We start from the raw sequence: 230,686 nt of genomic DNA on the forward strand, positions 1-230,686 counted from the left end.
CCTTGGGCGCTATCGAGGTTGATAGGGATGAATTCCTAGGCTCTCTGCAATTACTCAAAGAGTTCTCCGTTGACGATGCATGCTTTAAAACCCAATGGCTAAAGGAAATGCCTTAATGAATCCAGATTTACAACAAATCAGAATTGGATTAACAGACAATCACGCTTGCAGCTACTTACCTCACTTCGAAGAGAGAGTGGCTGTCACGCTTGACGAACACATGCACACCTCAGATAACTATGAAGTTCTGCTTGCGAATGGATTTCGCCGCAGTGGTTCAACCATTTATAAGCCACATTGCGATAATTGCTCAGCATGCCAAGCGATTCGGCTTTCAATTCCTGAGGTTAAGCTTTCCAAAAGCCAACGACGGATCCTTAACAAAGGAAAATCACTACGTTGGGAACTGAAAGATGAGATGGATGACAACTGGTTTGACTTATACAGTCGCTATATCACCGCTCGTCACCGTTCGGGAACCATGTACCCACCCAAGAAAGAAGAGTTTCTACAATTCTCTAAAAATGAGTGGCTTACTACAAAGTTCATGCACATCTATGATGAGAACAAGTTGGTTGGTATCGCCGTAACCGACATCATGGCTCACTGTACGAGCGCGTTTTATACCTTCTTCGATCCTGATATAGACATTTCGATGGGAACACTTGGCGTTCTATTTCAGATCCAACATGCCCAGAAAGAACAAAAACAATGGTTATATTTGGGTTATCAAATCGATGAATGCCCTGCGATGAACTATAAAGTACGATTTCAACGTCATCAAAGGCTAGTAAATCAGCGGTGGCAAGGGTAGAATACGCGACAACTTTACATATTTTGATTTTAACGGCACAATCAAGCCGTTGAAAACCGCCAAATTTCGAAAGAGGATTAGATGGCTAAAGAAGACGTAATCGAGATGCAAGGCACTGTCCTTGATACTCTACCAAACACAATGTTCCGTGTTGAGCTTGAAAACGGTCACGTAGTGACAGCACACATCTCTGGTAAAATGCGTAAGAACTACATCCGTATTCTTACTGGTGATAAAGTAACTGTTGAGATGACTCCATACGACCTTTCTAAAGGCCGCATCGTCTTCCGTGCTCGTTAATTTTTAATTAGCGAATACAATAAGAAGCGGAGCTTAAGGCTCCGTTTTTTATTGCCTGAGCTTTTTACTACACAAGCACATCAATCTCGCATCTCGCATCTCGCATCTCGCATCTCGCAAGCATAAAAAAACGCACAACCTAAGTCATGCGTTTTATATTTAAGCCTTTGATTTATCAATCACTTCGTTAGTGCATGACCTCTTCTTTAGCACCAACATAGATGAAATCCAATTCGTCTTTTTTCAGGGATACTTTAACCGTACCGCCATCAACCAAGCTACCGAACAGTAACTCGTTAGCAAGTGGTTTCTTAAGCTTCTCTTGAATCACACGTCCCATTGGACGAGCACCCATGGTCTTGTCATAGCCTTTATCAGCTAACCAGTGACGAGCATCCTCAGAAACCTCTAAAGACACGCCACGAGCGTCCAGTTGAACCTGAAGCTCGACAATGAACTTATCAACTACTTGGCTAATCACACTTGGGTCAAGGCTGTTGAACCAAATGATATTATCAAGACGGTTACGGAACTCAGGAGTAAATACCTTCTTGATTTCGCCCATCGCATCTGGCGCATGATCTTGTTGGATCAGGCCGATCGATTTCTTCTCGGTTTCAGCCACACCTGCGTTGGTCGTCATCACTAGAATCACATTACGGAAGTCCGCTTTGCGACCATTGTTGTCAGTTAGCGTGCCGTTATCCATTACCTGCAGTAGCAAGTTAAAGATATCTGGGTGAGCTTTCTCGATTTCATCCAGTAACACAACAGAGTGCGGGTTCTTGATTACGGCATCCGTTAGCAAACCACCTTGGTCGTAACCAACATAACCAGGAGGCGCACCAATCAAGCGGCTCACTGAGTGTCGCTCACCGTACTCAGACATATCAAAGCGCAGAAGCTCAATACCCATCAACTTAGACAGCTGAACAGTCACCTCTGTTTTACCGACACCAGTAGGACCAGCAAACAAGAATGAACCAACAGGTTTATTGTCTGCACCCAATCCAGCACGGGTCAGCTTAATCGCTTCACTCAATACATCGATTGCAGGGTCTTGTCCGAATACCAACATTTTCATGCGCTCATCCAGTTTCTGGAGTGTATCTTTGTCTGAAGACGATACTGACTTTTCAGGAATACGCGCCATTTTCGCAACCATTGACTCAATATCAGCCACGCTTACCGTTTTCTTACGACGGCTTGCAGGTGCCAAACGACTACGAGCGCCCGCTTCATCGATTACGTCAATGGCCTTATCAGGAAGGTGGCGTTCATTAATGTATTTAGCTGACAGTTCCACAGCGGCACGCAACGCTTTGTTGGTGTAGCGCACTTCGTGGTGAGCTTCGTATTTTGGCTTCAAGCCAATCAGGATCTTGGTCGTATCGTCTAGCGATGGTTCAATAATATCTATTTTCTGGAAGCGACGAGCTAAAGCACGCTCCTTCTCAAAAATACTGCTGTACTCTTGGTACGTTGTTGAACCGATGCAACGTAATTTGCCACTGCTTAGTAATGGTTTAATTAAGTTTGCCGCATCAACCTGACCACCCGATGCAGCCCCGGCACCGATAATGGTGTGGATCTCATCGATGAACAGAATCGCGTCTTCTTCTTTCTCCAGTTGCTTAAGAATCGCTTTAAAACGTTTCTCAAAGTCACCACGATATTTGGTTCCGGCTAACAGTGAACCGATATCTAGAGAATAAATTACGCTGCTCTGAATGATTTCAGGCACTTGTCCTTCAACGATGCGCCATGCAAGACCTTCCGCGATGGCAGTTTTACCTACCCCCGCTTCACCCACTAACAGAGGGTTGTTCTTACGACGACGACACAGAACTTGGATAGTGCGTTCTAGCTCTTTGTCACGACCGATTAGTGGGTCAATATTGCCCTGCTTTGCGACTTCGTTAAGGTTAGTAGCAAAATTTTCTAAACGGTCTTCAGAGTTAGCTTCTTCAGCATTTTCTGCACCACCAAATGAATCGGATGATGAAGGACTGTCGCCTTCGTTGCTCGCTTTGGTAATACCGTGTGAGATGAAGTTAACAATATCTAAGCGACTAATGTCGTTTTTCTTAAGAAGATATGCCGCGTGAGATTCTTGCTCACTAAAAATAGCCACAAGTACGTTAGCACCTGTTACTTCGCTGCGACCTGAAGATTGAACATGAAAAACAGCGCGTTGAAGTACTCGTTGGAAGCTCAACGTAGGCTGAGTTTCGCGAGTTTCGTCGCTTTCAGGGATAAGTGGGGTCGTTTGATCGATAAAAATATCGAGCTCATTGCGAAGAGCATCGAGATCAGCCTGACAAGCTTGGAGCGCTTCCTTGGCCGCATCATTTTCTAATAATGCTAGTAGGAGGTGTTCGACAGTCATGAATTCATGTCGCTTGTCTCGCGCACGAGCAAATGCGCCATTTAAACTCGTCTCTAATTCTTTATTTAGCATAAGTACCTCCTAAGGGAACAACAGTGTTGTTCGAGCAATTTATACTTGCTCCATTGTACATAGTAGCGGATGCTCATTTTCCTTTGAGTACATCGTGACCTGCGCTACCTTTGTTTCCGCTATTTCAGCACTGTATGTGCCGCATATAGCTTTACCTTCATAATGAACCTTGAGCATCACTTCCGTTGCTTTTTCGATATCTAGTGAGAAGAATCGCTCTAGGATCTCGATTACAAAGTCCATGGGCGTGTAGTCATCGTTATTCAACACAACGTTATACATCGCCGGTGGCTTTACTTTTGTTGCTTCTTTCTCCAGTAAATCTGAGCCTGGAGATGCCCATTCAAAGTTTCTGCTCATATCGCTTTGCTAAGGGTTATTTTTCGGAAGTCGTGAGTGTTTACCTAACTCAAATTTACCACATTCACGCTTTACCGTGTACTAAGAAACTGCACCTAGAAACAGTACCAAAAAATATTCCTCTATACTGAGCCTAATCCACCATTTCCATCGCTGCAAATAAAAGATCTCGATTAACAAGATTAACATATGTGATTGATTAAAAAGACGCCATAACTATTGATACTAACGATAAGATTACCGCCAAGTTACTATTTGGTTAATAGTTTGCGGTTAATCTCGAATGTGATTTGTTATTAAAATTGATCACTTTTATACCAATTTACTATTGACTGTGCTCAATCATTAGCTACATTGGAGCTAAAAGGTTTTTTAATACACTTTTGCAACATGAATTAAAATCAGTAACACGCTTCAAAAATTAACAATAAGGAATAATTACGCAGGGTAGCGTTAATTTCCGTAAGCAATGTACGAGATTCAAGCTATTAGCTGAAATTCTTTAGCTGGTAGGAATGATATCAATCGCACTTACAACAATTGATATAACAACGTTAGTAACAAAATGCATGAGGGATGTATAGCATGGCTACAGGTACAGTAAAATGGTTTAACAATGCCAAAGGGTTTGGCTTTATTTGTCCAGAAGGTGAAGACGGCGATATTTTCGCGCACTACTCCACAATACAAATGGAAGGTTATCGAACCTTAAAGGCTGGTCAGCAGGTCGACTATGAAGTAGAAAGTGGACCTAAAGGCTCGCATGCTAGCTCCGTTGTTCCTGTAGAAGGCAGCGCCGCAAAATAGGCGAATGCAAACTCATGTTAACCTCCATCAGTCGTCATTAACGGCTGACAGGTAAACAGAATATTAAAACCGCTCATTTAATACCTGTAACACAGGATTACGTGAGCGGTTTTTTTCGTTTTGGGGGCTCTAAAGTTGCTCACTGGACAATGAGCTCGAAGAGCTACTCCCCTTAAGCTAGGTCTTAAGAAGTATTAGACAGAAAAAAGACGCTTTAACATTATCGTTAAAGCGTCTTTCGTTTTGACTTTATCTATAACTTAGCTATCAGCCTAAGCAACTCGTTAGCAAATCACGTTCATGAGTGACTAACGATGAGTCCAATCACTATGCATCAATAAACGCGTTTAGCGTTGAGCTTGGGCGCATTAGTGTTGAAACCAATGCATCGTCAAGTAGGTAGTAACCACCTAAGTCGCCAGCCACACCTTGAGCGTTGTTCAGCTCTGCAACGATCGCTTCTTCACTTTCAGCCAGTTGACTTGCCACACCTGCAAACTCAGCAGCAAGATCAGCGTCAGCCGTTTGCTCAGCAAGCGCCTTAGCCCAGTATGCCGCTAGATAGTAGTGGCTACCACGGTTATCAAGCTCACCTACTCGACGTGAAGGAGACTTGTTGTTATCAAGGAACTCACCCGTCGCTTTATCAAGCGCATCAGCTAGAACTTGTGCTTTAGCGTTACCTGTTACTACGCTCAGGTACTCTAGAGATGCCGCTAGTGCCAAGAATTCACCTAGAGAATCCCAACGCAGGTGGTTTTCTTTCTCTACTTGTTGAACATGTTTAGGAGCAGAGCCGCCAGCACCTGTTTCAAACAGACCACCACCGTTCATCAGTGGAACAATCGATAGCATCTTAGCTGATGTACCAAGCTCTAAAATCGGGAACAAGTCAGTTAGGTAATCACGTAATACGTTACCAGTAACCGAAATAGTATCTAGGCCTTCTTTGATACGAACCAGTGAGTATTGAGTCGCTTCAAGTGGAGCAAGGATCTTAATTTCAAGACCATCGGTATCGTATTCAGGAAGGTATGCTTCAACTTTCTTGATAAGCTGAGCATCATGTGCGCGTGACGCATCTAGCCAAAATACCGCTGGAACACCCGATGCACGAGCACGCGTTACCGCAAGCTTAACCCAGTCTTGGATTGGTGCATCTTTAACCTGACACATACGGAAGATATCGCCTTCCTCTACGTCTTGCTCAAGAAGCACAGCGCCTGAAGCGTCAACAACTTGAACCTGACCAGCAGCTTCAAGGATGAAAGTCTTATCATGAGAACCGTACTCTTCCGCTTTTTGAGCCATCAAGCCAACGTTTGGTACGCTACCCATCGTTGTTGGATCGAACGCGCCGTTCTCTTTACAGAAATCAATAACCGCTTGGTAAATGCTCGCGTAGCTACGATCTGGGATCATTGCTTTGGTATCTTTTTGCTTACCTTCTGGATCCCACATTTGACCAGAAGAACGCAGCATTGCAGGCATAGATGCATCCACAATGATATCGCTTGGTACGTGTAGGTTAGTAATGCCACGGTCCGAATCAACCATCGCTAGTGGTGGCTGAGTCTCGTATACCGCTTGCAGGTCAGCTTCGATTGCTTCTTTCTGCTCTTGAGGAAGCGCATCAATCTTCGCGTAGACATCACCGATGCCGTTATTTACATCAACGCCTAGCTCTTCAAACAGCTGACCGTGTTTAGCAAATACGTCTTTGTAGTAAACCTTAACCGCGTGACCAAAGATCACTGGGTCAGATACTTTCATCATCGTCGCTTTCAAGTGAAGAGAAAGCAGTACACCTTGCTCTTTAGCCGATGCGATTTCTTTTTCGAAGAATGCAACCAAAGCGGCCTTATTCATCACTGACGCATCAATGATCTCTTTATCTTGCAGTGCAAAAGCTGGCTTCAATGTTTTCTTCGCACCATCTTTGCCAACGAATTCAATGCTAACTTCTGTAGCACCTTCAATGGTTACTGACTTTTCGCTACCGAAGAAGTCTTTGTCGTCCATACTTGAAACGTGCGACTTAGAATCTGCAGACCAAGCACCCATTGAGTGTGGGTTCTTCTTCGCGTAGTTTTTAACAGAAAGTGGAGCGCGGCGATCCGAGTTACCTTCACGCAATACTGGATTTACTGCACTGCCTTTGATTTTGTCGTAAGTCGCTTTTACTGCTTTCTCTTCGTCAGTGTTTGCTTCTTCTGGGTAATTAGGAAGTGCGTAACCTTTTGACTGTAGCTCTTTGATTGTTGCTTGAAGCTGAGGTACAGATGCAGAGATGTTTGGAAGCTTGATAATGTTTGCTTCTGGTGTCTTAGCCAATTCACCTAGTTCTGCTAATGCATCACCAATACGTTGCTCTTCGTTCAAATAGTCAGGGAAGTTGGCAATAATACGCCCTGCAAGTGAAATGTCGCGAGTATCAACGTTAATACCAGAAGAAGCTGTAAAAGATTGAATGATAGGCAGCAGAGAGTATGTTGCTAGCGCCGGAGCTTCGTCTGTAATGGTATAGATGATCGTTGGTTTTTCAGTAGGCATGAAATTTCCCTATAGTTCTTACAAGCTCATTTAAAGTAGTGAGCGTGTTATAAATTGACCAGTAAGCCACTCTAAGAGTGAAAACTGCTTACTCGATAGTCGTACTCTATCTTATTTTTCATGCAATCTTGATGACAGCATGAACCAAATCCGTGAGTGCTTTGTTTTAATAAAAGAGCCAGTTATAATAAAACACGAAGGTATAATTAAACAAATCAGGCTTAAGAGTCCATCAACTTGTTCTATTTTGTGTCTTTTAGGCGCGCAAATGATAGCTCAATTCCGTTTCAGTGAAAACTTTTCAGCACACTTCGTTTACATTTTTGCAAGGTAGTTAACATGTCTACTCGCTCACGCAGCGCATCTCGTTCAGACAAACCGGCTCGTTCTGGTGCAACATTAAAACAAAGCGGTAATAGACAAAGCCGAAGCAGTGATAAGAATAACACTGGCAATTCGCACAACAAATCTCACTCAAGCAAGCACCGATATAAAGGCAAGCCTACCAATGCAAAACCTAAGGTTGCGCTCGAAGATCGCAAAGTAATTCTGTTCAACAAGCCTTTCGATACTCTAAGCCAATTTACAGATGGCGAAGGGAGAAAAACGCTAGCGGACTTTATTCCAGTGAAAGACGTTTATGCTGCAGGTCGCCTTGATCGCGACAGCGAAGGGTTAATGGTCTTGACCAACGATGGTATTTTTCAAGCTAAGCTAACTCAACCAAACTCAAAATCCCCAAAGACTTACTGGGTACAGGTTGAAGGCGCACCTTCTGAGGAAGATTTAGATAAATTGAGAAAAGGTGTCGAACTAAAAGACGGCATGACACTGCCCGCTCAGGTTGAGGTGATGTCTGAACCTGTTGTGTGGGAAAGAACCCCTCCAGTGCGTTTCAGAGCCGCAATACCGACAACATGGTTAGCGATTACTATCATTGAAGGGCGTAACCGTCAGGTAAGACGAATGACAGCCAATATCGGCTTCCCTACCCTGCGTCTTATCCGTTACTCAATGGGTAATATGAATGTGGGGCAGCTGCAGCCTGGTGAGTGGAAAGAGATTTAACTCATAGCAATATATTAAAGCGAGATTTACGTCTCGCTTTTTTGTACGTGAAGATTGATTACTTTTGGTCAATTAACCATTTTTGGAATGCTTTACGCTCTTCTTCATTTGCTCTTGAATACCATAGCTTAAGTTGAAGCGTATTTTCAGACTCTTGCACAGTACTGTCGGCAGCGACCGTCGCTCCAACTACTGCACCAGTTTGTACCGCCGCTAGCTCTTCTTTCAACGAACGAATCTTCCCTGAATCAAACACTAAGCCTCTTTCTTTATTGTAGTCTTTTACTAGCTGGGGGATATCACCGTAAGGCAGTGCACCTTGAGATGGAGGCAAAACTTCTTGCACGACTTCTGCATCATCACCGTTTACAGAGATACTGAATATAGGAAGTTCTCTGTCTACATTTTTTTCGATTTTAGCGTACTTTCTACTTAGAAGATCAATATCAACATCAGCATTTTCGGGAACATTAACTACCATAATGTAAGGAACTGTACTGATAAACTCGCGTTTGCCTTTATCGCTCAAATACCCTGTGTAATCTAAAACGAGTTGGTTTTCACCTGAGGTGAATACAGCGTCTTCCACATTATCAATCACCTCACCGTTCAAAGTATTTAGAGTGATACCAGAAGCCAGCTCTAGAGAAGCTGTTGCATATGGTGCAGAGAGCAGACAGATAAAACTTAAATACCACTTGTTCATGTACGATTCCTTAATCAATAAATGTAAAAAAGCCAGCTTAACGCTGGCTTTTATATAGCATAGTTAACTACAAATTAGAAAGTGTAGTAAACACCAGCAATAACGCCATCAGCATCTAGAGTTTGTGATGCGTATTCGAAATCAGCAGTTTGGTATTCAGCTAGGAATAGGATGTTGTCACGGAATGCGTAATCAACACCAACAACTAGGTTAGTAGAGTCGATATCAGAGATCTTAGAAGTACCCGCTGCTGTAGCGATTTCGTCAGTTGTTGCTACAGAGTATGTAGTGTATAGACGAACAGCGTCGATTTGGTAAGCAGCTGCGATACCCATAGTTTCACCGTTGCCGTAAGAATCAGCAGCGATGTCAGCTAGATCCCAGTAACCGTAACCTTGGTTGCCTTCAAATTGTGCGTATGTAACAGCTAGGTATAGGCCACCAAACTCAGCAGAAGCAGAAGCACCAGCAAGAGAGTAATCTACGTCTTTAGCAGCGTCACCAGTGATGTAAGAAGCACCGATAGAGAAGTTGCTGAATGCGTAATCTGCAGAGATACCGTAAGTGTTGTCAACGTCTTCAGTAGAATCAGTGTTAACGTCAGCTACGATTGTGAAACCTTCAACGAATTGACCTTTGAATACAGCGCCGTGGCCAGAAGACTCGCGGTGGTGACCACCAGTAGAGCCCATGTAGTTACCTTCGTTTGTGATATCATCTTTCTGGATAGCGTCAGCAGATTCTGCTAGGTCGCCAGTTTCACCGAAAGCCATACCCCAAGTGTCAGTTTTAAAACCAGCTAGAACGTCATCGAACTTAGCGTTGCTGCCGTCAGTTTCGATTTCGAAAGATGCGAATGCTGTGAACTGGTCGTTAAGCTTCTGCTCAGCGTCTAGTTGAATTTTAGCCCAAGTAGAAACGTCAGCTTCGTTTTTAACTGTTTTAGTTAGAGTCTCGTCTACTTCAGATTGTTGTAGGTAGATATCTACCTCGCCTTTTAGGCCAACTTTAGTATCGTCGTTAGAGTAAATTTCTGCTGCGTTTACAGAAGTTGCTGTAGCTGCGATAGCTAGCGCTAATAGAGTCTTTTTCATAATAAATCCACTGCCTTTTCTAAGAATGGGAGATCCTTGCCCGGTTCCCTTTTATTTTTATGACTGGTCATTACCACTCTTTGTTGGTTAATCACCGTCACTAAATTTCGAGGTCTAGATTGCAAAAGATTATCCTGCGTGTCAAATAAACTAAAAACAAACCTAAAAAAAACACAAAACAATCAAAATCAACAACTTACATTTTTTTTCATTGTTTTACGAGCAGCTTATCCTTAGTTTTATCAGGAAATATAATAATCCAAAAAAAGAACAAAACAGCATTTAACACCACAAACAACTTGTAAAAACGCCACATCTCAGGATTTAACACCTACAAGCAAGTCTTTTTTAATATTTATATTTCGCAACATAAATAAAATAGTTAAGTTCCTGATGGTTCAGTTTTTTTTTGTGAACAAGATCTACCTTTGATTCAAAAGCAAGCTATTTCACCGTAAATGTACCGACTAGTGATATGTGCTACTATCCTCGCTCCGTTACGTAGGTCACAGTATGCTAACTACTAAAATTCAAAAATCTATTCGCACCAGTTATCAAAACCTCCAAGATCAGTTGGACAACTTTGTACCTCGACGTGCTCAAAATTACCTTGTTGCAGAAATAGCGAAGACACTTTGTGGTCAATACCACAAAAGTAATCGCATGATTGTTGCAGAAGCGGGAACCGGGATCGGGAAATCACTGGCTTATTTAATGGCTACTATTCCTGTCGCTGTGCTCAATAATCGAAAAATAGTCATATCGACGGCGACGGTTGCGCTACAAGAACAGCTCGTCAATAAGGATCTCCCTCTATATAGAAGACTGACTGATCGAGAGTTTTCTTTCATATTAGCGAAGGGTAGACAGCGTTATTGTTGCTCCGAAAAGCTAGCCGCTGCCTGCGGGGTTGATGGCGGACAAATAGCCATGTTCGAATCTAAGCCAAAGAAGAAAGATATCGAGCAACTTCAAACCATGTATCGAAGCCTAACCCAAGGTAAATGGGATGGTGACCGCGATTCGTGGCCAAAACCCATCGACAACATGATTTGGCAGATGATTGTTAGTGATAAGCACAGCTGTAATAACAGTATGCCTACTCATAGAGACTGCCCTTTCCAAAAAGCGCGCTCAGAGCTAGATAAAGCAGACGTGATTATCGCCAATCACAGTTTAGTGATGGCAGATGCTGACTTAGGCGGCGGTGTGATACTGCCTGAGCCAGAAAATAGCATCTATATATTCGATGAAGCTCACCATTTACCGCATGTAGCCAGAGATCACTCTTCTGCGGCGGCAAGTCTAAAGGGTGCCGCTTCATGGTTAGAGCGTTTAAACCAATCCATCACTAAGCTTTCAGGCCTCGCTGACGAGAAACGTGTCCACCGGTTTCGAAATGAACTGCAAGACTCAGTGCAACAGCTGATCCCTACCCTGACTCAAATGAGTAAACAGTTTGACGCTAACCACTTTGAAGACGGCTTGTATCGCTTCGAACATGGCGACTTACCAGAGTGGCTTGAGAATGAATCTAAAGATCTCAAGCAGCTCACGCAAAAGGCGAGCCAAGCCGTTGCGAAGATTGCAGACCTAATTGCAGAACGAGTTAAAGACGGCGAGCTTTCAGCAAAACTTGCAGAGCCGGCACTGGCAGAAATTGGCTTCTATATACAAAGAACAGAGAACCTTGCTCAAGTTTGGCGCTTAATGGCTGAACCGAAGAGAGAAAAAGGCGCTCCTTTGGCTCGTTGGCTCGAACTGAATAAAGAAAGTGAAGGCGATTTCGTTGTTAATGTTTCGCCACTAGAGGTGGGTTGGCAACTGGATCAGCAAATCTGGAGCCGCTGTGTGGGTGCCGTATTAGTATCTGCGACCATGAGGGCGCTCAACTCTTTCAGCTTTTTCTGTCATCAAGCAGGTATCAGCCAAAAAGCAGAAGATGGCGTACAATTTTTGGCTTTGGCATCACCGTTTGATTACCAGAATCAAGCAGAGCTGATCGTGCCGGCAATGAAGTACGAACCACAAGCACCTCAGTTTACCGAATATCTTATTGAAATTTTGCCTAAGATAATAGAAGACAAAAAAGCCAATCTCGTTCTATTCTCTTCTTACTGGCAAATGAACAAAGTTGCAGAAGCGTTAGCAACAGATTTCGTTAAAAAGTTGTGGGCATTGCAGGTTCAAGGCGATACTTCACGAACTGAAATCCTAAAAAAACATAAAAAGCTAATAGACCAAGGTAAAACCAGCGTTCTTTTTGGAACTGGCAGCTTTTCTGAAGGTCTTGATCTACCGGGTGAGCTTCTTGAAAACCTCGTTATTACCAAGATTCCTTTTGGTGTTCCTACCTCTCCCGTAGAGCAAGCACATTCAGAATATATTGAATCACGCGGTGGTAACCCTTTTATGCAGATTACTGTTCCAGATGCGAGTAAAAAGCTTATTCAATCTGTGGGTAGACTACTGCGTAAGGAAAGAGATTCTGGTAAAGTCACGATCCTTGATAGACGCATAGTAACGAAGCGATACGGAAAGTCCCTACTCGATTCACTACCGCCTTTTAAAAGAACAATAAAATACTAATATCCCCTGCCCTTGAGGTAGTTATGGGCCTTCATCGCTAGGCCCTTGCATTCACAACCCAACATGACTAATCCATAGATTTTTCATGTGGCTGCCCTATCAGCCGATAACGAGAACACTAGCTATTTATGGAAATGATTGAGCCAACCATGTTGGTCATACTTGCTCTGGTTGCATTTGCAGCAGGCTTTATTGATGCTGTCGCAGGTGGCGGAGGGATGTTAACCGTTCCAGCTTTACTGTCACTTGGTTTACCGCCACACATCGCATTGGGTACTAACAAGCTTGCAGCAACCTTCGCTTCATCTACAGCTGCATTCACTTACTACCGTAAAAAGCTGTTCAAGCCTGAGTGTTGGGTCAATGCATTCATATCTACTTTAATAGGTGCGACCATCGGCACACTCACTGTTGATGCCATTAGCACCGAGTGGTTAGAGAAGGTATTGCCGTTAGTCATTCTTGCCGCAGCGGTCTATACCATTTTTCATAAGACTCCAGATGTGAGCCATAATGTGTCTCCTAAGCCATGCCCTGTGCTTAAGAGAAAACAAAAGTACCAAGGATTCATTCTTGGCTTTTATGATGGGGTTGCTGGCCCAGGAACTGGCGCGTTTTGGACGGTAAGCTCTATGGCGCTTTATCGCTTAAACATCTTACTTGCCTCTGGTCTATCCAAAGCCATGAACTTTACCAGTAACTTTACCTCTTTGGTGACCTTCGCGATTCTTGGTCATATTGATTGGGTTCTAGGTTTAACCATGGGCCTTTGTTTGATGGCCGGTGCATTTGTTGGCGCTCACTCTGCTATTCGGTTCGGTGCTACATTTATAAGACCTGTGTTTGTTACAGTTGTAAGCGTACTTGCAATTAAACTGGCATACGAAGCTTGGTTTGTGAACTTATAGGCAGTAGCCAACGGGAAGTGAAATGAATCAATTTTCAAAGCTAAAAAGTGTTATTGATACCTTGATTGGCCATTGCTCGCAGGTTGACAAATCTCGAGGGGCTTATCATCAAGCCTTGTTTGACCGAGCCTTATTTAAATGCGGCGCCTCTGTTTTGCTTCCCTATGCACTTGAAACTCAGGCAACGTACCGCACCATTGTACGTGAACAAACCTCAAATCAACTGACCGCGTCCAGAGCCAACTACCTGACAGAAAAGCTGACCAATCAGATTGCAGCAATCCAAAGAGAGTTAGCCAACCACGATTTACGCTTGGACCGAAAAAGCAAGTCAGGGAAAACCCTGAACGACCTATACAACGAACTCGCCCAGCACCAAGACTGGCAAAAGCGATTGGTCGATTTAGTACGAGTACGAAAGTTAACGTTTGATTCTGCGCCTCGCCACAGTAAGAAAAAAGCGGAAGAGGCTTGGCAGTTAGCAAAAGAGCGATTAGAACGCTGTGAAGACTCAATGAAAAATATTGAGAGACTGATTAACTTAGAGAACCCTAAGCGAAATGAACACTGATAACACACCATCACCACTGGATAACGCACCAGAAGAAGTTAAGTTAGCTGTCGACCTGATCTATCTGCTCGAAAGCAACGAAATCGATCCAAAAGTCGCGTTAGAAGCAATCAAAATTGTCCAGCAAGATTTACAAGCCAAACTAGCATCTAGCATCTAGCATCTAGCATCTAGCATCTAGCATAAAAATATACAGGATTCACATGTACCAACTCAGCTTTTCTATGCCCGAGTTTCTTGAAAACTACTGGCATAAAAAACCAACCATCTTAAAGGGTGGCTTCCAAAACTTCGTCGACCCAATTTCGCCGGAAGAACTTGCTGGTTTATCGATGGAAGAAGAAGTGGATTCTCGCTTTGTCTCTAACCTCGACAATCAGTGGACTGCAGAACACGGCCCATTCTCTGAAGAAAAGTTTGGCGAATTAACCGAAACTCATTGGCAACTGATCGTTCAAGCAGCGAACCACTGGCACCAAGGCGCAAATCAGCTGACTGAGGCGTTCCAAGCGTTACCAAACTGGTTATTCGACGATCTCATGATCTGCTACTCAGCACCTGAAGGCGGCGTAGGCCCACATATTGATCAATACGATGTCTTCATCATTCAAGGTCAAGGCAAACGTCAATGGAAGGTTGGCGCTAAAGATGTTGGCCAATACAAAGAGACTGTTCAAGCGTCTGCACTTCGTCAAATTGAAGGTTTTGACCCAATCATTGATGAAACTTTAGAGCCGGGCGATATCCTTTATATCCCACCAGGTTTCCCACATGAAGGGAGCACGTTAGAGCCGTCAATGAGCTACTCTATTGGCTACCGCTCGCCTAAAGAACAAGAACTGATCAGCAACTTTGCCGATTTTGTGCTTGCTCATGATATGGGTGACGTACACCTGCACGATCCAGAATTCAAAATGCAAGAAGGCTACGGAAAAATTCGTTCATCGGATTTAAGCAATCTCACAGACATGTTGAAATCTGCACTAGAGCAACCTGAAACCATCAGTGAATTCATGGGTTGTCTGCTAAGCCAATCACGCCACCAGCTTGATATCGTTGCTCCAGAGCCACTATGGACTCAAGAAGAGATCGCTCAACACTTAGAGTCTGAAGGTGAGATTCACCGAGTATCAGGCTTAAAGGCGCTCTACCACGAAAATGAAAGCAACACTGCTTACATCAATGGCGAAGTGGTTAAGGTTGATAAAGCGGATTCTTCGTTACTCAACATACTTTGCGATGAGACCATGATTACCTCGGCTACTGCCCTATCTCCTTCGGGCATAACTGTCGCGACTGAATTGGTCAACAAAGGCTACTGGTTTATCGAAGAGTAAGCAGCGTCAACCGCTGGTTATTGCATAGCCTCTAAATAAACAATTAAAAAAGGGACAAATGAAATCTTCATTTGTCCCTTTTTCTATTCAAGAACTGGTTAAGGCTTAATGCTTATACCTTGAACTGATTGACCAACTTCTTTTGTTGTTGAGACAGTTGGTCAATTTCATTGCCGACTTGCTCAGAAGCCGCGGCTTGCTCCAAGATCTTCGCACTCAAATCGCGAATATTAACCACGCTTTGATTTACTTCACCGGAAACCGATTGTTGCTCTTCGGCTGCTCGAACGATCTGACTGTTCATATCACTGATCGCCTCAATAGAAGTAAAGATCGACCCCAGATCTTCAACTGCTTTCTGAACGTGTAGTGCTGTATCGTTAGCTAGGATATTGCCTTCTTGTATTGCTTCAACGACATTTTGAGTTCCAGCATGAACCTTGTCGATCACCGCTCTGATCTCACCAACCGATGACTGGGTGCGACTTGCGAGGTTTCTTACCTCATCCGCAACAACAGCAAAACCTCGACCTTGTTCGCCAGCACGAGCCGCTTCAATCGCCGCGTTCAATGCCAGTAAGTTAGTTTGCTCAGAGATCCCTTCAATCACACTTAAGATCTCGGTGATGTTTCCGTTATTTTTTGCCAATTCTTCAACAATAGGAACAGCACTCGACATACGCTCCACCAGCTTTCTCATTTCACCTGCTGAAAGTTCGATGACTTGTTGCCCTTGTTGAGCAGAACGATTCGCTTCGCACGCTGCATCAACGGCCACTTCTGCATTTTGTACCACTAAGCCCGCAGTTTGAGTCATCTCTTCGGCCGCTGTCGCGACTAGATCCACTTCTTTAAATTGAGACTCGCTGCTTTCACGAGTACTTGATGCTGATGCTTTCGCTTGGCTGGTAGTATTTGCCACTTGTTCTGTGGTGTGAATGACTTCTTTGATTGTGTGTTGCAGCTTATCTAGGAACAGGTTAAATCCTTTTGACAACTGACCGATTTCATCTTGAGACTTCACTTCCAAGCGCTGCGTCAAATCACCTTCACCTGAAGCGATGTCATTCAACCTTTCCACAACCTGACGAATCGGCTTCACAATAGACAACGAGGCAAACGCGATAATGGCTAAGCCAAAGATAATAAACACTGTACCGGCGATCACTTCTGTTTTGATGCCTTCACTTAGCTTAGTGCTAATGATGGAATCCAATTTATTTGCGTCAGCGACGACACTGTCTCTTGGGATCTCAAACAACACCCCCCAAGTTTGGTTAGCTGCAACAACAGGTGCAAAGGCAAGTAACCACTCACCGTTCTCGCTCCATTGCGTTGTCACTTCACCACCAAAGATAAAGTCGGTCATTAAATCACTGTTTGTACTGCCACTTTGGAAAGTTGAACCGACTGCAATGCTTGAATCATCAGAAGCGATGACCGAACCATCTAGACTAACCACGTAAGCTTTACCCGCACCGTTAAACAAGCTCTGGTCAGATTGAGTAATCACACTGGTTAAACCATCAAGTCTTAGATCAATACCAAGAAAACCAATAGCAACGTCGTCAACCAAAATAGGGACTGAAATAGAGGACGTAAGTAGTGCTACACCACCGCTGTTCACGACTCTCGGCGTACTAATACACGTTTGCCCTGAAGACAAAGGACAGTAAAAACGTTCGCTATTGCTGTCATCATTCAAGATAGATTCTGAAAGAACGTTCGCTAGAACATTTTCACCGTTATCTGCCACCTTCCAGTAAGGAGCAAAACGACCTTTTTCGTTAGAACCAACATAATCAGCATCGACATAATTCGCATCTTCACTATCGAGCAAGTCAGGCTTGAAAACTAGATACGCTCCTTGAATAGAGTCGAAGTTTAAAACCGAGCGACGAACCATTTCATCCAAGGCGGTACGAAGCTCTTCACTTGGTGTAAAGTTTTCGTCTGCATTGTTTTTTAGAAACTGAGCACTGGCCGCAAGCATCTCTGCGCGGTAAATAGCTTCGTCTACATAACGTTGAGTTTCTTGAGCGTTTAGCTGAGAAACAGACGCCAGCAACTGCTGAGTTTTATTGATAACTGATTCTGAACTTTGAGATTTGATGACTTGTTGATTACTCGTCGCGTTGTAGATCGAGAAACCAATAAGAGACAGTGACGTAATGATTAAACAACAACCTGCTAAGAGGGTTATTTTCCACTGTACCGATAGAGAGCGCATTTAATATCCTTATTTAAGCCAAAAGACTTCCATAACCATAACTATCACATCGACAACGAATTGCTGTACACAATGTAAATGAGTTAGACGAATAGCTTAGCGGATAATTACAGCACAAATTGCTTACATATAAAACGAAAGTTTATACAAATGTTAATAGAGCGTGTTTTCTTCCTTTTTTCTGTGATTTCAAATGATGTACTCATATAATCATTAGCTGTGTTGCTTAGGTTTTAGCGCTTTGGACATAGCCAGAACATCGATATTTAAAGGAAGCCCACTCCACCCTCTCCCTCTTTAAAATGCAGTAACTTCGGATTAGTTTTTATAATCCAAGTTATAGATTTTTATCTTGCTCAACTTCACACTTTTTGATTGCTAAGCCCGCAATCAAGATCTAATATCTCGCGCCTAGATTCCCTGAACACTTTATTCATTTGGCTCTCCTTTAATGGAGCGCTAAGGCTTTTTACGTCTTAATTTTTGGAGAGATACGCAAATGTCCGCCTCGTTTCCATTAGCGAAACTTACCTTTTTAATCGCTATTCTGACTGCCGTAGGTCAAATGACTCAAACGATGTACGTGCCTTCTATCGGTCATATGGCAGGTGAGTTCTTAGTTTCGGCATCTTCACTGCAGGCAGTGATGGCGTGTTACTTGATCCCTTATGGTCTGTCGCAATTTGTTTACGGCCCACTTTCAGATCGCCTAGGTCGTAAACCGATCATCGTGATTGGTTTGATCATCTACATCATCGGTACTTTGGTAGCATTGTTCGCTCACGAATATGAATGGTTCTTAGCGGGCAGCTTTATCCAAGGTTTGGGCATCGGTTGTGGTGGTGCGATGTCTCGTACATTGACTCGCGACTGTTTTGAAGGCGCAGAGCTGCACCGTGCAAACAGCTTGATTAGCATGTGTGTGATTTTCTCACCATTGATGGCTCCTGTACTGGGTGGTTACCTAACAGAAGTTTTCGGCTGGCGTTCTAGCTACTTATTCCTTGCGCTGTTTGGTATTGCTGTTGTGATCACTATGATGACGAGCATGATGGAAACACTGCCGAAAGAACGACGCAAGCATGAATCGGTTGCCAACAGCTACAAGTTCGTTCTGTCTGATAAACGTTTCCAAGGTTTCTTATTGGTATTAGTCGCAACCTTTGCTGGTGTAGCCGTATTTGAAGCAGCGGCAGGTGTGTTGCTTGGTGGCGTACTTGGCTTACCGGCAACCACAGTAAGCTTGCTGTTTGTCTTGCCTATTCCAGGTTACTTAGTCGGTGCAGGCTTATCTAGTTACATCGCACAACGTCGCTCTGAGCACCGTGCATTGAATGTTGGTCTGGTTGCGATATTGGTAGGCTCAACAGTGGTATTGATACCGGGTCTGTTTGGTCAAACAACAGCATTAACTTTGATTGGCGGTGCCACAATTTACTTCTTGGGCGCTGGCATATTATTCCCAGCAGCAACAACAGGGGCACTTTCGCCATTCCCGTACCACGCTGGTACTGGAGGTGCGATTTTAGGTGGTATGCAAAACCTAGGTGCTGGCATCGCAACACTATTGGCATCGTTCTTCCCAGCTCAAGACCAACTGCCACTCGGTTGCCTGATGATTGCTATGTCATTCATCGCTATGCTTGGTTTACGTTGGGTTAATCGTAAACCTGACCACTCAAACGAAATGCCATTGGCTATTTAACGTAAAACTCGAATCTTGCTAAACAAAGGAAAGGGACATACTGAAAAGTGTGTCCCTTTTTGTTGCACATTTATTCCTTCCACTCTCACGTATCAGTAATTTCATTTAACATTGCTTTGATTTTTTGAAAACAATAACAGACACTTACGATGAAGGTGCATATCCAGAATCCAATTATAAATAATATCACTGGAAGAACACCAACGTACCTGAACTCTCACAACAAAGGATGCTGGCATTAAAACGAGTAAGGTACACACTAAGGATATACAGATGCGTATCGCTTTAACCACATTAGCCGTATCAATAGCGCTTGTCGCCGGATGCAGCAATCAAGGAATCTCAACCATGAACCACTACTCTCAATCACAGCTCGTCGCTCAGCAAACCCAAGCACCCGTTGCTAAGAAAGTCCCTCACGCAATGACGATTCATGGTGAAACCCGAATCGATGATTACTATTGGATGCGCGATGATGCACGCCAAGATCCAGAGATATTGCAACAACTTGAGCAAGAGAATCAGTACGCAGATACGGTGTTGAAACATACAGAAGCAGCACAAAAACAATTATTTGAAGAGATTAAAGGCCGAATCGCGAAAGACGACAATTCGGTACCGGTTCGCAAAGGCAGTTACTACTACTCGAATAAGGTGACAGGCGACAACGAATATCCAGTTCACCTGCGTGAAAAAAACTTTTTAGGCACAGACAAGCAAGTCATCTTAGATGTAAACGAGCTAGCAAAAGAGCATGAATTCTTCAGTATTGGTGGCTTAACGATCAGCCCAGACGAAAACTTGTTGGCCTATGGCGAAGATACGCTAAGCCGCCGCATTTACACCATCAAGATCAAAGACCTCACAACAGGTGAATACCTAAAAGATGAAATTGAAGACGCTTCAAGTGCTATCGCGTGGCAAAACGACAACCAAGCCTTCTACTACATCAAAAAAAATCCACAAACATTGCTGGGTTATCAAGTTTACCGCCACGTGTTAGGCACAGCTCAGGCAAGCGATCAGTTAATCTACGAAGAAGCCGATAGCGCTTACTACACCTCTTTGAGTAAAAGCAAAGATGGAGAACAGGTCTACATTTGGCATTCGAGCACAGAAACCAGCGGTGTCTCAGTCATCGATGCCAACAACCCAAAGGCTACAGCTGAGGCTTTCTACCCAAAAGAGACCGGCATAGAGTACAGCATCGCTAAGCTAGGTGATTGGTATTACATCTACACCAACTACCAAGCGGTCAACTTCCGTTTAATGAAAGTCACAACCGAAGAGATGCATGATCGCTCAAAATGGGTCGATGTCATCCCAGCAGACGATAATACTCAGCTTGTAGATTTCGAGTTGTTTGATGACCATCTTGTCTACGAGCAACGCGCGGATGGCTTGTCTACAGTGAAAGTTCGCCAACTCTCAACAGGCCACGAGTTTCCACTTGAATTTAACGACACCGCATTTGCCGCTTACCTAACGAGTAACTATGAATTAGATAACGCAAAAGTTCGTATCTATTACAGCAGCTTAACCACGCCAGGTACTTACTATGATTTCGACCTAAGTACAGGTGAATCCGAACTCATGAAGCAAACACCCGTATTAGGTGATTTCGAAGCGGATAACTACCAATCAGAGCGAATCATGATTACGGCTCGCGATGGTAAGCAAGTTCCTGTCTCTTTGGTTTATCGTAAAGACTTATTTAAGAAAGACGGCACTAACCCAATCTACCAATACGGCTATGGGTCTTACGGCTCTACGATTGAACCTACCTTCAGCTCAACTCGCCTAAGCCTACTGGATAGAGGTTTTGTTTATGCCATCGCACATGTCCGCGGTTCAGAAATGCTTGGTCGCCCTTGGTATGAAGATGGCAAAAAACTGACCAAACAAAACACGTTCAACGACTTTATTGATGTAACCAAAGAGCTTGTTGAAGAAGGCTACGGCGCGAAAGATAAAGTGTTCGCCGTTGGGGGGTCTGCTGGCGGTCTATTGATGGGAGCAATCATCAACCAAGCACCAGAACTGTACCGTGGTATTGGTGCACATGTTCCGTTTGTAGACATTGTGACAACCATGCTCGATGAATCGATCCCTCTAACCACCAATGAGTATGACGAATGGGGTAACCCGAACGATAAAGCCTACTACGATTACATGCTGGGGTACTCACCGTACGACAACATTAAGGTACAAAACTACCCGAACATGTTGGTAACGACAGGCCTGCATGACTCACAGGTGCAGTACTTTGAGCCAATGAAATGGGTTGCGAAGCTGCGTGAAATGAAAACAGACAACAACGTATTGCTGTTCAAAACCGATATGGAAGCCGGTCACGGTGGCGCTTCTGGCCGATTTAAACGATTAAAAGAAGACGCACTTGAATACGCGTTCTTTTTGGATTTACTTAAGACTCAATAGATTCTACGTAACTGTAAGTATTCACATCATTTAATGTCGCCATTTTGTCTCTACAAAGTGGCGACAGAAATTATTAAGCATGGTTAAATACGATGAACCATGAAATCCACCAAATCAAAAACCTTTAAAAACAAGCAGTGACAAAGGTTTACGAGAGGTATAAAAACAAATGAAAGTAATTAGCTTCAACATCAACGGTCTTAGAGCCCGCCTTCACCAACTGCAAGCTATTATCGACAAACACCAACCCGACGTGATTGGTCTGCAAGAGATAAAAGTGCACGATGAAGCCTTCCCAATTGCTGATGTTGAAGCAATGGGCTATAAGGTTTACTTCCACGGTCAAAAAGCCCACTACGGTGTGGCAATGTTGTGTAAGCAAGAGCCTATTTCTGTGCAGAAGGGTTTCCCAACAGATAATGAAGACCATCAAAAGCGCATGATCATGGCGACGTTTGAAGATGAAAATGGTGAAAAGGTTACCGTGCTAAATGGCTACTTCCCTCAAGGGGATAACATCAAGCATGAAACAAAATACCCGTACAAACGCCAGTTCTACAAAGACTTGATGACTTACCTAAATGACTACCACAACAAAGACGAACAAGTCATTGTGATGGGCGACATTAATATCAGCCCTATCGACGCAGACATCGGCATCGGTGAACCTAATGCGAAACGTTGGTTGAAAACAGGTAAGTGCTCTTTCCAACCAGAAGAGCGAGAATGGTTGAAAACATTGATGGACTGGGGCTTTGTAGACAGCTTCCGCTTGCTGCACCCTGAAGTGAATGATCAATACTCGTGGTTTGATTACCGCTCAAAAGGCTTCGTAGACAACCGCGGCCTGCGTATTGATGTAGTCCTAGCGACTCAAAAGCTTGCTGATAAGTGTACTGAAGCTGGCATCGATTACGAGCTACGTGGTATCGAAAAACCGTCTGATCACGCGCCAATTTGGTCGACGTTCAAGTAACGAGTTAAACAGACACTTTCAATAAAAACGGCGCTCAATGAGCGCCGTTTTGTTAACTATGTAAAATGCAATTAGCTAAGTGGTCTTAGGTAAGCAAGGAAACGTTTCTCTGCGAATTTGAAAATCGCGATGATGATGAACGTTAACGCCATGTAGAACAGACCTGCCGTTAGGAAAGACTCGAATGGAGCGTAGTAACGTGAGTTAACCAAACGTGCTGCACCGGTTAAGTCCATAATGGTTACGATACCCGCTACCGCAGAGCCGTGAAGCATGAAGATGACTTCGTTACTGTAAGCCGGCAATGCGCGACGCAGAGCACTTGGTAAAATGATACGACGGTAAGTCTTCGGTGTACTCATGCCGTAAGCTTTTGCTGCTTCGACTTCACCTTTAGGTAAGCCGTTAATCGCACCACGAATGATCTCTGCGGTATAAGCTGACGTGTTAAGAATGAATGCCACCAAAGCACAGAACCATGCGTTTTCCCATAATGTGTCTTTCACTGGGAAGAATTGGTCCATACCGTAGTAAATCAGGTACAGCTGAACCAGTAATGGCGTACCACGGAAGAAATAGATGAATGACCAAGCAGGAGCGTTAATCAGCATATTTGGGCTGTTACGAGCGATAGCTAATGGTATGGCTACACATAAGCCAATGATCAAAGCTACGCAAACCATCCAAGCCGTTGTCCATAAACCACCAAGGTAAATCGGCAGGCTTTCAATTATCAATGAAAAGTCCATAACTACCTCGCGTGGATACTGAATTTACGTTCAACCAGCTTAAGTAAGCCCGTTGAAACACTGGTGAAGAATAAGAAGATAATCGCCACAGTCATGTAGAAAGTGAATGGCATTTTGGTTGAACCCGCCGCCAGTGCACTAACACGTACCATGTCTTCTAGGCCAATAATCGAAACCAGCGCAGTGGTTTTAAGTAATACCAGCCAGTTATTCCCAAAACCCGGTAATGCGTGACGAATCATCTGCGGTAGCAGTATGCGGTGAAACGCCTTTACAGGGCTCATACCATAAGCTTTTGCCGCTTCCATTTCACCGCTGTCGACAGCCATGATGGCACCACGGAACGTTTCTGCCATATAGGCACCGAAAATAAAGCCTATGGTTAAGACACCAGCAACAAATGGGCTGACATCAATATAATCAGGTAAGTAAGCGGTCCATTCGTGGTTAGGATCACTGGATGCAAACCACTCGTTGAGCCACTCGTTGATGGAATACAAACTGTTGTTTAGAAGGATTTGTCCACCAAAGAAAATCAGCATCATCAAGACTAGATCGGGAATGCCTCGAATGACGGTTGTATAGAGGGTTGCGATAGCGCGAGCCCAACGATAAGGCGCGAGTTTTGCTAAGGCACCTAGCATACCAAGAACCATAGCTAAAATTAGCGACAGCAAGGCAACTTCGATTGTAAGCACCGCCCCTTTCAGGATCGAAGCTTCATATCCTTGTAAATCAAACATAATGAATTCCAACAGAACTGCGAAAAGTTGGTAAGACAGGGAGAGGAGAGCCTCTCCCTTAAGAATTGGCGCTAGAGATTACTGACCGTATACGTCGTAGTTGAAGTATTTAGCAGCGATATCTTGGTAGATGCCTTTTTCACGAAGTGAAAGGATTGCCGCATCTAATTGCTTAGTCAGATCTTTGTCTTGCTTACGTAGAGCAATACCAAAACCTTCACCGAACCACTTAGGATCCGTTAGTGATGGGCCTACAAACTCGTAGTCTTCACCACCAGCTTTGTTTAGGACACCTTCTTCTAGAGCAGATGCATCACCTAGTACAGCAGCAACACGGCCGTTTGCTAGATCAAGGTAAGCTTCATCGAATGAACCGTAACGAACGATTTCTACTGTGTCACCGTAGTTATCTGTCAGGTATTTATCGTGGGTTGTTGCACGTTGAACCGCAATTTTTTGACCACTTAGATCGTCAAAGTTAAGGCCTGCGCCTTTCTTAGCGATGAACTTATTTGGGATAAGTGCGTATTTACCAGTGAAATCGATTTTTTTCTTACGCTCTTCCGTGATAGACATTGCCGCGATGATCGCATCATATTTACGAGCAAGTAGAGAAGGAATAATACCATCCCAATCTTGTGCAACGATCTTACACTGCACCTGCATTTCAGTACAAAGCGCGTTAGCCATATCAACATCGAAGCCTTTCAGTGAACCATCAGCTTCTGTCCAGCTAAATGGAGGATAAGCACCTTCAATACCGAAGCGTACTGTTTTCCATTCTTTTGCTTGAGCTACGCCCGTTGCAGCAGTTGCAGCAAGTGCCGCGACTAATAACCACTTTTTCATATCCCTACTCCTGTGATTTAGGTTTTTATGTTTTGCTAGTTTTTAATATTGTGTTTGTTATTACTGTACTTGTTGTGTTTCATTGTTCACACCGCCGCTGTTTACCTTGGCGACGGCATTTCAATTCTGATTAGTAAATCGAAGAGATAAATTTTTGTAATCGTTCAGATTCAGGTTCCGTAAACAGTTTAGCTGGATCGCCCTGTTCCTCCACTAAACCTTGATGGAGAAACATCACATGGTTTGATACATCACGAGCAAAAGCCATTTCATGTGTTACCACAAGCATGGTTCTTCCTTCTTCTGCTAAGTCACGCATTACGCCAAGAACTTCACCTACTAACTCTGGGTCAAGCGCCGATGTTGGCTCATCGAATAACATCACTTCAGGATCAACGGCTAACGCTCTTGCAATCGCAGCACGTTGTTGTTGCCCGCCAGACAAATGGCCTGGGTAGTAATCTTTGCGCTCATACAAACCTACTTTTTTAAGCAGTAGCTCTGCATTTTCAATCGCTTGAGCTTTAGGTACACCTAAGACATGAACAGGTGCTTCAATAACATTTTCGAGGACAGTCAGGTGAGACCATAGGTTAAAACCCTGAAAAACCATGGCTAGGCGAGAACGGATTCGCTGTACTTGTTTTTCGTTAGCAGGCACAGAAACACCTTGGCGGTTGTTTTTCATCTGAATTAATTCGCCGTTAACCCAAATCTCGCCAGCAGTAGGTGTCTCTAAAAGATTGATACATCTAAGGAAAGTACTTTTACCCGACCCTGAAGATCCGATAATCGATACTACATCGCCTTTATGCGCAGAAAGTGAAATTCCCTTTAAAACTTCATTTTGACCAAACGTCTTGTGTAAATCCTTTATGTCCAGCGCTGGTACATCTTTCATGCGCTTTCTCTCCCAAGTTTGTGAAAATGCAAGGTACTCCGACCTTTTCATGCGATACAAACTAGCACCACACGGATTAACATGCAACAAATTATTAACCTAAGAATTTGGAATAAATAGCGATTCACTCTGACTTATTATGCAAAAGGTAGCGTTTTCCCCTCAATTTAATGAATGAGTTCTATCAATAAGTCGTAATTACCACTCTTACATTGTTTACATAAAGTTAATCAAAATGAGATTTACGTAGCTCGATGTCTTACTAGCAAAACAAATTTTGTGTGCTAGAAAATGTCGCTGACAAAAAATATAACGCTCATAGAGCCATACACAACACACTATAAGGCACAGTAATTTTAAGGTTATTACATTGTAAGCATTTCACTCGGAACAGTTGGGAAGCAAGTAATAGTGAAATAACTCAGTAAGAATTGAGTATTGAACTCGAGCCATGACGACAAAGGCTCGAAGAAGATAGGTAAACGTCAATTTGTGAAAACTAATTACACGATTCATCAATGGGAAGTTAATGAATCGCTGCGTTTTGTAGCTTTCTTTCACATATACTCATAAAGTGATCAAGATCAATCACCCTAAAGGGTAAGCTTGTTAGACTCCTCAGCAAAGAATAAGGCATTAAAAATGCCAAACATTTCTTTTAACTTAGCTGCATAAAGCACAGCAAAACCGTGCAACATAATGTTAATGAGTTATAACTAAGAAATAACGCAATTACGCGAACTTATAGAATTCAATTTTAGAATTACTAACAAAAAATATGAGGAATCTATGTCAGACGTTGTCAATAATGCGAACTCTGAAGTAGAAGAGAAAAGCTATAAAGAGCTACACCGTCCTGCTTCTGAATTTGAGAGCCGCTCAGATTATCTAGATCACGAACTTCAAATCATGAAGCCTCGCCGCTTCGGTTTAAACCTTCCAGGTCGTGACTTCCGCTTTGAACTTGAAGATCTTGTTCCTGCACTTGCTGGTACTATTGGTATCATTGCGATGTACTCTGCAGTAATGATGTCGTGGGCTGATGGCCTAACTCAAGCTTGGGATCACGTAAACCTAGGTAAAGACTTCGCAATTGAAGTCGCTCGTGTAGAAATGCTTATTCCTGCACTACTGTTTTGTATCCTTGCTTCTGGTTTCTTTAACCCTAAAGCAAACCTTGCCGGCAACCACGGCCCAATGATCCCTCTTATCGGTACCATCGCTCTCGCTGGTGCTCACCCTCTTGCATTGGCCATCCTGATCGGTGTGTTCGGTCTCATCCTAAGTTTCCTAAAAGGCGGATCTAAACTTGTTAACCTAACTTCTGAAGGTACAGCAGGTGGCTTGCTCATATTCTTAGGCTTAACCGGTACCATGAGCCAAATCAACTCAATTCAAGCATGGGCGGTTGGTCTTCAATCTTCTACTGTTGAAGCGGGTAGCATGGGTTACGTGGGTCTTATCGTTCTTTCTATTACTATTGCTATCTACGCTTTCTTAGCAAAAGTGAACAAGCGTTGGTTAGCTATTCCAGTTTGTGCGTTTACAGGCCTTGCTATTGCATTAGCATTAGGCGCTGGTTTCGATATCAAATTCGTAACTGAAACAGGCATTCCAAACCTAAACCCAGTTTACTGGTGGGGTTCGACTTCTGAAGGTTGGATGCTTGGCTTGCCAAATGTTGAGCACTTCATCGCTTCGCTACCGTTCGCTATTCTTGCAGTAGCAATGTGGTCACCAGACTTCCTAGGTCACCGTATCTTCCAAGAGCTGAACTACCCTAAACGTTCTGAAAAAGTTCTGATGGACGTAGATGACACAATGACGATGTGTTCTGTTCGTCAAATGGTCGGTACTGCAGTAGGTGGTGGTAACATCACATCTTCTTGGGGTACTTACATGATCCCAGCAGCAATCGCGAAACGTCCAATTCCTGGCGGCGCAATCTTGCTTGGCTCTCTATGTATTATTGTTGCGATTCTTGGCTTCCCAATGGACGTAGCAGTATGGCCACCAGTGATGCGTGTTGCGCTACTTGTAGGTGTATCTCTACCTCTACTTGAAGCGGGTATGCAGATGGTTAAAGATTCAAAAGACTCTCAAGCAGCTGGTATCTGTATCTTCGGTTCAGCGGTTGTTAACCCAGTATTAGCATGGGCACTGACTATGCTTCTAGATAATAACGGTCTAATTGGTGATAAAGAGCGTGCAAAGCGTCTATCATTTGTAGATAAGATTGTTATCCCAGTTGGCGTTTTAGTTATCTGTCTGGTAGCAATGCTTGCAGTTGGTATGCTAGAAAGTCAATATGGCCTAAAAGCTTGGCTATAATGGTCCTTACTACACAAAAGTAGTATTAGGATTAAAAAAAAGTTTGGGTGGCAACCCCTGCCACTCAAATTTTTTCAACTTTTTTTGGCATTTATTGATTTAGTTTAAGGTTTACAGAAATTTTTTAGCGTAGTCTTGAATTCATAGAGTAAAGACAACATATAAAAGGTAGTGACAATATATATAACCATATGACGCTTATATGCTCATATATATTGTTATTAATAAGAGTGTACTACCCTTACGAGGGGCGCTGGCTCAACAGTGTTAATGTACGTATTTTTTCTACTAAAAAGGTAGGTATGTCATGGCAGAGCAATTTGCTAAAGCTTGGGAAGATTTTGCTGCAGGTGAGTGGCAAAGCGAAGTAAACGTTCGTGATTTCATTCAAAAGAACTACACGCCGTATGAAGGCGACGAGTCTTTCCTAGTTTCTGAGGGTACTGAAGCAACTAACAAGCTTTGGTCTTCGGTAATGGAAGGTATCAAACAGGAAAACGCAACTAAAGCACCTGTAGATTTCGATACTTCTGTTATCTCTACCATTACTGCTCACGATGCAGGTTACATTGAGAAAGATCTTGAGACTATCGTTGGTCTACAAACTGAGAAGCCACTAAAACGTGCAATCATCCCTAACGGTGGTGTGCGTATGGTTGAAGGTTCTTGTAAAGCATACGGTGAAACTCTTGACCCAATGGTTTCAAAAATCTACTCAGAATACCGCAAAACACACAATGCTGGCGTTTTCGATATCTACACTCCTGATATCCTAAAATGTCGTAAGTCTGGTGTTCTGACTGGTCTTCCTGATGCTTACGGCCGTGGTCGTATCATTGGTGACTACCGTCGTGTTGCACTTTACGGTATTGATTTCCTAATGAAAGACAAAGCGGCTCAATTCGCTTCTCTACAAGAGCGTTTCGAGAACGGCGAAGATCTTTCTGCAACAATGCAATTGCGTGAAGAGATCTCTGAGCAACATCGTGCTCTAGGTCAAATCAAGCAAATGGCTGAGAAATACGGTTTCGATATCTCTGAGCCAGCTCAAACAGCTCAAGAAGCTATCCAGTGGACTTACTTCGGCTACCTAGCTGCTGTTAAATCTCAAAACGGTGCTGCAATGTCTCTAGGTCGTACTTCGACTTTCCTAGACATCTACATCGAGCGTGATATCGCTGCTGGCAAGATCACTGAAGAACAAGCACAAGAAATGATCGACCACTTCGTAATGAAACTGCGTATGGTTCGTTTCCTACGTACTCCTGAGTACGATGAGCTGTTCTCTGGCGACCCAATCTGGGCAACAGAGTCTATGGGTGGTATGGGTATCGACGGTCGTACGCTAGTAACGCGTTCGAACTTCCGTTTCCTAAACTCTCTATACACTATGGGTCCTTCTCCAGAGCCAAACATCACTGTTCTTTGGTCTGAGCAACTACCTGACGGCTTCAAGCGTTTCTGTGCGAAGGTATCTATCGATACTTCTTCTATCCAGTACGAAAATGATGACCTAATGCGTCCTGACCTAGAGTCTGATGATTACGCTATCGCTTGTTGTGTATCTCCAATGATCGTTGGTAAGCAAATGCAGTTCTTCGGTGCTCGTGCTAACCTTGCGAAAACAATGCTTTACGCAATCAACGGCGGTGTGGACGAGAAACTTAAGATGCAAGTTGGTCCTGTTTCAGACAAGATCACTGACGAAGTTCTTAACTACGATGACGTAATGGGTCGCCTAGACACATTCATGGACTGGTTAGCTAAGCAATACGTGACTGCACTAAACAGCATTCACTACATGCACGACAAGTACAGCTACGAAGCGTCTCTAATGGCTCTTCATGACCGTGACGTTCGTCGTACTATGGCTTGTGGTATCGCTGGTCTATCTGTTGCAGCTGACTCACTATCTGCAATCAAGTTCGCGACTGTTAAACCAATCCGTGACGAAGATGGCATCGCAACTGACTTCGAAATCGAAGGCGATTACCCTAAATACGGTAACAACGACTCTCGTGTAGATGATATTGCTTGTGAACTAGTTTCTACGTTCATGAACAAGATCCGTAAGCTTAAGACTTACCGTAACTCTATCCCTACACAGTCAGTTCTTACTATCACGTCTAACGTTGTATACGGTAAGAAAACTGGTAACACTCCAGACGGTCGTCGTGCTGGCGCTCCTTTCGCTCCTGGTGCAAACCCAATGCACGGTCGTGATGAGAAAGGTGCTGTAGCATCACTAACGTCTGTAGGTAAACTACCGTTTGCTGACGCACAAGATGGTATCTCTTACACGTTCTCTATCGTGCCAAACGCACTAGGTAAAGAACAAGACAGCCAACGTGCTAACCTTGCAGGCCTAATGGATGGTTACTTCCACCACGAAGCTGGCATTGAAGGTGGTCAACACCTTAACGTTAACGTTCTTAACCGCGAAACTCTTGAAGACGCAGTTAAGCACCCTGAGAAATACCCTCAGCTAACAATCCGTGTATCTGGTTACGCTGTTCGCTTTAACTCTCTAACTGCAGAGCAACAAGCTGACGTAATCGCACGTACATTTACTGAGTCTCTATAAGCTCACGCTCAATAGACAGTAAATAATATTAGCCTCGCCAATGTGCGGGGCTTTTTTATATCTGAAATAAATCGCACTACACTCACCTATCCCGCGAAATGTTAGGTTGAGCAAAAAAGCACCCTGCCATTCACTTTTTTTCCACAAATTCTGTCAAATTACGGTAATATCGCGGTTCATAATTTAAGAGTAACTGCTCCATGAAATACCTGCGTTGTTTACCCCTGATTCTTCTCTCTTTCTCATCTTTAGCCTCTGAGCGTTCTACGTTAACTTTTGCTTTAGATAATGATGGTATTTTTGGTGTCGACCAAGACTATACCAACGGCTTATTTCTGGGTTACACATCATCAAGTATTACGCCATATAACTGGGTAAAACCATTGAGTCTTTCCTACTGGGGCGCAAGCTCTCTAGACAAGTGGGAAATCACCATTGGCCACAAGATGTATACGCCTTCTGACATTGAGTTAGAAACGCCATCGCCTAATGATCGCCCATACGCAGGTTACCTTCACACTGAATTCAATTACATCAGCTTAAACCCACAGCAAGCCCAGCGTTTTAATATCACGTTTGGTACTACGGGCGAACGTGCACTGTCTGAAGATGCTCAAAAGCTGGTTCACTCGATCACAAAATCAGATGAGCCGATGGGTTGGGAATACCAAGTTGATGATGAGTGGGCGGGAAGCGTTGGTTACCTAAGCCATTTCAACCTAATGCGTAATCAAGCTCTTGCGAATACTGACTACGAAATCTCTAACGTTTCTGAAATCAACGTCGGTAACTTTAGAAGTGATATCTCGACTGGTTTTATGTTCCGTTGGGGTACGGACTTAGGCGGTAACTTTGGTGCTGCTAACATCACCACAGAAAACCCATTCAAACCTGGCATGATCGGCGCATCAAACGCTGGTTGGTTTACCTATGCCGGCCTTGAAGGTCGCTACCGATTCAACGACCTGACTATCGAAGGCGATCGTTCTGAAATCGAAGATAATTGGCCGAATCCAGAACAATACGATGTGACTTTAGAGAACATTCAGGCTACTGCTGTGCTTGGTGTGGCTTGGTATAACCAATACGTTGGTGCATCTTTCGCGCTAACAGCAAAAACACCGGATTACGAAGAAGCGAAAGAGTCAGTGTACACCACTGGCGGTATCACAATGTTTGCTTTCTTCTAGCCACCAGTAAGGGCTTTCGTCCTTTACTTTTCAAGTTTAATAAAGGCAATCATCTTCACAGGTGGTTGCCTTTATTTTTAAAGGTCTCGTTACCATTTGACCCTATTTTATGTACCGATTTTGTAATAAAATAAACGGTATAAATTCCTCTACGAGAATAGCTCATGTCTACAACTGGTCGCATTCACTCATTCGAATCTTGTGGTACTGTCGATGGCCCTGGTATCCGCTTTATTGTGTTTCTTCAAGGCTGCTTAATGCGTTGTATGTACTGTCATAACCGTGATACATGGGATCTTCATGACGGAAAGGAAGTAACGGTCGAAGAGATCATCAACGAAGCAAAATCATACCGTCATTTCATGAAAGCATCAGGCGGTGGTATCACCTGTTCTGGTGGTGAAGCGATGCTACAACCTGAGTTTGTTCGTGATTTTTTCCGCGCAGCTCAAGCTGAAGGCATCCACACTTGTCTTGATACTAATGGCTACATTCGTAAGCACACTGAAGTGGTTGACGAAGTACTAGAAGCCTCTGATCTAGTGATGCTCGATCTTAAGCACATGCGAGATGAGATTCACCACGATTTCATTGGTGTATCAAACAGACGTACTCTGGATTTTGCGCGCTACCTACACAAAATCGGTAAGAAGACGTGGATTCGTTATGTGATTGTCCCTGGCTACACGGACACGCCTGAAGATGCTCATCTGCTAGGTGAATTCATCAAAGACATGGATAACATCGAGAAAGTAGAGCTGCTTCCATACCATAAGCTGGGTGCACATAAGTGGGAAGCACTTGGTTTTGACTACCCTCTTGAAGGTACAAATCCGCCAAGCAAAGAGAAAATGGATGAGATTGTTGCTGTTCTTAGCCAGTATCATTCAAACGTAAAATACTAATACTGCAGACGATGCTCAACCTCTATTTTAAACGCCTCAATTTCGATTGGGGCGTTTTCTTTTCTAGCGCTAACTATCCTTTCACTTTTCTTTACAACTTTTGTTTATCAATTAAAAAAATCATATTAAATCCGTGTTGAGATCATGTTTCCACGCGTAGGAATGCTGTTACTCTTACTGCAACAAAAGAATATAACATTTAGTTTTTTAGTGAGGCTCATCCCATGGAAATGACCAATGCTCAGCGTCTAATTCTATCAAATCAATACTACCTAATGTCTCAAATGAACCCTGAGAACTCGGCGAAATACCAGCGTCTACAAACGATTGTAGAACGTGGTTACGAACTCCAAATGCGTGAACTTAACAAAGAGTTTGGTTGTTTGACTGAAGCAGAATGTCGCGAAATTATCGACATCATGGAGATGTACCATGCAATGCAAGAGTCGAACAAAATGCTTGCAGAACAAGAGCGTGCTGAAGTAGACCAACGTCGCCTGCAGTTCTTAGGTTTTGATATCGCTTCTGAAGCGCAGATCGTACACTACGTGCGTTTCCTTGTTGATTCTGAAGGTCTTTACCCTCAATTCGACAAAGCCGATCACCACTTCAATAGCCAGATGCCAATGCTAGAGAAGTACCGTCGCATGCTAACAACATGGCGCAACTGCCCTCGTCAGTACCACCTATGTGCGACAGAGCTATCTCAAATCTTTAGCGCTTAATTCGTTAATAGATCAGCGATAACTTTTAAAAAGTTTCAAGAAAAAGGGTTACTCATCATGAGTAACCCTTTTTTTAATGTTCGCACACAAAGAGAAAAACCAAAGCAACTAGAAAACGTAAGCAACACCAACGTTCGCGGCCATATTGATACCACTTTCAAGTATTGGGCTATTCTCTATATCACCTTCAAGGTTGGTATAACGAACGCCACCAGTTACTCGAACATTTGGCGTAACATGCAGATAGCCACTATTTTGAACCCATTATTCTTCACTACATCTACCTATTTATTGAGCAATTTTTGATAACTTCGCGCATTATATGGTACTCCATTCCAAAAATCAATAGAGCCCAGTTATACATTTAATGCACATAAATCCATTGTGAGTATTGTTAAGCGACCTAAAATCTCAAAACAAACGGCCAGATCCCCTCGAATGTAAAATAATTTGATTCTACGCGCCTCAAGTTGCCTATTGCGCTCGCCACGTTTTTCACACGCAAAATTGTAAATAAATACATAATTGTTAAGCAAAATTGTGGAAGCGGGTCTAACCTTAAAATGTAGGGAGAGCCTATTTTTCAATCGCTCGTCAGTTTTGACTGGTTAACAAGGGGAATGTGACTATGAGTATCTTTGACCACTATCAATCACGTTATGAAGCAGCCAAGGAAGAAGAGCTGACATTGCAGGAGTTCTTAGGGCTGTGTAAAGACGATAAAAGTGCTTACGCTAATGCTGCCGAGCGCTTATTACTAGCCATTGGCGAACCAGAGGTTATTGACACTGCTCAAGACCCTCAACTGAGTCGTATTTTCTCGAACCGTGTCATCTCACGCTACAGCGAATTTAAAGATTTCTACGGTATGGAAGATGCGATTGAACAGATTGTTTCTTACTTAAAACATGCTGCGCAAGGTTTAGAAGAACGTAAACAAATCCTTTACCTACTTGGCCCTGTGGGCGGTGGTAAATCTTCTCTCGCTGAAAAACTCAAAGCCCTGATGCAGAAACTACCAATCTATGTATTGTCTGCTGACGGTGAACGAAGCCCAGTAAACGATCACCCATTCTGTCTATTCGACGTTAACGAAGACGGCGACTTATTGAAGAATGAATATGGCATTGAGAAACGCTATCTTCGCTCAATTATGTCTCCGTGGGCAGCGAAACGTCTGCACGATTTTGGCGGTGATATTTCCAAATTCAAAGTCATCAAACTGCGCCCTTCTATTCTCGATCAAGTTGCGATCGCGAAAACGGAGCCAGGTGATGAAAACAACCAAGATATCTCGTCTCTGGTTGGTAAAGTTGATATTCGTAAACTTGAACACTTCTCTCAAGATGATCCTGATGCCTACAGCTACTCTGGAGCGCTTTGTAAAGCCAACCAAGGTGTGATGGAATTCGTGGAGATGTTCAAAGCGCCAATCAAAGTATTACACCCTCTACTTACGGCAACACAAGAAGGTAACTTCAACGGTACCGAAGGGCTTTCTGCACTGCCATTTGACGGTATGATTCTCGCTCACTCGAACGAATCTGAGTGGCAGACCTTCCGTAACAACAAAAACAACGAAGCATTCCTCGACCGTGTGTACATTGTAAAAGTCCCTTACTGTCTGCGTGTGTCTGAAGAAGTTAAGATCTACAAGAAACTGCTTGAGCACAGTGAGCTATCCCAAGCGCCTTGCTCACCAAGCACACTCGATCTGCTATCGCAATTCAGCATTCTTTCGAGACTAAAAGAGCCTGAAAACTCATCTCTATTCTCTAAGATGCGTGTTTACGATGGTGAGACTCTAAAAGACACCGATCCAAAAGCGAAGAGCTACCAAGAGTACCGAGATTATGCTGGCGTTGACGAAGGCATGTCTGGGCTATCAACGCGTTTCGCCTTTAAGATCCTGTCTCGTGTGTTTAACTTCGACCAAGCCGAAGTGGCCGCGAACCCAGTGCACCTGTTCTACGTTATTGAGCAGCAAATCGAACGGGAGCAGTTCCCTCAAGAGACCGCCGAGAAGTACCTAGAGTTCTTGAAAGGATACCTAGTGCCACGCTACGTAGAGTTCATCGGTAAAGAAATTCAAACCGCTTATCTAGAGTCTTACTCTGAGTACGGTCAGAATATCTTCGACCGCTATGTCACCTACGCAGATTTCTGGATTCAAGACCAAGAGTACCGCGACCCAGAAACAGGCCAACTATTTGACCGTGCTTCTCTGAATGGTGAACTAGAGAAAATCGAGAAGACAGCCGGTATCAGTAACCCTAAAGACTTCCGAAATGAGATTGTGAACTTTGTGCTTCGTGCCAAAGCCAACAATAACGGTCAAAACCCAGTGTGGACGAGCTACGAGAAACTGCGCACTGTGATTGAGAAGAAAATGTTCTCTAACACAGAAGAGCTACTTCCTGTTATTTCGTTCAATGCTAAGACCTCAACGGATGATCAGAAAAAACATGACGACTTCGTTGCTCGTATGATGGAAAAAGGCTACACCGAGAAGCAAGTGAGACTGCTATCTGAGTGGTACCTAAGAGTTCGTAAATCCTCATAACTAAACGGTATTGAGCTGCTCAACTGAGCAGCTCGTATAAACCAATAACTTTTATACCTTAGTAAATCAATAACTCTTATACCCGAATAAAAAGTAGGATCGCGACATCAGCTGAGAGGGAGTTCTTATGGCACAATTTATCGATCGGAGGCTCAATGGCAAAAATAAGAGTGCTGTGAATAGACAGCGTTTCTTACGACGCCATAAAGAGCAAATCAAAGAATCTGTGGCCGATGCAGTTAACCGACGCTCAATCACCAATACAGAAACAGGTGAAGACGTCACTATTCCCCATAAAGACATCAAAGAGCCGAACTTTCACCAAGGTCAAGGCGGCGTAAGAGAGCGCGTTCACCCAGGTAATGATCAGTTCATCACTGGCGATAAAATCGAACGCCCTAAAGGTGGTGGTCAAGGTGGTGGCTCAGGCCAAGGCGACGCAAGCCCTGATGGCGAAGGCCAAGATGAATTTACCTTCCAAATTTCAAAAGATGAGTATCTTGATATTCTCTTTGAAAATTTAGCTCTACCTAATCTAGAGAAAAATCAGGTCAACAAAATCACCGAATGGAAAACTCACCGCTCTGGTTACCAAAGCGCGGGGATTCCATCCAACATCGCTATCGTTCGTTCACTACAGCAATCTCTGGCTCGTAGAACCGCGATGACAGCAGGTAAAAAGCGCGAGCTTAACCTACTGATGGAACAGCTTGACCAAGTTAAAATGACGGAGCCGGCACAACCTTTTGAGGAAGGTCGCCTCAAAGAAGAGATTGCCGAGTTACGTAAAAAGATTGAAAGCGTGCCGTTCATTGACACCTTCGACTTACGTTTTAAAAACTATGAGAAGCGCCCTATTCCATCTAGCCAAGCGGTCATGTTCTGCTTGATGGATGTGTCCGGCTCAATGGACCAAGCGACTAAAGACATCGCAAAACGTTTCTACGTACTGCTTTATTTGTTCCTCAATCGTACCTACGAAAACGTCGATGTGGTGTTTATTCGTCACCATACTCAAGCGAAAGAAGTCGACGAACATGAGTTCTTCTACTCACAAGAGACGGGCGGCACCATCGTTTCTAGCGCACTGAAATTAATGAAAGAAATTGTCGCAGACCGTTACCCAGCTAATGAGTGGAATATCTATGCGGCACAAGCATCTGATGGTGATAACTGGGCTGACGACTCGCCTCGTTGTAAAGAGCTGTTGGTCAACACGCTTCTGCCAACTTGTCAGTATTACTCTTATATCGAAATTACACGCCGCTCTCACCAAACGCTTTGGCACGAGTATGAGAAGTTAGAAGCAAGCTTTGACAACTTCGCCATGAAAAACATTAAAACGGTGGATGATATTTTTCCTGTGTTTAGAGAACTGTTCCAGAAAGAGACAGCGTAAGGGAGTTTGCCATGACAGCGAAATCAAACGTTGCAGAGAAAAACAAAGCTGCAAAAAAGAAAAACGACAAGATGCTGCCTGATGGTCCAGATTGGACGTTCAACCTCTTGGAGAAATACCACGTAGAAATCAAACGTGTTGCGCAGCATTACCGTTTAGATACTTACCCAAACCAGATTGAAGTGATTACTTCAGAACAGATGATGGATGCCTACTCGAGCATTGGTATGCCTATCAATTACAACCACTGGTCTTTTGGTAAGAAATTCATTCAAACCGAGCAAAACTACAAGCATGGCCAAATGGGCTTGGCATACGAAATCGTAATCAACTCCGATCCTTGTATCGCTTACCTGATGGAAGAGAACACGGTCACAATGCAGGCGCTGGTAATGGCTCACGCTTGTTATGGCCACAACTCTTTCTTTAAAGGCAACTACCTGTTCCAAACATGGACCGATGCCAGTTCCATCATCGATTACTTGTTGTTTGCTAAGAAGTACATCAGTGGTTGTGAAGAGAAATATGGTGTTGCTGAAGTCGAGCAGCTCCTTGATTCTTGTCACGCACTGATGAATTACGGCGTAGACCGATACAAACGCCCTGAGAAGATTTCCATTGCAGAAGAGACAGCAAGACAAGAAGAACGCGAAGCTTATCTGCAATCTCAAGTGAATGAGCTATGGCGAACCGTTCCTCAAAATAAAAGTAAGGAAGAAGAGACCAAGATCCGCTTTCCTAGCGAGCCTCAAGAAAACATTCTCTACTTTATCGAGAAGAACGCACCACTGCTTGAACCTTGGCAACGAGAGTGTGTTCGCATCGTTCGCAAAGTGAGCCAATACTTCTACCCTCAAAAACAAACTCAAGTGATGAACGAAGGCTGGGCAACCTTCTGGCATTACACCATTCTTAACCACCTTTACGACGAAGGCTTGGTGAGTGATAAGTTCATCTTAGAATTCCTACACAGCCATACCAGTGTCGTCGCACAACCTGCCTACAACAGTCCTTATTTCAGCGGGATAAACCCTTATGCGCTTGGCTTTGCGATGTTTAGAGACATCCGACGCATCTGTGAAGAGCCAACCGATGAAGATAGAGAGTGGTTCCCTGAGTTAGCCGGAAGTGATTGGTTAGAAGCGGTGCACTTTGCGATGCACAACTTCAAAGATGAAAGTTTCATCAGCCAATACCTTTCTCCAAAAATCATTCGAGACTTTAAGCTGTTCTCTGTACTCGACGACGACCGTAAAAATACCATTGAGGTGAGTGCTATTCATGATGATCCGGGCTATCGCCTGATTCGTGAGAAGCTTGCGGCGCAATACAACCTAAGTAACCTTGAACCAAACATTCAGGTGTTTAATGTCGATGTTCGTGGTGACCGCTCAATGACACTGCAATATGTGCCTCACGACCGCATCCCGCTTGATAAAGGCTACGACGAAGTGATGAAGCATCTCTATCGCTTGTGGGGCTTTGATGTGATTTTGGAAGAGCTCAAAGACACGGGTCATCGAGAAATCCTGACGACTTGTCCGAAACGCAATGACTATGGAGCCAAGATTTAATACCCATCATAGTAAGTAGATTATGGGTATAAAACTCCGCTCCCCCTACAACATAGTGGTCACCCGCTCGGAAGTGGAGCAATAAAAAAGCGCATAAGTCTGATGACTTATGCGCTTTCTTTTTAAGGCTCGAACTAAATAAGCTTAAACAATCGGCTTTTGACCGCGTTCAATCAGCTTCATCAACACGCTGTCTGCAGATTTACCTGCCACGCCCGCTAGTTTGTCTGAAAGCTTTTTCTTCTGTACGTAGTGGATCGCTAGAACCGTTTTGTCCTTACATGCCGCTACGACTAAGTCATCAGAAGTGCTGATCTCATCCACCAGTCCAAGTTCATGTGCTTGTGTACCAAACCAGTGTTCACCCGTTGCTACTTTTTCAAGATCTAACGCAGGACGATGGTCACGGATGAAGTCTTTGAATAGGCCATGTGTCTCTTCTAGCTCTTCTTTAAACTTCTCACGTGCTTTATCGCTGTTCTCACCAAACATAGTAAGCGTGCGTTTGTACTCACCCGCCGTTAGCTGCTCGAACTCAATATCGTGCTTTTTAAGTAGTTTGTTGAAGTTTGGCAGTTGAGCGATAACACCAATAGAGCCAACAATAGCAAACGGTGCAGATACAATTTTGTCTGCGATACATGCCATCATGTAACCGCCGCTTGCCGCCACTTTGTCTACCGAGATAGTCAGAGGCAAACCTGCCGCTTTGATACGATCAAGTTGAGAAGACGCTAAACCATAGCCGTGAACCATGCCACCGCCAGACTCAAGTTTCAGCAATACTTCATCACCTTCACGAGCCACAGCCAGAACCGCCGTTACCTCTTCACGTAATGAAGCCACTTCTTTCGCATCAATGCTGCCGTTAAAATCAAGAACGAATAGATGTGGTTCACGCTTACTATCAAGCTCACCCTCTTTCGCTGCTTTCTTCACTTCTTTACCGCGTGATTTTACTTTCTCTTTTTCCGCTTTCTTTTCTGCTTTATCCCGGGCTTTGATGAAAGCATCATCATGTAGATGGTGCTCTAGTTGTTCAATCGTCTGTTTATGATGTTCAGATAGGTTCGTGATTTCCAGCTCACCTTTAATCGCGCTTGATTTCCCACCTACAGATTTAGCAATCACTAAAATTGCGATGATGGCGATTACAACGGTCGCAATCTTGGCTAAAAACAAGCCGTAGTCCAACAAAAATTCCAATGTCATATCCCCTATTGTATGAATTAGTGTATTGTAACCATCTTGTCACGATTACCAAGAATTTCTCATCATTCCTGCGGTTATCTGTGTGATTAAACATCAATGGAATGACGAACATAATAAAAGAAAGAAGGATAAGCACAGTGGATTACCCAATCTCTACAGATGCCCTCAAAGATAAAGTAATTTTGGTTACAGGTGCCGGTGCTGGCATTGGTCGCCAAGCAGCACTAAGCTTCGCTCAACATGGTGCAACTGTCATTCTGTTAGGCCGCAATGTTAAAAACCTTGAATTCATTTACGATGAAATCGAAAGCGCTGGTTACCCACAACCTGCGATTATCCCATTGGATTTAAAAGGTGCGACAAAGCAGAACTACGTTGATATGGCTGAAACCATTGAATCACAGTTCGGTCGTTTAGACGGTCTACTGCATAATGCTGGCGTTCTTGGCACTCTAAGCCCGTTTGAGCAGATTGATGAAGAAACCTTTGATGATGTTATGCAGATCAATGTGAAATCTGAGTTCTTGATGACTCAAGCTCTGCTACCTGCACTTAAAAAAGCAGAAGCGGGTCGCATCGTATTTACCTCTTCAACGGTTGGTCACTCTGGCCGCGCATTCTGGGGCACTTACGCGATTTCTAAGTTTGCTACCGAAGGTATGATGCAAATCTTAGCGGACGAGCTTGAAGACACGAACATCCGTGTTAACGCAATCAACCCGGGCGGCACTCAAACACGCATGCGTGCAAAAGCGTACCCAGGAGAAGATGCGAATAAGCTAAAAACGCCACTCGACATCATCCCACTGTACCTACATTTAATGAACCCAAGCGTGACAGATATTAATGGCCAATGTATCGATGCTCAACCTAAGTAACTGATATCATTAACCAACAGTAAAAAGTCGCTTCCATAGCGACTTTTTTTGTATCTAAATCAACCATCTAATACTTACTGCCGCTAATTTTCATCATTTCTCTTTGCATCTTTTTCATTGTTAAATATACTGTATAGATATACAGGTATTTAATTATGCATGAACTAATAAAAAACTTACAAGACCGCCAGCTAATCTGGAAAGGGTTACAATCAACAACGCAAGGAAGTACCACTTCAACAGGCTATCCTCAACTGGATAAACAGCTTGATGGCGGCTTCCCGACGCACGGCGTTATTGAAGTTGAATCACAACAAGGGATCGGCGAGCTTCGCCTCCTTACGCCCTATTTATCTCAACAAAACTCGCAAAAACTGGCCATATTCATTAATCCGCCAGGGAAGATCTGTGCCGAGTTTTTTAACGGCCAAGGCATTGAATTAGAGAATATTCTTGTTATCCAGCCTCAACGCGATCTCGATGCGTTGTGGGCGGCTGAGCAGTGCCTCAAAAGCGGTGCTTGTCACTCTGTATTGCTATGGGGAGCCGATCTAGAAATACACCAAACCAAGCGCTTACAAGCAGCAAGCGAAACCGGTAAGTGCCTGCAGTTTCACTTTAAAGCCACCAGCCATAATCAACTATCCCTACCCGTTTCTTTAAGCATGAAGCTGTCTTCTCACGCCCAAGGATTGAAGGTAGAGGTAACAAAAAGAAAAGGCAGTTGGTCGTATGGCGGCTTTATTCTAGACATGACACACAACTGGCCGTTACTCACAGAGAACGTCATTCATGAAGACAATTTAGATCGTGCTTTGTCAGGTAACACTGTGCTGGCTTTTCCTATTGCGAAGCAAGGCTAGCGTATGTTGTGGCTTTATCTGCACTTTCCGTCCCTGCAGTTGGATACCTTGTTTAACTCTAATGAATTGGGTTCGAGCGAAGACTCACGCGAACAACCCATTATCATCGTGGATGAAAAAGATCACCGAGTACTGCAAGCAAACCCAGTTGCGTTGCAATCGGGAATTTCACTTGGTACGGGCTTAGGATCTGCGGCGGCGCTGTGTCACAACTTACACGTCCACCCTTACAGTATTGAACTGGAGAAAAGTAAGCTGAAAGAGATAGCTCAATGGGCGTATCTGGTCACTTCTGATATGGCGTTATTGCCACCTAATGGTTTGTTGATTAAAGCCTCTAACATGCTGTCACTTTACGACGGGCTAGATAACTATTGGCATGAACTCAAAAGCCATTTAGAAACGCTCAATATTCAGTTCAACTTTGCGACGGGTTATTCACCGCTTTCTGCGATCCTTTTGGGTAAGCAAGCGATCAACCAAGCAACAAACAATGTTCAACAGATGAAGACTTGGGTTAATCAGCAAGCTCTAAGTTCTAGCGAACTGCCGCCTAAACAAGTTGAACGCTTAAATCGTGTCGGCATTAATATCATTGAAGAGTTATTGAAGCTGCCTTTGCAAGAGGTCGCACGCCGCTTTGATATCGACTTGGTGAATTATGTCGGTCGCCTTAACGGCCAGTTCAAGCACCCGATTGATTTCTATCATCCACCAGAGAATTTCCAGCAATATTTGGAGCTATTGTTTGATATTGAAAACATCCTATTTATCGAAAAGCCGTTGCTGAAATTACTGAATCAACTCGAATGTTTTTTGAAGCTACGCGATCGAGTGGCTTTCGAGTTAACTCTGACTTTACACCTAAGAGATAAAGACGATCACCCTGTCTCTTTTTATTCGGCACAAGGTGATTACCTTGCTGAAAAATGGGCGAACCTTACTCATCTCACCTTAGAGTCACTCAAGCTCACCGCACCGGTTCAAGGACTGACCCTCAGCTTGGTTCGTCATGGAGAACCCCAAATGGCCTACCATGATCTTTTTGATGGTAATACCGGAACACTTGCCGCGTTAGATTTGCTCTCACTACTGCAAGCAAAGCTTGGACAAGCCTGTATTCAAACACCAAAAATACAGCACGACCCAAGGCCAGAAAAGGCCAATCAGTATTCGCTCCCAACACTGAGTAAGTCTGTGACAAAAAGGCAAGCGCCCTCAAGGAGCGAGCAACAAACCACAGCTCTCAGCGTCGTTCAACAGCGGCTCAGGCCCAGTATTTTACTGCCAGAGCCCGAAGCCTTAACCGAAAGCGTCACCTTATCTCAAGGCCCAGAGCGCATTGTGTCTGGCTGGTGGGACGGAGAGAAGGTCATTCGTGACTACTTTATTGCTCACAGCGAAAACGGTCGGTGGCTCTGGATATTTAGAACGCCAGATAAACAGTGGTTTTTGCACGGCTTATTTAGCTAGTCGGTAAGAACGTAAGTCAGCAAGAAACTTTGTTAGCTCCTCCGTTCTACTTATTCAATTTCAGCGTCCCTTTTCAATCATGTTCACTCGCAATAGTTAAGTGAGATCACATTATGTCTCAGCAATACTCAGAGCTTTTCTGTCAAAGTAATTACTCCTTTCTAGAGGGAGCTTCGCATGCGGAAGAGCTTGTTTTACAGGCCGACTTCTTACGTTACAAAGCACTCGCGGTTACTGATGAGTGCTCAGTCGCGGGCATCGTTAAGGTTCACTCTGCAATCAAGCAACATAAACTGTCACTCAAGCAAATTGTCGGGAGCATGTTTTGGTTAAATGAAGAGTGCCAAGTGATCTTGATATGCCCAAACAGACAAGCCTACGCCGAGCTGTGCCGTATAATTACCAACGCGAGACGTCGTAGCAATAAGGGACATTATCAGCTCTCTGAGTGGGATATCATGTCGGCTAAGCACTGCTTTATTCTTTGGCTTCCTCAACAGAAAAATGAAGACGCGCACTGGGGGCAATGGCTATCTCAGCACCATTCAGGTCGGCTTTGGATCGGCTTACAAAGACACCTAAAGCAAACCGACCAGCAGTACACAGATTACTGCGTTGAGTTGTCACAACATCATCAACTGCCGATAACAGCTTGTGGTGGCGTGCTAATGCACAATGCTAACCGCTTACCCTTACAGCACTCACTCACTGCGATAAAGTACCAAAAGCCCATTACCGAAGTGGGCAGTCACTTACTCGCTAATGCCGAGCGCTGTTTACGAAGCATCAATAAGCTCTCACGTATTTTCAAAGCGGAGTGGCTAGAAGAGAGCAACCGAATCTCAGAACTGTGCGAATTTGAGTTAAACAGTTTGCGCTACGAATATCCAAGCGAGCTGATTCCTCAAGGTGAGACGCCCATGAGTTATCTGCGCATGTTGGTCGAAAGAGGGAAACAAGCTCGCTTCCCACAAGGCGTGCCTCGCGACATTCAACAAATCATAGATAAAGAGCTCGGGCTGATTGATGATCTCGACTACCCTTTCTTCTTTCTCACCATTCATGACATCGTCATGTTTGCCAAAAGCCAAGGCATTCTTTACCAAGGTCGAGGTTCAGCGGCCAATTCCGTGGTCTGTTACTGCTTAGAAATCACCTCTGTCGACCCAAGACAGATCTCGGTGCTGTTTGAGCGTTTCATCAGTAAAGAGCGCGATGAGCCGCCTGATATTGATGTCGATTTTGAACACGAACGTCGTGAAGAAGTCATCCAATACATCTATAAAAAATACGGTAGAGAACGGGCTGCACTTGCTGCAACAGTCATCTCTTATCGCTTCAAAAGTGCGGTGAGAGATGTGGGGAAAGCATTAGGGCTACAAGAAACTCAGCTCGACTACTTCATCAAGAACACCAATCGCAGGGACAAAAGCTTAGGTTGGCAGGCTCAGCTCACTCAATTAGGGCTACAACCTGATTATTTGAAGGGGCAGCAGTTTATCCACTTGGTTAATGAGATTATCGGCTTCCCACGTCACTTATCTCAACATGTCGGTGGCTTTGTCATATCCTCAGGGCCTTTGTATGAGCTGGTTCCCGTCGAAAATGCAGCGATGCACGATCGAACCATTATCCAATGGGATAAGGATGATCTAGAAACCTTAGGCTTGCTGAAAGTTGATGTGCTCGCGTTGGGTATGCTCTCTGCGATTCGTAAATGTTTCGACCTGATCAAACGTATTCACGGGCGATCACTGACCATTGCTGAGATCACTCGCCTTAAGGACGATCCTCAGGTTTACGGCATGATTCAGCGAGCAGACACAGTCGGGATATTCCAAATTGAGTCACGCGCACAAATGAGCATGCTGCCAAGGCTTAAACCGAAGACTTATTACGACTTGGTGATTCAAATCGCTATCGTACGCCCAGGCCCTATTCAGGGTGATATGGTGCATCCGTTTCTCAAGCGTCGAGATGGCATTGAGCCAATCAGTTATCCATCTAAAGACGTGGAATCAGTACTGTCGCGCACCTTAGGTGTACCGATATTCCAAGAGCAAGTGATCAAACTCGCGATGGTCGCTGCAGGGTTCACAGGCGGAGAAGCAGATCAACTCAGACGGGCAATGGCCGCTTGGAAGAAAAATGGCAACGTCTTTAAGTTTAAAAACAAACTCATCGAAGGAATGCAAAAGCGCGGCTATGAGACAGAGTTTGCTGAGCAGATCTTTAAACAGATATGCGGCTTTGGCGAGTACGGTTTTCCTGAAAGCCACTCCGCTTCGTTTGCGGTGTTAGCGTATTGCTCCGCTTGGTTGAAATGCTACTACCCAGAGTGCTTCTACGCTTCTCTGTTGAATAGCCAACCGATGGGGTTTTATAGCCCTTCACAGTTAGTACAAGACGCACAACGACACAATGTGGTGATACTTCCGGTATGTGTGAACGCTTCTCAAAACGACCACACGGTTGCCCCTCATCAGAATGGTCTAGCGATTCGCTTAGGGCTGCGACAAATCAAAGGATTCAGCGAGCATGGAATTCAAAGCGTGCTCGCCAATCGTCCACCATCCGGTTATCGCCACCCTAGTCAGGTGAAACAGTTATCGATGAATAAGAAAGATATCGAGCTACTGGCATCGGCCAATGCGCTACATAACGTTTCTGGAGACCGCTTCCAGACTCGCTGGGCGATCATGGACTCGGCGTCGGATTTACCTCTGTTTAGCCAAGCCTATGACGATGCTGAGGCAGGACATGACGAACATGTACTGCACAAGCCCAATGAGATGCAAGATCTACTCGAAGACTTCACCAGTGTCGGAATTTCATTGAACAAGCACCCCATCACTTTACTCGAAGAAGCAGGACGATTAGGTCGATTCACACACATGAAAGATTTAATACAGCAAAGACACAAATCTATGGTCACCGTTGTCGGATTAGTCACAGGTAAACAATCTCCCGGCACCGCGGCAGGTGTCACCTTTGTTACGCTGGAAGATAGCACTGGCAATATTAATGTCGTGGTATGGGGAGCAACCGCACGCGCTCAACAGCAAGCTTATCTCACAGCCAAGGCGTTAAAAGTACAAGGGATATTAGAAAAAGAAGGTGAAGTCGTGCATGTTATCGCGGGAAAACTTATCGATATTACCGATGAAATTGTTGGCTTGAAAACCAAATCTCGGGATTTTCATTAGCGAAGTACCAACTGTTCTCAATCGATCATTGGCTAAAGAAAAGAGAGAAAGAAAAACGAAAAAGGGAAGCATCCGCTTCCCTTCAATTCCAGTTGTTGAGTTATGACTCAACTTCAGCTTCCGTACGTCTTTTCTTAAATTCCCTATACAGTAATAAGCTCAAAGTCATGACGACTTTAGACGTTAACCATATCATTAAGAGGAACTACCTTAGATTGTGTGTGAAAAATTACGCTAGTAGTTGAGCATATTTCGTTAAGAAAAATATGCTGCGTGAATATTAGCAAGCGTTTTCTATAAGGTCACTCAAAACAAACCGTACAGCAGCATTAATTATAAAATCTGACGCATTCGCTCTTGAGTCACTTCAACCAAGAGGTCTGGCTGGAACTTAGAAATAAAGCGGTTACACCCTACTTTCTCAACCATAGCTTCATTAAAACTTCCACTTAATGAAGTATTTAGCGTGATGAATAGGTCATGCATTCTTGGGTCAGTACGTACTTCGTGTGTCAGCTTGTAGCCGTCCATTTCAGGCATTTCAGCATCGGTGATCATCAACAATATTTCTTGATTGATGTCTTTGCCTTCATCACACCAGCCCTTAAGTAAGGTCAGTGCTTCTAAGCCATCACAACACTCAATAATGTTCAAACCCAACTGCGACAAGGTGCCTTTGATCTGGTTACGCGCTGTTGAAGAGTCATCAACGATAAGCACATTGCGTCCTATCATCTCCTGAGCTAATTGTTCATCTAAAACGCCTTCAGAGATCGAGACATCGTAATCAATGATCTCAGCCAACACTTTCTCAACATCGATGATCTCGACGATCTTGTGCTGCTCTTCTTCTTGAATATGCGTAATAGCGGTTAGGTAGTTTGCACGGCCTGTTGTCTTTGGCGGCGGCTGGATTTCTGTCCATGTCGTGTTCACGATATTACGAACTTGCCCAACCAAGAAACCTTGTACGGTTCGGTTGTATTCCGTAATAATCAGGTTGCTCTCTTGAGACTCCGCACGAGATGGCGGAAAGCCAATGGCACTGCGTAAATCGATAACAGGCACCGATTCACCACGTAAAGACGCAACACCCGTAATATGATGATGAGAGCCCGGTAAGCGAGTGAGTACTGGCACTTTGAGGACTTCTTTCACTTTAAATACGTTAATCGCAAATAGTTGACGACTATTTAAGCTGAATAACAAGAGTTCCAGACGGTTTTCACCGACCAGTTTGGTTCTCTGATCAACCGAATTTAAAACGCCAGACATACAACACCTTAGTGACAAATAATAACTGTGGCTACAATAGCCTACTTCAATAGGTTAAAGCAAAGCGCCAATGCACAGAATGCTTAAACTAAGTACAACAAATGATGTTATACAAAGCTTAAGTACATGGAAAGGTTCAAGGTAAAGCTACAAGACGAGAAAAAGGGGTTAACCTTCAATAACTTTCATTAACAGTTGGCCATCGTATAAGGCCTGCTTGATGAGCGCAGCACCTGGCATGGTTGCCTGCTTATAAAAACGAGATTCCACCAGCTCTAAGTCTTTATGGTAAACCGATAGACTCTGCTCTTCGATACACTTTTGAATCGCCGGGTATAACACGCTCTTCGCCTGATTGATAACACCACCCACCAAGATTTTCTCTGGGTTGAACAGGTTAATCACAATCGCAATCGCAGAACCTAGATAACGGCCTAACTGTTCAATCACTTCGACAGCCAGCGGATCCCCATTAGCAGCGGCAGCACAGATCTGTTCAATAGTGACGTCTTCAAACACCGTTAGCGTTGATTCTTCACCATTTACCAATCGCTCTTTGACTTGCTCACGGATTGCCTGAGAACTCGCCACCGTTTCTAAACAGCCTCGATTACCACAGTGGCAAAGCTTGCCTTCCTTGTCGATCTGGATATGCCCCAACTCACCGATGTTACCGTGACGTCCTTGCAGAACGCGACCATCAAGAATGATCCCGGCACCTAAACCGTGGTGAATCGAGATAAGAACAGAGTTGTCGTTGTCTTGTGAGTTACCAAACAGCTTTTCTGCTAATGCCCACGCTCGGGTATCATTGGCAATAAAAACTGGCAAACCGGTTTCTTTGTAGATCTCCGGCCCCAACGCTAAGTTTTCAACGTTATAGTGCGGCATCTGCAACACAATACCTTGCTCTGAATTCACCAGACCTGGCAGTGTGATAGCGATACTCGTCACCCTGTCGAGTTGCTCGGCATAGGTTTGGAAGAACTCATCGATTTCATGGAGAAGACGCGCAAGCACATCGTCTTGATCACGTTCATGGATATCAATCTTGGTATCGATAAGCACGTCGCCGCCCAATTCATGGAGCGCGATCGTCAAGTATCCGCGACCAAGACGCATCGACAAAAATTGCCAACCTTCGTTATTGGTTTGCAGACCGACAGCAGGACGCCCACGAGTAGTGGCTTCTTGAACCGTCGTTTCGTGAATAAGGTGAGCTTCAATGAGTTCACGGGTAATTTTAGTAATACTCGCCGGAGCCAACTCACTTTGCTTGGACAGATCGATACGAGAAATAGGACCTTTAAGGTCAATTAGTTTATATACACGACCAGCATTGACCTGTTTGATATGATCAATATGGCCCGGTTGAGCCATGTACATTTTACGCTCCAGAAATCATCAACGAGGTAATTTTTTTACTTTGCGAAGTAATTGTGAAGTCACTTGGTATATCGCCGTGACCAGTATCACGTATATACATGAATCTTTGTGTATCGAGTCAAATAGTTCGAGGAAAATTAACACCCACATCGATAATTTGCGACTTAATTTTCAGAATAAAACATCGCATTTGAGCCCTGAATTCAATAATTAAAGGCAAATCAAGAAATATCCTCCTAGCTCCCAATAAATTATCAATTAATGCATATACTTAATTCAGTCTTTTAAAAGATTACTTGGCCTCACTCTAGGAGTATTCATGACAGCCGAATTAAGAAAAACGAAAATCGTCACAACGCTAGGCCCTTCTACTGATAAAGGTAACGTGCTTGAAGAGATCATCAAAGCCGGTGCCAATATTGTTCGTATGAACTTCTCTCACGGCACCAGCGACGACCATATACAACGCGCAGAAAAAGTCAGAGCAATAGCAAAAAGACACGGTACTCAAATCGCCATTCTCGGAGACTTACAAGGTCCCAAGATTCGTGTGTCGACATTCAAAGATGGCAAAATTCAACTTGCCGTAGGTGACCTATTTACTCTCGACAGCAGCCTAGGTTTAGGTGAAGGCAATCAAAAAGCCGTTGGCCTTGATTACAAAGAACTGCCTAACGACGTATCCGCCGGCGATATACTGTTGCTTGACGATGGTCGTGTTCAACTCAAAGTAACCAAAGTGGAAGGCTGTCGCGTTCATACCGAAGTCATCATTGGCGGCCCACTCTCAAATAACAAAGGCATCAACAAAAAAGGGGGTGGCCTTTCCGCAGAAGCGCTAACAGAAAAAGACAAGCGCGACATCGTCACCGCCGCACAAATCAAAGTGGATTACCTAGCGGTGTCTTTCCCTCGTAATGGTGAAGACATGCATTATGCTCGTCAGCTTGCACGAGAAGCCGGCTTAGAAGCTCACCTCGTCGCAAAAGTGGAGCGAGCAGAGACAGTAGCTACAGTTGAGAACATGGATGACATCATAATGGCCTCAGATGTGGTCATGGTGGCTCGTGGTGACCTCGGAGTGGAAATTGGCGACCCTGAGTTAGTCGGAGTACAAAAACAGCTTATACGCCGTGCCAGAGCGCTTAACCGAACTGTCATCACCGCAACTCAGATGATGGAATCAATGATTTCTGCGCCAATGCCAACCCGTGCCGAAGTTATGGATGTTGCCAACGCCGTACTCGATGGCACCGATGCTGTGATGCTGTCTGGTGAAACTGCAGCTGGTGACTACCCAGTCGAGACCGTAAAATCGATGGCTGAAGTCTGTATTGGTGCGGAAAAAATGGCAGGCATTAATAACCAATCCAATTACCGTATTGACCGCACCTTTGTTACTGCCGAAGAAACCGTTTCGATGGCGACCATCTACTCTGCAAACCATATGGAAGGCATTAAAGGCGTTGTCACTCTCACCGAGTCAGGCCGCACCGCACTGATGATGTCTCGCCTGAGTGCCGACATGCCGATCTACGCGCTGTCTCGTAACGAAGGAACGCTTAATCGCTGTACCTTATACCGAGGTGTGACACCTATCTACTTCGAGACAGAAGCCGAAGACAGCTTTGACATTGCACTATCTACACTCACTTGCTTGAAAGAGAAAGGACACCTTAAGTTTGGTGACCTAGTGATCGTCACTCAAGGCGACATTATGGATGTAGCAGGGTCAACCAACTGTATGAGAATCTTGCCTGTCACCTGATATTTGACCTTAAGGCGAAACGATTCGCCTAATCTCAAAAACTTAAAAGGGTTATCGAACCAAGTTCAATAACCCTTTTTCATTTCAGAACACGACTCACTACAATCTGCTTAAACAGCATAACGAGCTCACAGTATGCTAGCTCATCAACTTCGAGAATTACTTGCCAGCAGCAATGGTGGCTAACTGTGGCATATGAGAATTGCGCGCGTTTTCCGTTGAGGTATAGGTCTCCACAAATCGGTAACCGGCTTCTAAACCCAATTCGTAATCATGCAGTAAATCATCTTTATGACTCATTAATGAGCTCGATTTAAGCGTTTGACTAGGTGCTATCTGAACCACAAACGCGTCGTCTGGTGGCGAATTCAAAAAATCCTGAGTCAATGAGTAGGTCTGATAATGCACCATTAGCATGTCAGCCAAGCCTGAATCAAACTTATCTCCGATTAAATGACTTAAGCGATAAATATCATCTGCACCAAATAGCCAGCGACCACCGTTCAGCAGGTCTAAATGCCCACGGTCACGCTTCTGCTCTTTTGAGCGCATAATTTGTTGTTGGAAGAAAGAGGTCCAGTCGGTTTTCCACTGTTCCACTTTCTGTTGCCAATGACCTTGAACACTGTCAAAAGATTCGCGGAACCATTCCAGTTCTTCGGCAGAGATTGGTTTAGGCGCTTTGACTGAAGATCCCTTGACTGGAGCTTCAACCAAATGGTTATTGCCTTCCTCCACCACTGGCTCAGTACGAATCACCACAATAGAACGAGCTTGTCTTCGCCAGGCTTCTTGAACTGGGATACACGCCGATACACCACCGTCCACATAAGCACTGTCACCAATAAAGACTTCGTCATTGTACAAGCGAGGAATAGCACAGGTCGCAATCATCACCTTGTACCAATCTTCGCCCAATAATGGGAAGTAGTGGTCTCGTAAGTCTTTGGAATCCGTTACAGCCGCATAGAAGTGGCGATCGCCTAGCGTTTGTCGCCCTAAATCCAGATCGAGCTTATATGGGTAAGCCATAATTTGTTCTAGCGCCCATTCTAATCCTAGGTTCTTTCTGTGTCGTATATAGGAAAAGAGATTGAAGAACTCTGGTGAGGTTGTGAGGTCGAGAACAAAAGAACGTCCAAGGCCTTTATCACGGCACAGATAAGCACATAAGTTGAGAGCACCTGCTGAGGTACCAAAAAATTCGTCGAAGGGGTCAAAATTTGAGAGAAGAAAGGCATCCAGCACTCCAGAAGTAAAAATACTTCTCTGTCCGCCACCTTGAGCGACCAGTGCTGTTTTTCCAGCAATAAACTTAGCGTAATAATCCAAGTCTATTGCTGTATCAATATTGGTTATAATCCCACTATTCATTATTCCCTGAGTATCAAAACTCAGCCTCGCAATAGATGGTATTAACTACCAATCGCAATAAAGCCAAATGAAAGAATGATCATGTAGATAAACACGGTAATTTGTAGGGCATTTTTCAGATTATGGTCCATAGACACCTCTGGCTTATTATTAATTTGTCGAGTCTCTATTTAAGTACTATCAGGTGTGTGAAGTATCTTCAAGAATCGTCGAAATTAGTCGCACAATATTGATGTAACCATCACAATTAGTAAGTGTATGGATAAGGATATACTCATGAATAACAAAGCAAATATGATGGCACTGATTACGCTTCTCTCCGTTTCAAGCGCGTATGCTTCGCCGGAGATCATCATTACACCTATGGTAGGTTATACCGGCGGTGGCAGTGTCGAAGACCAGGACGGTAAAACCTATGACATGAAAGGCTCTGAAAATTACACCTTTGCCATTGAAACGCCACTTGAAAAAGGACGCATCGGCTTCTTCTACTCCAATCAGAGCTCGGAATTAGAAACGCTCAACCTAAGCTCCTCCATCCAATACCTGCACCTTCAAAGCAGCATCTACTACCCTGCTTCGCCTGTGTTGTCGGGTTATCTAGGGCTAGGCCTGGGTGCTTCTTACGTCGATGTAGACTGGGCAAAAGATAAGTATGGATTCTCAACTTCTATCTTTGGTGGCTTAGAGTACAAATTTAGTGACCGACTAGCGTTGAACACACAAGTACGTTGGTTAGGCACGGTTGTCGACAACGATACCTCCGGTGTTTGTAATATCCCAAATAACGGGCAAGAGTGCATCATTCGCTTTGATACTGACTGGATGAACCAATTCCAAGCCAATGTCGGACTGAGTTTTACTTTCTAAGTGGCTCAATGAAGCAAAATATAAGATCGGCCCAAACGAAAAAACCAGCTAAATGCTGGTTTTTTCATTATTAAAACGGTTTTAGTTCAGGTTAGAACTTATAGGTAACACCTAAAGCGCCGCCTATTTGCAACTCAACACCTTTATACATATCGAGTTCAGGGTGAACTTGAGCGTAAGCATTCCAACCTTCGTAGAAATTCACTTTCACGCCTAACGGCAAGCGTAAGCCAAAGTCGTCATTCCATTCAGCCCAAGCACCAGCACCGACGTACCAGCTCAACGGAGCTTCAGTCTCGAACTGACCACGCTTCAAAATGTAATCAAAGGCAGCGCCGTCATTGCCAATCGTAGCACGGTATTTCTGATCAAATTCCACAACGACACTCAGGTCTTGGTCAATGGCAAGTCCAACTTCCAAAGCTGGAGCTTCAGAAGCGTGAGCAAACGAGGCTCCGCTGCAGCACATAAGGCCGATCAAGTAACGATGTTTCATAATATTCTCAGACTGTGTTTAAAAGCGGTAGTTTACTGGAATAATAACGAAAGGTGTCATCGCTAGGTAAAAGATAAAAGACACGAAAAATTTAAGAGCAACCATCAACTGATCGAGTTGAATGATAAGTATCTGAGTTAATGGAGATTAAGCACAATAGATCTTTCATAGAGCAGAAAACAAAAAAGGAGGCCTTTCGGCCTCCTTTCAATTTATTGAATCAGAGAATTAACCGTTGTTACGGATCCACTCATCCATGTCTGTCTTAAGGTTGTCAGACTTAGTACCGAAGATAGCTTGTACGCCACCCGCTACTACTACAACACCTGCAGCGCCTAGTTTCTTCAGCTTGTCTTGGTCAACAAGAGCTGTATCAGCTACTGCAACACGTAGACGAGTAATACAAGCGTCAAGACCAGTGATGTTCGCTTTGCCACCGAATGCAGCAACTAGCTCACCAGCAAGTTCAGAACCAGTCGCAACTGACTCTTCTTCAGTCTCGTCTTCACGGCCTGGAGTTTTAAGGTCTAGAGCTTTAATCACAGTGCGGAATACGATGTAGTAAATTGCAGCGTAAGCAATACCACATACAACCATTAGGCCCATCTTAGACGCGTTGCCAGATAGAACTAGGAAGTCGATTAGACCGTGTGAGAAAGATGTACCGTGTACAAAACCTAGAGTGTTCGCAAGAACGTATGCAGAACCAGCTAGTAGAGCGTGGATTGCGTACAGTACTGGAGCAACGAATAGGAAAGAGAATTCGATTGGTTCAGTGATACCCGTTAGGAATGAAGTCAACGCAGCAGAAGCCATGATGCCCATTACTTTAGCGCGGTTTTCAGGCTTAGCTGAGTGTGCAATCGCGATTGCAGCAGCAGGTAGACCGAACATCTTGAACATGTAACCACCAGCTAGCTGACCGAAGCCATTGCCCGCTGCACGAGATGCGTCATCAGCAACTAAGTAACAAGTAAGAACACCGTTTTGAGTTTCGCCAGCAGCGTTTACACAAGTACCAGCTTCAAAGAAGAAAGGTACGTTCCAAACGTGGTGAAGACCAAATGGAATTAGAGAACGCTCAACGATACCGTAGATACCAAACGCCACTTGTGGGTTTTGGTGAGCAGCCCAATCAGAGAACGCAGAGATAGCGCCGCCAACTGGTGGCCATACTACAGATAGTAGGATTGCTAGACCAATCGCAGAGAAACCTGTGATGATTGGCACAGCACGCTTACCAGCGAAGAAGCCAAGGTACTCTGGTAGTTGAATACGGAAGAAACGGTTGAATGCCCAAGCAGCAACACCACCGACTAGGATACCACCTAGTACACCAGTATCGATTTTATCAACGCCCATTACACCAGCCATTACGCCAAGTGTAGCAGTCATGATGCCATAACCAACGATAGCAGCTAGACCCGCTACACCATCGTTGTTAGTAAAGCCAAGTGCAACACCTACTGCGAACAGTAGTGCCATTTGACCGAATACTGAACCACCAGCTTGTTCCATTAAGTTTGAAACGATTTCTGGAATGAAAGGAAGATCTGCTGCACCGACACCTAGCAAAATACCCGCAACTGGTAAAACTGATACTGGAAGCATCAGAGACTTACCAACTTTCTGCAGGCTAGCAAAAAGGTTCTTAAACATGTTTATGCTCCTGATAAAGATAAAATAATTATATTGGGTTCTAACGGCACACCCCCGTAGCCTATATGTTAGCACCCTGCGAAAATGTAACCATGTATTGCATTATATTTTCTGCCGCTAAATATATATTGATGGGGAACTAACTTTCTAGTCACTTACGAAATTTAGTTTCAAAACACGTCTTGGATCACATGTCAAATCTAGAAATGCAATGCTTTACAAGTGTTTAATGCATTGAAATATATAAGTATTTTTCAAGAGCCCTATTATTTTACTGGGTAAATAAAATAGGAGCGAATGTTATTTTTAGTAACAAAATTACAAATGTTATAATTAGCGCTCTCAAGTTCAACATAATTCGTAAACATTAAAAAAAAACGTATTTTTGGTGATCAAAAACACAAAAAGGGAGCTTTTGCTCCCTTTTATTTGTTTACTTAGATTTTTATCGCAAAAAAAGTTTTTGGTAATTTTTGGTCGTTTGTTCGGCAACCTCTTTCATCGACACACCTTTTAATTGCGCAATGTAGGCCGCCACTTCGACGACATATGCAGGCTGATTCTGCTTTCCACGATATGGAATGGGCGCCAAGTATGGAGAATCCGTCTCGATCAGCAACCTGTTTAGCGGTAGGTTTTTAACAACTTCTTTAAGTTCTGTAGCCTGCTTAAAGGTCACAATGCCTGAAATTGAGATATAGAAACCTAGTTCCATTGCTGCTTCTGCGAATGCTTGATCTTCGGTAAAGCAGTGAATCACACCGCCACACTTCTCAGCTCCGCCATCACGTAAAATAGCTAATGTGTCTTCACGTGCGTTACGAGTGTGAATGATCAAAGGTTTATTCAGCTCAACGGCTAACTCAACATGCTGCTTAAATCGTAGCTGTTGCAGCTCCGCCGTCTCTGGTTGGTAGTGATAATCTAAACCTGTCTCTCCAATCGCCACAACCTTAGGGTTGCTCGCGTATTCACGCATTGTCTCTAGGCTGAAATCACTTTCAACATCGAGAGGGTGAACGCCACAAGAGGCTTTAACGTTATCAAACGGCGAGATCATCTCGAGCATATTTTCAAACGAATCGAGTGTCACACCGACAGAAAGCAATTGGTCTACATTAGCAGCCTTCGCCTTGTTAACCACATCTTCTACGCTGGTGTGTAAATCTTGGTAATCCAGTTTGTCTAAATGACAGTGGGAATCTACGAACATGTTTCCTCGCAAGTGGCTATCAGCCAATTCATTATGAGTAGCTCCGTATTGAGCCCAGGGTGTTGCTTTAACTGCTCAATCAATGTCAGCAGTTTATTCGATGCTGCATAAGCACTTTGATAAGACATCGCCTCACACAGTGCTTTCGCACTCGGAGTGAAAGCCTGATTCGCCAAACCAAAATGCAGCTTCTGTACATCTGACAATAGATGCCAAAGCCAGCCAAGTTGAATCAAAGGGTCTTTGCTAAGCTCTGTAGAGAACTTTAGCATGTCAGGTTGAGTGCCTTTTATCACATTCACAAAGCCATCGAGCGCTTTTGTTGAAGCTTCAACGCCACCTTGCTCAAACATCGCTTTTGCTTTTAAAGGCGCGTTGTCATTGAGTGCTAAAATATACTGCGGTACCGCTTTGCCCACTTCACCATCTAACCACGCTGATGCTGTCTCTAACTGCGGACTAACCACATTGAATTGCTGACAACGGCTAATAATAGTCGGCATTAAGCGATTACTGTTACGAGTAGACAGAATGAAGATGCACTTGCTTGATGGCTCTTCCAGAGTTTTCAATAGTGCGTTGGAAGCCGATTCGTTCATTGCTTCAGCAGGGTTAAGCAAAATAACGCGCAAACCACCTAACTGAGAAGACTCTTGAGCCCAGCGGTTACTGGCACGCACTTGATCAACCGTGATCGACTTACCTTCTTTCTCGGGTGAGATCACATGAAAATCAGGATGACTGCCCGACTTCATTAACTCACAGCTGTGGCAAAACCCGCACGACTCGCTTTCATAGTTCGTGCACATCAATGCGTCGGTAAGTTGGCTAATCAAAGCATCAACGCCGAGCCCTTCCGGTGCATTAACAATCACAGAGTTAGGAAAACGCTCCGCATCGAGACTTTTTTTCCACTCACTCCATACCGGTGTGAGCCAAGAATACACTTCAGCCATGACTACCTACTGTTTGTCGAGCCAAGCAGTTAGCGCGACTTTAATATCAGCGGCTACTTGCTCAATTTCTTGCTGCGCGTTAATCACAAGTACAGAATCATCTTGTTCTGCAATTTCTAGATAGCGCTCACGCGTGCGGTCGAAAAATGAGATGTCCATCTTTTCAATTCTATCAAGCTCACCACGGCCTCTAGCACGCTCTAGCCCTACTCTAGGGTCTAGGTCCAAATATAGCGTTAGATCGGGTTTAAAGCCGCCTAGCGTGGTTGCTTTCAGTGATTCCATAGTCGTGCGCGCGATCTGGCGACCACCACCTTGGTATGCCTGTGAAGACATATCATGACGATCACCCAATACCCATTGACCATTGGCGAGTGCCGGCTTGATGACGTTCTCGACTAATTGAACACGTGCTGCATACATCAACAGCAATTCAGTCATGTCTTGAAGCTTCTCGCCTTCGTGCTCTTCTTTAACCAATGAACGCATTTTTTCAGCTAAGACAGTACCACCCGGCTCGCGAGTATTAACAATATCTTCAACACCCGATGCTTTTAATGTCTCAACGATGGCATTGATTGCTGTGCTTTTGCCAGCGCCTTCAAGGCCTTCAACCACGATAAATTTCGACTGATTCATAATTATTTCTTTATTTGTTTTTTCTTAATTGCTTTAAGTAAGCTCGTACTGCACGGTTATGCTCAGTCAAACTCTTTGAAAATACGTGACCGCCAGTTCCACTCGCAACGAAATACAGGTAGTTGCTCTTCTCTGGATTCAGCGCAGCATTGATAGACGCTTTGCCCGCCATTGCAATCGGCGTCGGTGGTAAACCACTCATTGTATAAGTGTTGTATGGCGTTGGAGTACGTAAGTCTTTCTTACGTATATTGCCTTTGTAACTGTCGCCCATGCCGTAGATAACCGTTGGGTCAGTTTGCAGACGCATACGCTTGTTCAAGCGATTAACGAACACAGAAGACACACGTTCACGCTCTGACGCTACTGCAGTCTCTTTCTCAATGATAGACGCAAGAATTAGCGCTTCGTATGGCGATTTAAGAGGCAGCTTATCCGCTCGATTTTCCCACTCTTCATTCACCACGCTCATTAGGTCTCGATGCGCGCGCTTCAACAAATCTAAATCAGTGGTGCCGTAGGTGTAGTGGTATGTTTCTGCTAAGAAGAGACCTTCTAGCTTTTCGTTTTCAATACCCAACTTTTCAGCGATCTCTTTTTCAGAAACGCCATCCAATGTCTGTTGAATGAATTCGTTGTCTTTTAGCTGAACAAGCCATTCGTCAAAACGACTGCCTTCAACAAAGGTAATAGTAAACTGGTGTTCTTTCCCTTCTACAAGCACCTGTAGCGCTTGCTCTAAGGTTAAACCCGGTTCAAGCAGGAAAGTACCCGCTTTTACGTCTACAAGCTCAGGATGTAACTTACGGATTAATTTCTCGTAAGGAGAAGCCTCAAACAGCCCCTCGTTAATCAACTGGGCTAGAACGCGGTTAAAGCTGCTACCTGAAGCAACAGTCACGACTTGTGGTTTTTCTAATTGAATAACTTGTTTCAGGTTATCTTGCGCTTGGTTGTAAACATAAAAACCAGCAGCACCGGCTGCAATTAAGCACAAGATAATAAAAATAAATAACTTTTTGATCACGAGTTTAGTTGTCCTTGAAGGCTACGAGTAATGGTTCCAATGTTAAATTGGGTATCACTAATACGGGTAACTGGGGCAACCCCTAAAATGGAGTTTGTCATGAAAACCTCATCAGCTTGCATGAGTTGAGATAAGCAGTAGTCACTAATTGTAACGGAAAGTTCAGCCTGATTCAGCGCGGTTAACACTTGCTTACGCATAACCCCCGCGACACCACTTTGAGTGAGTTGAGGTGTGTATATCGACTGACCTTTGCGCCAGAACAGATTGGCCATGGTGGTTTCAATCACATTGCCCGATATATCAAGAACCACGCCATCCACTTCATTAGCTTGATCCATTTCATCTTTCATCAAAATCTGCTCAAGGCGATTATTGTGCTTATGGCCAGCCAGTAGTGGGCTCAAACCTAGCGCTTGATGGCAGATACCGAGTTCAACACCGGAGTCTTGCCACGCTGAATAATGGCTTGGGTAATCAAAGGTACTGATGGTGATTGTCGGCTTGGCGATATTCTTGGTACTGTAGCCACGCCCACCCGCTCCACGACTAACGTGCAGCTTGATCCCTGCTTTTTGATTATGAGGCTTGTTGGCGTTATGGAGCTTCTTTGAACCATCAAGGCTCTTTGTGCCATGAAGAGCGTTATGTTGGATGTGTTGAAGCGCAGTATCGAGCCAAAGACTAACAACATCCCAATCAAGAGCAGAAATGCGTAGTGCTTTAAGGCACTCGTCGACACGGTGCTGATGATCGTGAAGATGTTGTATCTCACCATCACTCACGAGCATTGTCGTAAAACAGCCGTCTCCGTACTGAAACGAGCGATCCAAAATATCGATAGTTTGCTGGCTTTCTCCATCAACCCAAAACATGTTTTTCCCCATAAAAAGAAACGGCTCAATGCTAAAGCATCAAGCCGTTTAAAAACAAGTCTAATTGTGACTATCTACGAGTGTTTACGTCTTTAATAAGATGATTAAATCTTTTTGAAGATCAAACAGCCGTTTGTACCACCGAAACCGAATGAGTTACATGCAGCATATTCCATGTTGCTAACTTCACGCGCAGTGTGAGGTACTAAGTCAATATCTAAGCCTTCTTCAGGATCATCTAGGTTGATTGTTGGTGGAACAATTTGGTCAACCAGAGACATAGCCGTGATGATAGCTTCAGCAGAACCAGCAGCACCTAGAAGGTGGCCTGTCATTGATTTCGTAGAAGAAACCAATACTTGCTTGCTGCCTGCTTCGCCAAGAGCACGCTTGATGCCCTTAACTTCCGCTACGTCACCTGCAGGAGTCGAAGTACCGTGTGCGTTTACATAACCGATTTGTTCACCAGTAATGCCAGCATCACGCATAGCCGCTTCCATTGCTAGTGCGCCACCTGAGCCATCTTCACTTGGAGATGTCATGTGGTAAGCGTCACCCGACATACCGAAGCCAACTAGCTCACAGTAAATCTTAGCGCCACGAGCTTTCGCATGTTCGTACTCTTCAAGAACCATCATGCCTGCACCGTCGCCAAGAACGAAGCCATCACGGCCTTTGTCCCATGGACGAGAAGCTTTTTGAGGCTCATCGTTACGAGTAGAAAGTGCTTTAGCCGCACCAAAACCGCCCATACCTAGTGGAGTTGATGCTTTTTCAGCACCACCCGCTAGCATTGCGTCTGCATCGCCGTATGCAATCATACGAGCCGCGTGACCAATGTTATGTAGGCCAGTCGTACATGCAGTAGAAATCGCGATGTTTGGACCGCGTAGGCCACGCATGATAGACATGTGACCAGCAATCATATTCACGATCGTCGACGGTACGAAGAACGGGCTGATCTTACGAGGGCCTTTTTCAGTTAGAGCTTGGTGACCGGCTTCGATCAAACCAAGACCACCAATACCAGAACCGATAGCAACACCCACACGTGGAGCGTTTTCTTCAGTAATAGTTAGGGCTGAATCATCTAAAGCTTGAATACCTGCTGCGACGCCGTACTGGATGAACAAGTCCATCTTACGAGCATCTTTTTTAGTCATATACTCTTCGCAGTTAAAGTCTTTAACTAGACCTGCAAAACGAGTTGAGAAATTGGTTGCATCAAAATGATCGATATTAACGATACCACTTTGACCAGCTAGCAGGGCTTTCCAAGAAGATTCTACAGTGTTGCCTACCGGTGACAACATACCCATGCCAGTGACAACTACACGACGCTTGGACACGATTTTACACTCCGGGGATTGAGGTGATTTAAGATGAGGATAGATGAGTTAGATAAAACACAGGCGGTCGAGGTGACCGCCTGGGAGAGATTATTACTGAGCGCTAGTTACGTAATCGATAGCTGCTTGAACAGTAGTAATTTTCTCAGCTTCTTCATCTGGGATTTCAGTGTCAAATTCTTCTTCTAGAGCCATTACTAGCTCTACTGTGTCTAGAGAATCTGCACCTAGGTCATCAACGAAAGAAGCTTCGTTTTTAACTTCAGCTTCGTCTACACCTAGCTGTTCAACAATGATTTTCTTTACGCGTTCTTCGAGGTTGCTCATTTTTTCTTTTCCTTTACAGAGTTCGCTTTATGCGATGTTTTCCGTAGTTTATTCAATCTATTGAAAGTTGCAAGGTCAACTTTTCTGGTCAAACCACAATTTTCACGATTTTAACCGAAATTACGTATGATCTTGACTTAAATCATGCACAAATGTTGCACATAATTTACACCATGTACATACCGCCATTGACGTGAAGTGTTTCACCTGTGATATAAGCTGCCGCAGGTGACGCCAAAAATACCACAGCTTCAGCGATTTCGCGAGGGTCACCTAGTCGACCTGCTGGTACATTCGCCAAAGTTGCTGCACGTTGGTCATCATTTAGCGCTTTAGTCATGTCAGTTTCGATGAAACCAGGAGCTACAGTGTTCACTGTAACGCCACGAGACGCAACTTCACGAGCCATTGATTTAGTAAAACCAATTACGCCTGCTTTTGCAGCTGCGTAGTTAGCTTGACCAGCGTTACCCATTGTACCTACTACAGAACCAACGTTTACTATACGACCTTGACGCTTCTTCATCATGCCACGCAATACAGCTTTAGACATGCGGAAGATAGGCGTTAGGTTAGTATCGATGATGTCATTCCATTCGTCGTCTTTCATACGCATAAGTAGGTTATCACGAGTGATACCAGCGTTGTTAACTAGAATGTCAATCGCACCGAATTCATCGTTGATGGTTTTCAGTGTAGCAGCAATTGAGTCAGTATCCGTTACATTAAGAGCAAGACCTTTACCGTTCTCACCAAGGTACTCGCTGATTGCAGCTGCGCCGCCTTCAGATGTCGCAGTACCGATAACTTTAGCACCACGCTCAACTAAAAGTTCAGCGATTGCACGACCGATGCCACGGCTTGCGCCTGTAACTAGTGCAACTTTGCCTTCTAAATTCATCATAACTTCTCTATTAAGTGGTTATTTACTTAGCAGCTTCTAGTGATGCAGTGTCATTAACTGCAGCAGCTGTCATAGTTTTTACGATTCGTTTTGTTAGCCCAGTAAGAACTTTACCAGGGCCTAATTCAAGTAGCTTCTCAACGCCTTGCTCATTCATCGCTTGTACGCCTTCAGTCCAACGAACTGGGCTGTACAGCTGACGAACAAGTGCGTCTTTAATTTTTGCAGGATCTGTTTCAGCGATAACATCAACGTTATTGATAACAGGCAATGCTGGCGTGTTGAACTCTAGAGCTTCTAGAGCCACCGCTAGCTTGTCTGCTGCTGGCTTCATCAGTGCACAGTGAGACGGCACAGAAACAGGTAGCGGAAGTGCACGCTTAGCGCCCGCTTCTTTACAAAGTGCACCAGCACGCTCTACTGCCGCTTTGTTACCCGCGATAACAACTTGGCCAGGAGAGTTAAAGTTAACTGGAGACACAACTTCGTCTTGCGCAGCTTCTTCACACGCTTTAGCAATCGCTTCATCGTCTAGACCGATGATTGCGTACATTGCACCAACACCTGCAGGAACCGCTTCTTGCATCAGTTGACCACGTAGTTCAACCAGCTTGATCGCTTCTTTAAAGTCGATAACGCCGGCACATACAAGTGCAGAATATTCACCTAGGCTGTGACCTGCTAGATTTACAGGTTGCTCTAGGCCAAGCTCTTGCCATACACGCCAAATTGCAACAGACGCTGTTAATAGAGCCGGTTGAGTGCGAAAAGTTTCATTTAGATTTTCTACAGGACCATCTTGAACCAATGCCCATAGATCGTAACCAAGTGCTTCTGAAGCTTCAGCAAATGTCTTTTTAACAACATCATACTGTTCGCCTAGGTCAGCAAGCATACCGATAGCTTGAGAGCCTTGGCCTGGGAATACGATAGCAAATTTGCTCATTGTAATTTTCCTTTAAGCAAAGCAAAAAATTGAATAAGGCACATAAGTTATGTGCCTTGTTTGTTGATTATCGCTTGGGGTTAGAATTTAACTAACGCAGAACCCCAAGTGAAGCCGCCGCCAAATGCTTCAAGTAGAAGCGTTTGACCACGTTTAATTCGCCCGTCGCGAACAGCCTCATCAAGGGCCGTTGGTACGGTAGCTGCCGACGTATTGCCATGCTTATCAAGAGTAATCACAACTTGGTCAAGCGACATCGTCAGCTTTTTAGCGGTTGCCGAGATAATACGGTAATTCGCTTGGTGTGGAACTAACCAATCAAGCTCTGACTTATCCATATTGTTCGCCGCTAATGTGTCTTTAACTAGCTTAGAAAGCTGAGTTACCGCCACTTTAAATACTTCGTTGCCCGCCATGTGCAGCCATTTGTCTGCATCACCGCCACGCTCTGGTACTTCTAAGCTTAGAAGCTCACCGTATTTACCGTCAGAGTAAATATGAGTAGACAAAATACCTGGCTCTTCGCTTGCGCCTACAACCACCGCGCCTGCTGCATCACCAAATAGGATGATAGTAGAGCGGTCAGTCGGATCACAGGTTTTTGACAGTGCATCCGCACCAATTACCAAAACGTTCTTACACATGCCAGTCTTGATGTGTTGATCAGCAACAGACAGTGCGTAGACAAAACCAGAACACGCTGCAGCCAAATCAAACGCAGGGCAGCCTTTGATACCAAGCTTGCCTTGTACCTGACATGCCGAAGACGGGAATGTGTGGCTACTGCTGGTTGTCGCAACGATGATTAAATCAATCTCTTCTTTGTCGATACCTGCCATTTCAATGGCATTTTCAGCAGCGTAAAACGCCATATCAGCAACGGTTTCGTTTTCCGCTGAAATACGACGCTCTTTAATACCCGTTCTAGCAACGATCCACTCATCGCTAGTCTCTACCATTTTCTCTAAGTCTGCGTTAGTACGCACCTGAGATGGCAAGTAGCTGCCAGTACCTAAAATTTTGCTATACATGAAGACTAATAATGCCTCTCGAGTAAAACCGCTTCCAAACGATCGCTAATGCGGCTGGGGACTTGTCGTTTGACCTCGTGTACTGCTTCACCAATCGCGTTGACGACTGCAGACACATCAGCACTTCCATGACTTTTAATGACAATGCCGCGCAATCCTAACAAACTTGCGCCGTTATACTGGTCGGGGTTCAAGGTTTTTAATTCAGTAAATAGCTCAGAAAACAGCATTCTGGCTATCCAACCCTTTATTGTTGAAGCCATCATGCGCGTTTTTAGCTTATCAATAAAGAGCTGAGCCGTACCTTCGCACGTTTTTAAGCAGACATTGCCCACAAAACCATCACATACGACGACATCAGCAGCATCTTGAAGTAATTGATTACCTTCAATATAGCCTATGAAGTTCACAGACTGGGTATTAGACAACATTTCAGCGCATCGTTTTACAAGGTCATTGCCTTTAATTTCTTCTGCACCGATATTCAAGATAGCGACACGTGGTGCGCGACCTAAATGTTGTTCTGCTAATGCACTGCCCATGACAGCAAACTGAAAGAGTGAATCTGCGTCACTAGAAACGTTCGCCCCTAAATCAAGCATCCATGTGCGATTTCCGGATGCAGTAGGCAAAGCTGAAACCAATGCAGGCCTATCAATACCGGGAAGAAGCTTGAGTCTGAAACGGGATAAAGCCATCAGTGCGCCAGTGTTACCACCACTCACACAAGCATCAGCCTGTGATTCGGCAACCAGATCGATAGCGGCACGCATAGAGCTACCCTGACTATTACGTAAGGCTAGTGAAGGTTTTTCAGAATTGGAAATGACTCGATCACAATGCTGGATACTCAAACGAGAATCAGGCATTCGACCTAATGAAGATAATTGAGATGTGATCGCGTTTCGATCACCTATTAGAATGACTTTTAGCTCTGGGAAATACGACAGTGCCTGCACGGCGGCAGGCACTGTTACACGAGGACCGAAGTCCCCGCCCATTGCATCAAGCGCAACGGTTAGATTTTGCAAAGGTCAACCTTACTTGTTGATAACCTTTTTGCCGCGGTAGAAACCTTCGGCAGTCACGTTGTGACGTAGGTGAGTTTCACCTGAAGTTGCGTCTACAGAAAGTGCAGCTGTAGTTAGCGCATCGTGTGAACGACGCATGCCACGCATTGAACGTGATTTCTTGCTCTTTTGTACGGCCATTGACCCTACTCCTATGTAAATTCTTAAAGAAGCAATTACTTCTTTAAGCTTTTTAAAACATCAAATGGATTCGGCTTTTTGTCTTCCTCAATTTCTTCAGGAAGTTCACCAAACACCAAGTTATTTGAGTTAACGCTACATTTCGCATCGTCGTGCATTGCTATTTGTGGCAATCCAAGGATGAACTCGTCTTCAACTAATTGAATCAGGTCTAACTCACCGTACTCGTTCAGATCTACCAAATCGTACTCTTCCGGTGCTTCCTCTTCACTTTTCTCACTGTAAACAGGAGTATAAGTAAATTGGACATCGCACTCATGTGCGAAAACCTCATTACAACGTTGACACTCTAAATCGACTTCGACGTTAGCTTTACCAGAGATAACGACTAATCGTTGTTCATCAAGCCCAAATGACATTGAGACTTGCGCGTCACGTTTTACGCCTTCAGTTGCTTCAGTTAAACGCTTCAAAAGACTGACCTGAATGATACCATCCATATCGAGTCGTTTTTGAGCCGTTCTTGCCGGATCAACTGTACGCGGTATTTTTTCCTTTTGCATAGGGCGCGAATCTTATCTTCCAAATCGTGTTTAGTCAAAGGAAATGGCAAAAAAAATGTACTTTCCTGCCTTTCCTATTCAGAGCATTATGAATAGCAGGACAAGTTACGTTATCCTGAGATAAATGCTTCCTTGAATTGTAAATTAAAATGAGAAATTACCAACTAGTTTTAGCCTCTACATCACCATTTAGGCAAGAGATCCTCAAAAAACTACAGTTAAGCTTCATTACAGCCAAGCCAGACTGCGATGAAACGCCGCTTCCAGAAGAGACACCACAACAGTTGGTGATGCGCCTTGCTGAGACCAAAGCTAAGTCTTGTGTTGTGGAGCAACCTAGCTTAGTCATCGGTTCTGATCAGGTTTGTGTGATTGATGGAGAGATCATAGGTAAGCCTCACACTCGAGAAAAAGCGATCGAGCAGTTATCTCGTCAAAGCGGCAAGAGCATTACTTTTTATACTGGGCTTTCGGTTTGGAACAACGAAACCAATGAAGCTGACACACGTCTCGACACCTTTGTAGTGCATTTCCGCGATTTAACTAAGCAACAGATCATTAGTTATGTTGAAAAAGAGCAGCCTTATTACTGCGCAGGTAGCTTTATGTGTGAGGGGTTAGGCATCGCGTTGTTTAAACAGATGGAAGGGAAAGACCCAAATACTTTGATCGGCTTACCGCTGATCGATCTAGTCGATATGTTAGAAGCGCAAGGAATGGGTGTACTATAACGGATACGCTCTCTTTGTTAGAGATTCCCTACTCCTTCCTTCGTCAGTCTAGGGAATGGCGGAACACGCAATTTTATCTAACCAACTAATGATATAGAGCGTGATTTTAAAAAGTCGTCATCCTCAAGGGCGAGGAACGAGCGACTTGGGGATCTTCTACAACAGATGAAAACAAAAAAGGTTGACGATATTCGTCAACCTTTCTCATTTATGGATACTGAAGAACAAATTTAGAGGCACTCTATACCTTCGTATCTCGTATCTCGTATCTCGTATCTCGTATCTCGTATCTTCTTAAAGCTTACGTAAACCAGTTAGGGCTTTCTCTAGCCTTCTTTCCATTGGCGCCGAGATATCCATCTTCTCTTCACTACCTGGGTGTGTGAACTTGATGTTTGCTGCATGTAGGAACAGACGATCAAGACCAACCTTACCCGTGTAAGCATCAAAACGACGATCACCGTAGCGATCATCCCAAGCAATTGGGTGACCAGTATACTGAGCGTGCACACGAATTTGGTGTGTTCGGCCTGTAATTGGGCTTGCTTGAATCAACGTCGCCTCTTGGAATTTTTCTAAAACCTTAAAACGGGTTTCAGAAGCTTTACCATTCGGGTTAACTCGAACAATGCTGTTCACTTCATTTTTCAACAAAGGTGCGTTGACGACTTTGCAGCTGTTCTTCCATTCGCCCATAACTAAAGCGAAGTAGTATTTTTGAACCGTTTTTTCACGGAACTGTGCTTGAAGGTGTCTTAGCGCCGAGCGCTTCTTAGCAACAAGCAAAATGCCAGACGTATCTCTATCGATACGGTGCACTAATTCAAGAAAACGAGCATCAGGGCGAAGAGCACGTAATGCTTCAATCGCGCCAAATTTTAATCCGCTACCACCATGAACAGCAGTGCCAGACGGTTTGTTAAGAATTAGCATGTGATCATCTTCATAAATGATGCACTGTTCTAATTCTGAAACCTTGTTGAGTTTCGTGCTCGGCACGTTCTCTTCTGTTTTCTCTTCAATAGTAACCGGAGGGATACGAACTAAATCGCCAGCTTTTAGTTTGTACTCAGCCTTAATGCGTTTTTTATTTACGCGGACTTCGCCTTTACGCACGATTCGGTAAATCATGCTTTTCGGGATGTTTTTTAATTGGTTGCGTAAGAAGTTATCAATACGCTGACCAGCCATATCTTCGTCAATGTCGACGAATTGGACTTGGGTTCTAATTTCGCTCATTGCGCTATTGTATCACTGTCACTTTTGATAATTGATATTTTCTTAGCCCTATTCCGAACTTATTTATCCCTAATCCTTACCGATCTATCCCAAAATGGTCATTGAAGTTCTATATTTCTTTGATTCTTCGAACAAAAAAGCATCAAGATTCCTGCAAATTAAAATATCAATTGATAAATTATTTATAGACAGTGAGTTAGAGCTATCAAAACCCAAACAAAAACTGTTTTTTTTACAGCATTCCGACAAAGCAGATTGCTGTGTTTACCGACCGCTGCTATAGTTCACAGCTGCTATCAGTGGTTTGACTATTATTTAAACAGTTAACCATTCATAAGCAAGTAAATGAGTAGATAACTCAGATTAGACAGTGCTGCAATCGGCGTAAGACACGGTCAACTGAGTTCCTTATCGCTCTACTCACGTACACTCATGTTGAGTATTCACCGCCACATCGCGGATCATAGGCTAACTCCCTATGATGACTGACGTGCCCCAGAGCATCCCTCTCCAGCCGGGAGGCTGCACCGATAAAGCCATGGGATCTGGCACCATGAGAAACGAAATAAAGCGATAAGAACAATGATGAAAATAAGAAAAGACAATGAGAATTTCTAAATGAAAAGAATGTTAATTAACGCAACTCAAAAAGAAGAGTTGCGTGTCGCTTTGGTTGATGGCCAACGACTGTTCGATCTAGATATCGAAAGTCCAGGTCACGAGTCAAAGAAAGCGAATATCTACAAAGGACGTATTACCCGTATTGAACCAAGCCTAGAAGCGGCATTCGTTGATTACGGCGCAGAACGTCACGGTTTCCTCCCTCTTAAAGAAATTGCCCGCGAATACTTCCCTGAAGGTTATACATACCAAGGCCGTCCTAGCATTAAAGAAGTGCTAAAAGAAGGCCAAGAAGTAATCGTACAAGTAGAGAAAGAAGAACGTGGTAGCAAAGGTGCTGCACTGACAACTTTCATCTCTTTGGCTGGTAGTTACTTAGTTCTTATGCCTAATAACCCTCGTGCTGGCGGTATTTCTCGTCGTATCGAAGGTGATGAACGCACTCAACTGAAAGCAGCATTAAGCACTCTTGAGCTTCCTCAAGGTATGGGCTTAATCGTGCGTACAGCGGGTGTTGGCAAAAGCGCAGAAGAGCTAGAGTGGGACCTGAATGTTCTATTGAACCATTGGGGCGCTATCAAGCAAGCTTCTGATTCAAATGCAGCTCCTTTCCTAATTCACCAAGAGAGTAACGTTATTGTTCGCGCAATTCGTGACTACCTACGTCGTGATATTGGCGAGATTCTAATCGACAGCAATACTATTTTTGAACGTGCACAAGCGCACATTCAATTAATACGCCCAGATTTCATGAATCGCGTTAAGAAATACGATGGTGAAGTGCCACTATTCAGCCATTACCAGATTGAAAGCCAGATCGAATCTGCTTTCCAACGTGAAGTTCGTCTTCCATCTGGTGGTTCTATCGTAATCGACCCAACAGAAGCACTGACTTCTATCGATATCAACTCTGCTCGTGCAACAAAGGGCGGCGATATTGAAGAAACAGCACTTAACACTAACCTAGAAGCTGCCGATGAAATTGCACGTCAATTACGTCTACGTGACCTAGGTGGTCTTGTTGTAATCGACTTTATCGATATGACCCCGGTTCGCCACCAACGCGAAGTAGAAAGCCGTCTACGTGATGCCGTTCGTTTAGATCGCGCACGTGTTCAGATTGGTCGTATTTCTCGCTTTGGTCTTCTAGAGATGTCTCGTCAACGTTTGAGCCCATCACTAGCAGAAGCAAGCCACCACATTTGTCCTCGTTGTACAGGTACTGGTGTTGTTCGTGATAACGAATCTCTAGCACTTTCTGTTCTACGTTTGATTGAAGAAGAAGCTCTAAAAGACAACACAGCACAAGTACTTGCTGTTGTGCCTGTTCCAATCGCTTCTTACCTTCTGAACGAAAAACGTCGCTCAGTAAACCACATCGAGAAGAACCAAGAAGTTAAGATCACTGTTGTTCCTAACTCAGACATGGAAACGCCGCATTTTGAGGTTATCCGTGTTCGTGAAGGTGAAGAGTTCGATCTACTATCTTACTTGCTGCCTAACAAGCTAGAAGCTCTAAAAGAAGCGGAAAGCAAAGAGCCTGCTGAACAGACTATTCGTCCTAAGAAGATCGAAGAACCTGCTCTGAAAGGCTTCGCAGCTCCTGCTCAATCAGCACCAACTCCTGCTCCAGCACCTAAAGCTGTAGAAGAGAAGAAAGCTGAACCAGCAGCGACTCAAGAACCAGGCCTAATTGGTCGTTTCTTCAAAGCTATCGGTAGCTTCTTATTTGGCTCTTCAACTCAAGAAGAGAAAAAAGAAGAAGAGAAGAAAGAAGAAGAAAAACCTAAAAACAATCGTAACAACGGCAACCGTCAACGCCGTGATCGTAACGATAACCGTCGTCGTAACCAACGTGGTGAGCGTGGCGAACAGCGTAACGACCGTGGTGAACGTGGTGACAATCGTAACGAAAACCGTGACAACAAACGCCGCCGTAAGCCAGCTCGTGATGAGAAGCCTGAAGAGCAAAAAGAAGCAGCTCCACAGCAAACTCGTCAGCCTCGCAAGCCTAAGCAAGACCGTCGCAACAAGCCACGTGATGAGCAGAAGCAACGCGAAGAGCAAGCACCATCTAAATTAGCAGAAGAAGGTCTACAGCTAGCAGCAGAAGCACAAGCTGGTAAACCGGAAGCGCCTAAGGCTAAACCTGAAGCGAAAGCAGCTAAGATTAAAGAGCGTCGTCAGCGTCGTAAACTGAACAAGCAAGTTCGTGTTAAAGACCAACAAGCTCAAGCTGAAGATAACGCTTCAAAAGAGCAGGTTGCTGCTAAAGAACTATCTGTTTCAAAAGAACAGTCAGTAGCTCAAGAGCAAAAAGTTGCGGAACAAGTAGAAGCAACTCAAGCGAATGCAGAGCAAACTGAACAGGAAGAGCCGAAACAACGTCGTAACCGTCGTTCTCCACGTCACCTACGTGCAAGTGGTCAACGTCGTCGTCGCGGTCGTGATCGTCGCCCTAACCCATTCCGCCTACGTAAAGGTGGTGTAGCTTCTCCAGAGATGGCTATGGGTAAAGTGATGCCTCGCTTCATTCCAAAACCTCACCACAAGCAGGCAAAGCCTGAAGTGGCTGAAGTTCAAGTAGCAGCTGAAGCTCAAACATCTGTTCAAGAGCAGAATGTTGCTCTAGAGACGGCACCACAAAGCAACGTAGCAATGACTGGCGGCTTCGCATGTCCAGAGCTTGCAATGGGTAAAGTTATCATCCGTCGTGAAGATGCTGCTGTTGAAGCTCAAGTAGCTGAGACTCCTGCTGTAGTTGAAGCTCCTGCAGTCGTTGAAGAAGCACCAGTGGTTGCAGAAGCGACGAAAGTTGAAGCGCCTGTTGTAGCAGAAGCTGTGCAAGCAGAAGCAACACCAGTTGTTGAAGCTGAAGCGCCTAAAGCTGAAAGTGCAAAAGTTGAAGAAGCACCTGTTGTTAAAGCAGAAGCTCCTAAAGCGGCACCAAAGGCAGCTGTTGCTAAGAAGCAAGCCGGTTCACCAATGACTAAAGCTCCTGGTCCTCAAGAGATCAAAGAGATTGAAGTGATTGCAGCTCCGTTCCGCACTGAACGTTTTGTATCGAAAGGTGCAGGCAGTCAGGCAGCGTCGAACAAAGCTGGCGCGGCGATGACTAAGCCAAACTACTAGTGATTACTGATAGGTAATCGCGAGTAAATAGAATCAAAGGCTGCTTATTAAAGCAGCCTTTTTCATATCTACTAATCGAATAAAAATTAACAGATATATTACTCAAAGTTAGGTTCAACCTTGAACTTAATCACATTTTTGGGTAGCATTCGCGCACTTATCTTTTCGACACTTCGCTATTGCCGCTCTTTTCCATCACTGTTTGGCTACGCAATACACCCGTGTCGGTAAATCCATCTTAAGCATAGCTGAGCAAACATGTTCGAATTCCCACAATTTTCAAAGCACTCTGTAAAGAATGACGTGCTTTCAGGTCTTACAGTAGCCCTGGCTCTGGTACCTGAAGCTGTAGCATTCGCCTTTGTTGCTGGCGTTGACCCAATGGTTGGTCTTTATGCAGCATTCATCGTAGGTTTAATCACTTCTGTCTTTGGCGGCCGTCCAGGTATGATTTCTGGCGCAACCGGCGCAATGGCCGTTGTAATGGTGAGCCTAGTGGCAACCCATGGTGTTCAATACCTATTCGCAGCCGTTATGCTGGCTGGCCTTCTGCAAATTGCAGCAGGTGTATTTAAACTAGGTAAATTTATCCGTATCGTTCCACACCCAGTAATGATTGGTTTCGTGAACGGTTTGGCCATTGTTATCTTCCTAGCTCAGCTTGGTCAGTTTAAAGCGCCAGACGTAACAGGTGCATTAACTTGGCTACCAAGCGGTCAAATGACACTCATGCTGGGTTTAGTAGCCCTTACAATGGCTATCATCCACTTCCTACCTAAGCTAACAACAGCGGTACCATCTTCACTGGTTGCTATTGTTACAGTAACGGCTTTGGTTGTCGGTCTTGACCTTGAAACTCGCACTGTTGTCGACTTCCTACGTACAATGTCTGGTGACGAAGCTGCTACGCTAGCGGGCTCTCTTCCAACATTCTCAATTCCTGCTGTTCCGTTTTCTTTAGATACACTACAGATCATCCTGCCTTACGCAATTATCCTTGCGGCTATCGGCCTGATTGAATCTCTGCTGACACTGACAGTACTAGACGAAATGACAAACACTCGTGGTCAATCTAACCGTGAATGTGTTGGTCAAGGTATGGCTAACGTAACGTGTTCTGTATTCGGTGCGATGGGTGGTTGTGCGATGATCGGTCAATCGATGATCAACGTAAACTCAGGTGGTCGTGGTCGTCTTTCAGGTATCGTCGCCGCAGTTGCACTACTGATGTTCATCCTGTTCGGTTCTGCACTGATTGAAATGATTCCTCTAGCAGCACTTGTGGGCGTAATGTTCATGGTTGTTATCGGCACATTTGAATGGGCAACCTTCAAGCTTGCGCGTCGCGTTCCTAAACAAGACTTCTTCGTTATCGTTCTTGTTACCGTAGTAACAGTACTGACTGATCTTGCTGTGGCAGTAGGTGTTGGTGTTGTCGCTTCTGCGCTAATGTTTGCTTGGCAACATGCTAAACACATCTACGCAGATACATCAGTAAACGCTGAAGGCTCAAAAGAGTACAAAGTTAACGGCCCAATCTTCTTTGGTTCAACGGCTAACTTCCTAGAGTTGTTTGACGCATACAACGATCCACAAGATGTAATCGTTGATTTCGCAAACTCACGCGTGACTGACCACTCTGCAATTGAAGCGATCGACACGATTGCTGACCGTTACGCGGCGCTAGGTAAAACACTTCACCTTCGCCACCTAAGCCAAGACTGTGTTGCTATGCTGCACAAAGCAGGTAGCTTAGTTGAAGCGAACGTTGCAGAAGACCCAATCTACAAAGTAATGTCTAAGTAATCTTAGCTGTAGCTTTAAGTTAGATTTAGAGAGGCCGACATTCAATGTCGGCCTTTTTTATACCTATCGGTCAGCCCTTACGCTGATAACAAAACGACGTACATTGTTCCTACACTACATCGAACGCAGTATCGCTTCGCTAGACTCTTCGATTAAATCCAACACCAATTCAAAACCATTTCCCTCACCATAATACGGATCGGGGATCTCTTGATATTGTGACTCTCCAAAGCTCAAAAATAATGCGAGCTTGTATTGGAGGTGAACTGGGCATTGGCTCATTAAGTCGTCTAAATTCGCCCTATCGGCCGCGAGTATCAGGTCAAATTCTTCGAAGTCATTATCTACCACTTTACGAGAAGTAATCCCCTTAAAGCTGTAGCCTCGCTTCTCTCCTGCAGATTTGGATCGCGAGTCTGGCGGGTTGCCTTGATGAAAACCAATCGTCCCCGCAGAGTCGACCACAACATCAATATCCAGCTGTTGCGCTTTCTTCCTTAGCACCGCTTCACCTGTTGGCGAGCGGCAAATATTCCCCATACAAACTACGAGTATCTTTTTCATCCCTAATCACCTGTTCTTCCGATGGTTTTTGCTATCGTTAAGTTAGGCTATGATAGACGCAATCACAACTTAAAAGGATTTGTTATGTCGACTGAAGACAACAAAGAACAACGCCACAAAGCAAGACAACAGAAAGTAAAAGAACAAGTCGATGCACGTGTCGCTGCAGCACAAGAAGTAAAAGGCCTATTGCTGGTCATCACGGGTAACGGTAAAGGTAAATCAACATCCGGTTTTGGTACGATTACACGTGCAGTTGGTCATGGTAAGAAATGCGCCGTTGCTCAGTTTGTTAAAGGTACCTGGGATAACGGCGAAAAAAACGTTCTGCAAAAGCTTGATGTCGAGTTCCAAGTCATGGGCACAGGCTTTACTTGGGAAACTCAGAACAAAGCGCAAGATATTGAAGCTGCGCAGCGTGTATGGAAAGAGTGCCAACGCATGCTGGCTGATGAGTCGATCGATGTGATTCTGTTTGATGAACTGACTTACATGGTTAGCTACGGTTACATCGAACTCGATGAAGTGGTTGAGGCGTTGAATAACCGCCCGAAGATGCAGTCTGTCATCATTACAGGTCGTGGCGCGCACCGTACTCTTACTGAGATAGCAGATACAGTATCTGAAGTTCGCAATGTGAAACACGCTTTTGAATCTGGTGTTAAAGCGCTACAAGGCGTTGACTGGTAATCACCTTCAACCAGAGGTCCCCGACTCGGTCATTCTTCCCTCTCGAGGATGACGACCACTAGGCCGTTACGCTCTTGAACAAAGGACGACGGCCTATCGTCATTCCCTAGAGCGAGGGACGAGTGTCATAGGGAATCTCTCTTGAGTATTATCGAGCCAAAAATAAAAAGCGCCATTCCTACAACAGGAGTGGCGCTTTGTTCATTTTTAAATGAGATGAAGACTAGTTAAACAAACCTTTTAGTAGACCGTTTACTGCGTCTCTTGTTTTCTCATCTTTGATCTTGTCACCGTACTTTTCGTCTAACTTTTCTAAACCACGATCAATTTCTTTCTGTGCTTTCTGTTTCAATACATCATCAAAAACAAGTGCAAATTTCGGGGCTGCCCACTGACCTGTTACCTTAATTGGGATAGTCACATCTTTCAGGTCGTCGATGCTCTTACCGCCCTGACCTTCAAGTGAACCCACAATTGATGTACGCACAAGGAAGTCGACCGTTTCATTGATGAAGTTTGCTTTACCTTGACCTGTCACACGTAACAGTGGCGACTGTGCTGATAAGTCGTTAGTTGAAACCCAACCTTTATCCACTTTCAGCGTCGCTTTCATTGCACTGAAGTCCGTTTTTTGAGCTTCATTTGTGCTTTCAACTTTCTCGCCCTTGATCTTAGCGTAGTTTTCTCGAATCAGTTGAGCTACGTTGATGCCGTTAACTGCACCATCTTCAAAGTTAATCGCGATAGTACCGACTAGGTTTTTCTTGATACCCGTCGGAGTTAGACTCTTACCTTTCACGTTGACATCAATATTACCGGTACCTTCCAGCATATCGTTATCTGCAACATCAACCAGTAACGGTTGTACTTTCACGCCTTTGATTTTCTTCTTAGCCGTGTAAGTCGCTGGTGTTTTACGAGCGTCTAACTTTGCAGTAGCAGAAATAGAACCTTGGTAAAGATTCGAGGTGAATGAGGTTAGCTCTGCGATACCACGGTTAACCGAAAATGCGGTTTTAACATTCTGCATCTTCGCGTTGTTCGCCTTGAACTTATCAATCGTGATGTCACCTTTCACGTCTAACGTTTTCAGAGCCGACAGATCAGGTTCCACTTCTTTAGCTGGATCTGAACTACCAGAACTTGACGTTGAACCACCAGCAGAACCAGAAGGCGCTGTGCTCGCTGTTTCTGTTGTATTGCCTAAGCCTAAGAATTCATCTAAATCAATATTCGGGCTATGAAGAGAGAAACGAACCTTTGGTATTTCAGATAGGATTACGTCTGCTTTACCGTCTAATGCAATAGCGTTAGCTTGTAGCTTCTCTAACACAAAGCTCAGGTGGCTCTTGTTAAGATCGAAGCTTAAGTCAGACAGCATGTCGACTTTCATTGGAGACTGAGGAAGCGTGTCGCCTTTGAATGTTGAGTCTAACGTTAACTTGTTCAGCGTTACTTTTGAAATCGCGCTATCAACAGTAAGTTCACCGCCACCTTTAAGATCAAGGTCAAGGCCAGCTGCATTACCGATTACAGCGTAAGTCAGTTGGTTTACCTTATCGAACTCAAACGTATTCAAGCCAATTTTTGCTGACTCAATCGACGTCGCTGGATCATTGAACTTAGCGTTTAAGTCGATATTACGAAGTGCGTAACTTGCAAAGCCTTCAGCTAATTTGAATTCTGCACTGCCTTGTGCAGAGAACTTCTGTTGATTGTTCTCACCAGAAGCCGCAAATGTCGCGGTTGTCCATGTATCAACGGCAAACTCAGAAAGATTCAAAGACACATCGTATAGCTTAGTGAATGAACCCGCTTGCTTGTCGTCCATTTCAAACAATGCGTTTGATACAGTTACGCCTGCAAGGTTGATCGTCCAACCCGATGCGTCTGTGGTAGTTTGCTCTTGAGGGGCAGGCGCTGATTCAGAACTTGTGCCTGCTGCAGGCTCAGATTCTTGAGGCGCTGACGCTTGCGTTAGTGCATCAATGTTCTTGCGACCATCTTTAAGCGTTTCTAAATAGAATTCTGCACCATCTAGAGTAATGTTGCCGATCTCTAGTTGGTTGCTAAATAGCGGAGTAACCGAAACGTCAACGCCAACGGTATCAACCTTAAATAGGTTAGGTTGCGTAAAACCTTCAGGGTTGCGTAATTCAGTTTGACCAAGTTCAAAGCCAATGGATGGGAAGAATTGCCAGCTGATATCACCCTCGATCACTAGCTCTAGGCCTGTGTGTTTTTGGGCTTGTTCGACAATTAATGGCTTAAATTGGTTGGGATTCACTAACAGCACTAGTGCCAGAATTGCTGCAACGACAACAAACACTGGTACAGCTATGAAAATGAGTAGTTTCTTCATCCGCATATTCCTTGCTTAGATTCCAAAAGAAAGTGGCACTATAAAAGTGCCACTGATTCGGTAAAAAATAAAGCTAAGTGAGTCACTTAGGCAAAATTTTATTCGATTAAGACTTCAACAACTTCGCAATGTGCGCTTTTAGCACATCAATCGCAATACGGTTTTTACCACCACGAGGAACGATGATGTCTGCATGTTGTTTTGAAGGCTCGATAAACTGCATGAACATTGGACGTACTGTTTCTTGGTATTGCTTAAGTACAGTGTCCATTGTACGACCACGCTCTTCTACATCACGCTTAACACGGCGTAATAGACAGATGTCTAATGGTGTATCCATAAACACACTTGCGTGCATTAGTTTACGAAGACGCGGGTCTGTTAGAAGCAGAATACCCTCTAAAATGATCACTTTCTTTGGAGTAAGTGTAGTCGTTTCAGAAGTACGTGTGTGCTCTGTGTAGCTGTATTCAGGAACTTCTACGGCGTTGCCACTCATTAGCTGCTGTAGATGTTCACATAAAAGATCATGATCTAGTGCATTTGGGTGATCGTAGTTAGTTTTAACACGCTCTTCCATACTCAAGTGGCTTTGGTCGCTGTAATAGCAATCTTCCGTGATAACACCAATTTGATGGTCGCCTACTTTTTCGCGCAATTCATTATAAATTGTACTAGCAATCAGACTTTTTCCTGAAGCTGAAGCGCCAGCGATACCTACGATGACACATTGATTATTATCAGACATTAATTTTGCACCCGATATGGTTTGGTGGTGGGAAGAGATAAACCGCCTGATTATAGGGGCTAAAGCACATAGATTCTAGTCGCCATTTTAGCTAATTGCAGTCAAATTGATGATATCAATGCATTTAATGAATGCAATCGTTTGCTTTCAAATAACTTGCCTACAACTATTTGCACAAGCCCAATGGATATTGACTTAAATCCACCGCTGTTTATCTAATCCAAACTATATTTAAACGACTTTGTGATTAACTTGCGCTATTCAACCATAGATTCGTTATTCAACCATAGAGAAGTTAATCGCTTCTGGTCTCGCCTTGCCGGTCCAGAACATCTTCGCAGCCACATTCTCTGCAAGCTCTAAGTAGTGACGTGTATGTTCACTATCTGGACGACGAATCACCGTCGGGCAACCTGCATCGATATCTTCTCGCACATCAATATGAAGAGGGATCTGTGCCAAAATATCGAGGTAAAACTCTTCTGACATAGCTTCGGCACCACCAACACCAAAGATATGCTCTTTCTCACCACAGTGACTACAAATATGATAGCTCATGTTTTCAACTAAGCCTGCGACTGGCACACTCACCTTATCAAACATCGCTACGCCTTTACGTGCATCCGCTAGCGCCAAATCTTGAGGAGTGGTCACCACTACAGCCCCGGTCACTGGGATCTGTTGCGATAACGTCAGCTGAATATCGCCCGTGCCCGGTGGCATATCAATAACTAGATAATCCAACTCTGGCCATACGGTTTCGTTAACAAGCTGACCTAAAGCCTTGGCCGCCATTGGACCGCGCCAAATCGCAGCGTCATCTTTCGACACAAGATAACCGATAGAGTGAGTGAAAATACCGTGCGCTTCGATTGGCATCATCCACTTGTTATTCTGGACTTCTGGTTTCGCATCTAATTGGCCAAGCATCATAGGTACAGAAGGACCATAGATATCCGCATCCAACAAACCCACTTTTGAACCAGACTTAGATAAAGCCAAAGCAAGGTTGACTGAAGTGGTCGATTTACCCACCCCACCCTTTGCAGATGTCACGGCGATGATGTTCTTCACCCCCTTCAATGGTGTCGCAACCGTGGTTTCTAACGCAGACGGCTTCACCTTCACTTCAAACTGAAAAGCGCTAACAAGCTGTTGTTCAATCTGAGAGTGAATCCACTGTTCCAATTCAACCGCAAGCTGATTAGCGGCAAAAGGTAAGGTGATAACAAATGATCCACGCGGATCAACCGATACAATATTTTGGTGTAGCGCCCACTCTGGGATGAGGATTGGTGACTCGAACTCATTCAACCATGAACAGAAATCTTGCTTAGAAGTAAAGTTACGCATTGGGACTCCTTTTTTTATTTATGCTATCACCCACGAGATGAAGACTGAACCCCTAAAAAACTAGGGGAATCCTTAGTCTGATACCTTGGCGTATCACACGTTATAAAGTAGTATTACCTCTCAAATTTATACCTATCAAAAAAGCGAATTATTAAGTATGGCAACTGATCCAAGACAACTTTTGGTAACTTGTGCGCTTCCGTACGCTAACGGCTCTATTCACCTTGGCCATATGCTTGAGCATATCCAAGCTGATATCTGGGTTCGATACCAGCGTCTACGTGGCAACACTGTAAACTTCATCTGTGCTGACGATGCTCACGGCACGCCAATTATGCTTAAAGCTCAACAGATGGGTATCACGCCAGAAGAGATGATCGCTGCTGTTAGTGAAGAGCACCAAAAAGACTTCGCTGGCTTTGATATCAGCTTTGATAACTACCACAGCACACACAGCGAAGAGAACCGTGAACTGGCTTCTCACATCTACTTAGAACTTAAAAAGAACGGCTTCATTTCTAACCGCACTATTTCTCAGCTTTTCGATCCTGAGAAAGAGATGTTCCTACCAGACCGCTTCGTAAAAGGTACTTGCCCTAAGTGTAAGTCAGAAGACCAGTATGGTGATAACTGTGATAACTGTGGTGAGACATACAGCCCAACTGAGCTAATTAACCCTAAATCAGCGGTTTCTGGCGCAACTCCAGTAATGAAAGACTCTGAGCACTTCTTCTTCGACCTACCTCAGTTCGAAAGCATGCTTAAAGAGTGGACTCGTTCTGGCTCTCTACAGAATGAAACTGCAAACAAAATGCAGGAATGGTTTGAGTCTGGTCTGCAACAGTGGGATATCTCACGTGATGCACCTTACTTCGGCTTTGAAATCCCAGGCGAAAAAGACAAGTTCTTCTACGTATGGCTAGACGCACCTGTTGGCTACATGGCTTCTTTCAAGAACCTATGTGACAAACGTGACGATCTAAACTTCGATGAATACTGGAAGAAAGACAGCACAACTGAGCTTTACCACTTCATCGGTAAAGACATTGTTTACTTCCACAGCCTATTCTGGCCAGCAATGCTAGACGGCGCAGGTTTCCGTAAGCCAAACAACGTATTCGTACACGGCTACGTAACAGTGAACGGTGCGAAGATGTCTAAGTCGAAAGGCACATTCATCAAAGCAAGCACGTACCTAAACCACCTAGACCCTGAGTGTCTACGTTACTACTACGCTGCGAAACTAAACAGCCGCATCGATGACTTAGATCTTAACCTTGAAGACTTCACTCAACGTGTAAACGCTGACGTAGTAAACAAGATTGTTAACCTAGCTTCTCGTAACGCTGGCTTCATTACTAAGCGTTTTGAAGGCAAGCTAGCTGCTGAATTTGCAGAGCCTGAGCTATACAACGAATTCGTTGCTGCTGCTGAGCGTATCGGTGAGCTATACGAAACTCGTGAATTCAGCCGTGCTATCCGTGAAATCACTGCACTAGCGGATAAAGCTAACCAGTACATCGACGAAAAAGCACCTTGGGTTCTTGCAAAAGAAGAAGGCAAAGAAGCTGAGCTTCAACAAGTTTCTTCTGTAGGTATTAACCTATTCCGCGTACTGATGGCTTACCTGAAACCAGTGATGCCAGAGCTTGCAGCTCGCACTGAAGCTTTCCTAAACGAAGAGCTAACGTGGGAAGCGATTGCTACTCCGCTAACTGATCACGAGATCACTAAGTTCAAAGCGCTATTCAACCGCATTGACCCTAAGAAAGTGGAAGCAATGGTTGAGTCTTCTAAAGAAGATGCAGCCGCTGAAGCAGCAGCGAAAGAAAAAGCAGAAGCTGAAAAAGAGCAAGCAAGCCAAACTGAGCTAGACAAAGAGCCAATCGCAGACGAGATTGAGTTCGATGCCTTTGCAGCAGTAGACATGCGTATCGCTCGTATCATCTCTTGTGAAGAAGTACCAAAAGCGAACAAACTACTGAAGTTCCAACTGGACATCGGTGGTGAGACTCGCCAAGTATTCTCTGGCATCAAATCAGCATACAAACCTGAAGAGCTAGAAGGCAAGCTAACTGTAATGGTAGCAAACCTAAAACCTCGTAAGATGAAGTTTGGTATGTCTGAAGGCATGATCCTAGCAGCGGGTCCTGGCGGCAGCGACCTATGGATCCTTGAGCCACACGAAGGTGCTCAACCTGGTATGCGTGTAATGTAATTCTGGCTCCTGTCAGATAACAAGCACTCATCACTAAATCCCTAATGCATTTTTGACTTGAAAGAGTTAATCAGCATTGGGGATTTTTTATATCTACCGAAAATTAACGTTCTCTGTTAGAGTCGCCGTCAACTATGCTATGTAGAGTAGAAATTGGTTCGTCGACAAAAATAGGCTAAACCAACACCTCTTTACTCTAAAACCCTTTTTAGGAATCCCCAGTGACTAACAACGAAATCTTGCGTCGTATTCAACACGCACTAAACCTTAAAAATGCACAAATCATCAAAGCTATCGAACAAGCTGATGTGACTGTTGCTCATGACCAAGTGATTAACTGGCTAAAAGATGACAACGACAAGTCATGCTCTAAGATGAAAGATAAAGAGTTAGCGGTATTCCTAAATGGTTTCATCAACCTTAAGCGTGGCAAAAAAGAAGGCGAGCAACCTAAACCTGAAGTTGCACTGACGAACAACATGATCTTCATGAAGCTTCGTATCGCATTGAACATGAAAGCAGAAGATGTTTTGGACGTACTAGAAGTGGTTGGCATTAGCTTGAGCAAGTACGAAATCGGCGCTTACTTCCGCAAGCCAGAAAACAAAAACTACAAAGTGTGTGAAGACCAACTACTTTGCGATTTTCTAAACGGTGTGCAATTTACCAACCGTCCAGACTCAGAAGAGTTTGCGGGTTAAGTTACTACTCCTAGATAAATTTTAAGTTGCTACACATAGATAAATTACTCGTCATAGGTAAGTAACTGACCCACTGATAATTTTCTAGTAACGACAGATAAATAAAAAGCGGCGAGATAATTGAATTATCTCGCCGCTTTTTCGTTTTCTTTACGTCACTGACTAAACAGGAACAACAATAGTAAACCTATGCCTTAGCTGTCGTCTTCAGTGAAGTTCGTCGGCAATGTCGTTTTCATTTCATTCCAAACTTGTGCACTTGCGATACCGTAGTTACGAATCACTAATGGCAAAGTTTCGCGCTCGCCACTTTCACAGATAATGAACAACTCTTTATAAAAGTCCATCGCTAAACGTCGTGCTTCTGGGTTAGAGAAGTAGTAGCTACCGATACGGTCATAAAGTTTACGCACACCGTTAAAGATCAGGCCGTAAATCTGGTTGCCTGAGTGGAATGCCAAACGTTGGAAAAGCATGTAATCATAGAAGTTGAAAGTCTTCGCGATTAAGATCGTCTGACGTTTCGCTTCATCTTTTTCTGAATCTTCTTTTACCGCTTGTTTGATCTTGTCAGCGTATGGCGACGATTCTAGGAACTCATCCCAAGTTGGTGCCGCAAGTAGCGCTTCACAAGATTCAATCACGTTACTGATAGTACGCTCTGAAGCTTCTTTGTTTGCTTTGAATGCATAACGCATAAAGATCGGGCTGATATTAGTACGAGCAGCAAGCAGGTCTTCTACCATTTTGCTTGCGTTATCAACGTCCAACGTCATTAGCGTATCAAGGATATGAAGACCTGAGGTTTCCATAAACTGGTTAACTTTAGTTGGTTTGCCATGTTGGATTGTCAACCAACCATCACGAGCAAGACGTTGTAGTACTTCACGAAGCGTAGTACGTGTAACACCAATCAGCTCAGAAAGCTCACGCTCTGCGGGCAAGATAGAACCTGGAGGGAAACGGCCATTCCAAATACTTTCAATGATATACTTCTCTGCAAATCCTGCCGGGCTCTTCGCCTTAATGACCATCTACACTTCAATCCAATTTAATTATTCTGTTCTAATTTACTCATCATACCACTAGTTCACACCTAGCGGAAACACCCTCAAAAATTTTACTCCCCCTAAACACCGTTAGAGTTATAACTCTAAAGTTCAGCACACGTTTGCACCTCAGGTTTGTAAAGCAAGCGACTCTAAACCACCATTTAAACAAACCGTTAACACAACAATTTTTCTTTAAAATCAATGGGATTGGTCATATTTTTAAAGCTATTAATTTGCAATATTAAGTTGTAATAATCATATATAAGCCGTCGTTATTCTGTGATTTTCAATCATTTCGCTGAAATATTGATTCTAGTCGGTTTTTATCACATTTTAAGTGGTATGCTTGCGCTACTTTGATCGCGTTTCTCAACAAAAAAGAGGTATTTTTAGGGCTACAGGGCTTTTCCTGTTGACTAAATGTTATCTAAGAGTAAAGTTGCGCTCAAAAATAAGCAGTGCTTGAGTTTCTAAGGGAGTGACTTGGCAAGACCACAGAACATTACATGGAATGTAGTTTTTCTAAGTCACTGTTAGTCATAGTTTTTAACAATTTCTATAGCTCGATTCTCAAAATGTTGTATTGCTTGTCTATTCATAATCAACATAAAAGAGTATTAACATGCCGATGTCTCTCGGAAACGCTTTTATCAAGAACTTCCTTGGTAAAGCTCCTGATTGGTATAAACTTGCCATCATTTCCTTTTTAATCATCAACCCGTTTGTTTTCTTCCTAGTTGACCCATTTGTTGCGGGCTGGCTATTGGTGGTTGAGTTTATTTTCACTCTAGCTATGGCTCTCAAATGCTACCCACTTCAACCGGGTGGTCTATTAGCTATTCAAGCAGTCGCCATTGGCATGACCAAACCAGAAATGGTTTATCACGAGCTGCAAGCAAACCTTCCTGTATTACTCTTGCTCGTATTCATGGTTGCTGGCATTTACTTCATGAAAGAACTGCTTTTGTTCATTTTCACGAAGATCTTGCTTGGCATCCAATCTAAAATTTTACTCTCCGTTGCCTTCTGTGTTGCTGCCGCTTTCTTATCAGCATTCCTAGATGCACTAACAGTAATCGCCGTAGTTATTAGCGTTGCGGTCGGCTTCTACTCTATCTACCACAAGGTTGCATCAGGCAAGGGCACAACGTCTTCGCACGATCATACTCATGATGAAGAGATCTCAGAGCTAACTCGTGATGACCTAGAAAACTACCGTGCTTTCCTACGTTCACTGCTAATGCACGCTGGTGTGGGTACAGCACTGGGTGGTGTAATGACCATGGTAGGAGAACCACAAAACTTGGTAATTGCTAAGCAAGCAGGTTGGGAGTTCGGTGAATTTATCATCCGTATGCTGCCAGTAACACTACCTGTTTTCTTCTGCGGTATTTTAACTTGTGCACTTGTCGAGAAATTCAAAGTGTTTGGTTACGGTGCTCACCTACCAATGAATGTTCGCCAAATCTTAGTTGAGTTTGACAACAAAGAACGTGCAAACCGCACAAAGCAAGACGTAGCAAAACTATGGGTTCAAAGTGCAATCGCAGTTTGGCTTATCGTCGGCCTTGCACTTCACGTTGCTGAAGTAGGTTTGATTGGCCTGTCTGTGATCATCTTAGCTACAGCATTTACGGGTGTTATTGAAGAACACTCTATGGGTAAAGCCTTTGAAGAAGCGCTGCCATTTACTGCACTTCTTGCCGTTTTCTTCGCTGTTGTTGCTGTGATCATCGACCAAGCTCTATTTAAGCCAGTCATCGATGCAGTACTTCACGTTGAAGATAAAGGCGCACAGCTCGCACTCTTCTATATTGCCAACGGTATTTTATCGATGGTTTCAGATAACGTGTTCGTCGGTACGGTTTACATCAACGAAGTGAAAACTGCACTGGTTGAAGGCATTATCACTCGTGACCAGTTTGACCTACTTGCTGTTGCTATCAACACTGGTACTAACCTACCTTCTGTTGCTACACCAAATGGCCAAGCTGCATTCCTATTCCTATTAACATCAGCACTTGCTCCGTTAATTCGATTGTCTTACGGTCGCATGGTTATCATGGCGCTGCCATACACCATCGTATTGGCACTGGTTGGCCTAGCAGGCATTGTGTTCATCGTAGAGCCAATGACAGCATGGTTCTACGATGCTGGTTGGATCATTCAACGCACTGGTGAAGTCGTCGCTCCAGTTATCTCTGGTGGTCACTAAGCTAAACACTGTGTCGCAAACCACAATAACTATAACTAACTAATCAAAAATATTAGTTGATTAGGAAACTTATCCAAGATAAAAAGCTCTGAGTAATCAGGGCTTTTTTATTTTATAGACAGGATTCAATTCGTGAACTTTTTAGCAATGATCAAAGACTTCTCTAAGGGACGTTTATCTTGGCTTTTACTGCTGGCTTTTATTGTCTTTTTTGAAGCGTGCGCTCTCTTCTTCCAACACGTGATGATGCTTGGTCCTTGCGTGATGTGTATCTATGAGCGCGTTGCTATGCTCGCTATCGGTGTTGCCGCCATGATTGGTGCGATTGCCCCGAATAACCCAATATCACGCTGGTTAGGCCTTGCTAGCTGGGGATTTGGCGCATACAAAGGTTTGATGCTTGCTTTAGAGCACGTCGATTACCAGTTCAATCCGTCCCCTTTCGCAACCTGCGACTTATTCGTAACCTTCCCTAGCTGGGCGCCTTTAAACCAATGGGCTCCGTGGATGTTTGAGGCTTACGGCGATTGCAGCAAGGTTGTGTGGCAGTTCTTCGATCTTTCTATGCCTCAGTGGCTAGTAATTATCTTTGCAGGTAACTTGGTTGCTTTCGGTATTGTGGTTATTTCTCAATTTGTGAAGTCGAAAAAGGACTTGCAGTAAGCCGTTGACACTTGGACAACAAAAAAGTCGACCACGAGGTCGACTTTTTTATTACTTAAGCTTTTGAACATATTAAGAGAGTCTGTTATTCACACAAACTAAGTTGCTCAACAAGCCGTGATTAGCTGCTTTTACCGCAGCATTGTTTAAACTTCTTGCCGCTTTCACAAGGGCAAAGGTCGTTTCGACCAATGTCTTTAAACGGGTTCACGCTCTGGGACTTATTGCCCAACATAGCTTCATCCGCTGCCATTGCCACTTCTGAGATCATCAGATCGACTTGACCCACTAAATCGGCAAGCGATGGTGGGTTAGTAAGCCCTGCAGCGATCATTTGTTGTTGAGTTTGCTCTTCATCAATCGCAAGCATCAAGGTGGTTAAGAGCGCTTGCAACATGCGCAGAGTACCATCCGCGACTGTCACGCTCTGCCACTGCTCTTCCACTGTTGGCCAAACCATCATGAAGCCTTCAGAAAAATCAGCGAACTGTTCGTTAAAGTCACCTTCAGCCAGTACGTCTGTTAATAGGTATTCATTACGCTGAATCAGGTTGTGCTGGCGATTAATCTGTTCTGTCACCGTTGTTACCAGCTCTTTACCCGCTTCAGGCGCAACGATAACCAGCCACTCTTCTGGATCGAGTGGTTTGGTCGCTAAGTTAGAGGCAAGGATTGCACCTTCCATAAACTGCGGAGTAATGTCAGTGATTGATTCTGGTAGGCTTAATAATTGATATGTCATGAAAGCTCTGGATATTGGGCATTTTCGATATTATAACGCCATCCTCCCAAAGATGTCGCTATTAAGAGACGAAACCATCATTAAGACATGCACCACACTCATAGTGACAATTCTGTAAGCACACCGTACAATCACGCCTCGAATTTTTCGGTTCATTCAGTTTTGGTAAAGCAACATGCGCGTAATACTTGGCCCTATGGAGGGCGTTCTAGACCACCTAATGCGTGAAATTCTCACAGAGATTAATGATTACGATCTCTGTGTGACAGAGTTTGTGCGCGTCGTAGATCAACTTCTTCCCCCGCATGTGTTCCACCGTATTTGCCCTGAGCTACATCAAGGCTCTCAGACCATGGCTGGTGTGCCAATCCATCTCCAACTTCTAGGGCAACACCCAAATTGGATGGCCGAGAATGCTTTTCAAGCTGCTAGCTTAGGCGCGAAAGGGATCGATCTTAATTTTGGTTGCCCAGCAAAAGCGGTCAACAAAAGTAATGGTGGCGCTTCATTGCTAAAAGAGCCAGAGCTCATCTATCAAGTGGTGAACGCCTGTCGAGAAGCGGTACCGGCACACATTCCTGTGTCCGCAAAGATTCGATTAGGTTGGGAGCATCCGGAAGAGTGCTTTGAAATCGTCGATGCCATCGAACAAGCCAAAGCTGACGAACTCACCGTGCATGCAAGAACCAAAGTTGGCGGCTATAAAGCCAGCGAAATCAAATGGGACTTCATCAATCAAATAAGAGAAAAAACATCTCTGCCGTTGATTGCTAATGGGGAGATCTGGAACTATCAAGATGGTCAAGATTGCATAGAAGCAACAGGCGTCGATTCATTAATGGTCTGCCGTGGTGCTTTCAATATTCCAAACCTTGGTAACGTCGTTAAGCACAACCACCAGAAAATGCCGTGGGATAAAGTCATTGAACTTTTGCTGCGCTATTCAGAGTTTCAAATTAAAGGGGACAAAGGCATGTACTACCCCAATAGAGTGAAGCAGTGGTTTGTTTATCTAAGTAAAGGCTACCCTGAAGCGAACGAACTGTTTAAAGAAATTCGTACTTTCAAAAAGGCGCCACCGATTGTAGAACGCCTTCAGCGTTATCAAGAAGAACGCCGCCAACCTGTTTAAGATTATGTTTAGGGTTAAATACCCAACGCTACAAACGTGTTTACCGGTGCAAATAAGCTTTGCTTGGTAGACACGTTCGCTCTTCCCTCTTTCATTTTCATTTTCATACAAAGCATCGATTCAATAACGTGGTTAAAATTTAAGACGGTCTTTGCCCGTCGTCTTAGCCACGTACAGCTTTTCATCGGCGTACTTAAATATCTCATCGAAGTTAAGTTTACTTTGCTCAGTTTCAACAATGCAGACACCGCCAGACACCGTAAATCCATTTGGAATAATGTCGGCTGAAGTGGAACAAATCGCATTCTTCACTCGCTCTAATGTTCTCATCAAAGTTTCACGATCTTCGCCTTTCATATAAACGACAAACTCTTCACCGCCAAACCGTGCTGCAACGTCACTGCTTCGAATACTGTTGCTGATCTGACGCGACATATAACGAATCACATCATCCCCCTTATCGTGGCCGTAGGTGTCGTTAATTGACTTAAAATAATCAATATCGAAGACGGTTAATGCAAACAGTTGATCGTGCTCTACACTGCGCCAGAACGCTTCTAAGCCACGACGATTCAATAACCCTGTCATAGGGTCTTTGGCTGCGAGATCTTTGAAGTAACCACGTTCAATATTGGAATTGACGTAGAAGAAGATGGTTACTGAGAACAGATACACAATGATGGCAACAATAAGGCTGTCTTTCTCGTAGACGAAAAAGTGCTCAACCTCTTTCGCGATGTCTAATTTGTAATACATCGCATGGTGAGACGAGACACCATCCAGTTTGATCTCGTGATAAAACGCCGCAGAATCTACCGGAGTCGCTAAAGTGGTATCAATGATATCGATCCGACCTGCAAGATGCTCATTCGAGTTTGCGAGCAGCTTGTCAGCATTAATATCCACCGACAGCATCCCTTGGTGAACGCCTTTATGGAATACAGGGATCGTCATACTGATTATACGGTCTAGAAACTCAAATCGATAAGCGGGACCAGTTAATGTTAATTGTTCTGGATTGTTGGCTGTTTTTTGCCAATAGGGACGACTTTTTATGGTTGAAAGTAATTCCTTACTCAGTTTCTTAGCAAAGCCTTCAGGCGACGAGATCACATAACCACGCGTATCAATAAAGTGCACACCGTTATGGAATTCATCAAGTTGGGATAAAAATGAAAGAATTGGCGCAAGAGCAACTTTCTCAGATGCACTTTTGTAACTATCACTGGTTTCGGAACAAAGGGACTCTTCACCGACCAACATATAATCTATATCGACAGAGGGAATATCTGAGGTTTTACCATCAGCGAGAATTAACACGTCGATCGGCCAAATTTGGCAAAGACCATCCACAACTTGTTTGTTGTGCTCAAGAAAGAGAGGGCTTCCTGATTTGTAGTAGTTGGAGAAGCTGTAGTCTAAGGCTGTCACCACCTTTGTGGTTCGTTTGAACACCTCTTCAATACGCTGGAATTCACTGCCAATGTCTTTCTTCACCAAATCAAAATGATTCTTTCCTATTAGGCCAAGTAACATTGCGGCGATCACAGCGGGAAACCCGAAGACAAAGGTTAGGCTAAAGTGCCTATTTACTTTCATATAATGTGCTCTTAGCGTTCAGCTATTTTCATTTACCCCAATAATATTATTACATTAATTGCCATTTTCCTCGAGGTAAAAGAGTGTAAATTGATATTAACGACACACCTAACGGTCAAATAACCGCTTACAAATGAATAAAATAGAGAAGCGCCGACATATAGAGCAGGTGAGTTTGTTATCTGAGCCCATTTCAATGCTGTTAATAATATGACTTATGGCCTATTAGCTCACCTAACACCAAACTCAATTCACCGGCTAATGACCGCACGCTCAATCACAGATTGAGGCACTGTCACACCAAGCTCACGAGCAGCATCTAGGTTGACCACCAGCTGAGAACTCTGCGCAGTTTTGACACTCAACTTCCCGGGCTTCTGTCCTTCCAGAATGGCTGCGACATAATCCGCGGTCTGAACCCCAACATCATAATAATCTAGACCTAAACCAGCAATCGCTCCCTTTCCGACATAAGATGTGGCGCCTGCGACGACTGGCGTATCTGCATGGTTAGCCGCTTTGATAAGACCCTCCATGCCGCTTGCAACCGTATTATCGGTCAAGGCATAGATAACATCGGACTTCTTAGCAATGGATTCTGCTTTTGCTTCGACATCGTCAACAGTCAGCGCTTTTTCGGTGTGAAGTGTATAACCGAAATCTCGAGTTGCCTTTCTCAATAACCCAACTAACGCAACGGCATTTGCTTCTGCTGGGTTGTAAACTACACCGATTGAATTAGCTTCAGGGAGCAGTTCTTTGATTAATGACACATGCTGAGTGATCGGAGATAAGTCAGAAAGCCCCGTGACATTACGCCCCGGCTTTTCTAATTGTTTAACGAGCCTAGCGCCGATAGGATCCGTAACCGCGGTAAACACGATAGGAATCGAGCGAGTCGCCGACACTAAGGCTTGTGAAGTCGGTGTCGCGATACCAACAAGTACATGTGGATTTTCACTGACGAGCTCTCTGGCAATCTTGGCTGCCTGAGCCGGGTTACCATTCGCCATTTCATAGGAGAATTCTAAGTTCTTACCGGGTTCATAACCATTGGCTCTCAATCCTTCAAGAAGCCCTAAACGTGTCGCATTTAGATCTGGATGGTCAACAACTTGTGAAACCGACACTTTGGCAACGTTTGCCATTGCATTGCCAGTCCATAGCAACATCAAGCAACTTAAAACCGCTGCCAATACCTTTCTTACAGAACTCATTATCGCTCCCTGAATCAAGCTCTACCCGTCATTACTCGCTCAAAGAGAACAACATCAAAATCACTATTGACATTATTACCAGTAACCATTGATAACTTGAAGTGATATTTAACAAAAATACAACAAGGCTCGAGTTATGTGAGAAAGGTTATATTGACTTCGGAGGAAGGTAAGAAACCAAGTGAATAAGGACAGGTAAGCTAAACGGAAAGTAAGCGAGGTAACAAAAAGAGGAGCAAATCTGAGAACAAGCTATAGAAGATGAATAGTTGTTCTCAGACAAGAGGGAGAGCTGGGATTCTTTAGAACCAACGCTCCATTGAGGATTTATCTAACTGACGAAAGGCACGATTTAAAATGATTGCCAATTCTTTATAGCGAGGGCGCGGCTTCATAGGCTCTAACGCAAAACCCGTTTCAGTGATCTTTTCATGCAGTTCGCGGTACCACGATACTAGTGCCGGCGGAAGTTGTGTATTTGAGCGGTTGCCTAACCACCACATACCTTGTAGCGGCAAGCTGATCGCAAACAAAGCCATAACCACAGCTTGCGGCATCGCTTGGTAATTATTAAAGACCATTTGTGTAAGAACACTGATAGCGGCAATCGCAGGCATCACTTTCACGCCAAAACGGGTCGCTTTAATAATGCGTTGTTCTGGGAAGATCGCGTTTAACTCTTTTCGGACGGGCCAGAGATCCATGTACTTTTGGCCATCTTTTAAACTACTAGCTAAACCAACTCTATTGCTCATATGAGTCTCCCATTAAAAAAAAGTTGAAATCATCAACTAAAAACACAAAAATTTGACGAAAAATAATATTCTTTCAAATTTTTTTGTTATATTTGCACAATATCGCTATTATTTGCAGACCTCAATCTCATTGTTGCCCTTATTTACAATTTAAGCAACTTTGGGACGACTTCTGCAAGGAATGCAAGAGCCTCTTTTCTTAAAAAGTGGCTTTCACTTTAATACGGAAATTAACGTTTTTTTGACCAAGGCTAGTACGCAAGCAACAGTGCTTCGTCTATTCTTGAGATTAATTTTCATCCTTAACTGATTTCGATCAGAAAAATAAACAGGTAGTCATTAATGTCTAAGCTAGTTTTAGTTTTAAACTGTGGTAGTTCTTCTCTTAAATTTGCTGTTGTTGATGCAGAAACAGGTGCTGAGCACCTAACTGGTCTTGCTGAATGTCTTGGTCTTCCAGAAGCTCGTATGAAATGGAAACTTGACGGCAAGCACGAAGCACAACTAGGTGCGGGCGCAGCTCACGTAGAAGCACTATCTTTCATGGTAGAAACTATTCTTGCTTCTAAGCCTGAGCTTAAAGCTAACCTTGGCGCTATCGGTCACCGTATCGTTCACGGTGGCGAGCAGTTCACTTCTTCTGCACTTATCACTGATGAAGTGCTTAAGGGTATTCAAGACGCTGCGACTTTCGCACCTCTTCACAACCCAGCTCATCTTATCGGTATTGAAGCGGCTCAACAAAACTTCCCAGGCCTTAAAAACGTTGCTGTTTTTGACACTGCATTCCACCAAACAATGCCTTCTGAGTCTTACCTATACGCTCTGCCGTACAACCTGTACAAAGAGCACGGCATCCGTCGTTACGGCATGCACGGTACTTCTCACCTATTCATCACTCGTGAAGTTGCAGGCCTACTAAACAAGCCAGTTGAAGAAGTTAACATCATCAACTGTCACCTAGGTAACGGCGCTTCTGTATGTGCAATCAAGAACGGTAAATCTGTAGACACTTCTATGGGTCTTACTCCTCTTGAAGGTCTTGTAATGGGTACTCGTTGTGGTGACCTAGACCCTGCAATCATCTTCCACCTACACGACGCACTTGGTTACTCTGTTGAAGAAATCAACAACATGCTAACTAAAGAGTCTGGTCTTGCTGGTCTAACTGAAGTGACTTCTGACTGTCGTTTCGTTGAAGACAACTACGGTGAGAAAGAAGAAGCAACTCGTGCAATGGACGTGTTCTGTCACCGTCTAGCTAAGTACGTTGCTGGTTACACTGCAACTCTAGAAGGTCGTCTAGACGCAATCACTTTCACTGGCGGTATCGGCGAGAACTCTGGCCCAATCCGTGAAATGGTTCTTAACCGCCTAGGCATCTTCGGCATCGAAGTTGACGGTGAAGCTAACCTTAAAGCTCGTTTCGGCGGCGAAGGTACTATCACTACAGCTAACAGCCGTATCCCTGCAATGGTTATCTCTACTAACGAAGAGCTAGTAATTGCTGAAGACACTGCGAAACTAGCAGGTCTTTAATTGATTTTCCTGACTAGCTTCACTCGAAGCTAGTCAGTTTTTCATATCAAGAAAATGGGGCTCAACTTCTATTCCTACCCCAATTTTAATATCGGTGGGAATAGCAGTTGAGCTTTTTTTATTTCCAATAGTTAAAGGTGTTCGTCAATGTCCCGTACTATTATGCTTATCCCTACAAGCGCTGGTGTTGGTCTTACTAGTGTTAGCATGGGTGTTCTTCGCGCTATGGAGCGTAAAGGCGTAAGTGTTTCTTTCTACAAGCCAATCGCTCAACCTCGTAGCGGTGGTAACCAACCAGATCTAACGTCTACTATCATCAGCGCAAACAGCGACATTAAGATTGGTGAGCCAATCGCAATGACTAAAGCTGAAGCTTTGATCGGTAGTGAAAAAATGGACGAGCTTCTTGAGTCAGTTGTTGAGCAATACAACAAGATCAACAAAGACGCAGAAGTTACGCTAATCGAAGGTCTAGTACCTACTCGTAAGCACCCATTTGCTAACCAAGTGAACGCGGAAATCGCAAAAACACTTGGCGCGGAGATCGTATTCGTTGCGACTCCTGGTACTGACAACCCTACGCAGCTTAAAGAGCGTATCGAAGTAGCATGTTCTAACTTCGGCGGTACTAAGAACAAAAACATCAAAGGCGTAATCATCAACAAGCTTAACGCTCCTGTTGATGAAGCTGGCCGTACTCGCCCTGACCTATCTGAAATCTTTGATGATGCAGACAGCGCTCAGCAAGCGAACCTTGAAGTAATGCAAATCTTCAATTCTAGCCCTATCCGTGTTCTTGGCTGCGTGCCATGGAGCATCGACCTAATCGCAACTCGTGCGGTTGATATGGCTAAGCACCTTAACGCTGAAATCGTTAACGAAGGTGAAATCTCAACTCGTCGTATTAAGAGCATCACTTTCTGTGCACGTTCTCTACCTCACATGATTGAGCACTTCAAACCAGGTTCACTGCTAGTAACTTCTGCAGACCGTCCTGACGTTATCGTTGCTGCGGCTCTTGCTGCGAAAAACGGTGTTGAGATTGGCGCAATCCTGCTTACTGGCGGTTACGACATTCCAGAAAGCATTGCTAACCTTTGTGCACCAGCATTCGCTTCAGGTCTACCGATCTTCAAAGCGCAAGGTAACACTTGGCAGACGTCTCTAAACCTACAGAGCTTCAACCTAGAAGTGCCTGCAGACGATAAAGAGCGTATCGAGTTCGTTAACGATCACGTTGCAAGCCACATTGATGGCCCTTGGATTGATTCTCTATCTGAAGGTACTCAAGGCATCCGTCGTCTAAGCCCACCAGCATTCCGTTACCAGCTAACTGAATTTGCTCGTAAAGCGGCTAAGCGCATCGTTCTTCCTGAAGGTGATGAGCCACGTACAGTTAAAGCTGCGGCTATCTGTGCTGAGCGCGGTATCGCAACGTGTGTACTTCTAGGTAACCCTGAAGAAATCCGTCGCGTTGCAGCACAGCAAGGTGTTGAGCTTGGCGCTGGCGTTGAGATCATCGATTCTGCATCAGTTCGCGAAAACTACGTAGCTCGTCTAGTAGAACTTCGTGGCGCTAAAGGTATGACTGAAGTTGTTGCTCGTGAGAAGCTAGAAGATTCAGTATTCCTAGGTACTATGATGCTTGAAGCTGGCGAAGTTGATGGCCTAGTTTCTGGTGCTGTTCACACAACGGCGAACACTATCGTTCCTCCGTTCCAGATCATCAAGACTGCTCCTGATGCTTCTATCGTATCTTCGATCTTCTTCATGCTTCTGCCTGATCAAGTTCTTGTATACGGTGACTGTGCGATCAACCCAGATCCAACAGCTGAACAGCTTGCTGAAATCGCTATCCAATCTGCAGATTCTGCTGCGGCATTCGGTATCGACCCACGCGTTGCTATGATCTCTTACTCTACTGGTGAATCTGGTAAGGGTGCAGACGTAGATAAAGTACGTGAAGCGACGAAGCTTGCTCAAGAGAAACGTCCAGATCTAGTGATCGATGGTCCTCTACAATACGATGCTGCTATCATGGAAAACGTTGCTGCTTCTAAAGCACCGAACTCTCCAGTAGCTGGTAAAGCGACTGTATTCGTATTCCCAGACCTAAACACTGGTAACACGACTTACAAAGCGGTACAACGTTCAGCAGATCTAGTATCTATCGGTCCAATGCTTCAAGGTATGCGCAAGCCAGTAAATGACTTGTCTCGTGGCGCTCTAGTAGACGACATCGTTTACACAGTAGCTCTAACGGCTATCCAAGCAGACCAAGCTGCGCAAGCTGAAGAAAAAGTAGTTAACTAATTTTCTTTTTCAGAAAGCAAAAACCCTAGATGTTTATCTAGGGTTTTTTTACGCCTGAAGAAAAGCGGATTAATTAATGATTCTAACCACGTCCGTGAGGCGAATCTAAATCCAGATCAGGCCCTTTAGGCACCACTTGAGTCGGGTTGATGCCCGTATGGCTGTAATAGTAGTGGCGCTTGATGTGGTAGAAATCCGTCGTCTCTTTAATACCCTCTATTTGATAGAGCTCTTTTAGATAACCTTGGATATGTTTGTAATCCGCAATTCGTTGCTTGTTACACTTGAAGTGACCCACATACACAGCATCGAATCGAACCAGAGTAGTGAACAAGCGCCAATCCGCTTCAGTAATCTGCTCTCCCGCTAAATAACGTTTCTCACTAAGATGCGCATCCACTTTATCTAACGCTTCAAATAACGCTTCATACGCCTCTTCGTAGGCTTCTTGTGTTGTCGCAAAGCCGGTTCGGTATACGCCGTTGTTGATGTTTGGGTAGATATAATCATTCCACTCATCAATCTTCTTGGACAACTCCCACGGGTAGTAATCATCGGTGTTACCCGTTAGCTCATTAAACTCTGAGTTAAACATGCGAATGATTTCAGACGACTCGTTACTCACAATGGTGTTGGTTTTCTTATCCCACAACACAGGCACCGTTACTCGACCTGAATAGTCCGGTTTGGCTTGAGTGTAGATTTGGTGCATTCGGGTATGACCAAACAGAGGTTCAGGTAACCCCATTTGCCAACCTTCACTCATCATGTCTGGGCAAACGACTGTCACGTCAATGTGATCGGTTAGGTCTTTCAGCTCGCGGAAGATAAGGGTTCTGTGCGCCCAAGGGCAAGCTAACGATACGTATAGATGGTAACGGCCGCTTTCCGGCTCAAACTGCGCGCCCGGTTTATTCTCTACCCAGTGACGAAAGCCCGCATCTTCACGAACGAACTTACCACCGCTTTCTTTGGTGTCGTACCACACATCGTGCCAAACACCTTCAACTAACTTACCCATATCCAAACCTCTGTCATCCAAGCTTTTCTCTAGTATAAAAAAAGCCAACTTTTTCAAAACTAGAAGAAGTTGGCTTAGTTGTTCGAATTATTTGATGAAGCTTATTTAATATGGATCTTTAGATACAAAAAAAGCGCAACTCATAAACAAGTCGCGCTTAAGCCTGTCACAGGCTGAACCGGTTTAAATAGGCTCTAGACTTGTACGTGCAAGCAAGATACTGCGTGAACGTCATCGCCTTGGATAGTTGGCTTAGTTTGCGCACACGCCTCTGTTGCTTGTGGGCAACGAGTACGGAACACACAACCTGATGGCGGATTGATTGGCGATGGGAGATCACCTTCCAGCATCTGGATAGTTTTACTACGCTCTAAGCGTGGGTCTGGAATTGGAACTGCAGACATCAACGCTTTGGTGTATGGGTGCTTAGGATCAGAGAACAATGCATCTGATTCGCCAAGTTCTACCGCATTACCTAGGTACATCACCAATACGCGATCAGAGATGTGTTTAACAACCGACAAATCGTGCGCGATGAATACCAAAGACAAACCTAGCTCTTTTTGTAGCTCCTTCAGAAGGTTAACTACTTGAGCTTGGATAGATACATCCAGTGCAGAAACAGGTTCATCACAGATGATCATCTTAGGTTTCAAGATAAGCGCACGTGCAATACCAATACGCTGACACTGACCACCAGAGAATTCATGAGGGTAACGGTTGATTACGTTGGGTAGTAGACCAACCTTTGCCATCATCTCTTTAACTCTGTCCTTCACTTCTTGTTTAGAAAGTTCAGGGAAGAAAGTCTCTAGAGGCTCAGCAATAATATCGCCTACTGACATACGTGGGTTAAGCGATGCTAGCGGGTCTTGGAAGATCATCTGAATCTCTTTACGAGTCTCACGACGCTTCACTTCCTGCATCTTAGTTAGGTCTTGACCTAACCACATCACTTGACCTTCAGTCGCTTCAACCAAGCCGATAATCGCACGGGCAAAAGTCGACTTACCACAACCAGACTCACCTACTACACCCAGAGTCTCTCCTTCGTAAAGGTGAACATCAACACCATCAACCGCTTTAAGGTTTGATGGTTTTGCCCAAGGCCAAGCAGACTTAGCTGCAATGCTAAAGTGAACTTTCAGGTCTTTAATATCTAATAGTAATTCTTTACTCATTTTGTCCAAGTCTCCCAGTCTGAAAAACAAGCACGCTGACGGTCTTTAGCAAATGGCTGCAAAATCGGTGCTTCTTGCTTACAACGGTCCATTACACGGTGACAACGGTCTTGGTAAGGACAACCTGTTGGTAGGCGAAGTAAGTTAGGTGGGTTACCTGGAATCGTCGGTAGAATTTCACCTTCGGTATCCAAACGAGGAATCGCTTTAAGCAGGCCTTCCGCGTATGGGTGGCTTGGCTCGTAGAAGATTTCATCAACCGTGCCGTACTCCATTGTACGACCCGCGTACATCACAAGTACTTTGTCACAAGAACCAGCAACAACACCCAAGTCATGGGTGATCATAATGATTGCTGTATTGAACTCATCTTTTAGTTCGTTCAGCAATTCCATGATTTGCGCTTGAATGGTTACATCCAGTGCCGTTGTTGGTTCATCAGCGATAAGCAATTTAGGACGACACAGCAGTGCCATTGCGATCATCACACGCTGACGCATACCGCCCGAAAACTCGTGCGGGTACATAGTGATACGCTTGCGTGCTTCAGGGATTTTCACCGCTTCAAGCATGCGTACTGATTCTTCAAACGCTTCTGCTTTACCCATGCCTTTATGCAGCATAAGTACTTCCATCAGCTGATCACTTACTTTCATGTAAGGGTTCAGTGAGGTCATTGGATCTTGGAAGATCATCGCGATCTGTTCAGCACGAACCTTGTTCAGTGCTTTTTCAGGCAGGTTGAGAATTTCATTGCCTTCAAACTTTGCACTGCCCGAGATGATGCCGTTCTTAGCCAGCAGCCCCATCAGTGCAAATACCGTTTGTGATTTACCTGAACCCGACTCACCAACAATACCCAGCGTTTCGCCTTGGTTAAGTGAGAAGTTCAAGTCGTTTACTGCGGTTACGATACCATCTTGTGTGGTAAATTCGACGCGCAGATCTTTGACATCTAATAAGCTCATTATTGCTTCCTTAATCTTTTATAGCTTTTAATTGCTATTTCGTTATCTGTCTTTTGGATCAAGCGCGTCGCGCAGACCATCACCTACGTAGTTAAAGCAGAACAGCGTAACTACCATGAATGCCGCAGGGAATGTCAATTGCCAGATTGCAACTTCCATTGTTTGCGAACCTTCTTGAAGCAATGCGCCCCAGCTTGTCATAGGCTCTTGAACACCAAGACCAAGGAAAGATAAGAATGATTCTGTAAGGATCATGCTTGGAATAAGCAACGTAGAGTAAACCGCTACGATACCCAGTACGTTCGGTACGATGTGACGTGTAATGATCTTCCATTTGCTTACACCACATACGTGTGCAGCTTCAATGAACTCTTTACTACGTAGGCTCAACGTTTGACCACGTACAATACGCGCCATATCTAGCCAAGCAATCGCACCAATAGCAACGAAGATTAGGACGATGTTACGACCAAAGAACGTTACCAGGACGATTACTAGGAACATAAATGGTACCGCGTACAAGATCTCTAGGATACGCATCATCACTCGGTCAGTACGACCGCCGATGAAACCTGAAGCTGCACCGTAAAGCGTACCAATCAGTACCGCTACGAATGCGCCCATCACACCAACCATCAATGAGATACGACCACCGATAAGAGTACGAACGTACAAATCACGGCCTAAGCTATCAGTACCAAACCAGTGGTCCGCGCTTGGCGCTGCATGCATTGCGTACCAGTCAGTATCATCATAAGTGTACTGAGCAAGCATCGGTAAGAAGATAACCGCCAGTACCATAAGCGTAAGAATAAACAGGCTTACCATTGCCGCTTTGTTTCGCATAAAACGAATGCGGGCATCCTGCCACAAACTGCGACCTTCAATCTCTAAACTCTCAGAGAACTTTTCGATCGCTTCTAAATTTTCTTTTTTCTTCAACATAACCATGCGTCCCTGTTAGTAGCGAATTTTCGGGTCAATTAGCGCTAGCAAAATATCAACGATTGCGTTGAACAAGATGAATAGGAAACCAATCAAGATGGTTACACCCATTACTAGCGAGTAGTCACGGTTAAACGCGGCGTTAACAAACAGCTTGCCGATACCTGGTAGGCCGAAGATGGTTTCAACAACAACAGAACCTGTAATGATACCTACAAACGCAGGTCCCATATAAGAAACGACAGGCAGCAGTGCTGGCTTCAATGCATGTTTTAGAACGATGTAACGGTAACTTAGGCCTTTTGCACGAGCAGTTCGGATAAAGTTACTGTTTAGCGTTTCAATCATGCTACCGCGAGTAATACGAGCAAATGTGGCTACGTAAAGAAGAGACATCGCGATAACTGGCAGGACGATGTACATATAAGTACCGCCGTGCCAACCACCTGCTGGGAATATGTTCCAGTGCAGAGAGAACAGGTAAATAAGCGCTGGAGCCAACACGAAGGATGGCATTACTACCCCGAGCATAGCGGTCGACATTATGGTGTAGTCAATCCAGGTGTTGTGCTTCAAGGCGGCAATCGTCCCGACCGATACTCCCATAATCAGGGTAAAGATAAAGGCAATAAAACCTACCTTCGCAGATACTGGAAGTGCGACTGCGATCAGCTCATTTACGGTGTAATCTTGATATTTGAATGATGGACCAAAGTCACCTTGAACGATGTTAGTCAAGTACGTGGTGTACTGTTCAAATACAGGTTTATCTAAGCCGTATTTAGCTTCGATGTTAGCCATAACTTCTGGCGGTAATGGGCGTTCGCTCGAAAACGGGTTACCCGGTGCAAAACGCATGAGAAAGAAAGATATAGTGATCAACACCAACATGGTTGGAATCGCTTCGAATATCCTTTTCATAATGAATTTAAGCATAAACTCACTCTTTTCAGTCTGTGACAATTAAAAATTAAATAGACACTGCGTGCGATTTCTCGCACACAGGTCTAAGTTAGTTATATTTTATTTTATTTTTATAGGAGGTTATTTTGCTTTGATATAAAGATCTTTTGAATAGATCTTATCTTCGGCGTTACCTTCTGGGTAACCACCTAGCTGAGGTGATACAAGACGTGTTGTAACGTACTGGTAGACTGGAGCAATTGGCATGTCTTTAGCTAGCAATTTTTCTGCTTCGATGTATAGCTTAGTACGCTCTTCTTCTGAAGTAGAGCTTAGTGCTTTATCGATAATCTTGTCATAGTCTGCGCTCTTATAGTGCTGACCAGCAGTTGTATTTTGACTAACCATCAATGTTAGGAATGAAGATGCTTCATTGTAGTCACCACACCAACCTGCACGAGCAACGTCAAAGTTACCAGTATCTTTACTGTCTAGATATGATTTCCACTCTTGGTTTTCGAGTTTCGCGTTAATACCAAGCTCTTTCTTCCACATTGATGCGATTGCTACAGCAAGCTTCTTGTGGTTTTCAGACGTGTTGTAAAGCAGGTTAAATTCAAGTGGGTTGCTCTTCGTGTAGCCCGCTTCTTCAAGAAGACGCTTCGCTTCAGCAATACGCTCTTTTTGAGAAAGTTGACCATACTCTGGAGTTACCGGGTCAAAACCAGCAGTAATTTCAGGAGTCAAGAAGTAAGCTGGTTTTTGACCTTGACCAAGAATCGCTTTCGTCACGATGTCACGATCCATCGCATAAGACATTGCTTTACGAACACGTACGTCGTCGAAAGGTGCTTTCTGTGCATTAAATTGGTAGTAATAAGTACACAGGTTACCCTTAATGTTTACATCTTCTGGGTATTCTTTCTGTAAGCGACGGAAGTGCTCGTTAGGAACTTCATATGTGAAATCTAGTTCGCCAGAGAGGAAGCGGTTCATTTCCGCTACTTGGTTTTCGATTGGTAAGAATGTTACTTTGTTAAGAACTGTATGTTCGTTATCCCAATAATTTTCGTTGCGTACTAGTTCAAGACGCTCGTTAACTACCCATTGATTTGGAACAAATGCACCATTACCAACAAAGTTTTCAGGCTTAGTCCACTGGTCACCGAATTTTTCAACAGTTGCTTTATGTACTGGCTTCACTGTTGTGTGACCCATCATCATTACGAAATATGGGACAGCTGTATCTAAAGTCACTTCTAACGTGTAGTCATCTAAAGCTTTAACGCCTAGTTCACTCTTGTCTTTCTTACCCGCAACGATGTCTTTCGCATTCGCCATCTTGGTATATTCCATGTACCAAGCGTATGGAGAAGCAGTTAAAGGATCAACCGCACGTTGGAAGCTGTAAACGAAGTCATTTGCCGTTACAGGATCGCCGTTAGACCATTTTGCGTCTTTACGTAGGTGGAAAGTGAATGTTTTGTTGTCTGTCGTTTCCCAGCTTTCAGCTACTCCTGGGATAGTATTGCCGTCGCCATCTTGGTTCACTAAACCTTCTAGAAGGTCACGAATTACGTGAGATTCTGGTACACCTTGAGATTTGTGAGGGTCGAGTGTTGCTACTTCAGTACCATTACCGCGAACCAGTTCCTGAACTTTTGCTAGTTCAGTGCCTGCTGGAACTTCAGCAGCGATAGAAAGAGTAGAAGTGGCAGCCACTGCCAAACCAGCACCTAGAAGAAGGGCCTGAGTGATTTTATTCTTGTACATTTAATAAACTCCAAGTTTTCCGTATTGCATCCATGACTTCTTTGCTTGGTTCACTGAACGGCAGTGATTTAGATTTATTTAGCTCAAATTTTAAGCATAAAAATCTAAAACCTTACAAAGATTGAGGCACACACTATCAACCATTGAAGTAATTTGCCATAAACAAGTCGCAAAAAATCGGATAATTCTCCGAATTACTCAAGGTAACAGTGTAAATCTCTAATAAAAACCTAATGAATAGTGAGTTACACATAGGGATTAATTAAAAAACAGCCTTTAGTGTTGATGTATCTGTATTGATACTTTTTTTTAGCATCTTATGCTAGAACACTGAGCGCAAATTAACATTAATGCCACATGAAATCTAATTGCACATCACATATCCCCTAAATAGACTCCACTATTTGTGAGGATTATCACTTTATACAAAACAGCATAATGCACTGCACCAAAACAGATTTAGAAATGCACCAAGACAGGCAAAATCACGTACCGAATTTATATGCAACTTGAATGATTAACCATTTATTAATACACCACTTATTTATAAATAGCTTTGTAGCACGTACAAAAAAACCGACTTTAATAGTCGGCTTTTAATATTCGTTCTGAAGGTGAGTAACCTTGGGTGATTATTTTACCCAGCGCTCTGCAGCTTTCGCGTCTGAGTCTCGAGAGTCAACCCAACGAGTTGCTTCAGTGGTGCGTTCCTTCTTCCAAAACGGCGCTTTGGTTTTTAGGAAATCCATCACAAACTCACAGGCTTCAAAGGCCGCACCGCGGTGTGCACTGGATACACCAACGTAAACAATCTGGTCACCGATATCTAGGTCACCAACACGATGGATAACTCGCATCTTTTGGATTGGCCAGCGTGCCTCAGCTTGATCACAGATCTCGCTCAGTGATTTTTCTGTCATACCCGGATAGTGCTCCAGAGACAAACCAATCACATTGTCGCCAAGGTTCATGTCGCGAACTTTACCAACGAACGTCACAATCGCTCCGGCAGCTGTACCTTGAGCCAAGTAGTCGTATTCGTCGCCTACCGAGAAGTCCTCAGCTGTCACTAATACTCTTGGATCCATGCTTAGCCTCCAGTCACTGGTGGGAAGAAAGCAACTTCATCACCGTCTTTCACTTCAGTCGTCAAAGGCACGATAGATTGGTTAAGCGCAGCCAGAAGCTTGCCCTCTTCCAAAGCGATATCCCATTTGCCTTCTTGTGTCACAAGATGACTACGAATCGCTTCAATCGTCTTAAATTGTGCATCAACTTCAACGCTGTCCACACCAACAAGTTCACGAGTTTGAGCAAAGAAAAGTACTGTAATCATGACTCCACCTTAAAGTGACCAGATTTACCACCTGTCTTCTCTAGCAGGCGCACGTTTTCGATAACAATGTCTTTCTGAACAGCTTTACACATATCGTAAATCGTTAACGCAGCCACAGAAGCAGCCGTTAGCGCTTCCATCTCTACGCCCGTCTTACCCGCAAGCTTACAAACAGATTCGATGCGAACCTTGTTTTCAGACTCGATAGCTTCAAGCTGCACTTCTACTTTAGTTAATAGCAGAGGGTGACACAGTGGAATCAGATCCCACGTCTTCTTAGCCGCTTGAATACCTGCGATACGTGCCGTTGCGAAAACATCACCTTTATGGTGGCTACCAGAAACAATCAGCTCTAGCGTTTCAGCAGACATTTGAACGAATGCTTCCGCTCTCGCTTCGCGTACTGTCTCAGCTTTAGCCGATACATCGACCATGTTTGCTTCGCCAGACGCGTTAATGTGTGTAAATTGGCTCATGCTCAAACCGCCTTATACAGAAAGATGTGGCATGAAGTTGCAAGGACGGTGGCTAGCATCCATCTGTTGCTTGATGATCTTAGTCCAACCAGTACGACAAGCACCTGTAGAGCCTGGCATCGCAAAGATTACTGTGTGGTTAGCAAAGCCCGCAATCGCACGAGATTGAATTGTCGAAGTACCGATCTCTTCGTAAGATACTTGACGGAATAGCTCACCAAAGCCTTCTACTTCTTTGTCGAATAGTGGCTTAAGCGCTTCAGGCGTGCTGTCGCGAGAAGTGAAGCCCGTACCGCCAGTGATCATGATCGCTTGTACGCTTTCATCAGCGATCCACTTAGATACGATCGCACGGATCTTGTACATGTCATCAATAACGATTTGCTTATCAACCACGTTGTGACCCGCTTCTTTAGCATGCTCTGCTAGGTAACCGCCTGAAGTGTCGTTTTCTTCTGTACGAGTATCTGAAACCGTTAGTACTGCGATGTTTGCTGCTTGGAATTTGCTTTCTGCGTGACCCATTTGTTCACCTATATAAATTTTTCATTAGACTGATTCGCCCAGCCTGAAGAAGCTGAGCGATAAAATGCTTTAGAGTGTGTAGCGGGTTAACCGCCGATTGACGCCAAGTTTGGAGTCATGCCGCTGTTGCCATCGTGTAAGAAGTGGCTAACGGACTTGGTTTGAAGCTGAGCCTGAATTCGATCAATGAGTTCTTGCTCTTGTTGATCTTCTTGAATCAGATCTCTCAGTTCAACACCATGGTCGCCAAACAGACATAAGTGAAGTTTACCGGTCGCAGAAACGCGCAGTCGGTTACAACTCTCACAAAAGTCTTTCTCGTAAGGCATGATCAAACCGATTTCACCCTTGTAGTCTGGGTGGACAAACACTTGCGCCGGGCCATCGTTAACGGCTTTGACTTTTAACAGCCAACCATTAGCAATAAGCTGGTTGCGAATCGCAACGCCAGACACATGATGTTTATCGAACAACTCGTCCATCTCGCCGGTTTTCATCAGCTCGATAAAACGTAATTGAATAGGTTTGTCTTTGATCCAATTAAGGAAGGCTGGTAATTCCTGACTATTGAGGTCTTTCATTAATACGACGTTGACTTTGACTTGTTCAAAGCCAACCTCAAACGCTTTATCAATGCCTCGCATAACCTCAGTAAACTTATTCTCACCAGTGATCTGATGGAACATGCGCGAATCTAAACTATCCACGCTCACGTTTATATGGGTTAAACCAGCATCACGCCATTGCCCTACTTGTTTCTCCATGCGGTAGCCATTCGTTGTGGTGGCCACTTTTTCGATGCCTGGAGTAGAAGCAACGGTATGTATGATTTCAGGAAAGTCTTTACGCAGACTCGGCTCTCCGCCTGTAATGCGGATCTTTGAGGTACCACAATCTGCAAACGCTTTAACAACGCGTTTGATCTCGGGAACACTTAAAAAAGACGAGTTTTTTTGCCCTGACGGTTTGTAACCATCTGGCAAGCAGTAAGTACATTTAAAGTTACAGACGTCTGTAACCGACAAGCGCAAGTAATAAAACTTGCGATGGAATCTATCTTCGAATTGTTGCGCCACGGAACACCTTTCCAAACACGGGAGGCATAATCATTTCCAATTAAGCCCTTGTGACAACATGTCACTGGCTCTTGATGCGTATCGGTACAGCAAATACCACTGTGCGACTTAGCATGCGAGAGCTCGGAGTTATGGCAACTGAGCGTTATATTCACACGCGCAGTAGCTGATTAATAAAATACTTAATATTTGTACGTGAATCTAGCTCTGATGGTAAAAAACGGGTCACATCGGCAAAAAAAACGTATCAAACGCTCAAAATAACTCTTGTTGAGTATATAGCGAGAAGCATTTAACCTAAATTATAGTTGGTAATAACCTAACAAGAACAATAAATGAATATTTACTCTTCAAAGAAAGTCGTAGCAATCGGCGGTGGCCATGGCTTAGGTCGCATGTTAGCTGCATTAAAAGACTTTGGTAACAACGCAACTGGCATTGTTGCAACGACAGATAACGGCGGTTCCACCGGACGTATTAGAGATTGCCAAGGTGGCATCGCATGGGGAGATACACGCAACTGTATCAACCAATTAATCACAGAGCCTTCAATCAGTTCGATGATGTTCGAATACCGCTTTCGTGGTCAAGGTGAGCTAGACGGTCATAACTTGGGTAACCTAATGCTGACGGCGTTAGACAACCTTTCCGTTCGCCCATTGGAAGCAATTAACCTGATTCGAAATATGCTCAAGGTCGATGTCAATATCGTGCCGATGACTGAGCATCCTTCAGACCTCACGGCTCTATCAATGGACGGCCGCTGGGTTACCGGCGAAACCAACGTTGATGACATGACGGAAAAGCTGCGCATGATGGACTTGTCTCCAGAAGTGCCAGCAACCAAAGAAGCCGTTGCTGCCGTTGAGCAAGCAGACTGCATTGTCCTTGGCCCTGGAAGCTTTTTAACCAGTGTGATGCCCCCTCTTCTCCTTCCAGAGATTGGCAAAGCAATCTCTGAGAACACCAAGGCAAAAGTTATCTTCGTTGAAAACCTTTCACCAGAGCACGGTCCCGCAGGGAAAATGACGCTTCAAGAGCAATTGGAGTGGTGTGAACGTACCTGTAAGGCAAGGAAAATAGACATCGTGTTAGGCAATGAACCTCACCCGGAACTAGAAGTGCAATGGAATTGTGTGACCACAGATCTTGCATCGGCAAACCGAGATTGGCGACACGACCGTGTGAAGCTTCAACAAGCCATTGAAGCCCAGTTGGCGTAGCCATAGGTTCAAGCGACAAACAACAAAAAAGGAGCATGCTGCTCCTTTTTTAATCTCAGTAATAACTCGCTGTTTTAAAGGTCCGTCATCAACTGCTGATATTCAGTGTACGTCGATAACAGGAGGTCTTGCATATCTTGAAAATCAATCTCGGTTACAGGCAACGCTTGCTTCACTTTTGCGTCTAAGCTAATCGCAAAACTACACAAAGAATCCGCACCAAAGCTTGCTGCGCTGCTCTTAAGCGCATGACTGATATCAGCCAAGTACTTAGAGGTATCCGACTCTTTATTTATCTCTAGGTGTTCGTAGTAGCCTTTCAACTCACCTAAAAAGATTTCCAGTAAAACCGGGACATTCTCTTGGCCTATTTCGCCGGCAAGCTCATCAACTTTTTGCTGATTTAATACTTTCGTCATTATTATTTTCTTATTGTTTGTTGATTACTGCTTCGCATTCCACGTTTGCAACTTACGGTATATCGTCGATGGACTGACATCTAAGAAACCTGCCGCACGAGGGATGTTGCCATCACACGCTTTAATGGCCTGCTCGATAGCCGTTTTCTCAGTGATCCACAATGGGAAAATATCTTTTACCGTGATGTCTTCATTCTGCTTCTCTTTCAATCGCAGACTGTTTTCAATCGGTTGGTTCAACGGTGGTGGAAGCATGTTGAGAGTAATCTCTTTGCCGTTATTCAAAACCACCACGTTCCGCAACACGTTTTGTAGCTGACGAACGTTACCCGGCCACTCATATTGATTAAAGCGATCAAGTACTTCCTGAGCAAAACGTACAAACGCCTTCCCCTCCTCGACCGACATATAGCCTAGCAGAGAATACGCGATCTCGATGACATCTTCACCACGCTCACGCAATGGCGGCAAGTGCAATGGAATCACGTATAAACGATAGTATAAATCTTCTCTAAAGCGACCTTCTTGTACTTCTTTCCAAGGGTCACGGTTGGTCGCACACACAAAACGAACGTCGACACTCTTCATCTTCGAAGAGCCGACTTTTTGGAAAGTACCGGTTTGGATAAAGCGCAGCAGCTTGGTTTGCAGCTCTAAGTCCATTTCGCACAGTTCATCAAGGAACAGTGTCCCACCATCAGCAAGCTCAGCAGCACCTTGGCGATCGGTCGCCGCACCGGTAAAGGCACCTTTAACGTGGCCAAACAGCTCACTTTCAATCAGGTCTTTAGGGATAGCGGCACAGTTAATCGCGATGAACGGCTTATCGCCACGCTTACTCGCCGCATGAATGGCTTCTGCACATACCTCTTTACCGGTACCACTTTCACCAGTAATGAAAATGCTCGCCTTACTCGATGCAGCAGAATCGATAGTTCGGTAAACCTGCTGCATGGTTTGGCTGCTGCCGATAAAACCTTGGTAGTTCTGGTTTCCCGGGTGTTCCGAGCTATTTTTAAGCTTGGTGGCTTTGCGGATCGCATTATTCACCGTAATACGGAGTCGGTCGGCTTCACACGGTTTGATAAGGAAATCTTGAGAGCCATGACGCATCGCTTCTACAGCGGTATCGATAGAGCCGTGAGCCGTCATGAAGATAACTGGAACTTCAGGGTATTTTTGTTTTACAGCAAATAGTACGTCCATACCCGTCATATCAGGCAGACGTAGATCTAATAAAATAAGGTCTGGGATTCGATGATTCAAACTCTCGATTGCATCGCGGCCAGTGCCGACAATGTTGATATCAATTTCGAGCGGTGTAAGATACGAGCGATATAAAGCTGCTACCGAAGCGGTATCCTCTACCATCAACAAATACTTCGATTTGTTATCTAGCGTTTTTGATTGCATATCCTAGCCATTTATAATTTGCATTTCTTATTATAGTCGCATTCCGCTTTGCATTATGCAAATTAGCCACAGTATTTGTAGTGTGTTTTTTTACTTGCTTCAAACAATCAATGTTTTATCTATCTGGCACGAACGATGCAACGGTATAAATGACCTTCGGGTCACCTAGCCAACTGACGTTGTTAGTGGACCGATTGTTCACAAACGTAAGCCAGTAGAACATTTACTACTGGCTGTTTTTTTGTCTGAAACACTCTCAGTTCTTGTGTTGAGGGGGATCAATTCTCGAGCGAAAAGTGAGATTAGCTGTTGGTAATAAACTGCTTTCTTAACTGATCAATTTCATCACGCTTCTGTGCGGCCAATTCAAATTCCAGATTCTGAGCATGCTGATACATCGCAGATTCTAGCTTGCTGATCTCTTTATCAAGCTGTTGCGGCGTAAGTACTGCATAACTTTCAGAAGGCTCTGCCACCTTAGATAGTGGAACTTGTTTCGATTGGCGCTGCTGCTTCGACTTGGTTAGATCACCCAGTTCCATAATGTCTTTGATATTGCGTTTCAACGCTTGCGGAGTGATGCCTTGCTCTTCGTTGTAGGCTTGCTGTTTCTCGCGACGACGATCGGTTTCATCAATCGCTTTTCTCATCGACTTAGTAATCGAATCACCATAAAGGATTGCTCGACCTTCCAAGTTACGAGCAGCACGACCAATGGTTTGAATCAGAGAACGCTCAGAACGCAAGAAGCCCTCTTTATCTGCATCAAGAATCGCCACCAGCGACACTTCAGGCATATCCAAACCTTCACGAAGTAAGTTAATGCCCACTAACACATCGAACTTGCCCAAACGTAGGTCTCGGATGATCTCTACACGCTCAACGGTATCGATATCCGAGTGCAAGTAACGCACTTTAACGCCGTGCTCACTTAGGTATTCGGTTAAGTCTTCTGCCATTCTCTTGGTCAACGTGGTAACCAAAACACGCTCTTCTTTCACTGAACGGATTCTGATTTCAGACAGCAAGTCATCCACCTGCGTCGCGACAGGTCTTACTTCGATGATTGGGTCTAACAGACCAGTAGGACGTACCACTTGATCAGCAATCTCGCCATCTGATTTTTCAATCTCGTAATTACCTGGTGTTGCCGACACAAAAATCGTTTGTGGGGCTATAGACTCAAATTCTTCAAACTTCATTGGACGGTTATCCAATGCAGAAGGCAGTCTAAAACCAAACTCGACCAAGGTTTCTTTACGAGAACGGTCACCTTTATACATCGCACCAATTTGCGGCACAGTCACGTGTGACTCATCGATGATCAGCAAACCATCATCAGGCAGGTAGTCAAATAACGTTGGCGGCGCTTCCCCTTCCGCACGGCCGCTCAAGTATCGTGAATAGTTTTCGATACCGGAACAGAAGCCAAGCTCAGTCATCATCTCAATATCAAACTGAGTTCTTTGAGAGATACGCTGCTCTTCCAAAAGCTTATTGTTGTCTTTTAAGTATTGAGCACGATCGCGCAGTTCGTCCTTGATGTTCTCAATCGCCTCAAGGATTTTTTCTCTTGGCGTTACATAGTGAGTTTTTGGATAAACCGTAAAGCGCGGCAAGTCTCTTTGTTTCACCGCACCAGTCAGAGGATCAAAAATACTAATGCAGTCCACTTCGTCATCGAACATCTCAATTCGAACCGCATCTTGGTCAGATTCAGCCGGAAAGATATCAATCACCTCACCACGAACACGGAACTGACCACGTTCAAAGGCGACATCGTTTCTTGAATATTGCAGCTCAGCCAATCGACGCAGGATGTCTCGCTGATCCATCACCTCGCCACGACTCAAATGAAGCATCATCTTCAAATAAGACTTAGGATCACCCAGACCGTAGATAGCCGACACAGAAGCCACAATGATGGCGTCTTTTCGTTCTAATAAGGCTTTGGTTGCCGAAAGCCTCATTTGTTCGATATGAGCGTTCACAGACGCATCTTTCTCGATGAACGTGTCCGTGGTTGGAACGTAGGCTTCAGGTTGGTAGTAATCGTAGTAAGAAACGAAATACTCAACGGCATTGTTTGGAAAGAAAGATTTCATCTCACCGTAAAGTTGAGCCGCCAATGTCTTGTTAGGCGCTAACAGAATCGCAGGTCTTTGAGATTGGGAAATGACGTTGGCAAGGGTAAAGGTTTTACCTGAGCCCGTTACCCCTAGTAGAGTTTGATGTGCCAAACCAGAATCTAATCCGTCTAGTAATTTGGTTATCGCTGTCGGCTGATCACCGGACGGGCTGTAGTCCGATACCAAGTCAAAGAGTTTACTCATAGGTCGCCATTTCCATACTGTTTTTTTAATCAGGTCATTGTCACTCTAGGAGGAGTGTCGTTGCAACAATTATCTAGAGAAATGCATCTTAAGATCAGAGATCAGTTATAGCTTTTATTTTTAGAACTTGGTATTATCCGTGCCCTGCAAAGTTTCCCCAGCTAAATTACTCGAATTTTAATCCACTACTTTTCCCCAAAAAACCTAAAAATACCGCTTGTTTTACTGTTCGTTTTATAATCTACAAAAGTTATACAATTGCGACATTTTGCTATAAATCTTTTAAATACATTACGTTAGATAAGGTTTTTACATTTTTCGATTTATCCCGATTATTGTTGTTAAAGTTTCACACACACACTTATCCACAATTTTGGTGGATAACTAAAGCAAAGCTAAATCCTATAAGGCGTTCAAGAAAGTAAAGTTTTTTATCTTACTTTTTTCTGATATTTTTTATTGACAGAAATCCGGACAATTATTAGAATTCGCGTCGCTAACAAGCAATTCCCCTTTAGTTCAGTTGGTAGAACGGCGGACTGTTAATCCGTATGTCGCAAGTTCAAGTCTTGCAAGGGGAGCCAAATTCAGAAAAAAGCTCAATCGAAAGATTGGGCTTTTTTCGTATATAACTGCGACTAACTTGTTCCAAGTTAATGTCACAAACCTAGCCGCCCGCGTTCAAGTCTCGACAAGGGGGCCAAATTTAAAGAAGCCGCATCACTCGATGCGGCTTTTTGCGTTTTAGTGCTTTGGGCTCGTATTTTACTCTCCTCTTTTTGATAGTTCTGAGCACAAAAAGCCACAAATATGACCCTATTCGTAGGAAGCAAATCGAGTTCAATTCAAGAATGATCTTATGAAAGATCCAATTCAACTACTCCTACAAACTTGTCTCACGAAGTAAAAATTGGCCGTCTATACTTACGGTAACTTTAATAATCAATCGATTACCTGATGTTTTTTTCACCAAGTGTCTAAATCCCTAGTGATCCTTGGTTGTTATTAGGTGAGCAAAGCAGGATAATATCGGGATCGGAATCTCAAGAATTAATCCATTATGACCGAATACCTTTTGTTGTTGGTTGGCACAGTGCTGGTCAATAACTTTGTGCTAGTGAAGTTTTTAGGGCTATGTCCTTTCATGGGAGTCTCCAAGAAACTGGAGACTGCGATTGGCATGGGCCTCGCGACGACTTTCGTTCTGACGTTAGCGTCGGTATCTGCATACCTAGTAGAAACCTACATCCTTACCCCTCTGGGTATTGAATACCTGCGTACCATGAGCTTCATTTTGGTTATCGCGGTGGTCGTTCAATTTACGGAAATGGTCGTTCACAAAACCAGCCCGACTCTTTATCGCCTATTGGGTATCTTCCTGCCTCTTATCACCACCAACTGTGCGGTATTAGGTGTGGCACTTTTGAACATCAATGAAAACCACAACTTCATTCAGTCGATCATCTATGGTTTTGGCGCTGCGGTGGGTTTCTCTCTTGTATTGATCCTATTTGCTGCGATGCGTGAACGTATTGCGGTTGCTGATGTTCCAATGCCCTTCAAAGGCGCATCGATTGCGATGATCACAGCAGGCTTAATGTCTTTGGCATTTATGGGCTTTACTGGGTTGGTGAAATAAGCATGAGTACCATTTTAATTGCGATCATTGCGCTAGCCGTTTTAGCCGCTGTTTTTGGCGCTATTTTGGGCTTTGCTTCTATCCGCTTTAAAGTTGAAGCCGATCCTATCGTCGATCAAATCGACACCATCTTACCGCAAACTCAATGTGGTCAATGTGGCTACCCAGGTTGTCGCCCATACGCAGAGGCGATTGCTAACGGAGACAAGATCAACAAATGTCCTCCGGGCGGCCAAGCAACTATTGAGAAGCTAGCAGACTTAATGGGCGTAGAAGTTGAAGACTCCGCTCATGATTTAGATAACAAAGTAAAAACCGTTGCCTTCATTCATGAAGATATGTGTATCGGCTGTACTAAGTGTATTCAAGCCTGCCCTGTTGACGCCATTGTTGGTGGTACCAAGGCACTACACACAGTAATTAAAGATGAATGTACAGGTTGTGATCTATGTGTCGCACCGTGCCCTACTGACTGTATCGAAATGATTCCAGTGGCAACAACGACTGAAAATTGGAAATGGCAGATGAACATCATTCCTGTTACTGATATCACTAACCAAGCCACTGATGCGACTGCATCAGAGCCAAAAGCATAGGGTTAGTTGGTATGATCTCTTTAATTGAACAAATTCGCACGGGCTCTATTTGGGATTTCCCGGGCGGCGTGCATCCTGCTGAAAACAAAAAACAGTCAAATACTACCGATATCACCCATGCAAGGCTTCCTGAAGAAATCGTTCTTCCAGTGAAACAGCACATCGGTAAGCCCGGTAACCTATTGGTTGCTGTTGGTGACACCGTACTAAAAGGTCAACAACTGACGGCCTTAGATACGGGTTTTACTTTGCCAGTACATGCACCAACTTCGGGTGTGATTACCGCTATTGAACCAAGAACCACCGCTCACCCTTCAGGTCTGAGCGAAATGTGCGTGGTTATTAAACCTGATGGCTTAGACACTTGGATTGAAAAAAATCCAGTTGAAGACTTTTCTAAAAAAACCTCTGACGAACTGCTGGATGTGATTCGCCAAGCCGGTATTTCAGGCATGGGCGGCGCGGGCTTCCCTACGGCTAAGAAGCTTCAATCAGGTTTAGGTCGTACCGACATTTTGATCGTCAACGCTGCTGAGTGTGAACCTTACATCACCTCAGATGACAAGTTGCTTCAAGAGCATGCCAACGAAGTTTTAAAAGGCATTGAAGTGGTTGAACATATCCTTCGACCAAAGCTGACCGTTATCGGTATTGAAGACAACAAACCTGATGCAATAAAAGCACTTGAGGTTGCAGCGAAAAACAAAGACATCGTCATTCGAGTTATCCCAACTAAATACCCTTCGGGTGGTGAGAAACAGCTCATCAAGATCCTCACCAATAAAGAGGTTCCAGCTGGTGGTATACCTGCAGATATTGGTGTTTTGGTTCAGAACGTCGGCTCTCTTTACTCGATTAAGCGAGCGGTAATTGACGGCGAACCTGTGGTTAACCGCGTTGTGACATTAACCGGTAAAACCTTTAAGCAACCTCGTAACGTTTGGGCGCTATTAGGCACACCAGTACATGAGTTACTTGAAGAGTTTGGCTACAAAGCGGATAAAAAACTGCCACGTTTGATTTTGGGCGGCCCGATGATGGGCTTCACCTTGCCGCATGCCAATGTGCCAATCACTAAAACGTCGAACTGTATTTTAGCGCCAACGCGTCGTGAGATCTCACCAAGCACTTACGAAATGGAATGTATCCGTTGCAGCGCATGTGCTGAAGCTTGCCCTGCGTCTCTACTTCCTCAACAACTGCAATGGCACGCCAAAGCCAACGAGTTGGATAAGTGTGAAGAGCTAAATATTAAAGACTGTATTGAATGTGGTGCATGTGCATTTGTCTGCCCAAGCGAAATCCCTCTTGTTCAGTACTATCGCCAAGCAAAAGCTGAAATCAAAACTCGAAAAGATGAAGCCGCTGCTGCAGAACGCGCCAAGATTCGTTTTGAAGAGAAGAACGCTCGTATGGAGCGTGATAAAGCCGAACGTGAAAACCGCTTTAAAAAAGCCGCAGATAACCGCCGTAAAGATATGAAAACATCCGGCGGTGATGATGCTATTGCTGCTGCGATTGCTCGTGTTAAAGCACAAAAAGCCGCTGCGGATCAGGCTCCGAATGAAGAACCAGCAGTGAAACCTGCGGTTGCTGCCGCTATTGCGAAGGCAAAAGCGAAACAAGCTGCAGCTCAAAAAGCGGAAGGCGCTGAACCAGACAACTCTGAAATGTCTAAACTGCGTGAAGAGCGCAAGCGTCAAGCGAGAGAGCGCAAGGCACAACAAGCAGCAGCCGATACTCCTGCAGAAAGCTCAGGCGATACGAAGAAAGACGCCGTTGCTGCTGCGATTGCTCGCGCTAAAGCGAAGAAAGCACAGCAAGCGGAATCTGCTTCGGATGCTCCTGTTGAAAGCTCTGGCGATGCTAAGAAAGATGCTGTCGCTGCGGCCATTGCTCGTGCTAAAGCCAAGAAAGCTCAACAAGCTGAATCTGCTGCTGAAGCTCCTGCTGAAAAATCCGGCGATGCCAAGAAAGATGCTGTTACTGCCGCTATCGCTCGTGCTAAAGCCAAAAAAGCCCAGCAAGCGAAGCAAGCAGAAACATCTGAACCAGTGGTTGAAGTTGAAACCGAGACTCAATCGGAGCAAGTCGACCCTAAGAAAGCTGCTGTTGCTGCGGCCATCGCTCGCGCTAAGGCTAAGAAAGCACAGCAAGCGACACAAGAAACAACCGAAGCTCCTGAACCTGCAGTTGAAACTGAAGCTGGAAGTTCTGGCGATGCTAAGAAAGACGCCGTTGCTACCGCTATAGCCCGTGCTAAAGCAAAAAAAGCACAGCAAGTTAAGCAAGCAGAAACATCTGAACCAGTAGTTGAAGTAGAAACTGATACTCAATCTGAACAGGTCGATCCGAAGAAAGCTGCTGTTGCTGCAGCTATCGCTCGTGCTAAAGCGAAAAAAGCCCAGCAAGCGAAACAAGACGAAACAGTAGAAACGCCAGAGCCAGTGCTCGAAGTGGCAGCTGAAACTCAATCTGAAGCTGTTGACCCTAAAAAAGCAGCCGTTGCTGCCGCTATTGCTCGTGCTAAAGCAAGAAAAGCACAGCAAGAGCTAGATAAAAAGAACAATGAGGAGAAAGAGTAGTGGCCTTCTTTATCGCCAGCTCACCGCACGCGCATAGCCGTAGAAGCACCCCAGATCTAATGAAATGGGTGGCTATTTGTGCATTGCCAGGTCTACTAGCTCAAACCTACTTCTTTGGATGGGGTACCCTCATCCAGTTAGTATTTGCTATTGCACTTGCTGTTACCTTTGAAGCAGCCGTCATGCTATTGAGAAAACGCCCGCCAGTAATGGCACTGCGTGATTACAGTGCTGTTGTAACCGCTTGGCTACTGAGTGTCGCGATTCCCCCACACTCTCCGTGGTGGATCCTCGTCATTGGTATGTTCTTCGCTATTATTATCGCGAAACACTTATACGGCGGCCTAGGGCAGAACCCATTTAACCCTGCGATGGTCGCTTACGTTGTTTTGCTGATTTCATTCCCAGTTCAAATGACCAGTTGGAATGCTCCCGCGAGCCTGACAGCAGAAGCAACAAGCTTTATTGACTCATTCTTGATGATCTTTACTGGCTTCAATAACGAAGGTTTGTCTCTGCAACAAGCACGCCTTGGCATTGATGGCACCACAATGGCGACGCCGCTTGATGCATTCAAAACGGCATTAACGGCAGGCAATACTGCCTCAGAAGCACTATCTCAACCTCAATTTAGTTGGTTAGCTGGCGTAGGCTGGGAGTGGGTAAACCTTGCTTACCTAATCGGAGGTTTAGTGCTGATTAAGCAACGTGTTATTCAATGGTATATCCCTGTGGCTTTCATCGGCAGTCTTACTCTGTTTAGCTTAGTGTTCTTAGTGCTCACTCCTGGTGAAACCGCTTCTCCAACCATTCACCTTCTGTCTGGCGCGACTATGCTTGGTGCATTCTTTATTGCAACCGACCCAGTTTCAGCATCCACGACAGTCAAAGGTCGCTTAGTGTTTGGCGCTCTGATCGGCGGTTTAGTCTTTATCATCCGCAGTTGGGGTGGTTTCCCTGATGGCGTGGCGTTTGCTGTATTGTTAGCCAACATGTGTGTTCCACTGATTGACTACTACACCAAACCTCGCACATACGGTCACTAAGGGAGCGGATACCATGCTAAATGCAATTAAGAAAAACGGCCTTGTACTCGCGATTTTTGCGTGTGCTTCGACGGGTTTGGTCGCGGTAACTCACTACCTGACCAAAGATCAGATCAAACAACAAGAACAGGCTCAGTTACTGTCTGTTCTTAACCAAGTGATCCCACACGATCAGCACGACAACGAGCTGTTTTCGTCTTGTACTTTGGTTCAAGCAGAAGAGCTTGGTACTGAGCAAGCGATGCCGGCTTACATTGCTAAGCTTAATGGTGAGCCAAGCGCGATTGCGATCGAAGCGATTGCACCAGACGGCTACAATGGCGCGATTAAAGTCATTGTTGGAATGAAAACTGACGGTACTATTTTAGGTACTCGCGTGCTTTCTCACCAAGAGACTCCGGGCTTGGGTGATAAGATTGATCTGCGTGTGAGTGATTGGATTCTTTCGTTTGCAGGTAAGCAAGTGACGGATTCTAATCTAGACCGTTGGAAGGTTCGTAAAGACGGTGGTGATTTTGACCAGTTTACTGGCGCTACTATCACGCCAAGAGCAGTCGTGAAGTCAGTCAAACAAGCGGTCCAGTACGTTAACCAAAACAACCAAGCATTGCTTGCTCAACCTCTAAATTGTGGTGGTGAATAATGAGTGACCATAAAACATTGATCAAAAATGGCATGTGGGCCAATAACCCTGCCCTAGTGCAACTTCTTGGGTTATGTCCGCTGCTGGCTGTATCGTCAACAGTCACTAACGCACTTGGGCTAGGCATTGCTACCTTGCTTGTACTGGTCGGCTCAAACGTTTCTGTTTCTTTGGTTCGTAATCATGTGCCAAAAGAAGTACGTATCCCAGTATTCGTAATGATCATTGCCTCGCTAGTAACCTGTGTTCAATTGCTGATGAACGCTTACGCCTATGGGCTTTACCTCTCTTTGGGTATCTTCATCCCGCTGATCGTAACCAACTGCATCATCATTGGTCGTGCGGAAGCCTTCGCTTCAAAAAATGAAGTGCTACCAGCGGCTCAAGATGGTTTCTGGATGGGTCTAGGCATGACATCAGTATTGGTCGTGTTAGGTGCGATGCGTGAGATTATTGGTAACGGGACCCTATTTGATGGCGCAGACCTGCTGCTTGGTGACTGGGCTTCGGTGTTACGAATCCAGATATTCCAATTTGATAACAGCTTCTTGTTAGCCCTGCTTCCACCGGGTGCCTTCATTGGTGTTGGTTTCTTAATTGCTTTGAAAAATATCATCGATAACCAAGCAAAATCTAGACAACCAAAACAAGAAAAACCAGTCATTGAACGCGCTCGCGTTACCAATGCCTAATAAGTTAAATTAGCTTAAACCTCGCTGAGTTAGCTCAACCACTCAGCGGGGGGAAATCAGATCTAAACAGTACATATAATAATGACGCTCATAAGAGCGCGTAACCGATGATAAAGCAGAAGCAATCCAAGCTTCATGCCCTAACTATTTGAAAGTAATGTCGCTATGAACAATGTAAAACGAGTAGAAATACTTGAGCGTTTAAGAGAAAACAATCCAAAGCCAGAGACTGAGCTTAACTGGAACAGCCCATTCGAGCTGCTGATTGCCGTTCTATTGTCTGCACAAGCAACCGATGTCAGCGTGAACAAGGCGACGGATAAGCTGTACCCTTTAGCCAACACTCCGCAAGCAATTTTCGACCTAGGTGTTGATGGCTTAAAAGAGTATATCAAGACCATCGGCCTATTTAACTCAAAAGCAGAAAACACCATCAAAACGTGTCGTATGCTGCTTGACCTACATAATGGTGAAGTACCGGAAGATCGCGCTGCATTAGAAGCCCTTCCAGGTGTCGGTCGTAAAACAGCAAACGTAGTGTTAAATACCGCATTCGGTTGGCCAACCATTGCCGTTGATACTCACATCTATCGTGTATCAAACCGCACTAAGCTAGCGATGGGTAAAACCGTCGACGATGTCGAAGCAAAACTACTTAAGGTTATCCCAAAAGAATTCAAACTGGATGTCCACCATTGGCTCATTCTTCATGGACGTTACACCTGTGTCGCACGTAAACCACGCTGTGGCAGCTGTATCATTGAAGACCTCTGTGAATTCAAAGAAAAGAGCGAAGATTAGTCTTTCCGTTCACAACGATTAATCAATACGGCAGCGCTTAAAGCGCTGCTTTTTTATTGCCACTCTCTAGAATCCGCCTCTACATAAGTTTTCACTTCTAATTCTGCGTTCCCAAGACAACAGGCATAAAAAATCCCGCCTTTTATGGCGGGATTCAATTATTTAGCTAAGAAGTCTGTCTTAGATAAACTCCACTTTAGTCACTTCTTTGATAGCAGATAGAACAAATGTTGGTACTGCTGCAATGAAGATTAACGATATTAAGTGATTAAACTCTAGCGCTTCTGTTCTGAATACCAACTGACCGAAGCTTGTGTACACAACGCTTAAAGACAAGATAGCCGATACTGCCACCGCACCAAGTAGGTAGTGGTTAGTGAACGGATTCTTACGATAAATCGTTGTAAACGTACGTGCATCGAACAAGCTCCAAAGTTGAGCAAAGATCAGTGTTAAAAACGCAACGGTTTGTGCGTATTGAGCACTGTAACCACCGTCGAGTGCGTAAGAGAATGTCACAAAGCTTAGACCACCTAATGCGAGACCACGAGTTAGGATACGAGCGCCTAGACCATTAGAGAAGAAGCCTTGGTCACGTTTGCCTGGCTTACGCTCCATGAGATCTTTCTCTTCTGGCTCAACACCGAGTGCGAGTGCTGGTAGACCATCAGAAACGAGGTTAACCCATAAAATCATTAGTGGAGTTAGCGGAAGTACTACATCTGGTCCCATGAGTAGGAATGCAAATAGGATTACCGAAACCTCACCCACGTTCGCTGTAAGTGCTTGGCGGATAAACTTACGTAGGTTATCGAAAATTTGACGACCCTGACGTACCGCCTTCACGATAGTACTGAAGTTGTCATCCAACAGGATAAGGTCACCTGAGTCTTTCGCAACAGACGTACCTGTAATACCCATCGCAACACCAATGTCTGCACGACGCAGTGCTGGCGCATCGTTCACGCCGTCACCGGTCATAGAGGCAACTTCATTGTTCTCTTGCTGCGCTTTTACGATACGCAGCTTGTGCTCTGGAGTAACACGGGCAAATACTGCAACCTGAGAACAGATAGACAACAGCTTCTCGTCATCCATTTGGTCAAGCTCAGCACCCGTTACCACTAGATCGTCTTCGCTACGGATGATTCCGATTTCACGAGCAATCGCTGCTGCCGTGACTGCGTGGTCACCGGTAATCATTACCGTACGAACACCAGCGCTATAACAGCTATTTACTGCATCGCGTACTTCTGGGCGTGGTGGATCCATGATGCCATAGATACCCAGGATGCTGACGTCTTTTTCAAGCTCAGGGAAATCTAACTCAAGCTCTTCTTCTTTTAATTCACGGAAACCAACGGCAAGTGTACGCAGAGCATCACCACCAAAGGTTTGGATTGCCGCTTCAAAGTTTAAATGAAGCTCTTGAGACGGTGCGGTATCGAGAGCCAAGTTGCCTGAAACTTCACAGCCAACCGTTGGTACGAAACCACCGTCAACCATGAAGCTGGTTGATTTACCAAGAACAACATCTGGCGCACCTTTCAATGCTAGGAAGTGCTTACCTTGTGGGTCACGAACGATAACAGAAGCCATCTTACGACCAGAATCGAACGGGAACTTCTTAACGATTGAGTAGCCACCCGTTGATAGCATTTCATCTTGTTTAAGACCTGCTTTTGCAGCTGCAACAATTAGTGCACCTTCTGTCGGGTTGCCACGAACCGTCCATTTACCATCAGCATTTACATATTCAGCATCGTTACAAAGCGTTGCAACAACAAGACCTTTCATCATTGCAGGGCTGTTTGTCGCTTCGACATTGTGACCTTTGGTAATGAATTCACCCTTAGGATCAAAACCTTTACCTGACACATCCCAGTAACGACCAGACACATCGTACGCTTTCATCACCTGCATTTGGTTTTGTGTTAGCGTACCGGTTTTATCTGAACAGATAACGGTTGTAGAACCAAGCGTTTCGATTGCTGCTAGCTGTTTAGCCAAAGCATTATTCTTAACCATCTTAGTCGAGCCCATCGTTAATACGATAGTAACCACCGTTGGTAAACCTTCAGGAATAGCGGCAACCGATAAAGAGATACCTGTTGTTAGGATTTCTAACCATGGCATACCGTGGTAAACACCGATAGCACAAACAATAGCAACAACCACAAGAGCAACAACCAATAATGCGAGTGCGATGGTGTCCATACGCTCTTGCATTGGTGTTTTCGTCTCTTCCGTTTGGTTCATCATATCAGCGATGTGACCAACTTCAGTTTGCATACCTGTGCTTGTTACCACAGCAAGGCCTGTACCTGTAGTCACGATTGTTGTCATGAAGCCCATGTTCTTCTGATCGCCAAGACCAAGGGTCTCATCTTCAAGGCGTTCAGACTGCTTATTCACTGGCTCAGATTCACCGGTCAGTGCAGCCTCATCTACCGTCAGACGGTTTGACTCAAGAATACGAACATCAGCAGGCAGAATATCGCCAGTATTAATTTTGATGATGTCACCAGGAACGAGGTTTTTAGCTGGAACACTGATCCATTTACCATCGCGCATCACTTCGGCTTCTGGAGCTGCCATTTCTTTTAGCGCTTCCATCCCTTTCTGAGCTTTAAATTCTTGCCAGAACGCGATACCAGTATTGATAAGGATAATCACTGCAATAGCCATAGCATCAATCGCGTGGCCAGTAGACCAAGAAACGATTGCACCAACAGCTAGAATAAAAATCAGTGGGTTTTTATATTGATGAATATACAGTTCCCACGCAGAAGCTGACTCTTGTGCAGTCAGTTCGTTAGTGCCGTGCTTCTCTAAGCGTGCATCCGCTTCAGAAGTTGATAAACCTGTCGTTTGATCTGCGTTCAGTTCGTTTAAAACATCTGAACTTTGTTGTGTAAACCATTTACTCGTCATTTGAGTACTCCACATCAATGCCTCACGCCGAGGCTAATGTAATAAAATAATACTTATTCTTATGTGATAGAAAAATCGCACAAATCAAAAGTGAATATTTAGTCGATTTGGTGCGCTTGAAAAACTATATAGTAAGGATTGTCTATTTAGCAAAGATCGCAAAAGATACACTTGATACACACTTGACAACTACTTTGAAAACACAACCACATCAAACATAAAACATAAAACAAACAATACAAGCCCAAACTATTGTTTAAAAAAGATAAGCACAAAAAATAGACACCCTTTTCACTTTCGTAAAAACCATTGGTTATCGGCGTATTTTATCGAAAATTCCTTAATAACGAAGTAAAACATCGGAATAACCTTTCTATAAACAGGGAGATGTTGGCGTAATCATAAATTGATAAAATGGAAAGTTAGATGCCAATTGTAAAAACGAAAGGAAATCAGCAACAAGATGGAGATATAAGTCACAATTCAACAACCAAGGCCATTCTTGGCCATTACAAAAAAGACCAACACTCAAACTTACTATTTATGCAAAACTGCGAATTAAGCGCTAGTGACTGACAAATTAATAAGGCCGTCGATCTTTAATTTCTTGTAATACAAATAAGAAAAAAGGCAGAGGGGGAGAGTAAGATAGATGATGAGAATAAGAAAATATGACCAAACTCATCATCTCTTTGGTGTTGCTTATGAGCTTGCTCATATATAGTGCTATAAAAGAAACAACCAATAACAAGCTAGGAGCAAATCATGTCAAACGGTCGTATTTTACACACCATGCTACGCGTGGGTGATCTAGACAAGTCTATCGAGTTCTACACCAATGTAATGGGCATGCAGCTATTACGTAAGAACGAAAACAAAGAGTACGAATACACACTGGCTTTCGTTGGCTTTGGCGACGAATCTCAAGGCGCAGTGATTGAGCTGACTTACAACTGGGGCACCACGGAATACGATCTTGGCTCTGCTTTTGGTCACGTTGCTATCGGTGTTGATGACATCTACACAACGTGTGATGCGATTAAAGCAGCTGGCGGCAACGTAACGCGAGAAGCGGGTCCGGTTAAAGGCGGCTCTACACACATTGCGTTCGTGAAAGATCCTGATGGCTACATGATTGAGCTGATTCAGAACAAACAAGCAAGCGCAGGTCTAGAAGGTTAATTCCTTAACCTCTTTGAGAAGTTGGGTTTGAACGCCTGAAGAAATGAAAAACGAAGCGAGCACTATGCTCGCTTCTTTTTTATCACTCTCACCATAATCGATATTCTTTACCAATTATTCTTAACAATCTCATTGATGAAACTTTACATGATAATGATTATCATTTAAATTAACCACCTATTGATTAGTGAGGTAATACAATGATTAGCGAATGGGAAAAACACACGTTACTTGCCGATACTGCATTGCAGCTCGACGATCCTGTACGAAGTATTCTTCATTATCAGCAGGCTTTGAACTTAAGTGAAGAAATTACAGAACGCACCGATATTCAAGCCGATGAACGCTTACTGATCTCGGTGATTTCTTGCCACAATCTTGCTCAATTCTGGCGTTGGGCTGGCGACACTGAATACGAGCTCAAGTATCTTCAACTGGCTTCCGAAAAGGTACTCACACTGATCCCTCAGTGCCCTAATACTCAATGTTCAAGCTTTATCGATTCTATTGGTTGCTGTAAGAAAGCGCTGATCGATTTCATGAAACGCCACCCAAACCCTAAAATTGCCTCTATGGTGGAGAAGATCGATACCGCGACCAACTGTGAAATGATCGCCCGCTTCCGCTTGAACTAAACAAGTTACGTCCAAACAACGACTCCAAATCTAAAACATAAAAAAGCCCGTCATCAAGACGGGCTTTGTCATTTCAAAACAAGCTATTGTTTAGCTTAAACCTGTGTACGACCTAAAGAGATCACAACACGTCGGTTCTTGTCTTTACCAATTGGCGAGTTATTGTCTGCAATCGGACGACGCTTACCATAGCCTTGTACTTGAATACGATCTTCTGGCAAGCCTAGAGATTTGAAGTACTCTCTTAACGATTCCGCTCTGCGCTCTGAAAGGTTTTGGCTAATCCCTTTGCTGTCGACAGAGTCGGTGTACGTTGCCACCAGCACAAGGTCGATGTCTTGATTATAGCGAACGTAATCAGCAATCTGGCTCAGCCTTTTACGCGACGATTTATTCAGCTGATCGCTGTTGCGGTCGTAATGCAAAATAGTGAAAGAGATATCTTCAAAGCTGTAAGGCAGCAGGTTAGCAACACAGTCACTGAACACATTGTATTTTTCTTGGAACAACACCGACGACAACGACACTTCGATACGTTGATCTCGGCTCTGCCACTCTTGGTAGCTGAATGTCGGATAACGCCCTTTCTCCAACTCACTCAAGATGCCCCAAGCTGTTTGACCGCCGACATAGCCGTCAAATTGCTGGAAGAACTTAATGGTTGTCATACGATCAGCACTTTCACCCGGACGCCAAGGTGGCGGCATAGAGATCAAGCTTACATTGCGCGTCGCACCCATTGGACGGCGCATTTTAAGCTCAAAGTCCAAAATGATTTTTTTACTCGCGCGAGATGAGAACTCAGCATCACCAAAGTTTGGAATTGGGTGGACCAAGCGACATTCAAGTGGCGTGTTGGCTACCATCTCCCATGTCGACTGTTGAGGAGATGCTCCGTAACGCTTTTCTTGTGCCATGACCGATGACGACACAAGTAGCGAAAATAGCATTGAACCTGTTATGAGTTGTTTCTTCATAAAGTGGAGTATCTCTTAAGCAATTCGTTTAACAATGCAGCCAATTGCCGCATTTTTCTCTCACGTTTAAATATGCAATTATCAAGCCGCAATGGGTTAGGTAATTTAAGATTTATTGCCCTTCCCTAGTTTTTATCACTGCTATTATCTGCAATAATGCAGCCTTAATCACACTTATTTGGGCTAACATGACTGTAGAAAACGAAGCTCTGACCCTAAAAAAACGCTTTCGCGGCTATTTTCCAGTGGTCATCGACGTGGAAACCGCAGGGTTTAACGCTGAAACCGATGCATTATTAGAAATCTGTGCCATTACATTAAAAATGGATGAGAACGGAGATCTGCACCCTGCATCAACGCTTCATTTTCACATTGAGCCTTTTGAAGGCGCAAATATAGAGCAGGCAGCATTAGACTTTAACGGAATTAAAGACCCATTTAGCCCATTACGTGGTGCTGTGTCGGAACAAGAAGCCCTTAAAGAAATCTACAAGCTAGTGAGAAAAGAACAAAAAGCTTCAGATTGCAGTCGTGCAATCATGGTTGCTCACAACGCTACATTCGATTTGAACTTCGTTAATGCGGCAAGTGAGCGCTGTAAGCTTAAACGCGTCCCTTTCCATCCATTTGCTACTTTTGACACTGCAGCTCTTAGTGGTCTTGCCTACGGTCAAACCGTTTTGGCTAAAGCTTGCCGCACTGCAGGGATGGAATTTGACAACAAAGAAGCACACTCTGCTTTGTATGATACGCAAAAAACCACAGAGTTATTTTGCGGCATTGTAAACAAATGGAAAGCCCTTGGTGGTTGGCCTCTTGTTGACGAAGAATAAAAAATAGAGTCGGTAAACGTTTTTCGTATTGCCTTCATAAAAAACACAACATCCCGAGAATAATATGAATCCTGTTGTAATTTCAGTTTGCATCATGCTTGTTTTAGCTTTGATGCGCGTAAACGTAGTCGTTGCTCTGACGTTCAGTGCAATTATCGGTGGCGTAGCCTCTGGTATGAGCTTGAACGACGCAGTCGCGGCTTTCGAAAGTGGGTTAGGCGGCGGTGCAACGATTGCACTTAGCTACGCTATGCTTGGTACATTCGCTGTTGCTATCTCACGTTCTGGTATCACAGATCTCCTTGCTCAAAGTGTTATCAAACGCATTCACGGCAAAGAGAACAGTGCAGCATCGACTGGTCTTAAATACGGCATGCTTGCGTCGTTGATCTTAGTGACCATGTCTTCGCAAAACGTGATTCCGGTACATATCGCCTTCATCCCAATCTTAATCCCACCTCTACTAGGCGTATTCGCAAAAATGAACCTAGACCGTCGTCTAGTTGCGTGTGTGCTGACTTTTGGTCTGATTACACCTTACATGGTGTTACCGATTGGTTTTGGTGGCATCTTCCTAAACAACATCCTGCTTAAAAACCTTCACGACAATGGTCTTGAAAACGTTGTAGCAAGCCAAGTACCTATGGCAATGTTGTTACCAGCAGCAGGCATGATCTTCGGTCTCCTTACTGCAGTATTCTTTACTTACCGTAAGCCTCGCCAATACAAAGAAACCTCTCACACTGTTGTTTCAACAGAAGTGAAAGAGATCAACAAGAAGCACATCCTAGTAGCAGCAGCTGGTATCGTAGCAGCGCTAACAGTTCAACTATCGACTGGCTCTATGATCATCGGTGCTCTAGCGGGTTTCATGGTATTTACCTTCGGTGGCGTTATTGCTTGGAAAGAGACACAAGATGTCTTCACCAAGGGCGTTCACATGATGGCAATGATCGGTTTCATCATGATTGCAGCAGCAGGTTTCGCGGCAGTTATGAAGCAAACAGGTGGCGTTGAATCTCTGGTTGAAGCACTTTCAACAAGCATCGGCGACAACAAGCCTCTAGCAGCACTACTTATGCTAATTGTTGGTCTATTGGTTACTATGGGCATTGGTTCTTCGTTCTCTACGATTCCAATCCTTGCAACTATCTACGTTCCACTAGCAGCAGCATTTGGCTTCTCGCCAATGGCAACAATCGCTCTAGTAGGTACAGCTGCTGCACTTGGTGATGCGGGCTCTCCGGCTTCTGACTCAACATTAGGTCCAACGTCTGGTCTAAATGCTGATGGTCAACACGAGCACGTATGGGAAACCGTAGTACCGACGTTCCTGCACTACAACATCCCACTGATCGTATTCGGTTGGATTGCAGCCATGGTTCTGTAATTAGGTTCTGTAGTTAAACAGTCCTACGCTCACTTTTATAAAGACCGCCTCGTGCGGTCTTTTTTGTCTCTGAGATTCATTCTACTCTTCCTTCCGCTCACTCTCATTGAACTAGCGACACCAAACAAAAAAGGCTTACTCTGATGAGTAAGCCTTAGAAATCATTGCGAATACAGATGACTCTCGCTGAATTACGCAGCGGGAGCATTACTCACTAAAATTTCGCGAATAGACTTAAGCGTCGCTTCCGTTGAATGATAATCCAATTCAACTTCACTAAAGATGCCGTTCACTTCAAGCATTAAGGTCGGGTAAGAAAATACACCCATTGCTTCTTTAAAGCCTAGCTGGTCATCTAACTCACTTTCCAATAACTTGCTAGAAAGGTCATTTTCAAACTGTTGAACATTCATACCTAGCTCTTCAGCCAACTGCAAATGTGTGTCTTGGCTATGTGGCAAGATCGCACGAAGGTAGTAAGCATGTTGAATCGCTTCAAGCATCGCTTCGTAGTGGTCTTGAAAACCTGCAGCAATCACGGCACGGCACGCAGGGTAAGTACTGCGAACAGGTTGGCACTTTGTCCAAAAATCATGGTTAAACTCAGTACCCAACTTAGCTTCGATCTGCTTCCAAATCGCTTGCAGCTTGCCTTTCATCTCTTCTGACATTGGCTCATCAGAATCCGGGGCCAAACCACCCACTACATAGTTAAACTCAATGCTCGCAGGCAATTGTTGTTTCAATAACTCAAGTGTTGGCTTGTAACCCCAACACCAGCTGCACATTGGATCATGCACATAATGAAGTTTTACGTTCATTGTTCATTCCTTATCGAGTCAATGATTCGATCAATTCAAACAAAAAAGGAGCCTGATTAAGGCCCCTCATTTTAACTATTCAGCGCAAAGGCTAGAACTTATTCAGCGTCATCGCCAGCAACTTTAGCCGCTGCTTCTTTGATGATTGGCTGAAGTTCGCCTTTTTGGAACATCTCAAGAATGATGTCACAACCACCGATTAGCTCACCTTCAACCCAAAGTTGTGGGAAAGTTGGCCACTGTGCGTAAGCAGGAAGCTCTGCACGGATATCAGGGTTTTGTAGGATATCTACGTAAGCAAATTTTTCGCCACATGCCATTAGAGCTTGAGACGCTTGAGAAGAGAAACCACAGCTAGGTAGCTTAGGAGAACCTTTCATGTACAGTAGAATAGTGTTTTCTTCAATTTGCTGTTTGATTTTATCGATAGTTTCCATTGCTTCCTCGTTAATGGATTACGGCTTTTATTGCCTTTATTCTACCCCAAACTAAAAGAATAAAAACCATATAAAAAAAGCGGTTAACAAGCTAAGCTAACAATTCACACAAAAGTAATGAAATAAGCTTTTAATAAAGTAAAAACTTGCTAAACTATATCGCAAGTCAGCAAATTGACCATGGTTGGCAGTATAGCGAGCCATGAATAATAATATCACTGGAAGCAATCGAAAGAGTTAACTCTTTCATATCAATGGAGAATTGAGCAATGGCATTTGAACTACCGGCTCTTCCTTACGCGAAAGACGCGCTAGAACCACACATCTCAGCAGAAACGCTAGATTTCCACCACGGTAAGCACCACAACACTTACGTTGTTAAGCTAAACGGCCTTATCCCAGGTACTGAGTTTGAAGGCAAAACACTAGAAGAGATCGTTAAGACTTCTACTGGTGGTGTTTTCAATAACGCTGCTCAAATCTGGAACCACACGTTCTACTGGCACTGTCTTGCTCCTAAAGCGGGCGGCGAACCAACTGGCGCTGTTGCAGAAGCTATCAACGCTGCATTCGGTTCTTTCGAAGAATTCAAAGCGAAATTCACTGATTCAGCAATCAACAACTTCGGTTCTTCTTGGACTTGGTTAGTTAAGAAAGCTGACGGTTCTCTAGACATCGTTAACACTTCTAACGCTGCTACTCCTCTAACAGAAGAAGGTGTTACTCCACTTCTAACTGTTGACCTATGGGAACACGCTTACTACATCGATTTCCGCAATGTTCGCCCTGACTACATGGCTGCATTCTGGAACCTAGTAAACTGGTCTTTCGTAGAAGAGAACCTAGCTAAGTAATTATTGCTTACGCTGCGCTATTTATAGCGAGTTATCTATTGAAAGCTCATGCCTCGGCGTGAGCTTTTTTGTATCTGTCGTGTTCCACAAAATCTAAACATTTCGTAATAAACCCGCCAATAGCGCTTACTTCTCGAACTATTGATAGCCTTCTTCCCAACCCTACATAAATTCTCTATTTGCCTGTAATTAAACACTAAAGTTTGCCGACTCCATGCCGTTAAAGGTGTATCCAATGAGAGGCGACATGCAAATACATACTTTAGACAAAGCAGGAATCATCAACGAACTGAAGTTCGGCATCGGGATCAGCCAAGCGGTTGAGCAAGGTCGCCGTGCAGATTTCGCGTTGCTGTTATCTATGTTTTCTAATGATGTCCGTGATTGCACGCCAATTGACACCATTGAAATCACAGAGACAAATGAAGATCGCCTGCGCAAACAATTTGGCGTAGCAGAACCTCAACAACTGCGTTCAAACCAGTCTTCATATGAGATTTCAGCTCAGCTATCGAATCATTTTCATCAAGCTAGCCTTGCCAGCGCCAAACTCAGCCATTACTTGAAACCTGAAGCGCTTGCCTTCATGCCTGAAGATACAGCCGACTTACCCGAAGAGGTTTACCAAAACCTTTCTGGTCATGACCGACGCAAACTCGCAAACAAGCATTTACCTGATTTGCCACATGCCACGCTCTACAATGAGCTAACCACCGCGCAACGTCGGTATCAAATTCAAGCTCAAGTATAGCGATCACCTACCTTTCCCTTTTTCGCTGTCTATCCATAGCTCTTCTTCGACTAACTCGCACACTTCAAAGTATTCACACGAATGATATGAACCACTAGCCTTAGGCAACCTAAAAACACCTGATGTCGGTTACCGCTTGAAGTTACTACAAAATGTGACTTGCCACTAAGTTCATAAAAACTTATTAATTGGCACACCTTAGTTTGAACCAATTCACACCCGTTGTATAAATTTTAACCCATCCTTATCCGACATGGACGATTTGTTTAGGTACTGGGATGGAAATAAAAAGCTCAATCATATTGGTGACATCTGCCGGCTCGCTACTGGGGGGGGCGATTGCGAACCACTTTGTTAACCTTGGAGCCACCGTCATCCTTTGTGATAAAGACACGGAAGCACTTAAAGCGACGTATCTACAGTGTGCCCGGTTTTCTGACTCTGTTTACCACTACACGCTCAAAGGCAATGACAGCCAAGCGATTCTCAGCGTATATGATTTTATTCAAACCACCTTCAACACGACACCCGATGTGCTGGTCAATAACTGGATAAGCTCCCCAATGCCTAGCCTAATTGGCGATCAGCCTGTGAGCAGCTTTATTAATGATCTCTCATCGATGGCATCGACCCTGTTCGCATTTGGGCAAATCAGTGCTGAGAGATTGCGAGAGGAAGATAAGGAAGGCGTGATTGTGAATGTGATATCTCATGATGACTTTCACGATGTGTCTGGCTTAGAGAGCGCAAACTCAATGATCACTGGCTTTACCCATAGTTGGGCGAAAGAGCTGACTCCCTTTGGCATTCGAGTCGGTGGCGTTGTTCCCGCCGTTCATAACTCCGATGGCAAGCTCAACCGATGTCACTGGGCGCAGCTGCAAGACGAGCTGACCAGAACAACCGAATACATTGTCTCGAATGACTACTTCAGTGGGCGAGTTGTCGCGGCAGAGGTTTAACTCCCTATTCCAATTGAACATGACTGGCTCAGCTCATATTAAGTAGCAGAGCTATTGCCTCTCAATCCGTTTTACAAACGAACCAAACATAAAAAAAGCCCCAGTCTCTCGACTGGGGCTTTCATCTTTTCCCGATAGATAAGTATCGTGCTAGCGAAAACTTATCTCAAAACTAATGCTTACTTATTATGCGTTAGCTTTTTCTTTTTTAGCTTTTGGCGCTTTCGCTTCAGCTGGCTTTTGGTCTGCTTTCTTAAGGATAACTGTAGTACCTTCGAAAGTTTCGCCTTCAACGTATGGTTGGCCGAAGTAAGAAGTTGTTAGAACTTCTTTTAGCTCAGTGATTAGAGGGTAACGTGGGTTAGCACCTGTACACTGGTCATCGAACGCTTCAACAGCTAGCTCGTCTAGTTTAGCGATGAAGTCAGACTCGTTAACACCCGCAGCTTGGATAGATAGTGGGATGTCTAGGTCAACTTTAAGCTCTTCTAACCAAGTCAGTAGACGTTCAATCTTCTGAGCTGTACGGTCACCAGCTTGGCTTAGGCCTAGGTGGTCAGCAACTTCAGCGTAACGACGACGTGCTTGTGGACGGTCGTACTGAGAGAATGCAGTCTGCTTAGTTGGGTTATCGTTCGCGTTGTAACGTACAACGTTTGAGATAAGTAGTGCGTTAGCAAGACCGTGTGGTAGGTGGAACTCAGCACCAATTTTGTGAGCCATTGAGTGACACACACCTAGGAATGCGTTCGCAAATGCTACACCAGCGATAGTTGCTGCGTTGTGTACTTTCTCACGAGCTATTGGGTCAGCCGCACCATTTTTGTAGCTTGATGGTAGGTATTCTTTAAGCATCTTAAGAGCTTGAAGAGCTTGACCGTCTGAGTACTCGTTCGCTAGAACAGATACGTAAGCTTCAAGAGCGTGAGTTACTGCATCGTAACCACCGAACGCTGTTAGAGACTTAGGCATGTTCATTACTAGGTTCGCATCAACGATAGCCATGTTTGGCGTGATTTCGTAATCAGCTAGTGGGTATTTAGCACCAGTCTTGTCGTCAGTAACAACAGCGAATGGAGTAACCTCTGAACCTGTACCTGAAGTTGTAGTGATACATACAAGCTCAGCTTTTTGACCCATTTTAGGGAACTTGTAGATACGTTTACGGATGTCCATAAAGCGCATTGCTAGTTCTTCGAAGTGAGTTTCTGGGTGCTCGTACATAACCCACATGATCTTAGCAGCATCCATTGGAGAACCGCCACCTAGAGCAAGGATTACGTCAGGTTGGAAGCTCTTCATTGCTTCAGCGCCTTTCTCAACAACAGATAGCGTTGGATCCGCTTCTACGTCGAAGAAAGTTTGAACTTCGATGCCTTGTGCTTTAAGCAAGCTAACTACGTCATCTGCGTAACCGTTGTTGAATAGGAAACGGTCAGTTACTAGGAATGCGCGTTTCTTACCTTCTAGGTCGCTCATTGCGATTGGAAGGCTACCACGACGGAAGTAGATAGACTTAGGTAGTTTGTGCCACAACATGTTTTCAGCTCGCTTCGCTACAGTTTTCTTGTTGATAAGGTGCTTAGGACCTACGTTCTCAGAGATAGAGTTACCACCCCATGAACCACAACCTAGAGTTAGAGAAGGTGCAACGTTGAAGTTGTACAGGTCACCGATACCACCGTGAGTAGTCGGGATGTTGATTAGGATACGAGCAGTCTTCATCTTGTCACCGAAGTAACGGATGCGGTCTGCGTTAGTATCTTGGTTAGTGTAAAGACCAGATGTGTGACCGATACCACCGATTTCAACCATAGTTACCGCTTGAGCAACTGCGTCTTCGAAGTCATCTGCGCGGAATAGACCTAGAGTTGGAGATAGTTTCTCGTGAGCGAATTCGTCATCGTAAGAAACTTTACCAAGACCTTCACCTACAAGTACTTTTGTATCAGCAGGAACTTTAACACCAGCCATTTCAGCGATTGCTGGAGCAGGTTGACCTACGATTTTAGCGTTTAGGTTGCCGTCGATAAGCAGAACTTTACGTACTTTATCAGCGTCAGCTTTAGATAGAACGTGAGCTTTGTGAGAAGCGAAACGCTCTTTAACTTCGTCATATACTTCGCTAACTACGATTGCAGCTTGCTCAGAAGCACATACTACGCCGTTATCGAAAGTCTTAGACATAAGGATAGATGCTACAGCACGTTTGATGTCAGCTGTTTCATCGATAACGACAGGAACGTTACCAGCACCAACACCGATAGCAGGCTTACCAGAAGAGTATGCTGCTTTAACCATGCCTGGACCACCAGTAGCAAGGATAAGTGCGATACCGTCGTGCTTCATCAGCGCGTTAGAAAGCTCTACAGATGGTTGGTCGATCCAACCGATGATGTCTCGTGGAGCACCCGCTGCAACAGCTGCGTCTAGAACTAGTTTCGCTGCGTCGTTAGTTGAGTTCTTTGCACGTGGGTGTGGCGAGAAGATGATGCCGTTACGTGTCTTAAGAGAAATTAGAGATTTGAAGATTGCTGTAGAAGTTGGGTTCGTTGTTGGAACGATACCACAGATGATACCTACAGGCTCAGCGATAGTCATTGTGCCTAGGTTGTCATCTTCTTCTAAGATGCCACATGTTTTTTCGTCTTTGTATTTGTTGTAGATAAATTCAGATGCAAAGTGGTTTTTGATAACCTTATCTTCAACAATACCCATTCCAGATTCAGCAACTGCTTGTTGAGCAAGTGGAATACGAGCGTGGTTAGCAGCAAGAGAAGCTGCGCGGAAGATTGCATCTACTTTCTCTTGAGAGAATGTTGCAAACTCTTCTTGTGCTGCTTTAACGCGAGCTACTAGAGCATCAAGTTCCGCTAAGTTAGTTACAGGCATGGTGGATCTCCTAAAATAATAAATATTAAAAACTTTTTATTAAACTCGCTGCTTGCCGTTAACCTTAAACACCAACGTTCTTAGTAAATTGCTTTCAGGGCTGAGTATATTATTTCACTGTGTGAAAAAAATTGACCCAGATCAGTTACCCAAAAAGAATTAACCAGAAAGTAGTAAGGCAATCGCAAAAATGAACTTAAGAGCATGATTTATATAGATTAAACTCACACTTTTCGTTCGCGAAAAAAACAAGCAAACAGACAACTTTTTTCTACATAGCGTAATAAACTGTAAAAAAGTTTCATTTTTAGTCCGTTAAATTACATGTATACAGCTATATTCGTGCTACTGAGAGTATATCCATACCGTTGTACGGGCTAGATTCTGACATAATTTTTATTAATTTCGTGCGTCGGTTAACAGTTACTCAATAATAAATTACAAAATTAAACACTACCAACTAGCTTGCAACAGGCTTAAAACAAAAGTGAGATTCAATTAGTTTTTCTAAAAAGAATCACCCATTTCAAGTTAGTTTTTTTCATTCGCGTAAATCGAGTTTGTCCCTTACATTACGCGCCTAAACTATTCACAGATCAACCCTTCAACCTTAAGTACGCTAACTGGAGATCGCTCTCATGCAAGGCTTAGAACTCGCAATTTTTATGCAATTCTTCCTTGGGCTTGTTGCTGCCGTAAACCCAATCGGCATCATGCCTGTTTTTGTTTCTCTTACTGCTCATATGCCGCCAGAAGAGAGGAACAGGACAGCCTTACAAGCAAACATTGCTGTTGCCGTGATCCTCATTGTCTCTCTTGTTGCGGGGCAAATGCTGCTTGATATGTTTAGTATCTCGCTGGACTCATTCCGTGTTGCAGGTGGTTTACTATTACTGAGCATCGCATTTTCGATGATGAGCGGTAAGCTCGGTGAAGATAAGCAGAACAAACAAGAGAAGTCTGAATACATCAGCAAAGAGCAGATCGGCGTTGTTCCACTTGCTATGCCGCTAATGGCAGGCCCAGGTGCAATCAGCTCGACCATTGTTTATGGTTCTCGCTATCCAGCCGCGATTGATACGGTCGGCATCGGCATTAGCATCATCGCATTCGCAACGTGCTCTTGGCTTTTGTTCCGTTCAGCGCCGGTTATCGTTCGCTTTTTAGGTCAAACGGGTATCAACGTGATCACTCGTATCATGGGTCTGATTCTTGGCGCATTGGGCATCGAGTTCATCGCCAATGGCCTACGTAATCTGTTCCCAGGCTTGGCATAACGTTTAACAACATTTCGGTTGCTCTATAAAGGGCAACAATATTGAAATATAGATGAGGCGAGTAAAGCAATTGGGCTTTCACTCGCCTCGTTATTATGAAGCTTGTATAATGACTGTTAATGCATTTAACAGAAGACGAACCTCTCCTTATGTCACGCAAGCCACTCAAGCATCATTTGTACGTCATTATCTTTGGTACTCACACGCCAGCCGGACGTGCATTTGATATAACTCTGATCGTTGCAATCTTGGCTTCGCTGTTGGTTCTGATCTTAGAATCCATCCCTAATGTGATGACCGAATGGTCACAACAGCTGCGTTATATCGAATACACCTTCACTGCACTCTTCACTCTTGAGTATTTGTTAAGGCTCTATTGCTCCCCAAAGCCAAAATCTTACGCCACCAGTTTTTATGGTGTCGTTGACCTATTGGCGATTCTTCCGACCTACCTAGCAATCATCTTCCCAGGCGCTTCATTTATGGGTGTGGTGAGACTGCTGCGTGTGATGCGTATCTTCCGAATTCTAAAGCTGGTTCGCTACCTGCAAGATTCCAATATTTTGTTGCGCTCACTATTAATGGCACGACGAAAGATACTGATCTTCTTTAGCACCGTCGGCATCTTGGTGGTTATCTTTGGCGCCTTGATCTTTGTTATTGAAGGTCCTGACAATGGCTTCACCAGTATTCCTCACAGTATCTATTGGGCCATCGTGACTATCACTACGGTAGGTTATGGTGACATGGTGCCGCAGACCGCGCTTGGTAAAGCCATAGCATCACTGACCATGCTATTGGGTTACTCTATCTTAGCAGTGCCAACCGGGATCATTACTGCAGAACTCAGTAATGAGATGAACTCGCACAAAGAGTTGGTTAAGTGCCCGAATTGTAACCGAGCGGGTCATGATTCAGACGCCATGTATTGCAAGCACTGTGCTAGCGAATTAGCGGATCCAGACAAGCGGGTCGTCACCGACGAGAAATAAAAGCAGACACGAGATTCGAGTAGCGAGATGCGAAGAGATTTAAGGGCAGTTTCGAGGGCCGAATAACGAGGTAGCAATAAACTAAAAAGGGTTGACGTTTGTCGTCAACCCTTTCGGTTTATCAGCTAATAGAATTTAAGCAATCTTGCCTATTACGCTTTCTCAGCAAGGATAATGCGCAGAGTACGACGTAGTGGTTCTGCAGCACCCCAAAGTAGTTGGTCACCAACCGTGAAGGCGTTTAGGAAGTCGTTACCCATCGACATCTTACGCAGACGACCGACAGGTACAGACATTGTGCCTGTTACTTTCGCTGGTGTTAGCTCCTGTGCCGTGATGTCGCGGTCATTAGGAATCACTTTAACCCAATCATTGTGCGTTGCGATGATCTCTTCGATCTCGTCCATTGGCACGTCTTGCTTAAGCTTGATCGTTAGTGCTTGAGCGTGACAACGCATTGCACCGATTCGTACACAAGTACCATCAATTGGGATTGGCTGACCATCTAGACCAAGAATCTTGTTCGCTTCAACACCGGCTTTCCACTCTTCTTTACTCTGACCGTTTTCACGCTTCACATCGATCCAAGGAATCAGTGAGCCCGCAAGCGGAGCACCAAATTGGTCTGTTGGGAATGAAGATGAACGAATCGTATCAGCCACTTTCTTATCGATATCAAGAATTGAACTTGAAGGGTTCGCTAACTCAGAACTTACGCTGTCGTTGATCACACCCATTTGTGAGATCAGCTCACGCATGTTCTTAGCACCCGCACCAGAAGCTGCTTGGTAAGTCATGGCACTCATCCACTCAACCATGCCTTTCTCGTACAGACCACCTAGAGCCATAAGCATTAAGCTCACAGTACAGTTACCGCCAACGAACGTGTTGGTGCCGCTGTGAATGCCTTGCTGGATTTGAGCCAAGTTAACAGGATCAAGAGTGATGATTGAATCAGCATCCATACGCAGAGTAGATGCTGCATCAATCCAGTAACCTTTCCAACCTGCTTGACGCAGTGCTGGGTATACTTTTGATGTGTAATCGCCGCCTTGACAGGTAATCACAGCATCAAGCTGTTTTAGGCTATCAATATCAAAAGCGTCTTGAAGTAGACCCGCATCTTTACCACCTAAAACAGGGGCAGGAATACCAATCTGAGATGTGCTGTAATAAACAGGCTCAATCAAGTCGAAGTCTTTCTCTTCAACCATACGTTGCATCAGTACAGAACCAACCATACCGCGCCAACCAACTAGACCTACTCTCATCGCTCACTCTCCATGTATAAATTAAAAATTGCTCTCCCCCATCTATAAGTTTTTCAGAAACAGAACTCAAGTGCTTTTTGTCAAAAAGTGTAACTTTTTCGTTTCTTTTAAGTGAACGTAATGAATCGTGCAGTTATCTCTGTATCGACATTCCATCTCCACCTCATTGATTAAGCGTCCATTATCGTCAAATTCAAACATTTACATCGCCAAAGTCGATTCAATCGACGCTCATCACAAACAGTAAATCCCTCTTTTAAACCAAGGTTAATCAGAGTTTTATTTTACAAAACGAAAACAACGCGCGACAGATTTCAACATGTAACAATCATGAATGTAACAAAAATTTAGATTATGAAACCACAATTGATTGAGTTAACAGTCAAATATCACAACTTGGGCGTATTTTTTCGATATAATAAACTAATTACTGTAGTGTCCGTTTTGCACCACACACTATAACGAAGCACTATAAATACTCGAAATCACAAGAGGCTTTTATGAAGCAGAGTAAAACTCGCCTACCGAACCTATTGCAGGTATTCATCGCGTTAGGACTATTTCTATCCCTTGCTTTTTCCTTTACTGCAAAGCTTGACCTTCCAATTCAACTTGCCTTGTATATTGGCTGGTTCATTATCATGGTTCTTGGTATTCGTCTTGGACACCAATACAAAGACTTAGAAAAAGCAGCACTCAAAGGAATATCCAATGGCTTAGGCGCGGTTTTAATACTTTTAGCCGTTGGCGCTCTTGTTGGTACTTGGATCTCAGGCGGGATCGTACCTACTATCATTTACTATGGTCTGAAAGCTATCCACCCTTCTATCTTCCTTTTAGCGACCATGATCATCTGTTCTCTAACTGCATTGGCGACCGGTACTTCTTGGGGTGCTGCGGGTACAGCAGGTATCGCGATGATGGGTATCGGCCAAGGCCTAGGTGTTCCAGCACCGATTACTGCAGGTGCCGTGCTGTCAGGCTGTTACTTCGGTGACAAGATGTCTCCTCTTTCTGATTCAGTGATTCTGGCTTCTTCAATGTCTGGTGTTGAAGTGGTTGAACACATCAAGGGCATGCTTCCAGTTGCGTTAATCAGCTACGTGATTACAGGCATCATGTTTACTGCGTTTGGTTTCCACTACGCGGGCAACGTTGACATGAGCCAAGTAGACTCTGTCATCAAAGCGATGGAAGTTCAGTTCTACATCACGCCTTACTCATTCGTTCCGGTACTTATCGTGCTTGGTCTGTTGGCTTTCCGTATGCCTTCATTCCCGGTCATCAGTTTTGGTTCTCTGCTAGGTATTATCTGGGCAGTCATGATCCAAGATATCGACTTCCTAACGGCATTCAACACTGCTTGGGCACCGTTCTCAATCTCATCTGGCGTAGAGTTTATTGATTCGATTCTTAACCGCGGCGGCATGTCTTCAATGCTAGGTTCAGTTGCGGTTATCGTATTTGGTCTAGGTTTCGGTGGCTTACTGGATAAAGTGGGCGTACTAGAGACAATCGCTAAGGTGTTTGAGCGCCGCGTAAACAGCGCAGGCTCACTAGCGACGAGCACAATTGGTACGGCCTTCATGGGTAACGTGTTCGGTTCTGCAATGTACGTATCGTTAATCCTTACACCAAAAATCTGTGCGAAAAACTACGACCGTTTAGGCTACAAGCGTAAGAACCTATCTCGTAATGCTGAGTTTGGTGGCACGCTAACGTCGGGTATGGTTCCCTGGAGTGATAACGGTATCTACATGGCGAGTATTCTTGGTGTTGCGACGCTGTCTTACGCACCCTTCATGTGGTTAAGCTTCATCTGTATCATCGTGACTATCGTGACATCTTACATGGGTTGGTTCGTTGATAAGTGTGAACCAACAGCACCAGCGTTTGAAGCTGAAGAAGCGACCGAGTTAAGCAAGCAACAAGCTTAAGTTCAGGAGCTAACGCTTTCGAACGTAACTCAAAACGTTAATGGATAAATGCAAAAAGAGCGCCCTAGAGCGCTCTTTTTTGATCTGCTGATTTACTTATTTATCTATTTATTGGCGGTTCGTTTACCCAACCAGTAACCGATGCCTAACGGTGCAAAGAACACTACTAAGATAAACAGGATGAAGTAGATAATCACACCTTTGATTAACTCCATTAGCTTATCAATCGCCAGTACCACCACCTCTTGAGAGACGCGATCAAGGTCTTGCGTGAACAGTTCTCTTTCTGAAGTCACAATGCCGGCAATCTCGATGCGCTCTTTCGCAATCATCTCTACTAGAGCTTCTCTCTCACGTGTCACCATTTTTTCTAATGCCACACGTTCATCACTCAGCATCGCTAATTTTTGGTCGGTTTTATCACTGAGGTCGTTGAGCAATGGTTGCATTTCTGTCGACATAATAGAAGCCAGTGTTTGCATGTACTCCGGATTGTTCTCAATGAAGTCTTGCATGCTTGCTGATGTTTGACGAAGGCTTTCCAGCGTCATCGATAGGTCTTCACCCGTTAGTGAGCTATTCAATGCAACCAACTCCGCCTTCCACGACATCAGTTTTGGTGTCTGGTCAGCCATAAGGCTTAAACGATCAGATGCGTCACTCATGGCTTCTGGCATGGTGCCTAAGCTCTGAACGATTTGCGATTCGTCTTTACCAAGGTAATTTAGCCATTCACGGTAAGCAGGTGTGCTTCTGAATGTGAGGTCTTTAAATGGGTGGCTAGCAGAAAACTGCGCAACGAACGCTTTGCTGTTTTTGAAATCACTCGAGCTCAATACACCCTTTGCCAGCTTCTCGGCTTCTTGATCAAGAAAACGAGCGGTCTCTACTGCATCATCCGTCGCGAACAGATCCGCGCCGTCGCCTTGGCTATAAAACTGATTCATTTGGGCAGTGAAAACCCACGAGTCAATTAACGCAGACATAGGGGAAGTTTGGTAAGCCGCTTGTTGTAAGCCCTGCTCTGCATGGATCTTCCAAAGCAACACATAAGATTGATGTAAGGTGTCATCAGCAGGGTAAGATTGCGCGATGAGATCGGCCGAATCTTCTACTCGTGTAAAGAACATCTTGGCGTATTCACGCGTCATGATCCGAGCATTTAACTCTTGTTGAGTGAGAGGCGTCGTTTGACTATCTAACTTAACTTCTAAGAGAGAACAACCACTTAGCACAATGCTAAGCACCAACACCATCCAACTTCGACTCGAAACTCGTAACATATAAACCTCTGGCAAAGACTAAGGGCGCTGATTGTATGAGCGCTTCGTCAGAGTATTGTCAAAAATCCTGTAAAAGTTAACGCTGACTGTCTAAATATTCATGAGCAGAATCCACAGAGGCTTTTATAGCCTGCTCTAGTTCAGCTAAATCATGTTCACTGATCGCTCTGGACTGCTTCATTGTCATTTCAATACTTGCGGCAATGATGGCTAACCGAGACGCTTTAATACTGCCAGCCACGCCTTTTAAGCTATGTACAATGCGAGCCGCGGAGGTTTCATCTTTGGTCAACAAAGACTTAAACTTCTCGTAGTCACCTGCGTGGTCTTGTACAAACACACCAAGCAAGAGTTCGACAGACTCAGCATCACCATCGAGCGTTTCTAACATGTCTTCGATATCAATCGCAGGCTTTGAATCTGTGACACTGGCAACGTGTTTCTCTACTACTGGCGCCTGTTCAGGGACTTGCTGAATAGAGTATTGCGGTACAACGGGTTGGCTTGTAACGTTAACGCTCTGCGGAGGTTGAGAGTCGGAAGACTGGCGCGTTGGCCTGTTCTCGGATACATAAGCGTCACTATCTGCTTGTTTCACTGCTGAGGAAACAACATCGCTATAAGAAGCGTCTTCCTTACTTGAATTAATTTCTAGTTCAGAGCTGAGTTCTTGGTCTGCTTCTTTCATCGTTTTTGTGGACCTAACGCCCCAAAACACTATCCCGCTCATCGCCACCAAGCTTAAGCCTAGCATCACCAACAATAGGTTGAATTGACGATCATGGAACTCAGCTTCGAGTTTTATGATCTGTTCATTTACTGAGTTTTTCTTAATCTTATCAACCAAATAGTTAAGCTGAGCGTAATCACTCAACAATGCTGACGCATCAGCCAGTAGTTGTTGGAGTGCATCTTGTTCTTCGTTTTCTAAGGAATAAGATTTTTCTAGAATGGAATCAAAGGCGCGATAAGTCGCTGACGAACTTTGATTTTCAGAATACATGGCTTCAAATACCACAACACCGAATTCGTTGAGGAGCGGTTTTAGCTGAGGGGAAAGCTCTTTATCAGCACGCAAGATCTTAATGTTATCAACGATGTCTTGAACTTGGCTTTCTATTGGAATGAACTCATCGAACTTTTCTAGGAACTGATCAGCTACGTACAACAGTTGGTTGACATCAGGACGAAACAAGGCGTGTTGGAAATCAGATTCAATCTGCAGTCGGATCGAATAAACCAACTGAGCATCGAGTGCGAGATCATTGATACGAGAGACTCGAAGCGGTTCTGAGAAATAAAGCGATTGCCTCAATTCGTTGACTCGAATACCGAGCTCTTCGATTTGAGCTAGAGAATTGGTGTAGGAACGGCTTAGATTAAGAAGAGCCAATGAAGGAAGTAACCACAGAGCCAAGAGCACAACCAAAAAGGTGGCTGGTTTTTTAAAGCGTTTGGGCTTTGCTACTGATTGTTCCATCTATATTCCTTGTGCGTGTTAACTTGAAGCCATGACCGTAGCTAAAAGATTAAGCACAAAATAAGCGACAACGTCCTGCTGCCGCTTTTATCCGTTAACTTCGGACTATGACTTATTGCGAGTCAGTTGGTCACGTAAGTTCGGTGGAGTGCCTTTAATCGTTAGCGTGTCTGTCTCCGGATCGTAAAAGATACGTTCGCCTAGAAGCAGACTATCAAAACTAACATTCAAACCGCCACCAGCACCAACAAATTTTGTTAGTTTACGCATAGTTGCGCGATCGGCTGGGAAGCTGTCTTCTAACTCGTAGCCTTGCTCACTAGTATAGTCAAAGAAGCTTGTGCCATCAGTGCTTGCTGGCAACTCACCAGAAAGTTCACGAACTTGTACTTCATCGCCCGCTTTAAGCTGCTCGTTACAGTAATCCGCAACCTGCTTTTTGTAGCTGATCGCTTCTTCTTTCTCTAATTTAGAGTCAGAAACAAAGTCTTCTACCGCTTGCATCAGTACTTGGTTCTGCTGTTTCGCATCCAAACCAACTTCAGCTTGTAAGAAATCTAAGAAGAAATCCGCGACTTTACGGCCAACACGTCCTTTAATGTAAGTTAAGTAACGGTTTGATTCTTTATCAGTCTCATAAGTTGAAAGGTCTAGACGAGCCGCGATATCCATTTTTGAGATATCAAGGTAGTCAGTCGCACTAATATCAAGCCCTTCAGTTACCTTTAGGCTTTGGTTTGAAGGCAATAAACCAATGAAAAGGTAATCTGTTGCAAGTGACTGATATTCAGCCATTACCAAGATACCTTCGTCAGCGAATGGGTACTTTGATAGTTCGTCTTTTAGACGTTGCGCACTCTTTTGAGAAAAATCGTAAAAGTTTGTCTCACCAGCACGAAGTTGATGCAACCACTGCTGGAATTCGCTGTCAGATTTGAAAGAACCAAACCCTTTGCCTGCTTTTGAATTAAAAACACGGTGAAGTTCAGCAACTAGGCTTTCAGATGAAGCATCGTTTTCTAGAGATTCAGCACGATAGTTAACAATCAGCTCATCCTGATCGTTCTTGCTCAGCTGGTGTAAAATTACGTTGGAAAGGTGAAGGCTCATAGTGAAAATATTACCGTTCAGGTTTCAGTTGTCGTGCATAGTAGGTTATCATAAGCCGCTTTTACTATCATTATTAGAGTCCTTATGCCGATTATATCTAAATACACAGATGATCAAGTTGAAAAAATCCTAGCTGAAGTAGGTGCTGTACTAACTAAGCACAAAGCTTCGCCAGAACTTTCACTGATGATCGCTGGAAATATCGCAACCAATGTCTTAAATCAGAATGTTGCTGCTTCACAACGCAAAGGAATTGCTGAAAAATTTGCCGAGGCTTTAATTTCTTCTCTTGAAGATAAAAAGTCTCACTAAATTTGATTGACGGATAAAAGAATTATAAATGGTAGACAGCGCAAACTCATATAGCGATCGTGTATCTCGACTGGTTGGTTGGGGTCACTGGTTTGCATTTTTCAACATCATTGCTGCGATGTTGATTGGTACTCGTTATATTACTCAATCTGCTTGGCCAGAAACCTTGCTAGGCCAATTCTATTTGGCTGCATCGTGGGTTGGTCATTTTGGCTTTTTAGTGTTCGCGCTCTATCTATTAGTGCTGTTCCCGCTCACTTTTATTCTTCCGTCGAGGAAGTTATTACGTTTGGTTGCCGTTATCTTCGCGACCATAGGTTTAACTGTCCTACTGATTGATACCCAAACGTATCAAAATATAAACCTCCACCTGACGCCTGTCGTGTGGGAGGTTTTATTCAGTGGAGAGGAATCTGCATTCACGTCTGATTTGCAGCACCTCTTCATTGTTATGCCGCTTATCTTCTTGCTGCAACTCGGTCTATCTGAGTGGGTTTGGCGTAAGCAGCGTAAACTGTCTCATAAACACATTGGCCGTCCGATTACTGCCGTCTTCTTCTTGTGTTTCATCAGCAGCCACTTGACCTACATGTGGGCTGATGCGTACTTCTATAACCCAATTACTAGCCAGAAAGCGAACTTCCCACTGTCTTACCCTATGACAGCGAAAAGCTTTATGGAAAAACATGGCCTATTAGACCGTGAAGAGTACCTTGAGCGTTTAGAAGCGAACAAAGAGAATGTAAACCTAGTTAGCTACCCGCTAGAAAAAATTCAATACAACCGCCGCAGTGATGATCTTAATATCCTGATGGTGAGTGTGAACAACCTTCGCTCTGACGCTCTTAATGCGACAGCGATGCCAAACAGCTATGCCTACGCACAACAGTCGATCAACTTCACCAACCACTACAGTTCAAGTAACGATATGTTTGGTATTTTTGGCTTGTTCTACGGCCTACCGAGCAGCTACGCAAGCAGCATTGAAGCTCAGGGGTCAAGCGCAGTATTGCTCGATGTTTTAGAGAATCACGATTACAAGTTCGCTGCTTTCAGTGGCGACAACTTTAGTGATGCACTGTACTCGGATATCATCTTCCGAGGCCGTGATGTGATGCCAGAGCAAGCAACTTATGATGACCAGAGTGCCATAAAAGCTTGGTCTAACTGGATTCAATCACCGCAAGCTAAACGCCCTTGGTTTAACTTTATTGAATTAACCACACTGGATAACTTCGCCAGCTACGATTCAAGTTCAGAGTCGGACTCTACGCTAACGACAGCAGAGCGTTTTGCAGCAGACTATCAAAAGTCGGCGACAGCGGCCGATGCTCAGCTAGCAACTATCTACGCTGAACTGGAACGCTTAGAGCTTGCCGATAACACGGTGGTTATCATTACCTCTAACCACGGTACTGAGTTTAACGAAACCAAAACCAACAGCTGGGGTGCAAACTCCAACTACAGTCGTTATCAGTTACAAGTACCACTGTTTATCAGCTGGCCTGGCAAGTCTGCTTCTGAATACACCCACCGTTCTAGTCATCTAGACGTGTCAGTAACACTGATGCAAGAGCTATTGGGTGTATCTTCGAACCCAACAGATTTCAGTAGTGGTCGCAGCCTGTTTAATGAACGTAACAGAAAGTGGATTCTCGCGGGCGACTCTCGTGAACTTGCTCTTGTTACTGACCAGCAAACAACGGTGTTGGATAAATTTGGTAACTACAAATTGTACGACCAAAATTACAAGCGCCTGAAAAACGTAAGCCCTCGCTTACCTGTGTTGATGCAAGGCCTGACAGAGCTACAGCGTTTCTACACAAAAAATGACTAAATAATCAGCAAACAGCAAAGGGAAGCCAATGGCTTCCCTTTTTTATTGCCGTGAATGATTAGAAAACAAGCAACAAAACAAAATTATGAAAATTAAGGGTTTACAAGATCCTCCACCCCTTATATTATTCACGCCACTGGAGGGATGGCTGAGTGGTCGAAAGCACCGGTCTTGAAAACCGGCAACCGTTAATAGCGGTTCTAGGGTTCAAATCCCTATCCCTCCACCACTTTAAAGAAAGCCGCTGAGAAATGAACTGACCCCCAATAGTTGGACACCAATTATTGGGGGTCTTTTTATGTCCAAATATAGCCGTGAGCTAAAATGTATCATTGCTAAGCAATACTTAGATGGCACGTCATCTCTCTATTTAGCAAAACAATATTCAATTTCTTCAAGGCAGATACGGTATTGGGCTCAAGTCTTTGCCATCCATGGTACTGATTCATTTTTACCAACTAAGCATGCCGCGACTGCTCAAACAAAACGAAAAGCATTGAATTTAATGTGGACGAATGAATGGTCTCTCACGCACACTAGCGCTGTATTAAACCTCTCATCCCCTGGGATACTCTCTGTCTGGCTCAAAAGATTTAATGAGCTCGGTATCAAGGGGCTCAAAATGCGCCAGAAAGGAAGACCCTCAATGAAACAGCAACCTCAACGTACCACTAAGCCTGATAATGAAATGACACTTGAGGAGCTAAAAGAGGAGTTGGTCTACTTACGAACCGAGAATGCCGTTCTAAAAAAGTTGGAAGAGTTGGAGCAGGAAAAAAACCGTCGAACAAAGAAAAAGCGGTCATAGCTCTAACTCTTAAAGGCAAGTACCCGCTGAAGCACTTACTGCAGACTCTACAGCTGGCAAAAAGTGTCTTTTATTATCAAGCTCAAACAAACAAGCGCCCAAATAGCTACGAACGTGAGCTGCGGTTGATAAAGTCAATTTATCATGAACATAAGGGTCGATACGGCTACCGCCGTATTCACTTGGAACTAAAAAATCAGGGGTTCGTGCTTAATCACAAAACGGTTCAAAGGCTTATGGCTCAGCTCAACCTTAAATCGACGGTCAGGATTAAAAAGTATCGTTCATACCGAGGAGAGTCTGGAACAGCTGCTCCTAACCTGCTTGAAAGAGATTTTAGTGCGACTCAACCCGATGAAAAGTGGGTAACTGATGTCACGGAGTTCAAAGTCAAAGAGCAGAAAGTATACTTGTCTCCCGTGGTCGACTTGTTTACTCAGGAGGTAGTTGCTTATAGAGTGGCCAAAAATGCCTGCTTGCCGCTTGTCACGGATATGCTAACGGAAGCCATATCAAAGCTCAAACCCAACTCAAAGCCAATTATACATAGCGATCAAGGTTGGCAATATCGTCATCGACAGTATCAGAAAAAGGTAGCGGAGAGTGGGTTAACACAAAGCATGTCGAGAAAAGGTAACTGCTTGGATAATGCGGTTGCTGAAAACTTTTTTGCTTTACTCAAAACAGAGATGTATCACAACCAAAGCTTTGAAGATGCAGATGCTCTGATAGAGCAAATTAAAGAATACATCGAGTACTACAATACCAAACGTATAAAAGTGAAACTAAAAGGCCTGACTCCGATAGAATATCGAACTCAGGCCTTGAAAGCCGCTTAACAGAAATGTCCAACTTTACGGGGTCACTTCAAAATCAGCGGCTTTTTTGCATCTGAAGCTTTTTAAAATATAAAGCTCATCTAACAAAACTCTCTACAGTCCCAGTTTCAAACCCATTCACTTTATACCTAGTTTTAAATTCCGATCTCACCGTTCTAAACTAAAAGTTCATGCGCCTAAGCCACTCCCCTCATAACTTTACCTGCAAGCCAATTAGATACTTTCTTTTTTAATAGCACAGAAACACTTCACGTATAACAAAAGTTGGGAATACTTGGCTTATTGAATATTAGATTTTGTCGGCTTCTTAATAAACCGAACAATAAATAATCATTCAGAACAAAAATACCAAAAAGCGTTCATAAAAAAAGCAGTCAGTTAATAAGGGTATTTACAAGCGAAAGCCACCCTTATATTATACGCGCCACTGGAGGGATGGCTGAGTGGTCGAAAGCACCGGTCTTGAAAACCGGCAACCGTTAATAGCGGTTCTAGGGTTCAAATCCCTATCCCTCCACCACATTAAAGAAAGCCGCTGAGAAATCAGCGGCTTTTTTGTATCTGGCGTTTACGTAAAGAGCTTACGTAGTTTCTACTACGCCACCTTTCGGCTCACTTCAAAGCGTCCAATCAATTGGTCTAAGCGGCTCAATGCATTGCCCATCAAAGAAACTCGACGTGCGAGTTGCTTAGTAGACAGTTGTAAGTCAGATATTGAACGTTGGGCTTTATCTGCCGTTTGTCCGTTTTTCTGACTGTTCTCATCTAAGTTAGACATCGTGGTAAAGAGGTCACTCACCGCTGCTTGAATTTGTTCACTGCGGGTGTTTGAGTCTACTGTTAAGTTTCCCTTACTCACATTCTCCACGCCTCGCTCCATAGACTCAACAGCACTGCGAGACTTACTATGCAGCTCTTTCATTAGGTCACTAATATGGTTAGCAGCTTGTGAAGTTCGGTCAGCCAGAGTTCTTACTTCAGAAGCGACGACAGAGAACCCTCTCCCGTGTTCACCTGCTCTTGCCGACTCAATGGCCGCATTCAAGGCCAAAAGGTTAGTCTGCGCGGTAATGTCAGTAATGATATCTATAATGTCAGACACCTTAGTCATTTCATTATTCACCTCATTCACGCTATGCGCCGAGCTTTCTACGATATTGCGAACAATCTCCATGCCTTCGACGGACTGATTGTACTCCTTATCTGCGCTCAGGACGGCTTGTTTCATCACCGTGTCCATTTGCGTTGCTGAGACACTCGCATGAGTAATTTCGCTCTGTTGATACTGACTCAACTGAAGCATATTGCTTAACGCTTGTGATGCATCATCACTGGTTTGCTTCATCACGACACTGCGACGAAACATCGATTCCGAAACCTCTCTAACTTCGTGACTCGCATGGATCAACTCACTCACCGTGTTATCTAAATTGTCGATAAAACTGTTAGTCCAGCGCCCTAAGTTGCCAAGTTCATTATGACTGAATGTGGTGGGATCAAGTCTCCGACTTAAGTTGCCATCACCTTCAGCTAAGGTCTGCATTACCCCGGTCATTTCATGAATCTTCTTCGCTAGTGGTTTGGCGCTAACTAAACGGAATAAGCCCAATGAAAGCAACGCGCAAGCGAACATAATGCCACTCTGCATAAAAGGTGTGAGTGTATAAAGGTTGGCAAACAGTAATGGAACAAATAGAGGCAGTAGCATGCAGCTGATAAAGTGCTTAGATAAGGTATAACTTAGACTTCGGTCTCTGTAGACCTCTTCTAAATCGGACTCACACATCATGCCAAAGGTATCTGGTGAACCATCCAATTGAAAAGTGATGCCTTTGCCAATAACGGGTATGTGGCGATAGTCAGAATACCCCGGATAACCAATAAACAAGTTATTGCCATTTTTAATGGTTTCTCTTACGCCTGGGTGAAGCTGATTAGTGGCTGGGTCTGTAAAGCGAATCTCAAATTCGGTGCGGTGCTGGATCTTAACCGTTCCCCAATCAGTATGAACCCCTTGCTTTAAGTTCTCGCCGTGTGAAAAGGTATTATCTTCAAAGCGAGAACGAGAGAGCGCAACACCCGGCTGAGTATGAGGATCATGAATGGAGTCGACCATAAAGATATAGTTATCACCCGACTCGCTATAAATATGCCCCGCTTCTCTTTGAATAATGTCACCAATAACATCATTTGGAACACGACCACATAGGAATTGCGGCGCCCCTTCATCCCGAGAAAAGGGGACATAAAACATCAGCGTTACTTGGTCATGAAACGATGAACTCGAAGCCCCTACGTTCAACGTGCGCTGATCCATATACGGCCCATGCAGATAACGCTTTGAAGCCCCTTCAACTAAAGCCTTCTTGTCTCCAAGGTTAACCCCTACATGCTCATGATAACTCGATGCTTGTGCTATCCCCTTAGCATCGACGATCGCCAACTCAGAAAAATCCGTACTGCGTTTAAGAAGGCTAGATAACGTCCCCTGTGCTTGCTCTTCCGTTCGACTTGCCAAATAAACAGCAGAGTCTTCTAAAAAGTCCCATTGATTCTTGACCCAGTTATGCAGAAGTTGAACTCGCGTGTGAGCAATACTTTCAAAAGCTTGTTCAAGCTCCTCCGTCCTACTTCGATTGAGGAAACAAGCTCTGCGCATAGCCAGTTTTCCTGTTGCGCCAAACCAATTAAGCCAACTACGTTCCTTGTCCGTCAGGTTCATTTTTATCCCTTGTGTTTTTATAGACACATGGGTCAAGCAATTTACAGACCACAATTAACCACACAAATACGTAATTAATAAAAAAGTACTTTATATGAGTCACAATGGTGCAAGCGTGTCTTTTATGGTGCAAAATGCGCTTATTTCACACCATCATTTCAATGAACTATCAGCCGCTAATTTGAGAGGTTAACCGTGAACATGATAGGCCGCTTTTAACAGCTGCATGTGAATCGGCACCAAATCTTGATGTTGAGTTCGATATCCGCCACCGACTACGCAGGCCATCGGAATAGACTCTGATTTCGCTAACTCAATCATCAAACAGTCGCGTTCAAATATCCCTTTTATCGAAACATTCAAGTAACCCAATTCATCGTCTTGATGGATATCGATCCCCGCATCATAAATAATCAGGTCAGGTTGATGGTGAGCAATCGCTAACTTAGTGACTTGTTCAAAACAACGTAAGAACTCTTCATCCTCTGTTTCACGACTTAACGGCACATCTAAATCAGACAGCGGTTTTCGTGCAGGGAAGTTTTTGTCGCAGTGGAACGACAGAGTAATGATGTCGTCGTTCTCTTGGCAAAGAGTTGCTGTGCCATCACCATGATGAACGTCGCTATCGACGATCAGCACTTTATCGATATGTTCAAAGGTCAGTGCATGCTTTGCCGCTAACACCAGATCGTTCAACAAACAAAAGCCACTGCCAAAATCATGATGCGCATGATGATAACCACCACTCAAATGAATCGCTAAACCACTCTCTATTGCCATTTCAGCGGCCAAGCAGGTTCCACCACTTGAGTAGAGTGTTCTCTCAATAAGTTGTTCACTCCAAGGGAAACCGATACGTCTCATCTTTGCTGCGGGCAAATTACCAGAAACAAGCAAATCCACATACTCACTATCGTGAACCTGTTTTACCTGTTCAACCGAAACCGGCGTTGGTTGGAAGATTTCAAACTGACTCTTCCATAGAGGATCTCTATCCATTAACGCTTCAACAGCACTGTGTAACAACTGATATTTGTTAATTGGGTAACGGTGACCTTCTGGTAAAGGTAACTGCGAATAGATTGGGTGGTAAATTAAAGGAATCATAATCAGGTTAATTGCGTATCTTTCTCAAAATCATAACAGTCTCAGCCTAGGCGACAACCTTAATTGATGATAATAGTTATCATTAACTTGATTTTCAAAAAGAGACAACAATGAAATACGTAATACTCATCTTTGGGGTGATCTGCGGCTCAGCGGCAGCAGTAATGATTTTTGTAGGAATGCTAATGGCCAGTTGGTGGAGCGTTGATTTTCTCGTGTTAAGCCATCAAACTTAACTAATTGAACTAAAAAGGAATCACCATGAGCGTTATTTTCATTACTGGAGCAAATCGCGGCATTGGCTTAAGCCTGACTCAACAATACTTGGAAGGTAGCCACAAGGTGTACGCGACTTATCGTGATGCCAACTCAGCAAAAGAACTGCTCTCTCTCGCAGACCACAACAGCAACCTGACCTGCATTCAATTAGAGATAACCGATTACCAAGCGGTGAGCCACCTCACTTCGCAAATAGAGTCGATTGATATCTTGATCAACAACGCTGGCTACTATGGTCCAAAAGGTTATGGTCTGGGTAATACCGATGTCGAAGAGTGGCGCCGTGTATTCGAAGTCAACACCATTGCGCCATTGAAGCTTGTCGAGACTCTATTACCTCTTATAGAAATTAGTGACGTCAAAAAGATCGCCTGCCTGTCTTCTAGAGTCGGTAGCATGTCCGAGAACACCTCAGGAGGCGGCTACATCTATCGCTCCTCCAAAGCCGCTCTAAACTCCGTTGTGAAGAGCCTAAGTAACGACTTAACCGATAACGGCGTTACGGTGTTAGCTCTGCATCCTGGTTGGGTACAGACCGAAATGGGCGGCCCTAATGCTCTGATCGACACCAACACCTCAGCTTCTGGTCTTATAAAAGTCATCGAGTCTGCGAATACTGAAGTAAGTGGTCACTTCTTCAATTTCGATGGCAGCGAAATAGATTGGTAACCCGCAGATGAATGATGGCCCTCTCTCAAACCTAGTTAAGCACTCAACACTGTTTTGTCTGACTGTGATGCTAGCTGGCTGTTTCAGTGATGGCCCCGGAGACTTGTTCGACGACTACCAAACCAAGATAGCCAGAGTACAAGATGCTGACGAGATAAAAGAGAAATGGGAATTTGAAAGCCTACCGAGAAAAAGAGAGCTGCTGCTTGACGTGCCCTCGCTTTCTATTGGTCTCATCGACAGCTACCAGCTTCGCCAGTGTGGATTGTTCAATCTGATTGCAGAAAGAAATTCGGTTCTTGGGAAAGTCGCGGATGAGTTTCGCAATTACGATTATCAAGTCGCCCTACTTGCAGGTGTTGGGAAATGTTTATCCAGTAGCGAATTAGACCCTGAGGTCGTAGAGCTACTGAAAGAAATCGAGCAGCAGAAACTCACACAGTTTCCGCGGCACCAGTGGAATCTAATCTATGCCAGCGATGCCATGCAGTCACAAATGCGTGGTAGTCAGTGGTTACGTGCTGATATCGGCGATCAGGTACGACAAACCAGTGATGCCTTAGAACATATCAATCAAGCGTTAAACGTTCCGCTCGTTTCGGGAAAGACTACTGAGGTTCAAGAAGTATTAGAAAAGAGCTCTACGCTCGGGGATTTATACTACTCGCTCACGCGAGCTTCGGCCGAACTTGATACCATCACCAAACAGCTGACAACTTTTGATCACAATATCATCTGTGGTAAACAACGAGACACCACTAAGTTTCGTTATCTCAACAATGTGTTCGAGCAGCAATACATAGACAAAGTTCAGCCGTACATGGCGCAATTAGATGGCTACTATCAGCAGCTAGCCCCGCAACTTGGTATGTTTGACGCGCAACCTGACCTACACAGTTATTACTTTCCCATCAAAGATGCGCATCACGCCTTTCGATCATCCACTCGCCGCCATGTTGATTATTGGCAGCAGCTGTTTAAACGTTGTGGGCGCAAGGTCGGTCGTTAATATTGATTTCCAATATCAATAATGGGTGTTGTTAGCTTTCAGTTTCTAACTGATTAACTTTTAGCGCCTTTCTTCGCGTAAGTCTTCTTCCTTGTCCCACCACCTTTACGGCGCTTGAATGCTGGTCTTTCAACTTTAGGAAGATGACGCAGGGATTCAGGGACTTCACCTGTTTTTACCTTGCCCATTAAGCCATCGATCTTACTTTCTAGCGCTTGCATGAAGGGTTGATACGCTTGGTTTCGTTCAGCCATACCTTGCAACTGATGCTCCCAGTGAGCCGTCATGTCGGGAAAGGTCGAGTCCTCAGGTAAGGCATTAATCAAACCTCTCCCCGCAGGACTGCTATGAATACTCTTACCTTGTCGAGTTAGCAACTGCCTCTTAAACAAAGTATCTAAGATACCCGCTCGGGTTGCTTCCGTTCCAAGACCATCGGTCTCTTTCAAAATGGCTTTAAGATCTTTGTTCGCGACAAAGCGCGCGATACCTGTCATCGCTTGTAGCAAGGTCGCTTCCGTGAAGTGCTTTGGTGGTTCGGTTTTCTTATCGCCAATAATGCCTTCACGACACGTCAACACCGTACCTTTATCCAATGGAGGCACCGTATCCGTGCCATCACCTTTTTCTTCAGTGTCCGTTTTCCCCATCAACACTTTCCAGCCCGGGTTGATAAGCTGACGCCCTTTTGCGATGAACACGCCACCAGCAATATCAAAGACTAACTTGGCATCGGCAAAAATAGCAGGTGGGTAGAATTGCATTAGATACTGGCGAGCGATTTGCTGATAGATTTTCATCTCGTTGGCAGACAGGCCGTTCACCGATGACTTCTTCGGAGTAGGAATAATCGCGTGGTGAGCATCGACCTTACTGTCGTTCCATGCTTTTGATTTAAGAGAAAGGTCCGCACCTTGAGCGCCACTTTGCAGCTCTTTCGCATTGTTAGCGATAGCATCAACGATCGATTCTCGCTGCGAGTAGTGCTCTTTAGGTAGATAGCGGCTATCAGAACGTGGGTAAGTGATGAGTTTGTGTTTCTCGTACAATGACTGACACGTATCTAACACCTGTTGAGCACTCATACCAAAACGCTTAGACGCATCAATCTGCAAGGCTGACAGCGAGTAAGGCAGTGGCGCAGCTTGTTTACTTTGCTTTTGCTCTGATTCCGTCACCGTCGCGGGTTGATTCGCAATTCGGTTAGCCACATTCTCAACCAGCTTTCGATTGAGCACGCGCCCTTCTTCATCTTGCCATGGTTTACATGCTTCGCTTGGCTTCCAACGCGCACGAATATCAAAGCTCTGGCCGTGATTTTGATAAGGGATCAAAGCGTGCAAAGTGAAGTAATCTTTCGGAATAAAGTTTTCGATCTCTTCATCGCGCCTTACCACCAAACCAAGTACAGGCGTTTGTACTCGCCCGACCGACAACACACCTTGGTAGCCAGCCTTTTGACCGAGTAAGGTATAAGCACGAGTCATGTTCATGCCATACAGCCAATCGGCTCTAGAGCGCGCTAATGCGGAAATAGAAAGCGGAATAAAGTCACGGTTGCTGCGCATTTGAGAAAGTGCACGTTTTACGGCAGGTAAGTTCAAGTCGCTGATCAGTAGCCTGTCCATCGACTCTTTCTTAGCCTTAGAGACTTTGCAGTAATCAATCACTTCATCAACCAGCAACTGCCCTTCTCTATCCGGGTCTCCGGCGTGAACAATTTGAGTGGCGTCCTTCAATAGCTTTCGGATCACCGTGAGCTGTTTGCTTGAAGTCTTACGCGGTCTTAGCTGCCATTGCTCCGGCACGATAGGAAGATCGGCTAAATTCCACTTCTTATAACGGTCGTCATAAGCATCCGGCTCAACCTGCTCCAATAAGTGTCCAATACACCAAGTCACCACATCCCCATTGCCACATTTGATAAACCCTTGGTCTTTCTTTTGTGGATTAGGTAGTGCAGCGGCGATCGCGCGGCCGAGGCTTGGTTTTTCAGCAATAATAAGGCGAGACATGTTTTTCCAGATGCTACAAACAATTAGAGCCACATTATCTAATGTGGCTCTAATAAATCAAGAAAAACTGGTTGTTTATACAGTTAGCATTCCACTATTCAAGCTTCAGCTTTCTTTATAAAAACTCAACGAACTTAGAGAAGTCGCGCTCTGGCACTTTCATTGGTGTACAGCCTGGAGTGCCTAGGTATAGGAAGCCAACAATTTCATCGTCGCCTTCTAGGCCAAATGCTTGGTGTACTTCTGGGTGGAACATCCATTTACCTGAGCGCCAAAAGCCTTGGAAACCTTGTGCGACTGCGGCCATTTGCATCGCCTGTGCAGCACAACCCGCAGACAGATGTTGTTCGATAGCAGGCACTTTCTCGTGCTCAGTTACTTTGGCAATCACAGTAATCACCATCGGAGCTCGGAACGGCGCTTTTTTTACTTTCTCGATAACCGCTTCTTCGCTGTCATCCGCTTCAGCGGCGCGCACCAAGATGTCTGAAAGCTTTTGTAGGCCTGAACCTTGCGCGATAACAAAGCGCCATGGTGTTAGTGCACCGTGGTCTGGAGCACGCAGCCCTGCTTTGATGATGTTTTCTAACGCCACACCTTCAGGTGCCGGATCAGAGAGTTTTGCGATTGAGCGTCTGTTGAGCAATAGATCCAAAGCATCCATTTGAAGTCCTTACTATTTCTTTATTATTTGTATACTTGAACTTTAGCACAGAATACAAACGATAATAAATCTCAACGGCTGTCCATTTAGGCTAGATTAGAAACAATAAAGGCTCCTAAATCTATGACTTAGGAGCCTTGTTCAAAATCTAACTCAGCAAATTAAGTAACAATATCTACTGATAAGATTACAGTTTGATAGCTGATTCTATAACTTAATCGCTAGCTCAACACCTTGACGAATTGCGCGTACTGCATCCAATTCACCCGCGTAATCGGCGCCGCCTATCACATGCAGTTTGCCACCAAACTCTTGCCACATGTCTTCGAATGGACGAACTGACACCTGACCTGCACATACGATAACCGAGTCAGCATCCAGCACCTGCTCTTTCTTACCAACGCTGATATGCAGACCTTGGTCATCAATCTTGTTGTAGCTCACGCCACCCAGTAGATTAACACCGCGTTTTTCTAGTGTGCGTTTGTGAATCCAGCCTGTAGTTTTGCCCGGACCTTTACCAACGCGCCCCGCTTTACGCTGCATCACCCAAACCGTTTTGTCGCTGAATGAATCCGGGTAAGGATACAAACCACCTGGGTGTTCCATGTTCTTATCGATGCCCCACTCATGCAGCCAATCATCTAGGCTGTGTGACGCCGGCTCGGTGAGCATGGTTGCCACATCGACACCGATACCACCAGCACCAACAATCGCGACCTTTTCGCCTACTGGTGTCTTTTCGCGAATCAAGGTTTGGTAATCGACCACGTTTTCTTGGTCAATGCCCTCAATATCGAGCTTTCTTGGCTCTACGCCAGCAGCCATCACCACTTCATCGTACTTCAACAACATCTCAAACGTTGCTTCCGTATCCAGTTTCAGATTCACGCCGGATGCATCGATTTGGTTAGCAAAATAACGAATCGTTTCTCTGAACTCTTCTTTGCCCGGTATCTGCATTGCTAATCTAAACTGGCCGCCGATACGGTCATTTTTCTCAATCAAGTCAACCTTGTGTCCACGCTGGGCTAGTGTCGTCGCACAAGCTAAACCGGCTGGGCCTGCGCCAACAACCGCAATGGTCTTAGTCGCTTGCGCTGGCTGAACAACAATTTCAGTCTCGTAACAAGCGCGTGGGTTCACCAAACAGCTCGCACGTTTACCTTTAAACACGTTATCAAGGCAAGCTTGGTTACAACCGATACAGGTATTGATGAACTGAGCTTGGTCTTGAGCTGCTTTATTAACAAAATCCGGGTCTGCCAAGAATGGACGCGCCATAGACACCATATCAGCCTGCCCAGAGCTAAGAATACGTTCGGCCTCTTCTGGCGTATTAATTCGGTTACATGTCACCACTGGGATCGACACGTATGGTTTCACTTTTTCCGTCACCCAAGAGAATGCACCACGTGGTACTTGTGTCGCGATAGTCGGAACACGCGCTTCATGCCAACCGATGCCGGTATTGATAATAGTCACGCCTGCTTCTTCCAGCTTTTGAGCCAATAGAACAACATCTTCAAAGGTGCTGCCTTGCTCAACCAAATCCAGCATCGACAGTCGGAAAATAATAATGAAGTCGTCACCCACTGCTTCGCGAATCGATTTAACAATCTCCAGCGGGAAACGCATGCGCTTCTCATAAGAACCGCCCCATTCGTCGTAACGCATATTGGTACGTTTACAGATGAATTGGTTAATCAAGTAACCTTCAGATCCCATAATCTCAATGCCGTCGTAACCCGCGACTTGGGCGAGTTCGGCACTGTTGGCAAAGGCACCAATGGTCTTTTTAATCTGACGAGGGCTCATCTCACTTGGAGCGAACTTAGCGATAGGCGCTTTAATGCCAGACGCACTTTGCGCGAATGGGTGCATGGCATAGCGGCCAGCATGCAGCAACTGAAGGGCAATCTTACCGCCATGCTTGTGCACGGCCTCGGTAACAACTTGGTGAGCTTTTGCATGCTTCACTTTACTGAATTCAGCACTAAATGGGGTTAATCTGCCACGTAAATTAGGAGAGAAACCACCGGTAACAATAAGGCCAACGCCTCCTTTTGCTCGCTCTTCATAAAACGCGGCGAGTTTGTGGAGACCTTCTTTATTTTCTTCTAAACCTGTATGCATTGATCCCATCAATACACGGTTACGTAACTGGGTAAATCCAAGATCGAGTGGTTCAAGTAAATGTGGGTACATGGCAGACATCACTTCTATTATTTTATCCTTGTGGTCTGACCACAGTATAGTTCAATTACCAAAAGTTCAAACAGCCGTTTACATTTTTGTAACACCGATCATAATGCTGCACGTATTAATCGTTCAGAAGCCCTTAATTTGACTACACTTAATGAGAATATATATCGATTAACAATTCTTGGTGTAGTTTGAGCTTGGGAATTATCGTAGGATACTAAGCAGTTCATATTATTGAGATTAATGGTACTACGGCTTGTTAAAGCGACGTGATCTCACTGCGGAGACAGAATGAAAAAAATATTCAAATTTATAGGCATGTTCTTTAAAGGGATTTGGAAGCTCATTACGTTTGTACGTCTTGCGCTGGTTAACCTAGTCTTTTTACTCAGTATCGCCATCATCTACTTTGTGTACTTCCATTCAGATACGGCTCAACCGACGGTTCCTCAGGATTCGGCTTTAGTGCTTAATCTGTCTGGCCCTATTGTGGAACAAAGCCGCTATATCAATCCGATGGATTCGGTCACAGGTTCACTGCTTGGCAAAGACCTTCCAAAAGAGAACATCCTGTTTGATATCGTTGAAACGATTCGCTACGCAAAAGACGATGACAAGGTTACTGGTATCGTTTTAGCACTCAAAGAGCTGCCAGAAACCAACCTGACCAAGCTGCGCTACATTGCTAAAGCATTGAATGAGTTCAAAGCATCAGGCAAACCGATTTATGCGGTGGGTGACTTTTACAACCAAAGCCAATACTACCTAGCCAGCTACGCAACTAAGGTATTCCTATCACCAGATGGTGGGGTTCTTCTTAAAGGCTATAGCGCTTACTCGCTTTACTACAAAACGTTGTTAGAGAAACTAGACGTCAACACGCACGTGTTCCGTGTAGGCACTTATAAGTCAGCTATCGAACCTTTCATTCGTGATGACATGTCAGACGCAGCGAAAGAGTCCGCTTCTCGTTGGTTAAGCCAACTATGGGGTGCGTACGTTGATGACGTCAGCAACAACCGTCAAATAGACGCTAAGACACTGAACCCAAGCATGGACACCTTCTTGAAAGAACTTGAGTCTGTGGACGGTGACATTGCAAAACTGGCCGAGAAACTTGGCTTAGTGGATGAGCTAGCGACACGCCAGCAAGTTCGACTAGAGCTTGCCGATGTTTTCGGCAGTGACGGCCAAGACAGCTACAACGCGTTTGGTTACTACGAATACCGTACAACCATGCTTCCAAACATGACTAGTGAATCACACGACGTTGCCGTGATTGTAGCGAGCGGCGCAATTATGGATGGCAAGCAACCACGTGGCACCGTTGGCGGCGATACCACAGCAGCCCTACTGCGCCAAGCACGTAACGACGATAAAGTGAAAGCGGTTGTACTTCGTGTCGATAGCCCAGGTGGCAGTGCCTTTGCTTCTGAAGTTATCCGTAATGAAATAGAAGCGATCAAGCAAGCGGGTAAACCGGTTGTTGTGTCGATGTCGAGCCTTGCTGCTTCGGGTGGTTACTGGATCTCGATGGGTGCGGATAAGATCCTAGCTCAGCCAACCACACTAACGGGTTCAATTGGTATCTTCAGTGTTATCACCACCTTCGAAAAAGGGTTGAACGATATTGGTGTTTACACTGATGGCGTTGGCACCTCACCTTTCTCAGGTCTTGGTATTACAACTGGACTTAGCGATGGCGCGAAAGACGCGTTCCAAATGGGCATTGAAAACGGATACCGCCGATTCATCAGCCTAGTTGGAGAAAATCGCGGTCTGGAAGTCGATGCTGTCGACAAGATTGCTCAAGGTCGAGTTTGGACAGGTCAAGATGCGATTCAGAAAGGCTTAGTCGATGAGATTGGTGATTTCGATGATGCGGTTGCAGCTGCGGCTTCACTTGCAGAGCTTGAAAGCTACAACATCTACTGGGTAGAAGAGCCACTTTCGGCCACTGAACAATTTATTCAAGAATTTATGAACCAAGTTCAGATGTCGATAGGCCTAGATATTCAATCGATGATACCAAGCAGTTTACAGCCTGTTACTCAGCAGTTAGCTCAAGATAGCCAGCTGTTAGGCAGCTTTAACGACCCACAAGGCCGATACGCTTTCTGCTTAAATTGCCAAGTTCAATAAGTTGAGCCAATAACTCAATGACTAAGGGGTACCTCTGTGTGAGGTGCCTCTTTTTATTGCATGATAATTCGCTATAATCGCCCCCCTGTTCCCTACATCACACTAAGTATTAATCGCCATGGAAAGAAAACACATCTATATCGCGTACACCGGCGGCACAATTGGCATGCAGAAGTCTATTGACCACGGCTATGTTCCAGTCGCAGGTTTCATGGATAAGCAGCTAGCTGGCATGCCTGAATTCCATCGCCCAGAGATGCCTGAGTACACCATTCACGAATACTCTCCATTAATGGACTCTTCAGATATGACGCCACTTGATTGGCAAACTATCGCTGATGACATTCGCGCGAACTACGATAAGTACGATGGTTTCGTTATCCTGCATGGCACAGACACTATGGCTTACACTGCCTCTGCACTGTCTTTCATGCTTGAAAACCTCGGCAAACCTGTGATTGTTACGGGCTCTCAGATCCCATTAGCAGAGCTTCGTTCAGACGGACAAGCAAACCTGCTGAATGCGCTACACATTGCAGCAAACTACCCAATCAACGAAGTGACACTGTTCTTCAACAACAAGTTGATGCGTGGTAATCGCAGCACAAAATCACACGCAGATGGCTTCAATGCGTTTACCTCTCCAAACCTGAATCCATTGCTAGAAGCGGGTATCAATATCCAACTTAGCAATAACGTAAAGGTAAACGAACAACCTAAAGGTGCTTTCAAGGTTCATAACATTACTCCGCAACCTATCGGCGTAATCACAATGTACCCAGGCATCTCACACGAAGTTATCCGTAACACGCTATTACAACCTGTTAACGCGATGATTCTGCTTACTTTCGGTGTGGGTAACGCACCACAAAACCCAGAACTGCTTCAGCACCTGAAAGATGCCTCAGAGCGCGGTGTTATTGTGGTGAACCTAACTCAATGTTTGGCTGGTAAAGTCAACATGGGTGGTTACGCGACAGGTTGTGCACTAGCAGAAGCGGGCGTGGTGAGTGGTTACGATATGACACCAGAAGCGGCACTGGCGAAGTTGCATTATCTATTAAGCCAAAACCTAGGCTACGAAGAAGTGAAGGCTCAGATGCAACAAGTATTGCGCGGTGAGATGAGCTTATAACCTGTTCAAGGATTCACGTTAAAGCCAGTTATTCTATGAAAGTAACGGCGGCTTAACGTGAACTAAATCGTTTTATTGCTTATAAATAAACGAGTTAAACTAAAAGGGGTGGCACATTGCCACCCCTTTGTTGTAATTTAAGCTTAATGATTCGGGTTAACCCTAACAATATCTTCTTGATCTGACTTAAACTGTTTCTTTAGTTCAGACTTAGATTTAAAGCTAATCTCACCACCAGCTGCAATTGTCATATGTTGAGCTTCAGAGTTATGTTTAGATTGGTATAACATAACCGCTTGCATACACGAGTCGCGCTGTTCTTTTGAGAGCGCCGTACCTTCTGGCCATTTACCCGTTTCAACTGCGTAGGTTAAACGTTCGTAGACCTCGGGTGTCATTGCGCTAAGAAGTTGTTCTGCATCCATGGTAAAGCCTTAGTTTTAACAATTTTCACCAGAAAATAACCCGTAACAGAATTGAGTCAAGAACCTGACCGATAATAAGTGCATCTGATCACAAGTGAAGGAATATGAAAATTATGAAATGGTTGGCGATTAGCCTATTGCCTTTCACTCTGGTTGGGTGTCTTGAAGGGAACAAAAATACCGATCAACTGTGCCAAAGCAATCCGGGTCTTCAGTGTGAACAATTGAACATGAACGATGGGCAATGTCGTGTCGCACGTACCGACCTCATCTGGCATCGATTTGAAGTTCAGAAGCAACCCACCGAAATCAACAAAATTAAAGAATTCGAATTAGTCACTGCCTACAAAAAGTGCCTAGAGCTCGCGGCACAGATCGAGACCATTGACCAATCCCAACTTCAAGAACGTCGCTTTACGGCATTAATGCACAGTATTGAAGAGTCAGAACGAATCGTTAGTGAGCTATCTCAATCAGACACACCAGAAACACTCTACTTCTTGTGGTCACAAACTGGTGATACTAATGCAAGACGCAGCTTCTTACAGTTAGAAGGAACTGAAGCATTAAATACGGCGGAGATGCAATATGCTCTAGCGACTTTCTATACCACGAGAGATCATGCCAAGACATTGAAGCTACTCAATAATGCGCTAACCTTGTCGAATAACTCGGTTGTTAATACTGAGATATTTAAGTCCATGGCTAGCATCAATCACAGCTTAGGTCATAGAGAAAAGGCGTACGTATGGGCAATGGTAGCCAAAGAGTTTGATGTGCCGATTGCTTCTGAAGCGGAGTTGGCCGTTCTCTATAACTTCGACGCCCCAAGATACAAGCAGTTAAATAAAGACGCAGACAAAATTGTCGAAGCCATTGAAGATGGGGTTTACAGCCCTTCAATCGTCCCGAGTTACTGATCGCTTCATTTATAGTGTTCTTACTTAAGCTTCTTATTCACCTGCTTTCAAATAAAAACAGCTACCTTTTTGGTAGCTGTTTTTATTTGTACTAGAGTTAAGTCTGAAATCTTGGGCGTTTCAGCATTCCTAAATCGACAAATGCGACCTGTAAGGATTAGACAATAGTTACAAGTTATTTCGTACTTTCGTCATTTTTGTTGAAAATTAACGACACTGAATTAACACAGAACCGTTCACCTGTGGTCTTCGGGCCATCTGGAAAAACGTGACCTAAATGGCTATCACAGGCGGTACAACGGATCTCTACACGCTTCATTCCGTGACTTAGATCTTCTATATAGCGTACTGCTTCATCATTCACTGGGGCATCAAAGCTCGGCCAACCACACCCAGAGTCATATTTGTTATCCGACAGAAACAAAGGGCTTTCACAGCATGTGCAGCTATAGACGCCAGTCTTATGGTTGTGCAGTAACTTGCCGCTATATGGGGCTTCAGTACCACGCTCACGACACACTGAAAATTCGTCGTCCGTTAGGCGCTCACGCCAGTATTCATCAGGCTTTATCATATTTCCTCCCTTTTGAATCACGTTAATATCTCTCCACATTCTCAGTTATTATATTTACTTTTTTCTATAAAGGCTTGCATATGAGTCGTTTTGTAGCACATACTTTCTCACCAGGAAACATTGTACATATACACTCATAAGTGAATCATCATTTAGGGGTATTTTACCCAACTGGAAGGGTACAGAGCCACTTGCAATGGTCAATTTTCAATCACTTACACCCAATTGTTAAGAAAAGCGTCGCTTTTTTTTGACATTAAACAAGTTAAGTCGGATTATCTATTGCAGATGTATACTGGATTCTGTAATTTTACTACCAGTTATCTTTAATCAGAAATTAAGTTGTGGAGCAACTACAATGACTATCAAAGTAGGTATTAACGGTTTTGGCCGTATCGGCCGTTTCGTATTCCGCGCAGCTCAAGAGCGTGCAGACATCGAAGTAGTAGGTATTAACGATCTAATCGACGTAGAGTACATGGCATACATGCTTAAGTACGACTCAACTCACGGCCGTTTCAACGGTACTGTTGAAGTTGAAGGCGGTAACCTAATCGTTAACGGTAAAACTGTACGTGTTACAGCTGAGCGTAACCCAGAAGACCTTAAGTGGGATGCTATCGACGTAGACGTAGTTGCTGAAGCAACTGGTCTTTTCCTAACTGACGAGACTGCACGTAAGCACATCACTGCTGGCGCTAAGAAAGTAGTTCTGACTGGTCCTTCTAAAGATGCAACTCCAATGTTCGTAATGGGCGTTAACCAAGCATCTTACGCTGGTCAAGACATCGTTTCTAACGCTTCTTGTACTACTAACTGTCTTGCACCTATCGCTAAAGTACTTAACGATAAGTGGGGCATTGAGTCTGGTCTTATGACTACAGTTCACGCTACTACAGCAACTCAAAAAACTGTAGATGGCCCTTCTGCTAAAGACTGGCGCGGTGGCCGTGGTGCTTCTCAAAACATCATCCCATCTTCAACTGGTGCTGCTAAAGCTGTAGGCGTTGTTCTTCCAGAACTAAACGGCCTTCTAACTGGTATGGCTTTCCGTGTACCAACTGCTAACGTATCTGTAGTTGACCTAACAGTTAACCTAAAAGAAGCTGCATCTTACGAAGAAATTTGTGCTGCAATGAAAGAAGCTTCTGAAGGCGAAATGGCTGGCGTTCTTGGTTACACTGAAGACCAAGTAGTATCACAAGATTTCATCGGTGAAGTTCAAACTTCAGTATTCGATGCTAAAGCTGGTGTTGCTCTAACTGACAAATTCGTTAAAGTTGTATCTTGGTACGACAACGAAATCGGTTACTCAAACAAAGTTCTAGACCTAATCGCTCACATCTCTAAGTAATTTCTTTTTAGAAATCGCTTTAGATAAGCATTAGCGAAGACTGTTTTGAGCAGACTTTGAAAAAGGCGACCTTAGTGTCGCCTTTTTAATGCCTGCTATCTTTTAGACCGCGTCTGTCTAAGCTCATCAAGATAGCCCAAACGCAAAATTCAATTCTAATACTGACTCTGCTTGTTACTCATGAAAACACAAGCATCACTCTAGTCAGCATTTGAATTCAATTTCCTTAGAAGGATCATGTAATGGATTTATCTACTCTACCTGCACTGGCGGTACTTTCTGACAACGTCACTATCGTTGAACACGAAGGTGTAAAACTGGTTCGCGTTATCCACGATAAAGCAAACGCAGCGATTTCACTGTTTGGCGGCCATGTGGTGTCATTCCAACCGCAAGGTCAAGAAGACCTAATTTGGATGAGCCAACAAGCTAAGTTCGATGGTAAAACGGCTCTGCGTGGTGGTATTCCAGTATGTTGGCCTTGGTTTGGTCGCATTGCAGCACCAGCACATGGTTTTGCCCGTTCAAGTGAATGGCAATTGGTTGAACACCGTGAAAGCGAAGCTGGCGTGATTGTTAGCTTAGGTCTGAAGCCAAGCGAAGAGACGCTAGCAGTATGGCCTCATCAGTTTGATGCTCGCTTGAATGTTGAGATCGGCGAACAACTAAAAGTAACGCTGGACGTGAAGAACACTGATTCTCAGCCATGGACTTTCTCTGGTGCACTACACACTTACCTAAACGTTGGCGATATCCACAACACAACCACCACTGGTATGGGTGCTGAGTACATTGATAGCCTGCAAGGTGGCAAGAACTGCCAAGGTGGATCTGAACTGGTACTGACCGACACGATTGACCGCGTTTACACGCAACCAGAAGCGCAAATCTTTGTTGCTGACAAGAAGCTGGATCGCACGCTAACAGTTGAAAACCACGGTCATAACTCTGCAGTACTGTGGAACCCGTGGGCAGAAGGCGCTGCAAGTATGGGCGACATGCAAGACGATGGTTACCTAACTATGATGTGCGTAGAATCAACACTGCACGCGCCAAGCCTAGAAGCCGGTAAAACACTCCGGCCGGGTGAAAACCACCAACTGATCACTGTGATTAGTGCCCAATAACCGTATAAATACAGTTATAAAAAACGATTTTTGAGCGGCTTTATGTCGCTCTTTTACTTTTTGGTTTTAGCTCGTTACACTTGCGCTGTCTATTCTCCTTTAGAGGTCTCCATGACTTACCAATGCCCTTTGTGTCACCAACCTTTATCTCAAAACGATCGTACGTTTAAGTGTGAAAAGAACCATCAGTTCGACCTAGCGAAAGAAGGCTACGTCAATTTGATGCCTGCGCACCACAAACGCTCAAAAGATCCAGGTGACAACAAAGAGATGATGCAGGCACGTCGTCGCTTCCTTGAAGGTAACCACTATGACCCAATGCGCCAAGCGGTGGTGACGTTGTGTTCTCGCTATCTACCAGAAGAGACGCCTAGCCTATTGGATATTGGTTGTGGCGAAGGTTATTACACCAACGAAATTGCTGTGAATCTTCAAGAAAAGAATGGTGCTACTTTTGGCCTAGACATTTCTAAGATTGCTATCAAATACGCCGCTAAACGCTACCCTGCTGTCGACTTCTCAGTTGCATCAAGCCATCGCCTACCCTTTGCTGAAAACAGCTTAGACGGCATTCTACGCATTTACGCGCCTTGCAAGGCTGAAGAGCTACAACGCACCATCAAAGACAGTGGTGTGGTGATCACCGTGACACCAGCTAGCCGACACCTGTATCAACTGCGTGATGCAATTTATGATGGCGTTCGCTTGCACGATGAAGATCCAGAAGTGATCGAAGGTTTTACGCTTGAGCATCAAGAGCAACTAAACTATATGATGGAACTATCGGGGTCAGATGCATTCGACCTGCTACAGATGACGCCGTTTGCTTGGAAGGCGAGTGAAGAGTTTAAACTACAACTCACCGAGGCAGAGCAATTCAACTGTGAAGCTGACTTTATGCTGCGAGTGTACCGCAAACAAATTTAATTGATATTGATTATCGTTTGCATTGAAATCTTATCTTGCCTCCTTTAGTATGCGTGTTCTTCAAGGAGGCATTTCATGCAACGTATTATTCTTATCGGATTAGCTACTCTTCTCACGGCTTGTGCTAGTCAACCTGCAAAAGACACTTCTCAAAAAGTGGCTCAAACGGAATCCGTTTCCACATTCTATGACTACCAGTTCGCTTCTCCACAAGGCGAAACACTTTCTCTCGATGCATTACCCGAGCAGCTGATTGACGCTGATGTGGTTCTAATTGGCGAATGGCACACGCATTCTGCCATTCACCGCTTCCAAACCGACTTCTTAAAAGCGCGCCGCAACGCAACATCAAACATTGCGCTTTCAATGGAACAGTTCACTCGAGAGCACCAAGCCACACTTGACCAATACTTAAACGGCGAAATTGGCGAACAAATTCTCATGTCTCAAGCGGCAGCTTGGCCAAATTACGAAAGTGATTACCGCGCGTTAGTTGAGTTCGCAAAAGCCAACGACGTCGATGTTATTGCGGCAAATGCACCAAAGCCATTCGTGCAGTGTATTGGCCGTAAAGGATTGCCTTACCTAGACCAATTATCGACCGAGCAACGCCAATGGATTGCTGCCGAAGTGGATACTGGCGATAGCCCTTACAAAGAAAAGTTCATGGCTTCTATGCATCACGGTACGCCAGAGCAAACAGAAAAGCAGTTTGCCGCTCAGGTTACCTGGGACGAAACCATGGCTGAGTCGATTGTGGATTACCTAGCATCAAACCCTGATAAACAAGTGATTCACGTGGCTGGCAAGTTCCACACCGAGGGTGGTTTAGGGACGGCGGCATCAATTCTACGTCGTAACCCTGATTTAAAAATCGCCATCATCAGCCCGGTTGAAGCGATCTCATCGGATAGCGGTGATTATCAGCTTGAAGTGCTTTCGCCGCCGGCTCGCTTTGTAAAGAAAGAGAACCGAATGAAGGCATACAAGCATCTGTCAAAACGTAGCGCTAGCCTAGAGTGTGAGTAGGATCTGTTGATCCACTCTTCTAAGCTAAAGAGTCGATGGGCTAATCCTAGATAATTAGCCCATCGTCACAACTTGATCACGTTCCCGTCATTCATCCTAACTCTATCTAAAATCAAACATTCTTATCGGCACAAGACTTGCTTAGTAAATAGACGATTTAACCAAGCAGACGAAAATGTAATGTGCGAATAAAAAAACATCACTATCGATGATTAATTGCACAAGTTTTTCACACCTCTGCCGATACTATATTTAAGGATAGGTAAGGAGAGCTATATGACGCCAGTAGGAACGAGTAATACTCAGCTGTATTCGCCTTCGCAGATGAACGCTAAGAGTTCAGCTAACGAAGCTGAAAAGCCTACACCGCTTAAGGTTGAGCAAAATACGGTTAGGCTTTCTGATGAAGGCAAAGCACTCTTATCTGCCCTAAAAGAAATTGATAAAGAAGCGAAGAAAGTCGAAGCAGAAAACGCGACAGTTACCGATAAAGTTGAGTCATTCGCTCATGGTGCCTTGGGTATGGATCACCCAGATAAGATTGAAGAAGAAGATGATGGTTCTTATTCAGCGGGGCAATACCTGTCCGCAGCGGCAACCGTAGGCGGTATTCTTCTCGCACTCATTTAGCCTTGCCAACCTATCGCATTCTCTAGAATAAAAGCGATTTATCGTTACGACAATAGACCCGATTAGGTCTAAAAAACGAGTTCATTCCATAATTCCGCTCTCATTTTAATGGAATAATACTCGTGAAAAACACTTTTGAGCTTATCGATAAGCCAACCTTTTTTGGTGCTATAGCACTCCTACTCACGATAGTTTTCCCGCTCATTTTGTTCCCTGCACAGGGCGCAGACTGGATTGCGGTTGCGAAAACATTCATGACTGATCAACTCGGATTCCTGTATCTTGCTCTAGGTCTCGCAGCCTGTGCATTTATGGTGTACGTAGTATTCAGTGATATGGGACAAATTAAACTGGGCGAAGCTGATGAAGAGCCTGAGTTTAAAACTGCATCATGGGCTGCCATGCTATTTTGTGGCGGTATCGGTGCAAGTATCTTGTATTGGGGCTGTATTGAGTGGGCTTACTACTACCAATCACCGCCTTTCCAACTAGAACCTGGCAGTGAAGAAGCAGTACGCTGGGCTGCGACCTACGGCCTATTCCACTGGGGACCAATCGCATGGTCTATCTACCTAATCCCGGCAATTCCTATCGCTTACTTCTTCTACGTACGTAAACAACCTGTTCTAAAGATTTCAAGCGCATTAATGCCTGTTCTTGGTGAACACCGTAGTAAAGGCGTACCAGGAAAGATCGTTGATATCCTATTCATTTTCGGTCTATTAGGCGGCGCTGCAACAACATTAGGTTTAGCCGCTCCTCTGATCACTGAAGGTCTAAATCATCTATTTGGTCTACCTAAAAATAACCTAACGCAAGTGATGGTGCTTTTAGTGTGTACTGCGATTTTTGCTTACTCATCTTATGCTGGATTGGAAAAAGGCATCAAGATACTAAGTAACATCAACTTCTGGGGTGCGATGGGTCTACTGGCTTTCGTTCTGATCGCGGGTCCAACAATCTTCATGTTAGAAACAGGCTTAGACTCAATTGGTCGTCTACTGTCTAACTTCTTCGTGATGGCAACGTGGGCTGAACCATTTGGTGGTTACGGTACATTCGAAAACACTCACTTCCCACAAAACTGGACGATTTTCTACTGGGCATGGTGGCTAGTATTTGCACCGAGTATGGGTCTGTTTGTTGCGCGTATCTCTCGCGGCAGAACCATCAAACAAATGGTGTCAGGGTCGATCTTCTTTGGTTCTCTAGGTTGTTTCCTGTTCTTCATGATCTTAGGTAACTACGGCCTATCACTGCAGCTTTCTGGTGAGCTAGATGTCGTTGCCATTTTGAATGCGGAAGGCGCAACCAAAGCTATCTTCTCGATGCTTGCACAATTGCCAATGAGCACGCTGGTTATCGCTGTATTTACAATGCTGTGTATCATTTTCACGGCAACAACATTTGACTCTATCTCATACATCCTAGCGTCTGTTGTACAAAATAACGTGACCGAAGAGCCAATGCGCTGGAACCGTATGTTCTGGGCATTTACTCTGTCGTTCTTACCAACGATTCTAATGTTCTTAGGCGGTCTAAGTACGCTACAAACGGCGGCGATTGTTGGTGGCTTACCACTGCTTGCTATCTCTGTGATGCTGATGATTTCAGCGGTTCGTGCGACTAACCTCGACCTACGCCATCAAGATGCGTATATCGAGCCAACGATCAACATCGAAGAACTGCCAGACATGGACCCTTGGTCTGCTGAAGGTATGGCGTTGGCTCAGTTTGAGAAAGAAAGAGATGCAGCACAAGAAGCCGCAGAACTTGAGCGTGTTGCTTACACAGAACTTGCCGCAGTGAAGAAAGAAATTCGCGCTTATGTGTTAGAACAAGGTTCACAAATGGAAACTCACGAGTTACCAGAGAACCTACAACAAGCACTTGAGCAGGCCGAGAGTAATCTTAGTGCCGCACAAGCGAAAAAGATCGAGTTATCTGAGCAAGCTCAGAATGCTCGTATCACGTTCAATCAGGTGGTTGCAGACTTACCGCTTGCTTGACATTAGCCATGACACAGTCCATTGATTTGGACTCTCCTAAATACGACAAAGGCTCACAGAAATGTGAGCCTTTTTTTATGTTTTTCTGAAAATTTGAGTTATTGCTCAATTTCATATTGATGAAACAAATATGAAACGACTTTGACACAAATCGGTGTTCTAATCATTCCGCTTATATAAAAAGGGATAACTAATGAAGCACTTTATGAAACCAATTGTTACCGCAGTGGTAACCTCTACACTCTCATTCAACGTACTTTCAGCAGAAATCAAAAATGTCATTCTGATGATCGGCGACGGCATGGGACCTCAGCAAGTTGGCTTATTGGAAACCTACGCAAACCAAGCGCCAAATTCCATCTATAAAGGGAACAAAACGGCCATTTATCAACTTGCCCAAGAAGGGGTTATTGGTTCATCCCTAACGCATCCGGAAGACGCAATCGTAGTGGATTCAGCTTGCTCTGCGACCATGCTTGCAACGGGTATTTACAGCGGTTCAGAAGTGATCGGTATCGATTCCCAGGGTAACCATGTTGAGACAGTACTTGAGAAAGCAAAAAAAGCAGGCAAAGCGACCGGCTTAGTTTCCGACACACGCTTAACTCACGCGACCCCTGCTTCTTTCGCCGCTCACCAACCTCACCGTTCTTTAGAGAATCAAATTGCATCTGACATGTTAGCAACGGGCGCTGATGTGATGCTCTCTGGAGGACTGCGTCATTGGATTCCTAAATCGACCAACGACAAAGGTGAAACCTATAAGCAACTTGAGAAACTGACTCAAGGTGATGTTTACCTCAAATCGAAGCGTAAAGACGACCGTAACCTGCTGACTGAAGCAGAGACAGACGGCTACCAGCTGGCGTTTAATCGCAATATGCTAGACGATGCTAAGGGCGATAAACTACTTGGCCTATTCGCCTACTCTGGCATGGATGATGGCATCGCTTACAGCAACAAGAAAAAGAGTGGCGAACGAACTCAGCCAAGCCTGAAAGAGATGACACAAAAAGCGCTCAACATCCTATCCAAAGATGAAGATGGCTTTTTCCTAATGGTCGAAGGTGGCCAAATCGACTGGGCGGGACACAGTAACGATGCAGGTACCATGCTGCATGAACTGCTCAAGTTTGATGAAGCGATCCAAACGGTGTATGAATGGGCAAAAGATCGTGAAGATACGATCGTGATTGTTACCGCAGACCACGAAACAGGCTCTTTCGGTTTCAGCTACTCTTCTAACAACCTACCAAAACCACAGAAACGTTCTGGCGAAGCCTTTGCTGATCGCGACTATGCACCCAACTTTAACTTTGGTGCATTCGATATTCTTGATGGTTTATACAATCAAAAGCAAAGCTACTACGGTATGATCAGCGAATTTCAGAAGCTAGATAAAGCGCTGCAAACACCTGAAAAACTGGCTGAGATCGTCAACAAGAATAGTGAGTTCCCTATCACTGCTGAACAAGCAAAAAACGTGTTAGCCAGTAAGCCGAATCCATACCGATTGGCTCAGCACAAATACTTGTCGGCAGAAGAAGTGCCTGCTATCAACGATTTTGATGCATTCTTCCCTTATAACGACCGTGGCAACCTGCTTGCTCGTGAACAAGCAACAGGCCAAAACATCGTTTGGGGTACAGGTACACACACTCACACACCAGTGAACGTGTTTGCTTGGGGTCCTGCTGAAAAGATACTGCCAGTTTCGAAAATCATGCACCACTCAGAACTGGGTGAGTACATTAAACAACAAGTAAACTAGCCTGAATCTTTTTTGCTCGTTTAAATTTAGCGCCCTTCGGGGCGTTTTTTGTTTTAAGCTTTTGAGCTAAGTGAGTAATTGAGTAATTGAGTAATTGAGTAATTGAGTTTTAAATTTAGGCGACGCCAAATAGTAAAACAGCCGCTAAAGAGCGGCTGTTTTTATAATACTTAGCGATTTGGGTGATTCAAAATGTGATCTTCCCAATCGACAACATCGATTTCGTATACCACTTTGTTACGAACACTTTCACCTGCAGCATGCATCTCTGATTTAGAACCCGTAATCAATGGGTGCCACTCAGGAATCGGCTTAGATTCAGATAGAAGACGGTAAGCACAAGTATCTGGTAGCCAATGGAATTCATGAATCTTGTCACGAGTCAGCTTCAAACACTCTTCACCTGAAGTGAAGCGGTTCGGGTAGTCTTTACAAGAACATGTTTTGTCGTTTAACCAGCTGCACGCCACGTTGGTGTAGTAAACTTCATCGCTATCTTCATCCATTAGTTTATGCAGGCAACACTTACCACAACCGTCACACAGTGATTCCCACTCGTTCTCGGTCATTTGCTCTAGTGTCTTTTCTTGCCAAAATGGATTCGTCATAGGATTACTTCTTACTCTTTTACTGGGGTGCGTGTTATACCGCTAGCCCATAAAAAGTTCAAGGATAATAATTGTTCATTCTTTGATTCAATCAACAGCTGTCACTCTCATCATTTTTTGCTACTATCGCGCACCCTGTTATTTAGTGAGTTTAATTTGATGGAATGTCGCCTAGGTTGTGGAGCTTGTTGTATCGCTCCAAGTATTACATCTGCTATTCCTGGAATGCCTAATGGTAAGCCTGCTGGCGTACGCTGCATTCAATTAAATGAGCAAGATCTATGCAAATTATTTGGTCAACCTTCACGCCCGAAGGTATGTCACCAGTTCAAAGCCTGCCCTATCATCTGTGGTAAAACAGACCAAGAAGCGCTTGATAACCTTATTGAGCTCGAAGCAATAACCTAACAATACTTTTCTTCTTATATATGCCCAAGATTTCACAACTTTGATAGATCTAAACTATCTTATTGATACTGGTAAAGATTAATAAGGATAGTTATGAATAAGTATATCGCAGAAATGTTCGGTACGTTTTGGTTGGTGTTAGGTGGTTGTGGTAGTGCCGTCTTAGCCGCGGCTTTCCCTGATGTGGGAATTGGTCTACTCGGAGTTTCCCTTGCCTTTGGTTTAACCGTACTCACTATGGCTTTCGCTATTGGTCATATATCCGGTTGCCACCTTAACCCTGCTGTCACCATCGGTCTATGGAGTGGTGGTCGCTTTGATGGCAAGGATGTTGCGCCTTATATTATTGCCCAAGTGATTGGCGGTATTATCGCGGGCGGCGTGCTATTTGTGATTGCTTCTGGTCAAGCAGGTTTTGACGTTGTCTCATCAGGCTTTGCTTCGAATGGTTACGGTGAACACTCACCGGGCGGCTACTCGCTCACAGCAGCTCTCGTTTGTGAAGTGGTCATGACCATGGTGTTCCTATTCGTGATTATGGGCGCGACGGATTCGAAAGCACCCGCTGGGTTTGCACCTATCGCAATTGGTCTTTGTTTGACCCTAATTCACCTTATCAGTATCCCTGTAACCAATACCTCGGTGAATCCTGCGCGAAGTACTGGTGTAGCCGTATTTGTCGGTGATTGGGCTGTTTCGCAACTATGGTTATTCTGGGTTGCACCGATTATTGGAGCCGTGATTGGAGCCGTGATATACAAAGCAATACGTGGGAAGGATTAAGCATTAAATAGGTATGAGTTTAAAACAAATAAAAAGCCGCTCAATGAACTGACCCCCAATAGTTGGACACCAATTATTGGGGGTCTTTTTATGTCCAAATATAGCCGAGAGCTAAAATGTATCATTGCTAAGCAATACTTAGATGGCACGTCATCTCTCTACTTAGCAAAACAATATTCAATTTCTTCAAGGCAGATACGGTATTGGACTCAAGTCTTTGCCATCCATGGTACTGATTCATTTTTACCAACTAAGCATGCCGCGACTGCTTAAACAAAACGAAAAGCATTGAATTTAATGTGGACGAATGAATGGTCTCTCACGCACACTAGCGCTGTATTAAACCTCTCATCCCCTGGAATACTCTCTGTCTGGCTCAAACGATTTAATGAGCTCGGTATCAAGGGGCTCGAAATGCACCAGAAAGGAAGACCCTCAATGAAACAGCAACCTCAACGTACCACTAAGCCTGATAATGAAATGACGCTTGAGGAGCTAAAAGAGGAGTTGGTCTACTTACGAACCGAGAATGCCGTTCTAAAAAAGTTGGAAGAGTTGGAGCAGGAAAAAAACCGTCGAACAAAGAAAAAGCGGTCATAGCTCTAACTCTTAAAGGCAAGTACCCGTTAAAGCACTTACTGCACACTCTACAGCTGGCAAAAAGTGTCTTTTATTATCAGGCTCAAACGAGCAAGCGCCCAAATAGCTACGAACGTGAGCAGCGGTTGATAAAGTCAATTTATCATGAACATAAGGGGCGATACAGCTACCGCCGTATTCACTTGGAACTAAAAAATCAGGGGTTCGTGCTTAATCATAAAACGGTTCAAAGACTTATGGCTCAGCTCAACCTTAAATCGACGGTCAGGATTAAAAAGTATCGTTCATACCGAGGAGAGTCAGGAAAAGCAGCTCCCAACGTTCTTGAAAGAGATTTTAGTACGACTCAACCCGATGAAAAGTGGGTAACTGATGTCACGGAGTTCAAAGTCAAAGAACAGAAAGTATACTTATCTCCCGTTGTCGACTTGTTTACTCAGGAGGTGGTTGCTTATAGAGTGGCCAAGAATGCCTGCTTGCCGCTTGTCACGGATATGCTGACGGAGGCTATATCAAAGCTGAAACCCAACTCAAAGCCAATTATACACAGCGATCAAGGTTGGCAATATCGCCATCGACAGTATCAGAAAAAGGTAGCGGAGAGTGGGTTAACGCAAAGCATGTCGAGAAAAGGTAACTGCTTGGATAATGCGGTTGCTGAAAACTTTTTTGCTTTACTCAAAACAGAGATGTATCACAACCAAAGCTTTGAAGATGCAGATGCTCTGATAGAGCAAATTAAAGAATACATCGAGTACTACAATACCAAACGTATAAAAGTGAAACTAAAAGGCCTGACTCCGATAGAATATCGAACTCAGGCCTTGAAAGCCGCTTAACAGAAATGTCCAACTTTACGGGGTCACTTCACAATGAGCGGCTTTTTTAGATCTTATGACGACCGAGTAAGGAGTGCGAAAGCGTGGTGCCATCCACCAGCTCTAGCTCACCACCAACGGGAACACCATGAGCGATACGGCTAGCGTTCACTTCATGGGCATTACATAGCTCAGCAATGTAGTGCGCTGTCGCTTCCCCTTCAACTGTTGGGTTAGTCGCTAGGATTACTTCAGAGATATCACCACGACGCAGGCGGTAGTCCAAAACATCAAGACCGATGTCGCTTGGACCAATACCATCAAGTGGTGAAAGATGACCCATCAATACAAAGTAACGACCTGAATATTGGCCAGTTGCTTCGATAGCTGCAATGTCTGCTGGGCTCTCTACTACACAGATTTGACCATTTTCCTGACGTTTAGGATTGGTACAAATGTGGCAAGTATCTTCTTCAGTAAAAGTACGGCACTCATTACAGTGACCAATTTCGGTCATTGCTTGGCTAAGAGCTTCAGCCAACTGTAGGCCGCCTTTTCTATCGCGCTGTAACAAATGAAAGGCCATACGCTGCGCCGACTTGGGGCCAACCCCAGGTAGACAACGTAAGGCCTCCATCAAATGCTCCAGCATATGACTGGTACGCATATTTAACCGTTCTAATGTTCAGGTAATAGCCTGTTCAACACAAACCACCACCTGAATTAACCTTTAAGAATAAGTTACTTAGAAAGGCATCTTCATACCTGGTGGAAGTTGCATTCCGCCAGTTACGCTAGCCATTTTCTCTTTTTGAGTTTCTTCAACGCGACGAGCCGCATCGTTGAAAGCAGCAGCGATAAGATCTTCAAGCATCTCTTTATCGTCTTCCATTAGGCTTTCATCGATATCAACACGGCGAACGCTGTGGCTACCAGTGATCGTTACTTTTACAAGGCCAGCACCTGACTCACCTGTAACTTCCATATTTGCGATTTCTTCTTGAAGCTTTTGCATGCGCTCTTGCATTTGCTGGGCTTGCTTCATCATGTTGCCCATACCGCCTTTACCAAACATGTTAATACTCTCTGGTCTAATTGGTTTATTAAAATTAATTAAGCTATACGAGCTTAAATGGGGGTTAAAACAGTGTGATTCAACCCCTCGATGTTCAGTTCTCAGATTTGCTTATCTGGGATGATATGCCGGTCACTAAACAAGAAAACGTTCTAGATAGGACGAACGCTGTCTCTGTCGAGTTCAGCGGCAAAACGTCTTTCAATGAACTGTACGTTGGCATCGTTTTCTAAAGCGGTAAACGCGTCTTTCAACTTACCTTGATACAGTCGTTCTCGTAATTCTAGCGGCGTTTCTCCACCATCACCGACTTCAACACTCAAATGACACTCTTCTCCAAGCACAGTATTGAGAGACTGCAATAGCTCACTCTGCGCACGGTCGGTATTCAAATGAGCTTGGCTCGCTCTTAACGTTAAAGTGATTGATGTGTCGTTTTTAGCAAACACTGAGTTCAATGCTAACTGTTCAACAAGCTTGGCTGTCTCTAGCTTTTGAATCGTGGCGGACCATTCATCTTGAGCAATCGACTCTTGAAGCAATTTGTCGACCATTTCTGGTGTCTTAATATGCTCTAACGCACGCTTGATCTGAGTAGGTGTAAGCTCTTTGCTCACCTCTTTCACTACAGGTTTAGACGGTTTCCAGCGATAAGGTTCATTATCGTTGGTCACATTTTCTGTCGAAGAGGCTGATAAAGAAGCTGGCGACACCCGCTCAGAACCACCGTGTTGCTGAGCAACTCGATCAAGAACTGAAGTTTTAGCTGGTGTCGCTTTAGCCTTTTTTGGCGCCGAGCCTTTGTTTTCTGTTGCCGCACTGCCTCTACGTTGAGAACGTAATTGGTGGCGTAAACCACTCACAGGCGAAGTTGCACGCGCCGGCTGCTCTTGCGGAGCAGAAGGTGCAACGCTTGGCTGTTGAACCGGGCTCTGGTTTTGATAATTCGTTTGTTGCTGCTGAGGTTGCTCTGCACCGTAGCTTGGACGCTCATCATAAGCAGGAGGCGCGTCATACTGGCTATGTGGGTAATCCTGTTCTGGATAACCTTGGTTACCTGAATGATCAGCGTAACCTTGCGAATCTGAATACTGTGCTGGATTCTGCTGCGGAGCCTGTTGCACCGGTTGCTGCTGCATAGCTTGCTGTTGAGGCGCCTGTTGTTGCATCTGAGGCTGTCTCGGAGCTGCCATTGGCGCAGGTTGACTCACTGACTGAGCAACGTTCTGAGCTTGAGCTGCTGGAACTGGCGCTGGGCTTGCCGACTGAGTCGAGATTGCAGTAGCAACCGCTTGTTCAGCAGGTCTAAAGGCCAACATGCGTAAAACTACCATCTCAATACCAACACGAGCAGTTGGCGATAACGGTAAGTCTTCACGACCTTTCAATACGATCTGGTAGTAGAGTTGAATGTCTTGTGGGCTAAGCGCTTTGCTCAGTAGTTCAAGCTTCTCAGCGTCAGGCTGTGCCTTATCTAATGTAGATGGCAAAGCTTGGAACATCGCAAGACGATGCAGTTGAGTCGCAAGCTGATTCAGCAAACCGTCCCACTCAACACCGTTCTCAGCAAGGCTTTGGATACACGCCATCGCTTGTTGCGGCTGCTTACTGCTAATCGCTTCAAGCAAGTGGATAGCTTGGTCGGTATCCAGTGTCCCAAGCATATGAGCAACAGTATCTGTTACGACATTGCCGTTACCTAATGCGATAGCTTGGTCTGTAAGGCTTAGTGCATCACGCATACTGCCATCAGCAGCATGAGCAATCATTCCAAGCGCACGAGACTCAGACGTCACATCTTCTTGTTCAAGAATATGATCGAGCTGCTCGTGAATATTATCAACGCTGATCGGCTTAAGGTGGAACTGCAAACAACGCGACAAGATAGTCACTGGAAGCTTCTGTGGATCCGTTGTTGCGAGCAAGAATTTCACATACTCAGGCGGCTCTTCTAAGGTCTTTAGAAGCGCATTAAAGCTGTGCCTAGAAAGCATGTGGACTTCATCGATTAGGTAAACCTTGAAGCGACCACGTGCAGGCTTGTACTGAACATTGTCCAGAAGCTCGCGGGTATCTTCTACCTTAGTACGTGATGCCGCATCAATCTCAAGTAGGTCAACAAAGCGACCTTCATCGATTTCTTTACAGGTTGCACATTCACCACAAGGTGTTGAGGTAATGCCTGTTTCACAGTTGAGCCCTTTAGCAAACAAACGGCCGATGGTCGTTTTACCGACACCTCGTGTACCGCTGAACAGGTATGCATGGTGCAACCTGTTCTGGCTAAGGGCATTCTCTAATGCTGTTAAAACATGGGCTTGACCAACCACTTCTTTGAATTTGGTTGGTCGCCATTTTCGCGCTAACGCAAGATAGCTCATGAATAATTCCGAAAAGGATTAGTGACCGTCGAATTCGCAGATGCTAAACACTTCTAGACCTAAGCCTTGTAAGCGCTTGTCACCACCGATTTCTGGAAGGTTAATAACAAATGCAGCGTGTTCTACCACACCACCAAGCTGACGAATCAACTTTGTTGTTGCTTCAATCGTACCGCCCGTTGCTAGCAAATCATCAACCATCAACACTTTATCGCCTTCAACGATAGCATCAGTATGGATTTCTAGAGTGTCGGTGCCGTACTCAAGCTCATAAGATTGTGCCACAGTTTGACGAGGCAGCTTGCCCGGCTTACGAACAGGAATGAAGCCAACACCTAGCTCAAGTGCCAAAGGCGCACCAAATAGGAAACCACGAGCTTCAGTACCAACGATCTTAGTAAAGCCCATGTCCTTGTATGTTTCCGCTAGCAGGTCGATAGTCGCTTTGTAAGCTACTGGATCTTCCATCAAGCTTGTTACGTCACGGAACAAAATACCCGCTTTAGGGTAATCAGGAATGCTTTTGATGCTTGCTTTGATCAGAGAGATTTTTTCTGTGTTCATAATCTTATGCACTTCATTAGGCCGCTTTCCAAACTCTCGTTAACGAATCAAACATCAACGCTCGGAATTAAGGAAAGGTACGATTGGTATTCATTGCAACGAGAGTCATAACTCTGATTGCTGAAATAATAAACGCCCGCTATACAAGCAGGCACACTGGCTTAATGGTAGTGATTTTCTTTGCTGTCAGCAACCAACTCATGGGTTGGAAGTCGCATAAACCATGTGAGAAGAATAACAAGTACACAAATTAGGAAAGCCTTGACCCAAATGATAGGGGCAAAGTAGATGGATAACGCAAAACTCAACAAGATAAAGAATACGCCACGCGTTTTAACTTGTTTGGTGACGGCACCGTGTTGATACCAATTGTTCAGCAAAGGACCCAGCGTTTTGTGCTCATGCATCCATTTATGAACTTTCGGATTGCTTCGCATGAAGCATGCGCTGGCAAGAAGGAGAAAAGGAGTGGTTGGCAGAACGGGCAAAACTATCCCTAGAACTGCGAGAAATATACAAAGGCCACCAGCAATATTGAGGCTTAAAACTCGAACGCTAATTGTGGCCTCCTTGAGTTAGCTATCACCAATCGGCGACGACAGCTTAACTAGAATGTTGCGTAACCATTGAATACACGGATCAACGTAAGTGTTGCTGGTAGCAATGGAATCATTAAAAATGCGGCTAAAAATCCTAAAAAGTAGAATACATTAAACGGGTCTTGAAAGTCTTTGTTATCTGCCATGATTGCTTCTTGTTTTTGTTAGTGAAGGTAAGTATCCGGCGAACCAAACCCGCTTTGCTAAATCGACATTTAACAAAAAAGGCATAGCCACACCATTTGCGCAACTATACCTTAATCAATTATTCACAAAAACCGAGGAAATATAGGGTTAATCAGTAGACCCTTGGTGTATGTCTAAACTAAAACTTGCCGCTCCAAGTAGGCTCAACGACAGTTGGCAGCCCTGTTCGATCGGAAGGTCCCGCGTAATAAAGTTCTTCTTGCAGTTCTCACCCAAGCGCTCACCTGCTGCAATATATTGATTCAATTCACCATTCGACCATTGCCCGTCTAGACCCGCAGGCAAAATGGAGATGGTTCCCTCGGCAAGGTCAGCAACACCAAACAAGGCATTCACTGGGGTGGAGCATTTAGAGCAACGAATCCCCTTCTCTAAGATTTCAGCAATATCTTTGAGATCAACATTAAAATCTTTTCTGTTTCTTATGTAATCGTGGAACAGCGCTCTCACTAACAATGTTGTCGCGGAGCCGCCATTATCAGACGACGATGAATCGACGAGGTAAAAAGCAAACTGCCCGTTCATCATCCACGCATAGTCAAACACAAGTGGCATCATCTCTGTTGATTGCAGTAACCGGTAACTGCAACGCCATGAGCCTTGTCGCGTATCTTTCTCTGGAAGCAGCGCATGCAGTAAGTCTTTTGCTGCGCTTGGGTTATCTTGAAGGTAATTCAGGTGCCAATGCAGTTCTTGGTCTTCAGGGATCTCTCCCCCATCATCCACACAGAACCATTGGCTCGAAAAATCTCGTTGGTCTGAAATGTTATCGAACGAATCTGTCAATGTATTCGCAATCGCACTTCCTAGGTGACGGTGATCCTCTAACGGCTTCGCCAAGAAGTCTTTAATACCAAATCGCAAGGCTTTCGCCACGTCAGACATATCATCAGTGCCAGACACAACGATCATAGGCAGTGACGGGTACTCTAAACTGAGCTCTTCCACAAGCTCTATGCCATCAAGTATTGGCATTGATAAGTCACACACAATTAAATCTGGCGTTGAGTCTCTAAGTTTCTGCAAAGCGTCCAGTCCATTTTCAGCCTCAACCACTTTATAACCGACCTTGTCTAGGTACGCGCTGGTTATACGGCGAAAAATAGGATCATCATCAACCAACATCACGCATTTTTGGTTAATTACTTCCTGAGCCGAGGTCATTACTGGCTGACTGTGAGTTTTGTACATAATCTATAACCTCACAAAACTAAGTCGAATTATTATTGTTATCTGTTCTAAGAACTAATATAAAACTTAGTAATAAAATGCTAAATACACAAATTTGCACTCTTTACTGGTAATTCGTGACGAGGGTTGGAATACTTGTAAATAGTGCAACGAGTTGACGTAACGCAAACATTGATCTCACTGTTACGTATAAATTAGATGAGATTGTAAACAAATGTGTCTGGATTTATGAAATTAGATGATTTAAACCTCTTTCGACTCGTCGTTGAAAATGGGAGCTACACCGCAACATCGCGCAAGACTATGATTCCGGTTGCGACCATCACACGACGCATCCAAGCCTTAGAAGATTCTTTGAACCTTAGGCTTCTCAATAGACACGCGCGTAAACTTTCTTTAACAGAGGCAGGCGAACGTTTCTTCAATGAATGCTCTCCGCTGTTGCAACGTCTCTCTTCTACTGCAGAAGAGTTAACTGACGTGTGCAAAGGCGCTTCCGGTAAGATTCGTATTACGGCACCCTCAAACCTGACCAAGCGCATGATGATGCCAATGTTCAGTGAATTCATGATTCAATACCCTGATATCAATATTGAGCTGATGATGAACAACCAAGCGGATCAGCTGGATCCAACGGAGTGGGACGTAATTTTCCGAGTCGGCCCTCAGCGTGATTCAAGCCTAATCGCTCGAAAAATCAGTGAAGTCAAAGATATTCTTATCGCGAGCCCTGAGTACTTAGCGAAGAACCCAGCTCCAAGCCATGCTGAAGAGCTAGCGAACCATTCGCTACTCAAAGGCTACCCGCTGATTAAGTGGCAGCTGAGTAATTCGAATGAAGAGACGGTGGTGAATAGCGAGAAAGGCCGTTTCAACGCCAATGCGCTTAATGTCGTGAGACAAGCGTGCTCAGAAGGCCTAGGTATCACCCTGATGCCTGACGTGATGATTCGTGAATACATTGAAGATGGCAGCTTAGTGCAAGTCTTAGAAGACTGGAGCGCTAACCCTCGTGATATTTACATGCTTTATAACCACAAAGACCATCTACCAGAGAAAGTGAGATTGTTTATTGATTTTGTGATCGCATACCACATTCATTAAGGTCAATCCCCTTCTCTATAAACAAAAAACCAGAGCCGATGCTCTGGTTTTTTATTTTCTGTATCGCTAGCGAAACTCTGTATGACTAACGAAACGCTAGTTAAGCGCCTTCGTTGTGTAACTCTAAGTTAGCAAGATCTTGTTGAATCTCACGCTGAACCTTTGAGTCGTCATTACGCAAAGAGTCTAGGAAATCTAGGTACACTTGGTCGATATCGCCCGTTACATACTCGCCGTTAAATACAGAAGTATCAAAACGAGAGATGTCTTGATTGCCCATGCCCACTGCAGAAATCAGATCTGGTAGCGTTTGGAAAATCAAGGCGTCTGCGCCAATCTGCTTACAAATCGTTTCGTTATCACGACCATGAGCAATCAACTCTGTCGCGCTCGGCATATCAATGCCGTAAACGTTAGGGAAGCGAACCTCTGGAGCAGCTGAAACCATGAAGACCTTATTTGCGCCAGAATCACGAGCCATCTCAATGATCTGCTCTGATGTTGTGCCGCGAACGATAGAATCGTCAACCAGAAGAACGTTCTTACCTTTAAACTCAGAGCGAATTGCGTTGAGCTTACGGCGAACCGACTTCTTACGCTGTTGCTGACCTGGCATGATGAACGTGCGACCAACATAGCGGTTTTTCACGAAACCTTGACGGTATGGCTTATTGATCGCTTGAGCGATTCTTAGCGCAATATCGTTTGATGTTTCAGGGATTGGGATAACCACATCAATGTCTAAGTCTGCGTACTCTTCTTTAATACGCTTACCAAGCATCTCACCCATCTCAACGCGTGCGCTGTAAACCGAGATTTTGTCGATGAATGAATCTGGGCGTGCAAAGTATACAAACTCAAAGATACATGGGTTCAGTTGTGGGTTGTCTGCGCATTGCTTAGTGAAAAGCTCACCGTCGAACGTTGCGTAGATAGCTTCACCTGGCGCTACGTCGCGCATGAAATCGAAACCAACAGCATCGAGTGCTACCGATTCAGACGCAACCATGTACTCTGTTTTACCTTGAACTTCACGCTTACCAAGACACAGTGGACGAATACCATGTGGGTCACGGAATGCGATCATACCGTGGCCGATGATCATCGCAGTTACGGCGTAAGCACCACGAATTGTACGGTGCACGTTTGCCACAGCACGGAAAACATCATCTGAAGTTACGTTACCTTTAACAGTATCGATCTCATGAGCTAATACGTTCAGTAGAACTTCAGAGTCAGAGGTTGTGTTTACATGACGACGGTCTTTTTCGAACAACTTCTCACGAACTTCGTTTGCGTTCGTCAGGTTACCGTTGTGCGCCAACGTAATGCCAAAAGGAGAGTTTACGTAGAAAGGCTGAGCTTCAGACGCACTTGAACTACCCGCAGTAGGATAACGAACATGGCCAATACCAACTTCACCTTGTAGGCGCTGCATGTGTTTTGCTTCAAAAACATCTTTTACTAAACCGTTCGCCTTACGCAGACGGAAACGATTGCTTTCTATGGTACAAATACCAGCGGCATCTTGGCCACGATGCTGCAATACCGTTAAAGCGTCATAAATAGACTGGTTTACAGGTGTTGAACCCACGATTCCAACAATACCACACATGTCCTAATCCTCGATTTTTCGACATTAACTGGCGCTAGAGCGCGCCAGATAAGAAACTAGATGTTGCTTGTAAATGCTCGAAGAACGGCGCAATGATTCGACTAAATTCTGGAACCAATTGCGAATTCTTCCACCACTCAGAACTTGGGAATGCAGTAAACGCATCCATGAAAAACAACACTGCAGAAACAATCAAAACACCACGTAAGCCACCAAAGACGACACCGAGGATTCTGTCTGTACCTGACAGGCCTGTTTTCTGAACTAGTTGACCGATGACATAGTTAACTAAGGCACCAACAACTAACGTCGCAACAAACAATGCTGCTATCGCAGTTCCGTTTCGAAACATCTCATCTTCGATATTGGTGAAGTACATGGCTAATTTAGCGTAGTACTGGCTAGCAATAAAAAATGCTCCAAACCAAATAACGAGTGACAAGGCTTCTTTAGCGAAACCACGAACTAAACTGATCACGGCAGAGAAGCCGATCACGCCTAAAATGACAAAATCTAACCAATTCATGAATTCTTCATCTTAAGTTGGCGCGCATTTTAACAGAAAAAATGCTGACGCAAACGTTTTCTTATGGATTTAACGGTTTAAATTTGAGCAATTGGCCTTTTGAACCCGTAATTTTTTCTAATTCCTTAATTTGTCGCTCAAGTTTGGATTTAGAGACATCCGGGCCAATAATTACTCGCGTAAACGTTTTTTCTTGCTTGGTGTGAGCCTGGTAACCACGCTTTTGCAGATCCTTAACAACGTTTTTTGCGTTGTCAGCATTCTTCAAAGCCATCAATTGAATAATCCAAGCACTGTCTTGGTATTCATTTTTTTCCGGTACTGGCTTAACCACCACTGCCACTTTATCCGCTTCTTTGTTACTGGAAGCCGACGCAGTTTGCTTATCTGAATTATCAACACCACTTTCAACCACTCGCTCAACCGGAGAATCCGGCAGTGCAATCTGATCTTCAACAGGGTCGAGTACTTCAAAAACTTCTACATTACTATCAAGCTCTGGCTTAATCGGAATGCTTGCAAACTCTTCTTTATAGTGGAGCTTCTTACCATCCAGCACATCGGGCAATACAATCACACCAATGGCCACTAAAATGATGGTACCGACTAATCGGCTTTGGAATTTACTTGCCATTTAGTTTCCTTTTTTCTGCCAATGCTCCAATACTTCACCCACAGTATGGAAAGAACCGACCACCAGTACAACATCGTCACCTTTAACAGAAGCTAAAGCCGCTTCAAACGCTGCTACAGGGTTTGAATGCTGCTCTACACCTTGAGGTAGGCTTTGACACAATTCAGCCGCTGTTGCGGCTCGTGGGCCGTTCAGCGAAGCTGGGTACCAATGTGTTGTGATTGGTGCTAATACTTCCAATGTCGCGGGGATATCTTTGTCATGAAGCATGGCGACTACAACGTGTAAATTTTTGCCTGCATACTTCTTCGCGACTTGCTGCGCAAAGTACTCAGCAGAATGCGGGTTGTGCGCCACATCAAGCACAATCACCGGTTGTTCGCTAATTTGCTGCATACGACCTGGAAGCTGCGCATTCTTCATGCCGTTAACCACGTTCACGTCGCTAATACTAAGCTCTGATGTGCCCAATGCCATCAACGCTGTTGCAGCGTTAGGTAACGGCAGGCTTGGAATAGGTAGTGATTCTAGTTGGAATGCACCACTGCGCCAGTTCCACGTATCACCGTCAACATCATAAGTGTATTGAATACCGACTTGGTAGAACTCAGCCTTAATGTCATCAGCGTGCGCTGCAACCGTAGCCGGTGGCTTGGGTTGACCACAGATAGCGGGTTTACCGCTACGATAAATGCCCGCTTTCTCAAAACCAATCACATTGATGTCATCACCTAGCCAGTCAACATGGTCGACAGCCAAACTAGTAATCACAGAAACATCATGCTCAACGATATTGGTCGCGTCTAAACGCCCGCCTAAACCCACTTCTAAAAGCACAACATCAACCGCTTCAGTTTGAAATGCACGTAACGCCGCTAAAGTGCCATATTCGAAAAAACTCAGGCTGATTTCGCCACGCTCTTTCTCAATGAAATCGAAAGACTGAACCATCTTTTCATCAGATAGATCTTGGCCGTTGATACGAACACGTTCGTTATAGCGAATTAAGTGAGGAGAGCTGTAGACACCAACTGAGTAACCAGCGTCCAATAGAATCGCTTCCATCAGTGCACATGTTGAGCCTTTGCCATTGGTTCCGGCAACAGTAATAACATGTTGAGCAGGTTTGGTGAGGTTTGCCTTAGAGGCGACGGCCTGAACTCGGTCTAATCCAAGATCAATAGCGCTTGTGTGGATGTTTGATAAATAATCAAGCCACATCTCCAAAGAGGATGTGGCTTGAGGAATAGGTTGTTGACTCATCTAACTCATAACCATAATTAAGTTGGTTTGTTAGAAGGTACTTTACCCTTTTTCTGGCGCTTCTGGTACTTCATAAGTAGCTTCATTCGGTGAATCGTTCACAGAAACTACTAATGGTGAAGGCTGGTTGGTCATTTTAGCAACAAGGCTTGCAACGCGCTGACGCATCTCACGACGGTCAACAATCATGTCGATAGCACCGTGGTCTAGTAGGAACTCACTGCGTTGGAAACCTTCAGGAAGGTCTTCACGTACCGTTTGTTCGATTACACGACGTCCAGCAAAACCGATCAGTGCTTTTGGTTCACCAATATTGATATCGCCAAGCATTGCCAAACTTGCAGAAACACCACCCATTGTTGGATCAGTCATAACTGAAACAAACGGTAGGCCTTTCGCAGATAAACGCTCAAGCGCAGCACTGGTTTTCGCCATTTGCATTAGAGACATCAATGCCTCTTGCATACGAGCACCACCACTTGCAGAGAAACACACTAAACCACAGTTGTTCTCGATAGCAGCATCTACCGCTTTCACGAAACGAGCACCAACAACAGAACCCATTGAGCCGCCCATGAATGAGAATTCAAAAGCACACGCTACGATAGGTAAACCCAATAGTTCGCCTTTCATTGCAACTAATGCGTCTGTTTCACCACTGTTCTTTTGAGCAGCAGAGATACGTTCTTTGTAACGCTTAGAGTCTTTAAACTTCAGCTTGTCTTGTGGCTCAAGATCAGCACCTAGTTCAACACGCTCACCTTTGTCTAGGAATGTATCCAGACGACGACGTGCTTTCATGCGCATGTGATGGTCACATTTTGGACATACTTCTAGGTTACGCTCTAGTTCAGCATGGTACAGAACCTGCTCACAAGAAGTACATTTCGTCCAAACACCCTCAGGGATAGACGCTTTACGAGATGTTACGATGTTGCTTTTTTCTAAAATCTTTTCAAGCCAACTCATGGAAGACCTTTTTGTTTCGATTCTTCCGCTTGATTGCGAAAGAAATAAATTTGGGAATTATGCGTGGGAATTAAAGCACATAAAACAGCGACTGTAGATAAAAAACTGGTTGTACCTATTTTCTGGGACTATCTTACGCACTAAACCGTAATAATTTTTGAACCTAAGTCTCACATTTAGTTCAAATTATCCGGTAAAAATAGAGGACCAATTGGCTCTCGTGGTAGCTCAAAATGTTCAGGATAATCAACATCCACCAGATACAAACCTTCCGCTTTTGCAGTTGCGCCGGCTACTTTTCGATCTTTAGCTTCTAAAAGCCACTGGATCCACTCTGGTTTCTGCTCACCTTTACCTACGGCAATAAGGCTACCCGTAATATTCCTCACCATGTGGTGAACAAACGCATTCGCTTTAATATCGATCACAATGTAGTGTCCATGACGAGTCACGTTCAAGTGAATCATGTTTCTCCATGGGCTACGAGATTGACAGTGTGTTGCCCTGAACGAAGTGAAGTCATTCTCACCAAGTAAGTACTGACCCGCTTCATGCATTTTTTTCTCATCAAGATGACCATGATAATGGCTCACACCTGAATTCAAAATGCCTGGGCGTAGTGCATGGTTAAAGATAATGTAGCGATAACGGCGGGCAGTAGCCGAGAAACGAGCATGGAAATCCTCATTCACTTCTGTCGCCCAACGAACCGCAATATCTTTTGGCATGTTGGCATTCGCGCCCATTGTCCATGCCACCATTTTACGATCGACATTAGTTTCAAAGTGAACGACTTGTCCCGTACCGTGAACACCGGCATCTGTACGACCTGCGCACATAACTTCTACAGGGTGATTCGCGACAACTGAAAGAGCCTTTTCCAATTCTTCTTGGACACTTTTCACGTCTCGTTGGCGCTGCCAACCAAAGTAGTGGGTACCGTTATATTCAATACCTAAAGCAATTTTCATGTTCTTGTTCTCTTTGAAAATGGGCGAGAATTATATACGGAAATCAGTGCTAGCCCAAATAGGATGGGGCTAAAACTTCAATAAACAATCAGCATCGACCGAGACGATGCTGTTGAAAAACCAAATGAAACGATAGCGCTCTGTATCGCCTTAAAATAAAGGGTAGCCAACGCTACCCTTTCTGATTTGTAAATTTATCGACCGTTTAACGTATCGATAAGATTTTTTGCCTCTCGACGAATATCATCGCTGCCGTCAACGATTGCCTCTTCTAGAAGCTTAATTGCCCCTTGCGAGTCACTCATCTCGATGTAGATTTTGGCCAAATCAAGCTTACCCGCAGCTTCTGCATTGCTGTCGACATCATAATTGCCAATATCACCGATAACATCAGGGAATTCGTTAAGACCCACATCCAGTTTAAGCTCTTCATCGTCTGGATTAATGACTTCTTCACCTTCTTGCTCGACTTGAGCCATTAGCTCATCAATCGTCATGTACTGCTTATCACGACTGTTGCCTGATTCGGTTAGATTGTCTTGTTCAGCCCAATTCTCTTCTTTGATTTTCGGTTCAGCTTGCTGTTCAGCCGATGCCCAAATCTCTTGTTGGTCATCAGGCACATCATTATGCATGCTCGATTGTTGTTCTGGCGCTAGGTTAAAGCCTTTCCAGTCTTCGCCGCCGACTTCAAGCATGGCGTCAATATCTAACCCTGCGCTATCAATCGAAGTTGCGTCCAATGGCTTATCGAACATGTTGTCGACAGAGTCTTGAACATCTTCAGAAAGCAACTCAGCTAATGCTGTCTCATCAAAGTCATCAAAGCCTTCTAGTGGCTCGTCTTGAACCGCTGCAGGCGTTGAGTTTGGCTCTGAAGCCGCGCTCAGTGATTGTTCTGGCTGTGCAAAACCAGCCGGTTCAGAGTCTTCAGCATTCGAGAAATCATCAGCCTGACTATAGCTCTGCGGATTTGAGAACAGATCATGCAACGCATCTTGCTCTTCGCCTTGTGGGCTGAAAGAAGTCAGTGGTGTTGGCTTCTCAGCAAACGCATCAGAGATGGCTTCATCTTCACCATATTCCGGTAAATCAAACTCATCGAACTCTACGCCTTGGGCTTCCGCCACCGGCTCGGCATTGCTTTGCTCAATATCATCTAAAACAGAGTCTGCTTTTGCGCTTTCTTCATCGTACTCCGGAAGATCAAGGTCATCGAACTCGAACTTCTCTGTGTCAGGCGCTAAGTCTTGCTCTAACTGTGCTTCATCTGGTTCACTCACCACTTCCGCTAACGCATCGTCTTCACCAAACTCTGGTAGTTCGAAGTCATCAAGCGAGAATTCTTCTTCGCTTTCTGGTTTCGCAGTTTCAACTTGTGGTGCAGCATCTAACTGAGGCTCAGCGGTAGGTTGCGATTCAACACTTGATTGAGAGTCTATAGCAGGCGTTGCTGGCTCTGTTGTTGATTCAGCATCAGCTTCCGCTAGTGCGTCTTCTTCACTAAACTCTGGTAAGTCGAAATCATCAAACGAAAACTCTTCGTCGTCTTGCGCCTGAGCTATAACTTGGGCTTCAGTTTGAGGCTCAACACTTGGTTGAGCATCAATAGCTGGCGTTACTGGTTCTGGTGTTGATTCAGCATCAGCTTCCGCTAGTGCATCTTCTTCATTAAACTCTGGCAATTCGAAGTCATCAAACGAGAATTCTTCTTCGCCTTCTTGTCCTAGAACTTCAGCTTGTTCTGCTACTTCCGCTTGTGGTGTAGCTTCAACTTTCGGTTCAGCAACAGGTGTCACTAGCTCTGGTGTTACGTCAGTTTCCGCTAATGCTTCTGGTTCAGACACCTCATCTTCAATCAGCCAATCATCGTCTTCTGGCACACCAAATTCATTTGGAATGATCTCTGGCATGTTTGCAGCACGAACTGGCTCTGGCTCTGGCTCTGGCTCTGGCTCTGGCTCTGGCAAGGATTCAACGACATCTTCAAGCTGATCGCTACCTTGGATTTTCGGTTCAAAGTCAAAATCAGAGTCAATGTTCGCTGGCGACTCTACATCGTCGATGGCTTCAGCTAACCAGTCTTCAACCGTTTCTTCTTCATCTTCAGAGATATCGTTCAAAGACGATGGCGAAGCTTGCTCTTGTACGTCGGCTTCTTTCGGCTCTGGTTCTTGTTGTGCGCTTTCTTCTTTAACTCGCTCTTCAAAATCTGGTTTGTCAAAATCAGAATTCTCAGATAACAGCGAGTCGATATCCAGTTCATCATCTTCAACCGATGATGCGGTTTCTTGCGCTGATACTTCGTCGCTGTCTAAAAGAGACGCTTGCTCTGGTTCAACCGTATTGTCAATTGATGGTTCAACAGGCTCTTCTATTGCTGGCAACAAATCATTGTCATCAGAAGTCATTAACTCATCAATCAACGCTTCGTCTGTTGTTTCTAGCGAGTCATCAAGCAAAGCATCCGTTGCCGGTGCGACACCGAACAAATCATCGATAAAACCATCACGATTAAAGGCTTCATCATTATCTGGCTTAACGTCAGCACTTTCTTGGATCAGTTTCGAATCTAACGATTCATCACTAACGGCTTCAGATTGTGGTGTTTCACTAATATCCGACGCTTGCTCAGGCTCAACTTCAGATGTTTCAGAGGTTAACGGAGTATGCTCAACGTCTGCGTTATTTGCAGACTCATCGTTAGCGTTGTCAAAACCAAAGGCTGCGTCTAGCTCTTTATCAAACGCCTTCTCTTCAGATTCAAGCTCGTCTTCAATGCCAGTTGTCAGTAAGTCATCAAACGGGTCTAAAGATTCCGCTTTTGGGGCATCTGCTTCGTCTACTGACAGCCCATCACCTGACAATTCACTATCAAGGAAGTCATCCAATAAGTCGGTACTTTCGGCATCAAGTTCGAAATCATCATCGTCAGAATCACCTATCAGTTCATCCAAGGTTTCCGTGCTGTCTTCTGCGATGTTTAGGTCATCATCGGTCGATAAACCAGAAAGCTCTTCAAGTTCAGATAATGAATCAAAACCTAAAGGCTCACTTTCAGACTCATCACCCGATTCGTCTTCCAACATTTCATCAAGAAGGTCGGTCGAGTTACTTAGATCAACGTCATCCCCAGCCAATTGCTCATCAAGCAGATCAACGCTGTCTTGAGGTTCTTCATCTACGATTGGCTTATCGAACTGAGACAAAATGTTTTCGATATCATCATCAGACGCTAAACCACTGTTTAGGTTAGTGGCAATCTCATCGTCGTTATCGAGGTTGAAAGGGTCATTCGCTTGGTCGTTCTGAGCGGCAACCTGGGCAAAGATGTCATCAATATCATCATTTGCTGTCGGTGACGCAGGCTCAGGGCTCTGTTGTTCAGAGATTAAAGCATCAATGTCAAAATCATCGCTTGCTGGTGTTTCAGTGCTAGAAGGCGAATCACTTTGCTCTTCCGAAATCAGAGCATCAATATCGAAGCTGTCGTCATCTTCGTCATCAAGAGCAAACAGATCATCTAATAAAGATTGGTCTAGCTCGTTGGAACCGAGATCTTCAGTTTCAGACTCTTGAGATAGTAAAGCTTCAATGTCATCAGCAGACATTGCGTTATCATCAGAAAGATCAAAGTCGACATCATCAGTATCGACGGCGCTTTCCGCTGTTTTGTCTAGCGCACGTTCCATCTCTTCAAGGCCAAGCGCTTTCTCTTCGCCATTAACACTAATGCCGTTGCTGCTGTCTAAATCTAGATCGTCGAAGTTGGTGTCTAAATCACCGTTTTCGCCAATGCTAGCAAATGGGTCATCGTCTTCACCATCTAGATTGAAATCGAGATCAGATTCATCTAAACCAGCAAAGACATCATCCTCTTCGGCTAGCGCTTGATCGTCAAACAGCTTGTTGGCGTCATCTTCCGTACCAAACAAGTCATCATCTAAAGACAGCTCGTTAAGGTCGTCCATCTCGTCGCCCAATGTAATAGGTGCAACGGTACTTGGTTCTGGCTGGAGCGGTTGTTCTTGAGTCGTCTGCTGTTGCTCATCATTTTTAGAACGACGGCCTAACAGCATCACAACGATCAAACCAATGAGCAGACCTGGAATAATCGCAAGAGCCGCCACTAACCAACCATTCGATAACAGTTCGTCCATGACACTTGGTGCCATCTTTTCAATTTCGGCGTTCTTTCTGCGCTCTTCATCAAGCAGCTTTTCCACTTCGCTACGAATGCGGTCTTCATCACTGAGCTCTGTTTTTAGCTCATCCACTTCCGATTGAACATTCGATAACATCAAACGAAGTTGGTGATTTTTCTCTTCAAGTGACAGCAGTTCAGTTTCTGAAAGCTCTAGCTGCTTCTCTAACTTGTTCATCTCTTGGGTTGGTGCAGATTGAGCTAGAGATGATTGAGTTGGAGACAATGGCTTTTTAGCAGTTTCAGTAGTGCTTACTTGCTTAGCAGGAGTAACATTTTTTGCATCAGAACTCGGCGCTTTGGGTTTTGAAGCGACAGGCTTACTTGCAGGAGCATCAAGCTTAGCAAGATGTGAGTTCATGATGTTGATAGCTTGCTGCGTCGAGCTTGCACGTGCTTGCTCTAAAGAAGGCACGCGTAGATTGCTCGCAGGCAGCAGGCTATGGATATTCTGGTTTTCAAACGCTTGTGGGTTTAAGCGATAAATAGCCAACAGAGTTTGTTGGACTGAAACGGAGTTATCAGGGCGTAACTTTGAGGCAATAGACCACAATGTTTCTGAGCCGCGAGTTGGACCATAGAAACGTGAAGGCTCAGCGCTATTTGATTGCGCTCTTTGAAGTGGTTCTGAAAACGTAGGCGCTGATTGTATCTGGCCATTAGGCCCTACAACTCGAATGGAATCTGCACGAACAACGGAAATCTGAGTCGCAATGATAAAGGCAAAAGGCATTAACCACGGCTTGAAAATTTGAAACATAAAAGGCTCAGCTAGGTGCTTAAATTCGGAAAAGTGATGATCTATTAAATATATCGGATAAATGACGTAAAACTATAGAGATGAAAACAAAAAATGTGTTGCAGCAACAATATTCGCAGCAATTTCACACAATTTGACTAACAATATTTTTAATCGATTAAAAAAGCCCCACTAAAGAGTGAGGCTTTTTTATCAAAGCAATAAAGCTTAGAAGTAATCGCGAATCAGAACTTCAGCGATTTGAACTGCGTTTGTTGCTGCGCCTTTACGAACGTTATCAGCGACAACCCACATGTTTACGCCACTGTGATGGCTGATGTCGTTACGAATACGACCAACCATTACGTGGTCTTTACCACCTGCATCACGAACTTGAGTTGGGAAGTCTAGCGCTTGGAATACTTCAACACCTTCTGTGTTCTCTAGAAGCTGAACCACTTGCTCTGCAGCGATTGGTGCGCGAGTTTCAATGTGTAGAGATTCTGCGTGACCGTAAAATACTGGTACGCGGACACAAGTCGGGTTCACTGTGATTGAAGAGTCAGCAAAGATTTTTTGAGTTTCCCAAACCATCTTCATCTCTTCACGCGTGTAGCCGTTCTCTGTAAATTCATCGATTTGAGGAATACAGTTGAAAGCGATTTGTTGTGAGAACGCTGAGTTTTCAGCTGGCATACCGTTAAGAAGCTTAGCCGTTTGACCCGCTAGCTCATCGATACCTGGCTTACCTGCACCAGACACAGATTGGTAAGTTGAAACGTTAATACGCTCAAGGCCCACTTCATCGTGAATTGGTTTTAGCGCTACTACCATTTGGATAGTCGAGCAGTTAGGGTTCGCGATGATGTTACGGTTACGGAACTCAGCAATCGCTTCAGGGTTCACTTCAGGCACAACCAGAGGGACATCGTATTCGTAACGGAAACGTGATGTGTTATCGATAACAACCACACCTTCGTCAGCGGCGATTGGAGCCCAACGTTCTGAAAGCTCGCTACCTGCAGAGAAAAACGCAATATGTACTTGAGACCAATCGAAGTCTTCTACGTTTTGTACTTGTATTGTTTTGCCGTTAAAACGGGAAGTTTTGCCTTCACTACGTTCACTTGCTAGTAAGTGCATTTCACCGACAGGGAATTTACGCTCTTTAAGTACTTCAAGAATGGTTTCACCAACCGCACCAGTCGCACCTAAAATAGCAATATTAAATTCTTGGCTCATTGTTTCTCTCTTTTATAAAGTTGGCTTTACCATAAAACCGAGTTTAGATAACGGCGTTAAATTACAAGATTCATCGCCCGTTAACTCGACTGCACTGTACTCTCTGCGGTCCCAATATTCTTTACGCATCTTGTCAAAAGAACCCGGCGTAACGATATTGCGACGGAATAAGGCGTCGTCTTTGCGCACATCATAGATCAACTGAGTCAAATTGTGCAGTGTTGCTTCATCCCAAGCTCTATCTAATTTCATTTGAGGTACAGGCGCTGTCGGCAATAAGTCGCTTGCATACGCACGCTGTTCAGTACCTAAAAATTCACAATAACTGTTGAAGATCATCGTGGTACCACGCGCTTTACCTTCTAAACCGTAGCCCGCTACGTGAGGCGTTGCAAAAGCGAGTAACGGAAGAAGCTCAAAGTCGACTTCAGGTTCAAACTCAAACACATCAAGCACTGCAGTGAAACCATCGGCTTTTTGCAGGCGAGCTTTTAGCGCTTGGTTATCAACCACAGGACCGCGAGCTGCATTAATCAGGATTTGATCAGCACGTAAGTTGTTCAGCACTTGCTCACTGATCAAGTGATGCGTTGGATACTCACCCGTCTTAGTGATTGGCGTGTGTAATGTAATAACGTCTGATTGTTCAAGCAAAGTCTCTAACTCAGTAAATTCGCGAGTATCACCCTCTTGCTGTTTTAGAGGGTCGTTCAGCAGAACTTTGATACCAATACCTTCAAGGCACTTCGCTAAGTAACTGCCCACTTGACCACAGCCGATAATACCAACCGTTTTATCAAAAACAGAAAAGCCTTGCTGTTGCGCAAGCACCATCATCGCACTGAATGCGTACTCAGCAACACCCACCTTGTTACAGCCAGGCGCCGCAGTAAAGAAAATGCCACGCTCTTTCATCAATTCTTGGTCAACATGGTCCATACCAGCCGTCGCAGTACCAACAAACTTCAGCTTATTGGCTTTGCTGATCAATGACTCGTTTACCTTGGTAACAGAGCGAATCATCAATGCGTCTACGTCAACTAGGTCGTCAGCTGTTAATGTGCGACCAGACTTCATTGTCACTTCCCCTAGCTGGCTAAAAAGCGCTTCAGCGTAAGGCATATTTTCGTCGATTAAGATTTTCATTTGGCGAGTACTTTTGTTGGGGTCTATCGACCTAAATGTGAATTGAAATGATTGTGCAAAATTCCACACACGGTGTCGAGTAGCAATTGGAATACATTATAAATAAAGGGCTGAATCACCTAACCTTGGCAGACAAGAACCGAAACCAGAGTGAACACCCAAGATCAAACGGCTAAAACGAAAAATGCCCGATTGAATAAACAATCGGGCAAACATCCAGAACAAAAGGATCCTATCTCGCTCTCCAGGAGACAGAGTCTTGCGTCTGTTCAACCAGTACTAACCAAAGTCAGTACTGGTCAAGCTCTGGAAACCTTTCAATCTCTAAACCCAGATTTAAAAACTATGTTCAAAAAACACGTTTACCAACCTGCGTCTAAAAACTTTGTTCTGATGGTCATTATTACTGGGTGACCTGTGCGTGTTGAATCGGCACTAGCGCAACCCTTTAACGATTAACCTTGTCTCTGTAACTCAAGCTTAAGTTAAGCTTGGTACTTTTTGATTACTAGCGTTGCGTTCGTACCGCCGAAACCAAAACTGTTAGACATAACTGTAGTTAGCTCTTGATCACGAGCTTCAGTTACGATGTCTAGGCCAGCAGCAGCTTCGTCTAGGTTCGAAACGTTAATGCTTGGAGCGATAAAGCCGTTATCTAGCATTAGCGTTGAGTAAATAGCTTCGTGTACGCCAGCAGCACCTAGAGCGTGACCTGTCATCGCTTTAGTTGCAGAAATTGCTGGGCTGTTGCCACCAAATACTTCTTGGATAGCGCCTAGCTCTTTAACGTCGCCAACTGGAGTTGAAGTACCGTGAGTGTTCACGTAATCAACGCCATCAACGTTTTGCATCGCCATCTTCATACAACGAACCGCACCTTCACCAGAAGGAGCAACCATGTCGTAGCCATCTGAAGTTGCGCCGTAGCCTACGATTTCACCGTAGATTTTTGCGCCACGAGCAACAGCGTGCTCAAGCTCTTCGATAACTAACATGCCGCCGCCACCAGAGATAACGAAACCATCACGGTCTGCATCGTAGGTACGAGAAGCCAGCTCTGGCGTGTCGTTGTACTTAGTAGAAAGTGCGCCCATTGCGTCGAACATCATAGTCAGAGACCAATCCAGTTCTTCACCGCCACCAGCGAATACAACGTCTTGCTTACCAAGTTGGATAAGCTCCATTGCGTGACCAATACAGTGTGCAGATGTCGCACATGCAGAGCTCATAGAGTAGTTCACACCACGGATTTTGAAAGGAGTTGCTAGACAAGCAGAAACCGTAGAAGCCATTGTACGTGGAACCATGTATGGACCAACGCGCTTCACGCCTTTCTCACGGATGATGTCTACCGCGTTTACTTGGTTTAGAGATGAAGCACCACCTGAACCCGCAACGATACCCGTGCGGTCATTAGATACTTGATCTTCAGTTAAGCCAGAATCAGCAATTGCTTGCTCCATTGAAAGATAAGCGAATGCCGCTGCATCACCCATAAAGCGCATTTTTTTGCGATCGATATGGTCAGCAGGGTTCATTTTTAGGTTACCCCATACTTGAGAGCGCAAGCCATTTTCCTTGAACTGCTCTGAAGCGGTAATACCAGATTTACCCTCTTTCAGTGATGCTAAAACTTCTTCGACGTTGTTACCGATACTTGAAACAATACCCATACCGGTGATTACGACTCGTTTCATGTGACATTCCTATAATTCTAAATTCAGCTAGATGATAACTAAGAAGCCTAACAAAAGTGGTCAGCTTTCCTAGAAATTCGTACAATCCCTACCAACATATCGCTTCAAATCACAAAATGATAGATTTTATGACTTCAATTACTAATGCAGAACTGGAATGGAATGAGTCTGGCACGCCAGTTTCAGACCAATTTGACGACGTTTACTTCTCCAATGTTAACGGTTTAGAAGAAACTCGCTACGTCTTTTTAAAGCAAAACCACCTTCCAGAGCGTTGGCTTGAACATGAACAACGCCGCTTTGTGATTGCTGAAACCGGCTTTGGCACAGGTTTGAACTTTCTTGCAGTTTGGCAATGGTTCGATGCTTTTCTTAAAGATAACCCACAAGCGATGACCAAAGAGTTACATTTCATCAGTTTTGAAAAATATCCTTTAAATAAAGAGGATCTGATCAAAGCACACCAATCGTGGCCAGAATTAGCCGAGTATGCGACGCAACTCCAAGAACACTACCCTATTGCTCTACCTGAATGTCACCGCATTGTGCTGGGCGACGGTGCAATCACGCTTGATTTGTGGTTTGGCGATATTAAAGATTGCATGCCCAACGTACCAACCCCGCGTGAAGGTTTGGTTGATGCTTGGTTCTTAGACGGTTTTGCTCCGAGCAAGAACCCAGAGATGTGGAATCAAAACCTATTCAACGGCATGGCTAAGCTCGCTAAGCAAGATTGTAGCTGCGCCACCTTCACCGCTGCTGGCTTTGTTCGCCGTGGCTTAATTGAAGCTGGCTTTGAAATGAAAAAGGTCAAAGGCTTTGGTACTAAGCGAGAAATGATCGCCGGCCGACTTGGCGAAAAGCACGCTCACACCAACATCAAACCTTGGTATGGCCTCGCTCAACACACTGAATCCCAAGACATTGCGATCATTGGTGGTGGTGTCGCCAGTGCTGCATTAGCCAAAACGCTAAGCCGTCGTGGTAAAAACATCACCCTTTATTGTGAACATCCACAAGCTGCGGGCAATGCCTCAGGTAACAACCAAGGTGCGATTTACCCGCTATTAAGCGAAGCGACCTCGAACGTGTCTCGCGTGTTTGGCCCGGGATTACTGTTTGCTCGTCAATTTATTAATCAAGCGGCTCAGTCTATTCAATTTGATCACAGCTTGTGTGGCGTGAACATCTTGATGTGGGATCAAGGCTCCACTAAAAAGCTCAACCGCATGTTGGAAGGCAACTTCCACACCGACCTGATTCAGCGTTTATCGCCAGAGCAAGCCAACGAAAAGATTGGCTTACCCGTCGATAAAGAGAGTGTTTACTTTCCGCTGGGTGGTTGGTTAAGCCCTCTTCAACTGACTCAAGGCTTGATTGGCAAGCTAGAAGAGAGCAACCAAGTGAGCGCACACTATCAACATCAAGTAACGCAACTTGAGTGGCTCGAAGCTGAAAAACAATGGTTACTGACGATTGAGGCACCTCAAGGTGAGATTCAAACTAAGCACGACCAAGTAGTTGTCGCAAACGGACACAAGTTCACTCAGTTTGAACAAACTCAGCCAGTACCACTGACTCCGGTTAAAGGCCAAGTGAGCCATATTCCGACCACGGAAAATCTCAGCCAGCTAAAAACCGTGTTGTGCTTTGATGGCTATTTGACGCCACAGAACCCCAACAATGGTCATCACTGTATTGGTGCGAACTACGACAAAACCAATATCGACCAAGAATTTGATATTGAGGTTCAGCAGCACAATGGCGAGCGCCTACATGGGTCACTACCAGACCAAGCATGGACAAAAGATGTCGATACCAGTGACAACTTAGCGCGCCAAGGTATCCGAAGCGTAAGCCGTGACCACCTTCCGTTTGTCGGAAACGTTGGTGACTTTGAAGCCATTAAGGAGCAGTACCAAGATCTCCACAACTTCAACCCGCAGCGTGACTCGGTTGAGGATGTAGAAACGGTAACAAGCTTCCCTAACCTTTATTGCTTTATCGGACTGGGTTCACGTGGTTTGAGCTCTGCACCATTATTGGCTGAAGTATTAGCATCACAGATCTGTGGCGATCCGCTGCCCTTGCCTGTTGATGTGCTTGAGGCGATTCACCCAAGTCGAATGTGGGTACGCAGACTGCGTAAAGGTAAAGCATTAACCGCTGGCTGGGTTGCTGACAAGCATTCTAAATCAAAGCCGTAGTTTCTAGTTCAGCTATTTTGAACATCTGAAATTTCTGAATATCTGAAACTAATAAGTTAAAAGCTAAAAAGCCCGAGTTCATTGTGTCGATCGAGCTTTTTGTTATTCGTGTTGCTCTAAACTGATGTTCTAAACGAAGCTGTATTTACAGCTTAGCAACCGCGTCTTTAATCTGTAGAACGATCTCTTCGTTGCTGATAGAACCAGATTCAAAATCAAAGTTATCGTAGAAGCTTGGTACTGAAACTGACGCTTGCACGTTTCCACCGAAGTAAGGTGCAGAACCTGTCGCTGCGCCAAGTACCGTTTGTGCGCCGCCAGGGCCTGGTGAAGTCGCTAGGTAAACCGCCGGCTTCTCGCCAAATACTGAACGCTCAATGCGTGTCGCCCAATCAAATAGGTTTTTATACGCAGCTGGGTAGTGACCATTGTGTTCTGCGAACGAGATAACAAACGCATCAGCTTCAGCTAGGTCGCGCAAGAATGCTTGAGCGCCTTACGCTTGGCCAATCTCTTTTTCAGTGTCTTCACTGAACATAGGAACATTGTAATCGTTGATGTCTAGGACTTTTACTTCAGCACCTTCAATCAAGTTTGCTGCGTAAGTTGCTAGTGTTTTGTTGATTGAGGTAGAACTTGTGCTTGCGCCAAATGCGATAACTTTCATGATGTGACCTTTCTGTAATTCCGTTAAGTGGGATTAGAATAACGTAGTAAGAAAATGTAACCATCACAAGAAATGAACGGACTCATTCAAAAATTTCGAACGAGTCTCAAATAAACCAGTTCGCTCAGCAAAATGGGAAAGGAAGGGACTGAGCGGATAGTATTAATACATCGAGATTAAGCTTGGTTTTGTAGCTCAACCCAAAGGTCATTAACGATAGTGCGGTCTGCTGGTGTTAGTTCAGAGCGAGCGTCGTCTAGGCTCTGTTCAATACGAGCTTTTACTTCAGCCACATCTTCAATGCCTTCTTCTTCACATGAAGCCACTGAAAGAGAAATATGACCACGTAAGTAACCACCAGCAAACAGTTCATCGTCTGATGCGTTTTCAATGCGAGCATCAATTACTTCAAGTAGTTTTTCTTCAAATTCGATAATCATAATATTCTCTTATTTCACAATAAATTGGCTAGCACATAAAGGTTCTACATCGTAGAAGCTGCGTAATGCTTCAGAGAGCATTTTCACGCGAGGCGGAAAGCCTACTTCAAAGATACCCATAACTTCGCTATGTACTTTATTCATAAAGGCCAAACGATCTGGCTCAAAATCGCCGTGTAGATTGTCACAGCTGACATTAAAAGGAAAGCCTGCGCTCATCGCAATGATCCATTCATACGCTTGTGGGCGAATTTCTACTTTTTCAAACTCAGCTTGAACCGATTCCGTTCGACCGTCAGGTTCATACCAATAGCCAAAATCTTCCAGTAAACGACGCTCAGGCCCAGCAACGCACCAGTGTGCGATCTCATGGAGTGCAGAGGCGTAAAAGCCACGTGCGAACACGATTCGATGGTGTGGGATAGTATCATCAGCAGGCAAATAGATCGGCTCATCAGCCCCTAGCTCTAGTTTGGTATTAAAGCTTTCAAAAAAGGTCTGATTGAAGATATCGATAATGTCTGAGTATTGGTGTGTCATAAAATCAAATTTAAGTAAAAATAACTGGGGCATTTTGCTTTTTTTTAAGCGCTCGGTAAAGCCCTATCAAGCGTAATGACATCGGGTTCGCCATTATACTTTGCAGTGACAATCGATTGCCATTCCCAGATTACACCACTTTAAGGTGAATGATTAGTTTAGCTAATCTGAAACGCCCATTCACGGTACAAATATTCATTCGTCAACAAGCATTTTTACTACTACACTCGCGCTTCATTTTATATCCCTAAGGCCTATAAGACTCGAGTTTATAGACCTAAATTATAGAGCTACAGCAATGCTACTAAGTGTTTTGTATATCATTGGCATCACGGCAGAAGCCATGACCGGCGCTCTCAGTGCAGGCAAACAAAAAATGGATTGGTTTGGTGTAATGTTGGTTGCGAGCGCAACGGCAATTGGCGGCGGTACAGTACGCGATATCTTACTTGGCCATTACCCTTTAGGTTGGGTTGAAAACCCTCAGTATCTGGCCATCACCTGTATAGCAGGTGTTATTACAACCGGACTGGCTAAATGGGTTATCAAGCTCAAAGGGCTATTCATTCGTTTGGATGCACTAGGCCTAATCGTATTCAGTATCATTGGTACCAAAGTAGCGATGACCATGGGTCTGCACCCGATGATTTGCATGGTATCGGCATTAGTGACAGGTGTCTTTGGTGGTTTGTTACGTGACCTTATCTGTCGTCAAACACCATTGGTGTTACATGAAGAGCTGTATGCCTCTGTCGCACTTGTCGCTTCAGGTTTGTACCTAGGTTTGCTTGAGCTTGGCATCAACGACGTCACGGCGACAATTGTGACGCTTGTAGTTGGTTACTTGCTGCGCATGGCGGCTGTAAGATTCAAATGGAGTTTGCCTTCGTTCCAACTTGATCCTGAAAGTTCAGTGCATTAATGGATTAAGAGCCTTAAGCTGCTAGCTGTCTTTAATGACGATAGTCGCTAACCGGACGAATAATCCTGCTAATGTGAAAAAGGGTTACTTCATTACGAAGCAACCCTTTTTTGTTTCTACCAATTCTATTCTAAATAAAAAGAAGCAGAATTAGATTTGTGGTGTTTCAGTTGTCACACCAAAGTTTTGACCACGATGACGTAGCAAGTGGTCAAGCAGCACGATAGCCAGCATTGCTTCTGCAATAGGTACCGCACGGATGCCAACACATGGATCGTGACGACCTTTCGTGATTAACTGCGTTGCTTCACCATCTTTCGTGATTGTGTCACCAGGTACAGTGATGCTTGATGTTGGTTTAAGCGCAATGCTTGCCACAATATCTTGACCAGTAGAGATACCACCTAAGATACCGCCAGCATGATTACTGCTGAAACCTTCTGGAGTTAATGGGTCACGGTGTTCACTACCGCGTTGATTAACCACATCAAAGCCATCACCAATCTCAACACCTTTCACAGCGTTAATGCTCATTAGAGCGTGCGCGATGTCAGCATCTAGACGATCAAAGATTGGCTCACCAAGGCCTACTGGCACTTTAGTCGCAACCACTTGAATCTTCGCACCGATCGAGTTGCCTTCTTTTAGCAAGTCACGAATCAGTTGATCAAATTCTGGTACTTTGTCGGCATCTGGACAGAAGAAAGCGTTGTTTTCAATCTCGTTCCAATCCACTTTATCAATTGAGATATCACCCATTTGAGAAAGGTAAGCTTGGATTTCAACACCAAATTCTTGTTTTAGGTATTTCTTCGCAATTGCACCTGCAGCAACACGCATTGCAGTTTCACGAGCTGAAGAACGACCACCACCTCGGTAATCACGCACACCGTACTTTTGATGGTACGTATAGTCAGCGTGGCCAGGGCGGAACTTGTCTTTAATTTCGGAATAGTCTTTAGAGCGTTGGTCTGTATTTTCAATCAATAGACCAATAGAAGTACCCGTAGTTTGGCCTTCAAATACACCTGATAAGATTTTCACTTCATCCGCTTCACGACGAGCCGTTGTATAGCGAGAAGTACCAGGGCGACGACGATCCAAATCTCTTTGAAGGTCTGCTTCGGTAATTTCTAATCCTGGTGGGCACCCATCTACGATACATCCTAGTGCGATACCGTGACTTTCTCCGAACGTGGTCACGCGGAAATGTTGTCCGATACTGTTTCCTGCCATTACTTCCTCTAAATCAGCTATTGAGCAGAAGGTTTGATTCCTAAACCGACTGGCTAATAGCTTTACTTGTCTATTCTTCGTGAATTCATAGTGGCTTTATTACCAAATGATGTAAACCCCAAAAAACGAACAATTTTAACTTTCTATTACATAAGCCGAATGAAACGAATAACAGAAGAAAATGAGTCGCGCTTGAAAAGAAGTGTTTTATGATGTGTAAAATGCAAAAAACCCGACAACTCGGAGAGTTATCGGGTTTCTTTAAATAATGGCACGCCCTGAAGGATTCGAACCTTCGACCACCTCCTTAGAAGGGAGGTGCTCTATCCAGCTGAGCTAAGGGCGCGCTACAGGAACGAATTATACGAATTCGAATCAGTAAAGCAACGGCTTTATGTAACATTCTGATCTAAGTGGGTAAAAAAAGGCCAACAAACATATAAGTGTTGGAAAATAGAGCAAAGCAAACGTTTGCTTGATGGTAATCAAAAAGATTTTCTGGAATAATGCGCCAAAAACATCAGCCACTAACTTGAATATCAATACTAAGGAAATTCATGACTGCTCAAAATATTGATGGAAAGCTAATTTCTCAAACGGTTCGCTCCGAAGTTGCTGCACGTGTAAAAGCTCGTACTGAAGCTGGATTACGCGCTCCGGGCCTAGCGGTTGTTTTAGTGGGTGAAGACCCTGCTTCTCAGGTTTACGTTGGAAGTAAGCGTAAAGCGTGTGAAGAAGTTGGCTTCGTATCTAAATCTTACGACTTGCCAGCCACTGCGACAGAAGACGAATTGTTAACACTTGTAGACCAACTGAACGACGATCCAGAGATCGACGGTATTCTTGTTCAACTGCCTCTACCAGCAGGCATTGATAGCACTCACGTTCTTGAGCGTATCACGCCAGAAAAAGACGTTGATGGCTTCCACCCCTACAATGTCGGCCGTTTGGCTCAGCGCATGCCTAAGCTTCGCTCTTGCACGCCAAAAGGCATCATCACGCTGCTTGACCGTTACAACATCGACTTACGTGGTAAGCACGCGGTTGTGGTTGGCGCATCAAACATCGTAGGTCGCCCAATGACGCTAGAGCTTCTTCTAGCAGGTTGTACGACGACAACATGTCACCGCTTCACCAAAGACCTTGAAGGTCACGTGCGTCAAGCAGACGTTGTTGTAGTTGCCGTTGGTAAACCTAACTTCATTCCTGGCGCTTGGATTAAGAAAGGCGCTGTTGTGGTCGATGTGGGTATCAACCGTTTGGAATCTGGCAAACTAGTGGGTGACGTTGAATACGACGTAGCGAAAGAAAGCGCAAGCTTCATCACACCTGTGCCGGGTGGTGTTGGCCCAATGACGGTGGCGAGCCTAATCGAGAACACCATGATCGCTTGTGAGCAATTTCACTCGAAATAGTCCGCAGCGCATATAAATAAATTAGAAAGCCGCAACGTGATGAACGTTGCGGCTTTTTTGATGCTTTGGTACTTAGCTATTCGTTTTTAAAACGGGGTGACTCGCTTTTGATGAAGCGCTCGTTGCTACTTATCTGGACTCTCAACTTTTTCCGTCTGTTCAGAAGGCGGTAATAAACTAATAAGCTCACACTCCGTTGATATAAGTTTTTCCAACTCAGATCCTTGTGTCATTAAACGGAAATCACCGCCAGTGATCACCCCAAGAGGAATGGCTTTAGGATACAAAGCATTAAACTCTTTTAAATCAAATGCCTCGGTCAAACCTGTACTTTTAATTTGGCTACCCTGAGCCATCAGTGAGTTAAGCTTAGAATAGGTAATCCCTTCCGAGAACAGACTTCGATTGCCATTGCGGCTCACTTGATGTCTTTCATGCTTAGTCTCTGACGATTCAAGCTCAAACACCTTATTGGCACCAAACTCGTCTTGGTAATGCATGCTGACTAACGGGTTGGTTTGACGATAAGGCGAGACGATCATCGCACGCCCTATCCCATCGAGTTCCAAATTGTTTTCCGCGTGGCTTGAAGCTGGGTTACCAAAGTAAACATTCAAGTTATCCATACGAGCTAAGCGAATGCTTTCCCAGTTAGTATCAGCAAGCACACTGTTGATGTTGTGTGTCGCCAACACTTTGGCAAACTGGCGTGAAAACTGAGTGGCGCCAAAGAAGATAACCCCTTGCGCTTTCTCTTGAGTGACCCCTAGCCTTCTCGCCCACCAGCTCGCGGTTAAGCTCTGAATCACAACCGTACCAATAATGACTAAGAACACCATGGGCACGAGCAGATCTGCGCCTTCAATCAATTGCTTCTCTTGCAGTTTTATCGCAAACAGAGAAGAAACCGCGGCTGCTACGATCCCGCGAGGTGCCATCCAACTCAAAAACCATTTATCCGCCGAATTAAGATCCGTACCGATCCCGCTGATCCACACGCTTAACGGGCGAGCCACCAACATAACCACCGCTAGCAACCCAATACCGCCCCAACCTATCGAAAGGAAAGCCCCCGAATCGAGTCGACTGGCTAACAGAATAAACAACGCAGAAATAAGTAACACGGTCAGGGTTTCTTTGAATTCGATGATGTCTTCGATGTCCAAGCCCTTCACGTTGGCAAGCCAGATCCCCATGATGGTCACGGTTAATAAACCCGATTCTTCACTCAGATCATTAGAAAACGAGAACGCCGCCAACATTAGCGTCAGCACAGCCACATTACGTAAATAGTGCGGTACCCAATGCCCTTGCAGCATCTTGGCAATCAAATGGCCACCGATGATCCCTAAGCCTAAACCTATGACTAACGTCAGGCCCAGAGCTGACAGAACGTGTCCGGTAGGGTCGGCAGAAGAAACAATGTACTCGTAGACGAGAACCGCAAACAGAGCGCCAATCGGATCAATTACTATCCCTTCCCATCGCAAGATACTGCCTAACGAAGATTTAGGCTGAATACTGCGAAGCATGGGCACGATTACCGTAGGGCCAGTTACCACAACTAATGCACCAAACAGTGCGGCTAACGGCCAACTGAAGTCCACAAAGTAGTATGCCCCCACCACGATACACGCCCATGTAATCAACATGCCGAAACTCACGAGGTGAGTCACCATCCGGCCATGGCCTCTGATTTCTTTGAAATTTAGGGTCAATGCTCCTTCAAACAAGATGATGGCAACCCCTAAGGAGATCATAGGAAACAGCACATCACCGAAAATGGCATCGGGATTTAGAATATTCAGGCCGGGACCTAACAATAGGCCAACGATAAGGAGAGGGAGAATGGCGGGAAGACGTAAACGCCAGCCGAGCTGCTGACAAGCTAAAGACAAGAGTCCAATTAGCGCCAAAGAAGAAGTAATCGACAAATCCATTTATGCCCCTAAATAATTTGTGCCACACCCTGTGATACAAACCTATTTGCTAAAACAAGAAAGCCTACGTCATTAAACTATAGGCTCTCTTTTTCGTGCTGACCGAATATTATTGCGATTAATCAGTCACTTTACTATAGGGGAAATAAAGTGACTGACTCATCCACTCGGTGCTTAATGATTAAACTAGGTACTTACAGTGAAAGTACCACGCCAGCAATCGCGGCACTCATTAGGTTAGCAAACACACCTGCACAAATCGCTTTAAAGCCGTATTGTGAGATGAAAGAGCGACGCTCTGGTACCAAGCTACCTAAGCCACCGATAAGAATCGCCATGGTAGAGATGTTAGCAAAGCCACATAGAGCGAAAGTTACGATCGCTTGCGAGTGCTCACTTAGTGCCTCTTTAGCATCCATTAGTTGGATGAAAGCCACGAACTCGTTCACGACAATCTTGTTACCGATCAATGAGCCCGCAACCACAGCCTCAGACCACGGTACACCGATCAGCCATGCAACGGGTGCAAACACATAACCTAGGATAAGTTCGAAGCTTAGGTTTACGCCAAACCAGCCGCCAACGATACCTAGCAAGCCATTCAGCATTGCAATCACACTGATAAAGGCAAGAAGTGTTGCACCCACCGCAACGGCAATACGAAGTCCAGACATAGCCCCATCTGCCATCGCCTCAACTACGTTTGTTGCTCGTGGAATTTCTACATCAGACTCAATATTTTCTTGAGCGTCATTTGGGCTGCCAGGTACTAAGATTTTAGCCATCAATAGGCCGGCTGGTGCAGACATGAATGCCGCAGCGATCAGGAAGTTTAGGTCAACGCCAAGCGATGCATAACCCACTAGCGTACCACCAGCTACAGACGCCAAACCACACACCATCACAGCAAACAGTTGTGAATCTGTCATGTGTTTTAAGTAAGGCTTAACCACCAATGGCGCTTCAATCATGCCGACAAAGATATTGGCAGTCGCAGACAATGATTCCGCACGACCTGTGCCCAAGAACTTCTGTAGCGCACCACCAATAAGGTTGATCACCTTTGGCATAAAGCCGATGTGGTACAAGCCTGAAATCAGTGCAGAGAAAAAGATAATGATGCCAAGAACATTAATCGCGAAAACAAATCCGTTATTAGTTAGGCCACCAAATAGGAAGTTAATCCCCTCTTGACCGTAGTTGATCAAGCTAGATACCGCACCCGTGGCTGCATTCAACGCTTCTTTACCCATTGGTACATACAGAACCAATAGCGCGAATGAGATTTGTAATAAGAAAGCCAAAGAGACTGTTCTTAGTGGAATATTTTTTCTGTCCGTAGATAGTAACCAAGCGGCAACTAAAATAGTGATAATTCCAAGTAGGGAAGCCATGTGCGTCAACCTAAAAGTTGTAGGTAGGAAAGGCGACGCATTCTATAGAGGAAATCGTTTGCGGCAAGCTGAGGTTGTTAATGTGATGTTGGGGTAATCACGATTTAACTATGAGTATAATTAAGTTATTGAATTTTAATAATTAACTTTGATTAAAAAGCGTACTTTTTCCATATGGAAATTATATTTATAGATTAGGAAACAGTTAACGATGCAGTTCAACGCAAGTTTTGAGGTTTTTGTCCCAATACGTCGGCGACCCAATATGATCTTTGATGAACTCAATCACAGCTGAAAGCTTCTTAGGCATGTTCTTTCGGCTTGGGTAAACGGCATAAAATGGCATCAGCTGACTAGCTCTCCACTCTGGCAATACTTGAATGAGCTTGCCCGTTCTAAACTCTTCTTTCACTAAGTAAGTCGCCAAATAAGCAACACCCCACCCTGATACTGCCGCGTCTCGCACTGCCTCAGCCAAATCGACTGAGTAATCGCCCGCGACTTTGACGCTGAGGTTTTCTTGCCCGTTATCAAACGCCCACGATGTGTAATCTCGTTCACGGCTGCGATAGATAAGACAGTTATGGTCAATCAAATCGGAAGGTACATGTGGCGTCCCGGCCTTAATCAGATAATCCGGTGACGCAGCCACCACAAACTGGCTGTCTGCTAAACGCTGCGCAATGTAACCTTCAGGCAAGTCTTCATTGTTGGTGATCCAGAGATCCAATCGCTCTTCAATCATGTCCACCTTATAGTCGAACAAGTGGACCTCGATTCTCAATTGAGGATAAAGCTGTCTGAGTTGATCAATCGCCGGAATGATATGGAGTGTGCCAAATGACTGCGACAACCCGACGCGTAGTATTCCAGAGATATCATCGCGCTGGCTGTCCATATCCATCTGAGCTGCTTTCACCGTGTTAAACAGCTGCTCACAATGTTGATAGAACACGTCTCCCGCTTCAGTCAGCGTTAAGCTTCGTGTTGTCCTTTGCACCAGCTTGATGCCTATAGAGTCTTCAAGCAAAGCGACTTGCTTACTGATATGGGACACCGAAACGTTCAAGCTTTTTGCAGCACTGGTAAAGCCTTCGTGCTTGATCAGCGCATGGAATATCACCATCTGTGCAGCTCTATCTGTTAGCACAAGATCACCTTATTAAATCTCTGAAATATAAAATCAAAAAGGACTCCGAAGAGTCCATTAGTTCGTTCTGCCTATGGTAGGCCAAATGCTATTCAAAGCGACTTAGGTCTGTTAATCAAACTTAATTCTGTCGGCTAGATGGCTTACTGCCAAAGCAAAGTAGTAAGAACGATTCCACTTCATTAACACATTGTAGTTGTTATAAATGAGGTACGAACGTCCGGTTTCATCATCCGGCATGATTAACCAAGCTTTAATGTCTTCATCAAGTGTTGGCAGTGGGCGATCGTCATAGCGTTTAATACCGAGTTCAGACCACTCTTTTAAGTATTTCGCTTTGTCTTCGTCTCGACCTTGTAAATCGATCGACACAGTTGACGGAACATGAACCTGACGACCCCAAGTATATTTGTCATCCCACCCTGATTGGCTGAGATAATTGGCCGCCGAAGCAAATACGTCTTCTTCAGTGCCCCAAATGTCTTTCTTGCCATCACCACTGCCATCAGCGGCGTAAGCTAAGAATGAGCTTGGCATAAACTGAGGTTGACCCATCGCACCAGCCCAAGAGCCTTTCATCTCTTTTGGTGCAATATGGCCTTGATCAAGAATCTTCAATGCCGCCATCGCTTCGCTACGGAAGAAAGCTTCTCGGCGTCCTTCATAAGCCATGGTCGTTAGGGCGTCGATAACGCTGTAATTGCCCGTGAACTTACCAAAATTACTCTCAACGCCCCATAGCGCGACAATGAATCTTGGTTGAACACCATATTCATCACCAATACGCTTTAACGCGGTGTAATGCTCCTTGTAGAGTGACCTTGCTTGCTTCACTTTCCAATCTGGAACCGCTCGTGGAATGTATTCATCCAGAGTCAGTTTTTTCTCAGGTTGGTTTTTGTCGGCTTTTACCGCTCTTGGCTTAAACGTTACACCATCAAAGGCTTCATCAATGATCGCTTCAGAGATGCCTTCTTCACGGCCTTGTTGTTTTAGTTTTTCTACATATTGCTCGAAGCTCAGTTCTTCAGCTTGTATTGAACTTATGGTCAGGCTATTACCCAATAGTAATGCCGACACAGCCAATATGGTTTTCGAAAATTTACTCAACGATCACTCCTCCTTGAATTGAGGTGGCTATCACTCTTCGTCTTGAGATTTCTGTTGAGCTTTACGCTCTTTATGAAGCTCAAGTTCGTTAACTGGTGGTGGCGGAACCTGTAAAAAGAAACCATCGGTATTCAGTGATTCTTTCACTTTTTCGATGTTTACTTGAGCCAGTTTACGGCCATCCATTTTAATTACCATTACAAAACTAGGTTTACCAAACATTTGCATCAATGCGTCAGGAACTTGTGAAAAATCATCCTTCTTAGGGATATAAAGGTATGTTCCTTCTTTCTTTGAGCTTTTATATATAGAACACAGCATGACAAACCTTTTAATTGATTATGACTACAAAACTCTCACTTGCGAGATCAATAGTTTATGTTAGGGAAATATTGGGAACAAAACGTCCATTTGACAACAAGATTACTTGCTGTGCTTGGTTTGGGAATATAACATGATAAACCTAGTTTCAGGCAATGCCCTTTATTTTATTGATAAAGAAATTGTACTAATCCGCTATTGAGGTCCTGTAGTTTTTCGATGTCTAGTAACCCAGATCTAAAAGGTAGCAGCTTTACGCTATCTGTTTTGCACTTATCCGATGATCAAGTCGAAAATGCAGTCTCTTTTCTTCAAGAGAAAGTAGACCAAGCACCTACGTTTTTCGCTGCCGCACCTGTTGTTATCAACATCAGTAAAGTCGCGGGCGATATCGATTTTGTGCAACTTAAAAATGGTATATCTCAAGCGGGCATGATCCCGGTTGGTGTGGCAGGCTGTTCTGATAAGCGAATGCAAAACCTCGCTAAAGAAGCCGGTTTTGCAGTGATGACGGCAAGCAAGTCGCCATCTCAAGCTCCAGCGAAAATGGCACCAATCAAAGTGATTAGAACCCCTATTCGTTCTGGTCAGCAGGTTTATGCGAAAGATGGCGATCTATTGATACTCAGCCATGTGAGTGCAGGCGCGGAAGTGATTGCCGATGGCAGCATCCATATTCATGGCACTTTACGCGGCCGTGCGATTGCAGGTGCAAGTGGTCAAACTGAAGCAAAAATAATTTGTAATGACTTACAAGCCGAGCTGGTTTCCATTGCTGGAAATTACTGGCTCAGCGATCAAATTGAAAGCGAGTACTGGCAGAAGAAAACCATGTTCAGTATGGCAAACGATGTATTACACGTTGATGTCCTCGCAATATAAGAGAAATAAAAGGAAAACAGAATGGCACGCATTATCGTTGTAACGTCAGGTAAAGGCGGGGTAGGCAAAACGACCTCCAGTGCAGCTATTGCCTCGGGTCTGGCTTTAAAAGGAAAGAAAACCGCAGTTATCGACTTTGATATCGGTCTGCGTAACCTAGATTTAATCATGGGTTGTGAGCGTCGTGTTGTGTACGACTTCGTTAATGTTATCAATGGTGAAGCGACGCTGAACCAAGCGATGATCAAAGACAAGCGCACAGAGAACCTGTTCATTCTTCCTGCTTCTCAAACTCGTGATAAAGACGCACTAACAAAAGATGGTGTTCGTCGTGTATTTGATGAACTGGATGAAATGGGCTTTGATTTCATCATCTGTGATTCTCCTGCGGGTATCGAACAAGGCGCTCTTATGGCGTTGTACTTCGCTGATGAAGCGATTGTAACCACCAACCCAGAAGTCTCTTCAGTACGCGATTCAGACCGTATTCTAGGTATTCTTGACTCTAAATCTCGTCGTTCTGAAGACGGCTTAGAGCCAGTGAAAACACACCTTCTATTGACTCGTTACAACCCAGCACGTGTAACTCAAGGTGAGATGCTCAGTGTTGAAGACGTTGAAGAAATCCTGCACATCTCTCTACTGGGTGTAATTCCAGAGAGCCAAGCGGTACTGAACGCATCGAACAAGGGTGTTCCAGTTATCTTTGACGAAGCAACCGACGCAGGTATGGCTTACAATGATACTGTAGAGCGACTACTGGGTAGCCAAGTTGACTTCCGCTTCTTAACGGAACAGAAGAAAGGCATCTTCAAACGACTGTTCGGGGGCTAATGCACAATGTCATTATTAGAGTTTTTTAGACCACAGAAAAAGACAACCGCAAACCTAGCCAAAGAACGTTTGCAGATCATTGTTGCCGAACGACGCAGCCATGACGACCCAGCGCCGTCTTACCTGCCGCAACTAAAAGAAGACATCTTGAAGTGTATTGCCAAGTACGTTGAGGTCGATCCATCAATGGTTGATCTGACTTTTGAACACAAAGATGACGACATCTCAGTGTTAGAGTTGAATGTTAAGCTTCCAGAAGAAGATCGATAATCTTTCTGAACAAGATTGGCAGGTAATACACTTGCTTGTATTGATTGAATAAAAAAGAGAGCCTAGGCTCTCTTTTTTGTATCTGCAGTTTATAACTGTAACTAAGTTAGGCTTTAAAGCAGCAAGCGGTTATTTGATCGCTTTACTCAGCTTTTCGCCAACCACATCTAAACGCCAGCCTTGCATAACATCAGGCAGCTTTTCTGGGTTACGATCGTGCTTCCACACCCAGCTTAACATTTGGTTAAGTTGCTTCTTCGATGCCAAGAATTCCGTCGCCAAACCACTGTGTTGTGATGCTGTTTTCACTTCATCTTTCAGCACTTTGAAGAGTTGCTTGTAGCCAGGGAAGTCCATTAGACGTTCTACTGGTGCTGGGTACTCTTCTTCTGGTGTATGTTCAGCTAACTTAACAATTGAGCTGATCTTCGCACCATGGCGACGCACAGAGCGGTAATCAAAACCCTCTTGCTCCATGTGCTTGGGATCTTTCATCGCAAAACGCGCCACAGCCCATAGGTCTTGTTCTTTGAAGACAAAGTTCAGCGCTAAATCGCGCTTGATTGCTTCTTTTAGACGCCAAGTTGCTAGAGGTCGTAAGATCGCTAATTGCTTAGGTTTAAGCTGCCACGCCCCTTTAATATCAAGGTAGGCTGTATCTGGGTTTACTTTACGAATGCGCTTGGCAACTTGTAAATCAGACTCTTGCTGAGCCGCTTCCCACCAGCCAGCTTCCATCACTTTTTCTAGAAGCTTGTTGTACATTGGCATTAGGTAATGCACGTCTGCTGCTGCGTAGTCCAATTGTTTTTGAGAAAGCGGACGCGCTAGCCAGTCTGTGCGAGATTCACTCTTATCGAGATCGACACCGACAAACTCTGAAACCAGAGCAGCAAAGCCCGTTGATAAACCATGACCTAAGAAAGCCGCCATGATCTGTGTATCAACCATTGGTGTTGGTGTACAGCCAAATGCGTTCTGGAACACTTCCAAATCTTCACCGCACGCGTGCAGCACTTTCAATACTGATGCGTCTTTCAACAAGGTAACGAACGGTGTCATGTCATCAAGAGCAATAGGGTCAATCAGTGACAGCGTTTCACCATCAAATAACTGAATCAAGCCTAATTGAGGGTAATAGGTTCTAGTACGAACGAACTCCGTATCAAGCATAACGACATCGGCTTCACGTGCTTGTTGGCAAACTCGCTCAAGGTCTTTCAATTGGGTAATGATTTGATAATCCACAAAAACTCTCACAGGTTTCTATTTGATCGCCGGATACAAAAATGCCGACATTAACTGTCGGCATTCTAACACCATTTTTCAGCGCTCGCTTAGATTAAGCGCCTCAATGGTTTTGGTGCAGTACTTTCGCGCAAACGGGCTAATTATTCGCTAGCGCGTTTCGCAAGTTCTGCATCGTTTTCTTCACGCAGTACGCGGCGTAAGATCTTACCTACGTTAGTCTTTGGAAGATCATCTCTGAACTCGACTAATTTAGGGATTTTGTAACCCGTTAAGTGCTCACGACAGTGCGCGATAATGTCTTCTTTGGTCAGGCTAGGGTCACGCTTCACAACGTAGATCTTAACCAATTCACCAGACACTTCATGAGGTTGACCGATAGCTGCTACTTCAAGCACTTTACCATGCAGAGCCACAACGTCTTCAATCTCGTTCGGGTAGACGTTGAAGCCTGATACAAGAATCATGTCCTTCTTACGGTCAACGATGTACAACAAGCCTTCGTCATCAAACTTAACGATGTCACCTGTCGATAACCAACCGTCTTGATCGATCACTTCTTTGGTCGCTTCAGGGCGCTGCCAGTAACCTTGCATAACTTGAGGGCCACGAACTTGTAGCTCGCCTACTTGGTCATTAGCAATAACCTTACCTTCATCATCAACAATACGAACTTCTGTCGATGGTACTGGTAGGCCGATAGCACCTGTGTAGTCTTTCAGGTCGTATGGGTTACCCGTTACCAGTGGTGAACACTCAGTTAAGCCATAGCCTTCCAATAGGTGAATGCCTGTCGCTTTCTTCCATTGCTCAGCAACAGCGCGTTGAACCGCCATGCCGCCGCCAACAGATAGGCGTAGGTTACTGAAATCCAACTCGTGGAAATCTTCGTTATTAACTAGCGCATTAAACAAGGTGTTTACGCCGGTAATTGCGGTAAACGGAACCTTTTGCAGCTCTTTAATAAAGCCAGGAATGTCACGAGGGTTAGTAATTAGAAGGTTACGACCACCCATCTCAACAAACAGTAAGCAGTTCACCGTCAGTGCAAATACGTGGTAAAGCGGTAATGCCGTTACAACCAACTCGCGGCCTTCTTGCAGAACAGGACCGTAAGCCCCTTTCGCTTGAAGTACGTTCGCAATCATATTGCGGTGCGTTAGGATTGCGCCCTTCGCTACACCTGTTGTACCACCAGTGTACTGTAGGAACGCGATGTCATCACCCGCCATGAACGGTTTCACATATTGAAGACGACGACCTTTGTGCAGCGCTTTTCTGAATGAGATAGCACCCGGCAGATCATACTTAGGCACCATGCCTTTTACGTATTTCACTACAAAGTCGACAATTGTCCCTTTCGCGCGTGGCAGCATTTGCCCTAGGCTAGTTAGAACAACGTGTTTAACCGGCGTGTTATCAACGACTTTCTCTAGCGTGCTCGCAAAGTTAGATACGATAACAATCGCCTTTGCACCAGAATCGTTCAGTTGATGTTCAAGCTCACGAGGTGTGTACAGTGGGTTGACGTTCACTGCAATCATACCTGCACGCAATACACCAAATAGTGCAATTGGGTATTGCAGTAGGTTTGGCATCATTAGCGCGACGCGATCGCCCTTCTTCAGTTTCAAGTCATTCTGTAGGTAAGCGGCAAAAGCACGGCTGCGCTCTTCAAGCTTACGGAATGTCATAATCGAGCCCATGTTCTCGAATGCAGGTTGGTCCGCGTACTTCTGTACCGACTGTTCAAACATTTCTACAAGAGATGGGTACTGATCTGGATTGATCGTTTCTGGTACGTCACTTGGATAACGTGAAAGCCAAGGTTTATCCACGATGTTACTCCTCGTTTATCAGCTGACGACTGCTTCGCCGCTTTTTATCATTGCGGTATTACAGCACAGCTTTAGTGCATGAGCACTAAAAGGCTCAAACACTTGTTTAAATTTTGTTAACTACACCAAGAATTAGCTCTGAAACTAACTCTGGGCTCTCTAAGTGACAATGATGTCCGCCAGGAACAGTCTCTATATGCAGAGGACTATGCACTGATTTGTAGCGATTATGCTGCAAATGTCGGAATCCACCATTCCCTAGGATTATTAATTGAGGGCATTCAATAGCCGCCATAATCGCTTCAGCGTGCGCCTGTGACATTCGATATAACGAGTCACATTTTAGATTAGGGTCGCATCGCCATTGCCAAGAGTTCTCGAACTCGACAATACCTCGCTCAACAATAGGAGCGATTAATTCAGCATTAATTTGGTTGGCGTGAGCTCTCAGCTTAATAGCATCCTCAAGGCTTGCCAAAGGACGTGAAGGCTTTCTTCGCTGTCGAAGACGACTGAGTACCCCATCCCTCAAGCGAGAGACTGTTTCGTGGGGAGCTTCAGAAAGAGGTCCGTGACCTTCAATTTGAATTAATCCTGACACCTTTTCAGGAAAGGCGGCACTATAGCAACTTGCTATCAATGCACCAAGTGAATGTCCTACCAGTACCAGTCTGTTTGGCGATAATTTAGTCACCAACTGATGCAAGTCATCAATATAATCATGAAATGGGTAGTAACTTCCCGATTTGTGCGACGAGAAGCCGTGTCCGAAGAGATCGATAGCAACAAGGTGAGCATTGGGCGCAAACTTGGCGACTTGCTGCATAACCGGATTAAAGCTGGACGAATTATCCAACCACCCATGAATAAAAACGACCGTCGTTGCGGTCGTTTGTGGGTTGCCAATCTGTTGTGTTGCAAGCGTCCCGCTAGCAAGGGAGTATGACTTTTCAATCATCAAACACTTAGTTCCATCTGTTTGCGCAATCAACGTCTAAAAAGTTAATTACTCTACGTCCTGTATCACTCGACCTTGTCTTGGCATCGTTTGAAAACTGCGACAATGTAAACTTCTGCACGAGTAGTAGGTTGGTGCAAAATCGTTAACAACAACACGCTCAGTGATGTTCCACAGTCGTTGGTTGTCCACTTTCATCACAGGGAAGATGTAAGGGTATTCCCCTATTTTCCCATCTTCACTTCCGCTTGACTGACCAACCAGTGTAATCAGACGGCCTTCTGCAAAACTTAGAGGCTCAACATACCCTTCAATATAACCAACAAAACGTCCGCTTGGCTCTGCGTCTAGGTCTGGCTTACCGCTACTCGAAATCGGCATATTAGCAACTTCGATTCGAGTCTTATCTTTCAAGTTGGTTACTTTAGAGATAACGCCACCCAATCGAACACTTTTCGCCTCCGGTAGTTGGTCGACCCACTGTTGGTAATCACTAATTACAGGCTCTGATTTTGCTTCAAGTTCGCTAGGAAGTGATGAACACCCGGCAAGTACCAAGACACCAAGAGAAAGGGCTATTAAGCGTAATTTAGAGAGATAATTTGACATGGTTCTGGTCCTTAAACAGGCATTAATAAGAAGCTCTAGATGTAGATATCGACACCGATAAGCTTTGCAAGTTCTTCTTTCTTCGCCTGATTCATTACATCCATATACTCTTCCATAGCCTTACGTCCTCGGCCTTCTGGAAGATCATACTGGATTTGAGCCTTGTGTAGTTCAGACTCTTTAACTTGACGAATAGAGTGAGAAACAGCATTAGCGACCTTAGTCGGTTGCCCAACCGCAGTGCTAGCATCAGATTTTTTTGCCTGCTCCTTCTTTTTAATTCGATTCGGCTTAGACGTGCTGCCTATCGAAGAAGGAGGTAAGTTGTTAATTGATACCATGACTAAATATCTGCCCTCTCAAATCTAAATAATACGCATTTAGACCTAATTTGCATCAGAACCTTGTAAAAATTATTCGCGACCTGGCAGTTTCTTCCAAGTCACTTTGTCACGAAGATAAACTGGCTCAGATTCTTCTGCTGCAACCGCTTTACCTTCTGCGTAAGCAAATTGAGCAAGGAACGCCATATCTTGAGCTTCTGGGAATAGCACTTCACACGCTTTGGTGTTGATCGCAAGTGTATCCATATGCTCGGCATAAGCTTCCCAGCCGGTACCGACTTTCGCCCATATTTCAGAATCTGCTTCTAACTGCGCAGCCAGTTCACTTGGTGGCGTTACACATTCGGCATCAACCGCAGTCCAACGACCATCTTGTTCGCGGCTGTAACGAGCCCAGTACACTTCGCTCATACGCGCATCAATCGCTGTTGCTACATGAGTTTCACCAAATTTACGGTAGCTGCCTTGCGCCATCGCTGCCAGTGTAGAGACACCAATCATTGGTAAATCCGCACCAAAAGCCAAGCCCTGAGCAATACCAATACCAATACGCACACCCGTGAAACTGCCTGGGCCTTGGCCAAACGCGATAGCATCGATATCGGTTAAAGCGACATTCGCTTCTTTCAGTACTTCATCCACCATAGGTAGAATTTTCTTCGTATGGTCTCGAGGAGCCTCTTCGCTACGTGCGAACACCTGGTCACCAATTACTAATGCAACTGAACAGTTTTCAGTTGCGGTATCTACTGCAAGAATTTTCGCGCTCATTTGTGTCTCAAATATTCGTTATCTAATCTAAAAATAATGGCTAAACTCAACAATGCCAATTACTCAGCAGCGGTTGAATGGTCTTTAGCTAAGAATTCTTTAATGACCCCTAAGTCACGTGTACGAGGGATAGGCGGTAAACTCGCCAAAAATATGCCACCGTAATCGCGAGTCACCAATCGGTTATCGCAAATAATCAAAGCACCATTATCGCGCTTGTCACGTATCAATCGGCCGACACCTTGTTTCAAGGTAATCACAGCGTCTGGCAACTGTACTTGTGCAAAAGGATCACCCCCTTTTAGCTTACAGTCCTCGATTCGAGCCTTAAGTAAAGGGTCATCAGGGGCTGTAAAGGGCAATTTATCGATGATAACACAGCTTAATGCGTCGCCCCTAACATCTATCCCCTCCCAGAAAGCACCTGTAGCCACCAGCAATGCGTTACCTAATTCCATGAATTCGGCTAAGGTTTTTTGCTTACTTGTCTCACCTTGCAATAGAACGGGAACCGAGAGGGTTTCACGGAATCGCTCCCCCAACTCTTTCATCATGCTGTGTGAAGTACACAAGAAGAAACAGCGGCCTTGGTTTTGCTCAATCACAGGAGTCAGCATTCTTACTAGCTTATCCGCGAGACCGGGGCTATTCGGTTCTGGAAGATAACGAGGCACACACAAGCGCGCTTGATTCGGATAATCAAACGGGCTCGGCAGTGAAAACTGTGCCGACGGTTTTAACCCTAATCGAGAAGTAAAGTGTTCGAAATCATCCGACACCGCCAAGGTTGCTGAGGTAAACACCCATGCGCCCGGCTTCAGCTCAATCTGTTCGTGGAATTTATCGGCGACAGAAAGCGGTGTGATATGCAGAGCAAAGTGGCGCGGTGTAGTGTCATACCAATACGAATAGCCAGTGATCGACACATCGCACACACGTTCGATACGCGACTTAATCATATTTGCGCGTTCGAAAGCGGTATCTAACAGCTGGCTTCGCCCAAGTGCTAACTTCAATACATCAACAGCAAGTTGCAGAGCATCTTGCAAACGAACTAACTCGCGTGCAATCGACTCGGATTTCAAAGCTTCGCGCCAGTTACCACGAAAGCCGGTATCACCAAGCACAATACGCAGATCGGCTGACGATTGAACGAGCCTATCCCCTACTTTCTGTAGCTGACGCATGTCTTTGGCTTCAGTTCGGTAAGCAATTTCAATGTCTTTGGCTAACTCTTGGATCTGTCGACTGGAAACCGATTGTCCGAAGTACTGGCTGGCGATGTCAGGAAGTTGATGTGCTTCATCGAAAATAAACACGTCAGCTTCAGGTATCAATTCGCCAAATCCGGTTTCTTTGATCGCCAAATCAGCTAGGAAAAGGTGGTGGTTTACGACCACCACATCGGAATCCATCGCTTTTTTACGCGCTTTAAGCACAAAGCAATCGGTATAGCTTGGGCACTCTTTACCCAAGCAATTATCATTGGTCGAGGTAATGGTTGGAATAACCGGGCTGTCTTCAGCGATATCATCACAATCGCCTAAATCACCCGTTTGAGTGGATGACGACCAACTACGAACTTTGACTAACTGAGCCAGCAGCGTTGGATCGGTATGAGCACCATGACTCTCGATCATTTGGCGGCTGAGTCTGTCCAAACACAAATAGTTTGAACGTCCTTTGAGCAACGCAACTTGACCATAAAAGCCAAGCGCATCGACCATCAAGGGTAAATCTCGGTGAAACAGCTGTTCTTGAAGGTTTTTAGACCCCGTACTAATGATGGTTTTCTTGCCACTAAGCAGCGCAGGCACTAGGTAAGCAAACGTCTTACCAGTACCTGTTCCAGCCTCAACAACCAACTGGCTTTGATTTTCAATAGCTTGTGAAACCGCTTCAGCCATGTCTAACTGAGCTTGTCTTGGTTGAAACCCAGGGATAGCTTTGCCCAGAGCGCCATCAGCAGAAAACGTTTTAGATATCATAGAGTACGAAGTTTAGAAAAAGAGAAGGAGAATTATGGCAGGTTTAGTGAGCCGGCGCGAATCAAGAATGACTTCGCACCGGAGGTGTTTGGTTTGGCTTGACGTGGCTTAAGTTACCTTGAAGGTAAGAATTGAAGAAGTAGGAATTAGAGAATCGTTTTTATTTTCGACTGAGATAACGTGATAGCCAAGGAGCACCTTCAAAATGGTTATCACCAGGCTGTATGGCTTTCGCTGCATCGGTTGGTGAGGTCTTACTTTCCCACATTTCATCTAGAACATGACCATCTAATTCGGTACCTCTCGCCAATGAATTCACTCGCTTGCAGTACAGTTTTTTGGCTAGTAACTCTTTATCCATAAGTATCACCTCTATTTTTGGCCAAGGCGTAAATGCCTCGGTTGAAGTTCAAATGCGTACTACGGTCAAAACTTTTAAAAATGAAGCTTCTGCCTGTTTTTCTATCTAAAAACTGATATTTCTATATCAAACAATTTATCAAAGCGATAAATGAGCAGCAGAATTTGTTGAAACCAACTTGATAATAGATTAATTATAACGGTGATATTGCGGCTCAGTTCACCGTTCGACGGCCTGCATTAAATTTGAAGAATCCCGATTTCATATAATAAGTGCAACATTTCATGGAAGTAAGATGCAAATGGAAAGAAAAACTTTACTAACACATTGTACTGATGCCCCCGGCCTCATCTCTAAGATCACCAATATTTGTTATAAGCACCAACTCAATATTATTCACAACAATGAGTTCGTAGATAACACAAGTGGCCACTTCTTTATGCGCACCGAGCTTGAAGGCTATTTCAATGACGAAACCTTACTTGCCGATTTAGATCAAGCCCTGCCACCAAATACGAAACGTAAGCTTGTTGATTCGTCTCGCAAGCGTGTTGTGATACTCGTGACCAAGGAAGCACACTGCCTTGGCGACATTCTAATGAAGAACTTCGATGGCAGCTTAGACGTTGAAATTGCGGCCGTTGTCGGTAACTACGACATTCTACAAAGCCTAACCGAGCGTTTTGACATCCCTTACCACCATGTTTCTCACGAAGGGCTAAACCGTGAAGAACATGAGAAGAAGATGCTAGAAGTGATTGACCAGTACGAGGCGGATTACCTTGTTTTGGCTAAGTACATGCGAGTGCTGACACCAGGTTTTGTTGAAAAATACCACCACAAGATCATCAATATCCACCACAGCTTCTTGCCAGCATTTATTGGCGCGAAGCCATACCAACAAGCGTATGAGCGCGGCGTGAAGATCATTGGCGCAACGGCACACTTTGTGACGAATGATTTGGATGAAGGTCCAATCATCAAGCAAGATGTTATCCCTGTGGATCACAACTTCAGCGCGAAAGACATGGCACAAGCCGGTCGTGACGTAGAGAAGAATGTATTAAGTAAGGCGTTAAACAAGGTGATCAATGATCATGTGTTTGTTTACGGCAACAAGACTGTAATTCTGTAAATCGGATATTCGATTTCCGGTAAGACTTCCAGTTAGAACCCAATAAAAAACGCGCAATAGGGAAAGCCCATCGCGCGTTTTTTGTATCTGATGATCAGACTCGCTTTGAGAGATTCCCGACTACGCTCCTTCGTCGCTATCGGGAATGACGAACTCGGTGATGAACCTTCGAGCTATAGGCTCTAACATACGCTCTCGAACGCTCAGTCTGTCACTATCCAAAGATAGACTCTGGAAAATTTCATCGAACACCCCGTCATTCCGACGAGCCAAGGCGAGATCAGGAATCTCTTTCCTAGCAACTCTCTATTCAAATTAAGCCTGTTCTGATTCCACAATCTTCTTCAAAGAGTGTGGATGCAGCTTGATGCAAATCCCTTGATGTTTAAAAGCCACTGTTGGGTTATTCAAGCGTTCACCCTCGCCTTTCGGGCTAGAGAGTTTGATCTTAACGCCTTGCTCACCCAGCGTTTCAAAGTTAGCAGCGAACTGCGGGTAAGTTTCTTTAAGATCCGCTAGATACTCATCAGCTGTTTGGGCATGAGAAGGAATCACAAACTCTACATGTTCCCAATCTTGGCTTGGGTAAATCTTACCTTCTGCTGGATATGGCAGCTCCAAACATTCAATTTTCCAGCCAAGGCTTTGCAAGGGTTCATCGAAAGCCAACACCACAATTGGACGACCATTAATCATCGCCTCAGAAATCATAGAGCCGTACTCAGACCACGCTTGATGGGCAGATTTCGCTAGCTCAGTGTCATTGATTCGCAGCGCAATATGATCCGCTTGAGCAAAGCTTAAATCCAAACCTAATGTATTTCCTAGGCTCTCGATTTTTGCCATAAAAGTATCAAGGCGGGCGATCATTTGTTGTGGTTCTAGTTCAGCTTGCTTCAGGCTCATCATCATTGTCTGTGTTCTCCAAATAATGGCTGCATGTTATCAGTTTTGCCTTTTGCAACAAGCGTTGCTTTTACAAAAAACACTCAATAACTATGTTCTTTTCGCTCCTTAAACATGCAAACGCGTCTTGCTAAAAGTCGATTGTCAAAAACCACTCAGGAAATGTTAATTTTCTATCAATTCGACCTATAAGAAACCGCACAAAATTGGTATGATTACCGCCATTTCTGTGAACTTAAACAGAGTCTGCTGCTGATTTTGGCATTAAATCGTTAACTAGAAGCATAATTAACCAATTTAATGACCAAGAATTAACGGCCACTCTTATCATCCTTGAATTGAAGGAAACGCGTGTGAATATCCAAGCACTTATTAATGACAAAGTATCTCAGGCTCTAGAAGCCGCTGGCGCACCTGCAGGCTCTCCTGCTGCTGTTCGTCAATCTGCAAAACCACAGTTTGGTGACTACCAAGCAAACGGCGTTATGGGCGTTGCTAAACGACTAGGCACTAACCCACGAGAATTTGCTCAAAAAGTATTGGACGTTCTAAACCTAGACGGTATCGCGTCTAAAGTTGAAATCGCAGGTCCGGGTTTCCTAAACATCTTCCTAGATGAAGCTTTCCTAGCCAAACAAGCAGACGCAGCATTGGCTGACTCTCGCCTTGGTGTTGCCGTTGCTGAAACGCAAACTATTGTTGCGGATTACTCTGCGCCAAACGTTGCTAAAGAAATGCACGTTGGTCACCTACGTTCAACTATCATCGGTGATGCAGTAGTTCGTACTCTAGAATTTCTAGGCCACAACGTTATCCGCGCTAACCACATCGGTGACTGGGGTACTCAATTCGGTATGCTTATCGCAAACCTTGAGCGCGTTCAGGCTGAGTCTGGTGAAGTTTCAATGGAACTTGCTGACCTTGAAGGCTTCTACCGTGAATCTAAAAAGCTCTACGATGAAGACGAAGAGTTCGCAGTTAAAGCACGTGGCTACGTTGTTAAACTGCAAAGCGGCGACGAGTTCTGCGCAGAGATGTGGAAGAAGCTTGTTGACGTAACAATGATTCAAAACCAACGCAACTACGATCGTCTAAACGTGTCTCTAACACGTGATGACGTAATGGGCGAAAGCATGTACAACCACATGCTTCCAACTATTGTTGCGGACCTGAAAGAGCAAGGTCTTGCTAAAGAAGATGACGGCGCACAAGTTGTATTCCTAGACGAATACAAAAACAAAGATGGTGACCCAATGGGCGTTATCATCCAGAAACGCGACGGCGGCTTCCTTTACACAACAACCGACATTGCTTGTGCAAAATACCGTTTTGAAGAACTAGGCGCAGACCGCGTTCTTTACTTCATCGACTCACGTCAACACCAGCACCTAATGCAAGCTTGGACTATCGTTCGTAAAGCAGGTTACATCCCAGAATCTGTTTCTCTTGAGCACCACGCATTCGGCATGATGCTAGGTAAAGACGGTAAACCATTCAAGACTCGTGCAGGCGGTACTGTTCGTCTTGCTGATCTTCTTGATGAAGCCGAAGTTCGTGCAGCGCAGCTAATCGAATCTAAGAACCCAGAACTAGCAGAAGACGAGAAGAAAGCGATCGCGAACACTGTTGCTATGGCAGCGGTTAAGTACGCAGACCTTTCTAAGCACCGCACTACTGACTACGTGTTCGATTGGGACAACATGCTTGCATTCGAAGGCAACACAGCACCATACATGCAGTACGCATACACTCGTGTTGCTTCTGTATTTGCTAAAGCTGGCATTTCTATGGACTCGCTTGAAGGTGAAATCAAAATCACTGAAGAGAAAGAGAAAGCGCTTATCGCGAAACTTCTACAGTTTGAAGAAGCAGTACAGTCTGTTGCTCGTGAAGGTCAACCACACATCATGTGTAGCTACCTATTCGAACTAGCTGGTCAATTCTCTAGCTTCTACGAAGCTTGCCCTATCCTAGTTGCTGAAGACAAAGCTGTTAAGCAGAGCCGTCTGAAGCTTGCTGCACTAACAGCGAAGACGATCAAGCAAGGTCTATCGCTTCTAGGTATCGACACTCTAGAGCGCATGTAAGCGATTCGAGATTCGAGATTCGAGATTCGAGATTCGAGATTCGAGATTCGAGATTCGAGATTCGAGATTCGAGAAAATTAGAAAGGTTGACGTGAAAGCGTCAACCTTTTTTTTGTCTGGAGGTTTGTTTACTCGATTATTTAAGCGATTAGCTAACCTACACAGCAAGAGATCTCCTATTACGCTCATTCGTCGCTCTAGGAGATGACGAGAATAGGTGTAGTGAATCCAAGACAACATCAATGATGCGCCATCAAACCACACCAAATCGTTATCCCTCTTCTCACCATCATTCCCTACAGTGAGGGACGAACGTGATAGGGAATCCGCTTATTGAGAACGTAAGCCCTAGCCACATTCAAACTCCGACCTTATACTCATGTAAAACAATTAATTGGAAAGATCATGAGCTTCGAACTTCACCCGCAACTTGCGAAAGACACCACACTTATCGGCGAATTTCCACTGAGCTTAACCCTGCTACACAAAGATAACGCAGTGCCTTGGGTTATCTTGGTACCAAAACGTGCCAACCTAAAAGAGTTGCACCACTTACCAATGAAAGAGCAACAGCAGTTCCTACATGAATCTCAGGCGGTAAGCCAAGCATTAGAAGCAACGTTCCAACCAGACAAATTGAACCTTGGTGCGCTGGGTAATATGGTGCCACAACTGCACATCCACCATATTGCACGCTTCAAAGACGACATTGCTTGGCCCGGCCCAGTATGGGGTAATACAAAAGGCGAACAGCGCAGTGAAGAAGATCAAGCCGCTATCCTGACTCGTATCCAAAACGTTCTGTCACTGAGCTCTATCTTCAAGAAAGCATAATTCGAGTTCATCTCATTGAGCTTTAAAGCAAAACACTTCAGAAAAGACACATAACAAAAAGCCGCTCATCTTAGATAAGCGGCTTTGTCATTTTCTAATCTCGCCTTTTTCAACGAGAGTCTGAAGACCGAACTACATCATCACGTTAAGCGACAAACCATCTTGTTTGCTGATGGTGTAGCGAATACGCGTTGTATGACCATGCTTATTCGTATCGACCAAGCGAGAAACTTTCCCTTTCTTGACCCAAACACTCAGCATCGCATCGACGCCATCTTCACTCATGCCAAACTTTGCAGCGAGCTCTTTACGAGCCGCAACGCCGTGGCTATCAATGTATTGATGAAGTTCAGTTAAAATCATACTACTTGCACCTCTAGTGCTTTCTGCTTACTGCCCACTTTCTTGAAGACGCGATACGTCACCACAAAACCACCAGCAATCGCCACCATCCATACTGCACTTGTCACAGGATGCGCAGCAAAGTTTGCCGCTTGGTAGTAGAAAGTCGCACCAAAGTAACCAAGAGCCATCGTCCAAACCGCGATGAAGCGTGCAAACGTCTGACCAAATTCACGAACATAAGCACCCATCGCGGCCACACAAGGCGTGTAAAGCAGGATAAGAATCAAGTAAGCGAATGCCGCATGACCAGATACAAACTTGTCTTTCAAGTTACCAAAGATAGAGGTATCGACTTCTTGGTCAGCTGCTACAGAATTAGAGTCAGACAAGTCGCCAACTTCAATACCTAATGGATCTGAGTAGCTCAATCCGGCTAGGTTTTCAGGGATCGTCATTACCGCTTCTTGCAGGCTTGCTGCTAAGTCAAACTCAGCTGCTTCTTCATCAGAAGGCGTTGTATATAGGCTATTTAATGTACCAACAACGGCTTCTTTAGCGAAAATACCTGTGATGATACCAACCGTTGCAGGCCAGTTCTCTTCAGTAATACCAATTGGTTGGAATACAGGTGTTACAACTTGAGCTGCTCTAGACAGTACTGAGTTTTCGCTATCTTCGTTACCAAAGCTGCCGTCCATACCTAGAGAGTTTAGGAAGCTAAGAATAGCCACAACCATCACGATTGTTTTACCTGCACCAAGTACGAAACGCTTCAGCTTCTGCCAAGTTTTCAACATTACGTTTTGCACTGTCGGCAATTCGTAATCTGGCATTTCCATCACTAAGCTATCACTGCTACCTGGGTAGATCGTGTTTTTCAGGAACAAACCCGTAAATACAGAAGCAACGATACCCATGATGTACAGAGCGAATACTACGTTTTGTCCTGCACCTGGGAAGAACGCCGCCGCGAACAGTGCGTATACCGGTAAACGAGCACCACATGACATAAACGGCGCCATTGATGCTGCTAGTTTACGTTCGCGCTCTTGGTCAAGAGTACGAGTTGCCATGATTGAAGGCACGTTACAACCAAAGCCCAGTACAAGTGGGACAAATGCTTTACCCGGTAAACCAATCTTCTGCATCACTTTATCAAGTACAAATGCAGCACGAGCCATGTAGCCTGAGCTTTCTAGTACCGCTAAGAATAGGTAAAGCGCTGCGATAACAGGAATAAAGGTCGCAACCGTTTGGATACCGCCGCCAATACCATCAGCAAGTACAGTGACTAACCAAACTGGTAAATGGCCATCTAATAAGTGGTGTCCACCATCAACTAATATTGCTCCAACACCAATATCGAAGAAGTCGATAAACGCACTACCGATATTGATAGAGAACATGAACATTAGGTACATGATAACGAAGAAGAAAGGAATACCGACCCATTTGTTCAAAATGAATTGGTCTGCTTTCTCTGTAAAGTTACGGCTTAGTTTGCCTTCGCTGCGACGAACACGTTTACAAAGGTCATGTAAGAAAGTGTATTTAGCGTCAGCAACAGCAAGGTCAATATCGAAATCGGCACCAAGACGCACGCTATCAATTTGAGTGCGAGTTTGTGGGGCTAAACCATTCAATACCAAGTAATCATTTTCTAAAGCACGAATCGCTAGCGCTCGGTGAGATACGTCAGCATCATCAAATAGTGACTCAACAGAAGGGATAAGAGCTTCTAACGCGGCATCGTAATCAATAGAGATAGGGTCAAGGCTCACACCTTGCACAAGCAGTTTATGCAGACGCTCTTTAAAGCGAACCACTTGACCTTTATCGTTTGCAGACAAGCTTAGAACTGGGCAACCTAGCTCTTTCTCTAGTGCTTTAAGGTTAATCACCTGACGTTCGCGCTTTAATACATCCATTTTGTTCAACACAACGATCATTGGGCGACCCAACTCACGCAGCTGTAATGTCATATATAAGCTTCGTTCTAGACAGCTAGCGTCGACAACATTGATGATCACATCTGCTGGGTGAGTTAAAACAGCGCGAGACGCGATAGACTCATCGATGCTGTTCGCATCATTACCACTGTCTAGTGCGTAGATACCCGGTAAATCCGTTAGTTGAAACTGATCACCAGCGTGCGAGTATAAACCCGTCTTCTTTTCAACAGTGACACCAACCCAGTTACCAACGTGCTGCTTAGCACCAGTCAGTGCGTTGAACAGTGTTGTTTTACCACTATTCGGGTTACCAACGGTAAGAACTTGATAATCCATTTAGATAACCTCGATTTGTTCTGCAATGCTTTCACGAATGGCGATAGAAACACCTCTCACTTCAACTTGAAGCGGATCACCCATAGGTGCACGGCGGATAAGCGTCACCTCGGTTTTTGGCAACATACCCATGACCATAAGTTTCTTCCTTACGTCTGGTGTTAAACCTGTTAGTGCAACAATAGAAGCCGCCTTTCCTTGCTCTAGTTGTGAGAGTTTCATAAGTACCCAATTCGTGACTGATAATGAGAAAGATTGTTATTAACGCTATGATACACATACATGCCCACAATTCTATTGTGTGAAATCAATGTTTTCGAAAATACATACTCGTAAGTTTCGTTAAAAACGTTTACGTCAAAAACGTTACTTTCAACAACTAGCGAGAACTACCTCACTAGTACAAACCCTCCCAAACAAAAACAAATCATTAATTATCAATCACTTGAGACAATGTCGGTTTTCTCATAGGTATCTGTCGTTAATTTTATAAGTAAAATAAGTAGCTGGACGTATAGTTACTCCATCGAAGAGAAACTACTTCTCTTTAATTTTATTCCAGAGGTGATATGGCTTTGCTATATCACTCCGGCAGCAAGCGAAGGTGTCGTTGGCACCCGTGGTATAGTCCCCCCGGCTATGCCACGATATTTTTTTTCTTCCCTTTGTTTTATCCCAACAACCTTTTTAAACTCCCCATTTATCTCGTATCTCGTATCTCGTATCTCGTATCTCGTATCTCGTATCTCGTATCTCGTATCTCGTATCTCGTATCTCGTATCTCGTATCTCGTATCTCGTATCTCGTATCTCGTATCTCGTATCTCGTAGAAGCATAAGAAAGCCCCAACACGAATGTCGAGGCTAAAGTATCTTTATTTATGTTCTAGCTGAGTATCCGCTGCGTGCTACTCTTCGTTGTTTTCAGCAAACTTAGATGGTGACATGCCAAAGTGGTGCTTAAACCTTTGACTGAAATAGGAAGGGTCATTGAACCCCGAATCAAACGCCACATCAGAGATCTTCTCTCCAGCGAGTAAGCGCTCACACGCATGCTCTAGACGTACTTCATTCAAGTGCTCTTTGAAGGTCTTGTTGTAAGCCGATTTAAAGCGTCTCTGTAAGCTTCTCTCAGACATAAACAAATACTTAGCGGCAGTTGCAGTACTGAACTCGGCATCAGCGTAGTTTTCACTCACAAGCTGCGACACTCTGTTCTTCCACTCTTGTTCCGCTGTCAGTTTTTGTTGCTCTGGTGTTGAGGCGGCAAGCTTAATGGTTTCAATCTGTTCAATTGTGCTGGCTTCGAGATTGTCGAGTACTTGATACTCAATTGGCCACGAAAGCTGAACCTTATTTTGAGACTCCGAAACAAAGGCATTAAGCTCGCCACCGCTCTGATTCATCAATAGCGGCAGCTTTTCGATGTTAAGGTCGGTCGACTTTCCGGTATTGTCACCCATGCTTGATGCCAGTTTAGGGAAAGGCATGCCATGATCTCGAATGGTTACAACAAGATGCTCCTTAACCTCTTCAACCAGAACCACCATACTCTGCGACTTAAAGTTTCTCTTGATGATGCTCCCGACCAAGCTATTGAAGATAATATCGAGATTAAAATACAGCAACGAGACATATCGTTGTTTTGTTTCGACTTTAATATCCAGTTCAATACCGGCTTTGGTTAAGTCATCCTGCCAAGCTTTGAGTACCACCTCTAAGATTAAAATTATATCGTAACAAACTTGCCCTTCTCCTTGAGGCGTATTACTCAATTGAGCTAAGCCATTTTTCAAGGTTAGAATCGGCGACTTCCCGAGCTCGTCATTCCAATTCGGGAGCATCGCAGCAATAT

At 44.5% G+C, this 230,686-nt stretch carries 195 protein-coding genes, 4 tRNA genes, 3 pseudogenes and 1 riboswitch (2 of these 203 running past the window's edge); of the genes and pseudogenes, 90 read left to right on the plus strand and 112 right to left on the minus strand.

What is annotated here, in order from left to right:
- The 3 genes from aat to infA form a co-directional block, all read left to right on the plus strand.
- Positions 1-116: the 3' end of a leucyl/phenylalanyl-tRNA--protein transferase gene (aat, locus tag BCU07_RS08015; RefSeq protein WP_102427853.1), read on the plus strand. It extends 595 nt beyond the left edge of the window; 116 of the gene's 711 nt are visible here — the last part of the coding sequence; its start codon lies beyond the left edge, outside the window; it ends in the stop codon at positions 114-116.
- Positions 116-814 carry an arginyltransferase gene (locus tag BCU07_RS08020; RefSeq protein ID WP_065585123.1) on the plus strand — a complete coding sequence of 233 codons (699 nt, stop codon included), beginning with the start codon at positions 116-118 and terminating at the stop codon, positions 812-814. The genes aat and BCU07_RS08020 overlap by 1 nt, the downstream gene beginning before the upstream one ends.
- Before the next feature lie 81 nt (positions 815-895).
- Positions 896-1,114, plus strand: a complete 219-nt coding sequence (gene infA / locus BCU07_RS08025) for a translation initiation factor IF-1 (RefSeq protein WP_001040192.1) — start codon at positions 896-898, stop codon at positions 1,112-1,114.
- Positions 1,115-1,301: 187 nt separating this feature from the next.
- Here infA and clpA read toward each other — a convergent pair whose 3' ends face one another.
- Together clpA and clpS are read right to left on the minus strand one after the other, a co-directional pair.
- Positions 1,302-3,575, minus strand: a complete 2,274-nt coding sequence (gene clpA / locus BCU07_RS08030; protein WP_017062108.1) for an ATP-dependent Clp protease ATP-binding subunit ClpA — start codon at positions 3,573-3,575, stop codon at positions 1,302-1,304.
- A 39-nt stretch (positions 3,576-3,614) separates the two neighbouring features.
- Positions 3,615-3,935 carry an ATP-dependent Clp protease adapter ClpS gene (gene clpS / locus BCU07_RS08035; protein ID WP_004737430.1) on the minus strand — a complete coding sequence of 107 codons (321 nt, stop codon included), beginning with the start codon at positions 3,933-3,935 and terminating at the stop codon, positions 3,615-3,617.
- Between the two features lie 585 nt (positions 3,936-4,520).
- On the opposite strand from clpS, the gene cspD reads away from it, so the two are divergent.
- A complete protein-coding gene (gene cspD / locus BCU07_RS08040; protein WP_004736548.1) occupies positions 4,521-4,742 on the plus strand; it encodes a cold shock domain-containing protein CspD in 222 nt (73 codons plus the stop codon).
- 327 nt (positions 4,743-5,069) lie between these two features.
- On the opposite strand, the gene BCU07_RS08045 is transcribed toward cspD, so the two are convergent.
- The gene (locus tag BCU07_RS08045; RefSeq protein WP_102427854.1) at positions 5,070-7,295 is read right to left on the minus strand and encodes an NADP-dependent isocitrate dehydrogenase; all 2,226 of its coding nucleotides are present in this window, start codon (positions 7,293-7,295) and stop codon (positions 5,070-5,072) included.
- A 339-nt stretch (positions 7,296-7,634) separates the two neighbouring features.
- Here BCU07_RS08045 and BCU07_RS08050 point away from each other — a divergent pair, with 339 nt between their 5' ends.
- Positions 7,635-8,363, plus strand: coding sequence for a pseudouridine synthase (locus tag BCU07_RS08050; RefSeq protein ID WP_102398104.1), 729 nt, complete (start codon positions 7,635-7,637; stop codon positions 8,361-8,363).
- Positions 8,364-8,421: 58 nt separating this feature from the next.
- Here BCU07_RS08050 and BCU07_RS08055 read toward each other — a convergent pair whose 3' ends face one another.
- Both BCU07_RS08055 and BCU07_RS08060 read right to left on the minus strand, forming a co-directional pair.
- Entirely contained in the window at positions 8,422-9,069 is a 648-nt protein-coding gene (locus BCU07_RS08055) for a DUF2057 family protein (protein WP_102427855.1), read from the minus strand.
- Between the two features lie 74 nt (positions 9,070-9,143).
- Positions 9,144-10,163, minus strand: a complete 1,020-nt coding sequence (locus tag BCU07_RS08060; RefSeq protein ID WP_102427856.1) for a porin — start codon at positions 10,161-10,163, stop codon at positions 9,144-9,146.
- A 513-nt stretch (positions 10,164-10,676) separates the two neighbouring features.
- Here BCU07_RS08060 and dinG point away from each other — a divergent pair.
- The 5 genes from dinG to BCU07_RS08085 all read left to right on the plus strand — a co-directional run bounded on the left by dinG (position 10,677) and on the right by BCU07_RS08085 (position 15,568).
- A complete protein-coding gene (gene dinG / locus BCU07_RS08065; protein WP_102427857.1) occupies positions 10,677-12,752 on the plus strand; it encodes an ATP-dependent DNA helicase DinG in 2,076 nt (691 codons plus the stop codon).
- A gap of 128 nt (positions 12,753-12,880) precedes the next feature.
- Positions 12,881-13,660 carry a sulfite exporter TauE/SafE family protein gene (locus tag BCU07_RS08070; RefSeq protein ID WP_017062114.1) on the plus strand — a complete coding sequence of 260 codons (780 nt, stop codon included), beginning with the start codon at positions 12,881-12,883 and terminating at the stop codon, positions 13,658-13,660.
- Between the two features lie 22 nt (positions 13,661-13,682).
- The gene (locus BCU07_RS08075; protein ID WP_017062115.1) at positions 13,683-14,231 is read left to right on the plus strand and encodes a primosomal replication protein; all 549 of its coding nucleotides are present in this window, start codon (positions 13,683-13,685) and stop codon (positions 14,229-14,231) included.
- Positions 14,221-14,391 carry a pleiotropic regulatory protein RsmS gene (gene rsmS / locus BCU07_RS08080; RefSeq protein WP_017055021.1) on the plus strand — a complete coding sequence of 57 codons (171 nt, stop codon included), beginning with the start codon at positions 14,221-14,223 and terminating at the stop codon, positions 14,389-14,391. Before BCU07_RS08075 ends, rsmS begins: the two co-directional genes overlap by 11 nt.
- A 43-nt stretch (positions 14,392-14,434) precedes the next feature.
- A complete protein-coding gene (locus BCU07_RS08085) occupies positions 14,435-15,568 on the plus strand; it encodes a cupin domain-containing protein (protein WP_102427858.1) in 1,134 nt (377 codons plus the stop codon).
- Positions 15,569-15,680: 112 nt separating this feature from the next.
- Here BCU07_RS08085 and BCU07_RS08090 read toward each other — a convergent pair whose 3' ends face one another.
- Entirely contained in the window at positions 15,681-17,798 is a 2,118-nt protein-coding gene (locus BCU07_RS08090) for a methyl-accepting chemotaxis protein (RefSeq protein ID WP_102427859.1), read from the minus strand.
- A 499-nt stretch (positions 17,799-18,297) separates the two neighbouring features.
- Here BCU07_RS08090 and emrD point away from each other — a divergent pair, with 499 nt between their 5' ends.
- From emrD to xthA, 3 genes are all read left to right on the plus strand, one after another.
- Positions 18,298-19,503, plus strand: a complete 1,206-nt coding sequence (emrD, locus tag BCU07_RS08095; protein WP_102427860.1) for a multidrug efflux MFS transporter EmrD — start codon at positions 18,298-18,300, stop codon at positions 19,501-19,503.
- A 348-nt stretch (positions 19,504-19,851) separates the two neighbouring features.
- Entirely contained in the window at positions 19,852-21,942 is a 2,091-nt protein-coding gene (locus tag BCU07_RS08100; RefSeq protein WP_198599041.1) for a S9 family peptidase, read from the plus strand.
- Between the two features lie 169 nt (positions 21,943-22,111).
- On the plus strand, positions 22,112-22,918 hold the full coding sequence (gene xthA / locus BCU07_RS08105) for an exodeoxyribonuclease III (RefSeq protein WP_010437369.1): 807 nt from the start codon (positions 22,112-22,114) through the stop codon (positions 22,916-22,918).
- 71 nt (positions 22,919-22,989) lie between these two features.
- Here the strand turns inward: xthA and BCU07_RS08110 are convergent, their stop codons facing one another.
- The 4 genes from BCU07_RS08110 to BCU07_RS08125 all read right to left on the minus strand — a co-directional run bounded on the left by BCU07_RS08110 (position 22,990) and on the right by BCU07_RS08125 (position 26,160).
- Positions 22,990-23,667, minus strand: a complete 678-nt coding sequence (locus BCU07_RS08110; RefSeq protein WP_102427862.1) for an ABC transporter permease — start codon at positions 23,665-23,667, stop codon at positions 22,990-22,992.
- A 2-nt stretch (positions 23,668-23,669) separates the two neighbouring features.
- Positions 23,670-24,410: an ABC transporter permease gene (locus tag BCU07_RS08115; protein ID WP_017062124.1), complete on the minus strand. Its 741-nt coding sequence runs from the start codon at positions 24,408-24,410 to the stop codon at positions 23,670-23,672.
- A 78-nt stretch (positions 24,411-24,488) separates the two neighbouring features.
- Complete coding sequence (locus BCU07_RS08120) at positions 24,489-25,259, minus strand: ABC transporter substrate-binding protein (RefSeq protein WP_010437364.1); 771 nt, start codon at positions 25,257-25,259, stop codon at positions 24,489-24,491.
- 130 nt (positions 25,260-25,389) lie between these two features.
- Positions 25,390-26,160 carry an ABC transporter ATP-binding protein gene (locus BCU07_RS08125; RefSeq protein ID WP_102427863.1) on the minus strand — a complete coding sequence of 257 codons (771 nt, stop codon included), beginning with the start codon at positions 26,158-26,160 and terminating at the stop codon, positions 25,390-25,392.
- 789 nt (positions 26,161-26,949) lie between these two features.
- Here BCU07_RS08125 and BCU07_RS08130 point away from each other — a divergent pair.
- The 5 genes from BCU07_RS08130 to BCU07_RS08150 all read left to right on the plus strand — a co-directional run bounded on the left by BCU07_RS08130 (position 26,950) and on the right by BCU07_RS08150 (position 33,895).
- Entirely contained in the window at positions 26,950-28,491 is a 1,542-nt protein-coding gene (locus tag BCU07_RS08130) for a DUF3360 family protein (protein ID WP_102427864.1), read from the plus strand.
- A gap of 307 nt (positions 28,492-28,798) precedes the next feature.
- On the plus strand, positions 28,799-31,075 hold the full coding sequence (pflB, locus tag BCU07_RS08135) for a formate C-acetyltransferase (RefSeq protein WP_102427865.1): 2,277 nt from the start codon (positions 28,799-28,801) through the stop codon (positions 31,073-31,075).
- 200 nt (positions 31,076-31,275) lie between these two features.
- Entirely contained in the window at positions 31,276-32,265 is a 990-nt protein-coding gene (locus tag BCU07_RS08140; RefSeq protein ID WP_102332498.1) for a lipid A deacylase LpxR family protein, read from the plus strand.
- A gap of 164 nt (positions 32,266-32,429) precedes the next feature.
- The gene (gene pflA / locus BCU07_RS08145; protein ID WP_010437353.1) at positions 32,430-33,170 is read left to right on the plus strand and encodes a pyruvate formate lyase 1-activating protein; all 741 of its coding nucleotides are present in this window, start codon (positions 32,430-32,432) and stop codon (positions 33,168-33,170) included.
- 224 nt (positions 33,171-33,394) lie between these two features.
- Positions 33,395-33,895, plus strand: a complete 501-nt coding sequence (locus BCU07_RS08150; RefSeq protein WP_017070032.1) for a YfbU family protein — start codon at positions 33,395-33,397, stop codon at positions 33,893-33,895.
- Positions 33,896-34,003: 108 nt separating this feature from the next.
- Here the strand turns inward: BCU07_RS08150 and BCU07_RS08155 are convergent.
- Positions 34,004-34,144: pseudogene (locus BCU07_RS08155) on the minus strand (MipA/OmpV family protein); the annotation flags it as partial.
- A 379-nt stretch (positions 34,145-34,523) separates the two neighbouring features.
- Between BCU07_RS08155 and BCU07_RS08160 the strand changes: the two are divergent.
- The 3 genes from BCU07_RS08160 (at position 34,524) to BCU07_RS08170 (ending at position 39,431) form a co-directional block, all read left to right on the plus strand.
- Positions 34,524-36,458, plus strand: coding sequence for a PrkA family serine protein kinase (locus BCU07_RS08160; RefSeq protein WP_017062132.1), 1,935 nt, complete (start codon positions 34,524-34,526; stop codon positions 36,456-36,458).
- 127 nt (positions 36,459-36,585) lie between these two features.
- Positions 36,586-37,857 (plus strand): YeaH/YhbH family protein, encoded by a 1,272-nt coding sequence (locus tag BCU07_RS08165; protein WP_102427866.1) that lies wholly within the window; start codon positions 36,586-36,588, stop codon positions 37,855-37,857.
- Positions 37,858-37,868: 11 nt separating this feature from the next.
- The gene (locus BCU07_RS08170) at positions 37,869-39,431 is read left to right on the plus strand and encodes a SpoVR family protein (protein ID WP_017062134.1); all 1,563 of its coding nucleotides are present in this window, start codon (positions 37,869-37,871) and stop codon (positions 39,429-39,431) included.
- Positions 39,432-39,575: 144 nt separating this feature from the next.
- Here BCU07_RS08170 and sohB read toward each other — a convergent pair whose 3' ends face one another.
- Complete coding sequence (gene sohB / locus BCU07_RS08175; protein WP_009849001.1) at positions 39,576-40,637, minus strand: protease SohB; 1,062 nt, start codon at positions 40,635-40,637, stop codon at positions 39,576-39,578.
- A 143-nt stretch (positions 40,638-40,780) separates the two neighbouring features.
- On the opposite strand from sohB, the gene BCU07_RS08180 reads away from it, so the two are divergent.
- The 4 genes from BCU07_RS08180 (at position 40,781) to BCU07_RS08195 (ending at position 47,063) form a co-directional block, all read left to right on the plus strand.
- Positions 40,781-41,521, plus strand: coding sequence for a YciK family oxidoreductase (locus BCU07_RS08180; RefSeq protein WP_050621848.1), 741 nt, complete (start codon positions 40,781-40,783; stop codon positions 41,519-41,521).
- A gap of 155 nt (positions 41,522-41,676) precedes the next feature.
- Complete coding sequence (imuA, locus tag BCU07_RS08185) at positions 41,677-42,384, plus strand: translesion DNA synthesis-associated protein ImuA (protein ID WP_102427867.1); 708 nt, start codon at positions 41,677-41,679, stop codon at positions 42,382-42,384.
- A 3-nt stretch (positions 42,385-42,387) separates the two neighbouring features.
- Positions 42,388-43,857, plus strand: coding sequence for a Y-family DNA polymerase (locus BCU07_RS08190; RefSeq protein WP_102427868.1), 1,470 nt, complete (start codon positions 42,388-42,390; stop codon positions 43,855-43,857).
- A 113-nt stretch (positions 43,858-43,970) separates the two neighbouring features.
- The gene (locus BCU07_RS08195; RefSeq protein WP_102427869.1) at positions 43,971-47,063 is read left to right on the plus strand and encodes an error-prone DNA polymerase; all 3,093 of its coding nucleotides are present in this window, start codon (positions 43,971-43,973) and stop codon (positions 47,061-47,063) included.
- 333 nt (positions 47,064-47,396) lie between these two features.
- Here the strand turns inward: BCU07_RS08195 and BCU07_RS08200 are convergent, their stop codons facing one another.
- Together BCU07_RS08200 and BCU07_RS08205 are read right to left on the minus strand one after the other, a co-directional pair.
- Entirely contained in the window at positions 47,397-48,338 is a 942-nt protein-coding gene (locus tag BCU07_RS08200) for a chemotaxis protein CheV (protein ID WP_017062139.1), read from the minus strand.
- Between the two features lie 168 nt (positions 48,339-48,506).
- The gene (locus BCU07_RS08205) at positions 48,507-49,724 is read right to left on the minus strand and encodes an ROK family protein (protein WP_017062140.1); all 1,218 of its coding nucleotides are present in this window, start codon (positions 49,722-49,724) and stop codon (positions 48,507-48,509) included.
- Positions 49,725-50,043: 319 nt separating this feature from the next.
- Here BCU07_RS08205 and pyk point away from each other — a divergent pair, with 319 nt between their 5' ends.
- The gene (gene pyk / locus BCU07_RS08210) at positions 50,044-51,492 is read left to right on the plus strand and encodes a pyruvate kinase (protein WP_017067208.1); all 1,449 of its coding nucleotides are present in this window, start codon (positions 50,044-50,046) and stop codon (positions 51,490-51,492) included.
- Positions 51,493-51,651: 159 nt separating this feature from the next.
- On the opposite strand, the gene BCU07_RS08215 is transcribed toward pyk, so the two are convergent.
- Positions 51,652-52,866, minus strand: coding sequence for a patatin family protein (locus BCU07_RS08215; protein ID WP_102427870.1), 1,215 nt, complete (start codon positions 52,864-52,866; stop codon positions 51,652-51,654).
- Positions 52,867-52,907: 41 nt separating this feature from the next.
- Complete coding sequence (locus BCU07_RS08220) at positions 52,908-52,997, minus strand: YnhF family membrane protein (protein WP_100214626.1); 90 nt, start codon at positions 52,995-52,997, stop codon at positions 52,908-52,910.
- Between the two features lie 145 nt (positions 52,998-53,142).
- Between BCU07_RS08220 and BCU07_RS08225 the strand changes: the two genes are divergently transcribed.
- On the plus strand, positions 53,143-53,736 hold the full coding sequence (locus BCU07_RS08225; RefSeq protein ID WP_017067207.1) for an outer membrane beta-barrel protein: 594 nt from the start codon (positions 53,143-53,145) through the stop codon (positions 53,734-53,736).
- Positions 53,737-53,827: 91 nt separating this feature from the next.
- On the opposite strand, the gene BCU07_RS08230 is transcribed toward BCU07_RS08225, so the two are convergent.
- The 15 genes from BCU07_RS08230 to yceD form a co-directional block, all read right to left on the minus strand.
- Positions 53,828-54,232, minus strand: coding sequence for a hypothetical protein (locus BCU07_RS08230; RefSeq protein ID WP_102427871.1), 405 nt, complete (start codon positions 54,230-54,232; stop codon positions 53,828-53,830).
- A gap of 228 nt (positions 54,233-54,460) precedes the next feature.
- Entirely contained in the window at positions 54,461-55,891 is a 1,431-nt protein-coding gene (ptsG, locus tag BCU07_RS08235; protein ID WP_017062145.1) for a PTS glucose transporter subunit IIBC, read from the minus strand.
- 445 nt (positions 55,892-56,336) lie between these two features.
- The gene (locus BCU07_RS08240; protein WP_017063483.1) at positions 56,337-57,104 is read right to left on the minus strand and encodes a TatD family hydrolase; all 768 of its coding nucleotides are present in this window, start codon (positions 57,102-57,104) and stop codon (positions 56,337-56,339) included.
- Positions 57,095-58,060, minus strand: a complete 966-nt coding sequence (locus BCU07_RS08245) for a DNA polymerase III subunit delta' (protein WP_017062147.1) — start codon at positions 58,058-58,060, stop codon at positions 57,095-57,097. Before BCU07_RS08245 ends, BCU07_RS08240 begins: the two co-directional genes overlap by 10 nt.
- A gap of 6 nt (positions 58,061-58,066) precedes the next feature.
- Entirely contained in the window at positions 58,067-58,699 is a 633-nt protein-coding gene (gene tmk / locus BCU07_RS08250) for a dTMP kinase (protein WP_017062148.1), read from the minus strand.
- Between the two features lie 10 nt (positions 58,700-58,709).
- Complete coding sequence (mltG, locus tag BCU07_RS08255) at positions 58,710-59,726, minus strand: endolytic transglycosylase MltG (RefSeq protein ID WP_102427872.1); 1,017 nt, start codon at positions 59,724-59,726, stop codon at positions 58,710-58,712.
- Positions 59,723-60,601 carry an aminodeoxychorismate lyase gene (pabC, locus tag BCU07_RS08260; protein ID WP_017062150.1) on the minus strand — a complete coding sequence of 293 codons (879 nt, stop codon included), beginning with the start codon at positions 60,599-60,601 and terminating at the stop codon, positions 59,723-59,725. The genes mltG and pabC overlap by 4 nt, the downstream gene beginning before the upstream one ends.
- A 104-nt stretch (positions 60,602-60,705) precedes the next feature.
- Entirely contained in the window at positions 60,706-61,950 is a 1,245-nt protein-coding gene (gene fabF, locus BCU07_RS08265) for a beta-ketoacyl-ACP synthase II (RefSeq protein WP_010437291.1), read from the minus strand.
- Positions 61,951-62,043: 93 nt separating this feature from the next.
- Positions 62,044-62,277: an acyl carrier protein gene (acpP, locus tag BCU07_RS08270; protein ID WP_004737381.1), complete on the minus strand. Its 234-nt coding sequence runs from the start codon at positions 62,275-62,277 to the stop codon at positions 62,044-62,046.
- 166 nt (positions 62,278-62,443) lie between these two features.
- Positions 62,444-63,178 (minus strand): 3-oxoacyl-ACP reductase FabG, encoded by a 735-nt coding sequence (fabG, locus tag BCU07_RS08275; RefSeq protein ID WP_029235138.1) that lies wholly within the window; start codon positions 63,176-63,178, stop codon positions 62,444-62,446.
- 25 nt (positions 63,179-63,203) lie between these two features.
- The gene (gene fabD, locus BCU07_RS08280) at positions 63,204-64,127 is read right to left on the minus strand and encodes an ACP S-malonyltransferase (RefSeq protein ID WP_017063479.1); all 924 of its coding nucleotides are present in this window, start codon (positions 64,125-64,127) and stop codon (positions 63,204-63,206) included.
- Positions 64,128-64,207: 80 nt separating this feature from the next.
- Positions 64,208-65,158 (minus strand): beta-ketoacyl-ACP synthase III, encoded by a 951-nt coding sequence (locus tag BCU07_RS08285; RefSeq protein ID WP_017054985.1) that lies wholly within the window; start codon positions 65,156-65,158, stop codon positions 64,208-64,210.
- Between the two features lie 5 nt (positions 65,159-65,163).
- Entirely contained in the window at positions 65,164-66,189 is a 1,026-nt protein-coding gene (plsX, locus tag BCU07_RS08290; protein ID WP_017062152.1) for a phosphate acyltransferase PlsX, read from the minus strand.
- A gap of 9 nt (positions 66,190-66,198) precedes the next feature.
- Entirely contained in the window at positions 66,199-66,369 is a 171-nt protein-coding gene (gene rpmF / locus BCU07_RS08295) for a 50S ribosomal protein L32 (RefSeq protein ID WP_004737376.1), read from the minus strand.
- Positions 66,370-66,404: 35 nt separating this feature from the next.
- Positions 66,405-66,932 (minus strand): 23S rRNA accumulation protein YceD, encoded by a 528-nt coding sequence (gene yceD / locus BCU07_RS08300; protein WP_017062153.1) that lies wholly within the window; start codon positions 66,930-66,932, stop codon positions 66,405-66,407.
- Between the two features lie 149 nt (positions 66,933-67,081).
- Between yceD and BCU07_RS08305 the strand changes: the two genes are divergently transcribed.
- The gene (locus BCU07_RS08305) at positions 67,082-67,663 is read left to right on the plus strand and encodes a Maf family protein (protein WP_017067204.1); all 582 of its coding nucleotides are present in this window, start codon (positions 67,082-67,084) and stop codon (positions 67,661-67,663) included.
- A 294-nt stretch (positions 67,664-67,957) separates the two neighbouring features.
- Here BCU07_RS08305 and rluC read toward each other — a convergent pair whose 3' ends face one another.
- Positions 67,958-68,902, minus strand: coding sequence for a 23S rRNA pseudouridine(955/2504/2580) synthase RluC (gene rluC, locus BCU07_RS08310; RefSeq protein WP_017054981.1), 945 nt, complete (start codon positions 68,900-68,902; stop codon positions 67,958-67,960).
- A gap of 618 nt (positions 68,903-69,520) precedes the next feature.
- Here rluC and rne point away from each other — a divergent pair.
- Entirely contained in the window at positions 69,521-72,655 is a 3,135-nt protein-coding gene (gene rne / locus BCU07_RS08315; RefSeq protein WP_102427873.1) for a ribonuclease E, read from the plus strand.
- A 258-nt stretch (positions 72,656-72,913) separates the two neighbouring features.
- Positions 72,914-74,461, plus strand: coding sequence for a SulP family inorganic anion transporter (locus BCU07_RS08320; protein ID WP_017062156.1), 1,548 nt, complete (start codon positions 72,914-72,916; stop codon positions 74,459-74,461).
- A gap of 114 nt (positions 74,462-74,575) precedes the next feature.
- On the opposite strand, the gene BCU07_RS08325 is transcribed toward BCU07_RS08320, so the two are convergent.
- Complete coding sequence (locus tag BCU07_RS08325; protein ID WP_017067202.1) at positions 74,576-75,025, minus strand: low molecular weight protein-tyrosine-phosphatase; 450 nt, start codon at positions 75,023-75,025, stop codon at positions 74,576-74,578.
- A gap of 84 nt (positions 75,026-75,109) precedes the next feature.
- Between BCU07_RS08325 and cobO the strand changes: the two genes are divergently transcribed.
- A complete protein-coding gene (cobO, locus tag BCU07_RS08330) occupies positions 75,110-75,715 on the plus strand; it encodes a cob(I)yrinic acid a,c-diamide adenosyltransferase (protein WP_017062158.1) in 606 nt (201 codons plus the stop codon).
- A gap of 223 nt (positions 75,716-75,938) precedes the next feature.
- Here cobO and BCU07_RS08335 read toward each other — a convergent pair whose 3' ends face one another.
- The 3 genes from BCU07_RS08335 to apbC form a co-directional block, all read right to left on the minus strand.
- The gene (locus BCU07_RS08335; RefSeq protein ID WP_102427874.1) at positions 75,939-78,077 is read right to left on the minus strand and encodes an AsmA family protein; all 2,139 of its coding nucleotides are present in this window, start codon (positions 78,075-78,077) and stop codon (positions 75,939-75,941) included.
- Between the two features lie 106 nt (positions 78,078-78,183).
- The gene (gene udk, locus BCU07_RS08340; RefSeq protein WP_004734002.1) at positions 78,184-78,825 is read right to left on the minus strand and encodes a uridine kinase; all 642 of its coding nucleotides are present in this window, start codon (positions 78,823-78,825) and stop codon (positions 78,184-78,186) included.
- A 276-nt stretch (positions 78,826-79,101) separates the two neighbouring features.
- Positions 79,102-80,178: an iron-sulfur cluster carrier protein ApbC gene (gene apbC, locus BCU07_RS08345; RefSeq protein ID WP_017063474.1), complete on the minus strand. Its 1,077-nt coding sequence runs from the start codon at positions 80,176-80,178 to the stop codon at positions 79,102-79,104.
- Between the two features lie 157 nt (positions 80,179-80,335).
- Here apbC and metG point away from each other — a divergent pair, with 157 nt between their 5' ends.
- Both metG and BCU07_RS08355 read left to right on the plus strand, forming a co-directional pair.
- Entirely contained in the window at positions 80,336-82,396 is a 2,061-nt protein-coding gene (metG, locus tag BCU07_RS08350; RefSeq protein WP_102427875.1) for a methionine--tRNA ligase, read from the plus strand.
- A gap of 221 nt (positions 82,397-82,617) precedes the next feature.
- Positions 82,618-83,097, plus strand: coding sequence for a DUF1456 family protein (locus BCU07_RS08355; RefSeq protein WP_010437231.1), 480 nt, complete (start codon positions 82,618-82,620; stop codon positions 83,095-83,097).
- A gap of 194 nt (positions 83,098-83,291) precedes the next feature.
- On the opposite strand, the gene fadR is transcribed toward BCU07_RS08355, so the two are convergent.
- Complete coding sequence (gene fadR, locus BCU07_RS08360; RefSeq protein ID WP_017062161.1) at positions 83,292-84,131, minus strand: fatty acid metabolism transcriptional regulator FadR; 840 nt, start codon at positions 84,129-84,131, stop codon at positions 83,292-83,294.
- A gap of 640 nt (positions 84,132-84,771) precedes the next feature.
- Here fadR and nhaB point away from each other — a divergent pair.
- Positions 84,772-86,364: a Na(+)/H(+) antiporter NhaB gene (gene nhaB / locus BCU07_RS08365; RefSeq protein ID WP_102427876.1), complete on the plus strand. Its 1,593-nt coding sequence runs from the start codon at positions 84,772-84,774 to the stop codon at positions 86,362-86,364.
- A gap of 147 nt (positions 86,365-86,511) precedes the next feature.
- Positions 86,512-87,027: a disulfide bond formation protein DsbB gene (dsbB, locus tag BCU07_RS08370; protein ID WP_029235613.1), complete on the plus strand. Its 516-nt coding sequence runs from the start codon at positions 86,512-86,514 to the stop codon at positions 87,025-87,027.
- Positions 87,028-87,148: 121 nt separating this feature from the next.
- On the opposite strand, the gene BCU07_RS08375 is transcribed toward dsbB, so the two are convergent.
- Complete coding sequence (locus BCU07_RS08375; protein WP_017062164.1) at positions 87,149-87,769, minus strand: YecA family protein; 621 nt, start codon at positions 87,767-87,769, stop codon at positions 87,149-87,151.
- Between the two features lie 175 nt (positions 87,770-87,944).
- On the opposite strand from BCU07_RS08375, the gene dusC reads away from it, so the two are divergent.
- The gene (dusC, locus tag BCU07_RS08380; protein ID WP_017069187.1) at positions 87,945-88,901 is read left to right on the plus strand and encodes a tRNA dihydrouridine(16) synthase DusC; all 957 of its coding nucleotides are present in this window, start codon (positions 87,945-87,947) and stop codon (positions 88,899-88,901) included.
- A 132-nt stretch (positions 88,902-89,033) separates the two neighbouring features.
- Here the strand turns inward: dusC and BCU07_RS08385 are convergent, their stop codons facing one another.
- From BCU07_RS08385 to yfbV, 3 genes are all read right to left on the minus strand, one after another.
- Positions 89,034-90,500: a GGDEF domain-containing protein gene (locus BCU07_RS08385; RefSeq protein ID WP_102427877.1), complete on the minus strand. Its 1,467-nt coding sequence runs from the start codon at positions 90,498-90,500 to the stop codon at positions 89,034-89,036.
- A 251-nt stretch (positions 90,501-90,751) separates the two neighbouring features.
- Complete coding sequence (locus tag BCU07_RS08390; protein ID WP_017062167.1) at positions 90,752-91,717, minus strand: ABC transporter substrate-binding protein; 966 nt, start codon at positions 91,715-91,717, stop codon at positions 90,752-90,754.
- Positions 91,718-92,019: 302 nt separating this feature from the next.
- Positions 92,020-92,472: a terminus macrodomain insulation protein YfbV gene (yfbV, locus tag BCU07_RS08395; protein WP_017062168.1), complete on the minus strand. Its 453-nt coding sequence runs from the start codon at positions 92,470-92,472 to the stop codon at positions 92,020-92,022.
- Between the two features lie 342 nt (positions 92,473-92,814).
- Between yfbV and BCU07_RS08400 the strand changes: the two genes are divergently transcribed.
- The gene (locus tag BCU07_RS08400; RefSeq protein ID WP_017063468.1) at positions 92,815-94,011 is read left to right on the plus strand and encodes an acetate kinase; all 1,197 of its coding nucleotides are present in this window, start codon (positions 92,815-92,817) and stop codon (positions 94,009-94,011) included.
- A gap of 147 nt (positions 94,012-94,158) precedes the next feature.
- Entirely contained in the window at positions 94,159-96,324 is a 2,166-nt protein-coding gene (pta, locus tag BCU07_RS08405; RefSeq protein WP_017062170.1) for a phosphate acetyltransferase, read from the plus strand.
- An 82-nt stretch (positions 96,325-96,406) separates the two neighbouring features.
- On the opposite strand, the gene BCU07_RS08410 is transcribed toward pta, so the two are convergent.
- From BCU07_RS08410 to moaA, 11 genes are all read right to left on the minus strand, one after another.
- Positions 96,407-97,345 carry a glutathione S-transferase family protein gene (locus tag BCU07_RS08410; protein WP_017066117.1) on the minus strand — a complete coding sequence of 313 codons (939 nt, stop codon included), beginning with the start codon at positions 97,343-97,345 and terminating at the stop codon, positions 96,407-96,409.
- 194 nt (positions 97,346-97,539) lie between these two features.
- On the minus strand, positions 97,540-98,526 hold the full coding sequence (gene oppF, locus BCU07_RS08415; protein ID WP_017062172.1) for a murein tripeptide/oligopeptide ABC transporter ATP binding protein OppF: 987 nt from the start codon (positions 98,524-98,526) through the stop codon (positions 97,540-97,542).
- Complete coding sequence (locus tag BCU07_RS08420; protein WP_012603544.1) at positions 98,523-99,494, minus strand: ABC transporter ATP-binding protein; 972 nt, start codon at positions 99,492-99,494, stop codon at positions 98,523-98,525. Before BCU07_RS08420 ends, oppF begins: the two co-directional genes overlap by 4 nt.
- Positions 99,495-99,536: 42 nt before the next feature.
- Entirely contained in the window at positions 99,537-100,439 is a 903-nt protein-coding gene (oppC, locus tag BCU07_RS08425) for an oligopeptide ABC transporter permease OppC (protein WP_017067675.1), read from the minus strand.
- A gap of 15 nt (positions 100,440-100,454) precedes the next feature.
- A complete protein-coding gene (gene oppB, locus BCU07_RS08430) occupies positions 100,455-101,375 on the minus strand; it encodes an oligopeptide ABC transporter permease OppB (protein ID WP_017067676.1) in 921 nt (306 codons plus the stop codon).
- Positions 101,376-101,483: 108 nt separating this feature from the next.
- Entirely contained in the window at positions 101,484-103,115 is a 1,632-nt protein-coding gene (locus tag BCU07_RS08435) for an ABC transporter substrate-binding protein (RefSeq protein WP_016767672.1), read from the minus strand.
- A 632-nt stretch (positions 103,116-103,747) separates the two neighbouring features.
- Positions 103,748-104,203, minus strand: coding sequence for a molybdopterin synthase catalytic subunit MoaE (gene moaE / locus BCU07_RS08440; RefSeq protein ID WP_102427878.1), 456 nt, complete (start codon positions 104,201-104,203; stop codon positions 103,748-103,750).
- 2 nt (positions 104,204-104,205) lie between these two features.
- Complete coding sequence (moaD, locus tag BCU07_RS08445; protein ID WP_004737346.1) at positions 104,206-104,451, minus strand: molybdopterin synthase sulfur carrier subunit; 246 nt, start codon at positions 104,449-104,451, stop codon at positions 104,206-104,208.
- On the minus strand, positions 104,448-104,927 hold the full coding sequence (gene moaC / locus BCU07_RS08450) for a cyclic pyranopterin monophosphate synthase MoaC (RefSeq protein WP_004734026.1): 480 nt from the start codon (positions 104,925-104,927) through the stop codon (positions 104,448-104,450). Before moaC ends, moaD begins: the two co-directional genes overlap by 4 nt.
- 12 nt (positions 104,928-104,939) lie before the next feature.
- Positions 104,940-105,452: a molybdenum cofactor biosynthesis protein B gene (gene moaB / locus BCU07_RS08455; protein ID WP_004734027.1), complete on the minus strand. Its 513-nt coding sequence runs from the start codon at positions 105,450-105,452 to the stop codon at positions 104,940-104,942.
- 86 nt (positions 105,453-105,538) lie between these two features.
- Positions 105,539-106,528: a GTP 3',8-cyclase MoaA gene (gene moaA / locus BCU07_RS08460; RefSeq protein WP_009848642.1), complete on the minus strand. Its 990-nt coding sequence runs from the start codon at positions 106,526-106,528 to the stop codon at positions 105,539-105,541.
- Positions 106,517-106,669: riboswitch (molybdenum cofactor riboswitch) on the minus strand. Its footprint overlaps the gene before it by 12 nt.
- Positions 106,670-106,863: 194 nt before the next feature.
- Here moaA and BCU07_RS08465 point away from each other — a divergent pair.
- Positions 106,864-107,751 (plus strand): YvcK family protein, encoded by an 888-nt coding sequence (locus tag BCU07_RS08465; protein WP_017062178.1) that lies wholly within the window; start codon positions 106,864-106,866, stop codon positions 107,749-107,751.
- Positions 107,752-107,825: 74 nt separating this feature from the next.
- Here the strand turns inward: BCU07_RS08465 and luxU are convergent, their stop codons facing one another.
- From luxU to uvrB, 3 genes are all read right to left on the minus strand, one after another.
- Positions 107,826-108,170 carry a quorum-sensing phosphorelay protein LuxU gene (luxU, locus tag BCU07_RS08470; protein WP_017062179.1) on the minus strand — a complete coding sequence of 115 codons (345 nt, stop codon included), beginning with the start codon at positions 108,168-108,170 and terminating at the stop codon, positions 107,826-107,828.
- 24 nt (positions 108,171-108,194) lie between these two features.
- Complete coding sequence (gene luxO, locus BCU07_RS08475; RefSeq protein ID WP_004734031.1) at positions 108,195-109,583, minus strand: quorum-sensing sigma-54 dependent transcriptional regulator LuxO; 1,389 nt, start codon at positions 109,581-109,583, stop codon at positions 108,195-108,197.
- 302 nt (positions 109,584-109,885) lie between these two features.
- Positions 109,886-111,916 (minus strand): excinuclease ABC subunit UvrB, encoded by a 2,031-nt coding sequence (gene uvrB / locus BCU07_RS08480; protein WP_017066592.1) that lies wholly within the window; start codon positions 111,914-111,916, stop codon positions 109,886-109,888.
- A gap of 508 nt (positions 111,917-112,424) precedes the next feature.
- Here uvrB and BCU07_RS08485 point away from each other — a divergent pair.
- The 8 genes from BCU07_RS08485 to nth all read left to right on the plus strand — a co-directional run bounded on the left by BCU07_RS08485 (position 112,425) and on the right by nth (position 119,918).
- A tRNA-Asn gene (locus tag BCU07_RS08485) sits at positions 112,425-112,500 on the plus strand.
- A 476-nt stretch (positions 112,501-112,976) separates the two neighbouring features.
- Positions 112,977-113,555 carry an electron transport complex subunit RsxA gene (gene rsxA / locus BCU07_RS08490; protein ID WP_004734039.1) on the plus strand — a complete coding sequence of 193 codons (579 nt, stop codon included), beginning with the start codon at positions 112,977-112,979 and terminating at the stop codon, positions 113,553-113,555.
- Between the two features lie 2 nt (positions 113,556-113,557).
- Positions 113,558-114,151, plus strand: a complete 594-nt coding sequence (rsxB, locus tag BCU07_RS08495) for an electron transport complex subunit RsxB (protein ID WP_004734040.1) — start codon at positions 113,558-113,560, stop codon at positions 114,149-114,151.
- Between the two features lie 11 nt (positions 114,152-114,162).
- A complete protein-coding gene (gene rsxC / locus BCU07_RS08500; RefSeq protein WP_102427879.1) occupies positions 114,163-116,736 on the plus strand; it encodes an electron transport complex subunit RsxC in 2,574 nt (857 codons plus the stop codon).
- On the plus strand, positions 116,736-117,782 hold the full coding sequence (rsxD, locus tag BCU07_RS08505) for an electron transport complex subunit RsxD (RefSeq protein ID WP_017063459.1): 1,047 nt from the start codon (positions 116,736-116,738) through the stop codon (positions 117,780-117,782). The genes rsxC and rsxD overlap by 1 nt, the downstream gene beginning before the upstream one ends.
- Positions 117,783-117,795: 13 nt before the next feature.
- Complete coding sequence (gene rsxG, locus BCU07_RS08510) at positions 117,796-118,425, plus strand: electron transport complex subunit RsxG (RefSeq protein WP_017061171.1); 630 nt, start codon at positions 117,796-117,798, stop codon at positions 118,423-118,425.
- Entirely contained in the window at positions 118,425-119,117 is a 693-nt protein-coding gene (locus tag BCU07_RS08515; protein WP_012603531.1) for an electron transport complex subunit E, read from the plus strand. The genes rsxG and BCU07_RS08515 overlap by 1 nt, the downstream gene beginning before the upstream one ends.
- A 165-nt stretch (positions 119,118-119,282) precedes the next feature.
- Positions 119,283-119,918, plus strand: a complete 636-nt coding sequence (nth, locus tag BCU07_RS08520) for an endonuclease III (RefSeq protein ID WP_017061172.1) — start codon at positions 119,283-119,285, stop codon at positions 119,916-119,918.
- A gap of 180 nt (positions 119,919-120,098) precedes the next feature.
- Here the strand turns inward: nth and BCU07_RS08525 are convergent, their stop codons facing one another.
- The gene (locus BCU07_RS08525; protein ID WP_102427880.1) at positions 120,099-122,852 is read right to left on the minus strand and encodes a cation-translocating P-type ATPase; all 2,754 of its coding nucleotides are present in this window, start codon (positions 122,850-122,852) and stop codon (positions 120,099-120,101) included.
- A 765-nt stretch (positions 122,853-123,617) separates the two neighbouring features.
- Here BCU07_RS08525 and gloA point away from each other — a divergent pair.
- A complete protein-coding gene (gene gloA / locus BCU07_RS08530) occupies positions 123,618-124,034 on the plus strand; it encodes a lactoylglutathione lyase (protein WP_004734046.1) in 417 nt (138 codons plus the stop codon).
- Between the two features lie 200 nt (positions 124,035-124,234).
- Positions 124,235-124,669 carry a DUF2753 domain-containing protein gene (locus BCU07_RS08535; protein WP_004734047.1) on the plus strand — a complete coding sequence of 145 codons (435 nt, stop codon included), beginning with the start codon at positions 124,235-124,237 and terminating at the stop codon, positions 124,667-124,669.
- 95 nt (positions 124,670-124,764) lie between these two features.
- Here the strand turns inward: BCU07_RS08535 and motY are convergent, their stop codons facing one another.
- Positions 124,765-125,646 carry a flagellar protein MotY gene (gene motY, locus BCU07_RS08540; protein WP_017063457.1) on the minus strand — a complete coding sequence of 294 codons (882 nt, stop codon included), beginning with the start codon at positions 125,644-125,646 and terminating at the stop codon, positions 124,765-124,767.
- Positions 125,647-125,834: 188 nt separating this feature from the next.
- Here motY and rnt point away from each other — a divergent pair, with 188 nt between their 5' ends.
- Both rnt and BCU07_RS08550 read left to right on the plus strand, forming a co-directional pair.
- Positions 125,835-126,479 (plus strand): ribonuclease T, encoded by a 645-nt coding sequence (gene rnt / locus BCU07_RS08545; RefSeq protein ID WP_017061178.1) that lies wholly within the window; start codon positions 125,835-125,837, stop codon positions 126,477-126,479.
- A 64-nt stretch (positions 126,480-126,543) separates the two neighbouring features.
- A complete protein-coding gene (locus BCU07_RS08550; RefSeq protein ID WP_029235135.1) occupies positions 126,544-127,869 on the plus strand; it encodes a Na+/H+ antiporter family protein in 1,326 nt (441 codons plus the stop codon).
- Between the two features lie 191 nt (positions 127,870-128,060).
- Here BCU07_RS08550 and BCU07_RS08555 read toward each other — a convergent pair whose 3' ends face one another.
- Together BCU07_RS08555 and BCU07_RS08560 are read right to left on the minus strand one after the other, a co-directional pair.
- Positions 128,061-128,690 (minus strand): DsbA family protein, encoded by a 630-nt coding sequence (locus tag BCU07_RS08555; protein WP_102427881.1) that lies wholly within the window; start codon positions 128,688-128,690, stop codon positions 128,061-128,063.
- Between the two features lie 98 nt (positions 128,691-128,788).
- Positions 128,789-129,127 (minus strand): Grx4 family monothiol glutaredoxin, encoded by a 339-nt coding sequence (locus BCU07_RS08560; RefSeq protein ID WP_004741702.1) that lies wholly within the window; start codon positions 129,125-129,127, stop codon positions 128,789-128,791.
- Positions 129,128-129,396: 269 nt separating this feature from the next.
- Here BCU07_RS08560 and sodB point away from each other — a divergent pair, with 269 nt between their 5' ends.
- From sodB to BCU07_RS08575, 3 genes are all read left to right on the plus strand, one after another.
- On the plus strand, positions 129,397-129,981 hold the full coding sequence (gene sodB, locus BCU07_RS08565; protein ID WP_004734050.1) for a superoxide dismutase [Fe]: 585 nt from the start codon (positions 129,397-129,399) through the stop codon (positions 129,979-129,981).
- Positions 129,982-130,228: 247 nt separating this feature from the next.
- The gene (locus BCU07_RS08570) at positions 130,229-130,732 is read left to right on the plus strand and encodes a VC2046/SO_2500 family protein (RefSeq protein ID WP_277871496.1); all 504 of its coding nucleotides are present in this window, start codon (positions 130,229-130,231) and stop codon (positions 130,730-130,732) included.
- A 278-nt stretch (positions 130,733-131,010) separates the two neighbouring features.
- Positions 131,011-131,694, plus strand: a complete 684-nt coding sequence (locus BCU07_RS08575; RefSeq protein ID WP_017063454.1) for an SDR family oxidoreductase — start codon at positions 131,011-131,013, stop codon at positions 131,692-131,694.
- Positions 131,695-131,880: 186 nt separating this feature from the next.
- Here BCU07_RS08575 and adhE read toward each other — a convergent pair whose 3' ends face one another.
- The gene (gene adhE / locus BCU07_RS08580; RefSeq protein ID WP_017061183.1) at positions 131,881-134,586 is read right to left on the minus strand and encodes a bifunctional acetaldehyde-CoA/alcohol dehydrogenase; all 2,706 of its coding nucleotides are present in this window, start codon (positions 134,584-134,586) and stop codon (positions 131,881-131,883) included.
- A gap of 638 nt (positions 134,587-135,224) precedes the next feature.
- Between adhE and BCU07_RS08585 the strand changes: the two genes are divergently transcribed.
- The gene (locus tag BCU07_RS08585) at positions 135,225-135,863 is read left to right on the plus strand and encodes a YchE family NAAT transporter (protein ID WP_004734056.1); all 639 of its coding nucleotides are present in this window, start codon (positions 135,225-135,227) and stop codon (positions 135,861-135,863) included.
- A gap of 149 nt (positions 135,864-136,012) precedes the next feature.
- Positions 136,013-136,855, plus strand: coding sequence for an ion transporter (locus BCU07_RS08590; protein WP_029235134.1), 843 nt, complete (start codon positions 136,013-136,015; stop codon positions 136,853-136,855).
- A gap of 152 nt (positions 136,856-137,007) precedes the next feature.
- Here BCU07_RS08590 and asd read toward each other — a convergent pair whose 3' ends face one another.
- Positions 137,008-138,126, minus strand: coding sequence for an aspartate-semialdehyde dehydrogenase (gene asd / locus BCU07_RS08595; RefSeq protein WP_017629874.1), 1,119 nt, complete (start codon positions 138,124-138,126; stop codon positions 137,008-137,010).
- Between the two features lie 458 nt (positions 138,127-138,584).
- Here asd and nhaC point away from each other — a divergent pair, with 458 nt between their 5' ends.
- Positions 138,585-140,063 (plus strand): Na+/H+ antiporter NhaC, encoded by a 1,479-nt coding sequence (nhaC, locus tag BCU07_RS08600; RefSeq protein ID WP_277871497.1) that lies wholly within the window; start codon positions 138,585-138,587, stop codon positions 140,061-140,063.
- Between the two features lie 104 nt (positions 140,064-140,167).
- On the opposite strand, the gene BCU07_RS08605 is transcribed toward nhaC, so the two are convergent.
- The 3 genes from BCU07_RS08605 to yejK all read right to left on the minus strand — a co-directional run bounded on the left by BCU07_RS08605 (position 140,168) and on the right by yejK (position 143,936).
- Entirely contained in the window at positions 140,168-141,346 is a 1,179-nt protein-coding gene (locus tag BCU07_RS08605) for a hypothetical protein (RefSeq protein ID WP_017065980.1), read from the minus strand.
- 76 nt (positions 141,347-141,422) lie between these two features.
- Positions 141,423-142,826: an Hpt domain-containing protein gene (locus BCU07_RS08610; RefSeq protein ID WP_102427883.1), complete on the minus strand. Its 1,404-nt coding sequence runs from the start codon at positions 142,824-142,826 to the stop codon at positions 141,423-141,425.
- 105 nt (positions 142,827-142,931) lie between these two features.
- The gene (yejK, locus tag BCU07_RS08615) at positions 142,932-143,936 is read right to left on the minus strand and encodes a nucleoid-associated protein YejK (RefSeq protein WP_017061190.1); all 1,005 of its coding nucleotides are present in this window, start codon (positions 143,934-143,936) and stop codon (positions 142,932-142,934) included.
- 84 nt (positions 143,937-144,020) lie between these two features.
- Between yejK and BCU07_RS08620 the strand changes: the two genes are divergently transcribed.
- The 6 genes from BCU07_RS08620 to BCU07_RS08645 all read left to right on the plus strand — a co-directional run bounded on the left by BCU07_RS08620 (position 144,021) and on the right by BCU07_RS08645 (position 148,252).
- On the plus strand, positions 144,021-144,248 hold the full coding sequence (locus BCU07_RS08620; RefSeq protein WP_004734063.1) for a YejL family protein: 228 nt from the start codon (positions 144,021-144,023) through the stop codon (positions 144,246-144,248).
- A gap of 28 nt (positions 144,249-144,276) precedes the next feature.
- The gene (locus BCU07_RS08625; RefSeq protein WP_017065981.1) at positions 144,277-146,085 is read left to right on the plus strand and encodes a DUF3413 domain-containing protein; all 1,809 of its coding nucleotides are present in this window, start codon (positions 144,277-144,279) and stop codon (positions 146,083-146,085) included.
- Between the two features lie 138 nt (positions 146,086-146,223).
- Positions 146,224-146,314, plus strand: a tRNA-Ser gene (locus BCU07_RS08630).
- 69 nt (positions 146,315-146,383) lie between these two features.
- Complete coding sequence (locus BCU07_RS08635; RefSeq protein ID WP_029236503.1) at positions 146,384-146,893, plus strand: helix-turn-helix domain-containing protein; 510 nt, start codon at positions 146,384-146,386, stop codon at positions 146,891-146,893.
- A complete protein-coding gene (locus BCU07_RS08640) occupies positions 146,890-147,732 on the plus strand; it encodes an IS3 family transposase (protein ID WP_106427183.1) in 843 nt (280 codons plus the stop codon). Before BCU07_RS08635 ends, BCU07_RS08640 begins: the two co-directional genes overlap by 4 nt.
- 429 nt (positions 147,733-148,161) lie before the next feature.
- Positions 148,162-148,252 (plus strand) — tRNA-Ser (locus tag BCU07_RS08645).
- A gap of 75 nt (positions 148,253-148,327) precedes the next feature.
- Here BCU07_RS08645 and BCU07_RS08650 read toward each other — a convergent pair.
- Complete coding sequence (locus BCU07_RS08650) at positions 148,328-150,454, minus strand: methyl-accepting chemotaxis protein (protein ID WP_102428750.1); 2,127 nt, start codon at positions 150,452-150,454, stop codon at positions 148,328-148,330.
- A 189-nt stretch (positions 150,455-150,643) separates the two neighbouring features.
- Positions 150,644-151,564, minus strand: a complete 921-nt coding sequence (locus BCU07_RS08655) for a histone deacetylase (RefSeq protein ID WP_102428751.1) — start codon at positions 151,562-151,564, stop codon at positions 150,644-150,646.
- A 110-nt stretch (positions 151,565-151,674) separates the two neighbouring features.
- On the opposite strand from BCU07_RS08655, the gene BCU07_RS08660 reads away from it, so the two are divergent.
- From BCU07_RS08660 to BCU07_RS08670, 3 genes are read left to right on the plus strand one after another with little or no spacing between them, the layout of a single operon-like run.
- The gene (locus BCU07_RS08660; RefSeq protein WP_017079518.1) at positions 151,675-151,800 is read left to right on the plus strand and encodes a hypothetical protein; all 126 of its coding nucleotides are present in this window, start codon (positions 151,675-151,677) and stop codon (positions 151,798-151,800) included.
- A 25-nt stretch (positions 151,801-151,825) separates the two neighbouring features.
- Positions 151,826-152,512, plus strand: coding sequence for an SDR family oxidoreductase (locus BCU07_RS08665; protein ID WP_102428752.1), 687 nt, complete (start codon positions 151,826-151,828; stop codon positions 152,510-152,512).
- A 7-nt stretch (positions 152,513-152,519) separates the two neighbouring features.
- Positions 152,520-153,521: a DUF3080 domain-containing protein gene (locus BCU07_RS08670; RefSeq protein ID WP_102428753.1), complete on the plus strand. Its 1,002-nt coding sequence runs from the start codon at positions 152,520-152,522 to the stop codon at positions 153,519-153,521.
- A 53-nt stretch (positions 153,522-153,574) separates the two neighbouring features.
- On the opposite strand, the gene BCU07_RS08675 is transcribed toward BCU07_RS08670, so the two are convergent.
- The 3 genes from BCU07_RS08675 to BCU07_RS08685 form a co-directional block, all read right to left on the minus strand.
- Complete coding sequence (locus BCU07_RS08675) at positions 153,575-155,536, minus strand: DNA topoisomerase III (protein ID WP_102428754.1); 1,962 nt, start codon at positions 155,534-155,536, stop codon at positions 153,575-153,577.
- A gap of 115 nt (positions 155,537-155,651) precedes the next feature.
- Positions 155,652-156,200 carry an NAD(P)H nitroreductase gene (locus tag BCU07_RS08680; RefSeq protein ID WP_017059376.1) on the minus strand — a complete coding sequence of 183 codons (549 nt, stop codon included), beginning with the start codon at positions 156,198-156,200 and terminating at the stop codon, positions 155,652-155,654.
- Positions 156,201-156,407: 207 nt separating this feature from the next.
- Positions 156,408-158,417 (minus strand): NADPH-dependent 2,4-dienoyl-CoA reductase, encoded by a 2,010-nt coding sequence (locus tag BCU07_RS08685; protein ID WP_170967980.1) that lies wholly within the window; start codon positions 158,415-158,417, stop codon positions 156,408-156,410.
- A 279-nt stretch (positions 158,418-158,696) separates the two neighbouring features.
- On the opposite strand from BCU07_RS08685, the gene sppA reads away from it, so the two are divergent.
- Positions 158,697-160,547 (plus strand): signal peptide peptidase SppA, encoded by a 1,851-nt coding sequence (gene sppA / locus BCU07_RS08690; RefSeq protein ID WP_102428755.1) that lies wholly within the window; start codon positions 158,697-158,699, stop codon positions 160,545-160,547.
- A gap of 118 nt (positions 160,548-160,665) precedes the next feature.
- The gene (gene ansA, locus BCU07_RS08695) at positions 160,666-161,682 is read left to right on the plus strand and encodes an asparaginase (RefSeq protein ID WP_017059379.1); all 1,017 of its coding nucleotides are present in this window, start codon (positions 160,666-160,668) and stop codon (positions 161,680-161,682) included.
- Between the two features lie 143 nt (positions 161,683-161,825).
- Here the strand turns inward: ansA and BCU07_RS08700 are convergent, their stop codons facing one another.
- Entirely contained in the window at positions 161,826-162,107 is a 282-nt protein-coding gene (locus BCU07_RS08700; RefSeq protein WP_010437067.1) for a YeaC family protein, read from the minus strand.
- A gap of 113 nt (positions 162,108-162,220) precedes the next feature.
- Here BCU07_RS08700 and BCU07_RS08705 point away from each other — a divergent pair, with 113 nt between their 5' ends.
- Positions 162,221-163,027, plus strand: coding sequence for a DUF2989 domain-containing protein (locus tag BCU07_RS08705; protein WP_102428756.1), 807 nt, complete (start codon positions 162,221-162,223; stop codon positions 163,025-163,027).
- 175 nt (positions 163,028-163,202) lie between these two features.
- Here the strand turns inward: BCU07_RS08705 and msrB are convergent, their stop codons facing one another.
- Positions 163,203-163,640, minus strand: coding sequence for a peptide-methionine (R)-S-oxide reductase MsrB (gene msrB / locus BCU07_RS08710; RefSeq protein WP_080582205.1), 438 nt, complete (start codon positions 163,638-163,640; stop codon positions 163,203-163,205).
- Positions 163,641-163,959: 319 nt separating this feature from the next.
- Between msrB and gap the strand changes: the two genes are divergently transcribed.
- The 7 genes from gap to BCU07_RS08745 all read left to right on the plus strand — a co-directional run bounded on the left by gap (position 163,960) and on the right by BCU07_RS08745 (position 172,448).
- Positions 163,960-164,955 (plus strand): type I glyceraldehyde-3-phosphate dehydrogenase, encoded by a 996-nt coding sequence (gap, locus tag BCU07_RS08715; RefSeq protein ID WP_017059382.1) that lies wholly within the window; start codon positions 163,960-163,962, stop codon positions 164,953-164,955.
- Positions 164,956-165,197: 242 nt separating this feature from the next.
- The gene (locus BCU07_RS08720; protein WP_017059383.1) at positions 165,198-166,082 is read left to right on the plus strand and encodes a D-hexose-6-phosphate mutarotase; all 885 of its coding nucleotides are present in this window, start codon (positions 165,198-165,200) and stop codon (positions 166,080-166,082) included.
- A 111-nt stretch (positions 166,083-166,193) separates the two neighbouring features.
- Positions 166,194-167,009 (plus strand): 23S rRNA (guanine(745)-N(1))-methyltransferase, encoded by an 816-nt coding sequence (gene rlmA / locus BCU07_RS08725; RefSeq protein ID WP_102428757.1) that lies wholly within the window; start codon positions 166,194-166,196, stop codon positions 167,007-167,009.
- 75 nt (positions 167,010-167,084) lie between these two features.
- Positions 167,085-168,038, plus strand: coding sequence for a ChaN family lipoprotein (locus BCU07_RS08730; protein ID WP_017059385.1), 954 nt, complete (start codon positions 167,085-167,087; stop codon positions 168,036-168,038).
- 276 nt (positions 168,039-168,314) lie between these two features.
- Positions 168,315-168,668, plus strand: coding sequence for a hypothetical protein (locus BCU07_RS08735; protein WP_017059386.1), 354 nt, complete (start codon positions 168,315-168,317; stop codon positions 168,666-168,668).
- Between the two features lie 122 nt (positions 168,669-168,790).
- Entirely contained in the window at positions 168,791-170,677 is a 1,887-nt protein-coding gene (locus BCU07_RS08740) for a BCCT family transporter (RefSeq protein ID WP_102428758.1), read from the plus strand.
- A 193-nt stretch (positions 170,678-170,870) separates the two neighbouring features.
- On the plus strand, positions 170,871-172,448 hold the full coding sequence (locus BCU07_RS08745; RefSeq protein ID WP_017067179.1) for an alkaline phosphatase: 1,578 nt from the start codon (positions 170,871-170,873) through the stop codon (positions 172,446-172,448).
- A 170-nt stretch (positions 172,449-172,618) separates the two neighbouring features.
- Here the strand turns inward: BCU07_RS08745 and BCU07_RS08750 are convergent, their stop codons facing one another.
- Complete coding sequence (locus BCU07_RS08750) at positions 172,619-173,056, minus strand: YcgN family cysteine cluster protein (protein WP_017067609.1); 438 nt, start codon at positions 173,054-173,056, stop codon at positions 172,619-172,621.
- 159 nt (positions 173,057-173,215) lie between these two features.
- Between BCU07_RS08750 and BCU07_RS08755 the strand changes: the two genes are divergently transcribed.
- The 4 genes and pseudogenes from BCU07_RS08755 (at position 173,216) to BCU07_RS08770 (ending at position 175,686) form a co-directional block, all read left to right on the plus strand.
- The gene (locus tag BCU07_RS08755) at positions 173,216-173,464 is read left to right on the plus strand and encodes a YkgJ family cysteine cluster protein (protein ID WP_004734153.1); all 249 of its coding nucleotides are present in this window, start codon (positions 173,216-173,218) and stop codon (positions 173,462-173,464) included.
- Positions 173,465-173,557: 93 nt separating this feature from the next.
- A complete protein-coding gene (gene aqpZ / locus BCU07_RS08760; protein ID WP_102314862.1) occupies positions 173,558-174,247 on the plus strand; it encodes an aquaporin Z in 690 nt (229 codons plus the stop codon).
- A gap of 90 nt (positions 174,248-174,337) precedes the next feature.
- Positions 174,338-174,847: pseudogene (locus BCU07_RS08765) on the plus strand (helix-turn-helix domain-containing protein).
- Positions 174,844-175,686, plus strand: a complete 843-nt coding sequence (locus tag BCU07_RS08770; RefSeq protein WP_372123428.1) for an IS3 family transposase — start codon at positions 174,844-174,846, stop codon at positions 175,684-175,686. Before BCU07_RS08765 ends, BCU07_RS08770 begins: the two are co-directional and overlap by 4 nt.
- Before the next feature lie 46 nt (positions 175,687-175,732).
- Here the strand turns inward: BCU07_RS08770 and recR are convergent, their stop codons facing one another.
- The 7 genes from recR to BCU07_RS08805 form a co-directional block, all read right to left on the minus strand.
- Complete coding sequence (recR, locus tag BCU07_RS08775) at positions 175,733-176,332, minus strand: recombination mediator RecR (protein WP_019823189.1); 600 nt, start codon at positions 176,330-176,332, stop codon at positions 175,733-175,735.
- 78 nt (positions 176,333-176,410) lie between these two features.
- Positions 176,411-176,740, minus strand: a complete 330-nt coding sequence (locus tag BCU07_RS08780) for a YbaB/EbfC family nucleoid-associated protein (protein ID WP_017062338.1) — start codon at positions 176,738-176,740, stop codon at positions 176,411-176,413.
- Positions 176,741-176,892: 152 nt separating this feature from the next.
- Complete coding sequence (gene dnaX, locus BCU07_RS08785) at positions 176,893-179,121, minus strand: DNA polymerase III subunit gamma/tau (protein ID WP_102428822.1); 2,229 nt, start codon at positions 179,119-179,121, stop codon at positions 176,893-176,895.
- Between the two features lie 18 nt (positions 179,122-179,139).
- Entirely contained in the window at positions 179,140-179,685 is a 546-nt protein-coding gene (gene apt, locus BCU07_RS08790) for an adenine phosphoribosyltransferase (protein ID WP_017062340.1), read from the minus strand.
- 161 nt (positions 179,686-179,846) lie between these two features.
- Positions 179,847-180,218 carry a YbaN family protein gene (locus BCU07_RS08795; protein WP_029225617.1) on the minus strand — a complete coding sequence of 124 codons (372 nt, stop codon included), beginning with the start codon at positions 180,216-180,218 and terminating at the stop codon, positions 179,847-179,849.
- Positions 180,219-180,292: 74 nt separating this feature from the next.
- Positions 180,293-180,430 carry a hypothetical protein gene (locus tag BCU07_RS08800; protein ID WP_017067606.1) on the minus strand — a complete coding sequence of 46 codons (138 nt, stop codon included), beginning with the start codon at positions 180,428-180,430 and terminating at the stop codon, positions 180,293-180,295.
- 148 nt (positions 180,431-180,578) lie between these two features.
- The gene (locus BCU07_RS08805; protein WP_102428821.1) at positions 180,579-181,682 is read right to left on the minus strand and encodes a response regulator; all 1,104 of its coding nucleotides are present in this window, start codon (positions 181,680-181,682) and stop codon (positions 180,579-180,581) included.
- A gap of 228 nt (positions 181,683-181,910) precedes the next feature.
- On the opposite strand from BCU07_RS08805, the gene BCU07_RS08810 reads away from it, so the two are divergent.
- Positions 181,911-182,786 (plus strand): LysR family transcriptional regulator, encoded by an 876-nt coding sequence (locus BCU07_RS08810; protein WP_017062344.1) that lies wholly within the window; start codon positions 181,911-181,913, stop codon positions 182,784-182,786.
- Positions 182,787-182,886: 100 nt separating this feature from the next.
- Here the strand turns inward: BCU07_RS08810 and purF are convergent, their stop codons facing one another.
- From purF to fabB, 10 genes are all read right to left on the minus strand, one after another.
- Positions 182,887-184,401, minus strand: a complete 1,515-nt coding sequence (gene purF, locus BCU07_RS08815; RefSeq protein ID WP_102428820.1) for an amidophosphoribosyltransferase — start codon at positions 184,399-184,401, stop codon at positions 182,887-182,889.
- A 34-nt stretch (positions 184,402-184,435) separates the two neighbouring features.
- The gene (locus BCU07_RS08820; RefSeq protein WP_009848678.1) at positions 184,436-184,927 is read right to left on the minus strand and encodes a CvpA family protein; all 492 of its coding nucleotides are present in this window, start codon (positions 184,925-184,927) and stop codon (positions 184,436-184,438) included.
- A gap of 61 nt (positions 184,928-184,988) precedes the next feature.
- Positions 184,989-185,561: an SPOR domain-containing protein gene (locus BCU07_RS08825; protein ID WP_017084069.1), complete on the minus strand. Its 573-nt coding sequence runs from the start codon at positions 185,559-185,561 to the stop codon at positions 184,989-184,991.
- Positions 185,562-186,824: a bifunctional tetrahydrofolate synthase/dihydrofolate synthase gene (gene folC / locus BCU07_RS08830; RefSeq protein WP_102428819.1), complete on the minus strand. Its 1,263-nt coding sequence runs from the start codon at positions 186,822-186,824 to the stop codon at positions 185,562-185,564. It lies immediately after the preceding gene.
- Between the two features lie 42 nt (positions 186,825-186,866).
- Complete coding sequence (gene accD / locus BCU07_RS08835) at positions 186,867-187,793, minus strand: acetyl-CoA carboxylase, carboxyltransferase subunit beta (protein WP_017062348.1); 927 nt, start codon at positions 187,791-187,793, stop codon at positions 186,867-186,869.
- 176 nt (positions 187,794-187,969) lie between these two features.
- Positions 187,970-188,764, minus strand: coding sequence for a tRNA pseudouridine(38-40) synthase TruA (gene truA / locus BCU07_RS08840; RefSeq protein ID WP_004734161.1), 795 nt, complete (start codon positions 188,762-188,764; stop codon positions 187,970-187,972).
- Positions 188,765-188,958: 194 nt separating this feature from the next.
- The gene (locus BCU07_RS08845; protein WP_102428818.1) at positions 188,959-193,728 is read right to left on the minus strand and encodes a FimV/HubP family polar landmark protein; all 4,770 of its coding nucleotides are present in this window, start codon (positions 193,726-193,728) and stop codon (positions 188,959-188,961) included.
- 207 nt (positions 193,729-193,935) lie between these two features.
- Positions 193,936-194,949, minus strand: coding sequence for an aspartate-semialdehyde dehydrogenase (locus BCU07_RS08850; RefSeq protein WP_048615089.1), 1,014 nt, complete (start codon positions 194,947-194,949; stop codon positions 193,936-193,938).
- Between the two features lie 12 nt (positions 194,950-194,961).
- Complete coding sequence (locus BCU07_RS08855) at positions 194,962-196,095, minus strand: 4-phosphoerythronate dehydrogenase (RefSeq protein ID WP_017062351.1); 1,134 nt, start codon at positions 196,093-196,095, stop codon at positions 194,962-194,964.
- A gap of 485 nt (positions 196,096-196,580) precedes the next feature.
- Positions 196,581-197,792 carry a beta-ketoacyl-ACP synthase I gene (fabB, locus tag BCU07_RS08860; RefSeq protein WP_017062353.1) on the minus strand — a complete coding sequence of 404 codons (1,212 nt, stop codon included), beginning with the start codon at positions 197,790-197,792 and terminating at the stop codon, positions 196,581-196,583.
- 56 nt (positions 197,793-197,848) lie between these two features.
- Here fabB and mnmC point away from each other — a divergent pair, with 56 nt between their 5' ends.
- On the plus strand, positions 197,849-199,999 hold the full coding sequence (gene mnmC, locus BCU07_RS08865; protein WP_080582254.1) for a bifunctional tRNA (5-methylaminomethyl-2-thiouridine)(34)-methyltransferase MnmD/FAD-dependent 5-carboxymethylaminomethyl-2-thiouridine(34) oxidoreductase MnmC: 2,151 nt from the start codon (positions 197,849-197,851) through the stop codon (positions 199,997-199,999).
- Between the two features lie 145 nt (positions 200,000-200,144).
- On the opposite strand, the pseudogene BCU07_RS08870 reads toward mnmC, so the two are convergent.
- The 3 genes and pseudogenes from BCU07_RS08870 to BCU07_RS08880 all read right to left on the minus strand — a co-directional run bounded on the left by BCU07_RS08870 (position 200,145) and on the right by BCU07_RS08880 (position 201,646).
- Positions 200,145-200,666: pseudogene (locus BCU07_RS08870) on the minus strand (NADPH-dependent FMN reductase).
- A gap of 176 nt (positions 200,667-200,842) precedes the next feature.
- Positions 200,843-201,106 (minus strand): YfcL family protein, encoded by a 264-nt coding sequence (locus BCU07_RS08875; protein WP_017063425.1) that lies wholly within the window; start codon positions 201,104-201,106, stop codon positions 200,843-200,845.
- 9 nt (positions 201,107-201,115) lie between these two features.
- Positions 201,116-201,646 (minus strand): elongation factor P hydroxylase, encoded by a 531-nt coding sequence (locus tag BCU07_RS08880; protein WP_017063424.1) that lies wholly within the window; start codon positions 201,644-201,646, stop codon positions 201,116-201,118.
- 298 nt (positions 201,647-201,944) lie between these two features.
- On the opposite strand from BCU07_RS08880, the gene BCU07_RS08885 reads away from it, so the two are divergent.
- Positions 201,945-202,568 carry a trimeric intracellular cation channel family protein gene (locus BCU07_RS08885; protein ID WP_017062358.1) on the plus strand — a complete coding sequence of 208 codons (624 nt, stop codon included), beginning with the start codon at positions 201,945-201,947 and terminating at the stop codon, positions 202,566-202,568.
- A gap of 150 nt (positions 202,569-202,718) precedes the next feature.
- On the opposite strand, the gene aroC is transcribed toward BCU07_RS08885, so the two are convergent.
- Positions 202,719-203,804 (minus strand): chorismate synthase, encoded by a 1,086-nt coding sequence (aroC, locus tag BCU07_RS08890; protein WP_017062360.1) that lies wholly within the window; start codon positions 203,802-203,804, stop codon positions 202,719-202,721.
- Positions 203,805-204,073: 269 nt separating this feature from the next.
- Positions 204,074-204,150: transfer RNA gene (locus BCU07_RS08895), tRNA-Arg, on the minus strand.
- Positions 204,151-204,361: 211 nt separating this feature from the next.
- On the opposite strand from BCU07_RS08895, the gene folD reads away from it, so the two are divergent.
- A complete protein-coding gene (gene folD / locus BCU07_RS08900; RefSeq protein WP_017062367.1) occupies positions 204,362-205,219 on the plus strand; it encodes a bifunctional methylenetetrahydrofolate dehydrogenase/methenyltetrahydrofolate cyclohydrolase FolD in 858 nt (285 codons plus the stop codon).
- Positions 205,220-205,344: 125 nt separating this feature from the next.
- Here the strand turns inward: folD and BCU07_RS08905 are convergent, their stop codons facing one another.
- The 5 genes from BCU07_RS08905 to BCU07_RS08925 form a co-directional block, all read right to left on the minus strand.
- Complete coding sequence (locus BCU07_RS08905) at positions 205,345-207,159, minus strand: cation:proton antiporter (protein ID WP_102428817.1); 1,815 nt, start codon at positions 207,157-207,159, stop codon at positions 205,345-205,347.
- A gap of 194 nt (positions 207,160-207,353) precedes the next feature.
- On the minus strand, positions 207,354-208,553 hold the full coding sequence (locus BCU07_RS08910) for a NupC/NupG family nucleoside CNT transporter (protein ID WP_017063422.1): 1,200 nt from the start codon (positions 208,551-208,553) through the stop codon (positions 207,354-207,356).
- A 205-nt stretch (positions 208,554-208,758) separates the two neighbouring features.
- Positions 208,759-209,679, minus strand: a complete 921-nt coding sequence (locus tag BCU07_RS08915; RefSeq protein WP_017063421.1) for a LysR family transcriptional regulator — start codon at positions 209,677-209,679, stop codon at positions 208,759-208,761.
- 135 nt (positions 209,680-209,814) lie between these two features.
- A complete protein-coding gene (locus tag BCU07_RS08920) occupies positions 209,815-210,813 on the minus strand; it encodes a lytic transglycosylase domain-containing protein (RefSeq protein WP_102428816.1) in 999 nt (332 codons plus the stop codon).
- A gap of 30 nt (positions 210,814-210,843) precedes the next feature.
- Complete coding sequence (locus BCU07_RS08925; protein ID WP_017062372.1) at positions 210,844-211,134, minus strand: YcgL domain-containing protein; 291 nt, start codon at positions 211,132-211,134, stop codon at positions 210,844-210,846.
- Positions 211,135-211,353: 219 nt separating this feature from the next.
- On the opposite strand from BCU07_RS08925, the gene minC reads away from it, so the two are divergent.
- The 3 genes from minC to minE are packed head-to-tail and all read left to right on the plus strand — an operon-like array spanning position 211,354 to position 213,120.
- Complete coding sequence (gene minC / locus BCU07_RS08930; RefSeq protein WP_017063419.1) at positions 211,354-212,016, plus strand: septum site-determining protein MinC; 663 nt, start codon at positions 211,354-211,356, stop codon at positions 212,014-212,016.
- 21 nt (positions 212,017-212,037) lie between these two features.
- The gene (minD, locus tag BCU07_RS08935) at positions 212,038-212,850 is read left to right on the plus strand and encodes a septum site-determining protein MinD (protein ID WP_009848498.1); all 813 of its coding nucleotides are present in this window, start codon (positions 212,038-212,040) and stop codon (positions 212,848-212,850) included.
- A gap of 6 nt (positions 212,851-212,856) precedes the next feature.
- Positions 212,857-213,120, plus strand: a complete 264-nt coding sequence (minE, locus tag BCU07_RS08940; protein ID WP_010436847.1) for a cell division topological specificity factor MinE — start codon at positions 212,857-212,859, stop codon at positions 213,118-213,120.
- 129 nt (positions 213,121-213,249) lie between these two features.
- On the opposite strand, the gene rnd is transcribed toward minE, so the two are convergent.
- The 8 genes from rnd to BCU07_RS08980 form a co-directional block, all read right to left on the minus strand.
- On the minus strand, positions 213,250-214,368 hold the full coding sequence (gene rnd, locus BCU07_RS08945; RefSeq protein WP_017062374.1) for a ribonuclease D: 1,119 nt from the start codon (positions 214,366-214,368) through the stop codon (positions 213,250-213,252).
- 143 nt (positions 214,369-214,511) lie between these two features.
- On the minus strand, positions 214,512-216,206 hold the full coding sequence (gene fadD, locus BCU07_RS08950) for a long-chain-fatty-acid--CoA ligase FadD (RefSeq protein ID WP_017062375.1): 1,695 nt from the start codon (positions 216,204-216,206) through the stop codon (positions 214,512-214,514).
- Positions 216,207-216,312: 106 nt separating this feature from the next.
- Complete coding sequence (locus tag BCU07_RS08955) at positions 216,313-217,164, minus strand: alpha/beta fold hydrolase (protein WP_102332536.1); 852 nt, start codon at positions 217,162-217,164, stop codon at positions 216,313-216,315.
- Between the two features lie 48 nt (positions 217,165-217,212).
- Positions 217,213-217,773: a Slp family lipoprotein gene (locus BCU07_RS08960; RefSeq protein ID WP_017067373.1), complete on the minus strand. Its 561-nt coding sequence runs from the start codon at positions 217,771-217,773 to the stop codon at positions 217,213-217,215.
- A gap of 35 nt (positions 217,774-217,808) precedes the next feature.
- On the minus strand, positions 217,809-218,114 hold the full coding sequence (locus BCU07_RS08965; RefSeq protein ID WP_017062378.1) for a hypothetical protein: 306 nt from the start codon (positions 218,112-218,114) through the stop codon (positions 217,809-217,811).
- Positions 218,115-218,186: 72 nt separating this feature from the next.
- Entirely contained in the window at positions 218,187-218,888 is a 702-nt protein-coding gene (gene tsaB, locus BCU07_RS08970; protein ID WP_017062379.1) for a tRNA (adenosine(37)-N6)-threonylcarbamoyltransferase complex dimerization subunit type 1 TsaB, read from the minus strand.
- 59 nt (positions 218,889-218,947) lie between these two features.
- Positions 218,948-220,876 (minus strand): ATP-dependent DNA helicase, encoded by a 1,929-nt coding sequence (locus BCU07_RS08975; protein WP_017063417.1) that lies wholly within the window; start codon positions 220,874-220,876, stop codon positions 218,948-218,950.
- A gap of 160 nt (positions 220,877-221,036) precedes the next feature.
- Positions 221,037-221,237, minus strand: coding sequence for a hypothetical protein (locus BCU07_RS08980; RefSeq protein WP_017062381.1), 201 nt, complete (start codon positions 221,235-221,237; stop codon positions 221,037-221,039).
- A 301-nt stretch (positions 221,238-221,538) separates the two neighbouring features.
- Between BCU07_RS08980 and purU the strand changes: the two genes are divergently transcribed.
- Positions 221,539-222,372 (plus strand): formyltetrahydrofolate deformylase, encoded by an 834-nt coding sequence (gene purU, locus BCU07_RS08985; RefSeq protein WP_029235131.1) that lies wholly within the window; start codon positions 221,539-221,541, stop codon positions 222,370-222,372.
- A gap of 315 nt (positions 222,373-222,687) precedes the next feature.
- Here the strand turns inward: purU and BCU07_RS08990 are convergent, their stop codons facing one another.
- Positions 222,688-223,284 (minus strand): VOC family protein, encoded by a 597-nt coding sequence (locus BCU07_RS08990; protein WP_017070298.1) that lies wholly within the window; start codon positions 223,282-223,284, stop codon positions 222,688-222,690.
- 347 nt (positions 223,285-223,631) lie between these two features.
- Here BCU07_RS08990 and argS point away from each other — a divergent pair, with 347 nt between their 5' ends.
- Both argS and BCU07_RS09000 read left to right on the plus strand, forming a co-directional pair.
- The gene (argS, locus tag BCU07_RS08995) at positions 223,632-225,365 is read left to right on the plus strand and encodes an arginine--tRNA ligase (protein ID WP_017070297.1); all 1,734 of its coding nucleotides are present in this window, start codon (positions 223,632-223,634) and stop codon (positions 225,363-225,365) included.
- Positions 225,366-225,770: 405 nt separating this feature from the next.
- Positions 225,771-226,199, plus strand: a complete 429-nt coding sequence (locus BCU07_RS09000; protein WP_102332537.1) for an HIT domain-containing protein — start codon at positions 225,771-225,773, stop codon at positions 226,197-226,199.
- 132 nt (positions 226,200-226,331) lie between these two features.
- Here the strand turns inward: BCU07_RS09000 and BCU07_RS09005 are convergent, their stop codons facing one another.
- The 4 genes from BCU07_RS09005 to BCU07_RS09020 form a co-directional block, all read right to left on the minus strand.
- Positions 226,332-226,562 carry a FeoC-like transcriptional regulator gene (locus tag BCU07_RS09005; protein ID WP_017061938.1) on the minus strand — a complete coding sequence of 77 codons (231 nt, stop codon included), beginning with the start codon at positions 226,560-226,562 and terminating at the stop codon, positions 226,332-226,334.
- A complete protein-coding gene (gene feoB, locus BCU07_RS09010) occupies positions 226,559-228,832 on the minus strand; it encodes a Fe(2+) transporter permease subunit FeoB (protein ID WP_102428815.1) in 2,274 nt (757 codons plus the stop codon). Before feoB ends, BCU07_RS09005 begins: the two co-directional genes overlap by 4 nt.
- On the minus strand, positions 228,833-229,054 hold the full coding sequence (locus BCU07_RS09015; RefSeq protein ID WP_004734203.1) for a FeoA family protein: 222 nt from the start codon (positions 229,052-229,054) through the stop codon (positions 228,833-228,835).
- A gap of 685 nt (positions 229,055-229,739) precedes the next feature.
- Positions 229,740-230,686, minus strand: partial view of a helix-turn-helix domain-containing protein gene (locus BCU07_RS09020; RefSeq protein ID WP_241910061.1) — the 3' portion only. It continues 2,416 nt past the right edge of the window; the window shows 947 of its 3,363 coding nt (coding positions 2,417-3,363); its start codon lies off the right edge, out of view — the gene reads right to left on this strand; the stop codon is at positions 229,740-229,742.

Source organism: Vibrio sp. 10N.261.54.E10 (assembly GCF_002877735.2).
GTDB classification, from domain to species: domain Bacteria; phylum Pseudomonadota; class Gammaproteobacteria; order Enterobacterales; family Vibrionaceae; genus Vibrio; species Vibrio crassostreae_C.

Excerpts from the sequence above, each read along its gene's own strand:
- BCU07_RS08020 (WP_065585123.1), top strand. The coding sequence starts at position 116 with ATGAATCCAGATTTACAACAAATCAGAATTGGATTAACAGACAATCAC.
- infA (WP_001040192.1), top strand. The coding sequence starts at position 896 with ATGGCTAAAGAAGACGTAATCGAGATGCAAGGCACTGTCCTTGATACT.
- clpA (WP_017062108.1), bottom strand. The coding sequence starts at position 3,575 with ATGCTAAATAAAGAATTAGAGACGAGTTTAAATGGCGCATTTGCTCGT.
- clpS (WP_004737430.1), bottom strand. The coding sequence starts at position 3,935 with ATGAGCAGAAACTTTGAATGGGCATCTCCAGGCTCAGATTTACTGGAG.
- cspD (WP_004736548.1), top strand. The coding sequence starts at position 4,521 with ATGGCTACAGGTACAGTAAAATGGTTTAACAATGCCAAAGGGTTTGGC.
- BCU07_RS08045 (WP_102427854.1), bottom strand. The coding sequence starts at position 7,295 with ATGCCTACTGAAAAACCAACGATCATCTATACCATTACAGACGAAGCT.
- BCU07_RS08050 (WP_102398104.1), top strand. The coding sequence starts at position 7,635 with ATGTCTACTCGCTCACGCAGCGCATCTCGTTCAGACAAACCGGCTCGT.
- BCU07_RS08055 (WP_102427855.1), bottom strand. The coding sequence starts at position 9,069 with ATGAACAAGTGGTATTTAAGTTTTATCTGTCTGCTCTCTGCACCATAT.
- BCU07_RS08060 (WP_102427856.1), bottom strand. The coding sequence starts at position 10,163 with ATGAAAAAGACTCTATTAGCGCTAGCTATCGCAGCTACAGCAACTTCT.
- dinG (WP_102427857.1), top strand. The coding sequence starts at position 10,677 with ATGCTAACTACTAAAATTCAAAAATCTATTCGCACCAGTTATCAAAAC.
- BCU07_RS08070 (WP_017062114.1), top strand. The coding sequence starts at position 12,881 with ATGGAAATGATTGAGCCAACCATGTTGGTCATACTTGCTCTGGTTGCA.
- BCU07_RS08075 (WP_017062115.1), top strand. The coding sequence starts at position 13,683 with ATGAATCAATTTTCAAAGCTAAAAAGTGTTATTGATACCTTGATTGGC.
- rsmS (WP_017055021.1), top strand. The coding sequence starts at position 14,221 with ATGAACACTGATAACACACCATCACCACTGGATAACGCACCAGAAGAA.
- BCU07_RS08085 (WP_102427858.1), top strand. The coding sequence starts at position 14,435 with ATGTACCAACTCAGCTTTTCTATGCCCGAGTTTCTTGAAAACTACTGG.
- BCU07_RS08090 (WP_102427859.1), bottom strand. The coding sequence starts at position 17,798 with ATGCGCTCTCTATCGGTACAGTGGAAAATAACCCTCTTAGCAGGTTGT.
- emrD (WP_102427860.1), top strand. The coding sequence starts at position 18,298 with ATGTCCGCCTCGTTTCCATTAGCGAAACTTACCTTTTTAATCGCTATT.
- BCU07_RS08100 (WP_198599041.1), top strand. The coding sequence starts at position 19,852 with ATGAACCACTACTCTCAATCACAGCTCGTCGCTCAGCAAACCCAAGCA.
- xthA (WP_010437369.1), top strand. The coding sequence starts at position 22,112 with ATGAAAGTAATTAGCTTCAACATCAACGGTCTTAGAGCCCGCCTTCAC.
- BCU07_RS08110 (WP_102427862.1), bottom strand. The coding sequence starts at position 23,667 with ATGGACTTTTCATTGATAATTGAAAGCCTGCCGATTTACCTTGGTGGT.
- BCU07_RS08115 (WP_017062124.1), bottom strand. The coding sequence starts at position 24,410 with ATGTTTGATTTACAAGGATATGAAGCTTCGATCCTGAAAGGGGCGGTG.
- BCU07_RS08120 (WP_010437364.1), bottom strand. The coding sequence starts at position 25,259 with ATGAAAAAGTGGTTATTAGTCGCGGCACTTGCTGCAACTGCTGCAACG.
- BCU07_RS08125 (WP_102427863.1), bottom strand. The coding sequence starts at position 26,160 with ATGAAAGATGTACCAGCGCTGGACATAAAGGATTTACACAAGACGTTT.
- BCU07_RS08130 (WP_102427864.1), top strand. The coding sequence starts at position 26,950 with ATGTCAGACGTTGTCAATAATGCGAACTCTGAAGTAGAAGAGAAAAGC.
- pflB (WP_102427865.1), top strand. The coding sequence starts at position 28,799 with ATGGCAGAGCAATTTGCTAAAGCTTGGGAAGATTTTGCTGCAGGTGAG.
- BCU07_RS08140 (WP_102332498.1), top strand. The coding sequence starts at position 31,276 with ATGAAATACCTGCGTTGTTTACCCCTGATTCTTCTCTCTTTCTCATCT.
- pflA (WP_010437353.1), top strand. The coding sequence starts at position 32,430 with ATGTCTACAACTGGTCGCATTCACTCATTCGAATCTTGTGGTACTGTC.
- BCU07_RS08150 (WP_017070032.1), top strand. The coding sequence starts at position 33,395 with ATGGAAATGACCAATGCTCAGCGTCTAATTCTATCAAATCAATACTAC.
- BCU07_RS08160 (WP_017062132.1), top strand. The coding sequence starts at position 34,524 with ATGAGTATCTTTGACCACTATCAATCACGTTATGAAGCAGCCAAGGAA.
- BCU07_RS08165 (WP_102427866.1), top strand. The coding sequence starts at position 36,586 with ATGGCACAATTTATCGATCGGAGGCTCAATGGCAAAAATAAGAGTGCT.
- BCU07_RS08170 (WP_017062134.1), top strand. The coding sequence starts at position 37,869 with ATGACAGCGAAATCAAACGTTGCAGAGAAAAACAAAGCTGCAAAAAAG.
- imuA (WP_102427867.1), top strand. The coding sequence starts at position 41,677 with ATGCATGAACTAATAAAAAACTTACAAGACCGCCAGCTAATCTGGAAA.
- BCU07_RS08190 (WP_102427868.1), top strand. The coding sequence starts at position 42,388 with ATGTTGTGGCTTTATCTGCACTTTCCGTCCCTGCAGTTGGATACCTTG.
- BCU07_RS08195 (WP_102427869.1), top strand. The coding sequence starts at position 43,971 with ATGTCTCAGCAATACTCAGAGCTTTTCTGTCAAAGTAATTACTCCTTT.
- BCU07_RS08200 (WP_017062139.1), bottom strand. The coding sequence starts at position 48,338 with ATGTCTGGCGTTTTAAATTCGGTTGATCAGAGAACCAAACTGGTCGGT.
- BCU07_RS08205 (WP_017062140.1), bottom strand. The coding sequence starts at position 49,724 with ATGTACATGGCTCAACCGGGCCATATTGATCATATCAAACAGGTCAAT.
- pyk (WP_017067208.1), top strand. The coding sequence starts at position 50,044 with ATGACAGCCGAATTAAGAAAAACGAAAATCGTCACAACGCTAGGCCCT.
- BCU07_RS08215 (WP_102427870.1), bottom strand. The coding sequence starts at position 52,866 with ATGAATAGTGGGATTATAACCAATATTGATACAGCAATAGACTTGGAT.
- BCU07_RS08220 (WP_100214626.1), bottom strand. The coding sequence starts at position 52,997 with ATGGACCATAATCTGAAAAATGCCCTACAAATTACCGTGTTTATCTAC.
- BCU07_RS08225 (WP_017067207.1), top strand. The coding sequence starts at position 53,143 with ATGAATAACAAAGCAAATATGATGGCACTGATTACGCTTCTCTCCGTT.
- BCU07_RS08230 (WP_102427871.1), bottom strand. The coding sequence starts at position 54,232 with ATGAAACATCGTTACTTGATCGGCCTTATGTGCTGCAGCGGAGCCTCG.
- ptsG (WP_017062145.1), bottom strand. The coding sequence starts at position 55,891 with ATGTTTAAGAACCTTTTTGCTAGCCTGCAGAAAGTTGGTAAGTCTCTG.
- BCU07_RS08240 (WP_017063483.1), bottom strand. The coding sequence starts at position 57,104 with ATGTTCGTAGATTCCCACTGTCATTTAGACAAACTGGATTACCAAGAT.
- BCU07_RS08245 (WP_017062147.1), bottom strand. The coding sequence starts at position 58,060 with ATGGCTGAAGTGTATTCTTGGCTCACACCGGTATGGAGTGAGTGGAAA.
- tmk (WP_017062148.1), bottom strand. The coding sequence starts at position 58,699 with ATGAATCAGTCGAAATTTATCGTGGTTGAAGGCCTTGAAGGCGCTGGC.
- pabC (WP_017062150.1), bottom strand. The coding sequence starts at position 60,601 with ATGTTTTGGGTTGATGGAGAAAGCCAGCAAACTATCGATATTTTGGAT.
- acpP (WP_004737381.1), bottom strand. The coding sequence starts at position 62,277 with ATGAGCAACCTCGAAGAACGCGTAAAGAAAATCATTGTTGAACAGCTA.
- fabG (WP_029235138.1), bottom strand. The coding sequence starts at position 63,178 with ATGAATTTAGAAGGCAAAGTTGCACTAGTTACAGGCGCAAGCCGTGGC.
- fabD (WP_017063479.1), bottom strand. The coding sequence starts at position 64,127 with ATGAGCAAATTTGCTATCGTATTCCCAGGCCAAGGCTCTCAAGCTATC.
- BCU07_RS08285 (WP_017054985.1), bottom strand. The coding sequence starts at position 65,158 with ATGTATAGCAAAATTTTAGGTACTGGCAGCTACTTGCCATCTCAGGTG.
- rpmF (WP_004737376.1), bottom strand. The coding sequence starts at position 66,369 with ATGGCCGTACAAAAGAGCAAGAAATCACGTTCAATGCGTGGCATGCGT.
- yceD (WP_017062153.1), bottom strand. The coding sequence starts at position 66,932 with ATGCAAAAGGAAAAAATACCGCGTACAGTTGATCCGGCAAGAACGGCT.
- BCU07_RS08305 (WP_017067204.1), top strand. The coding sequence starts at position 67,082 with ATGAGAAATTACCAACTAGTTTTAGCCTCTACATCACCATTTAGGCAA.
- rluC (WP_017054981.1), bottom strand. The coding sequence starts at position 68,902 with ATGAGCGAAATTAGAACCCAAGTCCAATTCGTCGACATTGACGAAGAT.
- rne (WP_102427873.1), top strand. The coding sequence starts at position 69,521 with ATGAAAAGAATGTTAATTAACGCAACTCAAAAAGAAGAGTTGCGTGTC.
- BCU07_RS08320 (WP_017062156.1), top strand. The coding sequence starts at position 72,914 with ATGTTCGAATTCCCACAATTTTCAAAGCACTCTGTAAAGAATGACGTG.
- BCU07_RS08325 (WP_017067202.1), bottom strand. The coding sequence starts at position 75,025 with ATGAAAAAGATACTCGTAGTTTGTATGGGGAATATTTGCCGCTCGCCA.
- cobO (WP_017062158.1), top strand. The coding sequence starts at position 75,110 with ATGTCGACTGAAGACAACAAAGAACAACGCCACAAAGCAAGACAACAG.
- BCU07_RS08335 (WP_102427874.1), bottom strand. The coding sequence starts at position 78,077 with ATGAAGAAACTACTCATTTTCATAGCTGTACCAGTGTTTGTTGTCGTT.
- udk (WP_004734002.1), bottom strand. The coding sequence starts at position 78,825 with ATGTCTGATAATAATCAATGTGTCATCGTAGGTATCGCTGGCGCTTCA.
- apbC (WP_017063474.1), bottom strand. The coding sequence starts at position 80,178 with ATGCGTAACTTTACTTCTAAGCAAGATTTCTGTTCATGGTTGAATGAG.
- metG (WP_102427875.1), top strand. The coding sequence starts at position 80,336 with ATGGCAACTGATCCAAGACAACTTTTGGTAACTTGTGCGCTTCCGTAC.
- fadR (WP_017062161.1), bottom strand. The coding sequence starts at position 84,131 with ATGGTCATTAAGGCGAAGAGCCCGGCAGGATTTGCAGAGAAGTATATC.
- nhaB (WP_102427876.1), top strand. The coding sequence starts at position 84,772 with ATGCCGATGTCTCTCGGAAACGCTTTTATCAAGAACTTCCTTGGTAAA.
- dsbB (WP_029235613.1), top strand. The coding sequence starts at position 86,512 with ATGATCAAAGACTTCTCTAAGGGACGTTTATCTTGGCTTTTACTGCTG.
- BCU07_RS08375 (WP_017062164.1), bottom strand. The coding sequence starts at position 87,769 with ATGACATATCAATTATTAAGCCTACCAGAATCAATCACTGACATTACT.
- dusC (WP_017069187.1), top strand. The coding sequence starts at position 87,945 with ATGCGCGTAATACTTGGCCCTATGGAGGGCGTTCTAGACCACCTAATG.
- BCU07_RS08385 (WP_102427877.1), bottom strand. The coding sequence starts at position 90,500 with ATGAAAGTAAATAGGCACTTTAGCCTAACCTTTGTCTTCGGGTTTCCC.
- BCU07_RS08390 (WP_017062167.1), bottom strand. The coding sequence starts at position 91,717 with ATGAGTTCTGTAAGAAAGGTATTGGCAGCGGTTTTAAGTTGCTTGATG.
- yfbV (WP_017062168.1), bottom strand. The coding sequence starts at position 92,472 with ATGAGCAATAGAGTTGGTTTAGCTAGTAGTTTAAAAGATGGCCAAAAG.
- BCU07_RS08400 (WP_017063468.1), top strand. The coding sequence starts at position 92,815 with ATGTCTAAGCTAGTTTTAGTTTTAAACTGTGGTAGTTCTTCTCTTAAA.
- pta (WP_017062170.1), top strand. The coding sequence starts at position 94,159 with ATGTCCCGTACTATTATGCTTATCCCTACAAGCGCTGGTGTTGGTCTT.
- BCU07_RS08410 (WP_017066117.1), bottom strand. The coding sequence starts at position 97,345 with ATGGGTAAGTTAGTTGAAGGTGTTTGGCACGATGTGTGGTACGACACC.
- oppF (WP_017062172.1), bottom strand. The coding sequence starts at position 98,526 with ATGAGTAAAGAATTACTATTAGATATTAAAGACCTGAAAGTTCACTTT.
- BCU07_RS08420 (WP_012603544.1), bottom strand. The coding sequence starts at position 99,494 with ATGAGCTTATTAGATGTCAAAGATCTGCGCGTCGAATTTACCACACAA.
- oppC (WP_017067675.1), bottom strand. The coding sequence starts at position 100,439 with ATGTTGAAGAAAAAAGAAAATTTAGAAGCGATCGAAAAGTTCTCTGAG.
- oppB (WP_017067676.1), bottom strand. The coding sequence starts at position 101,375 with ATGCTTAAATTCATTATGAAAAGGATATTCGAAGCGATTCCAACCATG.
- BCU07_RS08435 (WP_016767672.1), bottom strand. The coding sequence starts at position 103,115 with ATGTACAAGAATAAAATCACTCAGGCCCTTCTTCTAGGTGCTGGTTTG.
- moaE (WP_102427878.1), bottom strand. The coding sequence starts at position 104,203 with ATGGATCCAAGAGTATTAGTGACAGCTGAGGACTTCTCGGTAGGCGAC.
- moaD (WP_004737346.1), bottom strand. The coding sequence starts at position 104,451 with ATGATTACAGTACTTTTCTTTGCTCAAACTCGTGAACTTGTTGGTGTG.
- moaC (WP_004734026.1), bottom strand. The coding sequence starts at position 104,927 with ATGAGCCAATTTACACACATTAACGCGTCTGGCGAAGCAAACATGGTC.
- moaB (WP_004734027.1), bottom strand. The coding sequence starts at position 105,452 with ATGGGTCACGCAGAAAGCAAATTCCAAGCAGCAAACATCGCAGTACTA.
- BCU07_RS08465 (WP_017062178.1), top strand. The coding sequence starts at position 106,864 with ATGAATATTTACTCTTCAAAGAAAGTCGTAGCAATCGGCGGTGGCCAT.
- luxU (WP_017062179.1), bottom strand. The coding sequence starts at position 108,170 with ATGACGAAAGTATTAAATCAGCAAAAAGTTGATGAGCTTGCCGGCGAA.
- luxO (WP_004734031.1), bottom strand. The coding sequence starts at position 109,583 with ATGCAATCAAAAACGCTAGATAACAAATCGAAGTATTTGTTGATGGTA.
- uvrB (WP_017066592.1), bottom strand. The coding sequence starts at position 111,916 with ATGAGTAAACTCTTTGACTTGGTATCGGACTACAGCCCGTCCGGTGAT.
- rsxA (WP_004734039.1), top strand. The coding sequence starts at position 112,977 with ATGACCGAATACCTTTTGTTGTTGGTTGGCACAGTGCTGGTCAATAAC.
- rsxB (WP_004734040.1), top strand. The coding sequence starts at position 113,558 with ATGAGTACCATTTTAATTGCGATCATTGCGCTAGCCGTTTTAGCCGCT.
- rsxC (WP_102427879.1), top strand. The coding sequence starts at position 114,163 with ATGATCTCTTTAATTGAACAAATTCGCACGGGCTCTATTTGGGATTTC.
- rsxG (WP_017061171.1), top strand. The coding sequence starts at position 117,796 with ATGCTAAATGCAATTAAGAAAAACGGCCTTGTACTCGCGATTTTTGCG.
- BCU07_RS08515 (WP_012603531.1), top strand. The coding sequence starts at position 118,425 with ATGAGTGACCATAAAACATTGATCAAAAATGGCATGTGGGCCAATAAC.
- nth (WP_017061172.1), top strand. The coding sequence starts at position 119,283 with ATGAACAATGTAAAACGAGTAGAAATACTTGAGCGTTTAAGAGAAAAC.
- BCU07_RS08525 (WP_102427880.1), bottom strand. The coding sequence starts at position 122,852 with ATGACGAGTAAATGGTTTACACAACAAAGTTCAGATGTTTTAAACGAA.
- gloA (WP_004734046.1), top strand. The coding sequence starts at position 123,618 with ATGTCAAACGGTCGTATTTTACACACCATGCTACGCGTGGGTGATCTA.
- BCU07_RS08535 (WP_004734047.1), top strand. The coding sequence starts at position 124,235 with ATGATTAGCGAATGGGAAAAACACACGTTACTTGCCGATACTGCATTG.
- motY (WP_017063457.1), bottom strand. The coding sequence starts at position 125,646 with ATGAAGAAACAACTCATAACAGGTTCAATGCTATTTTCGCTACTTGTG.
- rnt (WP_017061178.1), top strand. The coding sequence starts at position 125,835 with ATGACTGTAGAAAACGAAGCTCTGACCCTAAAAAAACGCTTTCGCGGC.
- BCU07_RS08550 (WP_029235135.1), top strand. The coding sequence starts at position 126,544 with ATGAATCCTGTTGTAATTTCAGTTTGCATCATGCTTGTTTTAGCTTTG.
- BCU07_RS08555 (WP_102427881.1), bottom strand. The coding sequence starts at position 128,690 with ATGAACGTAAAACTTCATTATGTGCATGATCCAATGTGCAGCTGGTGT.
- BCU07_RS08560 (WP_004741702.1), bottom strand. The coding sequence starts at position 129,127 with ATGGAAACTATCGATAAAATCAAACAGCAAATTGAAGAAAACACTATT.
- sodB (WP_004734050.1), top strand. The coding sequence starts at position 129,397 with ATGGCATTTGAACTACCGGCTCTTCCTTACGCGAAAGACGCGCTAGAA.
- BCU07_RS08570 (WP_277871496.1), top strand. The coding sequence starts at position 130,229 with ATGCAAATACATACTTTAGACAAAGCAGGAATCATCAACGAACTGAAG.
- BCU07_RS08575 (WP_017063454.1), top strand. The coding sequence starts at position 131,011 with ATGGAAATAAAAAGCTCAATCATATTGGTGACATCTGCCGGCTCGCTA.
- adhE (WP_017061183.1), bottom strand. The coding sequence starts at position 134,586 with ATGCCTGTAACTAACTTAGCGGAACTTGATGCTCTAGTAGCTCGCGTT.
- BCU07_RS08585 (WP_004734056.1), top strand. The coding sequence starts at position 135,225 with ATGCAAGGCTTAGAACTCGCAATTTTTATGCAATTCTTCCTTGGGCTT.
- BCU07_RS08590 (WP_029235134.1), top strand. The coding sequence starts at position 136,013 with ATGTCACGCAAGCCACTCAAGCATCATTTGTACGTCATTATCTTTGGT.
- asd (WP_017629874.1), bottom strand. The coding sequence starts at position 138,126 with ATGAGAGTAGGTCTAGTTGGTTGGCGCGGTATGGTTGGTTCTGTACTG.
- BCU07_RS08605 (WP_017065980.1), bottom strand. The coding sequence starts at position 141,346 with ATGTTACGAGTTTCGAGTCGAAGTTGGATGGTGTTGGTGCTTAGCATT.
- BCU07_RS08610 (WP_102427883.1), bottom strand. The coding sequence starts at position 142,826 with ATGGAACAATCAGTAGCAAAGCCCAAACGCTTTAAAAAACCAGCCACC.
- yejK (WP_017061190.1), bottom strand. The coding sequence starts at position 143,936 with ATGAGCCTTCACCTTTCCAACGTAATTTTACACCAGCTGAGCAAGAAC.
- BCU07_RS08620 (WP_004734063.1), top strand. The coding sequence starts at position 144,021 with ATGCCGATTATATCTAAATACACAGATGATCAAGTTGAAAAAATCCTA.
- BCU07_RS08625 (WP_017065981.1), top strand. The coding sequence starts at position 144,277 with ATGGTAGACAGCGCAAACTCATATAGCGATCGTGTATCTCGACTGGTT.
- BCU07_RS08635 (WP_029236503.1), top strand. The coding sequence starts at position 146,384 with ATGTCCAAATATAGCCGTGAGCTAAAATGTATCATTGCTAAGCAATAC.
- BCU07_RS08650 (WP_102428750.1), bottom strand. The coding sequence starts at position 150,454 with ATGAACCTGACGGACAAGGAACGTAGTTGGCTTAATTGGTTTGGCGCA.
- BCU07_RS08655 (WP_102428751.1), bottom strand. The coding sequence starts at position 151,564 with ATGATTCCTTTAATTTACCACCCAATCTATTCGCAGTTACCTTTACCA.
- BCU07_RS08660 (WP_017079518.1), top strand. The coding sequence starts at position 151,675 with ATGAAATACGTAATACTCATCTTTGGGGTGATCTGCGGCTCAGCGGCA.
- BCU07_RS08665 (WP_102428752.1), top strand. The coding sequence starts at position 151,826 with ATGAGCGTTATTTTCATTACTGGAGCAAATCGCGGCATTGGCTTAAGC.
- BCU07_RS08670 (WP_102428753.1), top strand. The coding sequence starts at position 152,520 with ATGAATGATGGCCCTCTCTCAAACCTAGTTAAGCACTCAACACTGTTT.
- BCU07_RS08675 (WP_102428754.1), bottom strand. The coding sequence starts at position 155,536 with ATGTCTCGCCTTATTATTGCTGAAAAACCAAGCCTCGGCCGCGCGATC.
- BCU07_RS08680 (WP_017059376.1), bottom strand. The coding sequence starts at position 156,200 with ATGGATGCTTTGGATCTATTGCTCAACAGACGCTCAATCGCAAAACTC.
- BCU07_RS08685 (WP_170967980.1), bottom strand. The coding sequence starts at position 158,417 with ATGTCTGCCATGTACCCACATTTACTTGAACCACTCGATCTTGGATTT.
- sppA (WP_102428755.1), top strand. The coding sequence starts at position 158,697 with ATGAAAAAAATATTCAAATTTATAGGCATGTTCTTTAAAGGGATTTGG.
- ansA (WP_017059379.1), top strand. The coding sequence starts at position 160,666 with ATGGAAAGAAAACACATCTATATCGCGTACACCGGCGGCACAATTGGC.
- BCU07_RS08700 (WP_010437067.1), bottom strand. The coding sequence starts at position 162,107 with ATGGATGCAGAACAACTTCTTAGCGCAATGACACCCGAGGTCTACGAA.
- BCU07_RS08705 (WP_102428756.1), top strand. The coding sequence starts at position 162,221 with ATGAAATGGTTGGCGATTAGCCTATTGCCTTTCACTCTGGTTGGGTGT.
- msrB (WP_080582205.1), bottom strand. The coding sequence starts at position 163,640 with ATGTGGAGAGATATTAACGTGATTCAAAAGGGAGGAAATATGATAAAG.
- gap (WP_017059382.1), top strand. The coding sequence starts at position 163,960 with ATGACTATCAAAGTAGGTATTAACGGTTTTGGCCGTATCGGCCGTTTC.
- BCU07_RS08720 (WP_017059383.1), top strand. The coding sequence starts at position 165,198 with ATGGATTTATCTACTCTACCTGCACTGGCGGTACTTTCTGACAACGTC.
- rlmA (WP_102428757.1), top strand. The coding sequence starts at position 166,194 with ATGACTTACCAATGCCCTTTGTGTCACCAACCTTTATCTCAAAACGAT.
- BCU07_RS08730 (WP_017059385.1), top strand. The coding sequence starts at position 167,085 with ATGCAACGTATTATTCTTATCGGATTAGCTACTCTTCTCACGGCTTGT.
- BCU07_RS08735 (WP_017059386.1), top strand. The coding sequence starts at position 168,315 with ATGACGCCAGTAGGAACGAGTAATACTCAGCTGTATTCGCCTTCGCAG.
- BCU07_RS08745 (WP_017067179.1), top strand. The coding sequence starts at position 170,871 with ATGAAGCACTTTATGAAACCAATTGTTACCGCAGTGGTAACCTCTACA.
- BCU07_RS08750 (WP_017067609.1), bottom strand. The coding sequence starts at position 173,056 with ATGACGAATCCATTTTGGCAAGAAAAGACACTAGAGCAAATGACCGAG.
- BCU07_RS08755 (WP_004734153.1), top strand. The coding sequence starts at position 173,216 with ATGGAATGTCGCCTAGGTTGTGGAGCTTGTTGTATCGCTCCAAGTATT.
- aqpZ (WP_102314862.1), top strand. The coding sequence starts at position 173,558 with ATGAATAAGTATATCGCAGAAATGTTCGGTACGTTTTGGTTGGTGTTA.
- recR (WP_019823189.1), bottom strand. The coding sequence starts at position 176,332 with ATGCGTACCAGTCATATGCTGGAGCATTTGATGGAGGCCTTACGTTGT.
- BCU07_RS08780 (WP_017062338.1), bottom strand. The coding sequence starts at position 176,740 with ATGTTTGGTAAAGGCGGTATGGGCAACATGATGAAGCAAGCCCAGCAA.
- dnaX (WP_102428822.1), bottom strand. The coding sequence starts at position 179,121 with ATGAGCTATCTTGCGTTAGCGCGAAAATGGCGACCAACCAAATTCAAA.
- apt (WP_017062340.1), bottom strand. The coding sequence starts at position 179,685 with ATGAACACAGAAAAAATCTCTCTGATCAAAGCAAGCATCAAAAGCATT.
- BCU07_RS08800 (WP_017067606.1), bottom strand. The coding sequence starts at position 180,430 with ATGGCAGATAACAAAGACTTTCAAGACCCGTTTAATGTATTCTACTTT.
- BCU07_RS08805 (WP_102428821.1), bottom strand. The coding sequence starts at position 181,682 with ATGTACAAAACTCACAGTCAGCCAGTAATGACCTCGGCTCAGGAAGTA.
- BCU07_RS08810 (WP_017062344.1), top strand. The coding sequence starts at position 181,911 with ATGAAATTAGATGATTTAAACCTCTTTCGACTCGTCGTTGAAAATGGG.
- purF (WP_102428820.1), bottom strand. The coding sequence starts at position 184,401 with ATGTGTGGTATTGTTGGAATCGTGGGTTCAACACCTGTAAACCAGTCT.
- BCU07_RS08820 (WP_009848678.1), bottom strand. The coding sequence starts at position 184,927 with ATGAATTGGTTAGATTTTGTCATTTTAGGCGTGATCGGCTTCTCTGCC.
- BCU07_RS08825 (WP_017084069.1), bottom strand. The coding sequence starts at position 185,561 with ATGGCAAGTAAATTCCAAAGCCGATTAGTCGGTACCATCATTTTAGTG.
- folC (WP_102428819.1), bottom strand. The coding sequence starts at position 186,824 with ATGAGTCAACAACCTATTCCTCAAGCCACATCCTCTTTGGAGATGTGG.
- accD (WP_017062348.1), bottom strand. The coding sequence starts at position 187,793 with ATGAGTTGGCTTGAAAAGATTTTAGAAAAAAGCAACATCGTAACATCT.
- truA (WP_004734161.1), bottom strand. The coding sequence starts at position 188,764 with ATGAAAATTGCTTTAGGTATTGAATATAACGGTACCCACTACTTTGGT.
- BCU07_RS08845 (WP_102428818.1), bottom strand. The coding sequence starts at position 193,728 with ATGTTTCAAATTTTCAAGCCGTGGTTAATGCCTTTTGCCTTTATCATT.
- BCU07_RS08850 (WP_048615089.1), bottom strand. The coding sequence starts at position 194,949 with ATGAGCCAAGAATTTAATATTGCTATTTTAGGTGCGACTGGTGCGGTT.
- BCU07_RS08855 (WP_017062351.1), bottom strand. The coding sequence starts at position 196,095 with ATGAAAATCTTAATCGACGAAAATATGCCTTACGCTGAAGCGCTTTTT.
- fabB (WP_017062353.1), bottom strand. The coding sequence starts at position 197,792 with ATGAAACGAGTCGTAATCACCGGTATGGGTATTGTTTCAAGTATCGGT.
- BCU07_RS08875 (WP_017063425.1), bottom strand. The coding sequence starts at position 201,106 with ATGATTATCGAATTTGAAGAAAAACTACTTGAAGTAATTGATGCTCGC.
- BCU07_RS08880 (WP_017063424.1), bottom strand. The coding sequence starts at position 201,646 with ATGACACACCAATACTCAGACATTATCGATATCTTCAATCAGACCTTT.
- BCU07_RS08885 (WP_017062358.1), top strand. The coding sequence starts at position 201,945 with ATGCTACTAAGTGTTTTGTATATCATTGGCATCACGGCAGAAGCCATG.
- aroC (WP_017062360.1), bottom strand. The coding sequence starts at position 203,804 with ATGGCAGGAAACAGTATCGGACAACATTTCCGCGTGACCACGTTCGGA.
- folD (WP_017062367.1), top strand. The coding sequence starts at position 204,362 with ATGACTGCTCAAAATATTGATGGAAAGCTAATTTCTCAAACGGTTCGC.
- BCU07_RS08905 (WP_102428817.1), bottom strand. The coding sequence starts at position 207,159 with ATGGATTTGTCGATTACTTCTTCTTTGGCGCTAATTGGACTCTTGTCT.
- BCU07_RS08910 (WP_017063422.1), bottom strand. The coding sequence starts at position 208,553 with ATGGCTTCCCTACTTGGAATTATCACTATTTTAGTTGCCGCTTGGTTA.
- BCU07_RS08915 (WP_017063421.1), bottom strand. The coding sequence starts at position 209,679 with ATGGTGATATTCCATGCGCTGATCAAGCACGAAGGCTTTACCAGTGCT.
- BCU07_RS08925 (WP_017062372.1), bottom strand. The coding sequence starts at position 211,134 with ATGCTGTGTTCTATATATAAAAGCTCAAAGAAAGAAGGAACATACCTT.
- minC (WP_017063419.1), top strand. The coding sequence starts at position 211,354 with ATGTCTAGTAACCCAGATCTAAAAGGTAGCAGCTTTACGCTATCTGTT.
- minD (WP_009848498.1), top strand. The coding sequence starts at position 212,038 with ATGGCACGCATTATCGTTGTAACGTCAGGTAAAGGCGGGGTAGGCAAA.
- minE (WP_010436847.1), top strand. The coding sequence starts at position 212,857 with ATGTCATTATTAGAGTTTTTTAGACCACAGAAAAAGACAACCGCAAAC.
- BCU07_RS08955 (WP_102332536.1), bottom strand. The coding sequence starts at position 217,164 with ATGATTGAAAAGTCATACTCCCTTGCTAGCGGGACGCTTGCAACACAA.
- BCU07_RS08960 (WP_017067373.1), bottom strand. The coding sequence starts at position 217,773 with ATGTCAAATTATCTCTCTAAATTACGCTTAATAGCCCTTTCTCTTGGT.
- BCU07_RS08965 (WP_017062378.1), bottom strand. The coding sequence starts at position 218,114 with ATGGTATCAATTAACAACTTACCTCCTTCTTCGATAGGCAGCACGTCT.
- tsaB (WP_017062379.1), bottom strand. The coding sequence starts at position 218,888 with ATGAGCGCGAAAATTCTTGCAGTAGATACCGCAACTGAAAACTGTTCA.
- BCU07_RS08975 (WP_017063417.1), bottom strand. The coding sequence starts at position 220,876 with ATGATATCTAAAACGTTTTCTGCTGATGGCGCTCTGGGCAAAGCTATC.
- BCU07_RS08980 (WP_017062381.1), bottom strand. The coding sequence starts at position 221,237 with ATGGATAAAGAGTTACTAGCCAAAAAACTGTACTGCAAGCGAGTGAAT.
- purU (WP_029235131.1), top strand. The coding sequence starts at position 221,539 with ATGGAAAGAAAAACTTTACTAACACATTGTACTGATGCCCCCGGCCTC.
- BCU07_RS08990 (WP_017070298.1), bottom strand. The coding sequence starts at position 223,284 with ATGATGATGAGCCTGAAGCAAGCTGAACTAGAACCACAACAAATGATC.
- BCU07_RS09000 (WP_102332537.1), top strand. The coding sequence starts at position 225,771 with ATGAGCTTCGAACTTCACCCGCAACTTGCGAAAGACACCACACTTATC.
- BCU07_RS09005 (WP_017061938.1), bottom strand. The coding sequence starts at position 226,562 with ATGATTTTAACTGAACTTCATCAATACATTGATAGCCACGGCGTTGCG.
- feoB (WP_102428815.1), bottom strand. The coding sequence starts at position 228,832 with ATGGATTATCAAGTTCTTACCGTTGGTAACCCGAATAGTGGTAAAACA.
- BCU07_RS09015 (WP_004734203.1), bottom strand. The coding sequence starts at position 229,054 with ATGAAACTCTCACAACTAGAGCAAGGAAAGGCGGCTTCTATTGTTGCA.